Source organism: Lysobacter sp. Root494, from assembly GCF_001427225.1.
Classification (GTDB): domain Bacteria; phylum Pseudomonadota; class Gammaproteobacteria; order Xanthomonadales; family Xanthomonadaceae; genus Agrilutibacter.
Map to the genome: position 1 here is coordinate 172,842 of NZ_LMFH01000008.1, position 171,622 is coordinate 344,463.

Below are 171,622 nucleotides of genomic sequence, written 5' to 3' on the forward strand. Positions count from 1 at the left end.
GCCGCGCACGACACCCTGGCGGTAATGGCCGGCGACCATCAAATGCAACTCGACAAGGCTTATGAGGACGCGATCGATCGCCTGCCGGACAACGCCGCACGTGGTGAAGGCATTTCGCTTGGCAAGGCTGCGGCACGCGCGATCCTGGCTATGCGCAGCCGGGATGGCGCCGACCGGGCCGAACTGCATCTCGCGCCGCAGCCATTCGCGCCCGGGCGATACCAGCCGACGCCATCCCGCTTCGATCCGCCGATCGTTCCGGGTTGGCGCAACGTCACGCCGTTTGCGATGCGCACGGCAGCCCAGTTCCGCCCGCTACCGCCGCCCGCGCTGGACAGCGAACAATACGCACAGTTGTACAACGAAGTGAAACGCATCGGCGGGCTGCACAGCACGCAGCGCACGCGCCAGCAGACCGCCACGGCGAAGTTCTGGTCGGGCGATGCGCTCGCGACCTGGAACGAGATCGCACGCAACGTGGTCAATGGCCGTGCCGGCGATCGAGATCGCGGCAATGACCTTGATCTGTGGCAGTCGGCGCGCCTGTTCGCGCTGCTCGATGCAGCGGCGGCCGACAGTTTCATTTCCGGCTGGGAAGCCAAATTCCACTATCTCAACTGGCGCCCGGTCACCGCGATCCGGCGTGGCGACACGGATGGAAATGCGGCGACTTCACCCGATCCCGACTGGTCTCCGCTGCTGGTAACACCAGCGCATCCGGAATATCCGTCCACGCACAGCATTCTCGCGTCCGCTTCGGCAAACGTATTGCAGTGCGCACTTGGCAGTGACGCGGTGCCGTTCGCGATAGCGAGCGACAAGGTGTTCTTCGGCCGCACCCGCCACTTCGAACGCTTCTCGCAGGCGGCCAATGAAGTGGCGCTGTCGCGCTTGTACGCCGGCGCGCATTTCCGCCTAGCAAACACGCGCGGCCTCGAGCAGGGAAAGAAGATAGGCCAACACATCTGCAACACGTTCCTGCCGCCGCTTGCGAGTGCAGCCGCAGCAAGTGTTAGCGCGAATAGGTAGCTCGCACGAATCCAACAGGGATGCGGAAGCGAAAACGGAACAGCAAACGCCATCCCGTTTTGGAATCAGAAGCATCACCCTGCCCCCTCTGGTGCAAAGCCCCCTTAGTAAGGGGGCGCGGCGAAGCCGCGGGGATTGGAAGCACATGGCGGGACCCACGATTTTTGTTTGCGCAGCAAACAGAAAAATCGTGGGCACCTTCGTGCGCAGCACGAAAGGTGGCGGAGCCGGCCTGTAAGCCGGGTTCTGTCGTGGACAGTCATTCCTCTAGGCGCATCGTCGCCGATACGCTCAAGCAACCTACCCGGAGACACCGCGGGCCGCGGCATTGCCTCCCTATTTGGTCTTGCTCCCGGTGGGGTTTGCCGTGCCGGCCTGTTACCAGGCTCGCGGTGCGCTCTTACCGCACCATTTCACCCTTGCCTGCCCGGTTGCCCGGACATAGGCGGTATCTTTCTGTTGCACTTTCCGTCGACTCGCGCCGCCCAGGCGTTACCTGGCACCGTGCCCTGTGGAGCCCGGACTTTCCTCGGCATTCAAATGAATGACGCGACTGTCCGGCCGACTCCGCCGCGAGCATTCTACTGCTTCGCAGTGAATGCCCCCCAAAGTTTTCTACGCAAACTTCGGGCCCCGCTTCGCATCTCCAATCCCCGCCGCTGTCGCGGCGTCCCTTACCAAGGGGACTATGACTTCGTTGAGGACCATCGATACGTAGCGCCGCGCCTGCGCGGTGCGCGGCTTTCCGTGGCAACGGAGCGCACTGGCCCGAATCTGCATTTGAGGGCAGCGGAGCAAGCTCCGCTCTACAAAGCAATCTCTACAAAGCAATACGGTTATTCGCCGCCGTAGAGGGCCTTGCGGGGCGCGCCACTGAGTTCAGCCGCCAGTTTCGCGGCCTGCGAAGGTTTCAGGTGTTCGCTGAGCTTCGCGTAGAGCCGCTGGCCTTCCGCAATCCTGGCGTCTGCGTCTTCGCCCACGCCTTCGACGATCACCACAAATTCGCCCCTGCGCTGGTCCGCATCAGCGGTAACACGCGCTTTCAGCTCCGCCAGGGAACCGTCGAGCACGGTTTCGAACAGCTTGGTCAGTTCGCGCGCGATCACCGCGCGCCGCGCAGGACCGAACACCGACGCCATGTCTTCAAGTGTCTCCTCGATGCGATGCGCGGACTCGTAGAACATCAGCGTGCGTGTCTCGCTCGCCAGTCGCGACAGGCGTTCGCGCCGCGCGGATGACTTCGCCGGCAGGAATCCTTCGAATACGAAACGATCGCTCGGCAGTCCCGCCACGCTCAACGCCGCGATCGCGGCGCAGGCACCAGGCACCGGCGATACGCGAATGCCTGCAGCGCGCGCGGCACTCACGAGCCGGTAACCGGGGTCGCTCACCAGCGGCGTGCCCGCATCGGACACCAGCGCCAGCGATTCGCCCGCGGCCAGGCGCGCCACGAGTTGCGCAGCCTGCGCGTCCTCGTTGTGCTGGTGCAGCGCAAGCAGCGGACGTTCCAGGCCGAAGTGGGACAGCAACTGCCGTGTATGCCGCGTGTCCTCGGCGCAGATCGCCGCGACGTTACGCAGGGTGTCGAGCGCGCGTGGCGACAGGTCGCCAAGATTGCCGATCGGGGTGGCGACGACGTGAAGGGTGCCGGGAGTGAGCATCGTGGGTAAATCGAAGGGGCGGTTAGAATCCTAACCGGTCCCCCAGGAATACCGTGCCGATGAGCCTGTCCAAGCCCTCGCCCGCCCCGATCTGGATGCTCGCCGCGTCGCTGATACTGGCGCTGCTCGCCGGTTGTGCCACGGTGCAGACCAGCGGAACGCCAGCGGCGCGTAGCCGCAACGAGGCAATCGTCCAGGCCGATGTGCTGGCGCACCAGGCGGCGACCCAGGGCGGCGCCGAACGCGCGCAGACCGAAAAGCAGATCGAGTCCCTGCTCGCCGCGCTGGACGACGCCACGCTGCAGCGCGAAGCCGCTGCCCTGCCCGCCGGCAATCCGCTCTACAACTATGCCGGCCGCGCACTCTTGCGCCGTGGCCTGCCGTTGCCGCGTCCGTTCGAACGCACGGCGTGGAAGTTCGATGCCGGCAATCGTCCGCCTGCCGAGAGCGATGGCTATCGCCCGCCGATGAAACTCGCCGTGCTGCTGCCGTTGTCCGGCAGCCTCGCAACGGCTGCGGCGCCCGTGCGCGACGGCTTCCTCACCGGCTACTACGGTGAAACACGCCGCCGCCCGGAAGTGAATTTCTACGACACCTCGACCGGCGCGATCGCGGCCTACGATCGCGCGGTCGCCGAAGGCAACGACTTCCTGGTCGGCCCGCTCGGGCGCGATGAAGTCGGTGCGCTGTTCAACCGTGGCACGTTGCCGGTGCCGGTACTCGCGCTCAATCGCGCGCAGGTCCAGCCCCCTGCGGGCAACGCAAGCTTTTCGTTGTCACCCGAGGACGAGGGCATTGGTGCGGCCGAGTTCCTGCTCGATCGCGGTGCGCGCCGCGTGTTCGTGGTGAGTTCCGAAGACGAAACGCAGCGCCGTGCGGTGAATGCGCTGCGCGAGCGCCTCGCCGAACGCGGTGGCTCGGTGACCGATGTGGTCAGCGAAGGCGTCGCCGACTTCGCGCCGTTCGCGGCGAAGGAAGGCGGCATCGATGCGATCTTCCTCGCGACGCGCGGCAGCGTTGCGCGCCAGCTGATGCCGCGCCTCGCGCTCGCCGGCCTTGCGGGCAAGCCGCGCGTGGCGACTTCGCAACTGCTCTCGGGCACCGGCAAGGCCGAGGACGATCGCGTGCTCGACGGCATCGCCTTCCCGAGCGAAAGCTGGAACACGCGCGGCGTGCGTGGCCTGCCCTCGCCCTCGAGCGCGGCCGCCATGCTGCCGAATGCGAAGGGACCCGCTGCGCGCCTGTTCGCGTTCGGCTTCGACGCCTGGCTTATCACCGCTTACCTCGAACGTCTGGCGACTTCGGCCGATGGCATCAGCGGTGCCACCGGAGTGCTGCGTATCGATGGTTTCGGCAATGTGCAGCGCACGCCGGGATGGTCGACCTTCAGCAACGGGATCGCGGTACCGCTGGCGGACGCCGCGCGGCGCTGAAGCACCAAAACCCGGCTTATGGACAAGCCTTTCCTGCATCGCCGCGCGCAGGGCGCGGCGATCGAAGCCGCGGCCCGCATGCACCTCGCGAGCGAGGGGTTGCGCGAAGTCTCAGCGAATGCGAACTACCGCTTCGGCGAACTCGACCTCGTCATGCTCGAAGGTGACGGGGCGACGGCCACCCTGGTGTTCATCGAAGTGCGCTATCGCCGCAACATCCGTTTCGGCGGTGGCGCCGCTTCGGTGGATGCCAGCAAGCGCCGCAAGATCGTACATGCGGCGCAGGCGTTTCTCGCCACTCACCCGCGTTACGGGCAGATGGCCTGTCGCTTCGACGTGGTTGAAGCCGAAGGTGACCCGGGAGCACCGCGCATGCGCTGGCTGCGCGATGCGTTTCGCGCCGACGATTGTTGATCCGCGCGCCCAACGAGAACTTCCCCGCGCTACAAGGCCCTGCGATCGCCCGCGCATAATGGGCCCATGTCCCTGCCCGCCGACCTGCATCGCGAACTCGCCCACCTGCTGGGCGACGGCAATGGCTGGCTGACCGATCCCGGCGAGCGGCTCGCCTATGCCTACGACAACTCCCGTCGCGAATCGCTGCCCGATGCCGTTGCGCTGCCGGTCACCCGCGAGCAGGTGCAGGCGCTGGTGCGCGCCTGCTTCGCGCACCGCATCCCGGTGACCGGGCGCGGACGCGGCACCAACACGACCGGCGCGTCGGTACCGGTGCACGGCGGCGTGGTGGTGTCGTTCGAACGCATGAACCGCATCCTCGACATCCGGCCTGGCGACCGTTGCGCGGTGGTCGAGCCCGGCGTGCTCAATGGCGAACTCCAGTCGGCACTGCAAGCCCACGGACTGTTCTGGCCGCCGGATCCCACCAGCGCCGCGTTCAGCACCGTCGGCGGCAACCTCGCCTGCAATGCCGGTGGGCCTCGCGCGGTGAAGTACGGGGCGAGCCGCGACAACGTGCTCGCGCTCACCGCCATCACCGGGGCTGGCGAACTCATCCACTGCGGCACGGCGACGACGAAAGGCTCGACCGGCTACGACCTGCAGCGCCTGCTGGTCGGCAGCGAAGGCACGCTCGCATTGATCGTCGAAGCGACGCTGAAGCTCACGCCGCTGCCGTCGCGGCGCCGCGCCGTGCGTGCGCTGTATCGTGATGTCGCTTCGGCCGCACAAGCCGTGGCGCGCCTCATGGCGCAACCGGTGACGCCTTCGATGCTGGAATTCATGGATGGCGATTGCGTGCGGCTCGCGCGTGACGTGGGCGGCGCCGACCTGCCACCGGACGCTGGCGCCCTGCTGATGATCGAAGCCGACGGCGATGAGGAAACACTGCCGCACGCGGTCGAGGCATTGATGCGCGCCGCCGGAGGCGACGGCCTGGTGTCGCTCGATGACGCCGCCGATGATGTCTCGCGAGAGCGGCTGTGGAGTGCACGCAAGGCGCTTTCACCCGCGCTGCGCACGCTGGCACCGGGGAAAATCAACGAAGACGTCGTCGTGCCCGTGTCGCGCATTCCGCAACTCGTGGATGGCGTGCGTTCTCTCGCCGACGAATTTGCGCTGGCGATCGTGAGCTTCGGCCACGCGGGCAACGGCAACCTGCACGTGAACATTCTTTACGACCCCGCCGATCCCGCGCAGGGCGAACGCGCACAGGCCGCGCTCGCCCGCGTCTTCGCGCTGACGCTTGCGCTGGGCGGCACGCTGTCCGGCGAACACGGCATCGGGCTAGCCAAGCGCGACTTCATGCCGCAGGCGATCGGGCCGGCCACGCTGTCGCTGATGCGGCAGGTCAAGGCGGTGTTCGATCCCGCCGGAATCCTCAATCCAGGCAAACTATTGCCGCGCGATGACCCATGAGCTGCTGCATGGTCGAGGCCACCGCCGCGGCGGGTACTGGCAAACCATCGCCCTTGGCTCGCGATCACCGCTATCGCGTCGCGCAACCCTGAACTGATCGACCGCAATACGGCATCCGTCGGAAAACGGTGCCGCGTCGACGGTATCCTGCGCGCCTCATTCCCCAGTGCGCTTCCGATGTCCCTCCGTCCCTTTGCCTGGCTTGCCGCGTTCACGCTGACTTTCCTGCTCGCCGCGTGTGCAAGCGGCGGCCCCGCGCCCGATGCCGTTGCGCCCGCGCCGAAGCCGCTACCTGTCAAGCCAGTCCGCATCGGCATCGCCCTCGGCGGCGGCGCGGCGAAAGGCTTTGCCCACATCGGCGTGATCAAGATGTTAGAAGCCAACGGCCTGCGCATCGAAGTCGTTTCGGGCACCAGCGCGGGCAGCGTGGTCGGTGCGCTGTATGCGAGCGGCATGGATGCATTCCAGATGCAGAAGACGGCGTTCGGCCTGGATGAAGCGGAGATCCGCGATGTCAGCCTGTTCTCGGGTGGCGTGGTGAAGGGCCAGAAGCTGCAGGACTACGTCAACCAGCTCGTCGGCAACCGACCGCTCGAACGCATGAACAAGCCCTTCGCCGTCGTCTCGACGGAACTGGAAACCGGCGATCGCACCGTGTTCGTGCGCGGCAACACCGGACAGGCGGTGCGCGCATCCAGCAGTATTCCCGGAGTGTTCGAGCCGGTGGTGATCGGGCCGAAGCACTACGTCGATGGCGGAGTCGTCAGCCCCGTGCCGGTCGATGCCGCGCGACAGCTTGGCGCCGACTACGTCATCGCCGTCGACATCTCGACCAAGGCCAGCGGCAAGAATCCGGGCAGCCTGCTGGGGACGGTGAACCAGTCGATCACGATCATGGGCCAGAAGCTCGGCCAGCAGGAGCTCGCGCGCGCCAACGTGGTGATCCGACCGCTGGTGAACGACATCGGTCCCGCGGATTTCGAGCAGCGCAACAATGCGATCCTCGAAGGCGAACGTGCCGCGCTGGTGGCATTGCCGCAGATCCGCGCGCAGCTGGCGAAGCTGCGCGCCGAACGCGAAGCCGCAGCGATGCCGCGTGTACCCGTGAAAACTGCGGAGCCCTGCAAGCCACGTCGCCTGGGTGGATTGTTCGGCAACAAGTGCGAGGAAGGCGGGAGGCAGTAGCGCACCGCCGAAGCGAAAGGCGATCAGGCGAAGTGCACGAAGCCTTGGCTCGGTGCAATCCACTCGCTGCCATCACTACGCAGCGCGCGCGTGCCCTGCCCAGCCACGATGCGGCCGATACACGTGATTGGCGTATTCGTTTCGGCCGCAATGCGTGCGATTTCATCGCGCGCGGACGAAGAGGCGGTGAAGCACAACTCGTAGTCGTCGCCTCCCGTCGCCTGGATCGCCTGGCGGCGTTGCGGTTCGAAGGCGGCAACCAGTTCGGGCAACGCAGGCAGCATCTCGAGTTCCACTTCCGCGCCTACCCGGCTGGCGCTGCAGATGTGCTGCAGGTCGGCGAGTAGTCCATCGGACACATCGATGCAGGCGTGCGCGATGCCTGCGATCCGCGCGGCGACTGCAAGGCGCGGCGTCGGGCGATCCAGGCGCATGCGCAGCACGGGATCAACGCTTGCACCTGCCTGCCACTGCGTGAGTGCAGCCGTCGCTTCGCCGAGCGTGCCGGTCACCCATACGTCGTCGCCTTCGAACGCGCTGCTGCGAAGCAGCGCCCGCCCTGGTTCGACGAAGCCGTGAACGGTAACGCTGATCGACAACGGTCCACGCGTGGTGTCGCCGCCAATCAACGCAACGCGGTGCAGCGCGGCGAGTTCGAGGAAGCCGTCGAGGAACGCATCGACCCACCCTGCATCGCCGGTCGGCAGCGACAGCGACAGCGTGCACCACGCCGGTTCCGCGCCCATCGACGCAATATCGGAAAGATTGACCGCGAGCGACTTCCAGCCGATGTCGCCGGGTGCGGTGTTATCGGGGAAATGGATCCCGCGATTGATGGTGTCGGCGGCGATCACCAGCTGCTTGCCGGCGGGTACCTGCACGATCGCGGCGTCGTCGCCGATGCCCAGGATCACGTCCTCGCGCAAGGACGCGCGGCGACGGATGCGCTCGATCAGGTCGAACTCCGGCGTAGCCGGGTTTTCGCCGACGTTGTAAGCCGGCGAGCCGAAGCGCAGGGTGAATGTGGAAGTCGACGACATGCGGTCTGGACGTCGCGCGGCTCAGCGCTGGCGCGGGGCTTGCACTTCCGTCGCGCGCCATGCCGCCGCGGCATGGTCGAGGACGCCGTTGACGTAGGTATGGCCGTGCTCGGCGCCGAAGCGCTTCACGGTTTCGATCGCCTCGTTGATCACCACGCGATACGGCACGTCGCGGCGCTCGCGAAGTTCATACGCGGCGATGCGCAGCACCGCGCGTTCGATCGGGTCGACCTGCTCGACGTCACGATCGAGGAACGGTGCGAGCGCCGTGTCGAGTTCCTCGCAGTGCTTGTCGACGCCGCGCACCAGGTCCTCGAAGTATTCGAGGTCGGCGACTTCATGCGCCTGCTCGTGCGCGAACTGCGCGATCACGTCGCGCACGTTCGAACCCGACATCTGCCAGGCGTACACGGCCTGCAAGGCGCGGCGGCGGGCGCGCGAACGCGCGACGGGATCTATGCCATCGGAACGGCGACGGTTCATGCGAGTTGCTCCAGCAGTTGCGCCATTTCCAGGACGACCAGCGCGCATTCTTCGCCCTTGTTCCCGTGGCTGCCGCCGGCACGCGCTTCGGCGTCCTCGAAGCGGTCGACGGCGAGCACGCCGTTGGCCACCGGCACGCCATGCTCGATGGCTACGCGCATCAGGCCGTCGGAACAGCCATCGGCGACGTGTTCGTAGTGACGCGTATCGCCGCGCACCACGCAACCGAGCGCGACGATGGCGGCGTGGGAACCCTTCTTCGCCACGGCAGCGGCGGCGAGGGGCAACTCCCACGCACCCGGCACGCGGATCACGTCGACCGCGTCTTCGGCGACGCCATGCTCGGCGAAGGTGCGGCGCGCGCCAGCCACCAGCGTATCGGTGATGCGCGGGTTCCAGCGGCTGGCGATGATCGCGAAGCGGGTGCCCGGGGTGGCGCGCATGTCGCCTTCGTAGTGGGGCATGGACGGGATCTCGAAAGGGGGCGCAGTTTACCGCGTCGCCGCGGCCGGGGCCGTCGCGGCGGGCGGTTCGACGTATTCGACGACTTCCAGGCCGAAGCCAGCGAGGCCCACCTGCCGGCGTGGCGTGCCGAGCACGCGCAGCTTGCCCAGCCCGAGGTCGGCGAGGATCTGCGCGCCCGCGCCATTGCGGCGCCATTCCGCCAGCGCGTGGCCGCGGCTGGGGCGCTGCGCCGGTTCTTCGTGGCTTTCGGGCCGTGCGCGTATGCGGGCGAGCAGTCCGTCGGCATCGGCGTGATCTCCCAGGAGCACGAGTGCGCCGCAGCCTTCCCGTGCGATTGCCGCGAGCACGTCGCCGACCGCAGGGCCGAAATCGGCGCGGCGCCAGTGCAACGCATCGGCCAGCGGGTTCTGGACGTGTACGCGCACCAGGGCCGGCGTATCCGCGTCGACTTCGCCACGCACGAGCGCGAAGTGCAGGACGTGGCTCAGGCGATCGCGGTAGCTCAGCAGGCGGAAGCCGCCGTGCTCGGTGTCGATCTCGCGTTCGTCGACGCGCTCGATGGTGTGCTCGGTTTCGAGGCGATAACGGATGAGATCCTCGATCGAACCCATCTTCAGGCCGTGCTCGCGCGCGAAGACTTCCAGTTCGGGACGCCGCGCCATCGAGCCGTCGGGGTTGAGGATTTCAACCAGCACGCCGGCGGGCTCCATTCCGGCGAGCAGGGCGAGATCGCTCGCCGCTTCGGTATGTCCCGCGCGATTGAGCACGCCGCCGGGCTGCGCCATCAACGGGAAGATGTGGCCGGGCTGGCTCAGGTCGGTCGCGCTCGCATCCGGACGCACCGCGGTGCGCACGGTGTGGGCGCGGTCGTAGGCGGAAATGCCGGTGGTGACACCTTCGGCCGCTTCGATCGACACGGTGAAGTTGGTGTGGTGCGGCGAGGTGTTGTCGCGCACCATCGGCGGCAGCCCGAGCTGCCTGCAGCGCTCGCGCGTGAGCGAGAGGCACACCAGGCCGCGCGCGTGCGTGACCATGAAGTTGATGTCCTGCGGGCGCACGAGTTCGGCGGCCATGATCAGGTCGCCTTCGTTCTCGCGATCCTCGTCGTCGACGATCACGACCATGCGGCCATTGCGGAGTTCTTCGAGGAGTTCGGGGATGGGAGAAAAGCTCATGCCTGCGGCTCCTGGCTGCGTTCACCCAGCAGGCGCTCGACGTAGCGCGCGACCAGGTCGATTTCGAGGTTGACGGCATCGTCCACTTTCGTCAGCGCGAAGGCGGTATGCGTGACGGTGTGCGGAATCAGCGCGACTTCGAAGCCCTGCGCATCCACTTCATTGACGGTGAGGCTGACGCCGTCGACGCAGATCGAGCCCTTCTTCGCGATGTACTTCAGCAATGCGGCCGGCGCGGCGAATCGCCAACGCTGCGCGCGCGCGTCTTCGACAATCGAAAGCACCCGGCCAACGCCATCGACGTGACCGCTGACGAGATGACCGCCGAGCCGGTCCGTCGGACGCATCGCGCGTTCGAGGTTGACCGGTGCGCCGGCTTGCAGGCGGCCCAGCGTGGTGAGCGACAGGGTTTCGTTCGACGCATCTGCGGCGAACGACGTCGCATCGAAGTCGATCACGGTGAGGCACACGCCGTTCACGGCGACGCTCTCGCCGAGCTGCACGTTGTCGAACGGCAACGTGCCGGCTTCGACGCGCAGGCGGACATCGCCGCCACGCTCTTCGAGCGCCGCGATGCGGCCAAGGCCCTCAATGATGCCGGTGAACATCAGCACACCTCCTTCGCGGAGATGGCATGGAGGGAGAGATGGAAGCTGGACATGTGAACGTTTCCCGCAAAAGAGCTGGCGAAAAACGCCCCAAGGCACGAGGCAGGCACACGGCACGAGGCCGGGCGCGGAGCCGTCTTCTTTCATCCGGACTGTGGGCGCTCCACGGAAAGCGGAACGCTTGAACCGTCGGCTCCGGCATTCGACCGGATCTGCTGACCCTCCGCTGCACTGGAGGCGCTCGCGGGCTCGCGTGGTCTGTCGTGGACAGGACCTCGCCTACCGCCGGTGGGGAATTGCACCCCGCCCTGAAGACGTTACGAGTTGTGGTGCCGGCGAACCGGCGGGGCATTCTAACACCCGGGTTTTGCGTCAATTGCCTGCGGACACGAAATGCTCCGTGTCTTCGCGCCTTGTAGAGCGGTACCTTGCTCCGCTGCTTTTCACTGGCCGGTGGCGGCTTGGAGCGCGTGGCCGGATAAGAATCGCGATCGACCTGCGCGGCGCGAGTTGCCGCAGATCCCGGCACCGTGCAGGCGCGGCGCTACCGAAGCGAAGCAGCGCAGCACGCTCCGCTCTGCAAGTAATGCCGGCTAGGGCTTGCGGCGCAGGTGCAGGAACAGCGGCCAGCGAATCGTGCGCGCCTCGCCAGGGTCGCCCCAGGACGCCGAAAGCGCGGACGCGTGGCGTGCCACGGGGTCCTCGCCGATATCGGCGCGGCAGCGCGCGGTTGCCGACATGCTCGAGAGATAGCGCAGGAAATGCGCCAGCGGCCACTCGGCTTCGAGCCACATCGATTGCGTGGGCAAGGCCGGGAACGGCCAGTCGAAACCGGCGTATTCCGCGTCGATCAGGGCACGCTCGGGCGGCCAGTACGGATCGATCAGCGCGCGGAAATCCGCTACTGCTTCGACCATGCCTTCGGGAGCGACGAAATCCCCATAGCCCCAGGCCGCCAGCACGCCGCCTGGCGCGAGCACGCGCCCGCATTCGGCGAAGAACGCGTCGCGATCGAACCAGTGCAACGCCTGCGCGATGGCAACGAGCTGCACGCTGGCATCCGGCAACGACGTGCGTTCGCCGGGCTCGACGGCAAGCGTCACGTTGGCTCCGCCGGCCCGCGCCCAGTGCTGGGCGATCTGCCGTGCGCTCGGATCGGTCGCATGGATATGCGCAAAGCGCGCGGCGAGACCGCGCGTGGCCTGGCCGCTGCCGCAACCTGGCTCCCACACGCTGGCGTTGGCCGGAACGCATGCAGCGATCAGGTCGAAGAGTTCGTCGGGGTACTCGGGGCGGGCCGCGGCGTAGGCATCGGCGATGCCGGAGAAATGGTCCTTGAACGCCATCAGCCGATCATCCGGATGTGGGGGGAGCGCGACGCCGGTGACGTTGCAACGCACTGCGCCGCCTTCATTCCCGTCATGGCTCCACGTTCTCGCGGCGCGGCTGCAGCAGCAGGCGCACGTCGCTGCCGATGCGTCGCGATTCGACGATGTCGAGATGCAGGCGCTGCGTCATTTCGTCGATATGCAGGCCGTCGAACAACGGGCGCGCGCGATCACCGAGCAGGACGGGCGCGACGTAGAGCAGGATCTCGTCGACGAGTCCTGCCGACAGGAAGGCGCCAGCCAGTGTCGCGCCGGCCTCGACCTGCACTTCGTTGATTTCGCGTGCAGCCAGCAGTTTCAGCACGGCGGCGAGGTCGAAGCGTCCGTCGTGCACGGGCGCGGAAGCGGTCTGCGCATCGATTGCGCGCGGCGGCTTGGCATCTGGCGCGTGGATGTAGAGCGTGGGCGCATCGCCCTCGCGCACGCGGCCGCGTGCGACGGTGGCCAGACCCGGATCGAGCACCACGCGCATGGGCGGCACGAAGGGCGTGTCATCTTCGAGGCGAACCGTAAGGCTCGGATCGTCGATCAGCACGGTGCCCGCGCCGGTCAGGATCGCGCCGGCGCGTGCACGCCAGCGCTGCACGTCCTGGCGCGACGCCTCGCCGCTGATCCACTTCGACTCGCCGCTGGCCAGTGCGCTCCGTCCGTCGAGGCTGGTGGCGAGCTTCACCCGCAGCCACGGGCGCCCGCGCTCGATGCGCGACAGCCAGCCGCGATTGAGCGTGCGCGCCTGCGCTTCCATCAGGCCGCTGTCGACCGTGATGCCGGCGGCCAATAGCTTCTCGAACCCAGCGCCGTCCACCTGCGGGAATGGATCGCGCATCGCCGCGACGACACGCGACACGCCAGCGGCAATCAGCGCATCGGCGCATGGGCCGGTCTTGCCGACGTGGGCGCAGGGCTCCAGCGTGACGTAGGCCGTCGCGCCTTTGGCCCTCTCGCCGGCAGCCTGCAGGGCGAGGACTTCGGCGTGCGGCTCGCCCGCTTTTGCGTGGAAGCCTTCGCTAACGATGTTGTCGCCCTGCGCGATCACGCAGCCGACCATCGGATTGGGGCGCGTCGTGTACGCGCCGCGCTCGGCAAGGCGCAGGGCGCGAGCCATCATCAGGTGGTCGGTGGCGGTGAATGCGGGGGTGTTCATGGTCATCAACTCCGGGCAGGCCGATCAGGTCGGGCGAGCCGCTGTCGTTCCTGTTTACGCGGAAGCTTGCTTGAATCCTCGTCATCCCGGCGAAGCCGGGATCCAGTTTTGACCCGTCGAGAACAAAGCCTGGATCCCGGCTTTGGCCGGAATGACGAAATCGTATTCGATCGTTCCACTGTCACCCGTGACGCCGAACCTGCGCTACCGCTTGCGACTCTTCGTCGGCGGCGGCTCGTCCTCGATCAGCGGCAACTGGCCTTCGGTCGCGGTGTCGTGTTCGAGGCGATCGAGCACTTCACGGAAATCGGCGACGTCCTCGAACGCGCGATACACCGATGCAAAGCGAACGTAGGCGACGTGGTCGAGCTTGCGCAGTTCCGCCATCACATATTCGCCGACACGGCGCGAAGCCAGCTCCCGTTCGGCAGTCATGCGCAGGTGATGCACGACGGCGCGTACCGCCGCCTCGATCTGCTCCTCCGACACCGGCCGCTTCTGCAATGCACGGTCGAAGCCGGAGCGCAGCTTGCGCGCATCGAACGCCTCGCGCCGGCCATCGCTCTTGATGATCAGCGGCAGCTTCAGCTCGATGGTTTCCAGCGTGCTGAAGCGCTCGCCGCAGGCCTCGCAGACGCGGCGGCGCCGGATCGTGGCGCCGTCGTCGGAAACGCGCGAATCGATCACGCGGGTGTCGAGGTGCTGGCAGAAGGGGCAATGCATGGGACTAGGGTGACCTCGGCTTCATGCGGGATCAAGCACGGCTGCCAGAAAGCAGACTCCCCGCTTGCGGCGGGGAGTCGTTCACATCAGCCGTAAACGGGGAATTGCTTGCATTGCTTCGTCACGTTCCCGCGCACGCCGGCGATGACGTTGTCGTCATTGGGATTGTCGAGCACGTCGCAGATCCAGTCCGCCAGCGCCACGCAGTCCGGTTCCCTGTAACCCCGCGTGGTGACCGCCGGAGTGCCGATGCGCAGGCCCGAAGTCACGAACGGCTTCTGCGGATCGTTCGGCACTGCGTTCTTGTTGACGGTGATGTGCGCCTTGCCGAGCGCTTCCTCGGCGGCCTTGCCGGTGATGCTCTTACCGATCATGTCGACGAGCATCAGGTGGTTCTCGGTGCCGCCGGAAACGATCTTGTAACCGCGCGAAATGATGGTCTTCGCCATCGCCTGCGCGTTCTTCACGACCTGTTGCTGATAGGCAGCGAAGTCGGGCTCCAGCGCTTCCTTGAACGCGACGGCCTTCGCGGCAATCACGTGCATCAGCGGGCCGCCCTGGATGCCGGGGAAGACGATCGACTGCAGCTTCTTTTCGATCTCCTCGGCCTTGTCGCCCATGGCCTGCTGGCCTGCGACGATGATGCCGCCACGCGGGCCGCGCAGGGTCTTGTGCGTGGTCGAAGTCACGACGTGCGCATGCGGGACCGGGTTCGGATACACGCCAGCGGCGACGAGACCGGCGACGTGCGCCATGTCGACGAAAAGGTACGCGCCGACCTTGTCGGCGATCGCGCGGAAGCGCGCCCAGTCGACCACCTGCGAATACGCGGAGAAGCCGGCGACAACCATCTTCGGCTTGTGCTCGACGGCGAGACGCTCGACTTCGTCGTAATCGATCAGGCCCTGTTCGTTGACGCCGTACTGCACGGCGTTGAACAGCTTGCCGCTGATGTTGACCTTGGCGCCGTGGGTCAGGTGGCCGCCGTGCGCCAGCGACATGCCGAGGATGGTGTCGCCCGGGCTCAGCAGCGCCAGGTACACGGCCTGGTTGGCCTGCGAACCCGAGTGCGGCTGCACGTTGGCGTAGTCCGCGCCGAACAACTGCCTGCAGCGGTCGATCGCGAGCTGCTCGGCGATGTCGACGTATTCGCAACCGCCGTAGTAACGCTTGCCCGGATAGCCTTCGGCGTACTTGTTGGTGAGCTGGCTGCCCTGCGCTTCCATCACCCGCGGGCTGGCGTAGTTCTCCGACGCGATGAGCTCGACGTGGTCTTCCTGGCGGCGGTTCTCGTTGGCGATGGCCTGGGCGAGTTCGGGGTCAAAACCTTCGATACGGGCGTCACGCGGGAACATCGGCTCTCCGGCGGGGGTTGTGGTGGGGAGAAGCCGCAAGTTTAACGTGCGTTTGACCTCGCCCCGCCGTGCTGTGAGAGATCGCCATAAGCTGCAGGCGTGGGCTCCCGAATTCGGGCGTCCCGGGTGAATCCACGAGGCGAAGGCCCGCGCCGGCAGCTATAATTCGCGGCTATCCCGCTTCACCCCGAACACCCCCCGGCCCTGCCCCGCGCAGGACGCCGCCGCCTGCCCCACGGTGCCCGCACCGCGTTCGATCGAGAGCCCCATGTCCTCGCAATACATCTACACCATGAACGGCGTCAGCAAGGTCGTGCCGCCGAAGCGCCAGATCATCAAGGACATCTCGCTGTCCTTCTATCCGGGCGCGAAGATCGGCCTGCTCGGCCTCAACGGCTCCGGCAAGTCGACCGTGCTGAAGATCATGGCCGGCGTCGACAAGGACTTTAACGGCGAAGCCCGCCCGCAGCCCGGCATCAAGGTCGGCTACCTGGCGCAGGAACCCGAACTCGACCCGAACAAGACCGTGCGCGAAGCCGTCGAGGAAGGCGTCGGCGAAATCCTCAACGCCCAGGCCGAACTCGACCGCGTGTACGCCGCCTATGCCGAGGAAGGCGCCGACTTCGACAAGCTCGCCGCCGAGCAGCAGCGCCTCGAGGCGATCCTCGCCGCCGGCGACGCGCACATGCTCGAACAGCAGCTGGAAGTCGCCGCCGACGCGCTGCGACTGCCGCCGTGGGATGCGGTCATCGGCAAGCTCTCGGGTGGCGAGAAGCGCCGCGTCGCGCTGTGCCGCCTGCTGCTGCAGAAGCCGGACATGCTGCTGCTCGACGAACCGACCAACCACCTCGACGCCGAATCCGTGGAGTGGCTGGAACAGTTCCTCGCCCGCTACACCGGCACCGTCGTCGCCGTGACCCACGATCGCTACTTCCTCGACAACGCCGCCGAGTGGATCCTCGAACTCGACCGCGGCCGCGGCATTCCGTGGAAGGGCAACTACACCGAATGGCTGACGCAGAAGGACGAGCGCCTGAAGCAGGAAGAGTCGCAGGAGAAGTCGCGGCAGAAGGCGATCCAGAAGGAACTCGAGTGGGCGCGCCAGAACGCCAAGGGCGGCCGCTCGAAGGGCAAGGCGCGCCTCGCCCGCATCGAGGAGCTGCAATCGGTCGATTACCAGCGCCGCAACGAAACCAACGAGATCTTCATTCCGCCGGGCGAGCGCCTGGGCAACAAGGTCGTCGAGTTCAAGAACGTCTCGAAGAAGTTCGGCGACCGCCTGCTGATCGACAACCTCTCGTTCTCGGTGCCGCCGGGCGCGATCGTCGGCATCATCGGCCCGAACGGCGCGGGCAAGTCGACGCTGTTCAAGATGATCACGGGCCAGGAGAAGCCGGATTCGGGCGAGATCGACATGGGCTCGACCGTGAAGCTCGCCTACGTCGACCAGAGCCGCGACGCGCTCACCGGCAACCACAACGTGTTCCAGGAAGTGTCCGGCGGCCTGGACATCCTCAACATCAACGGCATCGAGATCCAGTCGCGCGCCTACATCGGCCGCTTCAACTTCAAGGGCCAGGACCAGCAGAAGCTGGTCGGCACGCTGTCGGGTGGTGAACGCGGCCGCCTGCACATGGCGAAGACGCTGCTGCAGGGCGGCAACGTGCTGCTGCTCGACGAACCGTCCAACGACCTCGACATCGAAACCCTGCGCGCGCTCGAAGACGCGCTGCTCGAATTCCCGGGCAACACCTTCGTGATCTCGCACGATCGCTGGTTCCTGGACCGCATCGCCACCCATATCCTCGCCTTCGAAGGCGACTCGCACGTCGAGTTCTTCCAGGGCAACTACCGCGAGTACGAGGAAGACAAGAAGCGCCGTCTCGGCGCGGAAGGCGCGCAGCCGCATCGCCTGAGGTTCAAGGCCTTGAAGTAAGGCGGGCATGCCCGCCTTGGCAGTGGCGCCTTCGCGCGTTGCGCGAAGGCCTTTGCCGCTGCGTCATCCCCGCATGCTTTTAGCGGGGATCCACTGACTTTGCTGTTGCCGTTTTTTGTGTTCCGTTTTGTTGCTGTCGTTTTTACTGTTGCCGTCTTTTGTTATTGCCGTTACCCCCTATTCGTCCTTGCCGTTGTTTATTGTTGCTCTTGCTCGTCATTCCCGCGAAAGCGGGAATCCAGTGACTTCCGCTCTTCGCTCTTCAGGCGGGAAAACAGAAGCAGCGAGCCACGTCCATGCATTCCCGCTTTCACGGGAATGACGAGCAAGGCAAACACCGAAGCAAAGCCAAAGTCACTGGATTCCCGCTTTCGCGGGAATGACGAGTAAAAGCGAAGTCACCGCGCTGGCACTACATCCACGAGGATGGGAAACCGCTGGCGGCACCCATCTCCTGAACGAGGATCGATGATGAGCTTCATGCAGGCATTGCGCGCACGCTGGGAACAGGCCGAATCGCTGGTCTGCGTGGGTCTCGATCCCGAACTGGCGAAATTTCCGCTGCACTTCGCCGGCGACCCCGACGCGGTGTTCAACTTCTGCCGCGACATCGTCGACGCGACCGCGTTGTACGCATGCAGCTTCAAGCCGCAGATTGCACACTTCGCCGCACTCGGCGCAGAAGATGCTTTGCGACGACTCATCGCCCATATCCACACAGCACATCCGGGCATTCCGGTAATCCTCGACAGCAAACGGGGTGACATCGGCAGCACCGCGCAGCATTACGCGACCGAAGCCTTCGATCGCTACGCCGCTGATGCGGTCACCGCGAACCCCTATCTCGGCCGCGATTCGGTGCAGCCGTTCCTCAATCGTCTGGATCGCGGCGTGGTGATCCTGTGCCGCACCTCGAATCCGGGCGCCGGTGATCTGCAGGACCTCGTTGTCGATGGCCGCCCGCTTTATCAGCATGTAGCCGAAAAGGTTGCGCGCGAGTGGAACGGCAGCGGCAACTGCGCGCTCGTGGTCGGCGCGACCTGGCCGGAGCAGTTGCGCGAAGTCCGCACGATCGTCGGCGACATGCCATTCCTCGTGCCAGGCGTCGGCGCACAGGGCGGCGATGTCCAGGCAGTAGTGACGAATGCGAGGACGGCCGACGGTACCGGACTGATCGTGAGCTCATCGCGCGCGATCCTGTATGCATCGAACGGAAAGGATTTTGCCGAAGCCGCCGCGCACGCGTCGAAGACGCTTCGCGACGAGATCAATCGCTACCGCTGACCCGGCAGGTCGCGGCCTGCTCGGCAAGCTGCTGCCTGCTCGTGCTGGTTTGGCGGTGGAATACCGACCGCGATTTACTTCCGCGCCAGCGCACGCAAGGTCGCGAACGGAAAGCGTCCCCAGATCGCCGCGAACACGGCGCAGCGAGTGAAAACGCTGCGTCGCGTCGCTTCGAACTTGCCAAAATAGCGCCACAGGCCGCGATGCTTGTGCCATTCGACGAACAACGGACGCGAACGCGAGGACACGCCGCGGATATGCACGACGCGCACATCGTTCGCGACAGCGACCAGCGCCCCGGCCTCGCGCGCACGGCGGCACAGGTCCAGGTCTTCCGCATGCAGCCGGTAGCCCGTGTCGAAGCCGCCCAGTCGTTCGAACAGCTCGCGTGGCATCACCATCAGCGCGCCGGAAACGGCGTCGACCGGCTGCAGTGCCTGCCCATCGTCCATTGGGACGCCCAGTTGCGCGCCCGATGGGGTATCGCCACGCCGCAGTGAAGCCAGCATCGCACCGAAGTCCGGATCCCGCCGCCGCGCCGCCGCGTCGCGCTCGCCGGTTTCATCCACCAGATCGGCACCAAGCAGCACTTCGCGCCCGCTTGCGATTGCATGCGCGCGCAGCTTCGCGAGGGTGCGGATTTCGACAAGGCAATCCGGGTTGACGAAGGCAAGCCAGCGCGTGCCGTTGGCGTGCGGCAGGTCTTCCGCCCCCTGGTTGCACGCAACCGCGAATCCGGGGTTGTCCGGATTGGCGATGAAGTGCACGCGCGGGTCGCGGGTCGCATGGCGCTGCACGATTTCCATCGTGCCGTCGTCGGAACCGTTGTCGACCACCCGGATCGCACCCACGCATTCGGCACCGCGCAGGTGCAGCAGGCAGTCGTCGATGGTTTCGGCGCTCTGGTAGCTCACGACTATCGCGGCGATGTCGGCGTGGGTCATGTCGGCGTCATGCAAACAGGTCGCCCTGGGCATCGGGCGGACCGATGGTGGCGATCAGGTGTTCGAACTGCGCACGCGTCGCGCGCAGCGGATCGTCCATCAGGAAGTTGGCGACGCGCGCATGCCATGCCGGCCAGCGCGCGGCGATGGCGTCGAGGTCGCCATCGAGCGGCGCTCCTTCGTTGTTGCGCGAGACGAAAGCGGTTTCGCACAGCACGTTGCGCCAGCCCTGGCCGGAAAAGCGCAGCGACAGATCGATCAGCGCGGCATACCAGGAGCCGTAACTCGCCGCATCGAGCCCACCGGCGCGCTGGCGCGCGGTGCCGCGCAACAGGACCGCGTGGCTCAGCGCGGTCGGCAACTCGGGCGCTGCACCTGGCATGGCTGCCGCAGCACGCGCGAGATGTCCGGCATCGTCAGGCGCCGCATTGACCTCACCGATGCGCGGAAAGGAAGCGGTTTCCCCGGCATTGCTCCAGGGCGTGGCCGAGGCAATCGCACCATCGCCCTGCAGGCACGCGGACAGGCGCGCCAGCCACCCGGGCAGCGGCGCGGCATCGCTGGCGAGCACGGCCACGTCGACATCGCCACAAGCCGTCAAGGCTTCATCGAGATGGGCGACTTCACCAATGCTGCGTTGCCGGCGGGTGTAGTGCGCCTGCAACGACGTGCGCGCGATCCACCGCTCGATGATGGCGTGGCCACGCGGGCCCGCCTGCGCATCGTCGGCGAGCCAGACGCGGGTGCCTGGCGGCGTATGTGCTTCGAGCGCCGCGAGGCAGGCGTCGAGCGATTCGTCGTCGACGCCTACCGGAACGATCACGATGGGCAATGCGTGGGACTGTGGTGACATGCCCCTAGCGCCTGCAAGTGCGCATGAGGCGGATCGCGCCGAGCCTGGGAGCGTGCGAGGCATGGAAGAGCGACGGAGTGGATGCCGATCCGCGACGGAGCGATGACGTCGAACCACGCGTCAGCGCGGTGAGGTCGCGCGCTCTCAGGCTCAGCCCTACGGTTTGCTCCTCGGAGACCGCCATGCGACGCCGCGCGGCTTGGCCTTGCAGGCGGCAAGGCACTGCGTCACGCAGCACCACCTGACGGTCTCCGAGGAGCAACGCGACCCGCCTCATGCGTACTTGCAGGCCCTTATTGCCGTGGATCGCGCGGCTTGCGATGCAGGGGTTCCAGTGCACGGAAGCGGCTGCCGTACTCGTCGGTGAGATCGCGCGCTTCCTGCGGGTTGCGGATGATCGTCGGTGTCAGCAGCACGATGGTCTCGCTGCGGGCGGTTCGCGACGACTGCCGGCCGAACAGGCCGCCAATGATCGGAATACGGCTGAGCCCCGGGAGGCCGTTGCTTCCACGCGTCACGCCATCGTCGATCAGACCGGCCAACAGAACGGTATCGCCATTCTGGATGGCGGCTTCGGTCTTCAGCTTGCGGGTGTCGATGCGCACGTTGCCGTTCGCATCGGCCTGGCTCCCCGGCGTGCTGACTTCCTGCACGATGTCGAGGAAGACCATGCCGTCCTTGCTGATGCGCGGGCGCACCTTGAGGATGATGCCGGTGTCCAGGTACTGGACCTGGCTGAAGGTGCTGTTGTTGCCGAGGCCCGGATTCACCGTGACCGAGGATATCGGGATGCGGCTGCCGACATTGAACGTCGCTTCGGCATTGTTGCGCACGACCACTGATGGCGACTGCAGGATCTGCACGTCGCTGACTGCGTCGAGCGCGCTGATTACAGCTGCGGCATCGTTGTTGACGAGGGTCCAGGCGGCACCGCCCACACCAGTGAGCTTGCCCGCGATCGTGCTCCACTTCGGAATCCCCAGGCTGTCCGGGGGCAGGCCGATTTCCTGCTTGGCCGCTTCCAGGTACCAGTTGACGCCGTAGCTCAGTTCGCCCGAGAGCTGCACGGTGGCAACCTGCGCCTCGATGTGCACCTGCATCGGCATGACGTCGAGCCGCTCGATCACGTCGCGGATCGACTTCCATGCTGAAGGCGTGCTGCGCACGAGCAGCGAATTGGTTTCCTCGACCGCGGACACGCCGACGCGGTCGCCGTTCACGTCGAGCGTCACCGCGGCATTGCCGCTCTGGCGCGAATTGAGCGACATCTCGCCGCCTCCGCTGCCGCTCGTGCCTGTACCCGTGTCGCCGGTGTTGCCGGTTCCACCGATGTCGGCGGTGCTGCCGTTGTCGCTGTCCTTCAGTTCCACCGATTCCAGTCCCGGCATCAGCGAAGGCGCGCCGGTCGAACCGTTGCCGCCACCGCTGCGGCCGCCACCGAATACTTCCGAGAGACGATCCGCCAGGTCCTTCGCCTTGATGTACTTCAGCTCGTACGAATACAGCTGCACGTCGCCACCGGCGCTGTCGATGCGCTCCAGCCATTCCTGGATGTCGTCGAGGTAACTCGCCTGCGGCGTGATCACCAGCACCGCATTCGCACCGTCCAGCGGCATGAAGCGGAACATGCCCGCGACCGGCGATTTACTCTGCTCGCCGAACACCTTCTCGAGGTCCGAGACGACCTTGTTCGCCTTGCCTGACGTCAGCGGGAACACGCCCACCGACATGCCCGACAACCAGTCGACGTCGAAGATCTCGATCGTGCGCAGGTAGTTCTCCAGTTCCGCGCGCGTGCCGGCGATGCTGATGACGTTGCGCGAGTTGTCGACGTTCACCACCGCGTTGGGGCGCGCGTACGGCTTGAGCACCTTCTCCATCTCGGTCGCGGAGATGTAGCGCAGCGGTACGGTGCGCACTTCGTAGCCACGTGCGAGCGAAGGTGCTCCGGTGCGCGGCGCGACCGCGCCGCTCGCCAGCGCCTGGTCGGCGGGCACGATGTTGTAGCGGCCGCCGCTGTAGATCAGGCGTGCGTTGTTCCAGCCCAGGACCATTTCGAGCAGGTTGAGCGCTTCGGCCGGGCTCACCGGCTTCGGCGTGCCCAGCGTGACGGTGCCCTGCACGCCCGGCGCGATGACGTAGTTCTGCCCGAGCATGTCGCCGAGGATCGCCTTCACCACCGCGTGCAGCGATTCGCCTTCGAAGTTGAACGTGGCGCCACCGCCGGTCGTCGGCAATGCTGGCGGCGCAGCGGCCGCGGCTTCGCGATTGATCACCTGTCCGGTGCCGCGGCGGATGCGCGGGCGCGGGCCCTGCTCGTCCTCCGGCAGTGGTTGTGCATCGCTGACGATCGTGTCGCCGTTGGCTGCGGTCGAAGTCGTTGCCGACGACGTGCCCGCCTGCGTGTGCAACGTCCGTGGATCGGCATCGCGGCGGATGTTGGCAACCGGCGCAGTCGAACACGCGGTGATCGCGAGCATCACGGCCGCGGCAATGGCCGTGGTGGCGGCGGAAGTTCGGCCGGAACGGAGCTGGGAATGCGATTGGCGATTCATGGGCGACTCTATTTGACCGGCGGTTGCTGTTGCTGCTGCCGCAGGGCTTCCTGCCGCAGTTGTGCACGACGGGCTTCGATGCGTTTGCGGATGGCTTCCATCTGCGCCTGTTCCGTCATCGGCTGGTTGGGCGTGGCGCGATCGGGTGTCGCGGGTGCGGTGACCGAGGCGTCCGGTGGCACGATCGGCGGCTGCGGACCGGCGGCGTCGGCGTTCGCCGTCGGTTCCGGCTGCGATGCAGGTCGCGGCGCTGGTGTCGGCTGAGCGGGGCCATTGATCGGCTGGCCCTGCGGCCGCGCGCCGGGCTGGGTAATCGCAGTGGGTGCTTCGCCGCCGACACCGTTGTAGACGCGCAGTTCGAGGCGGCGTTCGCCTTCGGGACCGACGAAGACTGCGCTGCGGGCATCGAGTTCCTGCAGGCGCCAGTTCGGCAGTGCGTCGTTCGCTTCGCCGAGCTTGATCCGCAACGGCGCACTGCTGCCATCGGGTGGCTGGATGATCGCCATCCTGAAGTCGGGCGTGATCATCACGCTCGTGAGCACGTAATCGAAGGTCTTGGTTTCTTCGCCACCCTGTGGCTGCAGCGAGAACGGGTGCGGACGACGGTCCTCGGCGAACAGGGGCCGGGCGACGATCTCGCCGTATTGCGAAAGCGGCCCGAGGCGCTCCGGCGCCGCCTTCGGGAGGTTAGGCAATGCGCGCACCAGGCCCGCGTCGTCAGGCAGTTTCGAAACGCGGTTGCCCATGCCGAACAACGCGAGCAGCAGCGCCAGCACTGACCATGCGGCCGTCGCCGCGAGCAGCCAGGTGCGGGGACTGGCACTGTCAAAGCGCATCGTCCGCCTCCGTCTGCGTACGGGCGGCCGTGCGCTGCGGTGCCGGCGACGCGCTCGGTGGCAGGTAGCCGTACAGGTCGAAGCTGACGTCGAGGCCGCCCTGCATGTTGGTCTGGCCCGGACTGAAGAAGACGCGCTGGCCGAGCACGTTGAGGTTGCCGATGAAGAGCCGCGGCGTGCCGCCTTCGAGCGAGTGCAGCACGTTGGCGAGTTCCGGCGTACCGCAACGCAGTCGCACCTGCACGGTCACGCGCGGGTACTTCTCGCGCGAGGGTTCCTGCAGCGGCGAGCGGTTGGTGATCTCGCATGCGCGCCGGCCCGGGCTCGCCTGGGAGACGACGGTTTCCAGTCGCTGCACGAGCGCGGCAGTCGCCAGTTCGGGGCTGCGTTCGGGCAGGAAGCCCGGCGTGCGTGCGAGCTGCACCCGGGCCTGCTGCAATCGCTGCTGGACCAGCGGCGCCTGCTTGATCTGCATGCGCAGGCGCAGTTCGCGTTCGCGCGCGGTGTCGATGCGGTCGTCGACTGCGCGCATCGGCACGGTAAACCACGGATGGATCAGCACCGCATAGGCGAGCGCGAGCGCGGCCACGAGCAGCCCCAGCGCGAGCCAGCGGTCGCGATTGCTCACCGGGACGTTACTCATCGGTGCCGCCACCGGGTGTCTGCCCACGGGTGTCGGCCGGGCCGATTTCGGCGGTGAGGGTGAAGCGGTCCTTGCGCGTGCCCGGATCGGTCTGCAACGCGCCGGCCAGGGCCGGCGAGCGCCACAGGCTGGAATCCTGGAGCCGGCCGATCAGGGCCGGTGCTTCGTTGCTCAAACCGATCAGGGTCAGGCGGTTGTCCTCGATGGCGAGCTTCTCCAGGTAAGTGCCATCGGGCAGGCGCCGGCTCAGTTCGTCCATCACTTCCACGGCGGTCGGACGCGCAGCGCGCGTGCGCTGCAAAAAGGCCTGGCCTTCGATCAGGTTCACCAGTTCCTGTTGCTGCGTGGCGGCGCGGCGCGCGGGAGCGGCTTCGCGTTCGACTTCGGCATCGAATGCATCCGCGGCGGCACGGCGATTCTCCAGCACGAGCCAGAGCGCAAGGCCGGTGGCGATGATCGCGACGGCGGCGAAGGCGAGGTTCCAGGTCTGCCACGGATCGCGGATGCTCTGCCGCTGCGATGGCGGCAACAGGTTGATCTGCAGCGGCGCACCATCGGGTCCGGCGACGTCGATGCCAGCGAGCGAAGGCGCGACCGGGCCGAGCGCCGCCAGCTGCGGATCGAGCGCAGCACGCGGCACGGCAATGAGTTCCGCATCGATCGGGCCATCGCCTTCGCGACGCGCGATCACGCGGGCGTCGTAGGCGACCGCGTCGGCGGAAAACGGCGTCTGCCGTTCGATCTCGAAACCCACGACGTCGCGCAGGCGTTCGGCGGCAGCGGCAGGCAATGGCAGCCGCCGGCGCAATGAACTTCCCGCCGGCAGCAACAACCAGCGCGGCAGATCGGAAAGACGAACCCCGAGCACCCGCGTCAGCGGATCGCCGGTGGTTTCCATTTCCTTCAATGAAGGAATGTTGCCGAGATCGCGGATCTCGTCGCCACGCTGCAAACGCAGGCGCAGCACGTCGCCTTCGACCAGCAGCAACAGGCGGCCACGGTCCATGCCGAGCACCTGGCGCACGCGCGGCGGCAACCAGGACGCCAGCGACGAGCCCCACCACGCCAGAAAGCCGCCGGTGCCGGTCCTGAGCGTGGAACCGCTCAACCTGGCGCCGAAACGGCCCAGACGGTCCTGCAACCGCCCTGCTGCGGGTGTGCTCATCGCGGCGAAGCTCCTTCCTCCACTGGCTCAGGGATGCGGCAGGGCATCAATCCCCTGCCTGCCAACGCAACGGTGTATACGCCGAACCCGGCGTCGAACCGCCCGCCCGCACAACGGCCCGCAACACCGCCTCGCGACGATCGGCCAACTGCGCGCGGCTCTCAATACTATACGTACCGCTGCTGCCACCCACGAGCGAACCGCCATCGGGCAACGTCGGCGGTGGCAGTCCCGAAGCGGGATTCCACTGTTGCCTGCGCGCCACGACCTCGGCGCCGTCCATTCCCATCGCGTCGAGGACCTGCGCTGAAGCGAACGCCGGATCCGGGCGGACGCGGCCACTGAACACTGTCAGATGCGGTGCCATCTTCGCGTAAAGATCGGGGGTGAAACCCATCACCTGTTCGAGTTCGGCGACGCTTTCGAACTCGCCGTCCTTGGCGCCATAGGGCAAGCCGGCGCTCGCGTAGTCCGCGTCTTCGCCGCCGCCCGCGGGCTGGGTGAGGCTGTCCGGGTCGCGCCAGTCCAGGATCGCCGCGGCAAGCTGCGCCGCCTTCTGCTGATCCGGCTCGAAGGCGCGGATGAATTGCGTCAGCAGCGCCGTGTCGGCCTGGTTGAGGTCGATCTTGCCGTTCTCGTCGACGATCTTCACTTCAACGCGCGCATTGCCGTAACGCCAGCGGTGCGTGCGGCCGTCGGGCAGCCACTGCAGGCGCGGCTCGGTGGCCGCGACGCGCGTCATCGCGTATTCGATGCCGGCGCGCGCGGCGTTCTCCGCGACCAGGCCGCGCACGAGCACGCGTCCCTGCAGGTGTTCGGTGCGCGCGATCAGTGCGAAGGCGCCGACCAGCGCGGCGAGCAGCGCGATCAGCCACATCACCAGCAGCAAGGCGGCGCCGTGTTGGATGGCGCGTATCTTCCTCATTGCGCTACCGGTACCGCGGCGCCCGTGGTGGTCATCGGCGCGAGCGGCAACGCGACGATGACCGGCGGCCACGCCTCGCCGTCGCGGTCCTTCAGCGTGACTTCCACCATCAGCGGCAATTGCTCGGCGGTTTCCCACTTGTCGGTCCACTCACCCAGGGTGCCGTCCTGCGCGTAGGCGCGGTAACGGAAGCTCGCCGATTCAAGCCCCTCGACGAGCACTTCCGGCGCGCGTTGCCCGTTCTCTTCGACGACCTTGCCGGCGAGCACCATGTTGAGCGTGAGCGTGATGCGTTCGCCGCCGTCTTCGATGGCGAACTCGTGCAGATAGGGACCGCCGCGTCCGAGGTAATCGGGAAGGTCGGCGACGAAACGCATGCGATCGGGTTCGCCGATGAAGCGCTCCGCCATGCCGGTATCCGGCTCGAAATTGAAGGGCACCGGACGCGCGGCTTCGAGCCGCCGCCGCAGGAACCCCTCGACCGCGCGGACGCGTTCGCTGTGCGCGGCCATGCTCTCGCCGCGCTGCGTGGTTTTGGTCGCGGCACCGATGGTGGCGAATGCCAGGGTCAATCCGCCTGCAAGCAGCACTGTCGCGATCAACACTTCGATGAGGGTGAAACCACGCATGGTTCCACTCCCCGTCCTTGCGAGGACAAAGCCGTCGCCACGGCGTGCGCCAATGAATAGCCGGCGCTTCACTGCCCGACCTCTACACCTGCGCCCGGTGCCATCAACCGCAACGTGCGCAACAACAGGCGTTCGCGCGGACCGCCCTCGCCCCACTCGATGCCCAGGCGCACTTCGAGCAGTTGTGGCGCGGAAGGATCGTCCATTGCATCCGCGGGCTTGAGCGGATCATTCCAGCGCTGCACGTCCAGTGCCCAGCGGTAACGGCCGTCTTCGAATTCGCCGTCGGTGCGGCCCGGTTTGAGGGCTTCGCCCACGCCGACCTGCGCCATCACCGATTGCGCGTACAGCGCGGCGCGTCCGGTATCGGCTGAACCACGCACCTGCCGCGCGGCCCCCGACAACGTGCCGAGCAGCAGTGTCAGCGCAGCCGCCAGCAGCGCGAAGGCGACGATCACTTCGATCAGCGTGTAGCCCCGCATCGAGGAAGGGCCCGTCGCGAAGATGCGGGCGTCGCCGGCACGGGTTGCGCAATCCGGCAGCCGATGGCTTGCTTGGGCTGTGCCCGTCATGGTTCAACCCGTCCGCGGCGCAGCCGCACTTCGCCGGTGAGCCAGGTCACCTCGACGTTCATCGCTGCCTTCTTCGCGCTCAGCTGTACGCGGCCGCCGGTCGACGCACCATCGGGAAAGAACACGATCGCGCCTTCGCCGCGGCGCGGCTGCACTTCGCGCGCGCCGGTGAAGCGGATGCCGAGCTTTTCGGGAATCTCACCATGGCGGTTGTTGGGCGCCGTCCAGGTGCGCGCTTCCGGATCGATGGTGAAGCGCTGCGGCTTGCCCGTCGCGATCGCCTGCGTGCGTGTGTAGCGCAGTTGCGCGGTGATCTGTTTCGCCTCGCTGCGCAGCTGCATGCCAGCGAAGCCGCCGGTCATCGCGCCGGCGGCGAGCACGCTGATCGCGGCCAGCAGTGCGATCACCAGCAGCATTTCCAGCAATGAGACGCCGCGGTGCCTGCGATGCATGGGCCGGCTCGTGCACGGGTCCGGGTGGACGCCGCTTATTCGTACTTGAAATCGGCGTCGACGCTGGTACCGCCCGGCTTGCCATCCTTGCCCAGGAAGACCAGGTCGAAGTCGCCGTTTTCGCCCGGCACGCGATATTCGTACGCGTGGCCGAACGGATCCTTCAGTTCCGCCGCCTTCGCGTACGGGCCGAGCCAGCCGCTGGCATCGCCCGGCGCGGTGACGAGCTCGTCGAGCGAGTTCGGCAGGCGCCCGGTGTCCATGCGGAACGATTCGACCTTGCCGGCGAGCGTCTGCACCGCGGACTTGCCGAGGTTGTAGTCGCCGCGATCCTTGCCGCCGATCACGCGGCTGCCGACAAAGGTCAGCACCGCGCCAATCAGCACGATCACGATGATGATCTCGATCAGGCTCATGCCGCTTTGGCGGCGTGCGGCGGAGAAACTCGGGTTGGAACGCAGGTTACGCATGGTCTAGGTCCACTGAGAGGTTGTTTGGGAGCCGGGCCCGCGGCTGGTCGTCAATGGTAGAGGACGGAAGCTTCGTGCCGGCCTACGCGTTTTCGCTCCGGTTACATGACCGCCGCCTTCCATGGCGCAACATATCGCCGCTCCGGATCGCCCGGCCGGCCATCCCTGGCCGTGTGTTCGCGGCCGCAGCCTAAACGCGGCCGCTCACCCAATGGCATTCGTCAGGTCATACAGCGGCAACAGCACCGACATCACCACCACGCCGATCACCACCGCCAGTACCACGGTGACGATGGGCACCAGCGCGGCGAGCATGCGGTCGAGGCTCAGTGCGGTTTCCTGCTCGAAGGTCTCCGCGGTCTTCACCAGCATCGTGTCCAGCGCGCCGGATTCCTCGCCTACCGAAATCATCTGCAGCGCCAGGCGTGGAAACCGCTTTCCGCGCGCCAGGGCCGTAGAGAACGCCACGCCGTTCTTCACTTCATTCGCGGCAGTTTCGACATCGGCGGCCAGCACGCGGTTCCCGAGCACGTTGCGGCCGATGCCCAAGGCGGTCAGCAGCGGTACGCCGTTGCGCACCAGCGTGCCGAGCGTACGCGCAAGGCGCGCGGTTTCGACCTTGGCGACGAGGGGCCCGGCGAACCTGCGCTCCAGCAGCCACGCATCGAACTTTTCCCTGAACACGGGATCGCGGCGCTTCCGATCGAACCACCAAACGCCTGCGGCCGGAACGAGCAGCAGCAGGAACCACCAGTCGCGTACGAACAGGCCGATGCCGAGCACGATCTTCGTGAACAACGGCAGCTCCGCATCGAGGCTTTCGTACATGAGCGCGAATTGCGGCACGACATAACCGAGCAGGAACAGCAGGCTCAGGCCCACCATCGCCAGCAGGATCGCGGGGTAGATCAGCGCGTTGATGATGCGGCCCTGCAGCGCGCGCGAGCGCTCCAGGTAATCCGCCAGGCGCGAGAGCGTCTCGTGCAGGCTGCCGCCGGCCTCACCCGCGCGCACCATGTTCACGTACAGCCGCGAGAACGTGCCGTGCTGGCGATCGAGCGCCGTCGACAGCGAACTGCCGCCACGCACCGCATCGCGTATGTCCGAAATCGTGCGCTTGGCGGTTTCGTCCTCGGGCAGCTCGAGCAGGATGCCCAGCGCGCGATCGAGCGGCTGTCCGGCACCCAGCAATGTTGCGAGCTGCTGGGTGAACTGCACGAGGCGCGCGCCGGCGAAAGGCTTGGCCTTGAACAGGTTTTTCCAGATCGCCGCGCCACGGGCCTCGCTGGCGAGCCTGGCTTCGACTGGCAGATGCCCCTGCTCCTGCAGGCGCGCGATCACCTCGCCGTCGCTGGCCGCTTCCATCTGGCCGTCGAGCAGCTCGCCTCGGGAGTTCAGTGCCTGATAGTGGTACAGCGGCATGCGATCAGGCGTCCTCGGTGACGCGCAACACTTCCTCGATCGTTGTTTCGCCCGCGAGCGCCTTGACGATGCCGTCCTCGTACATCGTGCGCATGCCGTGCTGGCGCGCGATCTGTTCGATTTCTCCCATTCCTGCATGACGCATCACGGCGCGGCGCAACTCGTCGTTCATGACGAGGAATTCCATGATCGTGGTGCGACCGAGGTAACCCGTCGGCGCAAGCGCCGATCCGCGCGGGCGATACAGATGGATGTCGCCTTCCGGCTGATAGCGGCGCAGGTTGAACTTTTCGATTTCCTCGGGTGATGCGGGATAACGCTCCGCGTGCGTGGATTCGAGGCGGCGCACGAGGCGCTGTCCCAGGATGCCGTTGATCGTCGAGGTGAGCAGGTAGTCCTCGACGCCCATGTCGAGCAGTCGCGTGATGCCACCCGCCGCGTTGTTGGTGTGGAGCGTCGACAGCACGAGGTGGCCGGTGAGTGCGGACTGGATCGCGATACGCGCGGTTTCGAGGTCGCGCATTTCGCCGATCATGATGATGTCCGGGTCCTGGCGGACGATCGAACGCAAGGCGTGGGCGAAGTCGAGGCCGATCTGCGGCTTGGCCTGGATCTGGTTGATGCCTTCGATCTGGTATTCGACCGGATCCTCGACGGTGATGATCTTGACGTCGGGCGTGTTGAGTTTGCTCAGCGCGGTGTACAGCGTGGTCGTCTTGCCCGAACCGGTCGGACCCGTCACCAGCAGGATGCCGTGCGGCTGGTCGAGCACGTGCTGGAACTGCGGCAGGAAGTGGTCGGTGAAACCGAGCTTCTTGAAATCGAACACGACGGTTTCGCGATCGAGCAGTCGCATCACCACCGATTCGCCGTGCGAGGTCGGCATGGTGCTGACGCGCAGGTCGAGTTCCTTGCCTTGCACGCGCAGCATGATGCGGCCGTCCTGCGGCAGGCGGCGCTCGGCGATGTTGAGCTTCGCCATGATCTTGACGCGCGAAATTACTGCTGCGGTGAGGTTCGCCGGCGGCGATTCGCCTTCCTCGAGCACGCCGTCGATGCGATAGCGCACCTTCAGGCGATTCTCGAACGGCTCGATGTGGATGTCCGACGCGCGCAGTTCGACCGCGCGCTGGATGACGAGGTTGACCAGGCGGATGACCGGTGCTTCGGAAGCGAGATCGCGCAGGTGCTCGACATCCTCGATGTCGCCGCTGCCCTCGCCTTCCGCGGTTTCCACGATCGCGCCCATCGCGCTGCGGCCCTGGCCATGCCAGCGCTCGACGAGGTCATCGATCTCCGAGCGCAGCGCCACGATCGGCCGCACTTCGCGCTGGGTCGCCAGGCGAACGGCGTCCAGCAGGTAGGCGTCCTGCGGATCGGCCATCAGCACGTCCACGCTACGCTCGGTCTCGGCGACCGGGCAGACGTGGAACTGCTTCATGAACTTGGTGGTGAGCGCGACGCCTTCCGGCGGCAGTTCGGGCGCGTCCTTGGCGCTGACCAGCGGCAGGTCGAGCACCGTGGCGACGGTTTCGGCGTGGTCTCGTTCGGAAACCAAGCCGAGCCGGGCCAGCAGCGAAAGCAGGCTCCCGCCTGCTTCCTCCTGCAGGCGGCGCGCGCGGGCGAGGTCGGCGTCCTTCAACCGGCCTTTTTCCAGCAACGCGGCGACGATGCGCTCGTCGGTGCCGGGATCGATGCTCGTGTCATTGGCGACTGCGTTCACTTTCGTCGCTCTCCGCGTGAGGCACCGACTTTAACAGTTGCCGGGATTACAACGTGACACGGGCCGCGGCGCGGTCGCGACCACCTGCGCGGCGCGGTATCGTCCGCAGGACTGCGCGAGGGGACGCGATGGACAACAGCACACCATCCGGACAGGACGAGCGACGGATACGACGCGAGCGCAACGCGGACCAGCTGCGCTGGATCGCCCAGGCGCGCAGCCTGGCTGCCGCACTCGATCTGCTGCAACAACCCATCGCCCTGCTTCTGCCAGGTGAGCCGATCCGCGTGTGGCACGCGAATGCCGCCGCGCGCCATTGGTTCAGCAGCCAGCCGCACCTCCGCCTGCGCGATGGCGCCTTGCTCGCGGGTCCCCCCGTTGCGCCGGCGTTGGCCGAAGCGATCGCGCACGCACGCGTGCTCGGCCCGGGCCACGCGCATCAGGCGAACCTCTCATCACCGTCCGAAACCACGACGGCGACGTTGCAGGTCCTCGAATTCGGCGCGTCGAGTGACCTGCCGGTAACCGACGTGCTGATGCTGACCCTGCATCCGTCCGCGTCGGTCGAGCGCGGCCTGCACCGCCTGTGCCGCGAATTCCAGCTCACTCGCAAGGAGGCCGAAACCGCGGTTGGCCTCTACTCCATGGGATCGATCGACGAACTGGCCCGCTGCAACGGCAAGTCGGTGCATACCGTTCGCACCCAGCTCAAGGCCGCGATGCAGAAGACCGGCACCCACACCCAGGCCGGGCTGGTGGCGCTGGTCGCGAACCGGTTGGCGGCCTGAACCCACCGCTCGCCGGCATCTACCCCAGATGGGTGATGACGGGCATCGAGTGCGCGCCCAGCTTTATTGGACCGGCGCAAAGGGGAGCGCCATACAGGGGGTTCACCATGACATCCACCCGCGTGCCCGCTTTCCGGGCGTGTCTGGGCATTTTCGCCGTCTCCGCCATCCTGCTCGCGGCACCGGCCCTCGCGGCCCCCGGCCCGTGCCCGACGCCCGAGGCGAAGACCAATCCGGCCTCGCTGGTCATCCCGGACTTCCTCTCCGTCTCCGGCGGAGGCTGGGTGCCCAATGCCGTTGTCGTCAATGGCCAGCCATCCCAGCCCAACCAGAATCAGGGCGGCCTGTTCCAGTGGTCGTTCGTAGGCGCTCCGGTAGGAACGCTGGCGAATGCCAACTCGCCGCAGGTCCAGCTCACACCGTTCGACGTCGCCGCCAGCACCCAGGGGATCCTCCGTCTGACCGTGACCGTCAGCGGCTGCCCCGGCATCTCCACCAAGGACGTTCCGGTCACCGTCACCAATGCGCATGACGTGGTGATCAACCTGCCGCCGCATGCGGTGCCGGTGGCGTCGCCCTCGACGGCATCCGAAGGCATGGTGGTCACACTGGATGGCAGCGGCTCCTGGGATGTGGACAACCCCAGCCTGACCTATGCCTGGCTGCAGACCGTGGGGCCCGCCGTGACGCTCGCAAATACGGGCAATCCGGCGATCAAGACCTTCGTCGCCCCGAATTTCGCGGACGACACCCAGCTGACCTTCAGGCTGACCGTCTCCGACGGCACGCTGTCGAACTCGGATACCACCTTCGTCAACGTGAGCTGGACGAACGACAGCCCGGTCGCCGGGCTCGTCTGTCCGGATGGCATGTTCGAAGTCAACGAAGGCCAGTCCGTCACCTTCGATGCCAGCGGCTCCACCGATAGCGACGATGGCATCGCCACGTACGAATGGGCGCAGCTTGTCGGCCTGCCCGAGGTGACCGGCGTTGCAGACTGGAACACGGCCGTCGTCACCTTCAATGCGCCACAGCTCGGGTTCGGCGAGACTGGGCTGGTGCCCTTCAAGCTGACGGTGACCGACCACCATGGCGCGAAGTCGACCGCGAACTGCGCGATCTTCGTCCACGACATCACGAAGCCGCTCCTGAGCGTTCCGCAGTCCCCGCTCGTGGCGGAAGCCACGTCGGCCGATGGCGCGAACGTCGCCTACGAGGTCTCCGCCTTCGACGCCGTCGATGGCGACCTGCCGTTCCCTTCGCCCTACCTTCTCTGCGAGCCTCCGCCCGGCAGCCTGTTCGCGCTCGATTCCCTGAGCCCGGTGCTGTGCAGCGCCGAGGATTCAGCCGGAAACGGAAACACGGCGACGTTCTCGGTGAGCGTGGTCGATAGCACCGCTCCCGCGATCAGCGTTCCGCTGTCCTTCGCGGTCGAAGCGACCGGGCCGGACGGCGCACCTGCCGACTACGTCGCGAAGTCGAACGATGCCGTCGATGGCGAGCGGGACGCCGTATGCATGCCTGCTTCTGGTTCGACATTCCCGCTCAACACGCCCGGGCCGACGACCACGGTCCATTGCGACGCTACCGATGCGCATGGCAACGAAGCCACCACCCGCACCTTCACCGTCGCGGTGCACGATACGACTCCGCCGGACATCGATGCGGCGACCGTAAGCGCGGACCTGGTCGCGGAAGCGACGTCCCCGTCCGGCGCATCGGTGAGCTTCGGCCTGCCCTCCGCCCACGACCTGGTGGACCTCGATGCCGTGCTGGTCACGTGCGCGCCCGGATCACCACATGTGTTCCCGCTGGGCGAGACCGTCGTGCAGTGCGATGCGGTGGACAGCCGCGGCAACAGCACCGCGGATGCGACCCCCGGTACATCCGCCACGTTCAAGGTCACCGTGCGTGATACGACGGCGCCTGTGTTCGGCCCCGTATCGAACCACACGGTCGAAGCGCAATCCGGTGCGGGCGCGTCGTTCGCCTACGCCCTGCCGACCGCTACCGACGTAGTCGATGGCGACCGTACGGTCACCTGCACGGAAGCGCCCGCCCTTGCGTTGCCCGGCGTCTTCCCGCTTGGAAGCACCACGGTCACCTGCAGTGCCAGCGACACGCGCGGCAACGGCGGTTCCACCTCGTTCCAGGTCACGGTGGTCGATACCACGGCACCATCGCTCGACCTGCCGGCGAACATCACTGCCGAAGCCACCGGCTCCACTGGTGCGGTCGTGAACTTCGCCGTGGCCGCCAGCGATGCCGTCGACGCCGACGTACAGCTTGTCTGCTCGTCCAACTCCGGTGACACGTTCGCACTGGGTACGACCACCGTGCAATGCATCGGCACCGACGACGCGGGCAACAGCGCGGGCGGCAACTTCACGATCACGGTGCAGGACACCACGGGACCGGCGATCTCCGCGCACGAGACCGTGACCGCATACGCAACGGGTAATTCTGCGGCGACCGTGACCTACACCGTCCCGACGGCGGTCGACCTCGTGGATGGACCGGTCGTGGTGACCTGCACGCCCGCTTCCGGCAGCAGTTTCAATGTCGGCACCACGACGGTGACCTGCAGCGCGAAAGACAGCCGCAACAATCCGTCGAACAGCACCTTCGCCGTGACCGTGACCTACAACTTCACCGGCTTCTTCCAGCCGATCGACAACGGAACGATGAACTCGGTCAAGGCGGGCAGCGCGATACCGGTGAAGTTCAGCCTGGGCGGCAACCAGGGCCTGAACATCTTCGATCCCGGTCCCGCTTCCGGCGTGATCGCCTGCAGCGCGACCGATGGCGACGCGATCGAGGAAACGGTGACGGCCGGCAACAGCAGCCTGCAGTTCGACCCCGGCAGCAACCAGTACATCTACGTCTGGAAGACGGAGAAGTCCTGGGCCGGCCAGTGCCGCGTGCTGCAGGTCAAACTGAAGGGTGGAACCCAGCGATCGGCGCTCTTCAAGTTCAAGTGACCGCATCGCGCGAAACAAAAAAGCCCGGCTTCGGCCGGGCTTTTGTTCATCCGTCGAAGCGACCTTATCCGACCCATGCCCGCGCGTTGCGGAAGATCCGCTGCCACGGCGAATCGCCGGAAGACAGCGGCCCGTCCCACTCGCGCGGTGCCCAGCTGAAGTTCGCGTTGCGCAGCGTGCGTTCGGGATGCGGCATCAGGATGGTGACGCGGCCGTCGTCGCTGCACAGGCCGGCGATCGAACTGGACGAATTGTTCGGGTTCGCGGGATAGTTCGTTGCGAGGCTGCCGTCGCCGTTGATGTAGTTCAACGCGACGGCCACGCGTCCGGCATCGCCGGTCGCATCGAACGAAGCGCGGCCTTCGCCGTGCGCCACCGCCACCGGAATGCGCGAACCCTGCATGCCGCGCAGGAACAGCGACGGTGAATCGGCGACTTCCAGCAGCGCGACGCGGCCTTCGTACTGCTCGCTGCCGTTGCGAAGGAACTGCGGGAAGTGCTCCGCACCGGGAATCAGGTCCTTCAGCTGCGACAGCATCTGGCAGCCGTTGCACACGCCGAGCGCGAAGGTGTCGTGGCGCTGGAAGAAGGCCGTGAATGCTTCGCGCAACGCGGTGCGTTCCAGCACCGACGTCGCCCAGCCGCGGCCCGCGCCCAGCACGTCGCCGTAACTGAAGCCGCCACAGGCGACAAAACCTCTGAAGTCGTCGAGAACAAAGCGGCCGTTGATCAGGTCGCTCATGTGCACGTCGAAGGCTTCGAAGCCGGCGCGGTCGAATGCGTAGGCGGTTTCGACCTGGCTGTTGACGCCCTGTTCGCGCAGGATCGCGACCTTCGGCCGGGCGCCGGTGTTGATGAAGGGGGCGGCGACGTCTTCGTTCGGATCGAACGTAAGCTTCGGCCTCAGCCCGGGCGCGTTGAAGTCGCGCGCGGCGGCGCGTTCCTGGTCGGCGGCTTCCGGGTTGTCGCGCAGCTTCTGCATCGCGTGCGTGACCGACCACCAGGCATCGAAGAGTTCTTCCCAGCGCCATTCGGCCAGGGTTTCGCCTTCCTGGCGCACGCGAATCGTGGGGGCGGTGGTCGGCCGCGCAATGCGTTGCGCGCAATCGATCAGGCCGTGGCGCGCGACGAGGTCGGCGAACTCCGCGCGGTCCTCGGCCGCGATCTGCACGATGGCGCCGAGTTCCTCGTTGAACAGCGTGCGCAGCGGATCGCTGCCGCGATCGTCGCCCCAGCCATCGAGGTCGATGTCCAGGCCAACATGCGAGGCGAACGCCATCTCGCACAGCGTCGCGAACGCGCCGCCATCGCTGCGGTCGTGGTAAGCGCGCAACAGGCCGTGCGTGCGCGCATCGCGGATCAGTTCGAAGAAGGCGCGCAGGCGCTGCGGATCGTCGAGGTCCGGCACGGCCGGATCGTCGGGATCGGGGGAGCGTCCGGCAAACGCCGGGAGTTCCTTCGCACCGGCTTCGGGGAAACACTGGGCGAGGATCGAGCCGCCCATGCGCTGCCGCCCGGCACCGAGGCCGATCAGCCACAGCTCGGATTCCTCTTCTCGGGTGAGCAGCGGCGTGAGCTGTTCGCGCACGTCGGTGACAGGCGCGAAGGCGCTGACGATCAGCGACACCGGCGACACCGACTTGTGCGCCTCGCCATCGTTGTGCCATTGCGCCTGCATCGACAGCGAGTCCTTGCCGACCGGGATGCTGAGATCGAGCGCGGGGCACAGTTCCATGCCGACCGCCTTCACTGCGTCGAACAGCAATGCGTCTTCGCCCGGATGGCCAGCTGCGGCCATCCAGTTCGCGGACAGCTTGATGCGATCCAGTGTTTCGACCGGTGCGGCGCAGAGATTGGTGATCGCCTCGCCCACGGCCATGCGTGCGGCGGCGGCGGCATCGAGCAACGCGAGCGGGGTGCGTTCGCCGATCGCCATCGCTTCGCCCGCATAGGTGTCGAAGCCCGAAAGCGTGATCGCGCAATCGGCGACCGGCATCTGCCACGGACCGACCAGCTGGTCGCGCGCGGTGAGGCCGCCGACGGTGCGATCACCGATCGTGATGAGGAACTGCTTGGATGCGACGGTCGGATGCGCGAGCACGCGCAGTGCGGCTTCGCGCAGTGCGATGCCGTTCCAGTCGAGCGCGGGCCACGGCGCCGGCGTGGGATGGCGGGTGTCGCGATGCATCTTCGGCGCCTTGCCGAACAGCACGTCCATGGGCAGGTCGATGGGCCAGTGGTGGCCGGCTTCGCGCGCGTTCCCGACGGTTGCGCCATAGCCGACAACGAGATGCTCTTCCGCCGTCGCATAACCCACCACCGCGAACGGGCAGCGCTCGCGTTCGCACAGCGCCGCGAATTCATCGATGCGTTCGGCGGACAGGCCGAGCACGTAACGTTCCTGCGATTCGTTGCACCACAGCTGCATCGGCGACAGCGACGGATCGTCGGCGGGCACCTTTGCCAGGTCGATCACGCCGCCGACATTGGAATCATGCAGCAGTTCGGGAATCGCATTCGACAGGCCGCCCGCGCCGACGTCGTGCGCGGTGACGATCGGGTTGTCTTCGCCCATCGCCACGCAGCGATCGAGCACTTCCTGGCAGCGGCGTTCCATCTCCGGGTTGTCGCGCTGCACGCTGGCGAAATCGAGTGCCTCGGCGCTTTCGCCCGATGCCACCGAACTCGCGGCGCCGCCGCCGAGGCCGATCAGCATCGCCGGCCCACCCAGCACGATCACCGCGTCGCCCGGGCGCAGCGAATGCTTCTCCACCTGGATGCGGTCGATCGCACCGAGGCCACCTGCGAGCATGATCGGTTTGTCGTAGGCGCGGACATGCGTGCCTTCATCGAGCTCGAAGCTGCGGAAGTAGCCGGTGAGGTTCGGGCGGCCGAATTCGTTGTTGAACGCGGCGCCGCCGAGCGGGCCGTCGAGCATGATTTCCAGTGCGGGCGCCATGCGCGGGTTCAGCGAACGCGGCGCTTCCCAAGGCTGTGGAAGCGTCGGAATGCGCAGGTGCGAGACCGAGAAACCGCTCAGGCCCGCCTTCGGGCGGCCACCGCGTCCGGTCGCGCCCTCGTCGCGGATTTCGCCGCCATTGCCGGTGCTTGCGCCGGGGAATGGCGCGATCGCAGTCGGGTGGTTGTGCGTTTCGACCTTGATGCAGAACGCCGACGGCTGTTCGGCTTCGCTCGTGTATGCCTGCGTGCCCGGCTGCGGACGGAAGCGCCGCGCGGGATAGCCTTCGACCACCGCGGCGTTGTCGCTGTACGCGGACAACGTGTACCGCGGCGTGGTCGCGTGCGTGTTCTTGATCATCTTGAACAGCGAGAGCGACTGCTCGCGCCCGTCGACCGTCCACGACGCATTGAAGATCTTGTGGCGGCAGTGCTCCGAGTTCGCCTGCGCGAACATCATCAGCTCGACGTCGGAAGGCTGCCGGCCGAGCGCCGCGTAACGCTCGCGCAGGTAGGCGATTTCGTCATCGGCGAGCGCGAGTCCCAGACGCGTATTCGCTTCTTCGAGCGTATCGAGCGGGATGCGTTCGAGCTCGCCGCGTGCGGGCACGGTGAACAATGCAGCCGCGTCGTCGCGTGCTTCGAGCAACGACTGGGTCATCGGGTCGTGCAGGAGTTTCGCCAGCGCGCCCTGCGTGGGTGCGTCGGCAGGCCAGCCCGCCACGTCATAGCGGATGCCGCGTTCGACCCGCTTCACCGGCTGGCCGGCGCCGCGCAGCAGCTCAGTCGCCTTGCTCGCCCACGGCGAGAGCGTGCCCAGGCGCGGGGTAACGTAGCGCGAGACCGCACCTGGCTGGCGCGGCACTTCGTCGAACCGGCCCTGCAGGATGCGCGACAGCGTGGCGCGATCGGGTTCGGCATCGGCTTCGGGGACAACCCAATAAGTCCACCAGGCGCCGATCAGGCGCAACTGGGAATGGACGGCTTGGAGGCGGGCTTGCAGGCGTTCGCGGCGGAACGAAGACAGGGCGGAGTCGCCCTCGAGGACCATCATGTCCGGGGAACCGTGGGGTACGGGCCGGGTATTGTAGACGGGAGCGGGAATCGGGGTCTAAGCGGCGCTCGCTCCAACGAAAAACGGAGGCTGAGGCCTCCGTTTTTCACGTGCAACGACTGGACCGATCAACCGCCGGTCGAGGCCACCGGATCGGTGCCGCCCGCCGCGGTGGTCTTGCCGCCCCGGGCCACTTTGTCCAGTGCCTCGCGCAGCTGCTGCGGCGGCAGGTAGCCGCCGACCGTGGTGCCATCTTCGGCAATGATCATCGGCGTGCCGGTAAGGCCGGCGCGCTGGCCGACGTCGTACTGCATCGAAACGGTGTTCTTGCAGTCGCGGGCGGGAATGGTGCGGTCGTTCTTGGCATCGGTCAGCGCCTTCTTGCGATCGGGCGCACACCAGACCGAAATCATCTTCTTGTGGTCCTCGCTGCCCAGGCCCATCCGCGGGAAGGCGATGTACTGCACTTCGATGCCCTGCTTGTTGTATTCGGCGATCTCGCTGTGGAACTTGCGGCAGTAGCCGCACTCGACGTCGGTGAAGATCGAAACGGTGTATTTCGGATTCGGCGGCGAGAACACGATGCGCTCGCTGACCGGAATCGTCTTCAGCAGGTCCTTGCGCACCGAGGCGAGCGCCTGCTCGCTCAGATCCTTTTTCGCGGCGACGTCGTACAGCGCGCCCTGCGGGCCTGGCAGGAAGAGATAGCGTCCGTCATCGCTGACATACACGACCTGGCCCTGGACGATGGCTTCGCGGAATCCGGCGATCGGCGCGGCGCGGACCTTGTCGATGGAGACGCGGGGATTCAGCGCCTGGATGGCGGCGATCGCGTGCGCTTCCGGCGTATTGGCGGCCGCCTTGGGCACGGAGCCGGTCGGAGCGGTGCTGCCGGCGGTCGCGGCCTGCGAACCCGGCGCTTTTCCGGCGGCGCCGGACTGCGGGCCCTGGGCGCACGCCGAGAGGCTGATCACGCCCAACAGGGCAAGGAAAAGAGGCTTCATGAAAGGTCCTGGCAGGTGTGACCGGCATTGGAATGCCGGATCGGCGCGAAGTTTCCGGATTGTCGCACGCGTGCGATGGGCGGTGCGTGCGATGGATTCGGCGGTTTGTCGTGGTCAGGGATCGTGAAGCGGCTCGGAGAGAACGGCGAGGTAGGTGGAGGACGGCCGGCGAGCGGCCATGGTTTTTCCGATACTGCGGGCTGCGGCGCGTCGGGGTCACTCGTTGCTTTCATGTCGTAGCGCGACCGCGCGGCGGCGCCCGGCTTCGATTGCGAAATCGCTGCCATCCATGGCGAAGCGAGCCGGCTTCGGATCGTCCCGCCCGGCCATCCATGGCCGGGCGTTCGCGGCCGCAGCCGATGCCGATAGGGCATCGGCCAAGCGCGGCCGCTCACCCTCTCGGGTGGTGCTTTGCGTGCAGTTGCTTCAGCTGTTCACGCGCCACCAGCGTGTAGATCTGGGTCGTCGACAGCGAGCTGTGTCCGAGCAACATCTGCAGCGCGCGCAGGTCGGCGCCGTGGTTCAGCAGATGAGTCGCGAAGCTGTGGCGCAGGCCATGCGGGCTGATGCGCGCGGGATCGATGCCCGCAACGCCCGCGTAGCGCTTCACCAGTTGCCAGAACTGCTGGCGCGTGGGCGGTTCGCCACCCGTGTTCAGGAACAACGGTGCGAGTGCGCGTTTTCCGGCGAGTTGTGGCCGGGCCATGGCCAGATATCGCTCGAGCCAGTGCTGCGCCTCCTCGCCCAGCGGCACGAGTCGTTCCTTGCTGCCCTTGCCGGTCACGCGCAAGACGCCCTGGCGCAGGTTGACCGCGGTCGCGGGCAGGTTGACCAGCTCGCTTACACGCAGGCCGCAGGCATACATCAGCTCCAGCATCGCGCGGTCGCGCAGGCCATGCGGCGAAGTGAGGTCGGGCGCCGCCAGCAATGCATCGATCTGGCTTTCGCCCAACGCTTTCGGCAGCGAACGCGGCAGCTTTGGCGGATCCAGCAGCGCCGTGGGATCGTCCGCACGCGCGCCGGTGCGCACGCGGTGGGCGAAGAACGCGCGCAACGCAGACAACAGCCGCGCATTGCTTCGCGGCGAATAGCCGTTATGGCTGCGCCATGCGAGATAGTCGAACAGTCCGCTGCGGTCGGCGGCGGACAGTCCACCGTTCTTGCCTTCGCGCCATCGCGCGACTCCTTCCAGGTCACGGCGATAACTGTCGAGCGTCTGTCGCGACAGGCCGTGCTCGGCCCAGATCGCATCGAGGAAACTGCTGATGGCCGCGGCGTCGGCATCGGGCAATGGCGGCAAGGCCATCGCCTGCGTGCGGCGCTCGGCAGGCGTATGCGGACTCATTGGCGAAGCTTATATGCTGTCGCGATGACTTCGACCGACAACGCTTCGACTTCGCCCGGCCGGCCCGCTGCACTCGTCGGCTGGCGCCTGCTCGCACTGTTCTACGACTTCTGGCCGGTGCTTGCGTTGTGGATGGTGGCGTCGACGGCGTTCACGCTCGGGTACACCTTCCTCGGTGGCCACGATCCGCACCAGAACATTCCACCGTTCTCACCACTCTGGTGGCTGCTCTGGCTGGTGTGCTGGGCGATCGCCGGCGTGTATGCGACCGCAAGCTGGCGCCGTGGCGGACAGACACTGGGGATGCGGCCGTGGCGCCTGCGTTTGGCGACCAGCGGGGAGGCGAGGCCTTCGTGGTCGCAGCTGTGGATGCGCTATGCGGTCGGCACGCTTTCGCTGCTGCTGGGTGGCCTGGGTTTCTGGTGGGCATGGTTCGATCGCGAGCGGCTTACATGGCATGACCGCCTGAGCGGAACATGGCTCATGCGTTCGACGAAGCGCTAGCGGCGATCGAGAGACCTGAAAACGACAGCAGCGGCATCGTCCGGAACCAGCGGACTGGCCTTCCCCACACGGATCCCGCGTTGGCCGAAGAGGACACCGGCGTCCGTGCCGCCGGCGATGGACTGGCATGCCCTCTCACGACGCGACTTCCCTGGTGGTCGGCATCACCGGCCATCGCGATCTGCATCCCGCCGACGTTCCGGCCATCAGGGCACAACTGCGGGCCTTTTTTCTCCAGTTGGCGGACCTCTATCCGCACCTTCCCGTCGTTGTGCTGTCGTCGCTGGCCGCAGGCGGCGACCAGATCGCCGCCCAGGTCGCACTCGACCTTGGCCTGAGGGTAGTAGCGCCGTTGCCGCTCCCGGAGGCGCTTTACCGCGAGGACTTCGGTTCCGCGGGCAGCCTGGCGGCATTCGAGCAGCACCTGCAACGCGCCGAGATACTTGAACTCCCCTTGCGCCATGGCATCGGCGTCGAAGCGGTAGCCCATCCCGGTCCCGCCCGCGATCGCCAATACGCCCAGGCGGGAATTTTCGTTTCCAGCCATTGCCACGTATTGCTTGCGTTGTGGGACGGATGCCCATCCGATCGCCTGGGCGGCACCGCGCAGATGGTCCGGTTCCACCTTCAGGGCGAGCTTCCCGGCGCCATCGAACGCCGGCGCGACACCACGCTCGCCCTACTGGGCCTCGACGAGGAAACGCTCGTGCACCACCTGCTCGTGCGGCGCGGGACGAGCGAGGCCGCGCCGCTACTCGAGGGGCGCTGGCTTACTGCCAAGGATGAGGTCGTCGCGCACAGCGGGATGCCTGAGACGTTCGACCGCATGTTCCGGCACCAGATGGAATTCAACGCCGATTGCCGCAAATACGCGGAGGCCATCGCGGCCGACGCGGCTGCACCGGAGACGACGAACGCGACGCCAGTCGCGTGCCCCATCCATCGCCTGTTCGCCACCGCCGACTGGCTGGCCCGCATCTACCAGCGGCGGGTCAACCGGGTGCTGCGCATCGTGTACCTGCTCGCCGCGGCCATGGGTTTCACGTTTTTCCTCTATACCCACATCGCTACGCACTACCTGGTCATCAACCTGTTCCTGGTGTTCTTCCTCGGGGGCATGGGCGTAGTGCTGGTTTCGCGGCGACGCGAGTGGCAACGCAAATACCTCGACTACCGGGCCCTCGCCGAAGGGCTGCGCGTGCAGTCGTACTGGCGCCGCGCCGGCATCAGCGACCTGCACTCGCCCGCTTTCGCACACGACAACTTCATGCATCGGCAGGACAGCGAACTGGGCTGGATCCGCAACGTGATGCGCAGCGCCAGCCTCGAAGGCCTGCTGGTTCCAGCCGCCGCGGGAGAAGCGCAGGTCGACACGGTCATCGGCGAGTGGATCGGCAACAGCCGGGATGGCGGGCAGCTCGCGTATTTCGCCGGCGCCACGGCGCTGCGCGAACGGATGCACCGGCGTGCCGAATCCGCCGGGTTGCTATGCCTCTGGGCCGGCGTGGGCATCAGCGTCGTTCTGGCGGCTTTTTCGCGCTGGTTCCAGCCGCACTTCCAGCACCTGCTGGTTTCCTCGATGGGCATCCTCTCGGTGGCCGGAGGGGTGCATGAGGCTTATGCCTACAAGAAAGCGGACAAGGAACTGATCAAGCAATACCACTACATGCAGCGCATCTTTGGCGCAGCGCGCCGGCGCCTCGCCGGGTGCCGCGGCGTGCACGAGAAGCGGCAGGTGCTGCGCACGCTCGGTGAAGCCGCGCTGGCCGAACATGCCGAGTGGACGCTGATGCATCGCGAACGCCCGCTGGAGCATTCGCACCTTTGACACACCCATCCGGGTGATTAGCGGCTGTCCCGTATCCCTGCACCTTGGGCGTTCGACTGGAGCGCACCCACCGGACACCCTGATGCGATTCCGCGCCTTCCTCAGCTACAGCCATGCCGATGCCGAATGGGCACGCTGGCTGCTGCGGCGCCTGGAGACCTATCGGGTTCCATCGCGACTGGTTGGCACGCGCGGTGCCCACGGCGAAATCGCTCCGCGGCTCGGCACCTTCTTCCGCGATCGCGACGAACTGCCGAGCTCGGGCGACCTGGGCGCGACCATCCGTGACGCGTTGGATGATTCGGCGGCATTGATCGTGCTGTGTTCACCCGCGGCCGCACGGTCGCGATGGGTGAATGCGGAAATCGAGGCGTTCCATGCGAGTGGACGCAGCGATCGCGTGTTGTGCTTCGTCGTCGGCGGCGAGCCGGGCAGCGCTGATCCGGTGCTGCAGTGCTTTCCGCCGGCATTGCTCGCCCACGCGGACGCGGGTACGACCATCGAACCACTCGCCGCCGATGCGCGCCGCGAGGGCGATGGCCGCGAACGCGCATTCCTCAAGCTGGTCGCCGGGCTGCTCGGCATCGGTTTCGACAGTCTCGCCCGGCGCGAAGCACAGCGGCGGCAACGCAAGTGGACGATGGTTGCTGCTGCATCCCTTGTAGGCATGGCACTCACCACCGGCCTGGCCGCCACGGCCTGGGTCGCGCGCAACGACGCGCAACGCCGGCAGGCGCAGGCCGAAGACATCCTCGGCTTCATGCTCGGCGACCTGCGCAAGAAACTGACGACGGTCGGTCGGCTCGACCTCATGCGCACCGTCGACGACAAGGCCACGACCTATTTCGCCACGCTCGACCCGCGCGACCTCAGCGACCGGGCGCTCGAAGAACAGGCCCGATCGCTTACCGGCATCGGCCAGGTGCGGCTGGACGAAGGCAACCACGATGCGGCAATGGACGCGTTCCGCGAAGCCCATGCGCGCAGCACTGCTTTGCAGGAGCGCGCGCCAGGAAACGGGCAGCGCCTGTTCGACCTGGCCCAGGCCGAGTACTGGATCGGGTTTGTCGCGCTCCAGCAGGGAAGACTCGATGACGCGGGTATCTGGTTCCGCACGTATCGCGACAGCGCGATCAGATTGGCGGCAACGGACCCGGCGAATTTCACGTGGCAGCGAGAAGTCGCTTACGGCTACCACAATCTTGCCGTGCTCGACGACCAGCTCGGCAACTACGCGGAAGCCGAACGCGCGCTGTTGAAGGAGCTTGCGCTATACCGGACATGGTCAGGGAAGCAACCCGGGAACACCGACCTGCGCTACGAAGCTTCCAACACCGCTTCCTGGCTGGGCTCGCTTTCCATGCGGCGCGGGAAACTGGCGGAAGCGGAAGCCTATTTCCTGAGCCAGGCCGACGACATGCGCCGCAATCGTGCCGCCGAACCCGGCAATGCGCGGTGGAGAGAGTTGCAGGTCGATGCACTCATCCTGTTGACCGACGCGCAGGCACAAAGAGGCCGGCTTGCCGAAGCGCGGGCGAGCATCGATGCCGCGACGCCGCTGGCATTCAAGCTCGCGGGAGAGGATCGAACCAACAACCTCTGGCAGCTCTCGCCCGGCATCTGCCGCTGGTGGCAAGCGCAGCTCGCGGCCCTTACCCGCGCCGTTGATGCCGATGCGTTCGCCAGCGAATCGGCCGCGATCCTGGCCCGTGCACATGCGATCGAGCCAAAGAATCAAAGGGCGCTGGTCTGGCGGATAAAGTCCGGCAACCTGCAGGCACAACTCGCGTTGGACAAACGCGATCCATCCGCTGCGCGGTCTTACCTGGCCCAGGGGCTGGCGATCGCGGGTTCATCACCGGATGCAACTCCAGCCGAGACCCTGCGCGTGGCACTCGCGAACAATCGTGTGCTGGCCGGTGAGATGGCGGAGGCCGCCGGCAAAGCCGACGAAGCGAAGGAAAACTGGGAAGCCGCGCAGCGGCTGCTCACGGCCGAAGCCGGCGCAATGCTGCCGTTCGAACGACTGGACCCGCTGGTACGTGCACTCAGCCTCCTGGGGCGGGCAACCGAAGCACAGCCTTACCTCCAGCATCTCGCCGCGGCTGGCTACGTCCCGTTGCGGCCATTTCCCGCGCATTCCGGCCTTGCCGCGCAATGAATGCGGTTCACGACACCTGAGTCCGTTGGGCAGCTTGCCCACGTCCCGGCCCAAGCGGCCATCCGCCACAGGAGCACGATCATGCCCAGCACCCCCAACATCCAGCTCGACGTGCGCAATTTCGCGTCCAATCAGCCCGGTTGGTACAACGTCCAGTCGTCGAGCAATCAGCCCTACAGCTACAGCTACACCGGCGGCGATGATGGCGTCGGCGGCCTGGTGCAGACCGTAGGACAAGGCCGGGACACGGCGCCGATCCAGCTGAGTGCCGACCAGCGCTATCAGATCGGCGCGTGCCAGTTCGCCAATGACGGCCAGCACCAACTCACCTGGAGCGGCGGCGGTAATCGGGCCGGCGCGATCATCGATGCGAATACGCAGATCGAAACGGCCAAATACTCGATCGTCATCACCGATACCGGAAACGGCAATTGCACGATCATGTGCGACCCGGGTGTCACCAACAAGCCGCAATAAAAGGGCTTATGCGCGGCGTGCCGTGGCGCGCCGCGCCAGTCGCGACACCTGTCGTCGCCACGAATAATCCAATCCGACGATCGGAAGTGGAACGTGCGCCGATGCCGGAGCAACGGGACACGTCCAGGGCTAACCCGACCTGCGCCGGAACAGGAACCACGACACCGCCAGCATCACCAGCGTCGGCAGGGTGTAGGCGATGCGGTAATCGAAGTGGTAGACCTGCGCCAGCCGCACGCATTGCTGCTGCAGCAGCCAGAAGCCCAGCGAGAACACGATGCCGATGAACAGGCGCTTGCCCAGGCCGCCACTGCGCAGCGTGCCGAAGGCGAACGGCACCGCGGCCAGGCACAACGCGAGGATGTTCAGCGCGTAGAACCAACGGCCCCAGTAGATCACTTCGAACTCGGACGCATCCAGGCTGTTGCGCTGGCGGTACTCGATCGCCTTGCGCAGTTCGCCCGCAGCGAGATAGCGCGGCTTGTCCGTTCCTGCGGTCAAGGCGACCGCGTCGAGCTTCGATGCCCAGCGCTCTTCCGGAACCTTCGTCTGCGTGACCGATTTTTCCTGGAAGTTGGTGCGGGTGACATCGCGCAGCAGCCAGCCGCCCGGGCGATGCTCGGCGATCTTGACCAACGCCAGCGACTTCAGGCGTCCGTCTTCGGCGAATTCGTACAGGCGCACGTCGCGCAGTTCGAGCCAGCGATCGGTGCCGTTGTCGCGTTCCTCGCCGCCGTTGGCGTTGAGGATGACGTCGCCTTCGCGCGCCCACAGGCCGGAGTAACGCGCGACGATCATGTCCTTGGACTTCGCCGTCGCCTTCAGGGCATTGGCGCGGCGATCGCCCCACGGGCCGGACGTTTCGCCGCTCACCACCATGAGCAGCGTGAGCACCGCAAGCGCGCCTCCCACGGCCAGGCTCAGGCGGCGGCGCGAAAGCCCGACCGCGCGCAACGCGGTGAGCTCGGAAGAGGCCGCCAGCTGCCCCAGCGCCATCAATGCCCCGACCACCGCCGCATACGGGAACAGCTCGTACGCGCGGCGCGGCACGGTGTAGGCCATGTAGGCGATGGCGGTGGAGATGCCGTAGTTACCCTTGCCGATATCGCCGAACTCGCCGACGAAACTCAGCATCAGGTCAAGGCCGAGCAGCACCGCCCACACCAGCAGCACGGTGGTGAAAACGACACGTCCAACGTAGACGTCGTGGATCTTGGGGAAAGGCTTCATGCGTGCGTAGTCCTCACGAAGCCAGCTTCGCGCGGCGCATGCGGCCGTCGAAGAAGTAGAGCCACAGAGCGACACCCAGCAGCGGCAACACCAGCCACCACAGGCCGAGTTCTGGGGCGATCTTCCCCTTCTCCAGCCACTTGGTGCCCATCAGCATCAGGTTCATGCCGATCATGTAGGCGAGGAAGCCGCTCATCGTCCGCGCATAGCGCGCCTGCCGCGGCATGCTGCGCGCGAGCGGGATCGCCATCAGCGCGAACGCGAGCGTGAGCAGCGGCGGCGCGATGCGCCGGTGAAGCTGCGCGTTGGCATCGTCGCGCTTGTCGCCGAGGAGTCTGGAAGTCGGCAACATTTCGGGATCGTTCGCATCGAACTTCTGCTCGCCCGCAGGCATCGTCACTTCGTTGCGGCGATAGCGCAGCAGGCGGTAATTCAGGCCGGCTTCCTTCGGGCCTTCGACTTCGAAACCGTTGTTGAGCGTGATGTAGCGCTCGCCGTTCTCGTCGACCACGACTTCGCCGTCGTTGGACGTGGTCACGTCGATGCGATCGTTCTTCTGCCGGTATACGAACACGCGGCTGAAGCGGCTTCCGTCGGGGCTCATCGCGCCGACGAAGATCACCCCACCGCCATTCGGAAGTTCGGTGAAGGCGCCGGGTTCCAGTCCGGCCACGATCAGGTTGCGATTGGCCTGGTTGACCATCTGCCGGGACACACGCTCGGCCCACGGGCCCAGCCACAGCGAGCAGGCGGCGACCACTGCCACCATCGGCAGGACCAGCATCAGCAGCGGCTTCAGCAGCCGCCTGGGGCCGACGCCGACGGCGGCGATCACCGGCATCTCCGAGTCGCGGTAGAGGCGGCCGGTGCCGAGCATCAGTCCCAGCATCAGCGCCAGCGGCAGGATCAGCGGCAGCCAGTTCAGCATCACCAGGCCGAGTTGGGGCAGCAGCATCCCCACGGGGATCCGGCCCGAGGCCATGTCGCGCAGGACGTCGGTGAACACGCCGCCGAAGGCCACGATCATCAGCACGACGCCGGCGGCGAAGGTGGACTGCAGGAATTCGCCGAACAGGTAGCGGTCGAGCTTGAGCATCAGGTAGCGGGCCTTGTCGGGCAGGTTTGGGCAGGCTGGATAAAGCGGGGCTGGTAGACTTGAGGTTTGGTCCGGCCAGGTAGCCGAAGCGGCTTGCGGGCATGAAGCTTTCGCCGCCTTCCGCCTACCCGGCCAGTGACGACCGACCCGTGATTGTACCGGCGCGCCGTTAAGGTGAGTCCGTGCTGGCGATGCCAGACGGCGACGGCACACCGCTTCGCCGGACGTCGTTGCGGATCGAAGCTCCTTTCCTTTCCCCCGGAATCTGTTTGATGGCCCTCGAATTCGACCTGAACCCCGCTGCTCCCGCGACCGTCGCCACCGATTGCGTGGTGGTCGGCGCCTACGCCGACAACACGTTGAGCCCGTCGGGCCAGGCACTGGACGAGGCCACCGGCGGGCGCCTGCGCGCGCTGCTGGAGCGCGGCGACATCAGTGGCAAGACTGGCAAGACCGCGCTGCTGCACGACCTGCCCGGCGTGACTGCGCCACGCGTGCTGGTGGTGGGCCTGGGCGAAGCCGGCAAGTTCGGCGTCGCGCAATACATCAAGGCGGTGGCCGATGCGGCCCGCGCGTTCAAGACCGGCCCGGTGGCGAATGCGCTGCTCACCTTGAGCGAACTCGAAGTGAAGGGCCGCGACCAGGCCTGGAACATCCGCCAGGCCGCGACCGTGTCCGACCACGCCTGCTACAGCTATACCGCAACGCTCGGCGCCAAGAACAAGCGCCGCGACGAAACCGGCCTGAAGCATCTGTCGATCCGTGGCGAAGACAGGACCGCGCTCGCGCAGGGCAAGGCGATTGCCGCTGGCGTCGCCTTCACCCGCGAGCTCGGCAACCTGCCACCGAACATCTGCAACCCGGCGTACCTCGCGGAGCAGGCGCAGGAATTCACCTCCCGCTTCGACAAGGCCGAATGCGAGGTGCTCGATCGCGAGCAGATGCAGGAACTCGGCATGGGCTCGCTGCTCGCCGTCGCGCGCGGCTCGGCCAATCCGCCCAAGCTGATCGTGATGAAGTGGAACAACGGCGGCGACGCCAGGCCCTACGTGCTGGTCGGCAAGGGCATCACCTTCGATACCGGCGGCATCAACCTGAAGACGCAGGGCGGCATCGAGGAAATGAAGTACGACATGTGCGGCGCGGCGAGCGTGATGGGTACGTTCGTGGCCGCGGTCGGCATGCAGCTGCCGATGAACCTCGTCGTGATCGTGCCGGCGGTCGAGAACATGCCCGACGCCGATTCGTATCGCCCGTCGGACGTCATCACCTCCATGTCGGGCAAGACGATCGAGGTCGGCAACACCGACGCCGAAGGCCGCCTGATCCTGTGCGACGCACTGACCTACGCGCAACGCTTCGAGCCCGAGGCGCTGCTCGATGTCGCCACGCTCACCGGCGCCTGCGTGATCGCGCTGGGCAAGTACGCAACCGGTTTGATGTCGAAGGACGACGACCTCGCCGCCGAGCTCACCGCCGCGGGCGAAAACGTATTCGACCGCGCGTGGCGCCTGCCGCTGTGGGACGAATACCAGTCGCTGCTCGAATCCACCTTCGCCGACGTCTACAACATCGGCGGGCGCTGGGCGGGCGCGATCACCGCGGGCTGCTTCCTCGCGCGCTTCGCCGAAGGCCAGCGCTGGGCGCACCTCGACATCGCCGGCGTCGCCAACGACGAAGGCAAGCGCGGCATGGCGACCGGCCGTCCGGTCGGCCTGCTGAGCCAGTGGCTGCTCGACCGCGTCGCCTGACCGCATCGTGCCGCGCGCCGACTTCTATCTGATCGCCAAGGATCGGTTCAAGGCCGAGCCGCTGCGCCTGGTGTGCGAACTCGCACGCAAGGCGCACGACGCGGGCCTTTTCACGCTCGTGCTCGCTCGCGACGCGGCGCAGGCCGAGCAGATCGACGACCTGCTGTGGGACATGGGCGACGACGTCTACGTCCCGCACCAGCTTGCAGGCGCGGATGTCGACGAGGAGGAAGCCGCGGTGCTGATCGCCTCGCCCGATGTCGACGCGCCGCTGCGCCCGCTGGTGATCAACCTGCGCGACGCGGCGGTGGATGGCGCCTTCGACCGCGTACTGGAAGTGGTGCCTGCCGACGAATCCGCGCGCGGGCCGCTGCGCGAACGGTGGAAGCAGTACCAGGCGCGCGGGTTGGAGTTGAAGAAGTACGACATGTAAGGCGCGCGGCGTATTTGCCGCACGCGCTTTCGCTCGTCATTCCTGCGAAAGCAGGAATCCAGTGACTTTCGCCTTTGTTCCTCTTGCATGCGAAAGGCAAGGGCACAACAGCAGGGTCACTGGATTCCCGCTTTCGCGGGGATGACGGGCAACAGCAACAACCGGATCCCGGCTTCCGCCGGGGTGACGAAGCAAACGCACACTGCAAATCCATGACCACGCTCTCCTCCAGCTACGACCCCACCCAGTTCGAAACCCGCCTGTACCAGCAGTGGGAGGGCAGCGGCGTATTCAAGCCAACGGGAAAGGGCGAGCCCTACACCATCCTGCTGCCGCCGCCGAACGTCACGGGCACGCTGCACATGGGCCACGCATTCCAGCACACGCTGCAGGACGCGCTGATCCGCTACAAGCGCATGTCCGGTTGCGACGTGCTATGGCAGATGGGCACCGACCACGCCGGCATCGCGACGGAAATGGTGGTCTCGCGCAACCTCGCGCTCGAAGGCAAGGGTGAAACCCGCGACTCGCTCGGCCGCGAAGGCTTCATCGCCAAGGTGTGGGAGTGGAAGCAGCAGTCCGGCGACACCATCGAGCGGCAGATGCGCCGGCTGGGCACGTCGGGCGACTGGACCCGCAGCACCTTCACCATGGATCCGATGGCCGCTGACGCCGTCGTCGAAGCGTTCGTGAAGCTGCACGAGCAGGGCCTGATCTATCGCGGGAAGCGCCTGGTCAACTGGGACCCGGTGCTGAAGACGGCGATCTCCGACCTGGAAGTCGAAAACCATGAAGTGCCTGGCCACATGTGGCACTTCAAGTACCCGCTCGCCGGCGGCGAGACCTACGAGTACATCGAGCGCGATGCCGACGGCAACATCACGCTGCGCGAAACGCGCGACTACATCTCCATCGCGACCACGCGCCCCGAAACCATGCTCGGCGACGGCGCCGTGGCGGTGCATCCGTCCGATGCGCGTTACGCACCCATCGTCGGCAAGCTCTGCGAAATCCCGGTGGGTCCGAAGGGGCTGCGCCGCCAGATTCCGATCATCACCGACAACTACCCGGAGCCGGACTTCGGCTCCGGCGCGGTGAAGATCACCGGCGCGCACGACTTCAACGACTACGCGGTCGCTGCACGCAACGGCATCCCGCTGTACGCGCTGATGGACGACGGCGCGCGCATGCGCACCGACGGCCTGTCCTATGAGGAAAGCGCGCGCATTGCCGGCCAGATCGCACGCGGCGAACGCGCGCCGGGCGACGTCACTGCGGTCAACCTGGTTCCCGGGGAACTCCGCGGCCTGGACCGCTACGAAGCGCGCGCACGCGTGGTCGAGGCGATCACCGCCGAAGGCCTCGCGGTGACCGATGCCGACGGCAACCCGGTCGTCGAATCCAAGCCGATCATGCAGCCGTTCGGGGACCGCTCGGGCACGGTGATCGAGCCGTATCTCACCGACCAGTGGTTCGTGCAGATGGACGGTTTCGCGAAGCGCGGGCTCGATCTCGTCGAAGGTACCGATGACAAGCCGGGCCACATCAAGTTCGTGCCGGCCAACTGGATCAACACCTATCGCCACTGGATGGAAAACATCCAGGACTGGTGCATCAGCCGCCAGCTGTGGTGGGGGCATCGCATTCCCGCGTGGTACGACGAGGCGGGCAACATCTACGTCGCGCGCAGCGAAGAGGAAGCACGCGCGAAGGCGGCTGCCGCCCACGGCGGGCGCGAGCCCGCCCTGCGCAGGGACAACGACGTGCTGGAGACCTGGTTCTCCTCGGCGCTGTGGCCGTTCAGCACGATGGGCTGGCCGAATGAAGAGCTGATGGCCGAGCGCGGCTTCGACCGCTACGTGCCCTCGTCGGTGCTGGTCACCGGCTTCGACATCATCTTCTTCTGGGTCGCGCGCATGATCTTCATGACCGACCACTTCACCGGTCGCGTGCCCTTCAAGGATGTCTACATCACCGGCCTGGTGCGCGACGCGCATGGCCAGAAGATGTCGAAGTCGAAGGGCAACGTCCTCGACCCGATCGACATCGTCGACGGCATTTCGATCGAGGATCTCGTCGCCAAGCGCACCACCGGCCTGATGAAGCCGCAGGATGCGCCGAAGATCGAAAAAGCCACGCGCAAAGAGTTCCCCGAAGGCATTCCCGCCTTCGGCGCCGACGCGCTGCGCTTCACCATCGCCGCGCTCGCCGGCCACGGCCGCGACATCAAGTTCGATCTCGGCCGCGCCGAGGGCTACAAGAATTTCTGCAACAAGCTCTGGAACGCCACGCGCTTCGTGCTGATGAACACCGAAGGCGCGACCTTCACTGGCGCGCCACAGGCCAGGACCGACGCCGAACGCTGGATCCTGTCGCAACTCGCGAAGACCGCCGCCCAAGCCGAGCAGCACTTCGCGTCCTACCGCTTCGACCTGCTCGCACAGGCGCTGTACGAATTCGCCTGGAACGACTTCTGCGACTGGTTCGTCGAGTTCGCCAAGCCGGCGCTCAACGGCAGCGACGCCGAAGCCGCCGACAGCACCCGCCACACCCTGCTGTACGTGCTCGAGCGCCTTCTCTCGCTGCTGCACCCGCTGATCCCGTTCGTCACGGAAGAGCTCTGGCAGGCGGTCGCGCCGAAGCTCGGCATCGCCGAAAAGACGATCATGCTGCGGCCGTATCCGCAGGCCGCCGACTTTGCGGGCACGGACAATGCATCGGCCGAAGCCGACATCGAATGGTTGAAGGCGATGGTGTCCGCACTGCGTCGCGTGCGAAGCGAACTCAATGTCGCACCCTCGAAGCTGGTGAACCTGCTGCTCGCCGAAGGCAACCACGCCGACCACGAGCGCGCACGCCGCTTCGACTCGCAGCTGCGCTTCCTTACCAAGGTCGAACGCATCGACTTCACCGCCGATGCGCAGTCCGCGCCGGCTTCGGCCGCGGCCGTAGTCGGCGAACTGAAGCTGCTCGTGCCGCTGGAAGGCCTGGTCGATCTCTCCGCCGAGCGCACGCGCATCGACAAGGAAATCGCCCGCGTCGCCGGCGAGAAGGAAAAGAGTGAAGCCAAGCTCGCCAAGTTCACCGACAAGGTGCCGGCGGCGGTGGTCGAGCAGGAGCGCCAGCGACTGGTCGACTGGAGTACGCAGCTGGGCGCACTGCAGACGCAGCGCGCGAAGCTGGGCTGAGCTTCCACGTAGGTGCCGGCTCGCCCGGACGGAGCCTCGGCATGCCCGGCATCCACCGGGGAATTGCGTTCTCCGGAGAACGCCTGATAACACCCGGGTCGAGCCGAGCCGCGAAGCGGCTTCGGCTTGAATGAATTGTTAGGCCTACACGCGCGAACTACGGAAGATTGAACTTTCGCGTTGCACGCAGAGGCCAGATTGAACTGAATCGAGCGCCGCCTACCAATCGATATGCGGCAGAAACACCTCGCAAGGTGCCCCGATTCTCTATGACAGCTTTCACGCGCCGAAAAGAATGCTTTGGGTCCGGCGTGATCACGAACAGATTGATCTCTTTGGCGCTGATGTCATATCCATCCAGTACGGCAGATTCCCCGAGCGCTTCCTTCAATTCGTCTTGAATTGTCGCAACGAAGTTCTCATCGTCCAGCGACTTGCGCCAGAACTTAACTACAAGCTGATAGTCCATTCTCGGATTGTAGGCCTAACGACGTTATTCCTCCGGCAACAGCTCCATCGCCATCACCAGCGCATCCTCGCGCCCATCCTTCGCCGGGTAGTAACGCGGACGCCGCCCGATCTCGTTGAATCCCTCGTCGAAGTACAGCGCGATCGCATTGGCGTTGGAAGGCCGCACTTCGAGGAACACACGCGATACGTAGCGCCCGCGAGCCATGTGCAGCAGCGCGTGCAACAGGCGGCGGCCATGCCCCTGTCCCTGCATTTCCGGGGCGACGCAGATGTTCAGCACGTGTGCTTCGCCCGCCGCGATCGACATCAGGAAATAGCCGGCGATGCGATCGCCGTCGTGCAACACCCACGCGGGATAATCGGCGCGCAGGCAGTCGCGGAAGATCCCTACGGTCCAGGGAAATTCGTACGCTCGCGACTCGATCATCTGCACCGCGGCGAGGTCGTCCTCGCGCATCGGCCGCAACGAGAGCGGCAAGGGCTGGCTGTTCGCCCGCGCGTTCATTACGGCTTCCGCCTGCGCAGCGCCCGCAGCCGCGGCCACAGCGCGCGGCGCGCGGCGGTGTTGCCACACAGCACGGAAATATCCGGAACCGTCTGCAGGAATTCGGCATCGTCTTCGCTGCGGCCAGCGGCACGCGCCAGGGCGCGGAGCAGCGGCGGAGCGGACGGTGTGGGCTTCGCGATATTCCCAGCGATCGACCGCGACTTCGAGGGCGCCTCAGTATTCGACGGCCGAGCCACGTCTGCCCGCACATCACTACCCACCGGCGCCAGCATCAACACGTCGTGGCCCAACGCCTGCAACCACTCGCGCTGCTCGCTGCTCCAGGGCAGATCGTGGGCGCCCATGCTCACGGCGAGGCCTCCGTCGGCAGCTTGCGCATGCGCCGCCACACCGAATACGCCGGGCCCGACGCCGCATACAACACGCCGATGGCGAGCAGCACCGAAGGCGGATCGATCGCGATCGCGACCAGCACTGCAAGCACGATGATGATGCCGAGGAACGGAATCCGGTCGCTGCGCGGCCCGCCGCTCTTGAAACTGAAGTAGCGCAGGCGGCTGACCATCAGCAATGCGGCCACGACCGTCACACCGAGCGCGAACCAGCGCAGTTCCTCGCCGGAGAAGCCATTGTCGTGGCAGGTCCACACGAAGCTCGCCACCAGCCCCGCCGATGCCGGACTGGCCAGGCCGATGAACCAGCGCTTGTCGACCTGCCCCACCTGCGAGTTGAACCGCGCCAGGCGGATCGCCGCGCATGCCGCGTACAGGAAGGCCGCGATCCAGCCGAGCTTGCCCGGCACCACGCCGTCCAGCCGCGTCGACGACAGCGCCCAGTGGTACATCACCAGTGCGGGTGCGAGCCCGAAGCTGATCAGGTCCGCGAGCGAGTCGTACTGCATGCCGAATTCGCTCTGCGTGTTGGTCAGGCGTGCCACGCGCCCGTCCACGCCATCGAGGATCGCCGCGATGAAGATCGCGACGCATGCGTCCGCGTAATGCCCCTGCGTCGCCGCGATGATCGCGTAGAAGCCGGCGAACATGCCGCCCGTGGTGAACAGGTTGGGAAGCAGGTAGATGCCGCGGCCGCGCGGCCGAGGGGTGTGCGATTCGTCCATGTCCGTGAGTTTACCGCTTGCCTGTGCACCGGCACGGTGCTGCAATCGGACCTCCATCGCTGATCGACCATGCCCATGTCCAGCCGCACGCTTCAGTCGATCCCCGTCGCCGTCAGCCTGGGGTGCATGGCCCTGTTGCTGGCCGCGCCCGCATTCGCAGGCACCGTGTACCAGTGGAAGGATGCCAGGGGCGTCACCCACTACTCGGATTCGCCGCCGCCCGTGCAACAGGGTGTGCAGAACCGCCATCTGAAGGATGGGCCCGCGCCGACGCAAGCCGCGGCCCAACCGAAAGAAGACCCGAACTGCGTCACCGCGCGCAGCAATCTTGCCCGGCTCAAGGGCAGCCAGCCCGTCGGCCTCGATGCCAACGGCGACGGCAAGCCCGACAGCGAAATGTCGGCGGAAGACCGCGCGAAGCGGATCCAGCAGACCGAGCAGATGTTGAAGACCGTCTGCGACAAGCCCGCCGTCGCGCCCTGACATGCGCCTGGGCTGGGCCATAGTCACGGGTCTCGCCATCGGTGCCGCCGCCTGGTGGTGGACCACGCGCGAGGAGCGCGAACACGCCCGCGTTCAACGCGAACGCCAGGCCGCCATCGAAGCCGAAGCCGCGCGCCCGGTGCTCTATCGCTGGCGCGACGCCAATGGCGTCCTGCAGATCACCGAGAAACCGCCCAGAGGCCGCCGGTACGAACGCGTCGAGCGCCAGCCGAGCGAAGGCATCGAAGTGCACGGCGATCGCAGCGCGGACCTGCCCGATACGCCCGCCGATTAGGATTTCGTCGTTCCTGGGGCGGGGCTTTCCCACTGGGGAATGTCCGCTCATCCATGGACACTGGGTTTGTTTCGTTTCCTGTGAAGCCGGAGCAAGCAACGTCCATGGTTCCCGCCTTCGTTGAATGACGGGCGAAAAGCCCATGCACGGCCGGAACCCGCGAAACGCATGGCAAAATGCCCGCTTCCCTACGCGTGAAGCCCCACCGATGCGCCTGTCGCGGTTCCATCTCCACACCAGCAAGGAAACCCCCGCCGAAGCCGAGATCATCAGCCACAAGCTGATGCTCAAGGCGGGCATGATCCGCAAGCTCGCGGCCGGCCTGTACACCTGGAGCCCGCTCGGCCTGCGCGTGCTGCGCAAGGTGGAGAAAGCCGTGCGCGAGGAAATGGACGCCGCCGGCGCGATCGAACTGCTGATGCCGACGATCCAGCCGCAGGAGCTGTGGGAGGAAACCGGACGCTGGGAGAAGTTCGGCGGCCAGCTGCTGAAGATCAAGGACCGCAAGGAAGCCGGCTATTGCTACGGCCCGACCGCGGAGGAAGTCATTACCGACTTCGCCCGCAGCGAACTGGCCAGCTACAAGCAGCTGCCTGTCAACTTCTACAACATCCAGACCAAGTTCCGCGACGAGATCCGTCCGCGCTTCGGCGTGATGCGCGCGCGCGAGTTCCTCATGAAGGACGCCTACTCGTTCCATGTCGACGACGAATCGCTCGCCGCCGAATACCGGAACATGTACGACACCTACGGCCGCATCTTCACCCGCCTCGGTTTGAAGTTCCGCGCCGTGTCCGCCGACACCGGTGCGATCGGCGGCAGCGCTTCGCACGAATTCCATGTGCTGGCCGATTCCGGCGAAGACGCCCTCGCCTTTTCCACCGGCTCGGACTACGCCGCGAACGTCGAGAAGGCCGAAGCCGCCGCGCCCGGCCCGCGTCCTGTCGCGACCGAAACGATGCGCAGGATCGACACGCCCACGCAGAAGACCTGCGAGGACGTCGCTGCGCTGATGGGCATCGCCCTGGAGCGCACGGTGAAGTCGGTCGCGCTGATGGGCGAGGATGCCGAAGGCGCGCCGCAGTTCGTGCTCGCGCTGGTGCGCGGCGACCACGTCGTCAACGAGATCAAGCTGGGCAAGCTCGCGGGCCTGGGCAACTACCGCCTGGCAACCGAAGGCGAGATCGACGCGCACCTGGGCAGCGAGCCCGGTTTCCTGGGGCCCGTTGCGCCGAAGCAGAAAGTCCGCGTCATCGCCGACCGCAATGTCGCCGCGATGGCCGACTTCGTCGTCGGCGCCAACGAGAAGGGCTTCCACCTCGCCGGCATCAACTGGGGTCGCGACCTGCCCGAACCGGACGAAGTCGCCGACATCCGCAACGTCGTCGAAGGCGATCCATCACCCGACGGCAAGGGCGCGCTCGGCATCGCGCGCGGCATCGAGGTGGGCCATGTGTTCGCACTTGGCCGCAAGTATTCCGAAGCGATGAAATGCACCGTGCTCGACGCCGGCGGCAAGGCGATCGAACCGGCGATGGGCTGCTACGGCATCGGCGTTTCGCGCATCGTCGCCGCGGCGATCGAACAGAACCACGACGACAACGGCATCATCTGGCCGGACGCGATGGCGCCCTGGCAGGTCGCGGTATGCGTGATCAATCCGAAGAACGACGCGAACGTCGCGGCCGAAGCCGATGCGCTGTATCGCGAGCTCAACACGGCCGACATCGACACCGTGCTTGACGACCGCGGCCTGCGCCCGGGCGCGATGTTCGCCGACATGGAACTGATCGGCATTCCGCATCGCGTGGTCGTATCCGAGCGCGGAATCGCTGCAGGCACGTTCGAATACCGTCACCGCCGCGCCAGCGAAGCCGAGAACCTGGACCGCGCCGCGTTGCTGGCGCGCCTGGGCACGGCATAATCGGAACAACGCCCGTCGCGGCACGCATTCCACGATCCGGAGGTTCCATGTCCATCGACATCACCCGCCTGTCCGCGAAGGAACTGGACGCGCTGATCAACGAAGCGAAGAAGCGCAAGAACACGTTGAGCAAGCGCAAGCCGATCGGCGTGGTTCGGCAGAAGCTTACGCAGCTGGCGAAGGCGGAGGGGTACACGGTTGCCGAACTGTTCGGCGGCGCTCCGGCCACGAAGAGTTCCACGAAGCCGGCCGGCACGGCACCCAGGGCGAGGAAGACCACCAAGGGCTACAAGCTCGGCAAGGTCGCGCCGAAGTACCGCAATCCGGCGAATACGGAAGAAACCTGGGCAGGCCGCGGCAAGCCGCCGCGGTGGCTGGCGACGTACCTGGACCAGGGGCGGCAGATCGATGAGTTCCTGATTCGCTGAGCGTTGCAGCAATCGATCACTGAAGAAAACGCCGGCGCAAGCCGGCGTTTTTGTTGGAATGCTTCATTGCTACCTGCTTTTCGCCCTGCCTCGGCGCTCTTTGCTCTTGATCGTCATTCCCGCGAGAGCGGGAATCCAGCGTCTTTGTTTTTGACCTGTCTTCGAGCTCGCTTCCAAGCCGAACAGGAGGAGCGAAAGTCACTGGATTCCCGCGTTCGCGGGAATGACGAGCACAGGCAACAACAACGGCAAGATCGGGCTCGGCCAGCAATGGCAACCGCAAGAAGCGCCTACAGATTCCGTCCCGGCGCCAGCAACAAATTCCCGAACAGCAACCCCGCCAGCAACGCCAGCAGAATGTTCACCACCGCCAGCAACGCATCCTGCCCGATGACCGTGTCCTGCTGCTGGATCATCGTCAGCAACCCGCGCAGGCTCGCGCTGCCCGGCACCAGCATGATGATGCCGGGCACGCGGATGATCGCGCCGGGCCGTTTCCACCAGCGCGCGTAGGCATTTCCCACGGCCGTCATCACCAACGCGGCGAGGAAGATCCCGGCCGGGCTTCCGAATGCCTCGCCGGCGAAACGCGCAATGAGATAGCCGCCTGCCGCGGCGAACATCACCCGCAGGTAATCGCGCCTATCCGCGCGAAACAGCACCGCGAACGCGAACGTCGCCAGCACCAGCGCAGCCCATTCCACCCACCCCGGTTGCGGCCGCGACGCGCGCACGTCCGGATGCAATCCAAGCAGGTCGGCGATGTACAGCGCGATCACCGCACCCACGGTGAGCTTGAGTACCGTCGTCACCGCGCCGGCGAAACGCGCGGTGCCCGAAACCAGGTGCTGGCTCGTCAGCTCGTTGACCGCGTTGGTCAGCGCCATACCGGGCAGCAGCACGATCAGCGACGCGATGATCACGGTGTTCTGGTTGAGCGGCTCGATGAAGCTCGCCACGAGCACCGTCATGAACGCCGCAAGCATCGCCGCGATCGCATCGGCGGCTTCCTTCAGGCGCGGATACGGCTTTGTGTATTCGATCAGCGCACCGATGAGCAGTCCGTTGAGTCCCGCGACCGTGATGTCCAGCCACGGCAGGCGCAGCAGGCCGGCGATCGCGGTGGCCGCCAGGCCGAAGCCGAGCACCTGCATGATCCGCGCGCGCCGACTCGGCGGGCGGTCGAGCGCGCTCATCAGGGCATGGGCCTCGCGCAGTCCAAGCCGTCCCGCCATCACTTCCTCGGCGATGCGATCGGTTTCGGCGAGCCGGTACAGATCGGTGTCGCCCAGCGGAAGCCGGATCACGCGGGTGATTTCCGTTTCCTCGCCGGGGCGCATGGGATCGCTGAAGGTCAGGATCATGCCGGTCGGATTCGACCACGGCTCGCAACCCACGTGCAGCTGGCGCGACACCGCGGTGATCGCGCCTTCGAGGCGTTGCGCGGTGGTGCCGTACAGATGCAGGCGTTCGGCCAGTTCGACGAGGAACGCCACGCGGTCGGCAAAACTGAGCGACTGGAAGGACATGGAAGGCAGGGACAAAATGGGCAGCCGTGACGCGATGGGCGAAGGATCGCACGCCGCGGTGTCGGTGACATGCACGTTCGCTCACGGCCGCGATGCAGGCCACGCGTCGTGAACCATCCGGCCGCCGGCGCCTGTATCCTTCCTTCCAGCCATGACTGCTCCGACCGCGACCCGACCGCAGCTCGTCACCGAAGGCACTCCGGCGCGTGCGCGCCTGAGCGGTCAATGGACCCTCGAACACGCCGACGGCATCAGCCAGGCGCTGGGCTCCGCGCCTCACGACCTGGAATCCATCGACGCATCCGGCGTCGAGCGCCTCGATTCGCTCGGAGTGCTGCAACTGCTGCGGTTCTCGCGCCGGCATGGACTCGACTTCGACCTGATCCGCTTCCGCGAAGACCACCGCAACCTGGTGTCCGCGATCGAGGACGTCGCCGACGACCGCCCGAAGAAGAAGCGCGAATACGGCATCGCGGCAGCGTTCGATCGCCTCGGCCACGCCGTCCAGGACAACTACGGCGAGATCCGCGCGCTGATCGGTTTCTTCGGCGAAACGCTGGTGAAGCTGGTACGCACGTTCAAGGACCCTTCCCGCTTCCGCCCGACCGCGACCGTCTATCACATGGAGCAGGTGGGCCTGGATGCCGTGCCCCTGGTTGCCCTGCTCTGCTACCTCGTGGGTGCGGTCGTCGCGTTCCTCGGTTCCAACATCCTGCGCGACTTCGGCGCGACGATCTACGTGGTCGAACTGGTGAGCATCGCGTTCCTGCGCGAGTTCGGCGTGTTGCTGACCGCGATCATCCTCGCCGGCCGCACCGCGAGCGCGTTTACCGCGCAGATCGGCGCGATGAAGAGCCGCGAGGAAGTCGACGCGATCCGCACGCTCGGCATGGACCCGATCGACCTGCTCGTCATCCCGCGCGTGCTCGCATTGCTGGTGATGCTGCCGCTGCTGACCTTCGTGGCGATGATCTTCGGCCTGCTCGGCGGCCTCACCGTCGGCGCCTACGGACTCGACATCCCGGTGACGCAGTATCTCGCGCGCATGCACGACACGATGGAACTGCGCCACTTCGTCGTCGGCATGGTGAAGGCGCCGTTCTTTGCACTGATCATCTCCCTCATCGGCTGCCTCGAAGGCCTGCAGGTCGAAGGCACGGCGGAATCGGTCGGCGAACGCACGACGTCGAGCGTGGTGCAGACGATTTCGCTGGTGATCGTGCTCGACGCGATCGCCGCGATCTGGTTCATGGAGATGGGTTATTGAACGCGGTCATGGCCACTGACGATGCCGCGGAACCGATCATCCGCGTGCGCGGCCTGGTCAACCGCTTCGGCGAACAGGTCGTGCACGACGGCCTCGATCTCGACGTGCGTCCCGGCGAGATCCTCGGCGTCGTCGGCGGCTCGGGTACCGGCAAATCGGTGCTGATGCGATCGATCCTGGGCCTGCGCGAACCCGATGCGGGCGACATCGAAGTGCTCGGCATCGATGCGCGCAGCAATTCGGCAAACGCGCACCGCGAGATCGAGCGCAACACCGGCGTCCTGTTCCAGGACGGCGCGTTGTTCTCGTCGCTCACGGTCGGCGAAAACGTGCAGGTGCCGCTCAAGGAATACCATCGCGAACTTCCCGACTCGCTGCGCTACGAACTGGCGCTGTTGAAGGTGAAGCTCGCCGGGCTTCCGGCCGATGCGATCAACAAGCTGCCGTCGCAGCTGTCGGGCGGCATGCGCAAGCGCGCCGGTCTCGCCCGCGCACTGGCGCTGGATCCACCGCTGCTGTTCCTCGACGAACCCACCGCCGGACTCGATCCGATCGGCGCCGCTGCGTTCGATCATCTGATCCTCACGCTGCAGCAGGCACTCGGACTCACCGTCTTCCTCATCACCCACGACCTCGACACGCTGTACGCCATCTGCGACCGCGTCGCGGTGCTGGCTGACCACAAGGTCCTGGCCTGCGCGCCGATCGGGGAAGTGGAACGTTACGATCACCCCTGGGTGCAGGAATATTTCCACGGCCCGCGTGCCCGCGCCGCGCAGGTCGCGCGGATGCGGAACAGCAAGGAAACCTGAGATGGAAACCAAGGCCAACTACGTCCTGATCGGTGCGTTCACCCTTGTGGTGACGATGTTCCTGCTGCTTTTCGCGTTGTGGGCAGCGAAGTATTCCTCCGAGAAGGACTGGCAGCAGTACGCGGTCGTGTTCGAAGAACCGGTGACCGGCCTCAGCGAAGGTAGCCCCGTGCTCTACAACGGCATCTCGGTTGGCACGATCGCATCGTTGCGCCTCGCACCGGAAGATCCGCGGCGCGTCATCGCCATCATCCGCATCCAGGAGCGCGCGCCGGTCAAGACCGACACGCGCGCGAAGATCTCCACGCCGAGCCTTACCGCCCCGCCGATCATCCAGCTCACCGGCGGCAGCCCGCAGGCGCGGCGCCTCGCCGACGTCGACCCGAACGAGATTCCCGTCATCAAGGCCGAAGCCTCCGCGCTGCAGAACATCGCCGATACCGCGAACAAACTCGTCGCGCGCATGGATGAACTGCTCAGCGAGGAGAACATCCGCCGCATTTCCAATTCGCTGGCCAGCATCGAAGCCATGACCGGCGCGATCGGCGACCAGCATGAGGACGTGCGCGCGCTGATCGTCAGCGCGCGCCACTCCAGCGAACAGCTCGAGAAGACGCTGGCGACCACGGACAAGGCAATCACCGACGTCGACCGCGAACTGGTGCGGAAACTCCCCGCGCTGATCGACAAGCTCGATGGCACGCTGGCGAAGATGGATTCCGCGGCAAACGGCGTGAACGGCATCGTCAACGACAACCGCGCCGCGATCGGCAGCTTCGCCAACGACGGCCTCGGCCAGCTCGGTCCGACGCTCAGCGAACTGCGCGCCTTGGTGCGCGACCTGCGCCGCATCAGCGACCGCCTCGACAGCAGCCCCGCGCAGTATCTGCTGGGCCGCGACGCACCCAAGGAGTTCGAGCCGAAATGAAGACGACGGGATCGGAAATCCGGGATCACCAGCGCACGTCCGTCACACGCATGACGTTCGCGAGAACGATGCGCGTGCGCCGATGGGTGGCCATGTCCATCGCAGGCCTGCTGGTGGCCGGATGCAGTTCCTTCCTCGGTGGCAGCAAGACGCCCACCACGATCTATGCGCCGGCCACTCGCGCGCAGGCGCCTGCCGAATGGCCCGCCGTACGGTGGAGCCTGGCGCTCGGCCGCAGTTATGGCGGTCGCGGCACCGACGGCCTGCGCATCGCGGTGCGGCCGACGCCGAACGAACTGCAGGTCTACAAGGGCGCGCAGTGGTCGCGGCCGCCCAGCGAGATGCTGGAGGAAGGCATCCTGCAGACGCTCGAGGACTCCGGCCGCATCGCCACCGTCGCGCGCCAGGGCAGCGGCATCGGCGCCGACTACCGCCTGCTGCTCGACGTGCGCCGCTTCGAATCCGACTACGCCGGCAACAGTGTGCCCAGCGCGACCATCGAAGTGACGGCCAAGCTTATGCACGTGAAGACGCAACAGCTCGCCGGTTCGCGCACGTTCCTGCAGGTGCAAACGGCCGCAACCACCGCGGTGCCCGACGTGGTCGTGGCATTCGAGCAGGCGCTTGCGAATGCGAACCGCGAGATCGCCGGCTGGACGCTGGCGACAGGTGAGCAGCACGCGCGGCAGCGCTGATTCGCAAGCAGACACCCCTCTCCCCGCTTGCGGGGAGAGGGACAGCATCGCGCAGCGATGCAGGGTGAGGGGCGGTAAAGCGTTCCGTCCGCGGATTCCCGTACTACACGCGGCCGACCACGATCCGCCGGAACGTCAGGTTGATCCGCTCCCCCACCGGCTTCGTCGTGCGCGGCAACGCATGCCGGTAACTCCGCTGCGTCGCGCCCGACATCACCAGCAAGCTCCCGTGCGGCAACGCGATCTCGAGCTTGCGTTGCGGCTCGGCGCGATGCTTCAGCACGAAGCGTCGCGTCGCACCCAGGCTCACCGACGCGATCACCGGCTCCGGTCCCAGTTCCGCTTCGTCGTCGCTGTGCCAACCCATGCAGTCGCGGCCATCGCGGTACAGATTGGCGAGCACGCTGTTGAAGCCGATGCCGAGTTCGGTACTGAGCCGTTCGCGCAACCCCGCTAGTTCGGGCGGCCACGGATGCGGTTCGAAATAGCTGCCCGAGTAGCGGTAGCCCGTGCCGGGATCGCCGATCCAGCAGCTCAGCCGCGGCGAGGCGTGCTCGCGGCCGAACAGGCGGATGCGGTGGACCTCCCATGGAATGCCCCCGCGCAAGCCGCGCAGCAGGCGATCCGCGTCGGCTTCCGCCAGCCAGCGGGCGTCCAAAGCGATCTTCGCATCGGCGAGCGGCAAGGACATCATGCTCATGTTTCGACGCTACCACGCTGGTTGAGGGCCGCCATCTTCGGCGTTTCAAACGCCAGATCCGGCGTACATCCGCAGCCACGGATTTGCCCCACCCGCCCCAAGCCGCGAAAATCCCCGCACCTGCTACCACGCCCTTCGCGGAGCCACCGATGACCGACGCCCCCCAGAACGACACGCCGATCGAACGCGACGTGATGGAGTACGACGTCGTCACGGTCGGCGCCGGTCCTTCGGGCCTGGCGTTCGCGATCCGGCTCAAGCAGCTCAACCCGGACATCTCGGTCTGCGTGATCGAGAAGGCGTCAACCATCGGCGCACACATCCTCTCCGGCGCAGTGATCGAAACCGGTCCGCTCGACGCACTGCTGCCGAGCTGGCGCGACAACCCGCCGCCGATCTGCGTCGATGCGAAGGAAGATGAGTTCTGGCTGCTGACGAAGGACGGCGGCCGCAAGCTGCCGGTGCCGCCGGGCATGCACAACAAGGGCAACGTGATCGTCAGTCTGGGCGCGATGTGCGCGTGGCTCGCTCCGCAGGCCGAAGCACTGGGCGTCGAGATCTATCCCGGCTTCGCCGCGGCCGAAACGCTGCACGACCCCGACGGCAAGGTCATCGGCGTGCGCATCGGCGACATGGGCGTGGCAAAGGACGGGTCGCACAAGTCCGGCTACACGCCGGGCATCGACATCCGCGCGAAGGTCACCGTGCTTGCGGAAGGCGCGCGCGGCCATCTCACCAAGCGCCTGGTCCAGCGTTTCAGGCTCGATGCGGACAGCGATCCGCAGGGTTATTCGATCGGCATCAAGGAACTCTGGCAGGTGCCGGAAGAGCGCGTCCAGCCCGGCAAGATCGTGCACAGCTTCGGCTGGCCTGCCGACACCAGCACGTACGGCGGCAGCTTCCTGTATCACCTCGACAAGGGCCGCGTCGCGCTCGGTTACGTCAGCGGCCTCGACTACAAGGATCCGGAATACAAGCCGTGGGAAGCCTTCCAGCAATGGAAGAACCATCCGATGGTGAAGCCGCTGCTCGAAGGCGGCAGCATCGTGTCCGCCGGCGCGCGCGCGATCGTCACCGGTGGTTATCAGTCGCTGCCGAAATGCGAAATGCCCGGCGCGCTCCTCATCGGTGATACGGCAGGACTGCTCAATGTGCCGAAGATCAAGGGCACGCACCAGGCGATCCGCTCCGGCATGCTCGCCGCGGAGCATCTCGTCGCTGCGCAACTGTCACCCGAAGGCTTCGACGCCAAGCTGCGCGCATCCGATGCGATGGCGGAGCTGAGGAAGGTCCGCAACATCAAGCCCGGCTTCAAGCGCGGCCTGTGGTTCGGCATGTTGAACGCGGCGTGGGAAACCATCACCGGCGGCCTCTCGCCGTGGACGCTGAAGAACAAGCCGGACTGGTGCTCGCTGGAGAAGGTAGGCGAATACGAATCGCCGAAGCGCGACTACATCGACCGCACCCTCGCCCCGCGCGACCGCCTCGCCGGCGTCTACTTCGCCGCGACCGAACACGACGAAGACCAGCCCGTCCACCTGCAGGTCCTCGACACCAACATCTGCATCACCCGCTGCACCGAGGAATACGACAACCCCTGCACCCGCTTCTGCCCTGCCAACGTCTACGAAATAGTCGAAGACGCACGCTCCGACGGAAGCACGGGCAAACGCCTGCAGATCAACGCCGCCAACTGCGTGCACTGCAAGACCTGCGACATCAAGGACCCATACGAGATCATCAACTGGGTTACGCCTGAGGGTGGGTCGGGACCGAACTACCAGAATCTGTGAACACTGGGATTCTGATGGCGCATTGACCAAGGTACGGAACAGCTCCGGCAGCTTCTGAAAAACACTACGACCCTTGGATCAGCCGACCACCTAATTCAGTCAGCCGACCACCCAGTTCAAATCGCTGATCGCAGTTATCGGCAGCGGCGTTCCCGAGTTCGCGCCCTTCCAGATCATGTTTGCGCCGGTCATGTTGTGACGCCACAGCACATCCGCCTTCCCGTCGAGGTCGAAATCGCCAGCCCCGACGACCATCCATCCTGCGTCGCTGACAGTCGTGATGCTTCGACGCATGGCTGAACTGCCCGACCACCACAGGACATTGCTGCCGGTATTGGGGTTCCGCCAGAGGATGTCTGCTCGACCGTCTCCATTGAAATCCGCCGCCGTTGCGACAACCCATACAGGACTTGCCTGCGACGACTGACGGCTCGCGGCATCCGCCGAAGACCAGGTGGAATTGACACCAGTTTCCCTGTTGCGCCAAAGGATGTCGGCGTTGCCATCGCCATTGAAGTCGGCGACCGCTTCGACCGTCCACACCAGAGCGGCCGAGGCAACCGAACGACGACTCAGGGAGCTCGCGGAGTTCCAGATGACGTTGACTCCCGTCCGGGCGTTCCGCCAAAGCACGTCGGACCTGCCATCGCCATTGAAATCCCCGACCCCTGCTACGAACCATGCCAGATCCGTCACGGAAGCCACGCTCTGCCGTGTCGCTGTGTTCGCCGACTTCCAATAGGTATTTGCACCTGTGCTGCGGTTTCGCCATAGCACATCGGATTTGCCGTCGCCGTCGAAGTCTCCTATCCCTGCTATGACCCAGGCCAGATCGGTGACGGACGCGAGTGCTTGCCTTGTCGCGGAATTGCCGGCCTTCCAGTAGAGATTGTTGCCAGCGTTGGCCTTGCGCCAAAGTACATCCGATCTGCCGTCACCATCAAAGTCACCTTGCAGCCAATTCCCTGCCGACAGATCTCGCGAGGGAAGGAATGCAGCAACGAAGGGCATCGTCTTGGCCAAAGTGCCCGCATTGTCCGATTTCCCCACCACTCCGCAGGCAAATCCATTGCAGGTCGTGAGCCGTGGATTGGAAAAGACCCGCATGGATGACATGCCAACTCGGCGGTTCGCCATGACCGTGTAGAAGTTGCCTGCATCGGCCGGTGCCACATAACCGAACGAATACCCATAACGTCCGTATTCCTCGGGGTCCAGGAGTATGCCGTCGCCATTGGAGTCATCCGTCCCCTGGGCGATTTGGACATCATGTTGCAACCCCATGGTATGGCCGATCTCGTGTGCCAGCGACTCCTCGCGGCATGTAGCCCCGCCGTCCGGAAACTGCGTTCCGCTCGTGTCACTGACTACAGCCATGCCAAAGCCGGCACTGGTCGCGACGATGGGCGTCTGGCTGTTGCCGAGTAACCAGGCATAGCCGCAACTGCCGTTCTCGGGCGACTCGAACTTGCGCACCAATGCAACCACATCAGCTCCGGATTCGTTCCTGGCGCTGATCAGCGGTTGCAATGATGCCGGCCGCCCGACTTGGGTGCAGTTCACACCTCCGTCCGGGAGCTGTCCGCCCGGTGCCGAAGAGCAACTGACCCCGGTCAGTTCGAACAATGCTGACCGATTTGTCGTCGCGTCCGGATATTCGACCTGTACCGTGGCCACCAGGCGTAACCGGCCGTTTACTGCACTGTTCGCGTAGGTCTCATTTGCGACGTCGACAAGATGATTCATCCGCGTGAGCGCCTGCGATTGTCCACCCAGCCGCTCAGCAAACCCGTTCGTATAGCCGAGCGCCAGGTCGATGGTCACTACGCCTGCGGTGTTGCCATCGGATGCAGCCGTGGCAGCAGCGATTGCGCTGGGCTCCGCAGCCTCCATGCGGGAACGCGCGTAGCTAGGCGAAGACTTGCGCTCGTTTCGCGACGATGCTTCCAGGGGTTTGACCAGCCATGCCCGACCACGTGCCATCGTGATCCGCAACGGCTCTCCGCTACCGTGGGGTATCGCTGCGAATACCGCCTTTTCACCGAACGTAAGGATGGCTTCGGTGCCGGGCGCAGAACCGGCGACCCGGCCGATCCATGTCCAGTTCCCGTCCTCATGTTCGATATGGCGTTCGTACTGCAAACGAACCGGCGCCTCGCCTGGAACCTCGACGTCCATGCCACCGGAGGCGATCGCGCGCACCGCATGCTCTTCGCTGAGGCGCACGGGATACCAGGTCGTCGCGCCCATGCGAACAGGCGCGCTGGTACCGTATTCGACGAGACTGCCTTTATCGGGCGCACTCACCGGCGACGCATCGGGCCGAGGCGCGGCCTCGTCGCCCGCAGGTGACGCAGCCGAACTGAGAGCGTGCGTAGCGTGTGTCGTCGATCCGCGATCGCAACCGACGAGAAGGACGAGCAAGAAAGCCACGAGGCTGGTGCGCATGGGATCCCCCAGAACGTTCAGGGAAGTGGGCGCTACCAGCAGCAGCGTTTCCTGCGGCCGTGCCCTGCAGCCACGATGGCTGCGGGGTGAGCTAAACAGCAAAGGCGTCAATGCCCCGTCAAGCGGCAGCGATGCGTTCGCCGTCCCTGTCCATGGTTGCGTACAAGTCCAGCTGCGTGCGAACTGCTCGCTACCAGGATCGCCAGGCTCCGGCGCAGGGCACCGGTATCCGGTTCCTGCCATGCTCGGCGCCATCCACTGGAAGATCGCCTTTGGTCACATGCATCACCCGGGATCGCCAAAATCAATTCGCCGGCCGGACCATCGCGAACGAATCGTGGCCGCCGAAGCTTGCACCGCTGCGCGGTGTGGCCAGGTCAACCAGAGGCAGGGCGCGGTCACTGTCCTCGATTGAGGACCGCCCAGCTTGTGCTGAGGCCACTGACGCTGGCCTCGTTGAAGCTGGAACCGGTGCCGGTCCAGATGGCAACGCGATTGTCGGAACGCCGCCAAGCCAGATCGCCGCGTCCATCGCCATTGAAATCGCCGGTCCCGAGGAACGCATAACTCGTGCTCACGGCGATGTTGCGATACCCCGTCAACGTCGCACCGTTCATCAACCAGTACTGGATGTTCCCACCGGGCTTGTATCGCCACACGAGATCGGACCTCCCGTCACCGTTGATGTCGATCGCATCCAGGACGATCCAGTCGCGACTCAGACCTCCCAGGGACGCCTCGCGGAAGGTCGCTCCGTTGCCCGTCCAGATCGCCACACGGTTATCCGCCTTACGCCAGGCGAGATCGCCCAGGCCATCGCCGTTGAAGTCGCCCGCCGCAAGGAATTGGTACGCCGTGCTCTGCGCCTGATTCCGATAGCTCGTGCGGGTCGCGCCGTTCATAAGCCAATACTGGATGTTTCCATCTGGCACGTAGCGCCAGACGAGATCGGCCTTGCCGTCTCCGTTTATGTCAACCGCATCCAGCGGCACCCAACTGCGACTGAGGCCGCTGATTGAGTATTTTTGAAAACCCGTTCCATTGTTCAGCCAGATCGCTACGCGATTATCGGACCCGCGCCAGGCGATATCGGTACGCCCGTCGCCATTGAAATCACCATCGGCAACGTGCTCGAAATCGCTGCTCTGGGCGACGTTGGTGTAGGAAGTCCGCGTTGCTCCGCTCATCAACCAGTACTGCAGATTGCCTCCCGGGAGGTACCGCCACAGCAGATCGGACCTGCCGTCGCCGTTGAAGTCATTGCGTGGACGTATGCCGGGTTCCACCACCATGGTTGGCCTGAAAGCTGCGATCAGCGGGAGTGTCTGCGCCATGCTGCGTGCATTGTCCGAAGCATTCGCGATGCCGGTAGGCCGACCCGTGGTCGCTTCCACCACGTTTGGATTGGCGAAATAACGGATCGCCTTTTGACTGCTGTCGGCCAGTCGATAGGCCATTACGGTATAGAAGCCTGTCAGGGAGGACTCCCTGTATCCATAGGAATAGGCATGCGCTCCCGACGTGCCGTCACTGTCCTCCGTGTTATGCGCCTGCCCCATGTTGTGGCCGAGCTCGTGAGCCAGCGTTTCCAGGCGACAGACGTAGGTCTTGCTGTCTGTTTCGTCGAGATCGCCTCGGTCAAGGTCGTCGCTTACGACCGAATAACCCCAAGGGGAATCCGAGTTGTCGATGGCCGACCGGTCGCCGCCGATAAGCCAGGCAACGCCGCACCCCTGGTTCTGGGGTGTCCGGAACCGGCGGACCAGGGTTACCAGGTCGGCCCCGTACTGGTCTCGCGCGGCGCGCAGCGCAGTGAACGCAGGGTCGGCTGAAATGCTTCCCGACTCCGACTTGCCACTCAGCTTTTCCAACGCATCGTTGTTGTCCGTGTCATCGCGATAACTCACTGACACGGTCCGTACGAGCCGGATCCGTGCGTTGATCCGGCTGTTGGAGTAGGCCTGATTGGTAATGTCCACCAGGTTCTGCAACCGCGTGACTGCCTGCGAATTGCCGCCAAGCTCGTTTGCGAAACCGGTCGTGTAACCCAACGCGAGATCGACGGTCGTGCCGCCCGCGGCAGTCGCCAAGGCTTCGGCGGATGCAGACGCCATCACCGGTTCATCCGATGCGAACGACCTGGCCAGCTCCGGGGGAACCATGTAATCGGGTCGCCTCGGATCCGGGTGATGCTCTTTGCCCGGGTCGGATTCAACTACCCATGAGTGCCCGCCGCTTGTCGCCAGGCGCAGCTCACGGTTTCCATCGCGGGGCACGCTGCCGAACACGGCCTTTTCGCCGAACGTAACTATGGCTTCTTCGCCATCCTCGTTACGACCGATCCACGTCCAGTTGCCATTGGGATGTTCGACGTGGCGCTGGTAGTGCAAACGGATCGGTTGACCGTCAGGGGCGGTGATCGTCATTTCGCCCGTCACCACCGCACGCAATGCGTGTTCCTCGCTGACGTCGGCGCGATACCAGGTGGATGCACGCTCCTGGCGCACGACTTGCCGCGGCGGATAGCCGAGGAGGTCCCCGCGATCCGGCAACGCGGCGAATCCGCCGCCCTGGCGTCCGGAAAGCCGGGCTGTCCCTGCCGGTTCCGATCCGGAACTGTCGCGGGCGACCCCGGCCGCGGCCTCGGATACCGACGTCCGCGTACAGGCTGCCTGCAGCAACGCCCCCCCCAGCAGGAAGGAAACAATCAGCGTTCGGACAATGCGCATGGGGACAACCCGCGTGAGGAACACGCATGGTGTCGCTTCTGGCTCCACCGATCAACGAACGATTCGTCGCCTTTTTGGAACCGGTCAGCCAGCGGCCAGCGGAACCCCTGTTTTCTGCCGCAACTCCTCCAAAGTCACGTCCGGAGCCAATTCACGTACGTGAATTCCGCCCTTCCCGACATCCATCACCGCCAGCTCGGTAATGATCCGGTTGACGACGCCCACGCCGGTCAGGGGCAGCGTGCACTCGCCGATGATCTTGTGCTCACCATTCTTGGCCGTGTGCTCCATGAGCACGACCACGCGCTTTACCCCGGCAACCAGGTCCATGGCACCGCCCATGCCCTTGACCATCTTGCCGGGCACCATCCAGTTCGCCAGGTCACCTTTGTCGGTCACCTGCATCGCGCCGAGGATGGCCAGGTCGATGTGGCCGCCGCGGATCATCGCGAAGGAATCGTGGCTACCGAAGTAGCTCGCGCCGGGACGCGCGGTCACGGTCTGCTTGCCGGCGTTGATGAGGTCGGCATCGACTTCCGCTTCGGTCGGGAACGGACCGATGCCGAGCAAACCGTTCTCGCTCTGCAACCAGACATCCATTCCCTCCGGAATGAAGTTGGCGACGAGCGTCGGCAAGCCGATGCCGAGATTGACGTATGCGCCGTCGGTGAGTTCCTGCGCGGCGCGCTGCGCCATCTGCTCGCGGGTCCAGGCCATGTTCGTTGTCCTCGTTGGTTACGCGGCGCGCACGGTGCGCTGTTCGATGCGCTTTTCCGGCGCCGGATTGTGGACGATGCGGTCCACGTAGATGCCGGGCAGGTGCACGTGGTCGGGATCGAGCGTGCCGATTTCGACGATCTCCTCCACTTCGGCAACGCAGATCTTGCCGGCCATCGCGCAGGCGGGATTGAAGTTCCGCGCGGTCTTGCGGAACACCAGATTGCCAGCCGTGTCGGCTTTCCACGCTTTCACCAGCGAGACGTCGGCTTTCAGGGCAGTTTCCATGACATACCAGTGGCCGTCGTCGAACTGGCGCGTTTCCTTGCCTTCCGCGACGACCGTGCCGTAACCGGTGCGCGTATAGAACGCGGGAATGCCGGCGCCGCCCGCGCGCAGGCGCTCGGCCAGCGTGCCCTGCGGATTGAATTCGAGTTCGAGTTCGCCGGAGAGGAACTGGCGCTCGAATTCCTTGTTCTCGCCCACGTACGACGAAATCATCTTCTTGATCTGCCGCGTTCCCAGCAGCAGCCCGAGCCCGAAGCCGTCGACGCCGGCATTGTTGGAAATCGCGGTGAGGTGCTTCGCCCCGGAATCGCGCAGGGCGGCAATCAGCGCCTCGGGAATGCCGCACAGACCGAACCCGCCCACGGCGAGCGTCTGTCCGTCGGCGACGATGCCTTCAAGCGCCTGGGTGGCGTTCGGGTAAACCTTGCTCCTGGCGGCCTCGGCCATCGTGCGACTCCAATGTGGGAGGGCGCGAATTCTAGCGCGCATGCCAGGACGTACCTACCGTACTTTCGGGCACCCATGTCATGCCCGGGCTGTACGCATCCGCATGCAGGGGAGCGTTCGGCACCCGCCTCCGCTAGAATTACCGGCCCGGCCGCATCGGCCGCGCATCTTTCTGAAATTCCCCACAGGAACTCCGCACGATGAAGATCCTCGTCGGCTACAAGCGCGTGGTGGACTTCAATGTCCGCATCCAGGTCAAGCCGGACGGTTCCGGCGTGGTCACCGACGGCGTGAAGCTGTCGGCCAATCCGTTCGACGAAATCGCCCTGGAGGAAGCACTGCGCCTGCGCGACAAGGGCGTCGCCACGGAAGTCATAGTCGCCACGATTGCACCATCCGATGCGCAGGCGCACCTCCGTAACGGGCTCGCAATGGGCGCGAACCGCGCGATCCATGTGGTCACCGACCAGCCGATCCAGCCGCTGACCGCCGCGCGCGCCCTGCTGAAGCTGGTGGAGAAGGAGCAGCCGGACCTGGTCATCCTGGGCAAGCAGGCTATCGACGACGACGCCAACCAGACCGGCCAGATGCTGGCGACGCTGTGGGGCCGCCCGCAGGCGACCTTCGCCTCGAAACTCGAACTTGCCGATGGCAAGGCCACTGTCACCCGCGAGGTCGATGCCGGCCTTGAGACACTGGAAGTGGACCTGCCCGCCGTCGTCACCACCGACCTGCGCCTCAACGAACCGCGCTTCATCAAGCTGCCGGACATCATGAAGGCCAAGAGCAAGCCGCTGGAATCGATCAACTTCGCCGATCTCGGCGTCGACACCGGCGACACGCTGAAGACCACGCACTACGCCGCGCCCGCGAAGCGCAGCCGCGGCGTGATGGTGAAGGACGCGGCCGAACTGGTCGCCGCACTCAAGCAAAAGGGTCTGCTGTGATGAGCAAGGTTCTGATCGTTGCCGAACATCTCGACGGCAAGCTCAACGCGTCGACCGCAAAATGCGTGTCGGCGGCGCAGGCGCTGAAACCGGAAACCATCGACATCGTCGTGCTGGCGGCCGATCCCACAGGCATTGCCGCGGAAGCCGCGCAGATCGCCGGGGTCACCAGGGTCCTCGCCCTCGCCAATCCCGCCAATGCGAACGCGATCGCGCAAGTGCTGGCACCGCAGGTGGCCGCGATCGCATCGGGTTACTCGCACGTGTTCGGCCCGTCGACCACTTTCGGCAAGGACCTGATGCCGTGCGTCGCGGCGCTGCTAGGCGTCGCGCAGGTTTCCGACGTCATGGCCGTGGAAGGCAGCCACACCTTCAAGCGACCGATCTATGCGGGCAACGCGCTGATCACCGTCGAAGCACCGACCGACCATGCGGTCGTGGCCACCGTGCGCAATGCCTCCTGGCCCGAAGCCGCGCGTGGCGGGAGCGCACCTGTGGAGTCCATCAGCGTCGATGCCCGGTTACCTACGCACACCCGTTACGTCGGCCTTGCCGCAGGCAAGTCCGATCGCCCGGACCTGCAGAGCGCGCGGCGCGTGGTATCCGGCGGACGCGGTGTGGGCTCGGCCGAGAACTTCAAGATCATCTACGACCTGGCCGACAGGCTTGGTGCAGCGGTGGGCGCCTCGCGCGCCGCGGTCGACGCGGGATACGTACCCAACGAATTGCAGGTCGGCCAGACCGGAAAGATCATCGCGCCCGAGCTCTACATCGCGGTGGGCATCTCCGGAGCGATCCAGCACCTCACCGGCATCAAGGACGCTGGCACGATCGTCGCGATCAACAAGGATGGTGATGCGCCGATCTTCGAAATCGCGGATATCGGCTTGGTGGGTGATCTGTTTGTGCTCCTGCCGGAACTGCAAGCCGCGCTTTGAGTCCCGCAGTGAACGGCGCCGGACCTATCTGCAAGCGGGTCATGATTGTCTTCGGCACCCGGCCGGAGGCCATCAAGATGGCTCCGCTGGTCCACGCAATCGCGGCCCATCCGCGCCTGCAACCGGTGCTGGTCGTGAGCGGCCAACATCGGCAGATGCTGGATTCGGTGCTCGAGACCTTCGGGTTGCAGCCGGATGCGGATCTAGCCGTCATGGAATCGCGGCAATCATTGCCCGACCTCACGGCGCGAGTCCTGCAAGGCATGGGACACCTGTTGGCGATGCAGCGTCCGGACATGGTGCTGGTGCATGGGGATACCACGACGACGCTGTCGGCGGCACTGGCCGCGTTCTACGCGCGCATCCCCATAGGGCACGTGGAAGCCGGCCTGCGAACCGGCAATCTGCTGGCGCCCTGGCCCGAAGAGATGAACCGGCGGCTCACTGCGCCGCTGTGCGCACTGCACTTCGCCCCGACGAATGCGGCTCGGGACAACTTGTTGCGCGAAGGCATCGAAGCAGGCCGAGTCCACGTCACCGGCAATACGGTGATCGATGCGCTGTTGCAGGTGGATGCCAAACTGCATGCGGAAACGTCGCTGCGGGAAGCGGCGCGCGCGAGTCTGCCGTCACTGGATGCACGCCGTCGCCTGGTCCTCGTGACGGGTCACAGACGCGAGAATTTCGGCGATGGCTTCGAAGGGATATGCAAGGCGCTGTCGCGGCTTGCGCAGCGCAGCGACGTGCAGGTCATCTATCCGGTCCATCTCAATCCGCAGGTCCGCGAGCCCGTCCACCGCCTGTTGGCAGGACTCCATAATGTTCAACTGATAGAGCCGCTGGACTACCTGCCGTTTGTATTCCTGATGCGCCGCGCGGATGTGATCCTGACCGACTCCGGCGGCATCCAGGAAGAAGCGCCCTCGCTCGGGAAACCCGTGCTCGTCATGCGCGATACGACCGAGCGCCCGGAGGCGATAGCAGCGGGAACCGCGCAACTGGTGGGCACCGATCCGGATCGCATCGTCGCGGCAGTGGAACGGATACTCGACGGCCCACCGTCGGCGCCGCACGCGCCTATCGACCGCAATCCGTATGGTGACGGACAGGCCAGTGCGCGGATCGCCGGTATCATCGACGCCAGCTTGAACCCTGGCGAAAACTGACGGCGTCTACTTCGACGCGTTATGCGCCACGCGCCATTCGGCGAGGGATGCGTCCAGATCGCCCTCGGCCCCGACGAGGGACCAGAACGCCGGCCAGTCGGTATCGCTGCGCTCCATCCAGAAGTCCATCTTGCGGCTCTTGTCGCGCAGGAACATCTCGATGTTGGTGCTGACGGTTTCGATGTAGTCGCGGCAGAACGCCAGCGGATCGCGCACGGGGGCTGCGTAGATCTGGTCTGCGTACCCGCGCATGATCGAGCCGCCCAGATGCCAGCGCTTGTTGAAGCTGGCCGCGACCGCTTCGGGATCACGCCGCAGATGCACGTACACAGCCTTGTCGCCATAGGCGGCATCCAACCGTCCCAGGAACCAGGACAGTCGATTGTCGACTTCGATGTGATTGTCCGGATAGTCGACGCGCTGCCTACCGGGTTGTTTCATCCGAGTCTCATGGCCGACGCGATAGTTGCGGATATGGCGCGCAGCGTGGGCGAAGGTCACTGAGCCGCAGCGGCCGGTGCACAACACGAATACATTCATGGATAGCGTTCGACCGATACGTTTCTGTTGCCTACTTATTTCGCCGCTTGCTTCCAGTAGAAGCTGACCAGACCCTGCGCGTCAGGCGCCTGCAGCGCAACCTTCAGGTCGGGCCCCTGCGGCGTGATCACGTAGCGAACGCGCAAACCATCGGCATTGCGTACGACATGCGTATTGCTTGTTTCCGCGGTGGACAGCGGTTTGAAACCAGCCGCTTCGAAGGCATTTGCCAGCACTATTTCGGCCTGCGCTTCATCGATCCTCGCGTATTCGGCGCGCACGACGCGGTCAGTGGTGCCGTCAGCGGCCTGCTTGCTGCTGCGGGAACGGATGATCAAAGTTTCAGGGACGTGGATTCCGCCGGCGATCGGCAGGATGTGCAGGCGTGTCCTGGATGCAGGCTTCGCGGGTTGTTCCTTTGGCGTTTGCGTGTCGGCGTTGCTGTTGGGCGCATCCGACTGTCCGCCGCAAGCGGCGAGAGTGATTGCGACCAGGAGAACCGGCAGGATCTTGATATTCATGGCAGGCCTATGGGTAGCGTCAATTCAGAGTTAGCGAAGCGGCATCGGGGACGGTCCGGCCCTTCGCCAGAAGGGGAACGAGTTGGGCTGAGAATTCGTCTTCCAGCGTACGCGCGAACGTAGCGGTGGGCTGCATTGCATCGCGGTAGACCAGGACGCCATCACGGATCGGATCGCAGAATTGCGGGCCGCAGAATGCGTCGTTGATATCCAGCACGGCGATCCCCGGAGTCCGGTTCGCCAATGACAGAAGCGGCCCTTCGCGGGTGCTCAGCGTGCGGCTGGACCTGCACTGCACGGCGTCGCCCCGCGTCATGAGGCATTGCGGCACGTCGAACGGCATCCAGGGCATGTACCGCACGACCGCGATCCCGCTGCCCTTTGCGCTCAGTTGGCTCACGTATGTCGCAATTCCGCGCTCAAGGGCGGGGCTCGCCTGCTCATAGGAATGCCTGCGGCTGTCTATGTACTGCGGCGACTGCACAAGGACAACGAGGTCCGCTGGTTCGGCCTGCAGGCGGCGGACAACGGCGCCGGCCCAACGCGAACACTCGCCGAATGCGCGTTTCAGCCTTCTGTTGTAAACGGGCGTCGCGGAAAAGAGGCAGCTGTCCTTGAAGAAGGTATCCAGTCGCCAGCCGTTTCGCTGTGCCGCGGCCTTCAGCCCGGGCACGAGATTGGCACCCATCGAATCGCCCACGACCACTACACGGCGTTGCCCATGCTGCTCACCGTAGGTGCAGGACACGACTTGGTCGCGCCGGAGCGACTGCACGCACTTGTCGGCAAAAGCATCCCCGCGATCGTCCTTGGCAAGCATGGGGCTTGGATTGACGCCGTCGAATGACGGGACCTTCCGCATCTGTATGCCGGCCGCCACTGCGTCGGCGCCGGGAATGCCCATGCGCTCGGCGACGAGCGGTGCCATGGTGCGCATGTAGGTGGCCGTGACGTGGTGCGCGTCCCGATACACGAACACGTTGCCGATCACTGCGGGGCACTTCCCGTCGCGGCAGAACAGGTCGGTGAAATCGACCAGGCGGTATCCGGCAGACTTCGCCAGCAAGGACATCGCATCCTGGTACATGACATCGGCCTGCGAGCCGGTGCAGGAATCCGCTTCGCCAGGATGGGAAGCGAAGCAGTCGCGCACCTCGGTCGGCTGCCAGGGCGTGGAACGGAAGACGACGATCTTGTCCCGGCCCCGTGCGACCTGGGACCACAATTCCTGCATGCCGTGCGCCAGCGCCGCGGCGCTGTCCTTGGGTTTCTTGTCCTTCAGGCTCAGGAGCCGGTGTCGGGGCGACTGGGACAGCACGATGTAATCGAAGTCGTGGTCATTGAGGTAGGCGACAACGTTGTGCGCCCACTTCTGGCACGACGCGTACGGCCCCTTCAATTTTGGATGGAACAGCGGTACGTCGGCGGCGATGCACGTCGTCTTCGTGATCCCGACGACCTGCACGTCCGCAAGGCGGGCCATTTCCGCGAACGCCGGCAACCAGTGGACGGCATGCGAGTCGCCAACGACCGCGATACGAGTCTTGGCGTTGTCGCGCCCATAGACGCACGTCTTGACTTCCGCGCCCTGGAATCCCTGGATGCAGCCTTCGGCGTAGGCGACCGACACGTCGTCTTCCACGTTCGGCAATGCCGGCAGGAAATCGACGCGAGCCGCTGGCACGGGACCTGGTGACAACATCGCCATCGCGCCGGGGTATGCCGACGTGTCGGCGACAGCAGCGCTGCCCGATTCGCTTCCGGTTTGGCGCACGACGCCCCATGCGAACGCAACGCACGCCAGGCTCGCTGCGGCGGCAATCGACAAGGGTTTCCAGGAGGGCGTGCCCGGGACACCTGGCTTTCGGAGTGTGTCTTCGACGAAGCGCTTGCTCAGTCCCGCCAGCGCAACGGCGGCAAGGGCGATAACGATGCCTTGGAGGATGCCGATCCGGTCGCCGTAGTAATGCTTGGCGAAGACGATGAGCGGCCAGTGCCAGAGGTAGAGCGAATAGGAGATGTCGCCCAGGTACTGGACCGGACGTGCGCCGAGCCAGCGCGTGGCCAGGAAATGCGGAAAGGCCGCTCCCGCCTGGATCGCGAGCAGGGTCGCCACGGTCGGCAGGAGCGCGGCATAGCCGGGATAAGCGGTGTCATCGCTGAGGAACAAGGCGGCGGCGAGGATTCCTGCTAGACCGAGCAGGAGGACTGGCACGCGTGCGCGGCCTGCGGACGCACCTGCTACGGCCAGCAATCCGCCTGCGGCAAGCTGCCATATGCGGGTGAACGATGAGAAGTACGCCGCGGTCTCGCCCGACAAGCCCGTCTTTACGGAATAGGCCAGCGAGCCCGCGACGATCAGCGCCAGGCATGCGGCGCAGAAACTCCTGAACGAAGTGACTGGCGCGAAGCGGCGAGCGAACGCGTACAGCCCCGCCAGCAGGGCTGGCCACACGAAGTAGTACTGCTCCTCCACCGACAGCGACCAGAAATGCTGGACCGGGGACGCCGACGCCTCGATGGCCAGGTAATCGACGGCCTTGAACGCCAGCCACCAGTTTTCGAAATACAGCGCCGCGGCGCCTGTTTCCTGCGCTACGCCGCGCCATTCGGTCACCGGCAGCAGGACGAGCGTCGCCGCCAGGACCACCATGAGCGTGAGCACTGCCGCCGGCAACAGTCTTCGCGCGCGGCGCACGTAGAAGCGCGGCAGCGAGATGCCACCTCTCGTCTCTAGTTCGCGCAGCAGCAGTGCGGTGATGAGGTAGCCGGATATGACGAAAAAGACGTCGACACCGGTGTACCCGCCGGGCAGCCAGCTGGGCCACAAGTGATAGACAAGCACCAGCAGCACCGCGATGGCGCGCAGGCCTTGGATTTCGGGCCGGAAGCCGCCGTGTTCATCTCGAATCTGCACGTCGCGGACTACTGAGTCATCGCTGTGACGTAGTGCGGCCTGAAACCGGCCTGGCGCTTGAAGCGCAACAGCTCCGAAGTTCCATTTTCCTTGCCGCCATACATCACGTACTTGAGGCCACGGGTAAAACTCTCGCGGTGTTCGGACAGCCAGCGGATCACTTCATGGTGAAGTAACGTCAGAATGCCGTGGTCCAGATGGTCTCCATGCCCGAGAATCTGTGAATAGACAGCGACCTCGCCTGTTCGGCGCAGCGAGATGTACCCCACCAGGCGCTCGTCGACCTGCACGCTCCCCTGCATGTGCCCCGGTGCGGCCTGGAACACGCCGAACGTCATCGCCCAGTGATTCTGGCACTTGGGCAGCGCAACCTCGTATCTGCGGTCGGGAGCGCCGCCCATTTCCTCGATGCTGCGCGTCAGCGTTGGCCTGATCGCGCCGCCCGAGCGGATCTCCTTGGACGTATTGGCCGCATGGATGTCCGGGATGAAGAGCCGCCAGGCAAACGGCTTGACGTAGTAGTTCTGCGCGATGGCCTTCTTCTTCTGGCGCAATCGCGCGCCTTTGCCGAAGGTCTTGATGTGCGCTTCCCACCCGGCAAAGTCGAGGACCTCGTCGACCGGAATGAGCATGGGCGTGAAGCGCCGGGCCACGAAATCGCCGGAGGAGGCGTAGTGCAGGTAGTTGGCCAGTCCCTTTTCGCTCTGGTCGACGAATACGGTGCAAGCCTCGCCGCAGCTGCGGCTGTTACGCGAAAAACTAAGCGTGACGTGTGGGATTTCGACATCACCCACGGGCCCGGCCTTGTCTGCTGCAGTCACCGTCGCGGTCGCTGCCGGAGCCGACGGCGCCTGGCTTGCCGACGCGCCGGCCAACGCGGCGCGCAAGCCGGAATCGAACGCGCGCTCAAGCATCCTGCGATAGGTCGAGCCTTGGAAATGCAGGGTGTTGCCGGGGCCGCAGGAACCGATGTCCGCGAGTTCGAGCGCGTCCTTCGGTTCCACGCCGCCCCAATAGACGCCGTCGACGCGCTCCGCCACCAGTCGGCCGAAGTCGTAGTACTCGAGCCGGTTATCAAGCTTGGGGTAGTAATCGGTCTGCTGGTTGAGGAACAGCACCGGCACGCCCGGGTTCTTGCGGCGGATGCTGACGATGAGTTCGACGGCCTCGTTGACCGATTGGTCGAGGGTACGGCGTCCGAGCTTGCGGTGGCGCTTGATGAAGCTGTCGCGATCGCGCAGGTGTGCAGGGTGGATCCAGAACTTCGCTCCAGCCTCGTCTTCCCAAAGCTCGAAATTCATGTCCGCATAGGAATCGAGCATCAACAGGTCGGCACCGGTCTCGTTCACGACCTCACGATCGGCCTGGCCGATGTAATAGCGCTGCAACGTAGGTTGCATCGCATCGACGTCGCTGATTGAAGCGAGGAATTCCTTCGATACGGTGCGCCCATCCAACGCGTCCAGGAACAGCACCATCGGGGACTTGCCATTCTGGACGACCGTGGGTTTGGCGGCGAACAGGTCCGGATTGAGCGCGAGCGATCGCCGGCAGGTGCAATCGCCGCGAACCAGGATCTTGAGCGGACTACCGTCTGGCTTGACGAACATGACTCACACGATTGGGGAGTAGAAGGGAGTGGATGCGACTTCCCAGCCGCATCGAGATTGCCTTAGCGCTTCAGGTAAATCGAGCCGATTGCCTTCGGGTCCTTGAGCGCCGGACCGACGCCCTTCGGGCGGGCCAGCGTGCGGACCGGCTGGCCGTGGCGCGTGCGGTAGAGCTGGCGCGCGCCGTTGCCATCTTCGAAGCGATGACCGGCCTTGTAGCCGGCCGCCATCAACTGTGCGGTCACGATCGCTTCCGCTTCGGCCACGGTTCCGGAGACGACCTCCATGAACATCTGGCGTTCGTCGGCGCCAGCGGCATTCTTGCCGACGCGGTCGTAACGCACCTTGACCTTGTCACCGAGGGCAGCGACGACCGCGCTTACCGCATCCTGGCCCGCCGGTTGCACGAGGCCTGGGGACTGCGGTGCCGGAGTCGTGGTGGCGGTTGCAGGCTCGACAGTCTGCAGAGGTTCTGGCGATTGCCTGTCGCACGCAGCACAGGCAAGCAGGATTACTAGGATCAGGGTTGATTTACTCATGGATCTGGGTACTCGGCAGGAAACTTAAAGGCGGAAAACGTTGGGGGCATCCGGCATCACGCCCTTGACGTCGAACACGATGCCTCCTGGCTTGAGCAGGTCACGCACTTCGAACTCGGCTTCACTACCAACGAACTCGCGATGCGCCACCGCGAGGACGATCGCGTCGTAGCTACCGGCTTTCGGGGGTGGAGAGAGTTCGACGCCATACTCATGACGGGCTTCGCCGGCGTCGACCCATGGGTCGTAGACTTCAAGTTGCGCATTGGTCGTCGCGAGGTGCTGAAGCAGGTCGACGACCTTGGTGTTGCGCACGTCCGGGCAGTTTTCCTTGAAGGCGAGCCCCAGGACAAGGATGCGCGAATCCACGATGTTCAGGCGTGCGCGTGCCATCAGCCGCATGACCTGGTTGGCAACGTAAGGTGCCATTTCGTCGTTGATTCGGCGCGCGGCCAGAATCAACTCCGGGTTATAGCCGAGCATCGTCGCCTTGTGCGCGAGGTAGTAGGGATCGACGCCGATGCAGTGACCGCCCACCAGGCCCGGAGAGAAAGGCATGAAGTTCCACTTGGTCCGCGCGGCGGCGAGAACTTCGTGGGTGTCGATGCCGATGCGGTTGAAAATGCAGGCCAATTCGTTCATCAGCGCGATGTTGACGTCGCGCTGTGTATTTTCGATCACCTTGGCGGCTTCTGCGACGCGGATAGAACTCGCCTTGTGGGTGCCGGCCTCGATGATCGACGCGTACAGCCCATCCACGAAATCGGCCACTTCAGGCGTCGAACCAGACGTGACTTTGGTGATTTTGGTGACCGTGCGCAGCTTGTCGCCAGGATTGATGCGTTCCGGGCTGTAGCCGCAATAGAAATCCTGGTTGTAGCGCAGGCCGGAGACTCGCTCGAGCACGGGCACGCACACCTCTTCGGTAACGCCGGGGTATACGGTCGATTCGTAGATGACGATGTCGCCCTTTTTCAGCACGGAGCCGATCGCGGCGCTGGACTTGAGCAACGGGTCGAAATCCGGCCGGCGCGCGGCGTCGATCGGCGTGGGCACCGTGATGATGAATACGTTGCAGGCTCGCAACGCCTCGAGTTCATTGGTGAAGGCGAGTTTCGTCGCATCCGCAAGGTCAGCTGCAGGCACTTCCAGTGTGCGGTCATGGCCCTCTCGGAGTTCAGCGACACGTTCGAGATTGATGTCGTACCCCAGCACGTCCATCCGGCGACCGAAGGCCACTGCCAGCGGCAAGCCGACATAACCCAGTCCGACGATGGCCAATCGACCCTGCGCGTTCGTTGCTGAAAACATTATCCATTCCCGTAGATTCTTGACTTGATGGCCACCGTGGTTCATTCGCCGAAAAGTCGGCAAATCTCGTCGCGGTAACCGATGGTTCCTGCACGCTCCTCGACCAGCGCACTTCCGTGCGCACGGAGCTCGGACTTGCGATGGGGGTCCGTCTGGAGGGTGCGGATGATAGCAGCGGCACCCGCTGCCTCTGCATAGACGGCAGAGGGCCCGAATTCTAACCGCCAGGATGGGTCGAGCACCGGAATACAGCCGGCCGCCATGGCTTGTAGCGTACCGAGGGGGTATCGCGGACATTCCCCTCGGGGGGTCAGGTCGACCCAGACGTCCAGCAACCCCAGGAAGGTTGCCTTGTCCCGACATACCGCGCCGTAGCTTCGCCAGCCCATCGGCAGTGCCGGCATAGCCGCGATCCCTTGCGGATCATGCATCCAGGTCCGCATTTCGTGCAGCTGTGCGCCATCGTAGTGCCGGAGTTGGGCGGCGGCGGGGAAACGCGCATCCAATTCCATTCCGCACACCAGGCGCCCGTTCTCCAGGCGTGCGGGCATCTGCCAGTGGCCGCGTGCCAAGACGTGCGGCCAGCGTCGGACCATCTGCCGGCGTCTGTCCACAATGGGACCTATCTGCTCGGCAGCAACCGCGTCCCGCGCGATCCAGCACGGGTCGACTCCGAAAATCCTTTGGGATGCCTCTTCGCACAGCTCTGGCCTGTACCCTGTGCGGCCATCGGTAGCGATGGGCCCATTGGACGCCAGAAGGACCACGCGCCGCGCCCTCAGAGGTGCGCGATGTTGGGTCAGGAACGGCAACAGGTCCGGCTCGAGCACCACCAGCGTATCAACTTCAACGGGATTTCCGAGTTCGATCTCTTCGATGGTGCCCGCCAACAATGCGCGCTCGACCTGCCAGGCATAGGCGTCGACCGCCGCGGATGACAGGCGCAAAAATGAATCGGCCTGTATCACCGCTACCGGCCCCGCGAGTGCGAGAACGGCTATCTCATCCATGGCCAGCGCCGCCAGCGGCGACGATCGCCGGAAATCACCAAGGAAGGCGAAATCGAACTTATGACGCGCGCCGCTGCCATCGATGCGGAAACGACGCGGCAAGGGAAATTTACGCGCAGACGACTGCTCGGGGATGCGCAGATCCGAAGTTCTGCCATGCCAACCCTCGAAGTTGCGTCGATATGCCGCGCGCGCTGGATGACGCCAGCCGGGTCTGAATTCGCTCCTCGACAGCGAATCGGGGCTGAGCCGTATCAGCGAAAGTATCGAGTTGACCGTCACGCAGGCTTGCTCGCCGAACACTTTTCTCAGTCGCGTCGAGTATTCGCTGTCAGCGCCTTTGCGCGATGGATCGTAATAGCCCAACGTCGAACGGACGGCGCCGGTCGCGAACAACAGAGAAGATTCGTTGGTGCGATACGCGGCGACTCCCGGGAAATTGAACTGCAGGCGATCGTCGACGCGAATGCCGATGCATTGACTTGCAACGGTGCCTGGTGCCCGTTCGATGGCACGTACCTGCGCCTCGATCCGGCGTGGGTGCGCCCAGTCGTCCGAGTCATGCACAGTGAAATACGCGCCACGCGCCTCCGCCAGGCCGCGATTGCGCGCGACATAGGTGCCCGCGTTCCGTTCTTGCCTGATGAGGCGTATCCGCGAATCGAGCGCTTCGATCTTGCCGAGTACCGGCTCATATTCCGGCGGCGACGCATCGTCGATCAGCAATACCTCGAGGTTGCCCCAACTTTGCGCGAGGATCGAGCGCACCGCGGTTTCCAGGGTGTGATCGGGCCGCCAGCTGCTGATCATCACCGTCACCAGCGGTCCGTCGACCGATGCCGCAGGCACGTTGCAGCCGATCCGATCGAAGGGCTGCAAGCTGGTGTCGTTGCTCAGGAAAAGCTCATCGGCACCGCTTTCCACAACCAGTTCGTTGAGCCGCGCCAGCCAGCGTTCCATGGACCGGTCCGGGCTCTCCCCGAACGGGTTGGCCAGATCGCACATGACATAGCGGCGATCGACATGGTTTTTCGGAAGCATTTGCGCGATCGATGCCGCCGAATCGAAATCGTGGACGGCGATTGCGAGTTGTGCGGCCAGCACGAGATGTCTTCGCGGGATCGCCGCCTGGCCGTGCACCCTCGCCATCGCTGAATAGATCACATGCGCGGCGTCGGCATCGCCGGGGTACACGGCCTGGAGGGCGATGACGCGCGCCAATCGCGCCAGCGCGCGTGGATCGAGGCTTCGCCAGACGCGGCGGGCATCCTCGTTCACGGAGACCTCCGAAGCGAGCGACAGGATGGTCTCCAGCCCAAGCTGTTGGCCGGAAGCATGCCATGCGATCAGCTCGCGCGCGGGCACCGAGCGGGCGCGCAGCGCCGTCATTTCGAAAGCCACGAGCTCGCGATCGGACTTCAGGCGCGCCAGATAATCGCGCACGTAGTAGGGCGCGACCGGGCGTCGTTCCAAGCCGTCGCTCGGCACTGGCCGCGCAACCAACCCGGTCACACCGCCCCCGTGGGATCAGCCGTCAGGGCGCGTGGCCGCTTCATGCGGTTTTCCTGTCGCCGGCCGCCTGCGAAGCCGCACCGACTTCACGGCTGAAGACAAGCGTTGTCGTCCGGGAGCCCAACGGCTCGCCCTCGGCGAGGCCGGGAAACGCGTCCCGCCACAGCTTCATCATCTTCTTCTCGTCGGGACGCAAGGCGTCATCGACCACGACCACGGCGCCGTCGGCGAGGGACGACTGCAACTTGGGAATCGCGGGGAATCGAGCCATTTCTCCGGTCCCTGCCGGGGGGCCGTCGACGATCAGCAGATCGATGGGCGCGTCCATCGTGCCCGCGTTGATGTCGTACCAGGGATAGCTGACACCGCCAATGTCAGTCGCGGCGAGTGGTGCGCACCGGACTTCGCCCCACGCGTCGAGCCCGTGGTCGCGCAGCGCCGTCGCGGTGAGGGCAGCGTAGTGCTCCAGGTGATCGTAGGACACGATGCGTCCGCCGCCTGCCGCACGCAGCGCCATCGCCAGCCATAGCGTCGAAGTACCGCTGCCGAGCTCGACGATGCACCGGGGCTTCCGCTCGATGACCATCCTGACCAGCGTCAACATTGCTTCGGGGTCCATCGCCCAGCCGCCGAGCAACGGCATCGGCGTTTCGATGTTGAGCAACTGCCGCAACTGCATCAGCGCCTCGATCTCGCGCACCACCTCGGATTTGAGCCACTGCAGTGCCGGGCGCGACAGGCTACGCAACTTCTTTTCGTCGCGGAGGAAAGCCTGCACCGCAAGCCGGTCGTTCCCGTAGGCGGATTCGAGCTCTCGCACCGCGGTGTTCACCTGCATCACCGTCGCGATGACGCTGTCGCCGATCGCACGCTGCGCGTTCGTTGCCTCGAGCTGGCGCTCAAGGCCGTTTGCGATGTCGGACGTAGCGGCCTGCTGGCGTGCAATGGCTTCGTGCAGTTCCGCGCCCAGGGCATCAAACCTGCCTTCGCGCGAATCGAGATCGCTGCGGATATCGCGATAGACGCGCAACGACACATCATTTCCATCCAGTATCAACCTGCGCAGCTCATCCTGCTCGGACAACGCACGCGCCAGTTCCGCCTTGAGCTCCTGGTGTTGTTCGCGCAGCCGGGAGATGGACGCCTCCAGCGCCGCCGTCAGCGCTGCGCCATGCGCCGACTGCACCTTGGCGACGTTGATCATTTCCTCGAGCAGCGTCGCACGTTCCCGTCCAGCTTGTGCCATGCCTGCCTGCAGTGCCCTGCGGTCGCTCGCTGCCTCGTTGCGCAGCCGGGTGAATTCGGCGCGCTGGGCACCCGCCTGTTCCGCCAGCTGTTTGCGCAGCATTGCCGGAAAATTCTCCTGAAAAGACAGCATCCGGCTCGCGTCCTGGCGGGTCGACGCGGCAAGCTGCATCACCACCATCACGCGCTGGATGAGCGCGGCCAGCAATCCAAATCCGAGCAGGCCCCACATCACGATGCCGGCCCACGACCACGGGGCAGTGCCACCTATGGTACCCAGCGCGATCAACACCAATCCGGCCAAGCCTAGCGCCAGTCCCGCCAAGCGTCGCAACGTCATCAACTTCCTCATTGGTACCACTCCAGTTGAATGGAAGGCCGGCGCGCCCCGCAGGCAGCCAGCCGATGCAGCTACATTCCGGATACGGCGTTCCGGATCATGGCCGTGGGGCGTCCTCGGCTATCCCCAATCGCGGCAGCAACATCGCATAGGCCGTCCCGAGCTTGCGGCGTTTTCCGGCCATGCTGGCGGCCAGCTCCTTGCTGAGCTCTTCCTTCCAGGGCGCCAGCTCGCGCACCAATGCGGTCTGCATCTCGTCGCTTTTGCGGAACTCGCGAAACAGCGTGGTTTCCTCTGTGCCGATGGGCAGCAGCCACTGGCCCTCGCGCGCAACGGCAACGAATGGGATGCGCATGCGCCTTGCCTGCATCGCCAACCAGACGTCCGCCATACCCGTGGTTTTGAACCAGTCCAGCTGCGGTCGCCATAGATCGGTATGGAACGCCACCGTCCCTGTACCAAGCTGGTTGACCACGGTATCGACTTCGAGCGCTTCCTCGAAGTGCAGCAAGGTCCGTCCCTTGAAGAAGCTTCGGATCGGCTTTGCGTACACCGTGCCGTGCAGGCCGACCACGGCCTTGCGCTCGTAGAACTCGATCTTCCTGATCATCGCCTGCACGTAGTCCGGCGGATAGGCGAGATCGTCATCGACCGTGAAGCAATAGCCCCTGGGAAGATCCTTGGGGAAGTAAAACTTGCCGTTGTCGCGCAGGTCTTCCTTACCCAGCACCGTCGTGATCCGCGAGTGACGCAGGAAGTCAGGCACCGCGGTGTAGTTATTGAGGTAGACCTGGATCTGGTCGACCTGTGGCAGAAGCGCAGCCACCACCGCGCGTAGTTTTTCCTCGCGCGGCGGGTACGTCGCCAGGCACGCTGTGATGCGGTTGCCATCGTAACGACCGCCGTCCACCACCAGCCTTCCGAACACGGGAAAAGGACGTCGGACCACCGGGAAGGGCATGTAGGGGCGAAGGTTCTTCTCCCCCAAATACTTGTGCCAGCGGTCACACATCGCCGCATAGTGCCTGCGCTGCGGCGACAGGAAGCTCTGCGTCGAATTGCGTTGCTGCACGAAATTGATGGCATTGGCCGGGTCACGCGTAAGCGAACCATCCCGCAGCAGGGCGATGTACAGCACATCCTTGACGTTGGTTTGTGCCTGCGTTCCGTAGGTGATTCGCACGCGACGCAGGAACTCGTCATCGGCCGAGGTGCGGATCGTGTCGAAATATCCGATCTCCTCGAACACCTTTCGCTTCACCATCTGGCTGATATAGGCGACGCGTTCGGCGACGCCATTTATCAGGATGACCTGCCCGGATTCGTCCTTGCGCACGTGGTTGCAGGTGCTGACGGCGAATCCCGGCTGGTTGAGTGCCTTGAACTGCAATTCGAGGCGGCGAGGCTCGGAAATGTCGTCGCTGTCCATGAAGGTGACGACCGCACCACTCGACTGCGTGATGCCGAAGTTCTTGCAGAAGTAGGTGCCGCGGTTCTCGCCGAAGCAGTACAGCTTGACGCGCGGGTCGAGCGCGCGAATGGCCTCGATCTTCGACCGCGTGCCGTCCGTACTGCAGTCGTCAACGACAATCAGTTCGAGATTGCGCCAGGTCTGGTCGAGGATGGAGCGTACGGCCGCCTCAACATAGGGTTCGGTGTTATACGTCGTCATCACTACCGTGATCAGCGGCTCGCCCGGATAGACGACGTCCGCGCCGGAAACGCCGCCCATCGGCCTGCACATGTACGGCACGCCGGCCAACGGTACCCGCTCCGGTGGAGGAAGCCGTTCCGGATCCGTGGTGACCGCGGTCGGAGCGGGAGTGACATGGGCGATGGGTGCCGCGGCGGCGGAGGCAAGCGTATCGGCGACTACCTTGCCTGGCGTTCGCGGGGGCGCGGGCTGCAAGCGCCGGACGACGCGCGCGATGGCGCCCAAGGTGCGGAAGATGCGTCCGTTCAGCAATGCCTCGTGCCGCTGCTCAGCCTGCGCCAAGCGCGCACGAAGTTCCGCCGCCAACTGCCGCAACTCATCGCGCTGTATTTCCAGTTGCTGGCGGGACCGCGCGTCGATCCGCGCAAGCTGTTCGCGCAAGTCGCGTAAGTCGGCCGAGACCGCCTCGTCAATGACGGGTGCAAGCTGCGGCATGAGCTGCGGTGCAGGCGCGGCCGGCGCCTTTTCGACCGGAGCATCCACAGGCGCCACGCGCACCGCTTCGACCTGCGGTGATTCGTGCAGTGCCGCAGGATCGCCCCCCCACGCAGGACAGCAGCGCAGGAATCGCGCAAGGCGGGCAACCTCCCGGCTGTCACCCACCGGTGCCATCAGGAAGCACCGGCTTTCGTCCAGTGTGGCGAGCGCCGTATAGCGATGCGCGGACAGGCGCAGTGCCAGAGCGGCCGAAGCATCAGAGCCGAGCCCCGCACATACCAGTACTGCGCGATCGCGCACCAGCGTGGCGACCAGCGCCTCGATGGCGTCCGCGGGGACATTTTCGTCGATGCGCACGAGCCGCAGGCGTCCTGCGGGAATGGCGCTGGCGTGCTCGCGCAACGCGTCCACATCGATCACCGCAATCCGCTGCAACAAACCGTTGGCCTCGAGATTGCCTTGAAGGAGCGCCCCGTTCTGGTCCGCGGCCACGGCGGTTACCCGGCAACCAACGACGCCTGCGAAAAACACGGTGTCGCGCCCATAGCCCGGCGCGGCATCGATCACGACGTCATCCCTGGACAGGAACAATGCGAGATATTCGTGCAGATTGGCGCTCTCGCGGACATGTTCCCACGCGACCGGACAGGACAGACGAAAGCGCTTGGCGCCGTGGCGCATTTCGACCTGTTTCAGTTCTTCCCTATTCATTCATCTTTCTCATTTGCATGCTTGCGCCGCTGCATCCGCATCAAGCGGTGCGGATGAAGCGTCCGGGGTTTGCGCCATCCGCGCCATTTCGGCCAGCTGGCGACGGTACACCCGCTCGGCGTAATGGAACGGGGCAATCCCCCAGCAATGGTCCGCAGCCGCCGCAAACCCGTCCGGATAGTCGATGCCCGCACTGACTCCGCAGCGGCGCAGGTAGTCGTACATGTATGCCAGCAGTGAATTGTTCGATTCGATCAGGGCCTGGTCGGGAAGCGGCGTGCCATCCTCGAGTTCGCGCGCCCAGAACGCGCGGTTCACCAGGATCCGGGAGGGCGGAACGATCTTCAGGAGTTGTCCCACTCCCCGCCTCCACGCCGCCATGTACTGCGGGCTACCGGGCACCAGAATCGGGCCGCCCCAGCCGCAAACCCGGGAAAATTCCTTTGATAGCGTAACGAGCGCCGGGATGCGATCGGAGCCGCCGAATCGCGCGAGGTTGAAGCGTTCATCGATCAGGTCGAGCAGCAGGAAATCAAACCCGCCCTTGCGCAGCGTCGCCGCCGCGCGTTTGCCGAGATCCATCTGGACCATGCGACGCTGGAACTTGCTCTCGATGGTGTCGGCTGCCTCGATCATGGAAGGAGGAGCGGGTGTTGCGATAAACGCGCTGGCCAAGGAAGTACGCGCAATGTACCCGACGAGCTCGAAACCATGGTCGGGCACGCGGAAGGCATCGCGCGACACGCAACTGCCAAGGATGAAGATGCGATTGAGCCGGTGTCCGCTGCTCATGCGTCCACCACGGTGGCGATGACGTTGCGGCCGCCCACGCGAAGGCCACGGGCGCGGATTTCGGCCTCGTCCCCTTCCCACGTATGGAAGCTCGCCTGCGCGCTGCGATGGCATGCGAAACCGAACCCATCACTCGCCAGCAGACGCATTCCCCTCTGGCCGCAGGCATCAAGGAAGGCTGAATCAGCACCATGCCTGCGCCGGTTGGGGAACGGTACCGATTCCAGCACCCCGCGTCGTCCCGCCAGTGTGGCGCCGCACACGACGCCGCGTGGCCAGCCGGCTGGATAAAGCATGTGCGCAAACCGCTGCTTGCCCGGGTCCCAATACAGGGAATCGTCGCTTTCGAAAGCTGTGAATACCAAAGGCTTTGCAACGATGTCGCAATCGACATGCGCGGCCATCAACATCAGGTCCGACAGGTAATCCGGACCGTAGTGATCGTCATCGTCCAGCTTGGCCCAGTATTCGCCCCGGGCCTGTGCGAAGGCGAGGTTCAAACAGTCACCGAGCCCCAGTTCGGAGGCCGCGTGCATCACGTGGATGCGGTGGACAAGCTGTCCCGCTTGGGGAAGGACGGTCGCTTGCCCGGGTTCTCCGTGGAGCACCACGATCAGTTCGCGCGCGGGGTAACGCTGCCGCATGAACATCGCGATACACGCCTCGATGCGCTCCGGTCGCCGGCTCACCAGCAGGCACGACACCTTTGCCGGAGACGAAAGCGGTAGCCCAAGGTCTGCGCGGATGCGGCGCAGCCGGATGGCGAGCGTATGGTCTTCCAGCACGGTCCGAATCGCGCGTTGCCGCCATGCTGCCGCGGCTATCGGGTCCGCCAGCAACCGGCGCAACTGCGCAGGCGTGTGACCCGCAACGGGCAGGTGAATCCCAGCTGGCCAAGCCACGCCTCGCTCGGCGACGCCAACCAATGCGCCCGATGCCGCCGCGCGCAGCATTTCAAGCTGAATGCGCCAGCGCGGTTTGCGCGCATCGACTGTGAACAGTTCGCCGCCGACGAGACGCGACAGCAGGGCCTTGTCGAACGTATCAATGACTCCGACAATCTTGGCCTTGGTCGCCAGCGCCGAAGCTTTGGCTACACCGACATCCCAGTAGCTTTCGACCAGCCACGTGCCGGAATCGAATCCGGACGTGAGCGCCGGGCTCGTTTCCACGGCTCCCGCAAGGGCATCCACCAGCACCACGTCGGACAGCTTCGCCCCGATCTCGCTCATCGCCGGCGTGCGCGAAGGATTGTGGAGCTTTGGCTGCACCGCCGGGGGCAGCAAGGCGACACGGTCGGCACCAAGGTCCGCCCGCGCCACGGCGAGAACGTCATCGTCGATGGCGTACACGAGGTCGGCGTGGCGCGCCAACGCGCTTGCCTGCTGGTATTCGTCCACGGTCATCCGCAACCACGCGACGATCCTGATGCCCGCTTCGCGACAATGGGTCGCCAGGGCGGACATCCCCTGCCCGTCCGCCGCATGCAAGCGCCTGGACCATTCCGGCTGCAGGCCGTGGATATCGGTGTCCACGAGGAGGAAATCGATGGGTTGTGCCGACAGCTGGTCCATCCAGCGCTCTGGATCGAGCCTCACGACTGCCGTTTCGAAGGCGAGTTCGCGCGCCAGTTCTTCGCTGCCCACCAAGGCGAGGCAGCCACTGTCATCGGGGCAGAACTGCCAGCGCGACGGTGCGACCGAGGTTTCGTCGAATGTCGCGATTACCGGTTCGGGTAATACCCCCGCCATCGCCGGGTGGCAGTCCAACAGCCGGCAACTGGCATCGCTGCCAGAAAGAGGCAGGTCGCGACGCAGCAATTCGTCTGGAATGCCGGCGGGAACAGGTACCCGCCCCGGGGGTTCCGCTACGACGTGCCTCTTGCCGCGCAGGCGCTCGACGAGCCGGCGCAATGGGGCCGTCAGCCGCCATGAAGAGCTGGCTTCGATCCCGGCGAGACGAGTCTTCAATTCCGATGTCGTCCGTCGCTCCTGCGCCAGTTCGTCTCGCAATCGCGCTCGCTCGGACCACGCCTGGTTGGAATTTTCGTCGTTCTGCCTCACGCCGGTCCACCGCGTCCGATATCGGCCAGGAACCCGTGCAGTTGTCTGCCGATTCCCTGCCAACTGTATCGCTCGAGGCCATCCGTCTGCAGGTTGAACTCGTTGTCCAGCCGCCCCTGCCGCTTCAGCGCGGCGAGACTGGAGAGCGCCGACGCGATGGAGGGGGCGTGCTGCTGGCAGCGCCAACCGCATTTGCGCTCGGCCACGATCGCGGCACCGGCATCCGAAGGGTCGTCGCCCAGATGGAGGATCGGCCGGCGCGCGCCGAGGTATTCGAAGATCTTCCCTGGCAGGTGGATCGGGTCGTCGTTGGCGATATTGACAAGAACGTCTGCCGCACGCTGGGCCGCCACGGCCTCCTCATGTGGCAGGAAACCAAGCAGGCGCAGACGCTCCGGGTGACGCACCAACCACTGCTCGAGGGATTCAGGCCATCGGGACGTGGCGATATTCAGACGCACCGACGGGTCGCAAGCGAGCAACCCATCCAGCAGGGCTTCGGGGTTGCGGAAGCTGTATAGACTTCCGGTGAACAGCAACTCCAGGCGCTGCGGATCGAAGTCCACCGGGTTGCGCGCTTCCGTCGGCCGCGCGTCGTAGCCTTGGGTCAATACGCGCACGCGATCGCCCATAAGTCTGTGGCGATCGATTAGCACCGCACGCGCGCCAGCCGTCGTCACCGTCACGAGGTCGGCTTCCTTGCAGGTACGACGTTCGAGCCCTAGGGATTTGGCGCGCCATCGCTCCGGCGTATAGAACGACAACACCGGATCGCCGAGATCCGCCAGCCAGCGGAAGCCGCGAGCCTTGGCCAGCGCTCCCAACTGCAGCGTGGTGGCCGGCTCGTGCGAACTCACCACGACATCGGGCCGGAGCTCGTCCAGCAACTGGTGCAGGCGTCGGCTCGCGAAGGGACGCCATTCGCCGCGCAAATCAGGGAAACACACGTGCGCGGCGAACCGCTGAATGGATTCGACCAGTCTTCCTTTCCAGTTCAACCGGGCCGGCGCGGAGGTTGCGGCCACATGAGTACTGGAAGCGGATTCCGCAACATTCTTGCGAGAAGCTCGCTTGCGTTTGGCAAGCCACGCCACTCCGCCCACGACAAACCCGGGAAACACGCGGTGCACCTCGACGCCCGCGGGCACATGCGACCGCAGCATCGAGGTCGGCGGCGGATCAACGGTCAATACGTGCACGTCGACCCCTTGCTCCGCCAGCTCACGCGTCAGATACATCCATCGCAACGATTGGGGAGATGGGCTCGGGGGGAATTCATAGGCAATGACTAGTGCTCGCACGCGCCCCTCCTTCGCGCAGGAGCCATCCCTTGGGAGGCGGGTGCAGCGCATGAAGCCGTGCGACGACCGCTCATGTGCCGTGCCGCTGATGCTTGGCCATCATGTCCTTGTATATCTTCAGGACACGATCGACGGTGCCGCGCCCCTTGAGCATGCCGCGATCGATCAGCAACGCGCGATTGCACGTGCGGCGGATCAGGCTGACGCTGTGGGTAGCCATGATCACGATCTTGCTGCCACCGACGCGGTGCATCATGCGTTCGGTTGCCTTTTCGATGAATTCGGCATCGCCGGTACCGATCCATTCGTCCAGCAGCATGATGTCGTGCTGGGTCGACGTGGAGATCGCGAAACCCAGCCGCATGCGCTGTCCCGACGACAGCGTACGGAGGCGGTGATTGGCTTTTTCGCCGAGCTCGGCAAAATCCAGCACCGGGCCCACGAGGGCGCGCGCATCGCTCAGCGGTGCCCCCATGGCAGAGGCGCGCAACAGGATGTTCTCCGCAACGGTCGCCTCGGGGTTGAAGCCCAGCGACATGTTCATCAGGGCGTGCCGCGTGCCCTCGACGTCGATGCAGCCGCGCGTGGGCTGATAGGCGCCGGTGAGCAATTGCAGCAGCGTGGACTTGCCTGCGCCATTGCGTCCGATGATCGCGATTCGGTCGCCCTCGTTCGCTTCGAACGAGATGCCGTTGAGTAACGTGACGAACTCTCGCTTCGGCGCGGAGAAGGCGGCGCCATGTAGCGCGCCAAACCAGGTATGCATGTTCCGTTCGTTGTGGACGTAGAGAGGTACGTCCAGCCCGAGGTTTTCAACTCTCAGATGTGCCATGTCAGATCCAGATCGGCACGAACCTGGCGTAGCGGCGATACAGCAGGGCCGCGAGCACCGGCAGGGCGAACGTCATCACCGCCACATAGACGATCGTGATGGATGTCAGTGGCCGCCCGAGCATCGGGCCGCGCACCAGTTCGATCAGATGGAAGGCCGGATTGGCGTGCATGAACATCGCCCGTGCGCTTCCGGGGGGAATGTGTTCCGGGTACCAGAGGATCGGCGTCAGCAGGAAACCGAAAATGAAGATGGTCGTGGTCAGCTCGTGCGTGTCTGGATACCGCGCGCCGACCAGTGCGAGCACCACGCCCAGGCTGAAAAGATTTACGAGGAATATCGGCAACGTGAGCAACAACGTGCCGAAGCCCATGAAACTGAATTCTGGCGACAGCGCAAAGGCAACCGACACGACCAACAGCGCCGCCAGGAAGTAGAGCGCCGCCTTCGACAGGCAACGCAGCACGTAGTCGGTGAATCGTGTGCGACCGTCCATGATGAAAGCGCGGTGCGACAGCATGACGCCAGAAGATTCGCTGATGACCTGCGTGATGAATCGCCATAGGACATATCCCATGCCCATGTACGGCATGAATTCGAATGGATTGCGCGAAGACAGGCCCGAATAGAAATAACCAAGCAGGAATACGGTCATCGCTGGCGGGACGAACATCCAGAGCACGCCCAGCCGCGAACGGCGGTACTTCGTAATGAGATCCAGCCACGCGGCGAAAGACCAGAATTCCGGTCGGCGAAGGCTGTTGTGCACATCGGCCAGCAGCGACACTCCACCGGCGGGACGGGAGCCGTGGTGAACAATCTTTTTCATCGGTGCATTCGTATCGATTGCGAAAGTCACCGGGCCAGCGCCTGCTCGAGGTCGGTGCGCAGGTCGACGACGTCTTCGACGCCCACACTGAGCCTGACCAGGTTGTCCGTGATGCCTAACGTTGCGCGGCGCTCTGCCGGCACCGATGCGTGCGTCATGATGGCCGGATGATTGACGAGGCTTTCCACACCGCCGAGCGACTCGGCCAGAGCGAATAACGACGTGCGCTCGCACAGGCGCTTGGCCGCGTCGAGCCCGCCCCTGACTTGGATCGACACCATTCCACCGAAACCGTTCATCTGCCGCCGCGCAAGCGCTGCCTGCCCATGCGATTTCAAGCCGGGGTAGATGACTTTCTCGATAGCTGGATGAGCTTCCAGCCATTCGGCCAGGGCCTGCGCATTCTCGCAATGCGCCTTCATGCGCAGGTGGAGTGTCTTTAACCCACGCAAGGCGAGGAAGCTATCGAATGGTCCCTGCACCCCGCCTACTGCGTTCTGCAGGAACGCCATCTGGTCGGCGAGCTCCGCATCATCCCCGACAACGACCACACCGCCGACCATGTCGGAATGGCCGTTGAGGTACTTGGTCGCCGAATGCATGACCAGGTGCGCGCCGAGTTCCAGCGGCCGCTGCAGGACTGGCGAGCTGAACGTGTTGTCCACGGCCACGATCAGGCCGCGCTTGCGTGCGATCGCGGAGATCTGTTCGATGTCGACGAGCTTGAGCAAGGGGTTCGTCGGAGTTTCGATCCAGACCAGCCTGGTGTTCGGACGGATCGCGGCTTCGAATGCCGCGGCGTCGCTCAGGTCGACCCAACTGAAGTCGAGGCCAGCCGAACGGCGGCGCACGCGTTCGAACAGGCGGTAGGTGCCGCCGTATACGTCATCCATCGCGATGACGTGGCTGCCACTGTCGAGCAGTTCGAGCACTGTCGAGGTCGCGGCCATGCCGGATGCGAACGCGTATCCACGCGAGCCGCCTTCGAGTGCCGCAACACAGCGTTCGTAGGCAAAGCGTGTCGGATTGTGGCTGCGCGAGTATTCGAAGCCTTGGTGCTCGCCGGGACTACGCTGCGCGTAGGTCGACGTCGCGTAAATGGGGGGCATGACCGCGCCGGTGCTCGGGTCGGGGGATTGCCCGCCGTGGATCGCGAGCGTGCCCAGGCCGGGTTTGCGATCCTTATCGTGTTCGGTCATTTCGCACTTCCATTCTGGCTGCCGGGCGGCCGCGGATTCTAGCACTCCGCTTGCGCTTAAGCCCGTAATTTCAGGGATTTACTGGACGCGTCGGCGGAGATAGTTCAGCAAGTCGATGCGGGTGATCAGGCCGACGAACTTCTCGCCATCCATCACGATGGCGACATGCCCGCGGTCGAAGACCGGAAGCAGCGACTCGATCGGTGAAGTCACGTCCAGCTTGTCCAGCTTGCTCACCATCGCGGTGGACACCGGATCGCGGAAGCGGGACTCGTCGCCGTACACATGCAGCAGGACGTCGCTCTCGTCGACGATGCCGACGATGTTGTCGCCTTCCATCACCGGCAGCTGGCTTACGTCGTAGAGCTTCATGCGCTGCCACGCGGTGATCAGCAGGTCGGTGGGCGCAACGACGATCGTGTCGCGCTTGGAGTACGGGCGTGTGATCAGGTCGCGCAGGTCGCCGCTCGGTTCGCGCTCGAGGAAGCCGTTGTCCAGCATCCAGTAGTCGTTGTACATCTTCGAGATGTACTTGTTGCCGGTATCCGGAACGAGGGTCAGCACCTTCTTCGGCGTCGTCTGTTCGCGGCAGTACTTCAGCGCGGCGGCGAGCAGCGTGCCCGTCGAAGAACCACCCAGAATCCCCTCCTTTTCCAGCAGTTCGCGCGCGGTGAGGAAGCTTTCCTTGTCACTGATCGCGTAGGCCTTCTTCACGCGGGTGAAGTCGGAAATCGGCGGCAGGAAGTCCTCGCCGATGCCCTCGACCATCCAGCTCGCGGACTTGTCGCTGAGCGTGCCGCGGTTGATGTATTCCTCGAGGATCGAGCCGACCGGGTCGGCCAGGATCAGTTCCGTATGCGGCGACTTGGCGGCGAAGCAGCGGGAAAGGCCGGTCATCGTGCCCGAGCTGCCGCAACCGAAGACGATCGCGTCGACGCCACCGACTTCCACCATCTGCTCGAGGATTTCCGGACCGGTGCCCTGCTCGTGCGCAGCGGGATTGTCGGGATTGCCGAACTGGTTGATGAAGTAGGCGCCCGGCGTTTCGCGGGCGATCCGTTCGGCCATGTCCTGGTAGTAGTCGGGATGACCCTTGGCCACGTCCGAGCGGGTGAGCACGACCTGCGCACCCATCGCCTTGAGGTTGAAGATCTTCTCGCGGCTCATCTTGTCGGGCACGACGAGGATCAGCTTGTAGCCCTTCTGCTGGGCGACCAGAGCCAGTCCGATGCCGGTGTTGCCGGCGGTGCCCTCGACGAGGGTGTCGCCGGGCCTGATCTTCCCGGTCTGTTCCGCGGCTTCGATCATCGACAGGCCGATGCGGTCCTTGATCGAACCGCCGGGATTCTGCGATTCCAGCTTGAAGTAGAGCTCGCACGGGCCCGTGTCGAGGCGGCGGGCTTTCACGATCGGCGTGCGGCCGATTAGTTCGAGTACGGAAGCGTGGATGGGCATGGGAATCCTGCGGCCGCGGACTGCGCGGGGACCCCCGGATTCTAGCGGGCGCTCGCTGCCGGGCGGAGTCTTGACGGCCGCGCATCGGCCTGCCGTGGTTTCACCGCGGGCGGTGGCGATCCGACGAGGAAGGCGCCACCGCCCGCGATGCAAAGACGGGGTTTTCCATCGGCCGGCAACCCGGCCGCTGCGCCCAGCGGCTATCAGGCCTGCCGGGCGACTTCATGGCGACGATGCGTCGTCAATGGTGTCCGGCGTCGTACAGACGGACCAGGCGATCCTTCGCAGCAAGCTTTTCCCGCTTCATCTGGGCGAGGGTGATGTCGTCGATCGGCAGTACGCCGAGTTCGGCATCCATCACCTTCTTGTCCAGGTCGCGGTGGCGCTGATAGAGCTGCTTGAACTCCGGGTTGGAACGCATCAGCGCGTCGATTTCCTGCTGCGGCTGTTCTTCGAACATGGTGCCTCCTTCAACGGTTGCCTGTTGCGATGGGTGCCTGTTGCGATTGCCGGCCCAATGGCGCGGCGCCGAGGATCCCGAAGCAAAAACGCCCCGACCGTGAGGCCGAGGCGTTGCGTCGGTTGATTGCGGGAGTCCCGAGCGAATGATCAGCGGACCTGCTTCGCGCAGGTCCGCCGCGACCTGTCTTGTGGCGGCGGGATCCTGCGAAAGGGGCGTCTGCGTCATGGGCCGGACTCTCGACCAAGCGGGAATGGGGCCGCTTGGATATTTGACGCTACTCCTCCGTTCCGGGCTCGGCAAGCGGCTGCGGACGAAAGGTGCGAAAGCGTGAACGCAGTCCGCTGAAGCGCTTAAATAGTTGATCGGCAATACTATTTTGTCGAAACCACGACTTCGACGCGCGCTTTCGATTTGCCGGTCGCGCCGACCGCAGCGCGCACCTGCTGACGTGACACTCCTGCCTTCACAAGGGCGTCGCGCACGGCTTCGACACGTTGCTGGGCCAGGCTCGTCTTGGTATCGACGCCCTCGATGCGGGCAGCGCTGCCACTGGTGGCCTGGAGATAAGCCGCCAGGGTCCGGACGGTCGCCGCGCCGCGTTCGTTCAGTGCCGCCTTGCCGGACGTGAAGGTGTCGGTGGCGTTCAGGGTGAAGATTTCGCCGCGTTCGTCCCAGCGTGAAGCCGGCAGCTTGCCGCCCGCGACGAGTTCAGCTTCCTCGCGGGCGAGCTTCGCCTCGCGTTCGCGCGCGGCTTTCAGCTTGGCGGCCTGGACGTCGGCCACTCCCGACAGGGCCGCTTCCACGTCCTGCATCGCGAGATCGCTCTGCGCCGCCTGCTGGCGCAGGCGCTCGGCTTCCTCGGCCTGGATCTGGGCCTGGACGCGCAGGCGCTCGGCTTCAGCCCGTGCGGTTTCGGCATCGCGGCGACTGGCCTCGATCAGCAGCTCAGAGCGCTCGCGATCCAATTGATCGGCATCGCGGCGGGTGGCCTCGGTGCGGGCCGTCAGTTCGGCAATCTCGACGCGACGCTGCGCCAGATATTCGGCAGCCTCGCGCTTGCTCCGGCGCGCCTTGGCGAGGGCGTCCACCGCCTGCTGCGCACGCAGGCGCTCGAAAGCAGCAAACGGGGCCAGTCGCGGATCCGCGGTGATGGCCTGCAGGCGCATGGCGTAGTCGGCGGCGGGCGGAAGTTCGCTATCGAGGGCGCTGGCCTGCGCCTCCCTGCCCCCTTCAATCTGCAGGCGCCGTCGCAACTCGGAGATTTCGGCGCGACGCTGGGCCACCTCGGTACGCGTCTGCGCGGCACGGCTGCGTGCATAAGCCAGGTCGCCATCGGCGGCGGCGGCGAGCGCGAGTGCCAGTGCGTCCTTGTGCTTGCGGGCCGCCATCGCGGCCTGCGCCTGGGCGAGTTCGTTGCGCGCGGCCGCGAGTTCCTGCGCCGCGTACTGGTCGCCATCGGCACTGTCGGCATGACTGACGGCCTGTTGCGCCTCGGTCAGCTCGACGGTCGGCGGCGTAGCCGCCCGCGCAGGCCAAGCCGAAGCGAGAACCAGTGCCATCGACAGTTTCAGGATTTGTGCGAAGCTTGGGGTCATTGGGGGGATGCCGTGGCGACCGGGAATGGGTGTAACTTCGGCGCGGCCATTGTCGGAAGCTCGCGACGCGCTTGCAACGTGCGTTGCCACTATAAAAGTTAAGGGGATGGATACATGGACATCGGCTACTTCCTGAAGCTGATGACGGAAAAGAACGCGTCGGACATGTTCCTGACGACGGGCGCACCGGTATACATCAAGGTCGAAGGCAAGCTCTATCCGCTCGGCAACACCGGGCTGCCCGCCGGCATGGTGAAGAAGATCGCCTACTCGCTGATGGACGAGGGACAAGTACCCATCTTCGAGCGTGACCTCGAACTGAACATGGCGCTCGCGCTGGCGGAAGCCGGCCGTTTCCGCGTCAACGTGTTCAAGCAGCGCGGCGAAGTCGGCATGGTGATCCGCGCGATCCGCAGCGTGATCCCGTCGATCGAGGAACTTCAGTTGCCGCAGGTGCTGAAGGAAATCATCATGGCCCCGCGTGGACTTGTGCTGATCGTCGGCTCCACCGGTTCGGGCAAGTCGACCACGCTGGCGGCGATGATCGACCATCGCAACACGAATACGTCGGGCCACATCCTCACCATCGAGGACCCGATCGAATACCTGCACAAGCACAAGAAGTCGATCGTCAACCAGCGCGAAGTCGGCCTCGACACGCACGCCTTCCACAACGCGCTGAAGAACGCGATGCGCGAAGCGCCGGACGTGATCCTGATCGGCGAAATCCTCGACGCGACCACGATGGAAGCCGCGATCGCCTTCGCCGAAACCGGCCACCTGTGCCTGGCGACGCTGCACTCCAACAACGCCGACCAGACGCTGGAACGCATCCTCAACTTCTTCCACGAATCCGCGCACAAGAACGTGCTGATGAACCTCGCGCTAAACCTGCGCGCGGTGATTTCGCAGCGCCTTGTCGTGGGCAAGGACGGCCGCCGCATGCCGGCAACCGAAGTGCTGATCAACACGCCGATGATCCGAGACCTGATGCGCCGCGGCCAGGTGCACGAGATCAAGCCGGCGATGGAAGCCTCGCTGGAATCGGGCATGGAGAGTTTCGACCAGTGCCTGTTCCGCTTGTACAAGGAAGGACGGATCGAGCGCGAGGAAGCCCTGAAGGCCGCCGATTCGCGCGATGGCCTGGATCTCAAGTTCCGGCTGTCCGAGGGCGGTACCGGCGAGCACGATCCGTACGCGGATGTGTTCGCGGGCAATTCGGCAGTTTGATTGCCTGAAGCGGCCTGCTCGCGTATCGCGCCGACAGGGTAAAAAAAGGCGCAGCCTGCTGGCGAACTCAGGCCGGCTTATCGGGCTGCATTTCCGGACGCGCCAAGTCGAATGCGGACAGCTGCAGGCATGCCTGTTCGATCCGGGCGATCGTCGGAAACTGTGCCATGTCCACGGCGAAGCGGCGGGCGTTGTAGACCTGCGGAATCAGGCAGCAGTCCGCGATGGTGGGCATTTCGCCTTCGCAGTATTGGCCCGTCGAAAGGTGATCGTTGAGCATCGCCTCGATCGCGGCAAAACCTTCGCTGATCCAATGCCTCACCCAGACATCGCGTTCGGGCTGCGGCACGTTCCATTCGTGCTCGAAGTACTGCAGCACGCGCAGGTTGTTGAGCGGATGGACGTCGCAGGCAATCGCCAGCGCGATCGCACGCGCGCGGTGGCGCGAGCGCGCAGTTGCAGGAAGCAGCGGCCGAGTGGGCCAGGTTTCGTCGAGGTACTCGAGGATGGCCAGCGACTGACTCAGCTGGCGGCTACCGTGCTGCAGGACGGGCACCAGGGCCTGCGGATTGATCCGGTGGTATTCCGCGGTGCGCTGCTCGCCACCGTCGCGCAGCAAGTGGATGGGCAGGATCTCGTACGGCAACCCCTTCAGGTTGAGGCCGATCCGCACGCGATAAGCGGCGCTGGAACGCCAATACGAATACAGCCGCAACTGATCGCTCATGCGCACATCTTCCACTGCCTGCTCCCCTGCACGCCAGCCGCAAGCGGGCGCCCCGGATTGCACCTTAGCCGCCGCACCCGGTGGCGATTGGCCATCCGCCGGCCCCCGGGCGCCGCCGGTCAGACCGGCTGCTTTTCCATGCGTTGTTCAATAGCGCCGAAGAGATCCTGGCCGTCGCTAGTCTTCATTTCGATGCGCACGATGTCGCCGAACTTCATGAAGGGCGTGATCGGCTTGCCGGTCTCCAGCGTCTCGACCGTGCGGCGTTCCGCGAAGCAGGAGGCGCCCAGCTTCGTGTCCTCGTTCGCCACGGTGCCCGAACCGACGATCGTGCCCGCCGACAGCGGTCGCGTCTTCGCCGCATGCGCGACGAGTTGCGCGAAGTTGAACTGCATGTCGACACCCGCTTCCGGCGCACCGAACCACTCGCCGTTGATGTGCGTGACCAGCGGCAGATGGACCTTGCTGTCGCGCCATGCGTCGCCGAGCTCGTCCGGCGTGACGAACACAGGCGAGAGCGCCGAGCGCGGCTTGGACTGCAGGAAGCCGAAGCCCTTGGCGAGTTCGCCGGGAATCAGGTTGCGCAGGCTGACGTCGTTGACGAGGCCGATCAACTGGACGTGCGCAGCAGCGGCTTCCGGCGTTACCGCCATCGGCACATCGTCGGTGACGATCACGACTTCGGCTTCCAGATCTATGCCGTAGTCCTCGCTCACCACGCGCACCGGATCGCGCGGGCCGTAGAAGCCGGCGCTGACGGCCTGGTACATGAGCGGATCGGTGTAGAAACTCTCCGGCACTTCGGCGCCGCGCGCGCGACGGACGCGCTCGACATGCGGCAGGTAGGCGCTGCCATCGACGAATTCGTAGGCGCGCGGCAGCGGCGCGGCGAGTGCCTGCATGTCGAGATCGAAGGCGCCTTCGGCGGTGCCTTCGTGCAACGCATCCGACAACGTGTTCAGGCGGGGCGCGATGTTCGACCAGTCCTCCAGCGCGCGTTGCAGCGTGTCGGCGATTCCCGTTGCTTTCACTGCACGCTTCAGGTCTCGCGATACGACGATGAGAGTGCCGTCGCGACCGCCTTCCTTGAGGGAACCGAGCTTCATGGGGACTCCGGATTTCTGCGCCGCAGCGCGATAGTTGCAATTGTAACTTGGCGTTTCGATGTGCTGGAACGCTTGTGGCGGTCAGCTTATGTCGATCGCGCAGCGCTCCGCGCCGGATGCCCGGATCACGGGCAACAAAAAACCCGCCTTGCGGCGGGTTCCTTGGATCTTGCTGATTTGAAGCTGGCAGCCCCGGATGGATTCGAACCACCGAATGCCTGAGTCAGAGTCAGGTGCCTTACCGCTTGGCGACGGGGCTATACAAACTTTTGCGTAGCTGGTGAATCTACAGTCGCGAATATTAGCGCTTCGAGAACTGCGTGGCACGGCGTGCCTTGTGCAGACCGACCTTCTTGCGCTCGACTTCGCGGGCGTCGCGGGTCATGAAGCCTGCCTTGCGCAGCTCGGTCTTCAGCGTTTCGTCGTATTCGACGAGTGCGCGGGCGATGCCGAGGCGGATGGCACCGGCCTGGCCGGTGATGCCGCCGCCGGCGACGGTGACCACGACGTCGAACCGGTCGGTCGACTTGGTCAGCTCGAGCGGCTGGCGCACGATCATGCGTGCAGTTTCGCGGCCGAAGAACTCATCGATCGGACGCTGGTTGATGGTGATCTTGCCATCGCCCTTGCGCAGGAACACGCGGGCGGTGGAGGACTTGCGACGGCCGGTGCCGTAATTCTGCTGGAGTGCCATGTACTGGATGCCTTAGAAGTCGAGCGGCTGCGGCTGCTGCGCGGCGTGCGGATGTTCGGTGCCCTTGTAGACCTTGAGCTTGCGATACATCGCGCGGCCCAGCGGGTTCTTCGGGAGCATGCCCTTCACGGCGATCTCGATCACGCGTTCCGGGTGGCGCTCGAGCGCCTGGCCGAGGGACTCGGACTTCAGGTTGCCGATGTAGCCGGTGAACCGGTGATACATCTTGTCCTGCAGCTTGTTGCCGGTGACGACGATCTTCTCGGCGTTGATCACCACGAGGTAATCGCCGGTATCGACGTGCGGGGTGTAGACGGGCTTGTGCTTGCCGCGCAGGCGGCGGGCGAGCTCGGAGGCGAGGCGGCCGAGGGTCTTGCCTTCGGCGTCAACGATGTACCAGTCGCGCTGGACGGTCTCGTTCTTGGCGGTAAAAGTCTTCATGACTGCTCTGCTTGGGGGTACCTGGTCGAGCTGATTGCGCCCGGGACGCCTTGGAATCGGGCGGATCGACCGGCGGAACTTCGCTTCGCGTTTGGGGTGGGGCGAAAAAGAGGCGGAATGATAACGGGCCGGCCCGCGACGCGCAAGTCCGGAAAACCCGCGTGCTAGCATCGCCCGCCATGCTTCCGGCCGCCCGCCCTGCCCCCGCCGAGACCGCCACGGACCGGCTGCTGGCCCTCGCCGACCGTTGCGTTCAATGCGGCCTCTGCCTGCCGGCCTGCCCGACTTACGGTCTGGAGCGCTCCGAAACGGAATCCCCGCGCGGCCGGATCGCCCTCGCCCGCGCATGGGCGCTGGACACCATTGCTCCCACCGAAACCGCCGACAGCCACCTGGACCACTGCCTAGGGTGCCGCAGCTGCGAGACCGTGTGTCCGGCCGGCGTGCAATACGGTGAATTCCTGTGGGAAGCGCGCAACCGCCAGCGCATGCGTCGCAAGCCAGGCTGGCAGCAACGCGCCATGGAATGGTTGACGGCCCGGCCCGCCCTCCTCGGGCGCCTGCTCGGATTTTACCGGCTCGTGTTTGGCCTGCTCCCGGAAAGCCTGCGGCGCTTGCCAAGACCTGCGATGTCCATTGCAGCGCCACTCGCAGACACACGGCACACGGACGCAGTGACCCTGTTTACCGGGTGTGTAGCCCGGCCCTACGAAACAGGCCTGCGCGAAGCGGTCCGCACACTGTGCGCCGCCAGTGGCATCGACGTGCAAATTCCCGCCCGGCAGACCTGTTGTGGAGCGCTGCATGCCCATGCCGGCAACAGGGACGAATCCGGGCTGCTGGCAACGCGCAATCGGGCTGCCTTTTCCCACTGCGGCACGGTGTTGACGCTGGCAACCGGTTGCCACGAAGCAGTCGCCCATTCACTCCGGAACACCAATGCGACGGAAGACGCGATCGCATTCATCCACCAGCACGCGGACGCGTTGCGATTCCGCGAATGCAATGAGCGCGTCGCACTGCATCTGCCCTGCACCCAGCGCAACGTCGTGAAATCGGTGACCGCGGTTCGTGCACTGCTCAACCGCGTTCCCGGCCTGACCGTCATCGAGCTGACCGCCGGCTACGGTTGCTGCGGGTCAGCCGGCACGCAAATGCTGTTCGATCCGGCGCGAGCCGATGCGTACCGGAAACCGGTGGTCGAGCAGTTCGAAAGCAGCGGTGCCACGCGCGTACTCAGCGCGAACATCGGCTGCCGGCTCCATCTCGCCAATGCCATCGAAAAACCCGTGCAGCATCCGCTCGAGTTTCTAGCCAGCCTCATCGAACCACGGCAGCAATTTCAGGGCAGTAAACTGACGCAATGAATGCCCGCGTCCTTACCCCGCTCGATCGCCTGCTCATCGATGCGCAGAACGCGCTGGACACCGTTTTTGGCGCGCCCGCGGCGGAGCGGCCAAATCCATCGGCTCGCGAACCGGAGGTCGTGCTCGACGACGGCGAACGCCGCCACGCCGCTGGCCTGATGCGCATCAACCACGTCGGCGAGGTCTGCGCGCAGGCGCTCTATGTCGGCCAGGCGGCCGTGGCCCGGGATGAAACCACGCGGAAGCACCTGCTGGAGGCCGCGCAGGAGGAAACCGACCATCTTGCCTGGTGCGCACAGCGCCTGGACGAACTCGACAGCCGCCCCAGCCTGCTCAATCCGCTGTGGTACGCAGGGAGTTACGCCATCGGCGTGCTCGCGGGCCTGCGCGGGGATGGCTGGAACCTCGGCTTCGTCGTCGAAACCGAGCGCCAGGTCGAAGCGCACCTGGACGAGCACCTGCAGACGCTGCCTCCCGCCGATGCGCGCAGCCGCGCGATCCTGCACACGATGAAGGCCGATGAAGCGCGCCATGCCGACAATGCGCAGGCGCAGGGTGCACGGGTGCTGCCTCAGCCGGTGCCGACGGTGATGGCGATGGCATCCAACCTCATGAAGACGATTGCCTACCGGATCTGAGCGGCGTCCTCCGCAACAACGAAAAAGGCCGGCAAGTGCCGGCCTTTTTCTGGGCTCTAACCGGTCAGTCGACCAGGTTGCGCCCGTGATACAGCTCCTCGATTTCCCGCTTCAGGCGCGCTTCGATCTTCATGCGCTCCTTGAACGACAGGTTCTTCGCCTTCTCCTCGAACAGATACGTGTCGAGGTCGAACTCCTTCAGGTGCATCTTCGTGTGGAAGATGTTTTCCTGGTACACGTTCACGTCGAGCATCTCGTAGCGCGACTTGATGTTCTTGGCCAGGTAGTCCTGGATCGAGTTGATCTTGTGGTCGATGAAGTGCTTCTTACCCTTGATGTCGCGGGTGAAGCCGCGCACCCGGTAGTCCATCACGACGATGTCGGACTCCAGGCTCTCGATCAGGTAGTTCAACGCCTTCAGCGGCGAAATCACGCCACAGGTGGCGACGTCGATATCGGCGCGGAAGGTCGCGATGCCGTTGTCCGGGTGCGTTTCCGGATACGTGTGCACCGTGATGTGCGACTTGTCCATGTGCGCGACGACGGCGTCCGAGATCACGCCCTTGGCGTCGGCGCGATCGATGACCGGCTGCTCGGAGATCAGGATCGTCACCGAGGCGCCCTGCGGGTCGTAATCCTGGCGCGCGATGTTGAGGATGTTGGCGCCAATGATGTCGGCCACATCGGTCAGGATCTGGGTCAGCCGGTCGGCGTTGTAGGCCTCGTCGATGTACTCGATGTAGCGCTTGCGCTCGTCTTCGGACGCCGCGAAGCAGACGTCGTAGATGTTGAACGAGAGCGCCTTGGTGAGGTTGTTGAAGCCTTGGAGCTTCAGGCGCGGCAGCGGCTTGACCAATGTCTTGTCCAGGTCGGGCGGCGGGGGGCCGCGCTTGCGAGGGCGCGATTATGCGGCAATCGCCCACGGGGGCCAAACGCCCGGCCTTCCGCGGTTTCACGCCGCCTGCAGGCGGTTGCCGCGACTTTCGTTCTCGCTTACGGGTGACCGCCAGCGGCAATATGCGGCAGTATTTGCCCATGCCGCAGCTTTGGCCCTAAGCTCCGCCGCTGCACTCGCCCATTCTGGTTGATCACGTGATAGCCCTGCGAAAGACCAATAGCCCGTTGATGCCGGACAGCGCCACGATCGAGCGCTTCCTCGCACACTGCCACCGCCGCCGCTATCCCTCCCGCACCGACGTGTTCCGTCCGGGTGACCCGGCCAACACCATCTACTACCTGATCTCCGGTTCGGTGAGCATCATCACCGAGGAAGACGACGGGCGTGAGCTGGTATTGGGATACCTCGGCCCGGGCGAATTCATCGGCGAACTCGGCCTGTTCGTCGAAAGCGATCGCCGCGAAGTCGTGCTGCGCACCCGCACGCCGTGCGAACTGGCCGAGATCGGCCACGAGCGCTTCTACGACCTGCTGCTGACCCGCCTGGCCACCGACGCGCCCAAGCTGCTGTACCAGATCGGCGCGCAGATCTCGCGCCGCCTGCTGGACACGAGCCGCAAGGCCGGCCGTCTCGCCTTCCTCGACGTCACCGACCGCATCATCCGCGCCCTGCACGACCTGGCGAAGGAACCCGAAGCGATGAGCCACCCGCAGGGCACGCAGATCCGCGTGTCGCGCCAGGAGCTCTCGCGCCTGGTCGGCTGCTCGCGCGAAATGGCTGGACGCGTGCTCAAGAAGCTGCAGGCGGACAACAAGCTCCACGCCCGCGGCAAGACCGTCGTGCTGTACGGCACCCGCGACTGAGGCGCTGGGGATGGGGCGCCTCGCGGATTCGTCCTCGACGAGGATACGTATTCGCCCTGCCCAGATCGGCGACGCCAGCGACGTCGCCCGGTTGCTGGATGAACTCGGTTATCCCTGCGCCCGTGACGATGCCGTCGAGCGCATTTCGCGAGTACTGCATGATCCGCGACTGTTCCTGCTGCTCGCCGAGATCGAGGGTGCGGTCTGCGGGCTGATGTCCCTGGACATCCGCTACTCGATCACCCGCGGCAACGACCTCGCGCGCATCACCGCCCTCGTGGTTTCCGCGAACTGTGCGCGGCAGGGGATCGGTCGCCAGCTGTTGCGCGAAGCCGAAGCGATTGCACGACGCGCGCAGATCGCCCGGATCGAAGTCACCAGCAACATGCGTCGCGAGGCCGGGCACGCCTTCTACCTGGGCTGCGGCTACAGCGAAGGCTCGAAGCATTTCATCAAGCTACTCGGCGACTGAGCACGCCACCAGGGAACCATCCATGCAGTGTCCGAAGTGCGATTCCGTCATGAATCCGGTTGCTTACCAGAGCTCGACCGTGCACCGCTGCACGAACTGCTCGGGACTGTGGTTCGAACCCGTCGACCACGAGCGCCTCAAGGGTCTCGCCGGGCAGATCGATACCGGCGACGAAGCGGTCGGCGAGCAGTACAACCATGTCGACCGGATCAACTGTCCGAAGTGCATCCACTGGCCGCTGCTGCGCATGGTTGACCCGCAGCAGCCGCATATCTGGTTCGAAAGCTGCAAGAACTGCTACGGCCGCTTCTACGATGCGGGTGAGTTCCGCGATTTTGCGGAGCAAACGCTGGCGGAGTTCTTTGAAGACCTGAAGGCGCCGGCGCGCGATTGAGCCCGGCACGCGTGCTCGCGCCAGGCATGCGGCGCATGCTACGCCGCTCCTTTGGATCACTGCCTGAAGAGAGCACCCGCAGCGCGGCGCTACAGGAACACTACGGGAACAAAAAAGCAGCGGAGCAAGCTCGCCCTACGAGGAAGCCTTGGCAGGCAGTTCACCGCCGCGCTTGCGACAACCCCAGTTGAGGATCGGCGTGCCCGGGGGCAGCACGCGCCGGAACATCTCGACGCGCTGCGACTTCGGATTGACCACCACGGGTCTGCGAGCGGCGCGCAGCAGCGGCAAATCGGCACCGCTGTCTGAATAGGCGATGGCGACTTCTTCGCGAAAGCCCGCCTCGCGCAGCATCGTCATCTTCATCTCGTTGTGGCAATGGCGCTTCGCGCCCAGCCCACCCAGGCGCGGGCCGACCTGCGTGCCCACTACCGGGACGTCCTCGTGCGCGACGAAGGCGAGGATTGCGCGCGCAAGTTCGGGCGGAGCGCCGGTGGCGATCACGACGCGATCACCCGCTTCACGGTGGCGGTGCAGCACCTCGATGCCCACCGGAAGCAGGCGCTGCCTGATCCGCTCGGCGTGGGTCACCACGTAGCGATCGATCAGGGGGTCGAGATCACGCGAACGATGGAAGCCGACCGTCCCGGCCCACACGAACGCGCTGATCCCAAATCGGCGCGTCGGCAGGAATGCCACCAGCGGCATGAATACCGGAAACATCAGCAATGCGAGCAGGCGTCGCCACCAGCTGCGCGTTATCAGCCACGTGAACAGATGACCGCCTGAATCCCCATCGTAAAGCGTGTGGTCGAAATCGAAGACGACCAGCGGCGCACCGGCCTGGGCTTTGGGGTATTGCCGTCCTTTGACACTCATCGCTCTTGGTCCCGTAGTGCCGGCGTGCCGGCCTCTCTGTGTCCTCGCGCCCAGGCACCCCCGTCGCTACGAAGCGAACAACCGCTTCAATGCAGCGCCCGGATCGGCTTCGCGCATGAAGCTTTCGCCAACCAGGAACGTATTCACATCGTTCTCGCGCATCCTCATGACATCTGCGCGCGTGGCGATGCCACTCTCGGTGACGAGGATGCGATCGCGCGGCACCGCATCCTTCAGCGCCAGGGTGGTGTCGAGCGACACCTCGAAGGTACGCAGGTTACGGTTGTTCACGCCGATCAGTTCGCAGTCGGTCTGCAGGGCGCGTTCGAGTTCGTCGATGTCGTGCACTTCCACCACTACGTCCATGCCGAGTTCGCCGGCCAGGTTGGCCAGGTCGATCATCTGCGCATCCTCCAGCGCGGCGACGATCAGCAGGATGCAGTCGGCGCCGATCATCCGCGCTTCGTAAACCTGGTACGGATCGACGATGAAGTCCTTGCGGATCACCGGCAGGCGGCAGGCGCTGCGTGCTTCGCTGAGGAACAGGTTGCTGCCCTGGAAGAAGTCGACATCGGTCAGCACCGAAAGACAGGTCGCTCCGCCGGCTTCGTAGCTGCGTGCGATCTCGGCGGGTTTGAAGTCGGGCCGGATCACGCCTTTGGAAGGACTCGCCTTCTTCACCTCCGCGATCACTGCGGCTTCGCCTGCATCGAGTTTGCGGCGGATGGCTTTGACGAAGCCGCGCGTCACCGGCTGGTTCAGCGCGCGGGTGCGCAGCTCCGACAGCGGGCGGATGCGGCTGCGTTGCTGGATCTCCTCGGTCTTGCGGGCGAGGATGGTGGTGAGGATGTCGCTCATGGGGGAATTCTAAGGGGTGCGGCGCATGTGCTGCCGGACTGTGTGTCGAGTTGCCGGCAACCCTGGCGCGGCTTCGCCGCTTTATGGGAATCGCCCGCCGGAATGTGCGTTCGACCGCATGCGAGTCCCGTTGCTTGCCTCTGTCAGCCACAGGCGCGGCATTTCATCAATCCTGCGGCGCGTTGTCAGGGAGAGCCGGTTTTCCATAAGCGCGCGTTACCTTGGCTACGCGCAGCTCGAAATGTTCGTACCAGTGCTTTCGCCCGTGCGCGCGGGTCGCCGCGTGTTCGGCCTGGTGCTTCCAGGCGCCGATCGCGGCTTCGCTGCCCCAGTAGGACACGGTGATTCCGAAACCATCCGCACCGCGCGCCGATTCGGCGCCGAGGAAGCCGGGTTGCTGCGCGGCGAGTTCCAGCATCCGCTCGGCAGCAGCGGCATAGCCCGCCTCGTCGTCGCCGTTGCGCTGCGAGGAAAAGATCACCGCGAAGTACGGTGGCTCGGGCAACTTCGCAAAACCGTTCACGCGACCGCTCCGGCGAGTTCGCGCGTGGTCGCGACGAACTGATCGAGCTTTGCCCGCGCCGCACCGGAGGAAATCGCCTCACGCGCACGCACGATGCCATCGGCGACGGACTCGGCGACGCCCGCGACATACAGGGCGGCACCCGCATTCAAGGCGACGATTTCCAGCGGCAAACCCGGCTTGTTGTCTAGCGCACTCAGCAGCATCGCCTTCGATTCCGTGGCATCGGCCACGCGCAGGTTGCGCGACGCGGCCATCGCGATGCCGAAGTCCTCCGGATGCAATTCGTACTCGCGTACCACGCCGTCACGCAGCTCGCCCACCAGCGTCGACGCGCCGAGCGAAAGTTCGTCCATGCCGTCGCGTCCCCACACCACCAGCGCACGCTCGGCACCGAGCTCCTGCAGCACGCGCACCTGGATGCCGACGAGGTCGGGATGGAACACGCCCATGAGAATGCTCGGTGCATTCGCCGGGTTCGTGAGCGGCCCGAGGATGTTGAAGATCGTGCGCACACCCATTTCACGGCGTACCGGTGCGACTGCCTTCATCGCCGGATGATGCACCGGGGCGAACATGAAGCCGATGCCGCAACGTTCGATGCATGCGGCGACCTGTTCCGGCTGCAGTTCGATGTTCGCGCCCAGCGCCTCGAGCACGTCGGCGGCGCCCGATTTCGAGGAAACGCTGCGGTTGCCGTGCTTGGCGACTTTCGCGCCCGCCGCGGCCACCACGAAGATCGACGTGGTCGAGATGTTGAACGTATGCGCGCCATCGCCACCGGTACCGACGATGTCGACGAGATGCGTGCGGTCGACAACTTCGACCGGGCGCGCGAATTCGCGCAACACGGTGGCCGCGCCGGCGATCTCGCCGACGGTTTCCTTCTTCACCCGCAGGCCGGTGAGGATCGCCGCGGTCATCGTGGGCGAAACCTCGCCGCGCATGATCTGCCGCATCAGATCGACCATCTCGTCGTGGAAGATCTCGCGGTGCTCGATGGTGCGCTGGAGGGCTTCTTGCGGGGTGAGGGGCATGGCTCGTCGATTCGTGGGAGCGCCCCTTGGGCGCGATGCGTGCTGGCAGGTCGCGCCCAAGGGCGCTCCTACGCGGTGCGCTCGAGGAAATTCTTCAACAATGCGTGGCCATGCTCGGTCAGGATCGACTCCGGATGGAACTGGACGCCTTCTACCGGGTGCTCACGGTGGCGCAGCCCCATGATCTCGTCGAAGGAGCCGTCGTCACTGTCGGTCCAGGCGGTCACTTCGAGGCAATCCGGCAACGTGTCGCGTGAGACGACGAGCGAGTGGTAGCGCGTGGCTTCATAGGCATCGGGCAATCCTGCGAAGACGCCCTGTCCCTCGTGGCGAATGCGCGAGGTCTTGCCATGCATGATGGTTTTCGCGCGCACCACGTCGCCGCCGTAGGCCTGGCCGATGCTCTGGTGGCCGAGGCAGACGCCCAACACCGGCACCCGTGTCCCGAGTTCCCTCACGACCTCCACCGACACGCCCGCTTCGTTCGGCGTGCACGGGCCCGGCGAAATCACGATGCGATCGGGCGCGAGCGCCTCGATCTGCGCCACCGACAGTTCGTCGTTGCGCACCACCTTCACTTCGGCGCCCAGCGTCTGCAGGTACTGCACGAGGTTGAAGGTGAAGCTGTCGTAGTTGTCGATCATCAACAGCATGGAAACGCCTGCATTTTCCGGTGCCGCGCGGGATGCGGATGGCCGGGCAGGATATCGCATGCGCCTGTCCGGCGCTGGCCGGAGCGCTTATGAAAACTTGCGCGAAGATGCGAAGCCGGCGCTGGTCGCCGGCTTCGCAATGTCCTGCTTCAGGCGACGCCGGAACCGCGCCGCAACGGCACGGGCGCGGTCGCAATCCGGCTTCGGAGATCGACCATCTCGCCCGGCAGTACCACCAGGTACTGCAAGAGCTGTTCGGCAAGTTCGAGCATGTGCTCGGCGGTGACCTTGTCGATCGAGCTCTCGTCGTCGAAGTGGCGGCCGAACGCACCATCAGGCGCCATCAGCTGCGCTATGTCCTGCAACGGCCGCGCGAAGTCGACGTCGTGCTGGAGCGCCTCGAGCTGGCGCGGCAGCGGCAAGCTGCGCTTGTCAGCGGGCAGGAGGCGCGCCGCGAGACCTTCCAGCAGATGGCGCACGGTGAGCGCCGCGGCGCCCCACTCGGCATGGTTGTACAGCTTCAGCGCCGAGTCGTAGCTGCGCGCCAGCGGGCCGGAAAGCGCCTGCAGGTGCTGCGCGCCGGGCATGGTGCTGCGCCCGCCGGGCGCCGGATAGGTGAAAAGAGAACCCGGCTTGGAGCTGCCCATGTCGTCGAGCAGCTGCACGAGCAGCATTTCGTTCTCGCAGCGCGAGCATTGCATTTCGGTGGCGACGACCTGGCGCCCGTGTTCCTGCCACGGGTGGGCTTCGAAGATCGCCTTTTCGTGGCATTGCGGGCAGATCAGTTCGACCGTGCGGGCAAAGCCGTTGGCGAAGCGGGCCTGGATACTGCTGTCGGGAAGATGATGCATGGCGCACTCCCTCGTTACGCAACTGGCATCGGTGCGGCATTGCCGGGGACGATTACCGCTGAGCCAGTGAACCGTCCCGTCTGTGAATAAAACGTTGAGGCACGCGCGCCCCGGCCGAAACCAGTCAGATTGGTCTTCAGGCAGCGATGGACGGTGGAATACGAACGACGGGCGCGGCGCCGAGCAAGATCAGAGGCCTCGCGCGGCCTCGGCGACGGCGCGGAACAGCGCACGGCCTTTGTTCATCGTCTCTTCCCACTCCTTTTGTGGGTCGGAGTCATAGACGATGCCGGCGCCGGCCTGCACGTGCAGGCGTCCGTCCTGGATCACGGCGGTGCGGATTGCGATCGCGGTGTCGGCATCGCCGTGCCAGCCGATGTAGCCGACCGCGCCGGAGTAGACATTGCGGCGGATCGGCTCGAAGTCGCGGATCACTTCGAGCGCGCGGATCTTCGGCGCGCCGCTGACCGTGCCCGCGGGAAAGGTCGCGCGCAGCACGTCGGCGTAACTGAGTCCGCTTTTCAGCTTGCCGGTGACTTCGCTGACGATGTGCATCACGTGGCTGTAGCGTTCGATCACGAACTGTTCGCCGACCTGTACGGTGCCAGGTTCGCTCACGCGGCCGACATCGTTGCGGCCGAGGTCGATCAGCATCAGGTGTTCGGCGCGTTCCTTCGGATCGGCGAGCAATTCGGCTTCGAGCGCCTGGTCTTCCTCAACGGTACTGCCGCGGGGACGCGTGCCGGCGATCGGGCGAACGGTGATCTCGTCGCCCATCAGGCGCACCAGGATTTCCGGCGAGGAACCCACGACCTGGGTGCCGCCGACATCGAGGAAATACATGTACGGCGAGGGATTCAACGCGCGCAATGCGCGATAGACGTCGACCGGACGCGCCTTGAACGGCACCGACAGGCGCTGGCTCAGTACCACCTGGAAGATGTCGCCGGCGCGGATCAGTTCCTTCGATTTCTCGACCGCGTTGATGAAGCCTTCGCGGGTGAAGCCGGAAACGAAATCGGCCTCGTCGAGGATGTTGGCGTCGCGCGTCTCGGGATAACCCGGCCCGCCCTGGCGCAGGCGGTGCGTCAATTCATCGAGGCGGCGCTGCGCGCGTGCGAACGCGCGCTCCTCTCGCGGATCGGCGTGCACGATCAGGTACAACCGGCCCTTGAGGTTGTCGAACACCGCGACTTCCTCGCTGAGCATCAGCAGGATGTCGGGCGTGCCGAGTTCGTCGGGCTTATGTGCCCCATCCCTCTGCGGCGCGGCCAGGCGCGGCTCGATGTACTGCACGCACTCGAACCCGAACCAGCCGACGAGACCACCGGTGAAGCCGGGCAGTCCTTCGATCTTCGGCACCGAATGCGAGGCGCGCAGGCGCTCGACTTCGGCGAACGGATCCTCGACCACGCGGTTCTCGACCAGCTCGCCGTCTTCGGTCACGAACAGGGTGTGTCCGGCGAACGCATACACGCGTCGCGCCGGCAATCCGATGATCGAGTAGCGGCCGAAACGCTCACCGCCTTCGACGGATTCGAACAGGTAGGTGTGCGGGCCGTCGGCGAGCTTCAGGTACACGGACAGCGGCGTGTCGAGATCGGAGAAGACCTCGCGCACGACGGGAATGCGGGTGTGGCCGGCATCGGCGAGCTTGCGGAACTGGTCGGCGTCGAGCTGCATGCGGGCACGCGGATTGCGCGAAAACGGCAGGCAGTATGCCACCCGTGCGCATTCAGCCGCCGCGCCGCGACCTCGCATGCACAGAAGAATTCGTCACATGCGTGTCATGGGCCGTCTGGAGAATGGGAGTCCATCCTCAGGGACGACGGGCGGAGGCTGGATTGCCTCCATTCTTCCGCGGCAAGCCGGTGACGGCTTGCCGTTTTTCGTTTGCGCGGCGAATTCGGTATCAGCGAACGTTGGAGACAGCCGATTTCATCTTCGCGATCACGTCGGCGTAGTCCGGCGCATTGAAGATCGCCGAACCCGCGACGAAGGTGTCCGCGCCCGCGGCGGCGATTTCCGCGATGTTGTCCGCCTTCACCCCGCCGTCTATTTCCAGGCGGATGGCTTTGCCGCTACGGTCGATCATCTCGCGCACGCGGCGCAGCTTCGCCAGTGCGGAAGGAATAAACGACTGGCCGCCGAAGCCGGGATTCACCGACATCAGCAGCACCAGGTCGAGTTCCTCGAGCACGTAGTCGAGCACTTCCACCGGTGTCGCCGGGTTCAGCACCAGGCCCGCCTGGCAACCCGAGGCCTTGATCAGCTGCACCGTGCGGTGCACGTGCGCGCTGGCTTCGGGATGGAAGCTGATCAGCGCCGCGCCGGCCTTGGCGAAGTCGGGAACGATGCGGTCCACGGGTTCGACCATCAGGTGCACGTCGATCGGCGCGGTAACGCCGTGCTTGCGCAGCGCCTCGCACACCATCGGGCCGATGGTGAGGTTGGGCACGTAATGGTTGTCCATCACGTCGAAGTGCACCCAGTCGGCGCCGGCCTTGAGGACGTTGTCGACTTCCTCTCCCAGCTTCGCGAAGTTGGCGGAGAGGATCGAGGGCGCGATGACGGTGGATTGCATGGGGTGTTATTTCCTGCGCAGGGTCTTGATGCGGTCGTAGGCGGCGTTGATCTCGCGTGCCTTCGTTTCCGCCTGGCGGCGCAGCTCGTCGGCCGCGCCGGCCATGCGGTCCGGGTGGTATTGCGACATCAGGCGCCGATAGGCCTGGTCGACTTCGGCGTCGCTGGCCTCGTCGGTGAGCCCGAGCACGCCGTACGGGTTGTCGCGACGCAGCCTGAACCAGTCGCTGTCGAAGGCATGGCCGATCAGCAGGCCGATCAGCGCACCGAGCGGCGGATTGCTCCGCAGCAGCGCCGCGCCGGCGAAAAATCCCAGCAATTTGCCGTACCAGCGTTTCATCGGGCCGCGGGTGTAGAAGGGAGGCGCGCAGTTTACGGCAACACCAAACTTGTTCTGCGGGTCACGGGGCGGCACCGGCCGGGCGCAGCGCGCCGTGCGTTCGCCCAGGCCGCGCGGCATGCCGCCCAAAGGATGGCCTGCGCTCACCGCCCGACCGGCGTACACTGCCCGGCCCTGTCGCGCCTGCACGCGCGCGGAGCGCAGGCAGGACGCGATTTTTGCGGCTGTTCCCGAGGATGCCTGCCTTGCCCACGACTGTGTCCCGTCCGTTCCTGCTCGAGTCCAACCTGCCCGGCCTGACGCTGCGCCATCGCGGCAAGGTTCGCGACGTATTCGACCTGCCCGGCGATCGCCTGCCGGCCGGCTCGCAGGCCGGCAATTGCTTGTTGATGGTCGCGACCGACCGCCTCAGCGCTTTCGACGTGGTGCTGCCCGACCCGATTCCCGGCAAGGGCGAGATGCTTTGCCAGATCAGCAATTTCTGGTTCGGCGAGACCGGGCACATCATTCCCAACCATCTCACCGGCGTCGACGTCGCTTCGGTGCTGCCGGCTGGCGTCGATGCATCGCTGTACGCGAAACGCGCGGTGGTGACCAGGCGGCTGAAGCCCGTGCCGATCGAATGCATCGCACGCGGTTACGTGATCGGTAGCGGCTGGAAGGATTACCAGCGCACCGGCCGCATCAGCGGCATTGCCCTGCCCGATGGCCTGCGCCAGGCCGAACAGTTGCCGGAACCGATCTTCACGCCTTCGACCAAGGCCGCGGTCGGCGACCACGACGAGAACATTGACTTCGACACTGTCGTGCGCATGGTCGGCGCGGAACTCGCCGAACAGGTGCGCGATGCGACACTGCGGCTGTACACCTTCGCGCGCGACTACGCGGCGCGGCGCGGCATCCTCCTGGCCGATACCAAGTTCGAATTCGGTACCGACGCCGACGGCCGCCTGTACGTGATGGACGAGATGCTGACGCCGGATTCGTCGCGCTATTGGCCGGCCGACGAATACCAGATCGGCACGAGCCCGCCGAGCTACGACAAGCAGATCGTGCGCGACTACCTGGAGACGCTCGACTGGGACAAGCGCCCACCCGGCCCGAAGCTGCCGCCGGAAGTGATCGAGCGCACGCGTGCGCGCTATGCCGAGGCGTTGTGGAAGCTGGCAGGCATTTCCATCGATTGACACGAAAGAAGCCGGGCATTGCCCGGCTTCTTCTTTCCGGACTCTGCGTTGTCACTGCGTAGGCAATCCGTCGCTGACAGTGCGCGATGCGCGGCGTAGAGTTCCTGCATCCACACGGAGTACGCGATGAACGCCACCACCGACCGTCCGATCGACCGCTGGTTCGCCAGCTACTCCGGCGATCACCGCAACGAGACCAACCAGCTCATCCACGTGATCTGCGTGCCCGCAATCCTGTGGAGCGTGATCGCGCTGCTGTGGTGCATCCCGGTACCGGAAGGCCTGCTGTTGCCGGGCGCGTGGGCCGCGCTCGCGATGTTCGCGGCGTGGATGTTCTATTACCGCGCATCGAAGCCGCTGGGTCTCGGCATGCTGGGGCTGTTCGTGCTGATGGGCTTTTTCACCCGCTTGCTGCAGGAAACGCTCGGACTCACCGGCCTGCTGTACGCCGCGATCGCGGTGTTCGTGGTGGCGTGGATCGGCCAGTTCGTGGGTCACAAGATCGAAGGACGCAAGCCGAGCTTCCTCACCGACCTCACCTACCTGCTGATCGGGCCTGCATGGGTGCTGGCGAAGCTGTATCGAAGGCTTGGCTGGCACTACTGAGTCGCAAACACGCAGCCCGCATTCCATGCCCGCACGCGATATCGCCCTCGTCCTGCTGATCTGCATTGCCTGGGCGTTCAACTTCCTGACCTCCGCGCTGGCGATGCGCGAGATTCCGCCGTTCCTGTTCACCGCGCTGCGCTTCGCGCTGCTGGCGGTGCCGCTGGTGTTCTTCCTCAAGCGCCCCGCTCCCGGTCAATGGCCGCGTCTGGTGGCGATCGCGCTGTGCGTGGGTGTGTTGCACTTCGGGCTGAGTTTCAGCGCACTGAAGCTGGCAGGCGACCTGTCGTCGCCCGCCATCGTCATGCAGAGCTACATACCGATGACCGCGCTCCTGGCGTGGTGGGTGCTGGGGGAACGCTTTGCCTGGCGCACTGGGTTTGCAATCGCGGTGAGTTTCGCGGGCGTGCTGGTGCTCGGCTTCGATCCGCTTGTGCTCGACCAGCCCGCTTCGCTATTGCTGATGCTGGTCGCGGCAGCGCTGCTGGCGATCGGCACGGTGTTGATGAAAGGACTGCGCGGAATGGATGTCTTCAGCCAGCAAGGCTGGACGGCAGTCATGAGCGTGCTGCCTTTGCTCGCGATCAGCGCATGGCTCGAACCCGGCGCCATCGCGCAGCTGCCGCAGGCGAGCTGGGTGGCGTGGGCCGGCGCGCTGTATGCCGCGTTTCTCTCCTCGCTGCTCGGCCACGGTCTGTATTACGTGCTGGTGCAGCGGCATCCGGTGGCACAGGTGACGCCGTGGTTACTGCTGGTGCCGGTGCTCGCCGTCGCGCTCGGCATCGTGTTCTGGGGCGACCGGCCGGGTCCGCGCCTGTGGATCGGCGGCGCGATGGTGCTTGGCGGCGTGCTGATCGTCGCGCTGCGTGCGATCGCGAAGTCACGGACGATGCCGGCGAGCGAAACGCCGTAAAGGCTAGAGCTCCTCGATGTCCTCGCGCGCGTCGAACATGCGCGCGTTCGGCGCGAACCTGCGCGGTGCATAACCCAGGTCACGGCGCGCGGGCGCATCATCGAACACCAGGTCCGAGCGCATGCGCTGCACCGCGGCTTCGCCAAGCCCGGTGCCGCCGGCGAGCTTCGCACCCGCCAATGCCAGGTTGAACAGCGGCGAAGGCAGTTCGATCAGCGTCGCGGGTGGATCGAGCACGGCGAGCACGCGCCGCACCATTTCGCGGTACGCCAGGGTTTCGCCACCCGGCAACGCATAGACCTGTCCATGCGAAGCCGGGTTGTCGAGCGCCGCAAACGCGGCTGCGGCCAGATCCTCCACATGCACGGGCTGGCGCTTGCCGGTCGCATTGCGCGGCAACGGAAAGCGGCCCCAGCGCTGCGCCAGCCGCGCGATGCGCGTCAGCGTCGCGTCGCGCCCCGCGCCGTAGATCAGCGTGGGACGCAGCACGGTCGCATCTGCGGCACGCACCTTCGCCGCCGCGAATACGCCTTCCTCGCCCGTCCGCAGGCGCTGCGCGACATCGCGCTCGTGCGGATCGGCGGAGCCGCGTTTCACTTCGATGCTGGTCGAGCCGAACGCAACCACGCGATCGCATTCGACCTGCGACTGTCCATACCACTGCGCGAATGCATCCAGCGGACCGCAGCTGACGATCGCATCCACCTGCCGCGGCAATGCAGGCAGCACGCCGAGATCGCCACGCAGCCACGACAGTCCCGGCCGCTCGTGCTGCGGTTGTCGCGACAGCGCCGTGACCCGCCAGCCATCGCGGAGCAGCCGTGCCAGCAGTGGTCGCCCGACCTGTCCGCTGCCTCCGAAGACCAGTGCATGCTTCATCGATCCGCGTCGCTCCGCGCAGGCAGCACCGCACGCAACCACGCAAATCCAATTACTGCGGAAACAACCGACGCACCGAGAATGCCGAGCACCGAAGCCTCATAAAGCGAGGGATCGTGATAGGCCAGCGATGCAATGAACAAACTCATGGTGAAGCCGATCCCGCACAGCACGCCCAGTCCGGTCAATGCGCGGCCATCCATGCCTTCGGGCAATCGCGCCCAGCCCACGCGATGCATGATCATCGCGACGATGACGATGCCGAGCGGCTTGCCCAACACCAGCCCCAATGCAATGCCGAGTGGCAGCGCTGCAAGCGCATCGCTCGCCTGCATGCCGCCGAGCACCAGCCCTGCGTTCGCGAACGCGAAAATCGGCAGGATCGCGTAAGCAACCCACGGATGAAGTGCGTGTTCCAGCGTCTCGAGCGGCGAGTGCTCGATTTCGTCGGGAATCGCGTTCCTCTTGTCGACATGCGGGATCATCAGCCCGGTAGCCACGCCCGCCAGCGTCGCGTGCACGCCTGACTTCAGCACGCACACCCACAGCACGACGCCCAATAGCAGATAAGGCCACAGCGCGAGCACCCTGAAGCGGCCGAGCAGCCACATCGCGATCAGCACGACTGCAGCAAGCCCAAGCGCCGCGAACGACATGCCATGCGAATAGAAGATCGCGATGATCAGGATCGCGATCAGGTCGTCGACCACCGCGATCGTCGACAGCAACAGCTTCATCCCGACCGGCACGCGCGAGCCGAGCAGCGCGAGCACGCCCAGCGCGAAGGCGATATCGGTCGCCGTAGGCACGGCCCAGCCGCGCATCGCCGATACATCACCATGGTTGAACGCGGTGAAGATCAGCGCAGGCACGACAACGCCCGCGCACGCGCAGGCCAGCGGCAGGATCAGCTGCTCGCGTCCGGCAAGTTGCCCGCTCAACGATTCACGCTTGATCTCCAGCGCGACCAGCAGGAAGAAGATCGCCATCAGGCCATCGTTGATCCAGAGCAACAGTGGCTTGGCGATCGCGAAGTCGCCAACACCGATCTTCAACGGAAACTGGCGGAAACCTTCGTAGCCGTCGTGCCACGGCGAGTTCGCCGCGATCAAAGCCAATGCCGCGGCAACGATCAGGGTGATGCCGCCCGCGGCCTCGAGCCGGAAGAATTCGACCAGCGCGCGCAAGGCACGCGGCAGGCGCCGCGGAGTCAAAGGATTGTTCATCGCTACAGCTTACTTACCTGCAAGCATCAGCTCGAACACCACCCAGGCGGCATACGCGACCAGCAGCAACACGCCTTCGCCTTTGCTCACGCGCGTGTCGCCGCGCAGCAACGGATAGAGCATCAGCGCGAACGCGAGTGCGGCCAGCAATTCGTAGCCGAGCGGCAGCGCGAACTGGCTGGGGCCCATCAGCGTCATCGGCAGGGCGAGATCGCAGCACGCCGCCATGCCACCGACGATCACCAGGATGTTGAAGACGCTCGCGCCGATCACGTGCCCCATGACCATGTCGCCCTGCCCGCGCCGCGCGGCGGCGATCGCGGCGGCGACCTCCGGCAATGCGGTGCCGATCGCCACCGGGAGCAGGCCGGTCAGCACGGGCGACAAACCGATGGCTTCTCCGATCACGCCGGCGCCGGATCCGGACAGATCCATCCCGAACAGATGCACGCCCGGCCCACCGACGACCAGCAGCGAGCCGATCGACACCAGCACGATGCCGATCGCGAAGCGGACGAGATTGAGGCCCAGCACCGTGCTGGTCTGCGCGAACTGTTCGATCTCGCTGCGCACCTCCGGCACTTCGCGGCGGCTGCGCACGATCGCGAAAGCCAGGGCCGCGACGAAAGCAACCAGCAACACGAGGCCTTCGATGCGCGAGAGCGTTCCGTCGGCGCCCAGCGCGAGCACCGCGATCGTGCCCAGCACGAGGACCAGCAGGAGCGGGCTCAGCGCGCGCCAGCGCACGATGATCGGCGCCGCGATCGCGGCCGCTCCGAGTGTCAGGCCGATGTTGGCCACGTTGCTGCCCACGGCATTGCCGAGCGCCAGCTCGTCCTGTCCGTGCAGGATCGCGACGAGGTTGACCGCCAGCTCGGGCAGTGAAGTCGCGAACGCGACCAGCACCAGTCCCGTGGTGAACGCCGTGAGGCCCAGGCGTTGCGCGAGTCCCGCGGCGCCCTTGACGATCGAATCGCCGCCCAGCATGAGCAGCACCAGGCCCAGCACGAACAAACCGATGGCCGTCAGCATCGCGTTCCCCTCCTCAAGGTTGCGGCGATCTTACGAGGTTTGGGGTGGATGGGGTTGTGCACGGCCGCGTCGTCCGGACGGACGACGCAAGCCTCGGCTGCGGTGTCTACTTCGGCGAGAAGTGCTTCTTCAACCCCGCCCAGCACGCCTGGTAGTCGCGTTGGCGATGCGCGGCGTCCAACGCCTGTTGCGTCGGCCGGATCACCGCGCGCGACTCGAACATGAAGGCCATGGTGTCCCCGATGACGTCCGGCTTCGAGAGGTCGGCGTTGCTCGCCTTCTCGAACGTCGCCGCATCCGGCCCGTGTCCCGTCATCGAGTTGTGCAGCGAGCAACCGCCGGGCGCGAAACCTTCCGCCTTCGCGTCGTACACGCCATGGATCAGGCCCATGAATTCGCTGGCGATGTTGCGGTGGAACCACGGCGGACGGAATGTGTCCTGCGCCACCAGCCAGCGCGGCGGGAAGATCACGAAATCCATGTTGCTGGTGCCCGGCGTGTCGCTGGGCGAATGCAGCACGAGGAAGATCGACGGATCCGGATGGTCGAAGCTGATCGAGCCGATCGTGTTGAAGCGGCGCAGGTCGTACTTGTACGGTGCGTAGTTGCCGTGCCAGCCGACGACATCGAGCGGCGAATGGCCGATCGGCGCGCGCCAGAGATGGCCCTGGAATTTCGCGATCAGTTCGAACTCGCCATCGACATCTTCGAACGCCGCATTCGGCGCAAGGAAGTCGCGCGGATTGGCCAGGCCGTTCGAACCGATCGGCCCGAGATCGGGCAGGCGCAGCATCGCGCCGAAGTTCTCGCACACGTAACCGCGCGCTTCGCCGCCGGGCAGTTCGATGCGGAAGCGCACGCCACGCGGAATCACCGCGATTTCGTGCGGTTCCACGTCGAGCACGCCGAGTTCGGTGGCGATGTGCAGGCTTCCCTGCTGCGGAACGATCAGCAGCTCGCCGTCGGCGTCGTAGAAGAAGCGCCCCTGCATCGACTTGTTCGCCGCATACAGATGCACGCCGATACCCGTCTGCGCCGCGGGCGAACCGTTGCCCGCCATGGTGAAGAGTCCATCGACGAAATCGACCGGGGCCTGCGGCATCGGCAACGGACTCCAGCGCAGCTGGTCCGGCGTGATCGGCCCATCGCCGAAGTCGCTGTGAAAATGAGAGTGGAGGTACGGCGCGAACGTGCCGTGCATCGCTGCCGGACGAATGCGGTACAGCCAGCTGCGCCGGTTCAGGTGGCGCGGCGCGGTAAACGCCGTGCCGCTCAGTTGCTCCGCATACAGGCCGTGCGCGACGCGCTGCGGCGAGTTGCGGCCGATGGGCAGCGTGCCCGCGATCGCCTCCGTGGCGAACTCGTTGCCGAAACCGGATTGGTAGCCCGTCGATTTCATGGGAGTCCGTAGGGTGGGCTCTCAAGCCCACCGTTGCATCGTTGATGGCGGGAGGGCGAGCCGGCCCGCCGTGCATATTGCCGTTGGATTACAGCACGCCGCGCTTCATCTGGTCGCGCTCGATGCTCTCGAACAGCGCCTGGAAGTTGCCTTCGCCAAACCCTTCGTTGCCCTTGCGCTGGATGATCTCGAAGAAGATCGGGCCGATCGCGTTCTGGGTGAAGATCTGCAGCAGCTTGCGCTGCTTGGTTTCGGCATCCGCGTCGATCAGGATCTTGTTCCTGCGCAGGCGCTCCACGTCCTCGCCATGGTCCGGCACGCGCTGGTCGATCACGTCGAAATACGTATCGGGCGTGTCGAGGAACTCCACGCCCTGCGCGCGCATGGCTTCCACCGTCCCGTAGATGTTGTCGGTGAAGCACGCGATGTGCTGGATCCCCTCGCCCCTGTAGGCGTCGAGGTATTCGTTGATCTGCGACTTCGGATCGCTCGATTCGTTGAGTGGAATGCGGACGATGCCGTCCGGCGCGGTCATCGCCTTCGACACCAGGCCGGTCTTCGCACCCTTGATGTCGAAATAGCGGATCTCGCGGAAATTGAACAAACGCTCGTAATAGTCCGACCACTTCTGCATGTTGCCGAAGTAGAGGTTGTGGGTGAGATGGTCGATGAAGGTCAGCCCGAACCCCTTCGGGTTCTGCTCGGCGCCCTGCACCGGCAGGTAGTCCTCGTACACGGTGCCGTTGTCGCCGTAGCGGTCGACCAGATAAAGCATGCAGTCGCCGATGCCCTTCACCACCGGCACATCGACCGCCTTGCTGTCGGCCTTGCCAGTGATCGCTTCGCCGCCGTTGCCGACGACCGTGTCGAACACGAGGCTCGCCGGCTTCTGGAAACGGATCGCGAAACCGCACGCGCACGGACCATGCTTGGCAGCGAAGTCCGCCGCGAAGCTGTCCGGATCCTCGTTCACCAGGAAGTTGACCCCGCCCTGGCGATACACGGTGATGGGACGCGACTTGTGGTGCAGCACCGCGGTGAATCCCATCTTGCGGAAGTAGTCGTGCAGCATCTCGCCCTGGCCCGCGGGCGCGGCGAATTCGACGAACTCGAAGCCGTTGATGCCAAGCGGATTCTCGAAGGTGGTGACCTGCATGCCGAGGTTGGGACCGGCGCTGGTGGTTGAGGCGGTCTGGGGGCTCATGCGGAGGACTCCTGTTAACGTGGGACGTAACGGCACCCGCATCGGCGGGCGAAGCTTCCAAGACTATAGTTTCATATGAAACCAACAACAAGCCACGATACCACCGGTGCTTCAGGCGCGGGCAACCCTCCATCGGGTCCGTCGAACGAACACGCCCACTGGGAACTGGACCGCTTCCTGCCGTACCGCCTGAGCATTCTGTCGAACCGGGTCAGCCAGACGATTGCCGGCGCTTACGCCCGCCGTTTCGGATTAGGCGTGACGGAGTGGAGGGTGATCGCGGTGCTTGGCCGGTATCCGGGCCTGTCGGCGAACGGCGTAGCCGCGCGCACCGCGATGGACAAGGTAGCCGTGAGCCGCACCGTGGCCCGGCTGCTTGAGCGCGGCCTGCTCCAGCGCGACACGCATGACGACGACCGCCGCCGTTCGGTGCTGGAACTCAGCCGCGACGGGTATGGCATCTACGACGAAGTAGTTCCGGTCGCGCTCGAGTACGAACGCCGCCTGCTCGCGCCGCTCAATGCCGAAGAACGCACCCAGCTCGACCTGTTGCTGCGCAAGCTCAACGAAGGCGTGGCGCAGCTGGACGTGGAGCCAGACACGCCCTTGCCTCGGGATTGATCGCGCGTGGAGAAACAAAAACGGCGGCCAATAATGGCCGCCGTTTTTCGCTTCACTACTGGCGAAGGCTGGTTTTGCCTGGAATCAGGAGCAACCGCAACAACTTGCCGGATCCCCGCTTTCGCGGGGATGACGATTCCGCAATGCTGGGCCCGCAAAGCGGGCCCGGGCGGAATCGTCACTTCACCCCATGCATCAACCGCTGGATCAGCGGCGCGATCAGGAAGAGGAACGCGCCTGATCCGACCAGCACCCAGAAGCCGAAGGTGTAACCGGACAGCGCCGACTGCACGTTCATGCCGGTCTCGCCGCTGACGTGGCTGGCGAAGATGCCGGACAGGTTGTTGCCGATCGCAGTCGACAGGAACCAGCCGCCCATGCCGAAGCCGACGAGCCGCACCGGAGCCAGCTTCGTCACCATCGACAGGCCGATCGGCGACAGGCACAACTCGCCCACCGACTGGATCACGTAGACCATGAAGAGCGTCCAGAACGGGATCAGTCCCGCCGGCGAGACCAGCTTCGTCAGCGCGAACATCAGCAGCAGGAACGCCAGCCCGTTGAAAATGATGCCCAGGCCGAACTTGCGCGGGATCGACGGATTCGCCCGGCCCATGCGCACCCAGATCCAGGCGATCACCGGCGCCAGCGTGATGATCGCCAGCGAGTTCACCGACTGGAACCAGCCCACCGGGAAGATCCAGCCGCTGAAGTCGCGGTCGACGATGTTCTGGGCGAGGAAGTTGAAGGAGCTGCCCGCCTGTTCGAAGAACATCCAGAACAGCACGTTGAACACGAAGATGATCAGCATCGCGATCGCCTTGTCGCGCTGCACCGCGCCTTCGCTGAAACCCTCGCGCAGGATCAGCACGCACAGGCCGACGAACAGCGCGCTCAGGATCCACTGCAGCTTGCTGGCGTCGATCGCCAGCAGCGAGTAGATCACCGGGATCGAGACGAGCACGCCGGCCAGCACATACAGCACCTTGCGCTTGTCGCCCTGGCCACCGGTGGCTTCCTCGAGCGGGCGGCCGATGCCCTGCAGCTGGCGGCGTCCGAACCAGAACCACACCAGGCTGACGATCATGCCGATGCCCGAGGCGATGAACACGACCTTGTACGCCGGCATGTCCGGCGAGCCGCCGAACATGCGCTCGGCCAGCCAGCCGGTCAGGATCGGCGCGATGAACGCACCGGCATTGATACCCATGTAGAACAGGGTGAAGCCGGAATCGCGGCGGCCGTCCTCGGGCGAGTACAGCTTGCCGACCATGGTCGAGATGTTCGGCTTGAACAGGCCGTTGCCCGCGATGACCGTCGCCAGGCCGAGCTTGAACACCTGCTCACTGGGCACCGTGATCATGAAGAGGCCCGCGGCCATGACCACCGCCCCGAGCAGGATCGAACGCTGGTAGCCGAGCACCCGGTCCGCGACATAGCCACCGAACAACGCGGCGGCGTACACCAGCGCCAGGTAGGCACCGTACAAGCGGCTCGCGGGCGCCTCGCCCGCGCTGTCGCCGTGATAGAACTGCGCCACGATGTACAGGGCCAGCGCCCAGCGCATGCCGTAGAACGCGAAGCGCTCCCAGAACTCGGTCATGAAGAGCATCCACAGCGGACGCGGATGGCCCATCACCTGCTTGAAGTCCGGGATAGGAGCGCCCGGTGTTGTCGTGCTTGCGGCACCGCTCATGCGGTTTTCCCCCGTCGAAGTTGAATCAGAAAAGCCCGGCGCGGTGCGCGGGGACGGGCGAGGATTACCGACGGTAGCGGCGCGCGTCAAACCACGCCGAGCTGCTGCAATGCAGCAAATACCTGTTCAGCAAGGGATTTTCAGCTAGTCGCCAACACGCGTCAGCTCACCGGGCAGATTGCCTCAGGCCGCCGGAGCGGTTCCGCCCGGACCGTAGCTGGCCCCTGGTCCGATCGCCGTACGCACTTCGAACAGCTCCGGAAAGAACGTGAGCTCCAGTGCCTGCTTCAGGAAGCCGACACCGGACGATCCGCCCGTGCCGCGCTTGAAGCCGATGATCCGCAGCACCGTGCGCATGTGGCGGAAGCGCCACAGCTGGAACTGGGTTTCGAGGTCCACGAAGTCCTCGCACAGCGAGTACTCGCGCCAATAGCGGCCGGTGTCCTCGTAGATGCGTTCGAACACGTGCACCAGCGCGGGATCGGACACGTGCGGCTTCGACCAGTCGCGCTCGCGCTGCGTCGCGGGCACGTCATGGCCCCAGCGCGCGAGATAGATGAGGAACTCGTCGTACAGGCTCGGCGCTTCCAGCACGTCCTTCAGCGCGGCGTGCCCCGCTTCGTCGTGCGCAAACACCTTGAGCATCTGCGCGTTCTTGTTGCCCAGCAGGAATTCGATGGTGCGGTACTGCAGCGACTGGAAGCCCGACGACGGGCCGAGCACATCGCGGAACTCCATGTACTCCGACGGCGTCAGCGTCTCCAGCACCGACCACGCAGCGGTCAGTTGGTCGAGCACACGCTTGCAGCGCGCCAACACCTTGCGGCACTGCCAGACCTCGTCGGCGCGCAGGTAGACGATCGCCGCACGCAGCTCGTGGATCATCAGCTTCATCCACAGCTCCGAGACCTGGTGCTGGACGATGAAGAGCATCTCGTCGTGGTGCGCCGGATCCGAGAGCGGATGCTGCGCCGACAGCAGGCGGTTGAGCTGCAGGTAGCCGCCGTAGGTCATCCGTCCGGACAGGTCGGTGTGGATGCCGGATTCGAGGTCGCGCTGGTTCTTGTCGACGGTCATGGGCGAAGCCTGTGCGGGGCGCAAAGGGTACCGCATCGCTCCTGCGGCCCCGGCGGTGTGCACTGCGTCATGCCCGTGCAACGCAGCCGTGGATAATGGCCGCACATTGCGCCGTATCCGGGCAATCAACGCGCCGCCTTGGGCCGGGCAGGTGCATCGACACAACGGGGAAGACCATGACACCACGTGCTCGCGGCATCGCCGCGCTGCTTGCGTTGGCCCTCGCGGGCACCGCGCATGCGGATTGCATCAGCATCACCGGCCCGGCGTATGGGCAGGACTTCGACTCGCTCGCCTCGAGCGGCACGTCCTCGACCTTGCCGGCCGGCTGGGCCATTCGCGAAACCGGCACCAGTGGCAATGCCAACGGCCTGTACGCGGCCGGCGACGGCAGCGGCACCGCCGGCGACACCTACAGCTTCGGCACCGGCGGAACTCCGCCCTCCGGCGAACGCGCGCTGGGCACGCTGCGCAGCGGTACGCTGCTGCCGACGCTCGGCGCCTGCTTCGTGAACAACACCGGGGCGACCATCGATGCCCTCGACGTTGCCTACATCGGCGAGCAGTGGCGCCTGGGCGCGCTCGCTCGCGGCGCCGACCGCCTCGACTTCCAGTACAGCCTCAATGCCACCAGCCTCGCGGATGGCAGCTGGACCGATGCGAACGCGCTCGACTTCAGCACGCCGAACCTGAGCGGCACCAGCGCCGGCGCGCGCAAGGGCAACGACGCCGAAAACCGCGCCGCAATCAGCGGCACGCTGTCGACGCTGGCCCTGCCCGTCGGCGGCATCCTGTGGATCCGCTGGAACGACTTCGACGCCAGCAGTTCCGACGACGGCCTGGCGATCGACGATTTCATCATCGGCCTGCCCGGCGCCGGGATCCCCCCAAAGCTGAAGATCAGCGATGCCATTGCCGACGAAGGCGATGCCGGCATCACGCCGCTGTTCTTCAGCTTCACCCTCAACAAGCCCGCGGGCGCCGGTGGCGTGGTCATCGAATACGCCACGCGCGACATCAGCGCGACGGCGGGCAGCGATTACACCGCCACAACCGCCAGCGTGACCATTCCCGAAGGCGAGACTTCGGTCGTCGTCTCGGTCGACATGCTCGGCGACACCGCGCAGGAGAACGACGAAACGTTCGCCGTCGACGTGGTCGGCGTCACCGGCGTCGCGATCGAGGACGGCACCGGCATCGGCACGATCCGCAGCGACGACCTCGTGATCACGCCGATCCACGACATCCAGGGCAACGGCGCGACTTCGCCGCTGGCGAACCAGTTCGTCAACGTCATCGGCATCGTCACCGGGCGCAAGGGCAACGGCTTCTTCCTGCAGGCCAGCGATGCCGAAGCCGACGCCGATCCGTTCACCTCCGAAGGCGTGCTGGTGTTCACCGGCGCCGCGCCGTCAGCCGAGGCCGCAGTCGGCAATCGCGTGCGCGTGCGCGGCACGGTGGTCGAGTTCGCGCGTCCCGGCCAGCTGCCGATCACCGAAATCAGCGGCAGCCCGTCGGTCGTGCGGCTTTCGAGCGGCCATGCGCTGCCCTCGCCGGTTCCCCTGGCGCCGGAGATGACGGATCCCGCCGGCGGCTTCGGCCAGCTGGAAGCGCTGGAAGGCATGCGCGTCACCGGCAGCCTGACCACGGTCGCGGCCAGCGATGGCTTCAAGACGCCCTACAACGCCACCGGCGGCATCAACGGCATCCTGCGGGCCGTGATCACCGGCATCGCGCGTCCGTTCCGCGAACCGGGCATCTCGGTACTAGATCCGATTCCGGCTGGTGGCACTTCGCCGCCGATCCCACGCTGGGACGGCAATCCGGAAATCATCACCATCGACAGCGACACGCTCGCCGCCAGCGCCGGGCTCAACGGTGCGACGTACCAGCTCGACCTGCCGGCCGGTAGCGTGATCGAAGGCCTCACTGGTCCGCTCGACTACGACTTCGGCCGCTACACGCTGCACCGCGATCCGATGGTGCCGATCAACGTGACGGCGATGCCGCAACCACGCGCCGCGCGCGCCCCTTCGGCGAACGAGTTCACCGTCGCCGGGTACAACATGGAGCGTTTCTACGACACGATCGCCGACGCCAACGTCGACGATGACGTCGCCAGTACCACTGCGTACGCCACGCGCCTGCGCAAGGCCTCGCTGGGCATCCGCGACTACCTGCATGCGCCCGACGTCCTCGTCGCCATCGAGATCGAGAACCTCCGTGTGCTCGAAGCGGTGGCCGCGAAGGTGAATGCCGATGCCGTCGCCGCGGGCCAGCCGGATCCGCAGTACGTCGCGCATCTCATCGAAGGCCACGATATCGGCGGCATCGACGTCGGCGTGCTGGTGAAGTCCGCGCCGGTCGCGAGCGGCAAGCCGCGCGTGGGAGCGGTGTCGGTGTCGCAGCCGGATACCGATCCGTTCTTCGAGCCGGATCGCTACCTCAACGATCGTCCGCCACTCATCCTCAACGCCGTGGTGAATTACGACGATGGCCGCGCGTTCCCGATCACGGTGATCGGCGTGCACCAGCGTTCGTTCAACGACACGGAACTCGACGACGCGTCGGGCGAACGCGCGCGCCGCAAGCGCCTGGAGCAGGCGAAGTTCCTCGCCGCCGAAGTGCAGAAGATCCAGTCCGCGTCGCCGTCCACGCGCGTCGTGGTGCTGGGCGACTTCAACGCCCTCGCGTTCAACGATGGGCTGGGCGACATCATGGGCGTCACCGCGGGCACGCCGGTCCCCGACGAGGAAACCGTCACGCCGGGCGACGGCGTGGACCTGGTCGATCCCGACCTGCTCAACCTCGGCGAACTGCTGCCGCCGTCCGAACGCTATTCGTATTCGTTCGACGGCCAGGCGCAGACGCTTGACCACGTGCTGGTGAATGAGGAACTGGTCGTCACCACGCGCGCCGCGTCGGTCGACCACGCGCGCATCAACGCCGACTTCACCGATACGAACCGCAGCGATGCGAATACGCCGACGCGCATGGCCGACCACGATCCGGTGATCGCATATTTCGATCCGCGTCCGGTGGCCGATCTCGCGATCACGGCGATGGCCAACAGTGCAGTGGTTCCGGTCGACGGCACCCTCGCGTTTACCGCGACCGTGCACAACAACGGTCCGGAAGCCGCGGAATCGGTCGGCGTCGGCTTCGCGCTCAATGCGGTGCTGCCGACGATGGCCGTCGCCGCACCGGCGGGCTGGAACTGCGATACCGCCCAGGTGGATGCGGGCCGCACGTCCGTGGCCTGCCACGCTTCGACGCTCGCGAAGGACGGCGACGTGCAGTTCGCGATCACGGCGATTGCCACGCCGGAATCGGCGCACGCCACGGTGTCGCTGGCCGCGGCGGTGGATGCGCTCTCGCTCGACCACCAGCCGGGCAACGACGCTGCGTCGGCTTCGCTCGAGATCGCGGCACGCGTCGACCTGTCGGTGCGCATCACCGGACCGGCGAAGAAGCTGCACTACGGCGATTTCGCACCGTTCGCGGTCAACCTCGGCAATGCCGGTCCGTACACCGCGAAGCAGGCGACGATGACGCTGCGCGGCGATGCGCCGGCGACAACCGTTTCGATCCATGCACCGGCCGGCTGGGACTGCACGGTCCAGCCGGATGGAACCGGGCGTTTCGAAGCCGTGTGCGGCGCGACGGCGCTCCTGGCGATCGACGTGAACCAGCACTTCGACGTCGTGGTGAACGTTCCATCGCGTCCGGACAGCACCGGTTTCCTCACTCTCACGGCAATGGCGGATTCGGCATCGCTCGAAACCACTCCGGCCGACAATTCAGCGAGCTACAGCAACCGGATCGTCGGCGTCCCCTAAGCCAAGGATGTACATGCAGGCAAGTGCAGAAAGCGCGGCTCCGGCCGCGCTTTCCGTTTGCGCGTGATTGCGTGCGCCCCCGTCTTGCCGCAATGCGCAACGGGCTATTTACACGCGACGGTTATCATTCCCGGGTTAATTGAAGAGCTCGGTGAAGGATCTGCGATGACTGACGCACCAACCAGGAACATTGCCGCCACGTACGAAATCGAATACCTGCAATACCTCGGAACGGATGGCACGCTCGTCGCCGAATTGCCGCCCGCCTTCAACGACCCGAAGGCACTGGTTCCGCTGTTCAAGCAGATGCTGTTCGTGCGCGTGTTCGACACCAAGGCGATCGCCCTGCAGCGCACCGGCAAGCTCGGCACCTACGCCTCGAGCCTGGGCCATGAAGCGACGCACGTCGGCATCGGCGCGTCGACGCGACCCGAAGATGTCTTCGCACCCAGCTACCGCGAATACGGCGCGCAGTTCATGCGCGGCGTGCTGCCGCGCGAGGTGCTGCTGTACTGGGGTGGCGACGAACGCGGCAACGACTTCTCCGGCCCGAAACACGACTACCCGTGGTGCGTCCCGATCTCCACGCAGTGCTTGATGGCCGCGGGCGCGGCGCTGTCGTTCAAGCTGCGCAAGGAGAAGCGCATCGCCGTCGCATGCTGCGGCGACGGCGGCTCGTCCAAGACCGACTTCTATGCCGCATTGAATTCGGCCGGCGCCTATACCTCGCCGCTGGTGCTATGCGTGATCAACAACGGCTGGGCGATCTCGGTACCGCGCGCCTCGCAGACCGGCGCGAAGACGCTTGCGCAGAAGGGTCTCGCGGGTGGCTTGTACTGCCTGCAGGTCGACGGCAACGATCTGTTCGCGGTGATGGAAGGCATGCGCCGCGCCACCGAACGCGCACGCAACGGCGAAGGCGGCAGCGTCATCGAATTCCTCACCTACCGCCTGCACGACCACACCACTGCCGACGACGCGCGCCGTTATCGCGCCGACGAGGAAGTGAAGGCCGCCTGGGCGCGCGATCCGATTCCGCGCCTGCGCACCTTCCTCACCGCGCAGGGCCTGTGGAGCGAAGCCGAAGAAAAGATCTGGGCGGACGAATGCGGCAAGCGCGTCGACGAGGAAATCAACGCATACCTCAACACGCCCGTGCAGCCGGTCGAAGCGATGTTCGACTATCTCTACGCCGACATGCCACCGGACGTTGCCGAACAACGTGCCGCTGCGCTCGCACTGGAGGGCCGCGCGTGAACAAGGCCGACACCATGCCCAAGATCGACAACGCCACCGCGACCACCACCCCCATCACCCTGATCGAAGCGATAACGCAGGCGCTCGCCTACGAGATGCGCAACGACGAATCCGTGGTGGTGCTGGGCGAAGACGTCGGCGTCAACGGCGGCGTGTTCCGCGCGACCGCCGGCCTGCAGCAGAAGTTCGGACCGGAACGCGTGCTCGACACGCCGCTCGACGAGACGACGATCGCCGGCCTCACTGTCGGCATGGCTTCGCAAGGGATGAAGCCGGTCGCCGAAGCGCAGTTCGACGGCTTCATGTACCCGATGGTCGACTTCATCGTCTGCCACGCCGCGCGCATGCGCTACCGCACGCGCGGCCGCCTGCATTGCCCGATGGTGCTGCGCGTGCCCTGGGGCGGCGGCATCCGCGCGCCGGAACACCACAGCGAGGCGAACGAAGCGATCTTCACCAACGTGCCCGGCCTGCGCGTCGTGATGCCCTCTTCGCCTGCGCGCGCCTACGGCATGTTGCTGTCGGCGATCCGCGATCCGGACCCCGTGATCTTCTTCGAACCCAAGCGCATCTATCGCCAGTACAAGGAACTCGTGCCCGACGACGGCGAGGCGCTGCCGCTCGACGTGTGCTACGTGCTGCGCGACGGCAGCGACATCACGCTGGTGACGTGGGGCGCGCAGGTGAAGGAAACGCTGGAAGCCGCCGAAAAGCTCGCGGGCGAAGGCATCAGCGCCGAAGTGATCGACGTTGCCACGCTGCGTCCGCTCGACTTCGCGACGATCGCGGAGTCGGTGAGCCGTACCGGCCGCTGCGTGATCGTGCACGAGGCGCCGAAGACCGCCGGCTTCGGTGCGGAAATCGCCGCGCGCCTGGCCGAGGAGTCGATGTACGACCTGCTCGCGCCGGTCGAGCGCGTCACCGGTTACGACACGCACATCCCGCTGTTCCGCCTGGAGATGAAGTACCTGCCGAGCGTGGACCGCATCGTGGCCGCAGCGAAGCGCACGATGGCGGCGGGCTGACGGCGATGACAATTGAAGCGATCAACTTCGCGGGCAAGCTCGGCACCTTCGCCGAGCCGTGGTCGCCGCGGGTGATCGCCGAAATGAACGATTACCAGTTCAAGCTCGTCAAGCTACAGGGCGAGTTCGTCTGGCATTCGCACGCGGATACCGATGAAACGTTCATCGTGCTCGCCGGCACGCTGTGCATGGGTTTCCGCGATCGTGAAGTAAACGTGCAGGCAGGCGAAATGATCGTCGTGCCGCGCGGCGTCGAGCATTGCCCGCGCGCGGACGACGAATGCCATGTGCTGCTGGTCGAGCCGCGCGGCGTGGTGAATACCGGCGAAGCCGGTGGTGAACTGACCGCCGCGAACGACGTCTGGGCATGAAGCGCGCCGTGGTCATCGCGCCGCATCGTGCACCGGATCGTCCGCCGGTCCGTGTCGAACCTGGCGACAGCGTCACCCTCGGCGAGCGCGATAGCGAGTGGCCGCAGTTCGTGTGGACATCGCTGGCGACCGGACTCGGCGGCTGGATGCCGTCGGTGCTTTTCGACCGCGAAGAGGGCGAGGCCACGGCAACGCAGCCCTGCGACACCCGCGAACTCGACGCGGACGAAGGCGACACGTTGCTGCTTCACCACGAACTCGCAGGGTGGTGGTGGGCCGAAAACATGCAAGGCACGAGCGGATGGATTCCCACGCGCGTGCTCCGGATACTTGAAGACAGCCAGAGCGAAGAGACCTGACATGGCCGAAACGAAGACGTTCTTCCTTCCCGACCTCGGCGAAGGCCTACCCGATGCCACCATCGTCGAATGGATGGTGAAGCCCGGCGACACGATCCTGCTCGACGCGCCGCTGGTGTCGATGGAAACCGCCAAAGCCGTGGTCGAAGTGCCGTCGCCCGTGTCGGGCAAGGTGCTCAAGCTCGCCGGTGCTGCGGGCGACGTGATCGTCACCGGCAAGATGCTCGCGGAATTCGAAGTCGATCCGTCGCTGCCGCAGCGCGCGGAAGGACAGGACACCGGGCACCATCACGGCGGCGGCACTCATGCCGAGCCCGCAAAGGAACCGGAAACGAAGACCGAAGCCCTGCGCGAGGACAGCGGCACGGTGGTCGGCGCGATGCAGAGTTCGGATGCGGTACGCAGCGAGGCCGCCGTCGCGGTCGGTGGCGTCAAGGCGATGCCGGCCGTGCGCGCGCAGGCGCGCAAGCTCGGCGTGGACATCGCGCGCGTAAGCCCGAGCGGCGCGGATGGCGTGGTGACGATGGATGACGTGAAGCGTGCCGCGGCGGATGGCAGTGCCAAGGTGGGCGCCGCGCCCGCAGCACGTGCGCCCTCGCCTGCCCCGGCTGCAGCGCCTGCAGCTGCGCCGTCTTCGCGCAGCACGCTGTCGCAATCGGGCAAGCCGATGCGCACGCAGCCGCCGGGTGTCGCCGCGACGGGGCAGCCCGAACAGCTCAAGGGCGTGCGCCGCAACATGGCGCGCGTGATGGCCGACGCGCACAGCAAGGTCGTGCCGACCACGCTGGTCGACGACGCCGACCTGCACGCCTGGATCGGCAAGCAGGACATCACCGCGCGCCTGGTCCGCGCGATCGTGAGCGCGTGCAAGACCGTGCCTGCGCTCAACGCGTGGTTCGATGGCGAAAACCTCACCCGCACGCTGCATCCGCATGTCGACATCGGCATCGCGGTGGATACCGATGACGGCCTGTTTGTTCCGGCCCTGCGCAACGCGGACATGCTCGATGGCGCGGGCATTCGCACCGGCATCCAGCGCCTGCGCGCGCAGGTCGAGGACCGCACGATCCCGTCCGGCGAACTGAGCGGCTATACGATTTCGCTGTCGAACTTCGGCATGTTCGCGGGCCGTTACGCGACACCGGTCGTGGTGCCGCCATGCGTGGCGATCATCGGCGCCGGCAAGCTGTCGCACGACGTGGTCGCGGTGATCGGCGGGATCGAAGTGCATCGGCGCATGCCGATTTCGCTGACATTCGATCATCGCGCCTGCACGGGCGGCGAGGCGGCGCGCTTCCTCAAGGCGTTGCTCGACGATATGGCCTCGCCGAACTGATCTCCGGAGCAGCACCATGACCCACCACAGCCGTCTTGCCGGTTTCATCATCGACTGCAACACCGGCGACCTCGATGCCGCCGCGGACTTCTGGAGTGGCGCGCTCGGCATCAGCATCGCCGACCGCAATGCAGGCGACGACACCGCGCAGTACCAGCAGTTCGGCGACACGCCGGGCGATCTGCACATCGAAGTGCAGAAGGTCGATCACCCCTCGCGCGTGCACCTGGACATCGAAGCCGACGATCTGGACGCCGAAGCGGCGCGGCTGGAGCAGCTCGGCGCGAAGAAGATCGCCTTCGTGAAGCGCTGGTGGGTAATGGAGGCACCGACCGGCCATCGCTTCTGCATCGTCAGGATGAAGCACCCGGAACGCGGCACGCCACCGCGCGAATGGCCCTGACGCCAGGGCTCAATCCGGATCGATGCTGCTGAAAAACGGCGTATCGTCGATCACCACGCGGTTGCGGCCGGCCTGCTTGGCGCGATAGAGCGCCTGGTCCGCGCGGCCGAAGGTCTGTTCCGGGCGATCGCGCGCGGGGTCGCCGGCGGCGATCCCCATCGATACGGTGATCGAAAACGACAGTGGCGCCTGCGCGATGCGTTCACGGATGCGATGCGCGACCTCGGATGCCCCGTCGAGCGCAGTGCCCGGCAGATACACGACGATCTCCTCGCCGCCGAACCTCACCGCGATGTCGCTTTTGCGGATGGACTGCGTCACGGCATCCGCGACCGCACGCAGCGCCTGGTCGCCGGCGAGATGGCCGTGCGCGTCATTGACCTGCTTGAAGTGATCGATGTCGAGCAGCAACAGCGTGTACGGCGGCTGCTCGGAGGCGTCACGCGCGAGCGTTTCCGCTAATAGCACTTCCATCGCCGCGCGGTTGAGCAGGCCCGTCAGTGGATCGCGACTGGCGGTCTGTTGCAGTTCCTCGTGGCGCTTCTGCAACTCGGCGCGCGCCTGTTCTGCGCGCAGCGCGGCGGCTTCGCGCGCGGTCAGCAGCTGTCCCTGCTCGAGCATCAGCCGGCGCAGTTCCAGCAGATGCTGCGTCTGCCGCGCCAGCAGTTCGAGTCCTTCCACCTGCTGCGAAGTCAGATGCCGCGGCACCACGTCGGCGACGCTCAGCGTGCCCAGCGGATGGCCATCCGGGCTCAGCAGCGGCGCGCCTGCATAGAAGCGTGGCGGCTTTCCGCCCAGCCGGCGCCGCTTGGCGGCGGGAATCGGATCGATATCGAGATCATCGATCACCAGCGTGCGACCGGGCTGGTCGATCGCGTGGTTGCACAATGACAGTTCACGCGGCACCTGCGACTGGTCGACGCCGATCTGCGCCTTGAACCAGACGCGATCGCGATCGATGAGCGAGATCGATGCCGCCGACACCCCGCAAAGCGTCACCGCCAACCGGACGATGTCGTCGAACGCCTGCTCCGGGCCGCTGTCGACGATGGCGTAGGCGTCCAGCGCCGCCTGACGTGCGGCTTCCAGTTCGTTCATTTGCCCCGGAATGTGTGCGGACATGCGCATCACGATTGCGCCGTGGGGATGTGGAGTCAAGCGCGTTGGCCCGTGCACAGCGCGGCCTCGCCAATGCGTCGTCCCCGCGAAGGCAAGGAGCGGCACTTTGCTTTCGCTGTTCGTTTTGCCGTTGCCTTCATTCCAGCGGAAGCTGGAATCCGTTCTGCGTTGTTTTCCTCAGGTCCGAAGCAAGGGCAAAAAAGGACTCCGGCTTTCGCCGGAATGGACCATGGATGACTCAGGGACCCGAGGGGCGGTGCTTATCGCGTCAAACCCTTCAGGCTTCTTCAAGCCTCTTCCGCCAGCTGCGCCAGTGCATCCACGACATCGGCGAGTTCCGCCGCATCGTGCAGATGCCCGATCAGCTCGTCGCCCAGATGCAGCGCATCGGCTTCGGCGTGGCGTAGCGCACTGGTACCGTCGCGCCTGAGACGTGCGATCAGCTGCCCCGCATCCTTCGGCGAGGGGAAGCCGATGCTCTGTACCAGCACGCGCTCGCCATCGACGAGCTTGAAGTAGAAGCGGCCATCGGCCTCACGGTATTGCTTGAACACAGGCGCCGCGCTCTTCTCCTTCTTCGCCTTGCCCGACGACACCGCACTCGACAGAGTGCGCAGACCCACCGCTTCGCGCAGGCGCATGAGCAAGGGCGTCGCATGCTGCGCGCGCAGGCGTGCCGCGCCATCGCGCAGGATGGCTTCGATCTCCGCGGGCTTCGCCATCAATGCTTCGTACTGCTCGCGCTGCGGCGCGATTTCCGAGTCGATGCGCTCGAACAGTTTCTGCTTCGCATCGCCCCAACCAATGCCTTCCGCGAAGGCCTGGCGCATCGTCGCGGTTTCGCCCGCCGAAGCGAAAGCCTGATAGAGCTGGAATACGTTCGACGTGTCCGCATCTTTCGGCTCGCCGGGAGCGCGCGAATCGGTGACGATGCCGGCAATCAGCTTCCTGAGCTGATCGCGTGGGACGAACAGCGGGATCGTGTTGTCGTAGCTCTTGCTCATCTTGCGGCCGTCGAGGCCCGGCAAGGTCGCCACGTGCTCCTCGATCGCCGCTTCGGGCAAGGTGAAATATTCGCCATGGAGATGGTTGAAGCGCTGGCCGAAGTCGCGCGCCATTTCGATGTGTTGCACCTGGTCGCGCCCGACGGGCACCTTGTGCGCGTTGAACAGCAGGATGTCGGCGGCCATCAGCACCGGGTACATGAAGAGGCCCGCGGTGATCGCCGCATCGTCGTCCACGCCTTCGGCGCGGTTCCTGTCCACCGCGGCCTTGTAGGCATGTGCGCGATTGAGGATGCCCTTGCCGGCGACGCAGCTGAGAAACCAGGTAAGTTCCGGAATCTCCGGGATGTCGCTCTGGCGATAGAACCACACCGATTCCGGATCGAGGCCGCAGGCGAGCCACGTCGCGGCGATTTCCAGTGTCGAGCGCTGCACGCGTGCCGGATCAGTGACCTTGATCAGCGCGTGGTAATCGGCGAGGAAGTAGTAGCTCTCCACGTTCGGATCGCGGCTGGCGGCGATCGCCGGCCGGATCGCGCCGACATAGTTGCCGAGGTGGGGCGTGCCGGACGTGGTGATGCCGGTGAGGACGCGGGTGCGGGACATGCGGAAACGGACTCGGGAGCTCAGAAACGCGGTCCGGCAGTTTAACCGCTGCCTGTCCCGCGGCACCGCCGCCCTCTCCGGCAAACCCCGTTCCCGGCGCAGCCGCGTTTTCCCGCATACCTCACCGGGAGACGCGCCATGTTCCGCCGCTTCGCAACCGCAGCCCTTTGCCTGGCCCTCGCCGCCTGCACTTCGGTGCAGGCTCGTCCACTCGTCGATCTCGCCGTGGTCGATCGCGATCGCGGCTATGCCGCCGATGGCTGGCTCAACCCGATCCGGTATCGCGGCCAGGACTGGATCGAAGGTGCGCCAGGCCATCGCTATTCCGTTCGCCTTACCAATACCACCGGGGAACGCGTGCTCGTGGTGCTGTCGGTCGATGGCGTCAATGCCGTCACTGGGGAAACAGCGCACCCGTCGCAGGCCGGTTACGTGCTCGAACCCTGGGAAAGCGCGGAGATCAATGGTTGGCGCAAGTCATTAGAGGACGTCGCGCAATTCGTGTTCACCGACCTGCCCGACAGCTACGCCGCGCGCACCGGCCGGCCCGGCAACGTGGGCGTGATCGGCGTCGCCGTGTTCGAGGAAGCGCGGCCGGTGTATTACGAAGCGCCGGCCTGGCGCGGTCCACCGGTCGCGCGCGACGGTGCTTCGCAGGCGAAGGCTCCCACGGCCGCCGCGGAAGGACGCAGCGTGGACCGCGAAGAGGCCGCTTCAGCGCAGACGCTCGGCACCGGGCATGGCCAGCGCGAATGGGCACCGGCTTCGCGCACCGGCTTCATGCGTGCGACGCGTGCACCGGCCCAGGTCACGCAGCTGCGCTACGACGATTACCGCACGCTCGTCGCGCGTGGCGTGCTGCCGCGGGAACCGGATCATCGTTGGCGCGAAAACGCACCGGAAGCATTCCCGCAAGGATTCGTTGCCGATCCGCCGCGCTGAGTACGGTTTGGTGTCGTGGAGCTCGGCAAATGAAACGGGCCGCAATGGCGGCCCGTTTCATCGGTGCATGCATCGCGACTTCAAGCCGAGGTTGCATGCATTCCGTTCATTGCATCAATGCAGCGTCTTCGCGAAGTCGTCCACTTCGCGTTCGGCGCGCGCGCGATCCCAGCCATAGCGTTCCTGCAACTTGCCGGCGAGGTACTCGGAATTGCCTTCGCTGACATCGAAAACGTCATCGGTCAGGTCGCCCCAACGCGCCTGCATCTGGCCTTTCAGCTGCGTCCATTTGCCCTGAATGATGTCTTTGTTCATCGTGCACTCCTCAATGGGGAAGGTGCATCGGCATGCGATGCCCCTGCAGGATGCAAGCAGCCGCGTTGCCTCCACATCACGATCACGTTATCGGCCGTTGCTTGCTGAACGCGCTCCGGCCTGAATGGTGCAGCCAGTCGCGCAAACAAAAAGGCCGGGGAAATCCCGGCCCTTTCGTGAATGCGCTGGTGCTAGAAATCAGCACTCGGCATCCTTGCAATCCTGGGCCTTGTCTTCAACCTTCTCGCCCACCTTCTGCACGTCCTTGCCGGCACCCGCCACGGTGTTGCAGGCGGTAAGGAAGCCGGACGAGAACGCGACCAGCAGCAGCAGGGAAATCAGACGCTTCATGTTTGTCTCCTTCGTGGCTGTCGGGGATTCCGTCTCTCCGGGAGTCGGCCTGCTGGGCCTCGTCCGTGTCCGCATCTAACGCGGGGCGGGATGAACTTGCCGTGCAGATGCTCCCGCGGCGATCAGAACCCGTTCATTTTCCGGAATGCCCGCGGAACCGGAGAAAACAAAAAAGGCCGGATCGCTCCGGCCTTTCCTGTTGCCACTAGCAGGCGATTCAATTGCTCGCCTTGTCCTCGACTTTTTCGCCGAGCTTCTTCACGTCCTTGCCCAGGCCTTCCATGGTGTTGCAGGCCGACAGTGTCGCGATCGAGAACAGTGCCAGCAATGCCGTGGCGATCAGACGCTTCATTCGAGGAATCTCCGAGGGTGATGAGGGAGGCGGGCAGGCCGCGCCGGCGAATGGTGTGACGGCGGCGTGAGCGGCGCAAGAGGCGCCTGGAGGCCTGGCTGGCGCCGATTCAGTCGTCAGTCGCGCATCAGCGTGGACTTGCCGAACAGGCTTTCCACCAGGTCGACGGCGAGCTTCGCGGTGCGATTGCGCTTGTCGATGATGGGGTTCAACTCGACGATGTCGAGGGACCTCATGCGCCCGCTGTCGGCGATCATTTCCATCACCAGCTGCGCCTCGCGGTAGTTGGGGCCGCCAGGGACGGTCGTGCCCACGCCGGGCGCGATCGACGGATCGAGGAAATCGACGTCGAAGCTGACGTGGAGGTGCGTGTTGTCGTCGACCCCGTCGAGCGCCTCCTCCATCGCGCGCTTCATGCCGACTTCGTCGATGTAGCGCATGTCGTAGACGTCGAGCCCGTGTTCCTTGACCAGGCGCTTCTCGCCTTCGTCCACGGAGCGGATGCCGATCTGGCGGAAGGCTTCGGGCTGCACCGCCGGCGTATCGCCGCCGAGATGGGTGAGTTCGCGCGGGCCGAGTCCGCACAGGCAGGCCACGGGCATGCCATGCACGTTGCCCGACGGGGTGACGTCGCTGGTGTTGAAGTCGGCGTGCGCGTCCAGCCAGAGCACGCGCAGCTTCAGGCCGGTCTCGCGGCAGTGCCGCGCAACGGCGGTAATCGAGCCGGTGCCGAGGCAATGATCGCCTCCCAGCAGGATGGGCATCCGGCCGCCACGCAGCTCGGCGAGCACCGCATCCATCACGGCACGATTCCACTCGACCACTTCCGCCAGGTGGCGGTAGCCCCCCACTGGTTTTTGCCACGGGTTACGCGGGCCATCGAGATTGCCGCGATCGATCACCTCGACGCCGCGCTTGACCAGCGCTTCGCCGAGGCCCGCTATGCGCAGTGCTTCCGGCCCCAACCGGGCACCACGGTCCCCCGCGCCGACATCGGTGGGCGCGCCAATCAACGAAACGGGAAGGAAGCTGCGATTCATGCACCGATCCAGCTTGAAAGGGACGTGGTGCCGGCTGTCAGAATCGAACTGACGACCTACCGCTTACAAGGCGGTTGCTCTACCAACTGAGCTAAGCCGGCGTGAGAATTGCGGCGCTGACGACATCAACGCCGGGTGCGCATTCTAGCCTGCCGCGAAGGCGCTCCGGTCAGCGCGCGGGGCAATCGGCCTTGCGATGCTGCGCGGCCGCGATGGAGGCCTGGGCGCGGCGTGGATCGAAGGCCTCGTCGGCAACGACATCCAGCCAGATGCTTGCCGCACCAGGTTCACCCAGCGCCGCGGTCTGGGCCGCGAAACCGGCGGCGATGAGCGCATCGGCACGCTTTTTGGCGCCCTCTTCATTGCGATAGCGGCCCAGCGCGATCGAATTGGCTTCCGCGCCTTCGCGCACCACGAGGAAGTCGTCGAAACCGGCGGCACTGATGCGCTGTGCGACGGCCTGCGCCTGTTCGAGCGAAGGAAACGGCGGCAGGTAGACGCGCCAGCCACGTGCCGGCGTCGCCGCGCCAGCCTGTTCGCGCGTCGTCAGTTTCTGCACCTGCGGCTTCAGTTTGGCTGCGGCCGCCGTGGCGGCATTCTGCGAAGCGAACGGTCCGAAGCTGAAGCACTGTTGTGCCGGCGGCGCGGTGATCGCTTCCATGGAAGGCGAAGGCATCGGTGCCGGCGCGCTGGCAACCGTTGCAGGCGACGGCGCGAGTACCGCGGCTTCACCGATCAATTGCAGGCGTGCAACACCTGCGGGCAACTGCGCCGTTGCGGCCGGCGGTGGCGGGTCGTGTGCGATCCACCAGGCCGCCACGCCGAGGTTGAGCACCGAGAACAGGACGATGAGCGTGCGTACGAGCATGCGTCGATTCTAGGGGCAAGCTTCTAGGGCATGGAATCGACGCGTGCCCAGATCGCCAATCCTTCCAGGACCAGCGAGGCCACGCGGGTCGCACCAGGCAGTTTTTTCACAAGGTCGTCCGCGCCTCCACCATGCACGAGAAGCTTCGGGCGCTGGCCCAGCAGGCGATGCGCGGCCTGGCGGCTGGTTTCGATCAACGCCAGCGCGGCGCCTTCGCAACCAGAGGCGAGTGCGTCTTCGGTATCGGCGGCAAAGTCGGCGTAGTGCCCACCTTCCACGGGAAGCTGGGGCGCGCGCGCATGCAGGACTTCGCGCATCAGCGTCGGCGAAGGCGCGATCCGGCCGCCCGCGTGTCGGCCCTGCGCATCGACCAGGTCGATGGTGAGCGCGGTACCGACGCCGCACAACAACACCGCGCCATCGCCGCGGGCATGCGCGGCGAGCATGGCGAGGAAGCGGTCGACACCGAGCTTGCGCGGATGCGCATACGCGATGTGGAAATCGCCGAAGGTCTTCTGCGTGCGCGCGAGGGAAATGCGCCGCGCGCGTTGCGTCAGGGCCTGCAACAGCGCTACGCGCAGGTGTTCGTTGGCGACGCTGGCGACATAGGCGGCGTCGATGCGCGCTGGCAGCGCCCTGGCCAATGCGTCCGCGAGATCGGCTTCGCGATGCGGCAACGCAATGACATCGCCCACCTTTCCATCGACCAGCGGCGCGCACTTGAGCCGTGTGTTGCCCAGGTCGAACAGCCACGGGTTCATGCGATGGCGGCCCTGCGGACGCTGACTTCGCCTGCATGCACGCGCTGCTCGCGACCGTCATCGAGGCGCAGGCGCAAGGCACCGTCTTCGGCGACGCCCAAGGCGATTCCGTTCTGCGCTGCATTCGCCGACTGCAAGGTGACGCGCTGGCCTGCGAGCGCGTCCATGGCCGCGTAGCGCGTCAGGAACGGGGCGAGTCCTTCCGCATCGAAAAGCTCCAACGCCGGAAGCAGGTGGGCGAGGACTGCCGCCGCGACGGCATTGCGTTCGGGCAGGCTACGCCCCGCGTTCGCGGAAAGAGTCGCGAGGTCGCACCAGGGCTGGTCGATGTCGCGGGCCGCCGCTTCGGGCATGCGCACATTGAGTCCGAGCCCGATCACGGCACGCGCCGGGCCCGCGTGTTCGCCGCTGCCTTCGATCAGCAGGCCGCCGAGCTTGCGCAGTCCTTCGGGTCCGGCGATCACCACGTCGTTCGGCCATTTCAGGCGCACGTCGTCGAAACCGTTCGCGTGCAGCGCCTCGGCTACGGCGACACCTGCGACGAGGCTCAGGCCGCCCAGCCGCGCCAGCCCCCCGCCGAAACTGCGGGCTAGCGACAGATAGAGGTGTGCCGCCAGCGGGGACGCCCAGACCCGGCCGCGGCGGCCGCGACCGCCGGTCTGGCGCTCGGCCATCAGGATTTCGACCTTGGATTCTTCGGTTACCCGCCGCCGCAGCAGTTCACTGTTGGTGGAATCGATGGACCAGGCAATGTCCAACTGGCTGATGTGGCCACGCACCGTCGGTGGAAGCGCCGCGAGAATGGCACCGCCAGCGAGCAGGTCCAGCGGCTCGACGAGCGCGTAGCCGCACCCGGGCCGGGCCACGATGTCCAGGCCGGCCTGACGTAGGGCCTCGATCCGCTTCCAGACCGCGGCCCGGGTCTGGCCCGCGGCCCGGGCGAGCACGTCGCCGCTGGCGGGACCGCGAATCAGGTGTTCGAGAAGGGCGCGATCGTCCATGCGGGGATTATGCGGGGCGCTGCTGTTGCGACGCACCACAAGCCGCCCGACGAATGCAATCCGCCGGGGCATCGGAGTGCGATATAGTCCAGCGGTCCCCGACGTCCGGGAGAGGACTTCCCCATGCGCCGCATTGCCGTATGCCTGCTCATCGTCGCCAGCGCGACCGTGGCAGCGCGCGAAAGCAAGCTCAGCGACGCCGAAGGCGGCAGCTGCCGCGGCGCGCATTCGGCCAGCACGCGTGCTCCGGACCGCGATCCGGTCATCCTGCCGGCGCCGATGGTGAAGAAGACCAAGCCCCTGCCCAGCAACACCGGCGGCGGTGGCGACGACGTGCGTTTGCAGTCGCCGCGCTGGCATCGCTTCCTGCCGGGCATGTTCCGCTAAGCCTGCGTCGCCACGTTGTTCGGCTGGCTGCGCCTCGCGCGAACCCCACAACCGATAGCTTCCAATCTCTGGCGCGACATCCGCGCCGCCCTGCCGTGGGCGGCCGCGCTGGATGCAGCGCGCGAAGAGCGCCTGTCGCAACTCGCCGCACGCTTCCTGCACGAAAAAACCATCACGCCCATCGGCGATCTCGTCCTCGACGAACGCGATCGCGGCGTGCTCGCCGCTGCCTGCTGCCTGCCGCTACTGGAATTCGGCGAAGCCGGGCTACGTGGCTGGTCGCAACTGATCGTCTATCCCGAAGCGTTCCGCGTGAACCGCACGCACGTCGATGCGGCAGGGGTGCTGCACGAATGGGAGGACGAACTGATCGGCGAATCCTGGGACACGGGCCCGCTGATCCTGTCGTGGGCCGACGTACTCGCCGACTGTGAGGATCCGCGCGCCGGATTCTGCGTGGCTGTCCACGAGATGGCGCACAAGATCGACGTGCTCGATGGCGAGCTCGACGGCACGCCGCCTTTGCCGGGACCGTGGCAACGCGGCTGGGCGCGCGATTTTCAGGCCGCTTACGACGCGTTCGTCGAGGCCGTGGATGCGGGGCGCGACACCGCGATCGATTCCTACGCGGCCGAAGCGCCGGAAGAATTCTTTGCCGTCACCAGCGAATACCACTTCAGCAATCCACGACTATTGCTCGCGGAATTGCCGAAGGTGGCGGCGCATCTGGAGCGCTTCTACGGGTCTTCGCCTTTCAGTTGAATGTAAGGGCTGGAGGTCAGCCAACGCGTGTTGCGTTGTCCGCCATTCCTGCGAAAGCGGCAATCCCATGACTTTGTTGTCGTTCCCTTCCCGGCATGGACGACAAGCTACCGGATTCCGCTTTCGGGAATGAAGCAAAGGACATTACAGCCCTGGCGGCAGCCTCACTTCGAACCGAGCGCCGCCCAGTTCCTTCGACGCACTCACATCCAGCGTGCCGCGATACGCACGCACCAGGTCCTGCACGATCGACAGGCCGATGCCGTGACCCTGCACGCGCTCGTCGCCACGCACGCCACGCTGCAGGATCAGCGCCACTTTTTCCGGCGGAATACCCGGGCCGTCGTCGTCGACGGCCACCAGCAGGCCCGGGCGGCGCTTCGGCACGTGCTCGCCGAACTGCACGGTCAGCAGCACGCGCGAGCGTGCCCACTTGAAGGCGTTTTCCAGCAGATTGCCCAGCAGCTCCTGCAGGTCGCCGGGTTCGCCGTGGAACTGCGCGCCGGGTGCGATATCGAATTCGCACAGCACGCCCTTGCTGGCGTAGACCTTCTCCAGCCCTTTCACGATCTGCTCGGCGTGCGGCTCGATCCCGATCGGCGCCGCGAACAGCTGGTGGCCTGAGCGTGCAGCGCGCGCCAACTGGTACGACACGAGGTCGTTCATGCGCCGCAACTGTACGTCTACTTCCTCGCGCAACTCCGACTCCGGCCCCGGGTGGTCGAGGCGCGCGCGCAGCACAGCGAGCGGCGTCTTGAGGCTATGCGCAAGATCGGCGAGCGTGTTGCGCTGCCGATCGAGGTTCTCGCGCTCGCTCTCGATGAAGGCGTTGATGCTCTCGGTAAGCGGCTCCAGTTCGCGCGGGTGGCGCTCGCTCATGCGCGATGCCACGCCGCGCTGCACGCGCTTGAGCTCGTCGATCACGTTGCGCAGCGGGCGCAGGCTCCAACGCAGCACCACGGTCTGCAACAGCATCAGGATAAGGCCCGCGCTTCCGAGATAACGCCACAACGCCGCCCGGAAGACCGCAACCTGCTGGCTCAGTGCAGTCGTGTCTTCGAGGATATAGATCGTGTAGGGGAATTCCGCTTTCGCATTGCCCTCCGCGCTCCAGATGAAACCGCGTCCGTAGCGGAAAACTTCGCCCGCCGTGCCGTTGATCTGCGTCATCGGTAACGGCCCTTCGAAGCGCTCTTCGTTGGATTGCAGCATCCGCGAGGGCGGCAACATGGGCCCCTGCGCAGAATGCGAATCCCAGTGCGCGTTGGGCAGCACGACTTCAGCGTACAGACCGCTACCGGGCCGCTCAAAGCGCGGCTCGATGGGATCGTAGGGCTGGATGAATTCGCCATTGCGCGCGAATTCGCTCTTGTCGGCGTAGGCCAGCGCGTAGTTCTCGAGCCGCTGGCGCAGGTTGTCCTTCGCGGTCTGCTGGAAGGCGCGGTCGAGCGCGTAACCTGCGAGCGCGAGGAATGCGATCAGACCCAGGCTCGCGGCCAGCAACTGGCGTATCTGCAGCGAGCGCGGCTGGCGCCAGCTCATGGCGTGGCCTCGCTGAGAAGGGGAACGACGCTGGCGGACACGGAACTCATGTGCCGCCAGCGTACAAAGTACCGGGGCCGCGCGCGATCAGCCGGTCGACGAAATCCGACGCAGTGATCAACCAGCGACCCCGGCTGTCGCTACGTGCCTGCTATTGATCACCGCTGCGCGGGATGGCGAAACGGTAGCCGCGGCCACGTACGGTTTCGATCGGCTTGAGCGAACCATCGGGATCCAGCTTCTTGCGCAGGCGTCCGATGAAGACTTCAAGCACGTTGGAATCGCGATCGAAATCCTGCTGGTAGATGTGCTCGGTGAGATCGGCCTTCGACACCAGCTCGCCGGCATGCATCATCAGGTACTCGAGCACCTTGTACTCGTAGCTGGTCAGGTCGACGTTGTTGCCGGCGACGCTGACGGTCTGCGCGGCGAGATCGAGCACGACCGGACCGCATTCCAGCGACGGCTTGCTCCACCCTGCGGCGCGGCGCACCAGCGCGTTGATGCGCGCGAGCAGTTCTTCGACATGGAAGGGCTTGACCAGGTAGTCGTCGGCGCCCTGCTTCAGGCCCTCGACCTTGTCCTGCCAGCTCGACCGCGCGGTCAGGATCAGCACCGGGAATTTCTTGCCTTCCTCCCGCAGGGCCTTGATCAGGTCCATGCCGGACATCTTGGGCAGGCCCAGGTCGATGATGCCGAGATCAAACGGGACCTCGCGGCCCATGTACAGGCCTTCCTCGCCGTCCTGCGCGGCATCGACGGCAAAGCCCTCGCGCTTGAGGCGCGCAGCCAGGGTTTCGCGGAGGGGAGCTTCGTCCTCGACCAGGAGAATGCGCATGGGAGACTCCTTCAGCAGAACGGCCGTCTTGGCCGGGTGCATTCAGGTTAGCCGTTCAGCTTGTCGCCGGCGCGTGTACGGGAGCCTGCATTCCCGCTTTTGTTCAGCTAAGTGAATTCAGCTGAACCGAGCTGTTTTGAAGATGCACGCCTTTCAGGTGCATACGACGAATCAATCTTCGTCCGAAGGCGGCGGCTCGGGCTGGCGGCGGCCTTGGCCCTGCGGATCGTCCATGTACACGCGGACGCGACCGCTGGAATCGATCACCTTCACCCGGTTGACGTTGCGGCCATCGAAGGGGACGCGCTCGGCGCTGAGGACCTGACCACCCGTACGGCGTTCGACGCGGCGCACCGCATCGGACAAGGCGCGATGGTCCTCGCCACGGTTATGGCGATCATCCATGCGGCGGGAACGCTCCGCGCGATCGCCGGCATCCCGCGCGCCGCCACCCGCCCCCCTGTCGAGCAGGCCGCCAAGGCTTTGCGCACCCGCAGTGCCCGCCGACGCCACCAGGGCGACGGCGATGAACATGGAGGCGAGTCGGGCGAGGGAACGGGACATGGCATCAGGTGCGGGACGTGCCGCAATGAAACAACGAGTGTGCATTCTTGGAACGCAGCAGTGAATCCGGTCTGAACTTTTTCTTCACAAACGGGTCGTGGTTCAGCGCGCGGCCTGGGGCGGTTCAACTCCGGTGCGGGAAACCGTCACCGGAATGCCTTCAGAAAATTTCGCCCGCGCAGCAACGCAACGAGCCGCCTCCGGCTTCGATGGCATCGAGTTCCACCGTGGCAACCTCGAAACCGGCGCCCTGCAGCACCTTGCGATTGATCGTCGAAAGCGCGCGGCCGGCCCCGGCGCTCATCCACACCGTGCCGGCAGACAGCGCGATCGCGTTGCCGACGAAGGCGGCGTGCTCGGCGCGCGAGCAATGCACCACGTGCGGCGCGTAGAGCGTGGCGATGGCGTCCACCACCGCGCGATCGCCGAATCCCTCCGCGCAGACGATCGCCGCACGTCCCGCCAGCACGGCAAGTACGACATTCGTGTGGTACTCGCCGGGCGCCAGGTCGAACAGCAGCGTCGAGCGCAGGCCGAAGGCCTCGTGCATCAGGCGCGCGCCCTCTTCGTCGCAGCGATCCGACAATCCGCAAAAGCCCAGGCCGCGTGCGCGATCGATCACCAGCGAACCGGTGAGTTCGCAGGGATGCATCTGGGTGGAAAGGTCGATCTCGGCGTAATCAAGCACGCTGGCGAAGAACCCGCGAATGTCGTCGCGCGCCGCTTCGCGCTGGCGTACTTCGTGGCGCATGCGGCCCACGATGTAACGACCGCCCGCGGTGCCGAAGACGTTGTTGGGGAACAGCGCATCGGGCGTCTCGGGATTGCCGGCGAAGCACACCGTCGGCAATGTCGAGGAAAACGCGCGATGAAGGTCGCGATGCTGTTGCGATGCGCGCGTGGAGTCGAATGCCTCCACTTCCGCCATGTATCGGTTGTCCTGCGCCGATTGCTCGGCGAGGGTGAATCCATCCGGCGCGACGAGAAAGGCAGCACGCGCAGTGGGCGGCCCGAAGTCCGGCGCACAACCGCGGGCGAAATTGAGGAAGGCGTGCGTGTCGCGGGTGATCATGGCGTCCTTGAGTCAGGCCTCGGCTGCGGCGAAGGATTCGGTGAGCGACAGCGCCTGCTCCACCAGGGACCAGTCGGCGCCCGGCTTGTGCGCTCCCTCGCTCAGCACCTGGCGGAATGCACGGCCTCCGCGTTGGCCGGCGAACAGGCCAAGCACGTGCCGGGTGATGTGCTTGAGCGCCACGCCACCGAGCGTGCCGCATGCGAGTTGCGCCTCGACATATGGACGATAGGCGCGCAGGAGATCCGCGCGCGTACGCAATTCACCACCGAACCACGCGACATCGAGCCGATGCAGCAGATATGGGTCGTGGTAGGCGGCCCGCCCGAGCATCGCGCCATCGGTGTGTCCGAGATGCTGCGTGGCTTCGTCCGTCGTGGCGATGCCGCCGTTCACGACGATCTGCAGTTGCGGGCGCTCGCGCTTGAGCTGGTATGCCCAGTCGTAGCGCAGTGGCGGTACCTCCCGATTCTCCTTCGGCGACAAGCCCTTCAGCCATGCGTTGCGCGCGTGGATCACGAACATGCGGCAGCCCGCATCCGCAATGCTGTCGATGAAGCGCAGGAAGTGGTTCCAGTCGTGGTCGTCGTCGACCCCCAGCCGGCACTTCACGGTCACCGGCATATTGCACGCACCGATCATCGCGGCGACGCTCTCGGCAACCAGCGAGGGTTCACGCATCAGGCATGCACCGAAGCGGCCAGCCTGCACGCGATCGGAGGGGCAACCGCAATTGAGGTTGACCTCATCGAAGCCGGCCTCCGCGCCGATGCGGGCGGCCTGGGCGAGCAGTTCCGGTTCGCTGCCGCCGAGTTGCAACGCAACGGGATGCTCACTGGGATCCTTCGCCAGCAACTTCGCACGGTCGCCATGGATGACCGCGTTCGCATGCACCATCTCCGTGTATAGCCGTGCATGCGGCGCGAGTACCCGGTGGAAGGCGCGGCAGTGCGAATCCGTCCAGTCCATCATCGGGGCGACGGACAGGCGCAACTGCGCTGCAGGGATGGCGGGCGACACTTTCATCATGGCCATTGTAGCGGTCGCGTCCTGAGTGGCCGCGAAGTCCACTGCTCGCCCTGGAGCGATGGCGTCAGTCTGCTTCGGGTGCGACGGACAGGTGCGCGATCGCAGCCGTCGCCGCATCACGATCGTTATCGTCGAAGAGCGCCACCGTCATCTGCGTCGCCGTGCCTTCGTCGAGGCAGCGCGCGTTGACGTCGAAGCCATCGGGATGGCTACGTGGCACATAGAAACTCTTGATGCCGCAGTGGCCGCAGAACAGGTGCCGCGCGGTGCCGGTGTTGAACGTGTATTCGACCAGGTCTTCCGTGCCGGACAGCAGGCGGAAGCGCGCGGCAGGCACGATGAGATGCAGGAAGCCGGTCATGCGACAGATCGAACAATTGCAGTCGAGCACTTGGAGCTGCGCGGGTGCATCGACTTCAAAACGAACGCGGCGGCAATGACAGCCGCCGCGATGCGTTACCAGGGAAATGGGGGTGGAGTTCATCCGCCCAGTTTAGGGCTCAGCCTCCCTTGCCGTTGCCCTTGCCCTTTTTGTTGCCGCCCTGCCCTTGTCCCTGGCTCCCGGGGCCATGAGCCGCGGACTGGCCCTTTGCCTGCGAGGCACCTTGCCCGGTCTTCGCGGGCTTCCCTTGCCCATGCGCGGATGCGCCGCCCTTTGCGTTCGCCTTGCCGTGCATTGTCGTGGCCTTGCCCTTGCCGCGATTCGGATATTCGCGGCGCAGGTCGTCATCAAGATCGATGGGGCGCGCCCAGCGGTCGTAGGTCGGCACGAAGCCCTTCTTCAGCCGATGGAATTCCGCCGAACCCGGCTTGATGCCGAGCCGTTGCGCGACCACGCCCCAGCCCTGTCCGCGATTGGCTTCGTACTGATCGACGACATAACGGCACGGACGACCGAGGACCGAAGCCAGCGCACAGGCGTAGTACACGTCGCCCGGCGCCCAACGTTGCGTCTGCAGCAGATCCACGACGAGCGAACGCGGTGCGTTGTGATAGCGCACCATTTCATCGATGAAAGGCTCCGGATAGCGCGCGCCGTAGCGGTTCATGTCGCCGAGCCAGGTATCGACCCAGATATCGCCGCTGCGCGGATGCCAGCCGACGGTGAAGTCCTGCGCCGCGGCCGTGCCGGCGGTGAAGGCCGTGATGGCGAGCATCAACCCCAGCGCGCTGCGCTTCAATTTCTCATAGGACGATTCAAACATGCGGATCGCTCCTCCTGATGCCGCGGCGGGGCCGCGACTGTGCTTCATGGTCATGCTCGGCACGGGCGGATGAATAGGTCGTGAGTCCGCCTTGTGGGCCGCGGGTCAGGGTTCGATCACGAACTTGCCGAAGGCCACGCCGATGTCCCAGCCCGCGCCCTTGCCAGCCACTGCCAGCGAGACGCTGCCTTTCGTCATCGCCATGGCCTTCGCCGACTTCGACGCGCCCGCATGCGCTTCGCTGCTGGCATAGGTACCGAGCACGTCGTTGATGTTGAAGACACCGGAAAATTCGCCGGTGCCGTTTTCGATCTTCGACTTGCCGATGGTGAGCCCGCCGCCCTTGGCGCGGATGTGCACGGGCATGCTCCGGCCGTTGTCGCAGGTCACCGTGCCCGTGCCGCTGGCAGTCTTGTAGAAGATCGACCAGCCCGAGAGATTGAAGGCGAGCTTGCAGGTGATCGGACCGCTCGCGTGCGCGGGCATCGCCGCAGCCGCGAGCAGGCCGGCGCAGAACAACGTGAGAAGACGGGCTTTCATGTTGAGGCCTCCGTGGACGAATGCGGAAGGCTAGCACCGGCAGGTTGCCTGGCATCGAGCCGGTGCATGCCCCGGAAACCAGGGACGGCACCGCGAGGGTGCCGTCCGTCTTCGCTGCTGCGCGTTGCCGGCGATCAGTCGCGGTCGTGCCAGCGGTAACCATCCCAATAGCGTCCGTCGCGATCGTAACGCTCATGACGATCGTAGCGGTCCCGGTCATAGCTGTAATAGCGATTGTCATACCGGTTGTCGTAACGACGGTCGTAGCGCGGATCGTAGTAGCGGGTAACACAGCGGCCGTGGCGATCGCAGCTGACACGGCTGTTGTTGCCATGCTTTTTCCAGTAGCCATGGGCCTTGCCGTACGGCGGTCCACTACGGTCGACCATGCGGTAATAGACCGGACGGCCGTACCTATCGCGCTCGACGACCAGGCGATCGTTGTAACCGTAGTTGCCATAGCGGTAGTACGGATCGCCGCTGCGGAAGATCACATCGGCGACATCCACGATCACACGGGCGAGGTCGTCGCCGCTCTGCGCCTGGACCGTTACGGGCGCTGCGAACGTCGCCAGGCCGAGGCCGGCGGCCAGTGCAGTCGAAGCAAGCCAGCGGGTCATGGTGGCCATAGCAGTCCTCCTGTCTCCCCGCCACCACGGCGGGGCATGGCGCGAAGATGCGACTGGCTCGGTGAACCGATTGGTAATTTTTACGTGAAGCGATGGAGCCGCTCAGATTCCGCTCAGGCGGCTCACGCAGCAGCGTGCAGCGCGAGCGATTTCACCGCCGCAGGCAACGCGGACGGTTCGGCGACGCGACGCAGGCGCGGTGCATCGTCGGCAACCGTTGCCTCGGTCTCATGCGTCCATGTCACGTGATACGGCATGTACACGCCCCAGCCTCCCAGTTCGAGCACCGGTGCGATATCCGAACGCAACGAGTTGCCGATCATCGCGAAGCGCGACGCAGGAAGGTCGAACTCGGACAGAACGCGCGCATACGTCGACGCGTCCTTTTCGCTGACGATCTCGATGCGATGGAACAGATCGGCCAGGCCCGACTGCCGCACCTTGTTTTCCTGGTGGAACAGGTCGCCCTTGGTGATCAGTACTATCTCGTGGTCGCGGGCGATGGCTTCCACCGCTTCGCGGATGCCTGGAAGCAGTTCCACCGGATGCTGCAGCAGTTCCTTGCCCAGCGACACGATGCGATGCAGGTCGGTAGCACTGATGCGCGCGCCGGTGATTTCGACCGCCGCCTCCACCATCGACAGCGTCATGCTTTTCACGCCATAGCCGAACAGCGTGAGGTTGCGCATCTCCACGGCGTACAGGCGTTCATGCGTGCGCGCGTCGTGCAGGTCGACATAGGATTGCAGGATCCGCTCGAAGTCGGCCTGCGCGGCGTGGTAGTAGTCCTCGCTGCGCCACAGGGTGTCGTCGCCGTCGAAGCCGACCAGGCGGATGCCGTCATTGGAAGTCATGCGCGCAAGTATGCCAGCACGTCGTTGCGGCATCCCGGAAACAAGGGTTCGGAAAACAGGAAGGACGGCCGGAGCCGTCCTTCCTGCGTCGTCGTGTGCAATGGCGCAAACCGGCGGGGCGCGGAGCGAGTCCGCGTCCCGCCGTGCCGGCAGTGAGTAGCCGGCAAACCGCGAAGTTACTTGTTACTTCTGTTCCTGCGTCTTCACGTACGCCTTGTATTCATCGGCGGTCAGCGAGCCATCGGCATTGGCGTCGGCCTTGTCGAAGACCTGGCCGAGAGCCGGCACGGCAGAGGCTTCCGCCTTGCTGAGGTTGCCGTCCTTGTCGGCGTCGACATCGGCCCAGCTCTTCTTGGCCGGATCGCCCTGCGTGGTGGCGGCAGAAGCGTCATTGGAAGTGGTGGCCGACTGCGACTGCGCGGAAGCGTCGGTCGGAGTAGTCGACTGCGTGGAAGCGTCGGAAGCGGTGGTCGACTGCGCCGAGGCGTCGGTCGACGAAGCATCGGTCTGCGACTGCGCAAAGGCCAGCGGGGCGGACAGCGAAGCAACGAGAGCGAAAGTACCGATCAGGGTCTTGCGATTCATCAGTTTCTCTCCTTAAGGATCGTGCGCGGCGAGGGAATCGGGGGATGTGCCCCGCACGAATCGCACCTTGCCCACGCGCGAATGAACACAACCAACGTCGCGGGCGGCGCCTCCACACGGGGTTAACCACAACGGCGGCAAACCGGTTTATGGCCGGCCGCTGAACCGGCCTGAATCGTGATGGGCGTCGAGAAGCCGACGCAGGGCAGGCCTGAATGGAACACAACCTTTACGAACAGGGCTTATGCGGGGTCGCCGGACTCGCGTGTGCGCGATCATCACGCGCCATGCACGTGCTCACGCATCGCTGTCGCGTGTCGCGATCACCATGACTTCGCCACTCGCGTCCAGCGCCACGGAAATTTCCATCGGCCGGCAGCAGACCGGGCAATCCTCCACGTAATGCTGCAGGTCGTCGGATCCGTCGATCATCAACTCGACGCGTTCGCCGCAATACGGGCACGGCACCGCAATGGTGGGCAGCATCCTCGATCTCCAGCGTCGCGAAGAATCCAGCCTAGCGCTGCCCGCGCGTGGCGGTAAGTGGAATGCCCTGCCGTCACACCTCACTAACCGCCGCGGAGCAAAGCTCATGCCACGCGTTGGGGACCGCGCGGCGCGTCGTCGTTGCTTCCATTCCGCGGCCGGCTCGATGAGCTTGTTTCGACCAGCTTGTGGAAGGAGCGTGCGATGAAGACCCGTCGTGTTTACAGCACTCCCGACCTGATCACGGCCCGCGCCGCCATCCAGGCCGCGCGCGATGCCGGCGTCCACGACGAAGACATCTCGCTGGTCGCGCGGCCCGATATCGAAGTCGGCCATATTCCGAACCGTCGCAAGGAAGCCGACAGCGACTTCGTTCCCGCGGCATTGCGTGGCGCCCTGTTTGGCGGGCTCGCAGGCCTGCTGGCCGGTGCGCTCTGCGTGCTGGTGTTTCCTTCGATCGGCATCAGCTGGGGTGGCGCAGGCCTGGTCGCGCTCGCCGGCGTGCTGGTCGGCGCATTCGCCTCGTCGCTCGTCGGCTCATCGTTACCAGACCCGGTGCGGCAGAAGTTCGACGGCGAGATAAAGGCCGGGCGCATCCTCGTGCTCGTCGATGGCGCCGAGGAAGTGCTGCCCGCCGTGGAGAATGCCGTGACGCGTACCGGCGCGATGTCGCTGCCGTTCGAATCGCGTACAGCGCTGATCCGCTGATCGCTGCGCCACCGCCGCTTACGTTTTCCTTCATCACTGGCTCACTCGTGCGCAACGGCGGCGGCGCGAACCTTCGCCGGTCGCCCACACGCAGGAGAGGCACGATGGCCACAAGCAAGAAGACCGGTTACGACGACGCAGGCCTGCAGGAACTGCTTTACCAGGCACTCGAAACCGAAATCGGCGGCGTCGAGATCTACACCAACGCACTCGAAGTCGTGCAGAACGAAGACCTGCGCAAGGAATGGACCGAATACCTCGAACAGACCAAGCGACATCGCCAGATCCTGCTCGATGTGTTCAGTGAACTCGGCCTTGATGCGAAGGCCCGTACGCCAGGGCGCGAAGTCGTCGCGCACCTTGGCGCGTCGTTGGTACAGGCCATCCAGAAGGCGCGTAGCGATGCCGATCCCGGCTCCGCGGAAATCGTTGCGGGCGAGTGCGTGGTTCTGGCCGAAACCAAGGACCACATGAACTGGGAGCTGATCGGCCAGATCGTCAAAAATGGCAAGGGCAGCGCGATCGAGGCCTTGCGCACCGCTTACGAGCAGGTTGAAGACGAAGAGGACGAGCATCTGTATCACTCGTCGGGTTGGACGCGCGAACTGTGGATCAATGCGCTCGGAATGCCGGCGGTGCTGCCGCCGCCGGAAGAAGTACGCCATGTCGAGACCAAGATCGGCGCAGCGCGCGCGGAAAAGGCACGCGACCAGATGATGTAACCGGCCGACGCGACCAGGCAAAGACAAGGGCGCCATGAGGCGCCCTTGTCGCAAGTTTTCCGTGACGTTTGCTCGATGTGCTACTTGCGGCTCACCTTGAGCCACGCCTGGTATTCGGCACGGCTCACCATGCCGTCGCTGTTGGTGTCGATGCTGTTGAAGTTCGACTTGATCGTGGCATCGGCGTCGCCTTCGCTGAGGCTGATCGAGCCATCGGCATTCGCATCCAGCCGGCGCATGACGTCGCCCATGCGGCCCGATGAGGATGAGTTCGCATCGGCGCGCACATCTTCCCTGGCCGCGGTGCGGTACTCGGCATCGCTCACGAAGCCGTCGTCATCCGTATCCATCGCGGAGAAGTCGGTGCTGAAGGCGGCGTCGGCGTCACCTTCGCTCGTGCTGATCTTTCCGTCGCCGTTGACATCCAGGCGCGTCCACAGGTCACGCTGCACGACCGACGAATGCGCCGCTGCGTGTTCCGCGCCCTGCGACTCCGGCGGCGAAGGTGGCGGTAGCATGGTGTCGGCCTGGTCGGTGGTCGTAGTGGCGGGTTTGTGGATGTCACGCAGCGTCTGTTCCGGCGAATTCGGCACCGGCGCAGATGGCGCCGGTTCGACGCGCGGCATGTCGGGCGGTCCCTTGCTGTCCTTCTGTGCCCAGGCCGCAGGCGACAACAGCACCGTCGCCAACGCGATGGCGAGCAGATTGCGATTGTTTGCGTTCATGGCGTTTCTCCCGTTCTGCCTCGGCGCATGCCATCACCGGCCTGCGCGAGCACCGGCGCACGGGTGCGCGGCACGATGAGATTGATCGCAGCGGACTGTATCCGGGGTGATGCACGAGCCAGGTAACGAACGCTTCACCGGCTCGTTTCCCGCAGTTATCGAAGCCGCCTGTTCATGCTGCTGCGATGAACAGCAGCCGGATGCCTTTGCTGCTGCGCACCAACGGCGTGCGCGGTGCGACCTACTTTCGTCAGGGAGCCGCGCGTGTCGCAACAACGGGGCGCATGTCTTCCGGTGCGACATCCTTCGGTGCGTCGAGCTTCAAAGCGCGCCGATAGCCTGCATGCAGGGCCTGGACCTTCGCGATATAGGCGCGGGTCTCGCGATACGGCGGCACGCCGCCAAAGCGCGCCACCGCACCGACGCCGGCGTTGTACGCCGCGGCAGCCAAGGTGAGATCGCCGCGGTAGCGGCGCAACAGCGAACGCAGGTGCTTTGCACCCGCCTCGATCGATTGTGTCGGCGAATACGCATCGGTGACGCCGTAACTACGCGCGGTCGCCGGCATCAGCTGCATCACGCCCAGCGCGCCCTTCGGTGACACCGCGTTCGCATCGAAACCGCTTTCGGCATGCGCAATCGCGCGCAGCCAGGCATCGTCGACACCCTGCTTCTTTGCCGCCGAGCGGAATTGCGCGGCGTAGCGTTCGGGTTGCGGTTTGCCGACATTGCCAAGGCCGGTATGCGCAGGTTCGCCGGGTGGTGTTTCGACGGTGAAGGACAACACCGGCGTCGAACCGGGCAACTTGCGCGTGCTATAGACGGTCACGCCGTCCTGCTCGCGTTCGTACAGGGTGCCGTTGATGACACCGAGCGCGCCCCACAGGTTGGGCAGCTTCACTGCGTTGTCGTCGATGTGTTTTTGTGTGCAGCGCGAACCCGGTTCGGGTGCGGTAGCGAGGCTGACGGTGCCGTCGCGCATGCAGCGATAGACGGTGCGCGCCTGCACGACGGTTGTTCCGCACAGGAGCATCAACAGGAGCACCGTTGCCAGCGGCGCCCAAAACCTGGCGCTAGGCGCGTTCATGGCTACGCAGTGTAGTGAGGCGCGCCCGCCCTCGCCTTGTGCCTATGGTTTACCCACTTGTGGCGCAAGCCTGCGCATCAGGCCTCGCGACTGTTCAGCCAGCCTGCGCCATGAATGTTTCGATTTCTTCGGCGCTGCGCGCCAGCCCACGCGTGAGGACGTCATGTCCGACCTTCGTGATCACCACATCGTCTTCGATGCGGATCCCGATGCCGCGCCACTTCGCGTCGACGCTGGTGTCGTCGGGCGCGATGTACAGGCCTGGCTCGATCGTGAAGACCATGCCCGGTTCGAGCAGGCGCGATTCACCGTCGATCCGGTATTCGCCGACGTCGTGCACGTCAAGGCCGAGCCAATGGCCGGTCTTGTGGCGATAGAAGCGGCGGTAGTGGCCGTCGACGATGTTCTTTTCAAGCTTGCCCTTGAGCAGGCCCAGCCGTAGCAATCCTTCGGTCAGCGTTTCGACGGCCGCGTTGTGCCCGGCTTCGTAGGGCACGCCGGGCAGCGCCTGCTCGCGTGCGGCCAGCTGCGCGGCGTCCACGAGGTCGTGCAGTGCACGCTGCTCCTTGCTGAAGCGGCCACTGACCGGAAACGTGCGGGTGATGTCGGCCGCGTAACCGCGATATTCGGCCCCGGCATCGACCAGCACCAGGTCGCCTTCATTGATCGGCGCATTGTTGGCGCGGTAGTGCAGAACGCAGGCGTTGCTGCCCGCGCCCACGATGCTGCCGTATGCGGCTTCTGCGTCGTGCTGGCGGAAGACGCGCTCGATCTCGGCCTGCAGTTCGTACTCGCGCATGCCGGCCCGCACTGCCCGCATCGCCGACTGGTGCGCGAGCACGGTGATGTCGGCGGCACGCTGCATCAGCCGGAGTTCGTCGCGGTCCTTGAACAGGCGCATCTCGTCGAGCAGGTGGCCGAGTTCGAGGAATTCATGTGGGGGCTCCGCACCCAGCCTTACCTGCGCGCGCACGCGGTTGACCCAGCCGATCAGCTTGAGGTCGAACTCCTGGTCGCGGCCGAAGTGGTAATAGACGCGCGTGCGCCCTTCGAGCAGGCCGGGCAGGATGTCGTCGAGATCGCCGATCGGATACGCATCATCGAAGCCAAAGGCTTCGACTGCACCTTCGGGACCCTGGCGCGGCCCGTCCCAGGCTTCGCGTTCGGGGTCGCGTTCGCGGCAGAACAGCAGCGTTTCGCCGTGCTTGCGCCCGGGCACCAGTACCAGCACGGCATCGGGTTCGGCGAAACCGGTGAGATACCAGAAGTCGGAATCCTGACGGTACGGATAGTGCGTGTCGCGGCTGCGCACCACTTCCTTTGCCGCGGGCAGGACCAGGATCGCCTCGTCGCCGGCCATGCGCATGAGCTGCTTGCGGCGGCGGGCGTTGATGCGGGTGGGGATGGCGAGCGGTTTGATCATCGGTGCATTTTTTGCCGGGACTCCGAGCGTGCGTCTGCGTTTGCCCGTCGTTCCCGCGAAGTAGGAAATCCAGTGACGCTGCCTTTGCCGTTGTTTTTTCCCGTCATGGCAAAAAACGAGTACCAGTGGCTTTGCTCTTGTGTTTGCCCGCGACCCGTCAACGGACAAAAACACGTCATCGCGGGGATGACGATCTGCCGAAACCGTGCGCGTTGCGCACGAGCCAGATGATCAATTGAACCTCTGCCGATGCTGCGCCGCCATCACGCAGTCGCCGTGCAGCAGCAGTGCTGCCACGCGGACGAACTCTTCGAGTTCGACCAGCGCTTCCTCGTCCTCCTCATCGCCTTCGTCCTGCGGTTGCGCGGCGGCGAGTTTGGCGATGTCGGCGAGCGCTTCACGACTGTCTTCGGACAAGGCAGGCGCGGCGCCCGCCGCGAGGCCGAATCCGCCGAGAAATCCGCGGCACCAGTCGAACAGCGCACCACTGCGCTCGGCAAGGGAGTCATCGGGACCCGGCAGGAGCAGCTCGAATTCGAAGCTGCGGTCGGCGAGTTGCGCGGCACTGGCCAGGCGCATGTCATCGAGCGCGCTGCCTTCGCTCACCGCAGGCAACGACGGATCCGCCAACACCTTGCCCAGCCACTGGCGATCCGAAGCGCCGCCACCGGCCAGCCAGCCGCACAGGCTGCCGTGTAGTTCGGACACCGGCACCGACAGGGCCAGAGCGCGGATTTCGCCTTCCAGGGCGGCGGGTGCGGGCAAATCGGGAGAGGACACGAATTGTTTTCGGCGTGAACGGGGGATACCCGGAGTTTAACGGCAGACGCGAGGCTGGCGGCAGGCTTCCGCTGCCGTACACTCCTCGAAACGCCCAACGGCCGGGGTCCGTGCGTCTCTTTTCTTCATCAACTGCCTGCCTGATCGCGATGATCGCAGGCCTGTTCGGCGCAGTCCTGGCTCCCGATGCCGGAGCGCTGACGCGCGATTATTACTTCGCGCGTCTCGGCAGCGAGCGTGGCCTCGGGCAGAACACCGTGAATGCGCTGGCGCAGGATGCGCAGGGCTTCGTCTGGGTCGCGACCCAGGGCGGCCTGCACCGCTACGACGGCCAGCGTTACGTGCAGTACCGGCACGATCCGCGGGATCCGGCAAGCCTTCCCGACAGTTATGTCACCGCGCTGGCGCCGGAAGGCGACCATTCGCTCTGGGTGGGCTCCTATTCCCAGTATGTAGCCCGCCTCAACCTGGCCACGGGTGAAATTCGCCATTACGCAGTACCCGACGGAGAACAGACGCAGCGCGAAGTCGAGGCCCTGCTGCCGCATGCCGGCAAGGTCTGGGTCGGCACGCTGGCGGGGCTGGAACGGCTGGATCCGGAAACCGGCACGCGCGACCGGGTGATCACACTCGATTCGCGAGCCCTGCGCGACGCGCCGCGCCAATCGCTGGTAGCCGGCCGCGACGGCGAGGTCTGGTACGGCACGCGGACGGGGCTTTACCGGATCGGACCCCGTGGTGGCGTGGAGCGGATCCGGCCAAACATGCCGATACGGGCACTGGCGTTCGACCATCGCGGCCAACTGTGGATCGGGACGATGCAGGGCCTGTACCGGCTGGCCTCGGACGGACGATCGCTGCTGAGGGTCTGGCCCGCCATCGGCGAGTCCGCGCCGGAAGTGCGCGCGATAGTGGAAGCGCCCGACCACCAGCTGTGGATCTCGCTGTCCCGGCAAGGCGTGCTGCGGTTCGATCCGGCGAACGGGCACGCCTTGCAGTTGCGTGAACAGCCGGGCGTGACCTCGGGCCTGCCGGAAGACGGCATCAACACGCTGATGATCGACCAGGGCGGGATGCTCTGGCTGGGCGGCGATTTCCGTGGCGTCACCGTGACCGATCCGCTCGGCACGCGATTTGCCTACATCCTCAATCTCGACAGTGGCGGCCACCATAATCCCGCGACCGACGACAGCGTCCGCGCCATCGCGGAAGACCCGAGCGGCGCACTGTGGCTCGGCACCGATGATGCAAGGCTATTGCGTTACGACGCCTCCGCGGACCGCTTCGAGGACTTCACGCCGCGCCTGCCGCTTCCGCCCGGGAGCGACCGCGCGCGCGTAATGGCCCTGGTGCGCGAGCCCGCCGGCAACATCTGGATCGGCACGATGCGCGGACTAATGCGCCTGGATCCTCGCCGCGGCAGCATCGAACCCGTTGCGTTGGGCCGCTACACCGATACGCCGATACGCAGTCTCACGCTCACGCGCAGTGGCGCTCTCTGGATCGGCACGGCGAACAATGGCGCGCTGCGTTACTCGTCCGATGGCGAAGTGCTGCACTACGGACATCGCGATGGTGATCCGCACCAGCTCTCGCACCCGGCCGTGCACGCCGTGCTCGAAGACCGGCGGGGCCGCATCTGGCTGGGCACCGGTGATGGTCTCGATGTGCTCGATCCAGCCACTGGCCAGCTTCGTCACTTCCGCCACGACCTCAATGCGCCCGGCAGCCTGCCGGGCAACCTGGTCCGCACGTTGTGGCAGGCGACCGACGGGCACATCTGGGTGGGCACGCATGCCGGCCTGAGCCGGGTCATCGAAAACGGGAATGGCAGCATCGCCTTCGTCCACCCGTTGGCCGACGCATTGCACGACCGGCCGGTGCCGGTGGTGTATTCGATGATCGAAGCACCGGCCGGAACCTTGTGGCTGGGCACCGACAACGGACTGACGCGCTTCGACGTGAGGAACGATCGTTACCGCATCTACGGCATGGCCGATGGCCTGCAGGATCTCGAATTCAACGGCGGCGCAGCCACGATATTGGGGGATGGCCGGCTCGCCTTCGGCGGCGTACGCGGGCTCAACGTGTTCGATCCGCGTCCGCTTCGCGACTCGCCCTACCTGCCGCCGTTGCGCCTGCTGTCGGCGCGCATCGGCAGCGAGGCCTCGGGCAACCAGGGCGTTCTCCCGCAATCGGGCGCGCTGTCGATTCCCGATGGCGCGGACCTGCTGCGGCTGCGTGTTGGCGCACTCGATTACGCACCTTCCGCCGACATCCAGTATCGCTATCGGCTCGAAGGATTCGATCCGATGTGGATCGACAATGGTCGCCAGCAGGACATCACCTACACCCGGCTCCCGCCCGGCAAATACGTGCTGCGCGTGCAGGCGACCAACCGCGACGGCGTCTGGAACCCGCAGGAACTGCGGCTGCCGGTGCAGGTCCTGCCGCCGTGGTGGCGGCACCCGCGCGTGATCGCATTCGCTGCCCTGCTACTGCTGTCGTTCGTTGCCGTCGTCGCCTGGCGCCGGCACCAGCAGCTACGCCGCGAACGTGGCCTGTTCGAAGCGATCCGCGAACGCGAGCAGCGCCTCAAGCTTTCGTTGTGGGGGTCGGGCGAGGTTTTCTGGGACTACGACCTGCAGCGCGGCGAGATGCACGCCATGCGCATCGACGAACACGGCATGCAGGATCCCGATACCGCCGTGCAGATGGAAATCGTCAGCGAACACGAGGTGCATCCGGAAGACCTGCCGCGATTGCGCGAACAGCTCATCCAGCACCTGCGCGGCGAATCGCCGGTGCTGCTGTCCGAACATCGCGTCCGCCTGGCCAATGGCCACTGGGCATGGATGCTCGCGCGCGGACGCGTGGTCGACCGCGCCCAGAACGGCCGTGCCCTGCGCATCGCCGGCACCGCTCGCGATGTCACCGCCACGCGCAACGCCGATCGCGAACGCCGCATCGCCAGTGAAGTGTTGCGCAGCATGACCGAAGCGGTGTGCGTGTTCGACCGCGACTTCTCGTTCGTATCGGTCAATCCGGCGTTCACCCGGATGACGGGTTACAGCGACGTGGAAGTGCTCGGCCGCGACACGTCGCTGCTCAACAGCTCGCAACACGACGCCGAGTTCTACCGGCAGATGCGCACGCGGCTGGAGCGCGACGGACGCTGGTCGGGCGAACTGTGGCAGCAGCGCAAGGATGGACAGGAGTTCCTATGCTCGGTGCAGGCCATCGTCGTGCTGGACGCTTCCGGCCAGCGCAGCCATTACGTGGGCGTGCTCGGCGACATCACCGACCAGAAACGCGCCGAGCAGGAACTGCGCTATCTCGCCAACTACGACACGCTCACCAGCCTGCCCAACCGCACGCTGCTGTCGGAACGCCTGTCGCGCGCGATCGTGCGTGCGCGCAGGCAGGGCAAGCGCATTGCGGTGCTGTTCCTCGACCTCGACCGCTTCAAGGACATCAACGATTCCCTCGGCCATGCCGCCGGCGATCGCATCCTCCGCGCGGCCGCGGCGCGGTTGCAGAGCACGGTTGGGCCCCAGCACACCGTCGCGCGACTTGGCGGCGACGAGTTCACGGTCGTGCTCGAAGACCTCGACACGATTGCCGAAGCAGAACAGGTCGCGCGCAGGATCATTGACGCCTTCAGCCAGCCGCTGGATATCGATGACCGCCACGACGTGTCGATCTCGCCTTCGATCGGGATCAGCCTCTATCCGGACCACGCGCAGATCCCCACCGACCTGCTCAAGCATTCCGATACGGCGATGTACCAGGCGAAGGCTGCCGGTCGCCGTACCTTCATGCGCTACACCGACGCGATGGACGTGGAAATCCGCCAGCGCGCCACGATTTCCGCGGCGCTGCGCAAGGTGCTCGACCGCAACGAACTGCAGCTCGTGTTCCAGCCGAAACTTTCGCTGGCGCAGATGCGCATCACCGGCGTTGAGGCGTTGTTGCGCTGGCACAGCCCCGAGTACGGCGAGATTCCGCCGGACCGCTTCATCCCCCTGGCCGAAGAAAGCGGCCTGATCCTCGAGATCGGCGAATGGGCCATGCAGGAGGCCTGCGCGACCCTGCAGCAATGGCGCGAACAGGGCCTCGAGGATGTCTCGGTAGCGGTGAACGTGTCCGCCATGCAGCTGGCGCGAGGCCATCTGTCGGACGTCGTCGCGCGGGCCCTCGCCGGCCGCGACATCCCGCCGCATCGCCTCCAACTGGAACTCACTGAAACCGTGATCATGGCCAACGCCGAGCAGAACGCCGCGATGCTCCAGGCGATCCGCGACATCGGCGTGGGGCTGGCGATCGACGACTTCGGTACCGGCTACTCGTCGCTGTCGTACCTGAAGCGACTGCCGCTGACCACGCTCAAGATCGACAAGGAATTCATCGGCGACCTCACGCGCGACGCGGACGACGAAGCCATTACCGGCGCGGTGATCGCGATGGCGCATTCGCTGGGCCTGACCGTGGTGGCCGAAGGTGTGGAGACCGAAGCCCAGGTCAAGTTCCTGCACGATCATGGCTGCGACGAGATCCAGGGTTACTGGCTGGCCCGTCCTTTGCGTGCGGACGAATGCGCGACCTTCCTGCACAGCTGGGCGACCGCCGCCGCCGAAACCGGGCGCCAGGCGGTGTCGGGCTGAGCGTCCGCCGTCGCCTTGACCCGCTCCCGCGCGGTCCCCATCATCCGCCCATGGACCGCAATCAACTGATCGACGAGCTGCTGAATCTGTCGGCCCGCCTCGACGAGCTGGCCGTGCAGGCGCGCCGGCTCAGCGAAGAAAACCGCAGCCTGCGTCTGCAGCAGGAGCAGCTGGTCAACGAGCGATCCACTTTGCTGACCAAGAACGAGCAGGCGCGGACGCGGGTCGAAGCCATGATTGCGCGGCTCAAGTCGCTGGAGCAGCACACGTGAGTTCAAAAGCCAGCGAGCCGGTCAGCATCCGTCTTCTCGATCGCGAATACACGATCGGCTGCGAGCCCGATGAGCGCGACAGCCTCATGGCGGCAGCGAAATTGCTCGACAACAAGATGCGCGAGATCCGTGGCAACAACCGGATGGCTGCACTCGATCGCGTCGCCGTTCTCGCTGCACTGAATCTCGCGCATGAATTGCAGCTCCTGCGCAACGAAGGCGACGGCCGTGATCGCGAGATCGTGCGCACCCTCGACGATCTGCACCGGAAGTTGGACGGATTGTTCGACGGCACCCCGTCGCGCTGAATACCGCAGGAAACAAGGCTATTTCACTGCCGCCCTGGCTGCTGTTGCCGTGCGTTCCAGCCAGCGATCTGAATCGCAACAGTCTCCGCGCCGACGAGCGGACTATCGCTTCGACGCTCCGGCGCTATAATTTGCGCACGTCCTCTGCTGTGCGCGACAGCCTGCGCAAACATTCGCCTTGTCCCTTAATGACGACCATGGGGGCGCAGCGGAAGCCCGGAGTGCATGTCCGCCCTGTAGCGGAAAGCCCGAAGGCATCCAAGCGTTCCCACTTGAACCCCGGGTTCAAGGTCGTTTCGCAGGCATCGCACACCGGCGGAGGACTTTTTATTCTTGTCGCGCGACGCCAGACGTCGCGTTGTCGTGTCGCAAAGACGGCTTGCAGCCTTTCGGTTCGCAACTTTCGCGGCGCACGTACTCTCGAGAGCGCATGCCGAATGAGCATCTTCCCGGCGCGCCATCCGCATGAATGACGGAAACCGCGCAGCCGAACGCCGCCTTCTCAGGCAGAACCTGCGCGAGCGCCGTCGTGCCTTGCCGGCTTCGGAGCGAATCGCGGCCGCCAACGCCCTTGCGGATCATCTGCTCGCGCTTGCCTTTGCGCCGCAGTCCGGCTACGTCGCCGGTTATTGGGCCCTGGACGGCGAGATCGCGTTGCATGCCTGGCAACTTCGCCTGCCTCGGGATTGCGTCTATTGCCTGCCTGTACTCGGCGACGACCAGCACCTGCGCTTCGCACCCTGGCGGCCGGGGAATGCACTGGTCAGTAATCGTTTCGGCATTCCGGAACCGGATCTCTCGCCCTCCTCCCTGCTCGAAGCGGATGCAATGTCGCTGGTCGTGATGCCCCTGGTGGGTTTCGACGAACGTGGCAACCGGCTGGGCATGGGCGGTGGCTGGTACGATCGCAGCTTCGCATTCCGGCATGAGCGCAGCGCCCCGCCGTATCTCGTCGGCGCTGCGTTCGCGGTACAGCAGATGCCTGTTTTCGAAGCCGAAACGTGGGACGTTCGGCTCGATGCAGTCTGCACGGAGCAGCGCTGCTTCGGTTTCACCTCGACGGCTGCCTGACGCTCCCGCGAGTCCACGTGAGTACACGATCGATGACTGCAGGTCCGATGAGCACGCGCCGCCGCTATTGGCTGATGAAATCCGAACCCGACGCGTTTTCCATCGACGACCTGCAGCGCGTCGGTACCGAACCGTGGACCGGCGTGCGCAACTATCAGGCCCGCAACAACATGCGGGCGATGCAGGTCGGCGACGGCGTGCTGTTCTATCACTCGAGTTGCGACGTGCCGGGTGTCGTCGGCGTTGCCACGGTCGCGAGTGCTCCTTATCCCGATCCTACCCAGTTCGACAAGAAGTCCGACTATTACGATGCCAAGGCGACGCGTGAGCAGCCCCGCTGGGAGCTGGTCGACGTCACGTTCGAACGCAAGCTCGGGCGGACCATTCCGCTTGAGGAAATCCGCCAGCACACCGACGAGCTCGGCGAAGGTTTCGCGCTGACCCAGCGCGGCTCGCGGCTATCGGTGCTGCCTGTGACGGCGCCGCAATGGAAATTTCTTCTTTCCCTGGAATGAACTCGTGAGTGAAGCCAAGCGCCTGGCCGGCGAAAAGGCCGTCGACTACGTCGAAGACGGAATGATCGTCGGTGTCGGCACCGGCTCCACCGTCGCCTTCTTCATCGATGCCCTTGCCAAGATCAAGGACCGCATCCGCGGCACGGTCTCAAGTTCGGAACAGAGCACGAAGCGCCTGCAGATGCATGGCATCGAAGTGCTGGATCTCAACTCGACCGGCCCCCTGTCGCTGTATGTCGACGGCGCGGACGAATGCGATCCGCACAAGCGCCTGATCAAGGGTGGAGGCGCCGCGCTCACGCGCGAGAAGATCATTGCGGAAGCCAGCGAGAAATTCGTCTGCATCATCGATCCCGCCAAGCGCGTGGATGTCCTGGGCCGGTTCCCGCTGCCGGTTGAAGTCATTCCGATGGCTCGCAGCCTTGTTGCGCGCCAGATTCTCGCGAAGACAGGCGGGCAGCCCGTGTGGCGCGATGGCGTGGTCACGGACAACGGCAACGTCGTGCTCGATGTGCACAACCTCTCGATTACCGATCCGGTCGGCCTGGAAGCGATGCTCAATCAGATTCCCGGCGTCGTATCCGTGGGCCTGTTCGCGCGGCGCCCTGCCGACATCGTGATCGTTGGCGGCGAGCCGCCTGTCGTTTACTGATTTTATGAGTTCGCGCGCCGCTATCGATGCCACTGTCGTGGAGTCACTACGGCGGAACGGCTTCGAATTCGTGGCAGCCGAGGCAATGCGACGCCTTCTGCTTCAGGTCGGCGGACTTGCAGACTGGAACCTGTTCGCGGCCAGCTGGGACGACCTCGAGCCGGATGAATACCTGGCCCAGGTTGGCCGTCACCGCAGGCGGCGGCATGCCGTCTATGCCGCGGCTGCTGGCGCCCCGATCACACGCGCGTCGGATCAGCCGCATTACCAATCCAGCAACTACAACGTCTTGCAAGGCGACATCGAGCGCTGGTTCGCTCCGATCACTCCCGAGGTGGGCGACAGCGAATCGCTGCGCACGATTCTTCGGTTCAGTCGTGACCTTTTTGAGGAGCTCGCGCCGGCCACGCGCGAGTGGCATATCGAAGTACATCAATTCCGGATCGAAGCCAGGGCTGGCGAACCCGGAGAACCGACCCCCGAGGGCGTGCATCGCGATGGGGTCGATTACGTCCTGGTGC

General features: G+C 65.5%; 158 protein-coding genes, 2 tRNA genes, 2 other RNA genes, 1 pseudogene and 1 riboswitch (1 of these 164 running past the window's edge). Of the genes and pseudogenes, 58 read left to right on the forward strand and 105 right to left on the reverse strand.

Annotated features, from left to right (window positions below):
* On the forward strand, positions 1-1,029 hold the 3' portion of the coding sequence (locus tag ASD14_RS13625; RefSeq protein ID WP_056134915.1) for a vanadium-dependent haloperoxidase. It extends 201 nt beyond the left edge of the window; 1,029 of the gene's 1,230 nt are visible here — the last part of the coding sequence; the start codon falls outside the window, past its left edge; it ends in the stop codon at positions 1,027-1,029.
* Positions 1,030-1,248: 219 nt separating this feature from the next.
* On the opposite strand, the gene rnpB is transcribed toward ASD14_RS13625, so the two are convergent.
* An RNA gene (rnpB, locus tag ASD14_RS14435) (RNase P RNA component class A) lies at positions 1,249-1,598 on the reverse strand.
* Between the two features lie 267 nt (positions 1,599-1,865).
* The gene (rsmI, locus tag ASD14_RS13630; RefSeq protein ID WP_056134918.1) at positions 1,866-2,690 is read right to left on the reverse strand and encodes a 16S rRNA (cytidine(1402)-2'-O)-methyltransferase; all 825 of its coding nucleotides are present in this window, start codon (positions 2,688-2,690) and stop codon (positions 1,866-1,868) included.
* A gap of 95 nt (positions 2,691-2,785) precedes the next feature.
* On the opposite strand from rsmI, the gene ASD14_RS13635 reads away from it, so the two are divergent.
* The 4 genes from ASD14_RS13635 to ASD14_RS13650 all read left to right on the forward strand — a co-directional run bounded on the left by ASD14_RS13635 (position 2,786) and on the right by ASD14_RS13650 (position 7,183).
* A complete protein-coding gene (locus tag ASD14_RS13635) occupies positions 2,786-4,123 on the forward strand; it encodes a penicillin-binding protein activator (RefSeq protein WP_255355037.1) in 1,338 nt (445 codons plus the stop codon).
* A gap of 18 nt (positions 4,124-4,141) precedes the next feature.
* A complete protein-coding gene (locus ASD14_RS13640) occupies positions 4,142-4,537 on the forward strand; it encodes a YraN family protein (protein WP_056134922.1) in 396 nt (131 codons plus the stop codon).
* Between the two features lie 66 nt (positions 4,538-4,603).
* Complete coding sequence (locus tag ASD14_RS13645) at positions 4,604-5,998, forward strand: FAD-linked oxidase C-terminal domain-containing protein (protein WP_056134925.1); 1,395 nt, start codon at positions 4,604-4,606, stop codon at positions 5,996-5,998.
* Positions 5,999-6,175: 177 nt separating this feature from the next.
* Positions 6,176-7,183: a patatin-like phospholipase family protein gene (locus tag ASD14_RS13650; protein ID WP_056134928.1), complete on the forward strand. Its 1,008-nt coding sequence runs from the start codon at positions 6,176-6,178 to the stop codon at positions 7,181-7,183.
* A gap of 23 nt (positions 7,184-7,206) precedes the next feature.
* Here ASD14_RS13650 and thiL read toward each other — a convergent pair whose 3' ends face one another.
* The 9 genes from thiL to glyA form a co-directional block, all read right to left on the reverse strand.
* Entirely contained in the window at positions 7,207-8,223 is a 1,017-nt protein-coding gene (thiL, locus tag ASD14_RS13655) for a thiamine-phosphate kinase (RefSeq protein WP_082538998.1), read from the reverse strand.
* A 21-nt stretch (positions 8,224-8,244) separates the two neighbouring features.
* A complete protein-coding gene (gene nusB / locus ASD14_RS13660; RefSeq protein WP_056134931.1) occupies positions 8,245-8,706 on the reverse strand; it encodes a transcription antitermination factor NusB in 462 nt (153 codons plus the stop codon).
* Positions 8,703-9,170, reverse strand: coding sequence for a 6,7-dimethyl-8-ribityllumazine synthase (gene ribH / locus ASD14_RS13665; protein ID WP_056134936.1), 468 nt, complete (start codon positions 9,168-9,170; stop codon positions 8,703-8,705). Before ribH ends, nusB begins: the two co-directional genes overlap by 4 nt.
* A 27-nt stretch (positions 9,171-9,197) precedes the next feature.
* Complete coding sequence (ribB, locus tag ASD14_RS13670) at positions 9,198-10,346, reverse strand: 3,4-dihydroxy-2-butanone-4-phosphate synthase (protein WP_056134939.1); 1,149 nt, start codon at positions 10,344-10,346, stop codon at positions 9,198-9,200.
* On the reverse strand, positions 10,343-10,954 hold the full coding sequence (locus ASD14_RS13675; protein ID WP_056135396.1) for a riboflavin synthase: 612 nt from the start codon (positions 10,952-10,954) through the stop codon (positions 10,343-10,345). Before ASD14_RS13675 ends, ribB begins: the two co-directional genes overlap by 4 nt.
* 131 nt (positions 10,955-11,085) lie before the next feature.
* A riboswitch (FMN riboswitch) is annotated at positions 11,086-11,274 on the reverse strand.
* Positions 11,275-11,547: 273 nt separating this feature from the next.
* Positions 11,548-12,300, reverse strand: coding sequence for a class I SAM-dependent methyltransferase (locus tag ASD14_RS13680; protein ID WP_056134942.1), 753 nt, complete (start codon positions 12,298-12,300; stop codon positions 11,548-11,550).
* Positions 12,301-12,373: 73 nt separating this feature from the next.
* Positions 12,374-13,486 (reverse strand): bifunctional diaminohydroxyphosphoribosylaminopyrimidine deaminase/5-amino-6-(5-phosphoribosylamino)uracil reductase RibD, encoded by a 1,113-nt coding sequence (gene ribD, locus ASD14_RS13685; RefSeq protein ID WP_157475405.1) that lies wholly within the window; start codon positions 13,484-13,486, stop codon positions 12,374-12,376.
* Positions 13,487-13,690: 204 nt separating this feature from the next.
* Positions 13,691-14,209 carry a transcriptional regulator NrdR gene (gene nrdR, locus ASD14_RS13690; RefSeq protein ID WP_056134948.1) on the reverse strand — a complete coding sequence of 173 codons (519 nt, stop codon included), beginning with the start codon at positions 14,207-14,209 and terminating at the stop codon, positions 13,691-13,693.
* Between the two features lie 86 nt (positions 14,210-14,295).
* Positions 14,296-15,564 (reverse strand): serine hydroxymethyltransferase, encoded by a 1,269-nt coding sequence (gene glyA / locus ASD14_RS13695; RefSeq protein ID WP_056134950.1) that lies wholly within the window; start codon positions 15,562-15,564, stop codon positions 14,296-14,298.
* Positions 15,565-15,832: 268 nt separating this feature from the next.
* Between glyA and ettA the strand changes: the two genes are divergently transcribed.
* The gene (gene ettA, locus ASD14_RS13700) at positions 15,833-17,500 is read left to right on the forward strand and encodes an energy-dependent translational throttle protein EttA (protein ID WP_056134953.1); all 1,668 of its coding nucleotides are present in this window, start codon (positions 15,833-15,835) and stop codon (positions 17,498-17,500) included.
* A 471-nt stretch (positions 17,501-17,971) separates the two neighbouring features.
* Positions 17,972-18,784, forward strand: coding sequence for an orotidine-5'-phosphate decarboxylase (pyrF, locus tag ASD14_RS13705; RefSeq protein WP_056134955.1), 813 nt, complete (start codon positions 17,972-17,974; stop codon positions 18,782-18,784).
* 74 nt (positions 18,785-18,858) lie between these two features.
* On the opposite strand, the gene ASD14_RS13710 is transcribed toward pyrF, so the two are convergent.
* The 13 genes from ASD14_RS13710 to gspE form a co-directional block, all read right to left on the reverse strand.
* Positions 18,859-19,728 carry a glycosyltransferase family 2 protein gene (locus ASD14_RS13710; RefSeq protein ID WP_056134958.1) on the reverse strand — a complete coding sequence of 290 codons (870 nt, stop codon included), beginning with the start codon at positions 19,726-19,728 and terminating at the stop codon, positions 18,859-18,861.
* 7 nt (positions 19,729-19,735) lie between these two features.
* Positions 19,736-20,581 carry a glycosyltransferase family A protein gene (locus tag ASD14_RS13715; protein ID WP_056134960.1) on the reverse strand — a complete coding sequence of 282 codons (846 nt, stop codon included), beginning with the start codon at positions 20,579-20,581 and terminating at the stop codon, positions 19,736-19,738.
* 293 nt (positions 20,582-20,874) lie between these two features.
* The gene (gspD, locus tag ASD14_RS13720; protein ID WP_056135399.1) at positions 20,875-23,061 is read right to left on the reverse strand and encodes a type II secretion system secretin GspD; all 2,187 of its coding nucleotides are present in this window, start codon (positions 23,059-23,061) and stop codon (positions 20,875-20,877) included.
* Positions 23,062-23,144: 83 nt separating this feature from the next.
* Entirely contained in the window at positions 23,145-23,972 is an 828-nt protein-coding gene (locus tag ASD14_RS13725) for a hypothetical protein (protein ID WP_056134964.1), read from the reverse strand.
* Positions 23,962-24,615 carry a type II secretion system protein GspM gene (gspM, locus tag ASD14_RS13730; protein WP_056135403.1) on the reverse strand — a complete coding sequence of 218 codons (654 nt, stop codon included), beginning with the start codon at positions 24,613-24,615 and terminating at the stop codon, positions 23,962-23,964. The genes ASD14_RS13725 and gspM overlap by 11 nt, the downstream gene beginning before the upstream one ends.
* The gene (locus tag ASD14_RS13735; RefSeq protein WP_056134967.1) at positions 24,608-25,780 is read right to left on the reverse strand and encodes a PilN domain-containing protein; all 1,173 of its coding nucleotides are present in this window, start codon (positions 25,778-25,780) and stop codon (positions 24,608-24,610) included. The genes gspM and ASD14_RS13735 overlap by 8 nt, the downstream gene beginning before the upstream one ends.
* Before the next feature lie 46 nt (positions 25,781-25,826).
* A complete protein-coding gene (locus ASD14_RS13740) occupies positions 25,827-26,705 on the reverse strand; it encodes a type II secretion system protein GspK (RefSeq protein WP_056134968.1) in 879 nt (292 codons plus the stop codon).
* Positions 26,702-27,334 (reverse strand): prepilin-type N-terminal cleavage/methylation domain-containing protein, encoded by a 633-nt coding sequence (locus tag ASD14_RS13745; RefSeq protein ID WP_056134971.1) that lies wholly within the window; start codon positions 27,332-27,334, stop codon positions 26,702-26,704. Before ASD14_RS13745 ends, ASD14_RS13740 begins: the two co-directional genes overlap by 4 nt.
* Before the next feature lie 68 nt (positions 27,335-27,402).
* Positions 27,403-27,816, reverse strand: coding sequence for a prepilin-type N-terminal cleavage/methylation domain-containing protein (locus tag ASD14_RS13750; protein ID WP_056134974.1), 414 nt, complete (start codon positions 27,814-27,816; stop codon positions 27,403-27,405).
* 86 nt (positions 27,817-27,902) lie between these two features.
* A complete protein-coding gene (locus tag ASD14_RS13755; protein WP_056134978.1) occupies positions 27,903-28,358 on the reverse strand; it encodes a GspH/FimT family pseudopilin in 456 nt (151 codons plus the stop codon).
* Between the two features lie 35 nt (positions 28,359-28,393).
* The gene (locus tag ASD14_RS13760; protein ID WP_056134981.1) at positions 28,394-28,828 is read right to left on the reverse strand and encodes a type II secretion system protein GspG; all 435 of its coding nucleotides are present in this window, start codon (positions 28,826-28,828) and stop codon (positions 28,394-28,396) included.
* Between the two features lie 204 nt (positions 28,829-29,032).
* On the reverse strand, positions 29,033-30,250 hold the full coding sequence (locus tag ASD14_RS13765; protein WP_056134984.1) for a type II secretion system F family protein: 1,218 nt from the start codon (positions 30,248-30,250) through the stop codon (positions 29,033-29,035).
* Positions 30,251-30,254: 4 nt separating this feature from the next.
* Positions 30,255-31,973, reverse strand: a complete 1,719-nt coding sequence (gene gspE, locus ASD14_RS13770; RefSeq protein ID WP_056134987.1) for a type II secretion system ATPase GspE — start codon at positions 31,971-31,973, stop codon at positions 30,255-30,257.
* A gap of 128 nt (positions 31,974-32,101) precedes the next feature.
* Here gspE and ASD14_RS13775 point away from each other — a divergent pair, with 128 nt between their 5' ends.
* Both ASD14_RS13775 and ASD14_RS13785 read left to right on the forward strand, forming a co-directional pair.
* Positions 32,102-32,761, forward strand: a complete 660-nt coding sequence (locus ASD14_RS13775) for a helix-turn-helix transcriptional regulator (RefSeq protein WP_056134990.1) — start codon at positions 32,102-32,104, stop codon at positions 32,759-32,761.
* Between the two features lie 107 nt (positions 32,762-32,868).
* The gene (locus ASD14_RS13785; protein ID WP_157475407.1) at positions 32,869-35,742 is read left to right on the forward strand and encodes an HYR domain-containing protein; all 2,874 of its coding nucleotides are present in this window, start codon (positions 32,869-32,871) and stop codon (positions 35,740-35,742) included.
* Between the two features lie 64 nt (positions 35,743-35,806).
* Here the strand turns inward: ASD14_RS13785 and purL are convergent, their stop codons facing one another.
* The 3 genes from purL to xerD all read right to left on the reverse strand — a co-directional run bounded on the left by purL (position 35,807) and on the right by xerD (position 42,103).
* Positions 35,807-39,754, reverse strand: a complete 3,948-nt coding sequence (gene purL, locus ASD14_RS13790) for a phosphoribosylformylglycinamidine synthase (RefSeq protein ID WP_056135000.1) — start codon at positions 39,752-39,754, stop codon at positions 35,807-35,809.
* A gap of 128 nt (positions 39,755-39,882) precedes the next feature.
* The gene (locus tag ASD14_RS13795; protein WP_056135003.1) at positions 39,883-40,758 is read right to left on the reverse strand and encodes a thioredoxin fold domain-containing protein; all 876 of its coding nucleotides are present in this window, start codon (positions 40,756-40,758) and stop codon (positions 39,883-39,885) included.
* A 391-nt stretch (positions 40,759-41,149) separates the two neighbouring features.
* The gene (gene xerD / locus ASD14_RS13800) at positions 41,150-42,103 is read right to left on the reverse strand and encodes a site-specific tyrosine recombinase XerD (protein WP_056135005.1); all 954 of its coding nucleotides are present in this window, start codon (positions 42,101-42,103) and stop codon (positions 41,150-41,152) included.
* A gap of 24 nt (positions 42,104-42,127) precedes the next feature.
* Here xerD and ASD14_RS13805 point away from each other — a divergent pair, with 24 nt between their 5' ends.
* From ASD14_RS13805 to ASD14_RS13820, 4 genes are all read left to right on the forward strand, one after another.
* Positions 42,128-42,607, forward strand: a complete 480-nt coding sequence (locus tag ASD14_RS13805; protein ID WP_056135008.1) for an RDD family protein — start codon at positions 42,128-42,130, stop codon at positions 42,605-42,607.
* A 127-nt stretch (positions 42,608-42,734) separates the two neighbouring features.
* On the forward strand, positions 42,735-44,435 hold the full coding sequence (locus tag ASD14_RS13810; RefSeq protein WP_082539001.1) for a hypothetical protein: 1,701 nt from the start codon (positions 42,735-42,737) through the stop codon (positions 44,433-44,435).
* 82 nt (positions 44,436-44,517) lie between these two features.
* The gene (locus ASD14_RS13815; protein ID WP_056135014.1) at positions 44,518-46,596 is read left to right on the forward strand and encodes a toll/interleukin-1 receptor domain-containing protein; all 2,079 of its coding nucleotides are present in this window, start codon (positions 44,518-44,520) and stop codon (positions 46,594-46,596) included.
* A gap of 81 nt (positions 46,597-46,677) precedes the next feature.
* Positions 46,678-47,073 carry a hypothetical protein gene (locus ASD14_RS13820; RefSeq protein WP_056135016.1) on the forward strand — a complete coding sequence of 132 codons (396 nt, stop codon included), beginning with the start codon at positions 46,678-46,680 and terminating at the stop codon, positions 47,071-47,073.
* 129 nt (positions 47,074-47,202) lie between these two features.
* On the opposite strand, the gene lptG is transcribed toward ASD14_RS13820, so the two are convergent.
* Together lptG and lptF are read right to left on the reverse strand one after the other, a co-directional pair.
* Positions 47,203-48,303, reverse strand: coding sequence for an LPS export ABC transporter permease LptG (gene lptG, locus ASD14_RS13825; protein WP_056135019.1), 1,101 nt, complete (start codon positions 48,301-48,303; stop codon positions 47,203-47,205).
* A gap of 13 nt (positions 48,304-48,316) precedes the next feature.
* Positions 48,317-49,399 (reverse strand): LPS export ABC transporter permease LptF, encoded by a 1,083-nt coding sequence (gene lptF, locus ASD14_RS13830; RefSeq protein ID WP_056135022.1) that lies wholly within the window; start codon positions 49,397-49,399, stop codon positions 48,317-48,319.
* A 272-nt stretch (positions 49,400-49,671) separates the two neighbouring features.
* Here lptF and ASD14_RS13835 point away from each other — a divergent pair, with 272 nt between their 5' ends.
* The 3 genes from ASD14_RS13835 to ASD14_RS13845 all read left to right on the forward strand — a co-directional run bounded on the left by ASD14_RS13835 (position 49,672) and on the right by ASD14_RS13845 (position 54,771).
* Entirely contained in the window at positions 49,672-51,150 is a 1,479-nt protein-coding gene (locus ASD14_RS13835; RefSeq protein WP_056135025.1) for a leucyl aminopeptidase, read from the forward strand.
* A gap of 7 nt (positions 51,151-51,157) precedes the next feature.
* On the forward strand, positions 51,158-51,583 hold the full coding sequence (locus tag ASD14_RS13840; RefSeq protein ID WP_056135028.1) for a DNA polymerase III subunit chi: 426 nt from the start codon (positions 51,158-51,160) through the stop codon (positions 51,581-51,583).
* A 212-nt stretch (positions 51,584-51,795) separates the two neighbouring features.
* Positions 51,796-54,771: a valine--tRNA ligase gene (locus ASD14_RS13845; RefSeq protein ID WP_056135031.1), complete on the forward strand. Its 2,976-nt coding sequence runs from the start codon at positions 51,796-51,798 to the stop codon at positions 54,769-54,771.
* A gap of 157 nt (positions 54,772-54,928) precedes the next feature.
* On the opposite strand, the gene ASD14_RS13850 is transcribed toward ASD14_RS13845, so the two are convergent.
* From ASD14_RS13850 to pssA, 4 genes are read right to left on the reverse strand one after another with little or no spacing between them, the layout of a single operon-like run.
* Complete coding sequence (locus ASD14_RS13850; RefSeq protein WP_056135034.1) at positions 54,929-55,240, reverse strand: hypothetical protein; 312 nt, start codon at positions 55,238-55,240, stop codon at positions 54,929-54,931.
* Positions 55,241-55,264: 24 nt separating this feature from the next.
* Positions 55,265-55,747 carry a ribosomal protein S18-alanine N-acetyltransferase gene (rimI, locus tag ASD14_RS13855; protein WP_056135037.1) on the reverse strand — a complete coding sequence of 161 codons (483 nt, stop codon included), beginning with the start codon at positions 55,745-55,747 and terminating at the stop codon, positions 55,265-55,267.
* Entirely contained in the window at positions 55,747-56,100 is a 354-nt protein-coding gene (locus ASD14_RS13860; RefSeq protein ID WP_157475409.1) for a hypothetical protein, read from the reverse strand. Before ASD14_RS13860 ends, rimI begins: the two co-directional genes overlap by 1 nt.
* On the reverse strand, positions 56,097-56,867 hold the full coding sequence (gene pssA / locus ASD14_RS13865; RefSeq protein ID WP_056135044.1) for a CDP-diacylglycerol--serine O-phosphatidyltransferase: 771 nt from the start codon (positions 56,865-56,867) through the stop codon (positions 56,097-56,099). The genes ASD14_RS13860 and pssA overlap by 4 nt, the downstream gene beginning before the upstream one ends.
* A 75-nt stretch (positions 56,868-56,942) precedes the next feature.
* Here pssA and ASD14_RS13870 point away from each other — a divergent pair, with 75 nt between their 5' ends.
* The 4 genes from ASD14_RS13870 (at position 56,943) to ASD14_RS13885 (ending at position 59,997) form a co-directional block, all read left to right on the forward strand.
* A complete protein-coding gene (locus ASD14_RS13870) occupies positions 56,943-57,350 on the forward strand; it encodes a DUF4124 domain-containing protein (protein ID WP_235565413.1) in 408 nt (135 codons plus the stop codon).
* A gap of 1 nt (position 57,351) precedes the next feature.
* A complete protein-coding gene (locus ASD14_RS13875; protein WP_056135050.1) occupies positions 57,352-57,645 on the forward strand; it encodes a DUF4124 domain-containing protein in 294 nt (97 codons plus the stop codon).
* 208 nt (positions 57,646-57,853) lie between these two features.
* Entirely contained in the window at positions 57,854-59,569 is a 1,716-nt protein-coding gene (locus ASD14_RS13880; RefSeq protein WP_056135053.1) for a proline--tRNA ligase, read from the forward strand.
* A gap of 47 nt (positions 59,570-59,616) precedes the next feature.
* Positions 59,617-59,997: an H-NS histone family protein gene (locus ASD14_RS13885; protein WP_056135056.1), complete on the forward strand. Its 381-nt coding sequence runs from the start codon at positions 59,617-59,619 to the stop codon at positions 59,995-59,997.
* A 290-nt stretch (positions 59,998-60,287) separates the two neighbouring features.
* Here the strand turns inward: ASD14_RS13885 and ASD14_RS13890 are convergent, their stop codons facing one another.
* The gene (locus ASD14_RS13890) at positions 60,288-61,526 is read right to left on the reverse strand and encodes a threonine/serine exporter family protein (RefSeq protein WP_056135059.1); all 1,239 of its coding nucleotides are present in this window, start codon (positions 61,524-61,526) and stop codon (positions 60,288-60,290) included.
* A gap of 151 nt (positions 61,527-61,677) precedes the next feature.
* Between ASD14_RS13890 and ASD14_RS13895 the strand changes: the two genes are divergently transcribed.
* The 4 genes from ASD14_RS13895 to ASD14_RS13910 all read left to right on the forward strand — a co-directional run bounded on the left by ASD14_RS13895 (position 61,678) and on the right by ASD14_RS13910 (position 65,228).
* Positions 61,678-62,793, forward strand: coding sequence for an MlaE family lipid ABC transporter permease subunit (locus tag ASD14_RS13895; RefSeq protein WP_056135063.1), 1,116 nt, complete (start codon positions 61,678-61,680; stop codon positions 62,791-62,793).
* A gap of 8 nt (positions 62,794-62,801) precedes the next feature.
* Positions 62,802-63,605, forward strand: coding sequence for an ABC transporter ATP-binding protein (locus ASD14_RS13900; protein ID WP_056135066.1), 804 nt, complete (start codon positions 62,802-62,804; stop codon positions 63,603-63,605).
* Position 63,606: 1 nt separating this feature from the next.
* Positions 63,607-64,533, forward strand: coding sequence for an MlaD family protein (locus tag ASD14_RS13905; protein ID WP_056135069.1), 927 nt, complete (start codon positions 63,607-63,609; stop codon positions 64,531-64,533).
* 92 nt (positions 64,534-64,625) lie between these two features.
* Entirely contained in the window at positions 64,626-65,228 is a 603-nt protein-coding gene (locus ASD14_RS13910) for an ABC-type transport auxiliary lipoprotein family protein (protein WP_235565414.1), read from the forward strand.
* 103 nt (positions 65,229-65,331) lie between these two features.
* Here ASD14_RS13910 and ASD14_RS13915 read toward each other — a convergent pair whose 3' ends face one another.
* The gene (locus ASD14_RS13915; RefSeq protein ID WP_235565415.1) at positions 65,332-65,928 is read right to left on the reverse strand and encodes an alpha-ketoglutarate-dependent dioxygenase AlkB; all 597 of its coding nucleotides are present in this window, start codon (positions 65,926-65,928) and stop codon (positions 65,332-65,334) included.
* A 149-nt stretch (positions 65,929-66,077) separates the two neighbouring features.
* Here ASD14_RS13915 and ASD14_RS13920 point away from each other — a divergent pair, with 149 nt between their 5' ends.
* Complete coding sequence (locus ASD14_RS13920; protein ID WP_056135072.1) at positions 66,078-67,721, forward strand: electron transfer flavoprotein-ubiquinone oxidoreductase; 1,644 nt, start codon at positions 66,078-66,080, stop codon at positions 67,719-67,721.
* Between the two features lie 99 nt (positions 67,722-67,820).
* On the opposite strand, the gene ASD14_RS13925 is transcribed toward ASD14_RS13920, so the two are convergent.
* The 4 genes from ASD14_RS13925 to ASD14_RS13940 all read right to left on the reverse strand — a co-directional run bounded on the left by ASD14_RS13925 (position 67,821) and on the right by ASD14_RS13940 (position 74,350).
* Positions 67,821-70,169: an FG-GAP-like repeat-containing protein gene (locus tag ASD14_RS13925; protein ID WP_056135075.1), complete on the reverse strand. Its 2,349-nt coding sequence runs from the start codon at positions 70,167-70,169 to the stop codon at positions 67,821-67,823.
* A 398-nt stretch (positions 70,170-70,567) separates the two neighbouring features.
* Positions 70,568-72,898 (reverse strand): FG-GAP-like repeat-containing protein, encoded by a 2,331-nt coding sequence (locus tag ASD14_RS13930; RefSeq protein WP_082539004.1) that lies wholly within the window; start codon positions 72,896-72,898, stop codon positions 70,568-70,570.
* 84 nt (positions 72,899-72,982) lie between these two features.
* Entirely contained in the window at positions 72,983-73,615 is a 633-nt protein-coding gene (locus ASD14_RS13935; RefSeq protein WP_056135080.1) for a CoA transferase subunit B, read from the reverse strand.
* 18 nt (positions 73,616-73,633) lie between these two features.
* Positions 73,634-74,350: a CoA transferase subunit A gene (locus ASD14_RS13940; protein WP_056135082.1), complete on the reverse strand. Its 717-nt coding sequence runs from the start codon at positions 74,348-74,350 to the stop codon at positions 73,634-73,636.
* A 200-nt stretch (positions 74,351-74,550) separates the two neighbouring features.
* Here ASD14_RS13940 and ASD14_RS13945 point away from each other — a divergent pair, with 200 nt between their 5' ends.
* Genes ASD14_RS13945 through wecB form a run of 3 tightly spaced genes read left to right on the forward strand, consistent with a single transcriptional unit; the run spans position 74,551 to position 77,401 of the window.
* Entirely contained in the window at positions 74,551-75,297 is a 747-nt protein-coding gene (locus ASD14_RS13945; protein WP_056135084.1) for an electron transfer flavoprotein subunit beta/FixA family protein, read from the forward strand.
* Complete coding sequence (locus tag ASD14_RS13950) at positions 75,297-76,235, forward strand: electron transfer flavoprotein subunit alpha/FixB family protein (protein WP_056135087.1); 939 nt, start codon at positions 75,297-75,299, stop codon at positions 76,233-76,235. Before ASD14_RS13945 ends, ASD14_RS13950 begins: the two co-directional genes overlap by 1 nt.
* An 8-nt stretch (positions 76,236-76,243) precedes the next feature.
* Positions 76,244-77,401, forward strand: coding sequence for a UDP-N-acetylglucosamine 2-epimerase (non-hydrolyzing) (gene wecB / locus ASD14_RS13955; protein WP_343123461.1), 1,158 nt, complete (start codon positions 76,244-76,246; stop codon positions 77,399-77,401).
* A gap of 6 nt (positions 77,402-77,407) precedes the next feature.
* On the opposite strand, the gene ASD14_RS13960 is transcribed toward wecB, so the two are convergent.
* The 18 genes from ASD14_RS13960 to ASD14_RS14045 form a co-directional block, all read right to left on the reverse strand.
* On the reverse strand, positions 77,408-77,941 hold the full coding sequence (locus ASD14_RS13960; RefSeq protein ID WP_056135093.1) for a hypothetical protein: 534 nt from the start codon (positions 77,939-77,941) through the stop codon (positions 77,408-77,410).
* Positions 77,942-77,976: 35 nt separating this feature from the next.
* Complete coding sequence (locus tag ASD14_RS13965; protein ID WP_056135096.1) at positions 77,977-78,462, reverse strand: hypothetical protein; 486 nt, start codon at positions 78,460-78,462, stop codon at positions 77,977-77,979.
* A 19-nt stretch (positions 78,463-78,481) separates the two neighbouring features.
* The gene (locus ASD14_RS13970; protein ID WP_056135099.1) at positions 78,482-81,379 is read right to left on the reverse strand and encodes an acyltransferase family protein; all 2,898 of its coding nucleotides are present in this window, start codon (positions 81,377-81,379) and stop codon (positions 78,482-78,484) included.
* Positions 81,380-81,387: 8 nt separating this feature from the next.
* The gene (locus tag ASD14_RS16255; protein ID WP_056135102.1) at positions 81,388-82,989 is read right to left on the reverse strand and encodes a hypothetical protein; all 1,602 of its coding nucleotides are present in this window, start codon (positions 82,987-82,989) and stop codon (positions 81,388-81,390) included.
* A gap of 62 nt (positions 82,990-83,051) precedes the next feature.
* On the reverse strand, positions 83,052-83,396 hold the full coding sequence (locus ASD14_RS13980; RefSeq protein WP_056135105.1) for a hypothetical protein: 345 nt from the start codon (positions 83,394-83,396) through the stop codon (positions 83,052-83,054).
* Positions 83,397-83,552: 156 nt separating this feature from the next.
* Positions 83,553-84,839 (reverse strand): nucleotide sugar dehydrogenase, encoded by a 1,287-nt coding sequence (locus tag ASD14_RS13985; protein ID WP_056135107.1) that lies wholly within the window; start codon positions 84,837-84,839, stop codon positions 83,553-83,555.
* Positions 84,840-84,880: 41 nt separating this feature from the next.
* Positions 84,881-87,292, reverse strand: a complete 2,412-nt coding sequence (locus ASD14_RS13990; protein ID WP_235565416.1) for a glycosyltransferase family 2 protein — start codon at positions 87,290-87,292, stop codon at positions 84,881-84,883.
* Positions 87,293-87,401: 109 nt separating this feature from the next.
* Positions 87,402-88,946 carry a class I SAM-dependent methyltransferase gene (locus tag ASD14_RS13995; RefSeq protein WP_056135113.1) on the reverse strand — a complete coding sequence of 515 codons (1,545 nt, stop codon included), beginning with the start codon at positions 88,944-88,946 and terminating at the stop codon, positions 87,402-87,404.
* A 97-nt stretch (positions 88,947-89,043) separates the two neighbouring features.
* The gene (locus ASD14_RS14000) at positions 89,044-91,809 is read right to left on the reverse strand and encodes a glycosyltransferase family A protein (RefSeq protein ID WP_056135115.1); all 2,766 of its coding nucleotides are present in this window, start codon (positions 91,807-91,809) and stop codon (positions 89,044-89,046) included.
* Positions 91,810-91,818: 9 nt separating this feature from the next.
* Positions 91,819-92,715: a DUF6270 domain-containing protein gene (locus ASD14_RS14005; protein WP_343123462.1), complete on the reverse strand. Its 897-nt coding sequence runs from the start codon at positions 92,713-92,715 to the stop codon at positions 91,819-91,821.
* Positions 92,598-94,664 (reverse strand): glycosyltransferase family A protein, encoded by a 2,067-nt coding sequence (locus ASD14_RS14010; protein WP_162247712.1) that lies wholly within the window; start codon positions 94,662-94,664, stop codon positions 92,598-92,600. The genes ASD14_RS14005 and ASD14_RS14010 overlap by 118 nt, the downstream gene beginning before the upstream one ends.
* On the reverse strand, positions 94,661-95,902 hold the full coding sequence (locus ASD14_RS14015; RefSeq protein WP_056135125.1) for a glycosyltransferase: 1,242 nt from the start codon (positions 95,900-95,902) through the stop codon (positions 94,661-94,663). The genes ASD14_RS14010 and ASD14_RS14015 overlap by 4 nt, the downstream gene beginning before the upstream one ends.
* 133 nt (positions 95,903-96,035) lie before the next feature.
* The gene (locus ASD14_RS14020) at positions 96,036-96,731 is read right to left on the reverse strand and encodes an ATP-binding cassette domain-containing protein (RefSeq protein WP_162247713.1); all 696 of its coding nucleotides are present in this window, start codon (positions 96,729-96,731) and stop codon (positions 96,036-96,038) included.
* 67 nt (positions 96,732-96,798) lie between these two features.
* On the reverse strand, positions 96,799-97,626 hold the full coding sequence (locus tag ASD14_RS14025) for an ABC transporter permease (RefSeq protein WP_157475419.1): 828 nt from the start codon (positions 97,624-97,626) through the stop codon (positions 96,799-96,801).
* A 26-nt stretch (positions 97,627-97,652) separates the two neighbouring features.
* Positions 97,653-98,825, reverse strand: coding sequence for a cystathionine gamma-synthase (locus tag ASD14_RS14030; protein WP_056135134.1), 1,173 nt, complete (start codon positions 98,823-98,825; stop codon positions 97,653-97,655).
* Between the two features lie 78 nt (positions 98,826-98,903).
* Positions 98,904-100,280: a pyridoxal-phosphate dependent enzyme gene (locus tag ASD14_RS14035; protein ID WP_056135139.1), complete on the reverse strand. Its 1,377-nt coding sequence runs from the start codon at positions 100,278-100,280 to the stop codon at positions 98,904-98,906.
* Positions 100,281-100,521: 241 nt separating this feature from the next.
* The gene (locus ASD14_RS14040) at positions 100,522-100,740 is read right to left on the reverse strand and encodes a YdcH family protein (RefSeq protein ID WP_056135142.1); all 219 of its coding nucleotides are present in this window, start codon (positions 100,738-100,740) and stop codon (positions 100,522-100,524) included.
* Positions 100,741-101,114: 374 nt separating this feature from the next.
* Positions 101,115-102,302, reverse strand: coding sequence for a DUF4398 domain-containing protein (locus ASD14_RS14045; protein ID WP_082539016.1), 1,188 nt, complete (start codon positions 102,300-102,302; stop codon positions 101,115-101,117).
* A 150-nt stretch (positions 102,303-102,452) separates the two neighbouring features.
* Here ASD14_RS14045 and ASD14_RS14050 point away from each other — a divergent pair, with 150 nt between their 5' ends.
* Positions 102,453-103,568, forward strand: a complete 1,116-nt coding sequence (locus ASD14_RS14050) for a PilT/PilU family type 4a pilus ATPase (protein WP_056135145.1) — start codon at positions 102,453-102,455, stop codon at positions 103,566-103,568.
* 67 nt (positions 103,569-103,635) lie between these two features.
* Here the strand turns inward: ASD14_RS14050 and maiA are convergent, their stop codons facing one another.
* From maiA to rplM, 5 genes are all read right to left on the reverse strand, one after another.
* Positions 103,636-104,295 (reverse strand): maleylacetoacetate isomerase, encoded by a 660-nt coding sequence (maiA, locus tag ASD14_RS14055; RefSeq protein WP_056135416.1) that lies wholly within the window; start codon positions 104,293-104,295, stop codon positions 103,636-103,638.
* A gap of 119 nt (positions 104,296-104,414) precedes the next feature.
* The gene (locus tag ASD14_RS14060) at positions 104,415-105,401 is read right to left on the reverse strand and encodes a fumarylacetoacetate hydrolase family protein (RefSeq protein ID WP_056135148.1); all 987 of its coding nucleotides are present in this window, start codon (positions 105,399-105,401) and stop codon (positions 104,415-104,417) included.
* A gap of 184 nt (positions 105,402-105,585) precedes the next feature.
* A tRNA-Gln gene (locus ASD14_RS14065) sits at positions 105,586-105,660 on the reverse strand.
* A gap of 42 nt (positions 105,661-105,702) precedes the next feature.
* Positions 105,703-106,095: a 30S ribosomal protein S9 gene (gene rpsI / locus ASD14_RS14070; protein ID WP_056135151.1), complete on the reverse strand. Its 393-nt coding sequence runs from the start codon at positions 106,093-106,095 to the stop codon at positions 105,703-105,705.
* Between the two features lie 12 nt (positions 106,096-106,107).
* Complete coding sequence (gene rplM, locus ASD14_RS14075; protein ID WP_056135154.1) at positions 106,108-106,536, reverse strand: 50S ribosomal protein L13; 429 nt, start codon at positions 106,534-106,536, stop codon at positions 106,108-106,110.
* A gap of 179 nt (positions 106,537-106,715) precedes the next feature.
* On the opposite strand from rplM, the gene ASD14_RS14080 reads away from it, so the two are divergent.
* A complete protein-coding gene (locus tag ASD14_RS14080; RefSeq protein ID WP_056135157.1) occupies positions 106,716-107,903 on the forward strand; it encodes a (Fe-S)-binding protein in 1,188 nt (395 codons plus the stop codon).
* Complete coding sequence (gene coq7 / locus ASD14_RS14085) at positions 107,900-108,541, forward strand: 2-polyprenyl-3-methyl-6-methoxy-1,4-benzoquinone monooxygenase (RefSeq protein WP_056135161.1); 642 nt, start codon at positions 107,900-107,902, stop codon at positions 108,539-108,541. Before ASD14_RS14080 ends, coq7 begins: the two co-directional genes overlap by 4 nt.
* Positions 108,542-108,605: 64 nt before the next feature.
* Here coq7 and speD read toward each other — a convergent pair whose 3' ends face one another.
* Positions 108,606-109,397, reverse strand: a complete 792-nt coding sequence (speD, locus tag ASD14_RS14090; RefSeq protein WP_056135164.1) for an adenosylmethionine decarboxylase — start codon at positions 109,395-109,397, stop codon at positions 108,606-108,608.
* Between the two features lie 269 nt (positions 109,398-109,666).
* Here speD and crp point away from each other — a divergent pair, with 269 nt between their 5' ends.
* Genes crp through ASD14_RS14105 form a run of 3 tightly spaced genes read left to right on the forward strand, consistent with a single transcriptional unit; the run spans position 109,667 to position 111,168 of the window.
* Complete coding sequence (crp, locus tag ASD14_RS14095; RefSeq protein ID WP_056135165.1) at positions 109,667-110,302, forward strand: cAMP-activated global transcriptional regulator CRP; 636 nt, start codon at positions 109,667-109,669, stop codon at positions 110,300-110,302.
* Positions 110,303-110,312: 10 nt separating this feature from the next.
* Positions 110,313-110,774, forward strand: a complete 462-nt coding sequence (locus tag ASD14_RS14100; RefSeq protein ID WP_056135168.1) for a GNAT family N-acetyltransferase — start codon at positions 110,313-110,315, stop codon at positions 110,772-110,774.
* A gap of 22 nt (positions 110,775-110,796) precedes the next feature.
* A complete protein-coding gene (locus ASD14_RS14105) occupies positions 110,797-111,168 on the forward strand; it encodes a zf-TFIIB domain-containing protein (RefSeq protein ID WP_056135172.1) in 372 nt (123 codons plus the stop codon).
* Positions 111,169-111,303: 135 nt separating this feature from the next.
* On the opposite strand, the gene ASD14_RS14110 is transcribed toward ASD14_RS14105, so the two are convergent.
* The 9 genes from ASD14_RS14110 to ASD14_RS14150 all read right to left on the reverse strand — a co-directional run bounded on the left by ASD14_RS14110 (position 111,304) and on the right by ASD14_RS14150 (position 118,892).
* The gene (locus ASD14_RS14110; protein ID WP_056135176.1) at positions 111,304-112,047 is read right to left on the reverse strand and encodes a haloacid dehalogenase-like hydrolase; all 744 of its coding nucleotides are present in this window, start codon (positions 112,045-112,047) and stop codon (positions 111,304-111,306) included.
* Positions 112,048-112,113: 66 nt separating this feature from the next.
* The gene (gene trpC / locus ASD14_RS14115) at positions 112,114-112,905 is read right to left on the reverse strand and encodes an indole-3-glycerol phosphate synthase TrpC (RefSeq protein ID WP_056135179.1); all 792 of its coding nucleotides are present in this window, start codon (positions 112,903-112,905) and stop codon (positions 112,114-112,116) included.
* Between the two features lie 166 nt (positions 112,906-113,071).
* A complete protein-coding gene (locus tag ASD14_RS14120) occupies positions 113,072-113,428 on the reverse strand; it encodes an antibiotic biosynthesis monooxygenase (protein ID WP_056135183.1) in 357 nt (118 codons plus the stop codon).
* Complete coding sequence (trpD, locus tag ASD14_RS14125) at positions 113,425-114,465, reverse strand: anthranilate phosphoribosyltransferase (RefSeq protein ID WP_056135188.1); 1,041 nt, start codon at positions 114,463-114,465, stop codon at positions 113,425-113,427. The genes ASD14_RS14120 and trpD overlap by 4 nt, the downstream gene beginning before the upstream one ends.
* A gap of 68 nt (positions 114,466-114,533) precedes the next feature.
* The gene (locus tag ASD14_RS14130; protein ID WP_056135193.1) at positions 114,534-115,118 is read right to left on the reverse strand and encodes an aminodeoxychorismate/anthranilate synthase component II; all 585 of its coding nucleotides are present in this window, start codon (positions 115,116-115,118) and stop codon (positions 114,534-114,536) included.
* A 149-nt stretch (positions 115,119-115,267) separates the two neighbouring features.
* Entirely contained in the window at positions 115,268-115,969 is a 702-nt protein-coding gene (locus ASD14_RS14135; protein WP_056135198.1) for a hypothetical protein, read from the reverse strand.
* Between the two features lie 189 nt (positions 115,970-116,158).
* Positions 116,159-117,652 (reverse strand): anthranilate synthase component I, encoded by a 1,494-nt coding sequence (gene trpE / locus ASD14_RS14140; RefSeq protein WP_056135419.1) that lies wholly within the window; start codon positions 117,650-117,652, stop codon positions 116,159-116,161.
* Between the two features lie 229 nt (positions 117,653-117,881).
* Entirely contained in the window at positions 117,882-118,553 is a 672-nt protein-coding gene (gene rpe, locus ASD14_RS14145; RefSeq protein WP_056135201.1) for a ribulose-phosphate 3-epimerase, read from the reverse strand.
* A gap of 6 nt (positions 118,554-118,559) precedes the next feature.
* A complete protein-coding gene (locus tag ASD14_RS14150; protein WP_056135422.1) occupies positions 118,560-118,892 on the reverse strand; it encodes a DnaJ domain-containing protein in 333 nt (110 codons plus the stop codon).
* A 236-nt stretch (positions 118,893-119,128) separates the two neighbouring features.
* Between ASD14_RS14150 and ASD14_RS14155 the strand changes: the two genes are divergently transcribed.
* The 3 genes from ASD14_RS14155 to ASD14_RS14165 all read left to right on the forward strand — a co-directional run bounded on the left by ASD14_RS14155 (position 119,129) and on the right by ASD14_RS14165 (position 121,598).
* Positions 119,129-120,079, forward strand: a complete 951-nt coding sequence (locus ASD14_RS14155; RefSeq protein ID WP_056135203.1) for a phosphoribosylaminoimidazolesuccinocarboxamide synthase — start codon at positions 119,129-119,131, stop codon at positions 120,077-120,079.
* A 126-nt stretch (positions 120,080-120,205) separates the two neighbouring features.
* Positions 120,206-120,685: an Mpo1-like protein gene (locus ASD14_RS14160; RefSeq protein ID WP_056135208.1), complete on the forward strand. Its 480-nt coding sequence runs from the start codon at positions 120,206-120,208 to the stop codon at positions 120,683-120,685.
* A gap of 25 nt (positions 120,686-120,710) precedes the next feature.
* Complete coding sequence (locus tag ASD14_RS14165; protein WP_056135211.1) at positions 120,711-121,598, forward strand: EamA family transporter; 888 nt, start codon at positions 120,711-120,713, stop codon at positions 121,596-121,598.
* 3 nt (positions 121,599-121,601) lie between these two features.
* Here the strand turns inward: ASD14_RS14165 and ASD14_RS14170 are convergent, their stop codons facing one another.
* From ASD14_RS14170 to hppD, 5 genes are all read right to left on the reverse strand, one after another.
* Positions 121,602-122,477, reverse strand: a complete 876-nt coding sequence (locus ASD14_RS14170; RefSeq protein WP_056135215.1) for an NAD-dependent epimerase/dehydratase family protein — start codon at positions 122,475-122,477, stop codon at positions 121,602-121,604.
* Complete coding sequence (gene nhaA, locus ASD14_RS14175; RefSeq protein ID WP_056135218.1) at positions 122,474-123,703, reverse strand: Na+/H+ antiporter NhaA; 1,230 nt, start codon at positions 123,701-123,703, stop codon at positions 122,474-122,476. The genes ASD14_RS14170 and nhaA overlap by 4 nt, the downstream gene beginning before the upstream one ends.
* A gap of 9 nt (positions 123,704-123,712) precedes the next feature.
* Positions 123,713-124,735, reverse strand: a complete 1,023-nt coding sequence (locus ASD14_RS14180) for a sodium:calcium antiporter (RefSeq protein WP_056135221.1) — start codon at positions 124,733-124,735, stop codon at positions 123,713-123,715.
* 106 nt (positions 124,736-124,841) lie between these two features.
* Positions 124,842-126,134 carry a homogentisate 1,2-dioxygenase gene (gene hmgA, locus ASD14_RS14185; RefSeq protein WP_056135224.1) on the reverse strand — a complete coding sequence of 431 codons (1,293 nt, stop codon included), beginning with the start codon at positions 126,132-126,134 and terminating at the stop codon, positions 124,842-124,844.
* Positions 126,135-126,222: 88 nt separating this feature from the next.
* Positions 126,223-127,338: a 4-hydroxyphenylpyruvate dioxygenase gene (hppD, locus tag ASD14_RS14190; protein WP_056135229.1), complete on the reverse strand. Its 1,116-nt coding sequence runs from the start codon at positions 127,336-127,338 to the stop codon at positions 126,223-126,225.
* A gap of 75 nt (positions 127,339-127,413) precedes the next feature.
* Between hppD and ASD14_RS14195 the strand changes: the two genes are divergently transcribed.
* On the forward strand, positions 127,414-127,959 hold the full coding sequence (locus ASD14_RS14195) for a MarR family winged helix-turn-helix transcriptional regulator (protein WP_082539010.1): 546 nt from the start codon (positions 127,414-127,416) through the stop codon (positions 127,957-127,959).
* A 178-nt stretch (positions 127,960-128,137) separates the two neighbouring features.
* Here ASD14_RS14195 and ASD14_RS14200 read toward each other — a convergent pair whose 3' ends face one another.
* Both ASD14_RS14200 and ASD14_RS14205 read right to left on the reverse strand, forming a co-directional pair.
* Complete coding sequence (locus tag ASD14_RS14200; RefSeq protein ID WP_056135232.1) at positions 128,138-129,655, reverse strand: oligopeptide:H+ symporter; 1,518 nt, start codon at positions 129,653-129,655, stop codon at positions 128,138-128,140.
* Between the two features lie 183 nt (positions 129,656-129,838).
* Complete coding sequence (locus tag ASD14_RS14205) at positions 129,839-130,732, reverse strand: tryptophan 2,3-dioxygenase family protein (protein ID WP_056135234.1); 894 nt, start codon at positions 130,730-130,732, stop codon at positions 129,839-129,841.
* 176 nt (positions 130,733-130,908) lie between these two features.
* Here ASD14_RS14205 and ASD14_RS14210 point away from each other — a divergent pair, with 176 nt between their 5' ends.
* The 7 genes from ASD14_RS14210 (at position 130,909) to ASD14_RS14240 (ending at position 139,322) form a co-directional block, all read left to right on the forward strand.
* A complete protein-coding gene (locus ASD14_RS14210) occupies positions 130,909-134,571 on the forward strand; it encodes a Calx-beta domain-containing protein (RefSeq protein ID WP_056135237.1) in 3,663 nt (1,220 codons plus the stop codon).
* Between the two features lie 165 nt (positions 134,572-134,736).
* Positions 134,737-135,828 (forward strand): pyruvate dehydrogenase (acetyl-transferring) E1 component subunit alpha, encoded by a 1,092-nt coding sequence (pdhA, locus tag ASD14_RS14215; RefSeq protein ID WP_056135240.1) that lies wholly within the window; start codon positions 134,737-134,739, stop codon positions 135,826-135,828.
* A 14-nt stretch (positions 135,829-135,842) separates the two neighbouring features.
* Complete coding sequence (locus ASD14_RS14220) at positions 135,843-136,853, forward strand: alpha-ketoacid dehydrogenase subunit beta (RefSeq protein ID WP_056135428.1); 1,011 nt, start codon at positions 135,843-135,845, stop codon at positions 136,851-136,853.
* Between the two features lie 5 nt (positions 136,854-136,858).
* Complete coding sequence (locus ASD14_RS14225; protein ID WP_056135244.1) at positions 136,859-137,224, forward strand: cupin domain-containing protein; 366 nt, start codon at positions 136,859-136,861, stop codon at positions 137,222-137,224.
* A complete protein-coding gene (locus tag ASD14_RS14230) occupies positions 137,221-137,583 on the forward strand; it encodes an SH3 domain-containing protein (RefSeq protein WP_056135247.1) in 363 nt (120 codons plus the stop codon). The genes ASD14_RS14225 and ASD14_RS14230 overlap by 4 nt, the downstream gene beginning before the upstream one ends.
* Position 137,584: 1 nt before the next feature.
* Positions 137,585-138,919, forward strand: a complete 1,335-nt coding sequence (locus tag ASD14_RS14235) for a dihydrolipoamide acetyltransferase family protein (protein WP_056135251.1) — start codon at positions 137,585-137,587, stop codon at positions 138,917-138,919.
* A 16-nt stretch (positions 138,920-138,935) separates the two neighbouring features.
* A complete protein-coding gene (locus ASD14_RS14240; RefSeq protein ID WP_056135254.1) occupies positions 138,936-139,322 on the forward strand; it encodes a VOC family protein in 387 nt (128 codons plus the stop codon).
* 9 nt (positions 139,323-139,331) lie between these two features.
* Here the strand turns inward: ASD14_RS14240 and ASD14_RS14245 are convergent, their stop codons facing one another.
* Together ASD14_RS14245 and ASD14_RS14250 are read right to left on the reverse strand one after the other, a co-directional pair.
* Complete coding sequence (locus tag ASD14_RS14245) at positions 139,332-140,420, reverse strand: sensor domain-containing diguanylate cyclase (protein WP_056135257.1); 1,089 nt, start codon at positions 140,418-140,420, stop codon at positions 139,332-139,334.
* 308 nt (positions 140,421-140,728) lie between these two features.
* Positions 140,729-142,117, reverse strand: a complete 1,389-nt coding sequence (locus tag ASD14_RS14250) for a tryptophan--tRNA ligase (RefSeq protein ID WP_343123463.1) — start codon at positions 142,115-142,117, stop codon at positions 140,729-140,731.
* Positions 142,118-142,189: 72 nt separating this feature from the next.
* Here ASD14_RS14250 and ASD14_RS14255 point away from each other — a divergent pair, with 72 nt between their 5' ends.
* Positions 142,190-142,993 carry a hypothetical protein gene (locus tag ASD14_RS14255; RefSeq protein ID WP_235565417.1) on the forward strand — a complete coding sequence of 268 codons (804 nt, stop codon included), beginning with the start codon at positions 142,190-142,192 and terminating at the stop codon, positions 142,991-142,993.
* A 114-nt stretch (positions 142,994-143,107) separates the two neighbouring features.
* On the opposite strand, the gene ASD14_RS14260 is transcribed toward ASD14_RS14255, so the two are convergent.
* From ASD14_RS14260 to birA, 8 genes are all read right to left on the reverse strand, one after another.
* Positions 143,108-143,308, reverse strand: a complete 201-nt coding sequence (locus tag ASD14_RS14260) for a CsbD family protein (RefSeq protein ID WP_056135266.1) — start codon at positions 143,306-143,308, stop codon at positions 143,108-143,110.
* A 198-nt stretch (positions 143,309-143,506) separates the two neighbouring features.
* Positions 143,507-143,659 carry an entericidin A/B family lipoprotein gene (locus ASD14_RS14265; protein ID WP_056135269.1) on the reverse strand — a complete coding sequence of 51 codons (153 nt, stop codon included), beginning with the start codon at positions 143,657-143,659 and terminating at the stop codon, positions 143,507-143,509.
* 217 nt (positions 143,660-143,876) lie between these two features.
* Complete coding sequence (locus tag ASD14_RS14270) at positions 143,877-144,011, reverse strand: entericidin A/B family lipoprotein (RefSeq protein ID WP_056135272.1); 135 nt, start codon at positions 144,009-144,011, stop codon at positions 143,877-143,879.
* Between the two features lie 116 nt (positions 144,012-144,127).
* Positions 144,128-145,051, reverse strand: coding sequence for an arginase (gene rocF / locus ASD14_RS14275; RefSeq protein ID WP_056135275.1), 924 nt, complete (start codon positions 145,049-145,051; stop codon positions 144,128-144,130).
* 25 nt (positions 145,052-145,076) lie between these two features.
* Positions 145,077-145,152, reverse strand: a tRNA-Thr gene (locus tag ASD14_RS14280).
* 68 nt (positions 145,153-145,220) lie between these two features.
* The gene (locus ASD14_RS14285; protein ID WP_056135278.1) at positions 145,221-145,919 is read right to left on the reverse strand and encodes an SPOR domain-containing protein; all 699 of its coding nucleotides are present in this window, start codon (positions 145,917-145,919) and stop codon (positions 145,221-145,223) included.
* 23 nt (positions 145,920-145,942) lie between these two features.
* Positions 145,943-146,680, reverse strand: coding sequence for a type III pantothenate kinase (locus ASD14_RS14290; protein ID WP_056135281.1), 738 nt, complete (start codon positions 146,678-146,680; stop codon positions 145,943-145,945).
* Positions 146,677-147,681 carry a bifunctional biotin--[acetyl-CoA-carboxylase] ligase/biotin operon repressor BirA gene (birA, locus tag ASD14_RS14295; RefSeq protein ID WP_056135285.1) on the reverse strand — a complete coding sequence of 335 codons (1,005 nt, stop codon included), beginning with the start codon at positions 147,679-147,681 and terminating at the stop codon, positions 146,677-146,679. Before birA ends, ASD14_RS14290 begins: the two co-directional genes overlap by 4 nt.
* Positions 147,682-147,804: 123 nt before the next feature.
* On the opposite strand from birA, the gene ASD14_RS14300 reads away from it, so the two are divergent.
* Positions 147,805-148,068 carry a hypothetical protein gene (locus ASD14_RS14300; protein WP_056135289.1) on the forward strand — a complete coding sequence of 88 codons (264 nt, stop codon included), beginning with the start codon at positions 147,805-147,807 and terminating at the stop codon, positions 148,066-148,068.
* Positions 148,069-148,164: 96 nt separating this feature from the next.
* Positions 148,165-148,830: pseudogene (locus ASD14_RS14305) on the forward strand (M90 family metallopeptidase); the annotation flags it as partial.
* 144 nt (positions 148,831-148,974) lie between these two features.
* Here ASD14_RS14305 and ASD14_RS14310 read toward each other — a convergent pair.
* The 12 genes from ASD14_RS14310 to ASD14_RS14365 all read right to left on the reverse strand — a co-directional run bounded on the left by ASD14_RS14310 (position 148,975) and on the right by ASD14_RS14365 (position 158,174).
* The gene (locus ASD14_RS14310) at positions 148,975-150,372 is read right to left on the reverse strand and encodes an ATP-binding protein (protein WP_056135292.1); all 1,398 of its coding nucleotides are present in this window, start codon (positions 150,370-150,372) and stop codon (positions 148,975-148,977) included.
* 151 nt (positions 150,373-150,523) lie between these two features.
* Positions 150,524-151,210, reverse strand: a complete 687-nt coding sequence (locus ASD14_RS14315) for a response regulator transcription factor (protein WP_056135295.1) — start codon at positions 151,208-151,210, stop codon at positions 150,524-150,526.
* 171 nt (positions 151,211-151,381) lie between these two features.
* Entirely contained in the window at positions 151,382-151,774 is a 393-nt protein-coding gene (locus ASD14_RS16560) for a hypothetical protein (protein ID WP_235565418.1), read from the reverse strand.
* A gap of 160 nt (positions 151,775-151,934) precedes the next feature.
* Positions 151,935-152,846, reverse strand: coding sequence for an arginine deiminase-related protein (locus ASD14_RS14325; protein WP_056135298.1), 912 nt, complete (start codon positions 152,844-152,846; stop codon positions 151,935-151,937).
* Between the two features lie 12 nt (positions 152,847-152,858).
* Positions 152,859-153,872, reverse strand: coding sequence for a tRNA dihydrouridine(20/20a) synthase DusA (gene dusA / locus ASD14_RS14330; RefSeq protein ID WP_082539018.1), 1,014 nt, complete (start codon positions 153,870-153,872; stop codon positions 152,859-152,861).
* A 67-nt stretch (positions 153,873-153,939) separates the two neighbouring features.
* Positions 153,940-154,359 carry a GFA family protein gene (locus ASD14_RS14335; protein ID WP_056135303.1) on the reverse strand — a complete coding sequence of 140 codons (420 nt, stop codon included), beginning with the start codon at positions 154,357-154,359 and terminating at the stop codon, positions 153,940-153,942.
* 16 nt (positions 154,360-154,375) lie between these two features.
* Entirely contained in the window at positions 154,376-155,080 is a 705-nt protein-coding gene (locus tag ASD14_RS14340) for a hypothetical protein (protein WP_056135305.1), read from the reverse strand.
* A gap of 105 nt (positions 155,081-155,185) precedes the next feature.
* On the reverse strand, positions 155,186-155,620 hold the full coding sequence (locus ASD14_RS14345; RefSeq protein ID WP_056135308.1) for a hypothetical protein: 435 nt from the start codon (positions 155,618-155,620) through the stop codon (positions 155,186-155,188).
* A gap of 134 nt (positions 155,621-155,754) precedes the next feature.
* Positions 155,755-156,249, reverse strand: a complete 495-nt coding sequence (locus tag ASD14_RS14350) for a hypothetical protein (protein WP_056135311.1) — start codon at positions 156,247-156,249, stop codon at positions 155,755-155,757.
* 122 nt (positions 156,250-156,371) lie between these two features.
* A complete protein-coding gene (locus tag ASD14_RS14355; protein WP_056135314.1) occupies positions 156,372-157,103 on the reverse strand; it encodes an HAD family hydrolase in 732 nt (243 codons plus the stop codon).
* Positions 157,104-157,286: 183 nt separating this feature from the next.
* Positions 157,287-157,688 (reverse strand): hypothetical protein, encoded by a 402-nt coding sequence (locus tag ASD14_RS14360; protein ID WP_056135317.1) that lies wholly within the window; start codon positions 157,686-157,688, stop codon positions 157,287-157,289.
* Between the two features lie 297 nt (positions 157,689-157,985).
* Positions 157,986-158,174, reverse strand: a complete 189-nt coding sequence (locus tag ASD14_RS14365) for a CPXCG motif-containing cysteine-rich protein (RefSeq protein WP_056135320.1) — start codon at positions 158,172-158,174, stop codon at positions 157,986-157,988.
* Between the two features lie 204 nt (positions 158,175-158,378).
* Between ASD14_RS14365 and ASD14_RS14370 the strand changes: the two genes are divergently transcribed.
* Entirely contained in the window at positions 158,379-158,882 is a 504-nt protein-coding gene (locus tag ASD14_RS14370; protein WP_056135323.1) for a hypothetical protein, read from the forward strand.
* A gap of 104 nt (positions 158,883-158,986) precedes the next feature.
* Entirely contained in the window at positions 158,987-159,604 is a 618-nt protein-coding gene (locus tag ASD14_RS14375) for a ferritin-like domain-containing protein (RefSeq protein ID WP_056135326.1), read from the forward strand.
* 80 nt (positions 159,605-159,684) lie between these two features.
* Here the strand turns inward: ASD14_RS14375 and ASD14_RS14380 are convergent, their stop codons facing one another.
* The 4 genes from ASD14_RS14380 to ASD14_RS14395 all read right to left on the reverse strand — a co-directional run bounded on the left by ASD14_RS14380 (position 159,685) and on the right by ASD14_RS14395 (position 163,619).
* Positions 159,685-160,329, reverse strand: a complete 645-nt coding sequence (locus ASD14_RS14380; protein ID WP_056135329.1) for a hypothetical protein — start codon at positions 160,327-160,329, stop codon at positions 159,685-159,687.
* Between the two features lie 250 nt (positions 160,330-160,579).
* Positions 160,580-161,362, reverse strand: coding sequence for a lytic transglycosylase domain-containing protein (locus ASD14_RS14385; protein ID WP_235565422.1), 783 nt, complete (start codon positions 161,360-161,362; stop codon positions 160,580-160,582).
* A 148-nt stretch (positions 161,363-161,510) separates the two neighbouring features.
* Positions 161,511-162,839 carry an aminopeptidase P N-terminal domain-containing protein gene (locus tag ASD14_RS14390; RefSeq protein WP_056135335.1) on the reverse strand — a complete coding sequence of 443 codons (1,329 nt, stop codon included), beginning with the start codon at positions 162,837-162,839 and terminating at the stop codon, positions 161,511-161,513.
* A gap of 231 nt (positions 162,840-163,070) precedes the next feature.
* Complete coding sequence (locus ASD14_RS14395; protein WP_056135337.1) at positions 163,071-163,619, reverse strand: UPF0149 family protein; 549 nt, start codon at positions 163,617-163,619, stop codon at positions 163,071-163,073.
* A 149-nt stretch (positions 163,620-163,768) separates the two neighbouring features.
* On the opposite strand from ASD14_RS14395, the gene ASD14_RS14400 reads away from it, so the two are divergent.
* The 8 genes from ASD14_RS14400 to ASD14_RS14430 form a co-directional block, all read left to right on the forward strand.
* Positions 163,769-168,283: an EAL domain-containing protein gene (locus ASD14_RS14400; RefSeq protein WP_056135340.1), complete on the forward strand. Its 4,515-nt coding sequence runs from the start codon at positions 163,769-163,771 to the stop codon at positions 168,281-168,283.
* A gap of 50 nt (positions 168,284-168,333) precedes the next feature.
* Complete coding sequence (locus ASD14_RS14405) at positions 168,334-168,555, forward strand: TIGR02449 family protein (RefSeq protein WP_056135343.1); 222 nt, start codon at positions 168,334-168,336, stop codon at positions 168,553-168,555.
* Positions 168,552-168,863 (forward strand): cell division protein ZapA, encoded by a 312-nt coding sequence (locus tag ASD14_RS14410; RefSeq protein WP_056135346.1) that lies wholly within the window; start codon positions 168,552-168,554, stop codon positions 168,861-168,863. Before ASD14_RS14405 ends, ASD14_RS14410 begins: the two co-directional genes overlap by 4 nt.
* A 138-nt stretch (positions 168,864-169,001) precedes the next feature.
* Positions 169,002-169,189: non-coding RNA, 6S RNA (ssrS, locus tag ASD14_RS15820), on the forward strand.
* Positions 169,190-169,328: 139 nt separating this feature from the next.
* Positions 169,329-169,934 (forward strand): 5-formyltetrahydrofolate cyclo-ligase, encoded by a 606-nt coding sequence (locus ASD14_RS14415; RefSeq protein WP_056135350.1) that lies wholly within the window; start codon positions 169,329-169,331, stop codon positions 169,932-169,934.
* 47 nt (positions 169,935-169,981) lie between these two features.
* Positions 169,982-170,449 (forward strand): EVE domain-containing protein, encoded by a 468-nt coding sequence (locus ASD14_RS14420; RefSeq protein WP_056135352.1) that lies wholly within the window; start codon positions 169,982-169,984, stop codon positions 170,447-170,449.
* A gap of 4 nt (positions 170,450-170,453) precedes the next feature.
* Positions 170,454-171,101 (forward strand): ribose-5-phosphate isomerase RpiA, encoded by a 648-nt coding sequence (gene rpiA, locus ASD14_RS14425; protein ID WP_056135356.1) that lies wholly within the window; start codon positions 170,454-170,456, stop codon positions 171,099-171,101.
* Between the two features lie 4 nt (positions 171,102-171,105).
* Positions 171,106-171,622: 2OG-Fe dioxygenase family protein (locus ASD14_RS14430; protein ID WP_056135359.1), on the forward strand; the 517-nt coding region annotated here is incomplete at its 3' end.

Coding starts and splice junctions, on each gene's coding strand:
- ASD14_RS14325 (WP_056135298.1), bottom strand. CDS start 152,846: ATGATCACCCGCGACACGCACGCCTTCCTCAATTTCGCCCGCGGTTGT.
- crp (WP_056135165.1), top strand. CDS start 109,667: ATGCCGGACAGCGCCACGATCGAGCGCTTCCTCGCACACTGCCACCGC.
- ASD14_RS13850 (WP_056135034.1), bottom strand. CDS start 55,240: ATGGACTATCAGCTTGTAGTTAAGTTCTGGCGCAAGTCGCTGGACGAT.
- pssA (WP_056135044.1), bottom strand. CDS start 56,867: ATGGACGAATCGCACACCCCTCGGCCGCGCGGCCGCGGCATCTACCTG.
- hppD (WP_056135229.1), bottom strand. CDS start 127,338: ATGAGCCCCCAGACCGCCTCAACCACCAGCGCCGGTCCCAACCTCGGC.
- ASD14_RS13965 (WP_056135096.1), bottom strand. CDS start 78,462: ATGAATATCAAGATCCTGCCGGTTCTCCTGGTCGCAATCACTCTCGCC.
- purL (WP_056135000.1), bottom strand. CDS start 39,754: ATGATGGTCCTCGAGGGCGACTCCGCCCTGTCTTCGTTCCGCCGCGAA.
- ASD14_RS14180 (WP_056135221.1), bottom strand. CDS start 124,735: ATGCTGACGGCCATCGGTTTGTTCGTGCTGGGCCTGGTGCTGCTCATG.
- ASD14_RS13945 (WP_056135084.1), top strand. CDS start 74,551: ATGAAGATCCTCGTCGGCTACAAGCGCGTGGTGGACTTCAATGTCCGC.
- ASD14_RS14400 (WP_056135340.1), top strand. CDS start 163,769: ATGATCGCAGGCCTGTTCGGCGCAGTCCTGGCTCCCGATGCCGGAGCG.
- ASD14_RS13775 (WP_056134990.1), top strand. CDS start 32,102: ATGGACAACAGCACACCATCCGGACAGGACGAGCGACGGATACGACGC.
- xerD (WP_056135005.1), bottom strand. CDS start 42,103: ATGAGTCCGCATACGCCTGCCGAGCGCCGCACGCAGGCGATGGCCTTG.
- ASD14_RS14030 (WP_056135134.1), bottom strand. CDS start 98,825: ATGACCGAACACGATAAGGATCGCAAACCCGGCCTGGGCACGCTCGCG.
- ASD14_RS13805 (WP_056135008.1), top strand. CDS start 42,128: ATGACTTCGACCGACAACGCTTCGACTTCGCCCGGCCGGCCCGCTGCA.
- ASD14_RS14035 (WP_056135139.1), bottom strand. CDS start 100,280: ATGCCCATCCACGCTTCCGTACTCGAACTAATCGGCCGCACGCCGATC.
- dusA (WP_082539018.1), bottom strand. CDS start 153,872: ATGAAAGTGTCGCCCGCCATCCCTGCAGCGCAGTTGCGCCTGTCCGTC.
- ASD14_RS14315 (WP_056135295.1), bottom strand. CDS start 151,210: ATGCGCATTCTCCTGGTCGAGGACGAAGCTCCCCTCCGCGAAACCCTG.
- trpD (WP_056135188.1), bottom strand. CDS start 114,465: ATGCCCCTCACCCCGCAAGAAGCCCTCCAGCGCACCATCGAGCACCGC.
- ASD14_RS13640 (WP_056134922.1), top strand. CDS start 4,142: ATGGACAAGCCTTTCCTGCATCGCCGCGCGCAGGGCGCGGCGATCGAA.
- ASD14_RS13815 (WP_056135014.1), top strand. CDS start 44,518: ATGCGATTCCGCGCCTTCCTCAGCTACAGCCATGCCGATGCCGAATGG.
- rplM (WP_056135154.1), bottom strand. CDS start 106,536: ATGAAGACTTTTACCGCCAAGAACGAGACCGTCCAGCGCGACTGGTAC.
- ASD14_RS13950 (WP_056135087.1), top strand. CDS start 75,297: ATGAGCAAGGTTCTGATCGTTGCCGAACATCTCGACGGCAAGCTCAAC.
- ASD14_RS13940 (WP_056135082.1), bottom strand. CDS start 74,350: ATGGCCGAGGCCGCCAGGAGCAAGGTTTACCCGAACGCCACCCAGGCG.
- ribH (WP_056134936.1), bottom strand. CDS start 9,170: ATGCCCCACTACGAAGGCGACATGCGCGCCACCCCGGGCACCCGCTTC.
- nhaA (WP_056135218.1), bottom strand. CDS start 123,703: ATGAACAATCCTTTGACTCCGCGGCGCCTGCCGCGTGCCTTGCGCGCG.
- ASD14_RS13795 (WP_056135003.1), bottom strand. CDS start 40,758: ATGAAGCCTCTTTTCCTTGCCCTGTTGGGCGTGATCAGCCTCTCGGCG.
- ASD14_RS13785 (WP_157475407.1), top strand. CDS start 32,869: ATGACATCCACCCGCGTGCCCGCTTTCCGGGCGTGTCTGGGCATTTTC.
- ASD14_RS14340 (WP_056135305.1), bottom strand. CDS start 155,080: ATGTTTGAATCGTCCTATGAGAAATTGAAGCGCAGCGCGCTGGGGTTG.
- ASD14_RS13740 (WP_056134968.1), bottom strand. CDS start 26,705: ATGAGGAAGATACGCGCCATCCAACACGGCGCCGCCTTGCTGCTGGTG.
- ASD14_RS16255 (WP_056135102.1), bottom strand. CDS start 82,989: ATGTTCGTCAAGCCAGACGGTAGTCCGCTCAAGATCCTGGTTCGCGGC.
- ASD14_RS14155 (WP_056135203.1), top strand. CDS start 119,129: ATGCCTGCCTTGCCCACGACTGTGTCCCGTCCGTTCCTGCTCGAGTCC.
- ASD14_RS14270 (WP_056135272.1), bottom strand. CDS start 144,011: ATGAAGCGTCTGATCGCCACGGCATTGCTGGCACTGTTCTCGATCGCG.
- ASD14_RS13745 (WP_056134971.1), bottom strand. CDS start 27,334: ATGCGTGGTTTCACCCTCATCGAAGTGTTGATCGCGACAGTGCTGCTT.
- ASD14_RS13875 (WP_056135050.1), top strand. CDS start 57,352: ATGCGCCTGGGCTGGGCCATAGTCACGGGTCTCGCCATCGGTGCCGCC.
- ASD14_RS14060 (WP_056135148.1), bottom strand. CDS start 105,401: ATGAAGCTCGGTTCCCTCAAGGAAGGCGGTCGCGACGGCACTCTCATC.
- maiA (WP_056135416.1), bottom strand. CDS start 104,295: ATGAGCGATCAGTTGCGGCTGTATTCGTATTGGCGTTCCAGCGCCGCT.
- ASD14_RS14245 (WP_056135257.1), bottom strand. CDS start 140,420: ATGAACGAACTGGAAGCCGCACGTCAGGCGGCGCTGGACGCCTACGCC.
- nusB (WP_056134931.1), bottom strand. CDS start 8,706: ATGAACCGTCGCCGTTCCGATGGCATAGATCCCGTCGCGCGTTCGCGC.
- ASD14_RS14335 (WP_056135303.1), bottom strand. CDS start 154,359: ATGAACTCCACCCCCATTTCCCTGGTAACGCATCGCGGCGGCTGTCAT.
- ASD14_RS13915 (WP_235565415.1), bottom strand. CDS start 65,928: ATGAGCATGATGTCCTTGCCGCTCGCCGATGCGAAGATCGCTTTGGAC.
- ASD14_RS14290 (WP_056135281.1), bottom strand. CDS start 146,680: ATGAACCCGTGGCTGTTCGACCTGGGCAACACACGGCTCAAGTGCGCG.
- ASD14_RS14150 (WP_056135422.1), bottom strand. CDS start 118,892: ATGAAACGCTGGTACGGCAAATTGCTGGGATTTTTCGCCGGCGCGGCG.
- ASD14_RS14165 (WP_056135211.1), top strand. CDS start 120,711: ATGCCCGCACGCGATATCGCCCTCGTCCTGCTGATCTGCATTGCCTGG.
- ASD14_RS14170 (WP_056135215.1), bottom strand. CDS start 122,477: ATGAAGCATGCACTGGTCTTCGGAGGCAGCGGACAGGTCGGGCGACCA.
- ASD14_RS13930 (WP_082539004.1), bottom strand. CDS start 72,898: ATGCGCATTGTCCGAACGCTGATTGTTTCCTTCCTGCTGGGGGGGGCG.
- ASD14_RS14285 (WP_056135278.1), bottom strand. CDS start 145,919: ATGCTCGTACGCACGCTCATCGTCCTGTTCTCGGTGCTCAACCTCGGC.
- ASD14_RS14235 (WP_056135251.1), top strand. CDS start 137,585: ATGGCCGAAACGAAGACGTTCTTCCTTCCCGACCTCGGCGAAGGCCTA.
- gspD (WP_056135399.1), bottom strand. CDS start 23,061: ATGCTCGCGATCACCGCGTGTTCGACTGCGCCGGTTGCCAACATCCGC.
- ASD14_RS13995 (WP_056135113.1), bottom strand. CDS start 88,946: ATGACGTTGCGACGCTTGGCGGGACTGGCGCTAGGCTTGGCCGGATTG.
- rpsI (WP_056135151.1), bottom strand. CDS start 106,095: ATGGCACTCCAGCAGAATTACGGCACCGGCCGTCGCAAGTCCTCCACC.
- ASD14_RS14370 (WP_056135323.1), top strand. CDS start 158,379: ATGAAGACCCGTCGTGTTTACAGCACTCCCGACCTGATCACGGCCCGC.
- ASD14_RS14365 (WP_056135320.1), bottom strand. CDS start 158,174: ATGCTGCCCACCATTGCGGTGCCGTGCCCGTATTGCGGCGAACGCGTC.
- ASD14_RS14135 (WP_056135198.1), bottom strand. CDS start 115,969: ATGCATCATCTTCCCGACAGCAGTATCCAGGCCCGCTTCGCCAACGGC.
- ASD14_RS14350 (WP_056135311.1), bottom strand. CDS start 156,249: ATGGCCACCATGACCCGCTGGCTTGCTTCGACTGCACTGGCCGCCGGC.
- ASD14_RS13715 (WP_056134960.1), bottom strand. CDS start 20,581: ATGTCACCACAGTCCCACGCATTGCCCATCGTGATCGTTCCGGTAGGC.
- ASD14_RS13755 (WP_056134978.1), bottom strand. CDS start 28,358: ATGCATCGCAGGCACCGCGGCGTCTCATTGCTGGAAATGCTGCTGGTG.
- ASD14_RS13925 (WP_056135075.1), bottom strand. CDS start 70,169: ATGCGCACCAGCCTCGTGGCTTTCTTGCTCGTCCTTCTCGTCGGTTGC.
- ASD14_RS14220 (WP_056135428.1), top strand. CDS start 135,843: ATGCCCAAGATCGACAACGCCACCGCGACCACCACCCCCATCACCCTG.
- ASD14_RS13910 (WP_235565414.1), top strand. CDS start 64,626: ATGTCCATCGCAGGCCTGCTGGTGGCCGGATGCAGTTCCTTCCTCGGT.
- ASD14_RS13760 (WP_056134981.1), bottom strand. CDS start 28,828: ATGCGTAACCTGCGTTCCAACCCGAGTTTCTCCGCCGCACGCCGCCAA.
- ASD14_RS14130 (WP_056135193.1), bottom strand. CDS start 115,118: ATGCTGTTGATGATCGACAACTACGACAGCTTCACCTTCAACCTCGTG.
- ASD14_RS13725 (WP_056134964.1), bottom strand. CDS start 23,972: ATGCGCTTTGACAGTGCCAGTCCCCGCACCTGGCTGCTCGCGGCGACG.
- pdhA (WP_056135240.1), top strand. CDS start 134,737: ATGACTGACGCACCAACCAGGAACATTGCCGCCACGTACGAAATCGAA.
- ASD14_RS13890 (WP_056135059.1), bottom strand. CDS start 61,526: ATGTCCTTCCAGTCGCTCAGTTTTGCCGACCGCGTGGCGTTCCTCGTC.
- ASD14_RS14300 (WP_056135289.1), top strand. CDS start 147,805: ATGCGCCGCATTGCCGTATGCCTGCTCATCGTCGCCAGCGCGACCGTG.
- ASD14_RS14265 (WP_056135269.1), bottom strand. CDS start 143,659: ATGAAGCGTCTGATTTCCCTGCTGCTGCTGGTCGCGTTCTCGTCCGGC.
- ASD14_RS14200 (WP_056135232.1), bottom strand. CDS start 129,655: ATGAGCGGTGCCGCAAGCACGACAACACCGGGCGCTCCTATCCCGGAC.
- rpe (WP_056135201.1), bottom strand. CDS start 118,553: ATGCAATCCACCGTCATCGCGCCCTCGATCCTCTCCGCCAACTTCGCG.
- ASD14_RS14110 (WP_056135176.1), bottom strand. CDS start 112,047: ATGAGTGTCAAAGGACGGCAATACCCCAAAGCCCAGGCCGGTGCGCCG.
- ASD14_RS14015 (WP_056135125.1), bottom strand. CDS start 95,902: ATGTATCTGACGCGTGAGCTGGCGGAGCAAGGGGTCGACGTGCACGTA.
- ribD (WP_157475405.1), bottom strand. CDS start 13,486: ATGAACACCCCCGCATTCACCGCCACCGACCACCTGATGATGGCTCGC.
- rimI (WP_056135037.1), bottom strand. CDS start 55,747: ATGAACGCGCGGGCGAACAGCCAGCCCTTGCCGCTCTCGTTGCGGCCG.
- ASD14_RS13880 (WP_056135053.1), top strand. CDS start 57,854: ATGCGCCTGTCGCGGTTCCATCTCCACACCAGCAAGGAAACCCCCGCC.
- ASD14_RS14225 (WP_056135244.1), top strand. CDS start 136,859: ATGACAATTGAAGCGATCAACTTCGCGGGCAAGCTCGGCACCTTCGCC.
- lptG (WP_056135019.1), bottom strand. CDS start 48,303: ATGAAGCCTTTCCCCAAGATCCACGACGTCTACGTTGGACGTGTCGTT.
- lptF (WP_056135022.1), bottom strand. CDS start 49,399: ATGCTCAAGCTCGACCGCTACCTGTTCGGCGAATTCCTGCAGTCCACC.
- ASD14_RS13935 (WP_056135080.1), bottom strand. CDS start 73,615: ATGGCCTGGACCCGCGAGCAGATGGCGCAGCGCGCCGCGCAGGAACTC.
- ASD14_RS14195 (WP_082539010.1), top strand. CDS start 127,414: ATGAAACCAACAACAAGCCACGATACCACCGGTGCTTCAGGCGCGGGC.
- ASD14_RS14080 (WP_056135157.1), top strand. CDS start 106,716: ATGCTTCCGGCCGCCCGCCCTGCCCCCGCCGAGACCGCCACGGACCGG.
- ASD14_RS14160 (WP_056135208.1), top strand. CDS start 120,206: ATGAACGCCACCACCGACCGTCCGATCGACCGCTGGTTCGCCAGCTAC.
- trpE (WP_056135419.1), bottom strand. CDS start 117,652: ATGCAGCTCGACGCCGACCAGTTCCGCAAGCTCGCCGATGCCGGCCAC.
- ettA (WP_056134953.1), top strand. CDS start 15,833: ATGTCCTCGCAATACATCTACACCATGAACGGCGTCAGCAAGGTCGTG.
- ASD14_RS14390 (WP_056135335.1), bottom strand. CDS start 162,839: ATGATCAAACCGCTCGCCATCCCCACCCGCATCAACGCCCGCCGCCGC.
- ASD14_RS13635 (WP_255355037.1), top strand. CDS start 2,786: ATGCTCGCCGCGTCGCTGATACTGGCGCTGCTCGCCGGTTGTGCCACG.
- ASD14_RS13845 (WP_056135031.1), top strand. CDS start 51,796: ATGACCACGCTCTCCTCCAGCTACGACCCCACCCAGTTCGAAACCCGC.
- ASD14_RS13675 (WP_056135396.1), bottom strand. CDS start 10,954: ATGTTCACCGGCATCATTGAGGGCCTTGGCCGCATCGCGGCGCTCGAA.
- ASD14_RS13820 (WP_056135016.1), top strand. CDS start 46,678: ATGCCCAGCACCCCCAACATCCAGCTCGACGTGCGCAATTTCGCGTCC.
- ASD14_RS13885 (WP_056135056.1), top strand. CDS start 59,617: ATGTCCATCGACATCACCCGCCTGTCCGCGAAGGAACTGGACGCGCTG.
- ASD14_RS13750 (WP_056134974.1), bottom strand. CDS start 27,816: ATGCGGGGCTACACGCTGATCGAAGTGATCGTCGCCTTCGCGCTGCTG.
- coq7 (WP_056135161.1), top strand. CDS start 107,900: ATGAATGCCCGCGTCCTTACCCCGCTCGATCGCCTGCTCATCGATGCG.
- nrdR (WP_056134948.1), bottom strand. CDS start 14,209: ATGCATTGCCCCTTCTGCCAGCACCTCGACACCCGCGTGATCGATTCG.
- ASD14_RS16560 (WP_235565418.1), bottom strand. CDS start 151,774: ATGTCCCGTTCCCTCGCCCGACTCGCCTCCATGTTCATCGCCGTCGCC.
- ASD14_RS14050 (WP_056135145.1), top strand. CDS start 102,453: ATGGACATCGGCTACTTCCTGAAGCTGATGACGGAAAAGAACGCGTCG.
- ASD14_RS14000 (WP_056135115.1), bottom strand. CDS start 91,809: ATGAATAGGGAAGAACTGAAACAGGTCGAAATGCGCCACGGCGCCAAG.
- ASD14_RS14310 (WP_056135292.1), bottom strand. CDS start 150,372: ATGAGCTGGCGCCAGCCGCGCTCGCTGCAGATACGCCAGTTGCTGGCC.
- gspM (WP_056135403.1), bottom strand. CDS start 24,615: ATGAGTAACGTCCCGGTGAGCAATCGCGACCGCTGGCTCGCGCTGGGG.
- ASD14_RS13900 (WP_056135066.1), top strand. CDS start 62,802: ATGGCCACTGACGATGCCGCGGAACCGATCATCCGCGTGCGCGGCCTG.
- ASD14_RS14345 (WP_056135308.1), bottom strand. CDS start 155,620: ATGAAAGCCCGTCTTCTCACGTTGTTCTGCGCCGGCCTGCTCGCGGCT.
- ASD14_RS13765 (WP_056134984.1), bottom strand. CDS start 30,250: ATGCCGCTGTACCACTATCAGGCACTGAACTCCCGAGGCGAGCTGCTC.
- hmgA (WP_056135224.1), bottom strand. CDS start 126,134: ATGAAATCGACGGGCTACCAATCCGGTTTCGGCAACGAGTTCGCCACG.
- ASD14_RS13895 (WP_056135063.1), top strand. CDS start 61,678: ATGACTGCTCCGACCGCGACCCGACCGCAGCTCGTCACCGAAGGCACT.
- ASD14_RS14375 (WP_056135326.1), top strand. CDS start 158,987: ATGGCCACAAGCAAGAAGACCGGTTACGACGACGCAGGCCTGCAGGAA.
- ASD14_RS14020 (WP_162247713.1), bottom strand. CDS start 96,731: ATGCATACCTGGTTTGGCGCGCTACATGGCGCCGCCTTCTCCGCGCCG.
- ASD14_RS14240 (WP_056135254.1), top strand. CDS start 138,936: ATGACCCACCACAGCCGTCTTGCCGGTTTCATCATCGACTGCAACACC.
- ASD14_RS14405 (WP_056135343.1), top strand. CDS start 168,334: ATGGACCGCAATCAACTGATCGACGAGCTGCTGAATCTGTCGGCCCGC.
- birA (WP_056135285.1), bottom strand. CDS start 147,681: ATGGACGATCGCGCCCTTCTCGAACACCTGATTCGCGGTCCCGCCAGC.
- pyrF (WP_056134955.1), top strand. CDS start 17,972: ATGAGCTTCATGCAGGCATTGCGCGCACGCTGGGAACAGGCCGAATCG.
- ASD14_RS14100 (WP_056135168.1), top strand. CDS start 110,313: ATGGGGCGCCTCGCGGATTCGTCCTCGACGAGGATACGTATTCGCCCT.
- ASD14_RS13735 (WP_056134967.1), bottom strand. CDS start 25,780: ATGAGCACACCCGCAGCAGGGCGGTTGCAGGACCGTCTGGGCCGTTTC.
- ASD14_RS13810 (WP_082539001.1), top strand. CDS start 42,735: ATGCCCTCTCACGACGCGACTTCCCTGGTGGTCGGCATCACCGGCCAT.
- ASD14_RS14025 (WP_157475419.1), bottom strand. CDS start 97,626: ATGAAAAAGATTGTTCACCACGGCTCCCGTCCCGCCGGTGGAGTGTCG.
- ASD14_RS14230 (WP_056135247.1), top strand. CDS start 137,221: ATGAAGCGCGCCGTGGTCATCGCGCCGCATCGTGCACCGGATCGTCCG.
- ASD14_RS14360 (WP_056135317.1), bottom strand. CDS start 157,688: ATGAATCGCAAGACCCTGATCGGTACTTTCGCTCTCGTTGCTTCGCTG.
- glyA (WP_056134950.1), bottom strand. CDS start 15,564: ATGTTCCCGCGTGACGCCCGTATCGAAGGTTTTGACCCCGAACTCGCC.
- ASD14_RS14255 (WP_235565417.1), top strand. CDS start 142,190: ATGTTCCGCCGCTTCGCAACCGCAGCCCTTTGCCTGGCCCTCGCCGCC.
- ASD14_RS14385 (WP_235565422.1), bottom strand. CDS start 161,362: ATGCTCCTGTGCGGAACAACCGTCGTGCAGGCGCGCACCGTCTATCGC.
- ASD14_RS14045 (WP_082539016.1), bottom strand. CDS start 102,302: ATGGCACTGGTTCTCGCTTCGGCTTGGCCTGCGCGGGCGGCTACGCCG.
- ASD14_RS13710 (WP_056134958.1), bottom strand. CDS start 19,728: ATGACCCACGCCGACATCGCCGCGATAGTCGTGAGCTACCAGAGCGCC.
- rocF (WP_056135275.1), bottom strand. CDS start 145,051: ATGAATCGCAGCTTCCTTCCCGTTTCGTTGATTGGCGCGCCCACCGAT.
- ASD14_RS13835 (WP_056135025.1), top strand. CDS start 49,672: ATGGCCCTCGAATTCGACCTGAACCCCGCTGCTCCCGCGACCGTCGCC.
- ASD14_RS14420 (WP_056135352.1), top strand. CDS start 169,982: ATGAGCACGCGCCGCCGCTATTGGCTGATGAAATCCGAACCCGACGCG.
- ASD14_RS14355 (WP_056135314.1), bottom strand. CDS start 157,103: ATGACTTCCAATGACGGCATCCGCCTGGTCGGCTTCGACGGCGACGAC.
- ASD14_RS14205 (WP_056135234.1), bottom strand. CDS start 130,732: ATGACCGTCGACAAGAACCAGCGCGACCTCGAATCCGGCATCCACACC.
- ASD14_RS13870 (WP_235565413.1), top strand. CDS start 56,943: ATGTCCAGCCGCACGCTTCAGTCGATCCCCGTCGCCGTCAGCCTGGGG.
- ASD14_RS13680 (WP_056134942.1), bottom strand. CDS start 12,300: ATGGCGTTCAAGGACCATTTCTCCGGCATCGCCGATGCCTACGCCGCG.
- ASD14_RS13645 (WP_056134925.1), top strand. CDS start 4,604: ATGTCCCTGCCCGCCGACCTGCATCGCGAACTCGCCCACCTGCTGGGC.
- ASD14_RS13985 (WP_056135107.1), bottom strand. CDS start 84,839: ATGTTTTCAGCAACGAACGCGCAGGGTCGATTGGCCATCGTCGGACTG.
- ASD14_RS14210 (WP_056135237.1), top strand. CDS start 130,909: ATGACACCACGTGCTCGCGGCATCGCCGCGCTGCTTGCGTTGGCCCTC.
- ASD14_RS13650 (WP_056134928.1), top strand. CDS start 6,176: ATGTCCCTCCGTCCCTTTGCCTGGCTTGCCGCGTTCACGCTGACTTTC.
- ASD14_RS14415 (WP_056135350.1), top strand. CDS start 169,329: ATGAATGACGGAAACCGCGCAGCCGAACGCCGCCTTCTCAGGCAGAAC.
- thiL (WP_082538998.1), bottom strand. CDS start 8,223: ATGTCGTCGACTTCCACATTCACCCTGCGCTTCGGCTCGCCGGCTTAC.
- ASD14_RS14105 (WP_056135172.1), top strand. CDS start 110,797: ATGCAGTGTCCGAAGTGCGATTCCGTCATGAATCCGGTTGCTTACCAG.
- ASD14_RS14380 (WP_056135329.1), bottom strand. CDS start 160,329: ATGAACGCAAACAATCGCAATCTGCTCGCCATCGCGTTGGCGACGGTG.
- ASD14_RS13905 (WP_056135069.1), top strand. CDS start 63,607: ATGGAAACCAAGGCCAACTACGTCCTGATCGGTGCGTTCACCCTTGTG.
- ASD14_RS14260 (WP_056135266.1), bottom strand. CDS start 143,308: ATGAACAAAGACATCATTCAGGGCAAATGGACGCAGCTGAAAGGCCAG.
- ASD14_RS13960 (WP_056135093.1), bottom strand. CDS start 77,941: ATGAATGTATTCGTGTTGTGCACCGGCCGCTGCGGCTCAGTGACCTTC.
- trpC (WP_056135179.1), bottom strand. CDS start 112,905: ATGAGCGACATCCTCACCACCATCCTCGCCCGCAAGACCGAGGAGATC.
- ribB (WP_056134939.1), bottom strand. CDS start 10,346: ATGAGCTTTTCTCCCATCCCCGAACTCCTCGAAGAACTCCGCAATGGC.
- rsmI (WP_056134918.1), bottom strand. CDS start 2,690: ATGCTCACTCCCGGCACCCTTCACGTCGTCGCCACCCCGATCGGCAAT.
- ASD14_RS14040 (WP_056135142.1), bottom strand. CDS start 100,740: ATGTTCGAAGAACAGCCGCAGCAGGAAATCGACGCGCTGATGCGTTCC.
- ASD14_RS14005 (WP_343123462.1), bottom strand. CDS start 92,715: ATGCCATCGCAGCGCGCAGGCGAGCTTCCATACGTGGGAAGGGGACGA.
- ASD14_RS13920 (WP_056135072.1), top strand. CDS start 66,078: ATGACCGACGCCCCCCAGAACGACACGCCGATCGAACGCGACGTGATG.